This is a genomic window from Nocardia rhamnosiphila NBRC 108938, assembly GCF_000720425.1.
Taxonomy (GTDB): domain Bacteria; phylum Actinomycetota; class Actinomycetes; order Mycobacteriales; family Mycobacteriaceae; genus Nocardia; species Nocardia rhamnosiphila.
The window spans coordinates 855,825-1,086,510 of sequence record NZ_JOAJ01000001.1 but is presented as its reverse complement, the minus strand read 5'-3'; the positions used below and the strand labels follow the sequence as shown (position 1 = coordinate 1,086,510).

The window sequence follows — 230,686 nt, the reverse complement described above, 5'->3', positions numbered from 1 at the left end:
GACTCCGTGGGTGCGGCCGAGGTCGAGGACCGCGGCGGTGGTCGCGGCGTCGAGCGCGCGGCCGGTTTCGCCGCTGTCCGCGCCGACCACCCGGTCGGAGCGCCCGGTGACGCGTGTCGGGCTCTCGACGCCGGAGAGCATCCGCTGCCACGCCTCGGTCGCCGCGTCGCTGTCCTGGCCGTGCAGCCACTGCAGATAATCCCGGTAGGAGCGCGGTGGGGCGAGTTCGGTGCTCTCGTCGCCGGACGCGTACAGCGCGAGCAGCTCGTGGATCAGCAGCGGCATCGACCAGCCGTCGAGCACGAGATGATGGTTGGTGACCAGCAGCCGGTATTCGTCGGCGCCGGTACGCACCAGATGGAACCGCAGCAGCGGCGGACGGGCCGGGTCGAACGGCGCCGTGGCCGCGACCGCGAGCTCCTGGAAGGCGCGGTCGCGCGCCTCGGCGTCGGGAAGCTCGCCGAGATCGGAGTACTGCCAGTCGGCCCGGGTGTCGTCGAGTACGAGCTGCCGGGGCCCGCCCGCGCTTTCGACGAACGCGGTGCGCAGGCTGTCGTGGCGGTCGACGAGTGCCTGGGCGGCCCACTGCATCCGGTCCGCGTCGACGTCTCCGGCGAAGGTGAGCGCCGCCTGCACCGTGTAACCGTCGGTGGTGTCGCGGTCGTAGATGGCGTGGAACAGCAACCCGGCCTGCAGCGCGGTCAGCGGCCACACATCGGTCAGCGACGGATAGTCGCGCAGCCAGTGGTCGATCTCGTCCTGTGTCACGGTGACCAGCGGGAAATCCGAGGGAGTGAATCCGCCCGCGGATTCGGAGCGGATATGGCCGGCCAGGGCGCGCAGCGCCCGCACCCACAGGCCGGCGAGTTCGTCGACCTCCGTGGCGTCGAGCACCTGTGCGGCGAACTCCCAGGTCGCGTCCAGTTCGAGGCCGTCGGGTCCCGGTTCGGCGATCGTGTTGATATCGAGCAGCGCGGGCAGCGCCATCCGGGGGTCGCTCGTCGCGGTCAGCGAAGTGAACTCACGGGTGGGTGTCCACGCCCCCGAATGTTCGCGGACACCCACCCGCCCCAGATAGTTGAAACTGATCTGGGGGTCCGGTGAGCTCCCCAGCTCGGTGCTGCCCTGCGGGTCGAGGCAGCGCAGCATGCCGTAGCCGATGCCGTTGTCCGGCACCGCCCGCAGCTGCTCCTTCACCTGCTCGACGGCGCGTCCCGCGGCCGCTCCACCGGCGAACGCCTCCTCCGTGTCGATATCGCGCAGTTCGAGCCGGATCGGGAACCGGGTGGTGAACCAGCCCACCGTGGCGCTGAGATCGGCGCCCGGCACCGCCTGTTCCTCGCGGCCGTGGCCTTCCAGCGAGATCAGTTCCGCGCCGGCGGCCATACCGCGCCGGCGCCGCCACTCACCCAGCGCCAGCGCCAGCGCCGTCAGCAGCGGGTCGTTGGCGTTGCCGTGGTAGCGGGCCGGGACGGTGGTGAGTACCGCCTCGGTGATATCGGCGGGAATCCGGATCCGGACGCGGCCCGCTGTCGCCACGACATCGCGTTGCGGGTCCAGGCGGCGTGGCCCGAGCAGCCGGTCGCCCAGTTCGTGGATACCGCGCCACAGCCCGAGTTCCGTCGCGCGCCGGGCGGGCGCCTGTTCGACCAGGCCGTGCGCCCAGCGTCGCACCGAAGTGCTGGGCGCCGGGAACTGTGGTTCGCCGCCTTCGATGATCTGGGCCCAGGCCTGCGCGAGATCGGTGAGCAGGAGACGCCAGGACACCGCGTCGACGGCGAGATGGTGGATCACCAGCCACAGCAGGTCGGGGCCGGTGGAGTCCTGCAGCCGGACGGCCTGCAGCAGTACCCCGTCGGCGGGGTCCAGCCGGTCCGCGGCCGCCTGCAGGTGACTGTCGACCTCGGCGGCGTCCCGGCGGGTCAAGGGCACCGTGGTCAGCGCGGTGGCGGCATCGACCGTCCCGCGGTCGAGGACATCGACGAACCGGTCCAGCGATTCGGCGCCGCGCAGTACGGCGCGCAGCATGTCGTGCCGGTCCAGCACGGCCTGCAGGGCCCGGATCAGGTGCGCGTGCTCGACGCCGTCCGGGAGCTGCACGAGAGTGGCCTGCGCGAACCGGTTGTAGTGGCCGCGGCCGAGCATGGCGTGCATGATCGGCGACAGCGGCATCGGCCCGACCCCACCGCCCGGGAGTTCGGCCAGCCGTGGCTCGTCCCCGGCGTCGGTCGCCACGGCGGCCAGCCCGGCGACGGTCTTGGCATCGAACACATCCTGGGTGGAGAAACTCAACCCGACCGCCTTGGCGCGCGCCACCAGCTGGATCGACAGGATGCTGTCGCCGCCGAGCGCGAAGAAGCTGTCGTCGGCGCCGGCCTGTGCGACCCCGAGAACCTCGGCGAACAGGCCGGCCACCAGGTTCTCCCGGGGCGTGGCCGGAGCCCGACCGGCCGGGGCGGTCCCGAAATCGGGTTCGGGTAGCGCTTTGCGATCCAGTTTGCCGAAGGCGTTCACGGGCAGGCTGTCCAGCGGCAGGATCACCGCGGGGACCATATGCGGGGGCAGGGCTTCGCGGGCGTAGCGCTGCAGTTCGACGGTGTCGATCCGGCGGCCGTGCACGGGAACGACATAGGTGGCGAGCACGGTCGCGCCGGCCTTGTTCCGCACCGGCACGGTAACCGACAGGTCCACGTCGGCGTGTCCGGTGAGCGCGGCGTCGATCTCCCCCGGTTCGATCCGGTAGCCGCGGATCTTGACCTGGAAATCGCTGCGTCCCATCAGTTCCAGCGTCATCGTGTCGCTGTTCCCGGACCAGCGCGCGAGGTCGCCGGTGCGATACATGCGGTCCCCCGGGTCGCCGTAGGGGTCGGCGACGAAACGGGCCGCGGTTTCGCCGAAACGGTGGCTGTAGCCGCGTGCCAGACCCGGCCCGGCCAGATACAGTTCGCCGGCGGTGCCCTTGGGGACCGGTTGCAGGGCACGATCCAGCACCATGGCGGAGACGCCGCGGATCGGGCCGCCGACGGTGAGGTCACGATCGGGTTCGATGGGCGCGCCGGCGGCGGTGATGGTGGTCTCGGTGGGACCGTATTCGTTGTACATCGACCAGGACCCGGTCCACCGTTCGATGACATGCGGCGGGCACACGTCGCCCCCGACCACCACGACACGCAGATCTGTGAGCGGCTCGGGGTCGACGGTCGCCAGCACGGCGGGGGTCAGCGTGAGGTGTGTGACGCGTTCTTCGGCGAGCAGCCGGGTCAGCGGTTCGCCGCCGATGACCTCCGGCGGCACGATCACCAGGGTGGCGCCGGAAGCGAAGCAGGTGAGGAACTGTTCCTGCGAGGCATCGAAACTGGGTGAGAGAGCGTAGGACACGCGCGCGGCCGCGTCGACACCGTAGGTGTCGCTGCGGTCGGCGATGAGGTTCGCCAGCCCGGTATGGGTGACCTGCACGCCTTTCGGAAGCCCGGTGGATCCGGAGGTGTAGGTCAGGTAGGCGAGGTCGGCGGGTCGCAGGGGTCGGATCCGGTTGGCGTCGGTGACCGGGTCGGTCGCGTAGGACTCGTATTCCCGCTGGGCGCCGGGATCGTCGAGCACGACGCGGCGCACCTGCTGCGGCAACCGTTCCGTGTGGTCGTCGACGGTGATCGCCACGGAGGCGCCGCTGTCGGTGACCATGTGCTCGATCCGGGCGGGCGGATACTCCGGGTCGATCTGCACGATGGCGGCGCCCGTTTTTGCGACGGCCCAGGCCGCGACCACCGAATCCACCGAGCGTCGCAGCAGAATCGCCACCGCGGTTTCGGGTCCGGCTCCCAGCGCGATGAGATGGCGGGCCAGCCGGGAGGACCTGGTGTCCAGTTCGTCGTAGGTCACCGTGCGCCCGGGGGTGGAGATCGCGCTGCCGGAACCGTGGCGGCGGGCGGTCTCGGCCAGGATGTCGGGCAGCAGCCGGGTGCCGGTGCCGTGGGGGCCCCGCACGGGCAGCAGCGCGGCCCGTTCCCGCGCTTCGAGCAGCGGTAGCGCGCTGACCCTGTTCTCTGTTCCGCCGGCGAGGAACTCGTGCAGGAACATGAGGAAACGCCGGTGGTGCGCGGCGAGTTCGGCGGCACTGTAGACGTTCGGGTTGCCCTGGAAATCGATATGGGTGCTGTCGCGGCCCGCACCCGGATAGATGTTGACGAACAGGTCGGCGGTCGGGCCGGAGGTGAGCACATGGAGACGGCCGGTCGTCTGGCCCAGCACGATCTCGTTGTCCACCATCATGAGGTTCACGGCCGGACCGAACGAGGCCGCCTCGTCCCGGGCGATCCCCATATCGTGGAAGATGTCCTCCTGGCGGTAGCGTTGCCGGCGCAGCGCGCTGGTCAATTCGCCCTGGGTGGCGTCGATCAGGTCCCCGACGGCACGGTCGGCGACCTGTACGCGCAACGGCACCACATTGGCGACCATGCCACCCGAACGGCGCAGCACCGCCGAATGCCTGCCCGACACCGGCAGACTTAGCAGTACCTCGTCGCTTCCGGTCATCCGGGCCAGGTAGGCGGCGAACGCCGCGACAACGATCGGGGTGACGCTGGTACCGCGCGCGGTGACCACACTGTCCAGCAGGCGCGCGGTGTCCTCCGGCAGGGAGACACTCACGAGTTCGGGGTGGATGGTGGGTTTGCTGACGCGTCCGCCCAGGCTGACCACGGGCGGGGCGCCCGCGAGGTGTTCGGTCCAGTACTTGCGGTCGTTGTCGAAGCGCTCCGATCCCCGGTAGGCGAGGTCCTGCTCGATGATGTCGCCCAGGTATTTCGCGGTGGCCGGAGGTGCGTCCGCACCGTGTACCCACGCGTTGTACAGCTCGGTGATGCGGTGCAGCATCGTCACCGCGGCGAACCCGTCCAGGGCGATATGGTGCGCGCGCTGATACCACAGGTAGTGGTTGTCGCCCACCTGGTACACGACGCATTTCATGAGGTAGTCGCCGAGCAGGTCCAGCGGCGCCGAATAGTCCTCGACCATCAGGCGGTGCGCGGTCGCGACCGGGTCGCTACGGCGACGCAGGTCCACCACCGTGGCCGGTGATCCCGCCGTCTCGTCGACATACTGGCACGGTTCGCCGTCGATTTCGATCAGGTGGAGGTGCCCGGGGCCGAATTCGCGGTCGGCGGCCTGGCAGGCCTCCAAGAGCAGGTCCGGTTGCAGTTCACCGACGATCTCGACGTATTGGGCCACCGAGATCGGCGACGAACCCGCGAGATGCTGTGCGAACCAGATCCCTCGCTGGGCGGCCGACAGTGGGAGGACGTCGCGGCGGGGCGGGCCGGTGAATGTGACGGCGCCCGGCCGCGCATCCGAATCGTTACCCGACGCCGAGTGGCCTGTTGTCGCGGACGAGCCGATCTCCGAGGAATCCGATCGGCCCCGGCCGTCTGTGTTGCGCTTGGACTGGGTCACCTGTCCTCCATTTTCCCGGCATCGGGGGAAACCGGCCGAAAAGCCGGTTCACTGCTCCTGAAATGCGCAGGGGATTTCATTGGAACAACAATTTATGTCGTCGAATCGAGACTTTTGCCCATCGGCGATGACGGACGGTGGGCCCACCGGGCCGCGAATTCGATCCCGAAAGGAAATAAAGCGAGCTGACCTATACCCGGCGGTTATAAAATTCCGGGCTCATCCACCGGTCGGCCGTATGTGCCGGAAATCCGCTGGAAAGCACCAGGTATTGCGCCGTTCTTCGACGGGCCGGATGGCTACGCAACCGCCACCCGGCGGGCCCGCCGTCTTCGCGGTCCGCACTGCGTGTGCACGCATCGTTACCGTCCCGTAGTTGGGAAACATGCAGGTCACAGATGTGGCTCGGAATCATGTCGGGGCCGCTGATCAGGAAGCGAACATCGTCGGTATTCATAGGCTGCACCAAATCGCCTTCGGCCGTGGCTAACCATTACGCCTGTTGTCCCGGTCGATTCTCCGCGACCCCGACAATCGGGAGAATCCTTGGTTGTGCCGATCGGCCCACATTTCGGGCAATCGGACCGGCAGTCGTCGGAGTGCATTCTCGATAATCTCGACGACCAGCTTCGGAACGCCATAATAAGCGAGGGCGAGCGAGGTCCGCAAACGCCGGGTCCCGACAGCCTGCATAAGGCCGCATTGCAGGGCATGGCAAGTGGAAACGGTGCTTGGGCTTGCCAAGCGATTCGGCAGACGGTCCGGAATCGGTCGGACGGTGCGGATTGCGGAATGGTTCGGCCGGAGATGTCCGCGGTCCACCGGGTGGGCGCGGAGGGATCGAGGGTGTGTGCCCGTGGGTCCGGGCGGGAGAGCGCGAACGGGAGGGCAGGGGGCATGCGCGATCGCCGCGCGCCCGGTGGATGGCGGCGGCAGGGCTCAGGCGGTGGGCCGGAGGCTGGACAGCACCCGGATGGCGTCCGACAACGGAATCATGCGCTCCGGCTGTTCACTGGACAGGCCCAGTTCGATGTATTGGCGGATCAGCATCGACGGGGTGAGGCAGTGCGCCGCGGCGACCTCGCGTATGCGCTCGCGCATATCCTGCGGGAGTTTCAGCGAGGTCGTGACCATCCCGCGTTCGACCTCGTCGGTGGCCGGCGGGAGCGGCGGCACCTGCGCGGTGTCGTCGAAGGCCAGCCCGTCGAGGAACTGTTCGGCTTCGGCGGCGCTGCGCGGGAAACCGGGGTCGTGTTCGTTATTCATCTCGGGTCGCCTCCCATGCGGTGAATTCGGCGAGCTGACGGTCCCCCATGGGTGCGGCCATGAGGATCTGCCACCGGTCGGGGTGCGAACGCGGTCGCAGGACCACCACCAGTGGCCGCCCGTCCTCGGTACGGCCCCATACGGTGAGCACCGCCAGTCCCTGAGCGGTGGTCGCCGGACGCGACCACCGCCGCGGCGAGTACAGCACCTCCACCACTTCCCAGGCCGCGACCTCGAAGTGCCGAAGGAACGGTTCGCTGGACGCGTGCCATTCGTACTCCACGACTGCCACCATAATACCTCGGTATTACCGCGGTGACGGCGCGATCTCGCCGGGCGGGGTGGCGCACTCCTCGGCCGGGTGATCTTGCCGGTTCCCGCGGCCGTCCGGGCGGCGTCAGCGCCAGTGGGCGGCGTCGGGTACCCCGGTGGTGAAGAGGCTGTAGAAGAACTGGCCGGGAGCGAGTTCGTTCATATCGTGCCAGGCGCCGGAGGGATCGCGCTGGTAGTAGTCCGCGACCCCGGTTCCGTTGTCGTAGCACACGATTCCGGTGCTGCCGAACGGGCTCCAGTACACCGCGGCCCCGGGCCTCGGCGCCTCCAGCGGGGTTCGGAACAGGTGGTCGCAGTGACTGATCTCGGGGTGGTAGTAGGTGGGTTGTGCGGCCGCTGTCGCTGCCGGGCCGGCGCAGCCGAAGGCGGCCGTACCGATTGCGGCGATAACCCTGCGGCGGACCGTGGAGCGCATATATCCTCCGGGCGGATCGGCGTCGTTCGTGAAGTCGAAGCATCGTATCCCGAGTAGCCGGGCCGATCCGGGCTTACCGTGCGCGCTCGAATCTTGATTCGAACTAATACTTGATTCATTCAAGAAAAACGGTAAGCTCCGAGTCGTGACCACGACCGCGGAGTTCGAGAACATGTTGCGCGAGGCCGCGCTCCGTGTGACCGCGCCGCGGCTGGCGGTGCTGAGCGCGGTACACGAGCGCCCGCACTCCGATACCGACTCGATCATCGGCCGGGTGCGTGAATCCTTGGGGGCGGTGTCGCACCAAGCCGTGTACGACGTACTGCGGGCGCTCACGTCCGCCGGCCTGCTGCGCCGTATCCAGCCCACCGGCTCGGTGGCCCGGTACGAGACCCGGGTCGCCGACAACCACCACCATCTCGTGTGCCGGAGCTGCGGCGCGATCGCCGACGTCGATTGCGCCACCGGCCCCGCCCCGTGCCTGACCGCCGCCGACGACCACGGTTTCACCATCGAGGAAGCCGAGGTCATCTACTGGGGCCTGTGCCCCGACTGTTCCGTATCGCCCAGCCCGAAATGACCCCTGTTTCACCGGAAGGAACGCAGTGTCCGACAGCACCACAGGCCAATGCCCGTTCACGGCCAAACACCCGACCACAGGTGCCGGCAACCGTGACTGGTGGCCGAACCAGCTCAACCTGAAGATCCTGCGCAAGAACGCGCCCGCCTCGGATCCGATGGAGCCCGACTTCGACTACGCGACGGAGTTCGAGACCCTCGACCTGAACGAGGTCCGCCGCGATATCACCGAGATCCTGACCAACTCGCAGGACTGGTGGCCCGCCGACTTCGGCCACTACGGCCCGCTGATGGTCCGGATGGCCTGGCACAGCGCCGGCACCTACCGCACCATCGACGGCCGCGGCGGCGGTGGTGGCGGCATGCAGCGTTTCGCGCCGCTGAACAGCTGGCCCGACAACGGCAACCTGGACAAGGCCCGCCGGCTGCTGTGGCCGGTCAAGAAGAAGTACGGCAAGAAGCTGTCCTGGGCCGACCTCATGATCTTCGCCGGTAACGTCGCGCTGGAGTCCATGGGATTCGAGACCTTCGGCTTCGCCGGCGGCCGCGCCGATCTGTGGGAACCGGACGAGGACGTCTACTGGGGCCCCGAATCGGTATGGCTCGAAGACGAGCGCTACACCGGTGACCGCGATCTGGAGAGCCCGTTGGGTGCGGTCCAGATGGGGCTGATCTATGTGAATCCCGAAGGCCCGAACGGTAATCCGGACCCGCTGGCCTCGGCCGTGGACATCAAGGAAACGTTCGGCCGGATGGCGATGGACCACGAGGAGACCGTCGCGCTGATCGCCGGCGGCCACACCTTCGGCAAGACCCACGGCGCGGGTGATGCCGCGCTGGTCGGCGCCGAACCCGAGGGTGGGCTCATCGAGCAGCAGGGTCTCGGCTGGAAGAGCACGCACGGCACCGGTAAGGCCGGCGACGCGATCACCAGTGGCCTGGAGGTCACCTGGACCACCAAGCCGACCCAGTGGACCAACGATTTCTTCGAGATCCTGTTCGGTTACGAATGGGAGCTCACCCAGAGCCCGGCCGGCGCCAACCAATGGGTGGCCAAGGACGCCGACGCGATCATCCCGGACGCGCATTCGGATGCCCGCAAGAAGCCGACGATGCTGACCACCGACCTCGCCCTGCGCTTCGACCCCGAGTTCGAGGTCATCTCGCGTCGCTTCCTGGAGAACCCGGACCAGTTCGCGGACGCCTTCGCCCGCGCCTGGTACAAGCTGACCCACCGCGATATGGGCCCGATCGAACGGTACCTCGGCGCGGAGGTTCCCTCCGAGGTACTGCTCTGGCAGGATCCGATCCCGGCCGTGGATTTCGAAGTGATCGACGAGGCCGATATCGCCGCGCTCAAGGAGCAGGTGCTGGCCACGGGCCTGACCGTGCCGCAGCTGGTGTCCACGGCGTGGGCGTCGGCGTCGACATTCCGGTCCAGTGACAAGCGCGGCGGCGCCAACGGTGCCCGCATCCGGCTGGAACCGCAGAAGAGCTGGGATATCAACGAACCCGAGCAGCTGGCGACCGTACTGAGCGCCCTGGAGAAGATCCAGGAATCGTTCAACGGCGCCCAGACCGGCGGCAAGAAGGTAACGCTGGCCGACCTGATCGTGATCGCCGGCGCCGCCGGTGTGGAGGAGGCCGCGAAGGCGGCGGGCGTGCAGGTCACCGTGCCGGTGACGCCCGGTCGTAACGACGCGTTGCAGGAGCAGACCGATATCGATTCCTTCGGGGTGCTCGAACCGCGCGCTGACGGGTTCCGCAACTACATCGGCAAGGGCCACCGGCTGCCGTCGGAGCACCTGCTGATCGACCGCGCGAACCTGCTGAACCTCACCGCGCCGGAAATGACCGTGCTGGTCGGTGGCCTGCGGGTGCTGGGCGCGAACTACAAGCAGTCGCCGCAGGGTGTGTTCACCGGCAACGTCGGGACGCTGACCAACGATTTCTTCGTGAACCTGCTCGATATGGGTATCGAGTGGAAGTCCATCGACGAATCGCAGGAGACCTTCGAGGCCCGCGATACCGCGACCGGCGAGGTCAAGTGGACCGGTACCCGCTACGACCTGCTGTTCGGCTCGAACTCCGAACTGCGCGCGGTGGCCGAGGTGTACGCGGCCGACGACGCGAAGGAGAAGTTCGTACGTGACTTCGTCTCCGCCTGGAACAAGGTCATGAACGCGGATCGGTTCGATCTGGCCTGATCCGGCCGGTGTGACCACACCGCGGTCGCGGATCGCCCGGGAATCTTCGGATTCCCGGGCGATCCGTCGTTTCCGGGTCAGCGCCGCCAGAAGAAGTGGTGGACGACCCCGCTGGGGCTGGGGATCTGCTCCAGGTGAAATCGGTCGGTGAGTTCTTCGGGCCGTTCCCAGAGACGTTCACCGTCGCCGAGTTCGTTCGGCGCCACCGCGATGTGCAGGGTGTCGATGAGGTCGGCGGCGAGGAATTCGCGCACCGTGGCCACCCCGCCGCCGATGCGCACATCGCGGCCGTCGGCGGCGGCCAGTGCTTCCTTCAGAACTTCTTCGCAGGTCGCGTCGCGGAAGTGGAAGGTGGTGTCGGCGAGGGTGAACGAGGGCCGGGGGTGGTGGGTGAGGACGAAGACGGGGGTGTGGAACGGGGGTTCGTCGCCCCACCAGCCCTGCCAGTCGTAGTTCTCCCAGGGGCCGCGCTGCGGCCCGAATTTGTTGCGGCCCATGATTTCGGCGCCGATGTTGTGGGCGAAATCGCGGGTCAGATAGTCGTCGAGGCCGCGGGTCCCGCCGGGATCGGTGCGGTTGACCCAGCTGGCGGTGGCGCCGGCCCAGGACATCATGACGCCCGGATCGGCGTGGCCGAACGGGCGTTCCAGGCTCTGGCCGAGCCCGGATCCGTAACCGTCGGCGGAGACGGTGAAGCACTGAACACGGACGAGTTGGTTCATGTTGAATTCCTAACTGGTTGTATTCCGCAATCGGTTGAGAACTTACCTAGACTGATCTCATGACGCAACCAGTTTCGCCGGAAGTGCTGCCCGTGCCGCCGGGAAAATCCGGCTGCCCGATCAATATGACGATGGAACTGCTGGGCGACCGGTGGAGTCTGATAGTGCTGCGCGACATCATGTTCAGCGGCAACACCCACTTCCGGGAACTGCTCGGCGCGTCCATGGAGGGCATCGCGTCGAATATGCTCGCCGCGCGGCTGACCAAACTCGTCGACGCCGGTCTGCTCACCCGCGACGACGACCCGACCCATCGACAGAAGGTCGAATACCACCTCACCGAAGCCGCGATCGGACTGGTGCCGGTGATCACCGAGCTGGGCGCCTGGGGCGCGCGCTGGCTACCCACCACTCCGGAGCTGGCCGTGCGAGCGCAGTTGCTCGCCGACGGGGGTCCGGCACTGCGGGAGCGGTTCATGAGCGAACTCCGCGATATCCACCTGCGGCGGCGACCGGCGCCGGATCATGGCGTGCTCGCCGAATTGACCGCGGCGTATCTGCGGGTCGCCGAGAGTTCGGGGCTGCGGGCAGGCGAAGGCGGTGGCCAGGGGGGCGTCGAAGGACGCGGAGGCCGGGCCGCCCGCCCCGAGTGACCACCGAGTCCGGGCCGGACCCGGCAGGAGGTCGATATCGAGGTCGGGGCATAACTCCCCTGCCGTGATCGCGGCGGCCGGGCGGAACCAGCCCGTCTTCGTACGATAATCACGAGACGGACCGTATCGTCTTGACAAGGTCGAGTTCGCCTGACACTCTTGTCGAGACGCAACGTCTCGTTCCTGAAAGGGGTCTTCGTGACCAGAACATGGTTCATCACCGGCGCCAACCGGGGCCTCGGACGTGCCTTCACCGAAGCCGCCCTCGCCCACGGCGACCATGTGATCGGCACCGCCCGGGACCCACACACCCTGGCGGACCTCGCGCAGGAACGGCTCACCGTGCTACCGCTCGACGTCCGCGACCGCGACCGGGTGCAAGCCACCGTGCAGCAGGCCGTCGAGGTCACCGGCGCCCTCGACATCATCGTCAACAACGCCGGATACGGTCTCGTCGGTGCGGTCGAGGAATTCGGCGAAGCCGAGATCCGCGACCAGCTGGACACCAATTTCTACGGTGCCGTCTGGGTCTGTCAGGCCGCGCTCCCCCACCTGCGGGCCCGGGGCAGCGGTCATATCGTGCAGGTATCCACCGTCGGCGCGGTCGGCAGCATGCCACTGTTCGGCATGTACAACGCCGGGAAATGGGCGCTGGAAGGATTCAGCGCGGCACTGGCCGACGAGCTCCGCCCCTTCGGTGTCGCCGTCACCATCGCGCAACTGGGCGGGTTCGCCACCGACTGGGCCGGCTCCAGTATGCGTTTCGCCACCGCGCACCCCGCCTACGCCGACCTGCGCACCGCTATCCTGGGTACCCCCGACTATCCCGACCCGCACGCCGCGCCCACCGGCCCGGCCGAACCCGAGCAGGCCGCGGAGCCCGAGTGGGTGGATGCCGACCCGGCGGTGGCCGCCGCGGCCGTCCTGGAACTGGTGGACTTGTCCGACCCGCCGCTGCGCACGATCATCGGGCCGGGAGCCCGGCAGATGGTGGCCATGGCATTGGATCAGCGGCGGCTGGACTACAGCCGCGACCCCGAATTCCAGTGGCCCGCATGAACGCTCGCTCCGGCAGAGGCATGGCGCAGTAGCGTGGCGGCATGAGCACCGAACTCCCCGCCTTCGCGCGGCAGGCCTGGCGCCTGTTCGAACCGCTGCACGCTGTCACCTACTTCGCACCCGAACCGCTGCAGGCACTGAAAGCGGCAGGGTATCGCGGGTTCTGGATGGGTTACTTCGCCGGTCGCGCCGCCCCGCTCGGCGCGGCGGGGCCCGAAGTGGTGCACGCGCTGTTCTACAACTTCACCATCGAGCGTGTGCGCGCCGCCCTGCCTGCCGCATGGGAATTCGCCGCCCCGCACGCGGCGCTGACCGCCCGGGAGCACGGCGCCACCGCGGCGCTGCGCCGCCAGCTCGGCGACCTCGCCGACAGCCCCGACATCGCGACGACGGCCGAACTGGCGGCGCGGGCGGCGGCCGCGGCGCCGGCGGAAGGGCGGACGCTGTTCGCCGCCAACCGGGCACTACCCGAACCGCGGGACCCGGTGGCGCGGCTGTGGCACGCGGCGACACTGCTGCGGGAGCATCGCGGCGACGGGCATATCGCCGCGCTGGTCGCCGCTGGAATCGACGGACGCGAATCACATGTGCTGCAGACCCTGGCGAACCGGGTTCCACGCGAGGTCTACACGGTGTCCAGGGATTTCGACGACGCGGAATGGGCGGACCGGCTGGCCACGCTGCGCGGCAAAGGACTGGCCGGCGACGACGGGCCCACCGAGCGCGGAAGGACGGTGAAGGCCGAGATCGAAGCGCGTACCGACGCGGCGGCCGCACCGGCGTACGCGGTGCTGACCGCCGGCGAACGCACGGAACTGCTCCGGACGCTGCGTCCGCTCGCCCGCGCGGTCATGGCCTCCGGGGAGATCCCGGCGGTCACTCCGATCGGATTGGATCTGCGGGACGAATCGAACGACTGAACCGCCACCTCTGCGTTCGACAAACGACCCCGGCACGCGCGACGATCACGGGCATGGCCGGGAAGACGCACCGTTACGAATGCCGCACCGAGTGGACCGGGGCGGGTGAACGAGGGACGGTCGACTACCGGTCCTACGACCGCGCCCACGTATCCCGGGCAGCGGGGCGCCCGGATCTGCCGGGATCGGCCGACCCGGCCTTCCGTGGCGACGCGAGCCGCTGGAATCCGGAGCTGCTGTTGCTCGCCTCGCTGAGCCAATGCCATCTGCTGTGGTATCTGCACCTCTGTGCGACCGGCGGGGTCACGGTGCTCGATTACCGGGACGACGCGGTGGGGACCATGGCCGAGGACAGTGACGGCGGTGGCCGTTTCACCGGGGTGGAGTTGCGCCCGGTGGTCACCGTGGCGGCCGCGGAGATGGCCGGCCGGGCGCGGGAACTGCACCGCGCCGCCCATGCGAAATGCTTTATCGCGGCGTCGGTGAACTTTCCGGTCACCCATTCACCGCGTATCGAGGTCGCCGCCGGCTGATCCGGGGCGCAACGCGTCCAGGGCGGCGGCCAGCTCGTCCATGACCTGCTGCCAATGCGCCCGCCGCTGTTCACGCTGGGCGGCGCTCGACATCCGCTCCTGATGGAAACGCACGCGGGTCCGGTGCCCGGTCACCGGTGTGAGCGTGACCTGCACGGTGGTCGGGCCGTAGGTGAGGCGGATGCGTTCACCGGGACGGTAGCTGCGTATTTCGCCGGTCACCCCGGCGTCGGTGCGGTATTGCGCGCCGGGCACGAAGGTGGGATAGGCGCCGGGGCCCAGCCAGCAGGCCAGACCCGCCGCGCCGGTGAGGTGGCTCCAGACGATATCCGGCGGCTGGGGCAGCGTACGGGAGACGCCGATCTGCCAGCCCGCGTCCGCGGTGAGTCCGGTGGGCATGGTGTCATCCTTCTTTCTCTGGGGTGCGGGCGCGGTGCGCGCGTACTTTGTTGCGGTTGCCGCAGTGCTCCATCGAGCACCACCGGCGGCGGCCGGGCCGCGAGGTATCGACGTAGATGAGCTGACAGTCGGCGGCCGAGCAGGTCCGGATTCGGCCGGCGTGCGGCCCGGTGAGCAGGTCGATCGCGTCGCGGGCCACGGTCGACAGCAGTGCGGTGCCGGTGCCCGGGGTCCAGGCGCGGGCACCGGCGGCGGTGATCCGGGGGATCAGCGGTGCCGCGGCGGCGAAGTCGTTCAGCACGTCCAGGTCGCGGGCGGTGGACGGTTCACCGTGGGAGTGGCCGCGGGTGATCTCGAAGAGGGTGTCGCGGAGATGACGTGCGGCGGCGACCTCGGCCGCGGTGATCGTGAGTTCGGGAGTGGGGGTGAGCCGGGATCGGCCGGCCCAGGTGACGAGGTCGGCGGGGGTGTGCAGGATCTCGTAGACGCGGTACGGGCCGGGGCCGCCGGTGGGCAGCAGTTCCAGGCACAGTGCACCGGGGTCGAAGTGGTAGTCGACGCCGGTACGGGAGCGCAGCGTCAGGCCGGGGCTTGCACCAGAGGTCATGTAACCACTATAACTGGTTACATGACTTTGGGTTGGAAACTCGTCATCGACAGCGCGAACGCACCCGCCATCGCCGACTTCTGGGCCGCGGCCCTGGAATACGAACCGGAAGACCAGAGCGCGCTCATCGACCAGCTGCTCACCGCCGGCCGCCTCGATCCCGGCGCCGTCACCGAACACGGTGGCCGCAAAACCTTCCGCGGCCTGGCCGCGGTCCGCCACCCGGACGACCCGTTCGACCCCTTCACCGGTATCGGCCAGGGCCGACGACTGCTGTTCCAGGACGTCCCCGAAACCAAAACCGTGAAGAACCGGCTGCACATCGATATCCACAGCACCCCGGGCGGCCTCGACGAACTGGTAGCCCGTCTCGAACGGCTCGGTGCGACCCGCGTCCGGGAAGTGGATCAGGGCCCCGCCGGACACTGGTGGGTCATGCTGGATCCCGAAGGCAACGAATTCTGCGTCTCCTGACGCCGCCGCTACCAGACCAGGGTGAAATCCGGGATCCGCACCCGGCCGAAGAAGCGTTTGGCGATATCACTGCCGTCGAAGTTGTAACCGTTCATGATGTCGGCCAGTTCGGTCGCCAGCTCCTGCAACTGCGGGCTCACGCATTCGATCCCGTCCTCGATCACCCACCCCCAATCCCGGGGCACATTGTCGATGGTGATGTCGATGCACCCGTGGTGCGGCAGATCCACGGTGATCACGATCTGGACCGGCGCGTCACCGAGCGGATCACGGACCGCCGGTTCACCGAACCGGGTCTGCGGAGCGAACATGATGCGGCCCAATGCGATATCGGCACGGATCATCTCCGCCACCGACGGCAGATCGGCATGTTTACCGACCCGATGATGGCGATCACCGTAGGTGCGATCACCGGTCGCCGAATAGCCGGAGCGGTCCAGCATCCGGTCCAGCATGCGTTGCGCGGTCGCGCGCTCGTCGGCGCCGGTGTTGGGGTGCTCGATGAGAGCCCGCAGGCGCATGATCCGATGGCTCGAAATGATCGCCATACCGGGAAGAGTAACGAAACCGGGGCCCTTCCGGCGTCTCAGTCGCGGGTGCGTCCCCCGGAACCTCCGGCGCTCGCGATCACCGTCGTCAAATGCTCGTCCGGGGTCGGTGAATCCGCTTCCGCGCCGCGTACCGCCGCCGGTGAACGGACCGCGGTCCACACCTCCAGCACCCCGAAAACGGTGATACAACACCCCGCGACCAGCGCCAGCGTCGCGATATCGTCGAACGGCGCGATCGCGACCACCAAACCCGCGGTGAGCGTCACCAGACCGAACACTTCCTGTTTTCCGCTGCCGGTGATCTCCTCGTCATCCCACACCCCCGCCACCGCGTGCGCGATTCCCCGCACCGCCCACGCCAGCCCCAGCCACATGGCCAGCAGCAGCGTCCAATCGCCCGCCCGGAAGCACAGGGTCGCGGTCACCAGCGACGCCAGCGCCGCCACCAGCAGCAGTACCCGCGGAAACCGGCCCAACCGGCTCCCGAATGCCACCGTGGCCAGGGTCACCGCGCTGCAGAGCAGCGAGAACATGAACAGGTTGCCGACCGTGCCCAAGGATTTATCCGGCCAGATCACCGTGGCCAACCCGATCACCACCGAACAGACCCCCATCGCCAGCACCGTCTGGCGGACACCGCGACCGAACACCGGAGCGGCGTCCGCTTCCTCGTAGGGTGGCATAGCAAAATGATATGGGTCCGGACCCCGGATCGCCGCACGGTTGCCGGGAGTGTCCGTTCAGCCCCCTGACGTCGCCGCGGCCCCGACCTCCCCGACGCCACCTGCACCGGCCCGCCGACACACGGTTCCGGAGCTACAGTCGCCCCAACCCCACCACGCGACGACCCGTCAGGAGGCCGAGGTGACCGTTCCCGCGCTGGCATGGGCGTGCGCACTCGCACTGATCGCGGGCCTGCTGCTGTTCGACTTCTTCTTCCACGTCCGCACCGCACACACGCCGTCGCTGATCGAGGCCGCGATCTGGTCGGCCGCCTACGTGGGTATCGCCGTCCTGTTCGGGTTCGCGGTGTGGATCTTCGGCGGTCCGACCATGGGCGTCGAATACTTCGCCGGATACATCACCGAAAAAGCCCTGTCGGTGGACAACCTGTTCGTGTTCCTCATCATCTTGACCACCTTCCGGGTACCCGGCGCGGCACAGCAGAAAGTGCTGCTGGTCGGCATCGTGTTCTCGCTGGTGGTCCGCACCGGATTCATCTTCGTCGGCGCCACCCTCATCAACCGTTTCGCCTGGGTTTTCTACGTATTCGGCGCCGCGCTGCTGATCACCGCCGGGAACATGCTGAAACCGGAAAGCGAGGACAGCCATTCCGGGGGTACTGTCGTGCTGCGCCTGGCCCGCCGGCTCCTGCACACCACCGACAGCTACGACGGCGACAAACTGGTCACCGTCATCGACGGGCGGCGCCGGCTCACCCCGATGCTGTTGGCCATGATCGCCATCGGCGGCACCGACGTCCTGTTCGCGCTGGATTCGATCCCCGCCATCTTCGGCCTCACCCAGAACGTTTTCCTCGTCTTCACCGCCACCGCGTTCTCCCTGCTCGGGCTGCGCCAACTGTTCTTCCTGCTCGAAGGACTGTTGGACCGCTTGATATACCTCGGTTTCGGCCTGGCCGCCATCCTTGCCTTCATCGGGGTCAAACTCGTCCTGCACGCGCTACACCGGAACACTGTGCCGTTCATCAACCACGGGGAACCGGTACCGGTCACCGAGATATCCACCGCCGCCTCACTGGGGCTGATCGTCGTCGTCCTCCTGGTGACCGTAGCGGCCTCCCTGCTCAGCCCGGCCGGACGCGCCCAGACCGCGGTCGCCAACGCCCGCCGGCACGCCACCCGCTATCTCGATCTCGGTTACGAAGCCGACCAGACGCTGCGCGAACGTACCTACGCGAAGATGACCGCCGAAGAGAACACGATCGCCGCGCTGCCGCGCAAATACACCCGGCAGATCCGGGAGGGCGAAGCCGAACTCATCGCGCTGCTCGAACGCGCGCATATCGTCCACGCAGATCGGGTGGCGCGTACGGAAGCCGGTTTGCCGCTGCGCATGTAGCAGGCAGGAAAAGTACGCACCGAGACGGGGCGCGCTCCGCCGGGGGGGCAGGGGCACCACCCCGTCCCGGTGACGCTGTCAGCGCAGTTCCGACAGGACCACGCTGCGCACGGTGCTGCCGTCGGGCGCGGTCCACGGCACGACCACCTGCCCGGACCGCAGGACCGGCTCCGAGCGGCCCAGCACACGATGCACCCGGAGTTGCCCGTCGGCGACGGTGATATCGGTGCCCACCGGATTCTCCGCGGCCGATATCGGCGCCGAGCCGGCCGCCGGGAGGTCGGCGGCGGCGACCAGCACGCTCAGGTCCGGGGTATCGCTCTCGGTGCCGTGCTGGGCCCGCGCGCCGCCGGCCAGAAGCGCCACCATCCGATCGACGGCCACCGGGTCCCGGGTGCCGTCATAGATCCAGCGGGTACCCAGTACCCCGTGCTCCGCAGTACCGAGCAGCGCGTCGGGGTCGGCGTCGAACTGCGCGTCCCGATAACTCAGCGGCAGGAAGTAGGTGATGGGCTCGGCGCCCCCGGTATCGGTCACCACCAGGAACTCGATTCCTACCGCCCCGGCCGGGTCGTCGAGCCGGAACCCGCCGACCCGTTGCAGGTCCTCCGCTCTCCCCGGGCCCGAATACCACGGGCGGCTCGGGAGCCAGCGGCCGAGCAACTCCAATTTCGACGGTGCCATGGTCGTGCGGTGGATGAGAGCCATACCGCAGATTGTGCTACGTCAGACGGCGTCGCCGGCGGATACCGGCGTGACCGGTGGCCGGGTGCCGCGGTCGGCGAGGAGATCGTCGAGCTGACGTTCGGCGCGTTCGGCGCGAGCCAGGGTCTGGGCGCGGGCGTGCTCCAGGGCCTCCATCCGCTGCGCGGCCTCCGCGCGTGCCTTCTCCAGCCGATCTCCTGCTTCGGCGTGGGCGGCGGCGAGATCCGCGGCGGCGTTGCGGCGTACCTCGGCGAGCTCGGTGCGCAGGGTGTCGGTGTCCGCGCGCAGGCGTTGCAGTTCGGATCGCATCTCCTGGGCGGTCTGGGCCCGTTCGGCGGCGGACTGTTCCGCACGTTCCAGGGCGCGCTCGATATCGGCGGCGCGCTGGACGGCCAGATCGCGTTCGGCCGCCGCGGCGGATTCACGCTGGGCGCATTCCCGTCGCATCCGCTCGATTTCGGTGTCGGCAGCGCGCCGGGCCCGTGCCATCTCCTGGTCGCAGTGCTCACGTAGATGTTGCTGCTGCTGTTCTGATTCCGCGCGGGCGGTGCGGATCTCGTCCTCGGCCGCGCTACGCGCCGCGAAGATATCGTCGGCGGCGCGGGCGGTGACCTTCTCGACTTCGCGGAGGGCTTCGTCGCGGTCCCGTACGGCCGCGGCGGTGCGGGAATCCGATTCGGCGATGCGCGCTTCCGCGTCGTCGGCCGCCCGCGCGGCATCCTCGGCGGCTTCTTCGGCCCGCGTGCGGGCGTCGTAGGCGTCGCGTCGTGACTGTTCGGCTGCGGCGGCGGCCATGTCGGCTTCGGCGATACGGCGGGCGGCATCGGCTTGCACCGCCTGGACCTGCGCTTCGGCGGCGGCCGGGTCGGCGAGGGTGTTCATTTCGGTGACAGCGGCGGAAAGGGTCGCACCGAGTTGGTCGGCGAGGGTGCGGAATTGGGTGAGCAGTTCATCGGCGCGGAGTCGCGCGGTGGTCACCGGACCCTTAGCAGGTGTCACAGTGACGTTTTCGGTTGATGACTCCCCTTCCTGCTGGAGGCGCTGGCGTTCGCGCCATGCGCGCCAGCGAGTGTGGTCCGGGAGGTCGCAGTATTCCGAGGGCCGGCCGGGGCCGGTGGGCTTGGCGAGGGGGCGGGTGCAGCCGGGGTAGTTACAGACGGTAGGCACCGGGGAATCGTAGCGTTGTTTCGTTGGGGAACTACGTATTTACACGAAACGTAATCGGATGAGCCGTCGGTGGCGCTTCGAACGGCCCGAAAGCCCTAACCTCCGATAAGTGAACATTATCGGAGGTTAGGACGGTAGACTGCGGCGAGACCATCCGGCACACAATACGTTTCGTTTCGTTACTGCAAACCAAACAGATTACGTAACGTAATTACCGAGGGAATGACCGTGACCGAATACGACACCGATCTCGCGCTACCCGACACCGTCCGCACCGAACTCCGGCGCGGCGTCACCAGCGTCCTCGTCGACACCGCCGCTCTGCGACAGGTCCGGGAACGCTTCGACAGCGAACAGGCCACCGCGCTCGGCCGCTACCTCACCGCCTCCCAATCCCCGAACACGTTGCGCGCCTACCGCACCGACTGGATCGCCTGGGCCGCCTGGTGCGCCACCGAGAACCGATGCGCACTCCCCGCCGACCCCCTCGATATCGCCGTCTACCTCGCCGCCGCCGCGGACGCCCGCACACCCGACGGACGCCACGCCTATAGTCCGGCCACGCTGGAACGTAAGTCCGCCGCCATCGCCGCCGTGCACGCCGCCAACGGACTGGCCGCACCCACCCGCAGCGACGTCGTCCGCCTCACCCTGCGCGGTATCCGCCGCACCCGCCGCAGCCGGCCCAACCGCAAACGACCGATCCTGCTGCACACCCTCGGCGAACTCCTCGACGGCCTCCCCGCACCCGGCTGGCCCGGCGAACCCGCCCGCCGCCGGGACACACTGCTGCTGCTCCTCGGTTTCGCCGGGGCCCTGCGCCGCAGCGAACTCGCCGGTCTACGGCTCGCCGATATCCACTTCGGGACCGACCACGGCACCGGGGAACCGCTGCTGCTGATCCACCTGCCCACCACCAAAACCGACCCCACCGGCATCACCGAACAACATGTCGCGCTCCCGCGCGGCCGTCAGGCCCACACCTGTCCCGTCTGTGCCTGCGCCGACTGGATGCGAATGCTGGCCGTGCACACCGAGAACCCGGCGAACCTGCGCCCCTGGGTCGAGCAACTACCCGCCGCGGACCCGCGGATCCACCGCTGCCACGGCTACCACCCCGATCCGCGGCTGCGGCCCGACCAACCCCTGCTCCCCGCGATCAACCGGCACGGCGGGCTCGGCGCCACCGCACTGTCCGGGCGAGCGGTCGCCGAGCTCGTCAAACGCTACGCGGCGCGCGCGGGCCTCGATCCCGCCCTGTTCTCCGGTCATTCGCTGCGCGCCGGATTCGCCACCCAGGCCGCCCTCGGTGGCGCCGCCGACCGCGAGATCATGCGGCAGGGCCGATGGAGCAACCCGCGCACCGTGCACCGCTACATCCGCACGGCCGATCCGCTCGCCGACAACGCGGTCACCAAACTCGGGCTCTGACCACGAGCCCGGTGGCGGTCCGTGTGACGGAGAGGTCTCGGTATGGCATCCGCCGATGTCGCGGGTGCGCATATCGGTCGGCGTCACGCGGGGGTCACGTCCGATAACCGCGATATACCGCCCGAGCTGGGCTTTTCCCGCCAATTTTTCTCCGAACGCGACCTCTGGTCCCGCGCCCGACTGTGCGAGGATATGAGCGCTCCACGAGTCAGTCCGTTTCAAACCCCCCTTTGGAAGGATGCTCAGATGGCGCAAGAAACCAGCACTGCCACCCGTTCCAGCAACGGAAGCAGTCAGCAGGAAATCCAGAGCCTGGACATGCTGCGCATGGGCCTGGATGAAATCCGGCAGGAATGCCAGAACGCGCGGCAGTACGCGCAGCAGGCACAGAACATCGCCCGGCAGGTGCAGCAGCAGGCCCGCCAGGTCCAGCACCAGTCGCAGATCGCGCAGAGCCAGGCCAACCAGGCCAACAACCAGGCGCAGCAGGCCCGGCAGCAGGCGATGCAGGCGCAGAACCAGGCGCAGCAGGCGCTGAGCGAGGCCGATCGGGCCCAGGCTCAGGCCCAGCAGGCCCAGAGCGAGGCCAACCAGGCCGCTCAGCGCTGTCAGTCGGCCCAGGACCAGTCGGACCAGGCCGCCCAGCTCGCGCAGCAGGCCGAGGATCAGTCCAGCCGCTCCCAGGATCGCGCCATGCAGTGGGAGCTGCAGTTCCACCAGGTTCGCCAGCAGATGCGCCAGTTCTAACAGAGCCGGGCCTCCGGCCGGGCGATCGCCCGGTAACCGGAGCCGGCCGGGACGGGGTCCGGTGAACTGGCCAGTTCACCGGACCCCGTACTCGTATCGGCGGTGTCCATCCCGGTGTGGGAGCGGCGGCGAGTGCGACTCGGCGATCAGCCCGACACACGCGCTGCGTTTCGGAATGGACCGAATCTTCGAAAGGTGTCGCCGATCTCATCGTCCGGCGCGGAACCGGGACCGAGCAGTGGATCCGCCCGGTCCGGCGCTGCCGAGGAGCACGGAGTGCGCGGCGGCGAGGCGTTCGGTGTCCTCACGCGGGCTGTGATCGCCGGATACCCGGTCGGCCCATTCGAGTAGTCGATGCAGGTGAGGGTCGGTCGCGGGGGTGTGGATGCGCGGGCTACCGGCGGTGACCTCACCAGTGGTCCCGTCGATGGCGATAAGGGTGCCTTCGGGGAAGGTGTTCCCCGGTGTTCGTATCGACGTGGCGTCGACCGAGAGGCCGGTGACCCGCACAACGGCGGGTTTGCCCAGGGCCCGGGCGACGACGGCGGCGTGGCAGGCGGGTCCGCCGCGGGTGGTGAGGATTCCGGCGGCGGCCGCGAGACCGGGCATATCGTGCGGGGAGGTATCGGGCCGCACCAGGATGACCGGGCCGGCGGCGGCCATGCGGACCGCGGCGCCGGCGGAGGTCGCTATGCGGCCGACCGCGACGCCCGGGCAGGCGCCCAGTCCGCGGCCGAGGAAGTCTTCCGGGCTGTCGAGAACCATTCGCGGGGTACGAGCGTGCCGAAGCTGCTGCGTGGTGATTCGCAACAGCGCCTCCCGCTGGTCGATGAGTCCTTCGCCGGCCAGATCCACCGCGGTACGGACTGCGGCGCCGGCGGCCATTTTGCCGCGGTGGACCTGCAGGATCCAGAATTCGCCTGCTTCGACGGTGAATTCGAGACAGCACGAGTCGCGGACATGTGCTTCGACCCGAGCCAGCGCCGCGACGAGACAGGACCATACGGCCGGCTCCCGCGCGGCCAGTTCGTGCAGCGGCAGCGTCGGCGATCGCCCGGAGACCACCTCGTCGCCCTGGCCACCGAACAGAATATCGCCGAAGGGCACGGGTTCGCCGGTGTTGGGGTTTCGGCTGAACACGACACCGGCACCGCTGTGGTCGTCACGATGCCCGTACACCATCGCCTGCACGGTCACCGCTGTCCCGCGGTCGGGCGGGAGATCGTGGATCGCGCGGAATGTCCGCGCTCGCGGGGTGTCCCAGGAAGAACACACCGCGGCGATCGCCAGCTCCAACTGCCGGAACGGACTGTGCAGGACTTGCTGCCCGACGTGCCGCGAGATGATGTCCTCGGCAGCTCGGATCGTGTGGTGGATCGCTCGGTCCGCACCGGAGTTCGTTCCGGCTGCACCGGCGATGGCGGACGCGAAGCTCGACAGGAATCGCAGCCGGGTGACCAGGGCGAACCCGGGATCGCCGGTCTCTGCGGCCAATCCGCGTGCGGCCCCGGCGGTGAGTCCGAGGTTGAGCACGGTATCCATCATGCCGGGCATCGACACTGCCGCACCGGAGCGAACAGACACCGTCAACGGCTTTTCGGTGTCGCCGAGCCTGCGGTGGGTGGCGGCTTCGAGGCCGGCGAGGGCGGCGGCGAGCTCGGAATGGAAGCCGTCGGGAAAGCGTCCATCACGCAGGAAGGCGCGGCAGACCTCGGTGCCGATGACGAAGCCGGCGGGGACGGGCAGACCCAGGCGACGCAGCTCGATGAGCCCGTGCGCCTTGGCGCCCAGGACTTCCACCGGTTGTTCGGTCGCCGCGGCCAGCGGGTGGATGTATCGCATCGTCAGAATCTCGGGATGCCCAGGGTCACCAGGAGGTCTTCGTGCAGCTGGAACCACACTGTGTGATACGACGAGGTATCGGTTGCCACGTACTCCGGCTCGCCGGCCCGAGCGCGCGCGAGCGCGTCGGCGAGGCGGGGACCGTATCGCCGGAATCGGGGCAGAGCCGCCGACAGATGCGCGCAGACGCGCTGCGCGCGCGTGTCCAGGTCGGTCAGCCGATCGAGAATGCGGGCGTCGTAGCCGGGATCGGTGTGGTCGTTCGCGGTCACGATCCCGTGTGCGGATCGCATCTGCCATGCCGTACACAGGTCGAGCATTTCCCGGTTGAGGGTGAGAAAGCGGTGGTACGCCGCGGTGACGGCGTCGCCTGTTTTCGTAGTGTCCAGCTCGTGGGCGATCTGTTCGGCGTTCAGCACCCGTCCGGCGTCAGTCGGACCCCACCCTCCGAAATCACCGCTCGAATGCGTGACGAGCCCGTTCACGGACAGGGCGATCAGCTCCGCTTCGACCACAGGTTCGGGTATCCCCGTCACTGCCGCCAGCCGGGCGACGCCGGCATGACCGATACAGCGCAGGGAATGGAGTACGAGCCGGCCGGTATCGACCGGACCTCGCGATGCGGGGGGCGTCATGACGGGGCTCCCCGCACCGGACGAGTGGTTTCCGGATTCTCGCCGGCCCGGGCGGCGAACCGCTGCTGCGCCGCTTGCCTGGACACGCCGAGGTGGGCGCCGATCTCGGCCCACGACAGGCGCGCCCGTCGCGCCCGGCCTACGAAATGGTCGAGCAAGCGGTCGGCCACCTGCAACCAGTCCGCCCCGATCGACGTCGCTTCGGACAGCCGTCCGAGGGCGTCGCCGGGGTGGGCCTGCTCGATAGTGGCGATCACGCCACGTAGCGGCAGTTGACTATCCATTCGTCAACTTTAAGTTGACGGATATCTACTCGTCAACCGCGCGTTGACGAGTAGTGGATTCCGAAACTGGCAATCGAAAGAACTCACAATTTCTAATTTGATAATCGTGGCGTGTCGTGGCGCGGGTTGTGGATCAGGCGGTGTGGGTCGACCGACGTAAGAGGGCGGCCGGTACCGGCGAGAAACGACCGAAGTGGTAGCGGCGGACAGGATTCAGACCATGGGCGCGGGGACCGCGGTGATCAGACCACCGTCCACCAGGAGATCCTGGCCGTTGATATAGGACGCCTCGTCCGACGCCAGAAAAGCCACCGCGGCGGCGATATCCGCCGGGGAACCCAACCGCGCCGCGGCCACCGACGAGATCGCGGCAGCCTGTGCCTCCGCCGAGACCTCGGCCCTATACGAAGGAGTGTCGGTATAGCCCGGGCTGATCGAATTGACCCGGATCCGGCGCGGGGCCAGTTCGGCGGCCAACGTCTGCGCCAGATTCCGGACAGCCGCCTTGGTCGCCGAATACAGTGCCGCCGCCGGGACACCACGGTGCACCGCCCACGACGAGTTCACCACGATCGCACCGTGATCGGGGACCAACGGCAACGTCTTCTGAACGGTGAAGAAAACACCCTTGAAGTTCGTCGCGACCACACGATCGAAGTAGTCCTCGGTGATATCGGGCGCCGGGCGGAACGCGGCGGTCCCGGCGTTCGCGAACACGACATCGAGCCGGCCGAAGCGGGAACGCGCCGTATCCACGAGCGCGTCGAGGTCGGCCGGATCCGCGACATCACCCTGTACGGTGACCAGTCGGTCACCGGCGTCCAGTTCCGCCGCGGCGGCGTCCAGACCCGCCCGGGCGCGACCGGTGATGATCACCCGCGCGCCCTCGTCGAGCAGCCGGCGCGCGGTCGCCAGACCCATACCGCTGCTACCGCCGGTGACGAGCGCGGTCCTACCGTCGAAACGAAAACGAGCACTGGACATCACAGAACCTTCCCACGGAGCGAATGGTTCGATGAACATCCAACCGGATGGGAACATTCCGGCGCCCACCGCGCCGCTCACGACCCCGCTACGCGAGCCAGCACATGCCGGGCCAGCGCCTCCGGCGCCTGCTCGGGAACCCAGTGCCCCACCCCCTCCAGCACCACCAGCCGATACGGACCGGTCACATACAGCGCGGTCCGCTCCACCCCGGCCCGCGCCACCGCCAGATCCGCATCACTCCACACCAACGTCGTCGGCACCCGGACCGGCGGAACCGACTCCCACGAATCCCCGGCCGCCCGATACCAGTTCAATGCCGCGGTCATCGCGCCCGGCTCCCGCAACCGGGCGATATGCCGGTCCGCCAGATCCGCGGGCACCGCGTCACCGAACCCGATCCGCAACCCGGCACAATCATCGGCCAGCAACAGTTCCTCGGGCTTCTCCGGCTGCCGGAAGAAATCCATGTACCCCGATTTCTCCGCCTGCACCGGATCGTGCTCCCGTGCCCACGCGAACGCCGCCGGATGCGGAACCGACACCGCCGTCAACGACGCGACCCGATCGGGGTGACGGGCCGCCACATCCCATGCCACGATCGCACCCCAATCGTGGCCCACCAGATGGGGGCGTGCCAATCCGAGCGCGTCGCAGATGCCCAGCACATCCGCACGCAGTTCCGGGAGGCCATAGGCATGCACCTGCGCGGGTCGGGCGCCCGGTGAATAACCGCGCTGCTCCACGGCGTACGAACCCACGCCCCGGAGCGCCAGCCGTTCCGACACCGGCCCCCACGACGCCGCGCTCTGCGGGAAACCGTGCAGCAGCAGAACATCCGCGGCCGCGCCCAGCCGCACCCACACCTCGAAATCCAGCTCACCGACGGACACCGTGCGTAGTTCGGCCGTGCTCATCGCTGCATGCTAGCCAAAACCCACCCCGGCTGCTAGACACCTGTATGGATGATTGTCCGCGGAGCGGTGTCCGGCACCGGCCCCGCGGGACCCGACGCCGACGGAGGAAACACCCATGAGCACAGAACACGCCGTCGCGGTCATCATCGGCGGCGCCTCCGGAATCGGCTGGGCCACCGCACAACTATTGGCCGAACGCGGCGACACCGTCATCATCGCCGACCTCGACGGCGACGCCGCCACCACCCGCGCCGCCGAACTCGGCGGCCGGGCCGGCGCCCAGCAGGTACAGGTCACCGACGAGAACAGCATGCGCACCCTCTTCGACACCGTCACCGCACAACACGGCCCCCTCGACACCGTCGTCGACTGCGCCGGGATCTCCCGGCCCGGCACCCTCGCCGACCTCTCCCTCGACGACTGGAAAGCCACCGTCGACGTCTGCCTCACCGGAGCTTTCCTGACCGTCCGAGAAGCCGCCCGTGCCCTGCGCGACAACGGATCAGTCGTCCTCGTGGCCTCCCTCAACGGCCGCCAGCCCGGAGTCGGGATGGGCGCCTACTGCTCCGCCAAAGCCGGCGTACTCATGCTCACCGAAGTCGCCGCCATGGAACTCGCGCCGCGCGGCATCCGCGTCAACGCCGTCAACCCCGGATTCGTACACACCCCACTCACGCACGGCGCCACCCTCGTCCCCGGACTCGTCGAGGAATACATCGACAACACCCCACTCGGACGCGCCGGCACACCCGGCGATATCGCCCAGACGATCGGATTCCTCACCTCCGCCGCCGCAGGCTGGATGACCGGCGCGGCCATCGACCTCAACGGCGGCGCCCACACCAAACGCTATCCGGACATCGTCGCGCGCATCGCGGATATGGCGGATATGACAGGCGGCAACAGCGCACCGTGACAGGCAGTGGGCCGGCCCACCGCCGACATCAGCGACCCCAGGGCACCGTGCAGCCGAGTACCGCGAACCCGGCGGCACCCGCCTCGGCGGAACTCCCGCCCGCCAGCACCAGCGTCCGGGCCCGCTGATACCCGCACTGCGCCGCCGCGAAAGCGGCCGCCACCGCCGGCAACAACTCGGAACCGCCCTCCCACAGCGCAGCGGCGCGGTCGACGATCGCACCCGCCACCGGATCACCGGCCACCGCCGTCCGAGCCGTCACCAGATGCTCCCGCGCCGACGGATCACCGGCCAGCACCGCGGACTCGGCACGCAACGCGAAATACCAGTGCCGCCACACCCACACGACCCGCTGATCCATCTCGTCCGGGTCGGCCACCAACCCCGACAGCGCCTCGGCGGCCCGCCCCTCGTGCAGCAACACCACCGCATCGAACACCGCGCGGTAGGCGACCTGCTGCTCACGTGCCACCCCGAGATCGGCGGCAACCGCCAGCCACTCGGCCCGCGCCGGACCGTCGCCGCGTAAACCGTGAACCATCGCCACCGCAGCCGCCGCCGGAGCAAGGGTCGGAGCCTGCGTACGCCCGGAAAGCGTCCAGGCGTCGGAGAACCGGCTCGCCGCCGCCAGCACATCATCCACCCGGCCCGCCAGCGCATCCACGACCAGCAACCGCGACGTCGCGAAATCACCCCGCTCCGCCAGCAACGGCAAGTCACGCAACTGCTCACCCCACCGTCGAGCACCCACCAGATCACCCACACCGAGGCAGGACTCCGCTGCCTCCGCGAGCGCGTTCACCCGCTCCAGCTCGCTCGCCGGCGACACCGGCACCCCCACCAGCGACTCCACCCGCTGCCTGGTCGTCGCGGCGGAAGCGAACGTATCACCGGCCCACAACTGCGCCGCCGCGAGCGCGTCCAGCGCCGCGCTCCGCACCAGCCGATCCCCGGTCCGCGACGCCAGCTCGACCGCACGCTCGGCCTGGCCCAGAGCCGCGTCCCCACCGACACCCGAGTCGCCTGTATCGGCCGGCACCCCGCACTCGGCCAACGCCACCGCCGCTTCCGCCGTGGCGTCCCCACCGGCCAGCTCACGTGCCTGCGACAGCAACAGCGCGGCGATATCCGTCGGCGGCGACTCGGCGAACGTGTCCGACATCCGGTAGACGGTGATCGCGGCCGTCGCCAGATCCGTCGCAGCCCCCGCCGCGTCGCCGGCGTCCCGAGCGGTCTCCGCGGCCGCCCGGTACAGGCGGAACATGCCCGCACCGTCCATCCGGCAACCGGCCGTCGCCGCAGCCGACCGCAACGCCGACACTGCCGTCCCCGGATCGGCGGCGAGAGCCGCGGCCTGCTCGTAACGGCGCTGGGACTCACCGACCAGATTCCGGGCGAAAGCCAGCTCCGCCAGCGACAACGCCAGCTCGTACGCGAGGACCCGGTGCGCGGGCTGCCTTTCCGCCCATCCCAGGGCCGCACGCATATCGTCGGCCACCGCATCGAAACCGGCGCGCCACCCACCCGTGACATCCGGCAACCCGCGCGCCAGCGCCGCACCGGATTCCGTGCACCAGAGCAGATGCCGGGCCAGCACCTCCGAGCGCTCACCGGCCTCATCGAGCTGCTCCGACTCGTACTGCCGGATCGTCGTCAGCACGCGGTACCGAGTACCCGACCCGGACATGACAGCGGTCAGCAGGCTCTGCTCGGTGAGCCGCGCCAGACCGTCCGCGACCGTCGCCGGCTCCAACGGCCGGTACCCGGCCACCCGGACCGCATCGGCAGCAGTGAACGGCGCGACGAATACCGATACTCGCCGAAGCAGACAGCGATCCGGCTCCTCCAGCAATGCCTGACTCCAGTCGAGCATCGCCCGCATCGACCGATGCCGGTCATCGGCCCGGCGACCACCGACCAGCAGACGCAGCGGGTCGGCCAGACTCGCGGTGAGTCCGTCCAAGCCGAGCGTGGGCAACCGCGCGGCCGCCAACTCGATCGCCAGCGCCGAGCCGTCCAGCCGCCGGCAGATCTCGGTAACCCGCTCCAGTCGTTCCGGACCCACCGGCCAACCCAGCGCGGATGCCCGGTCCAGGAAAAGCGCCGCCGCATCCGACCCGGGCGCCGCGGGCTCGGTCACCTCACCGACCGACAGCGGGGGAACCACATACACCTGCTCGAACGGCACCACCAGCCGAGCCCGGCTCGTGATCAGCACCGTCACGCCCGGACACCGGGCCAGCAGCCGTTCGACGAACGGCGCCACACCTTCCCGCAGATGCTCGCAATTGTCGAGCACGAGCAGCACTTCCCGATCGGCGAGCGCGGCGACCACTGAATCGTCGAGACTCCGGCCCTGCTGCTCACCCGACCCCAGCGCCCGCGCCACAGCCGCGCCCGTCATCTCCGCATCGGTGACCGGCACGAGGTCCACGAACCACACACCGTCGGCGAACTCACCGGCCAGATCCGCGGCGACGGCCAGTGCCAATCGGGTCTTGCCGATACCCCCGGGCCCCAGCGCGGTCACCTGACGGTTCGCCATGACGGCCGCGCGCAATGCGGCGCGTTCCCCGGCCCGGCCGATGAACGAGGTCAACGGCGAAGGCAGCGGCGAAGCGGTCTCGTTCGCGCGTCCGGCGGGCGCGAAATCGGCCGCCCGGTCGGCCAGGGCCCGCCGGTCGGGGACGCCGGCCTTTCGCAACAGCGAGGACACATGTGTTTCCACCGTCCGCACCGAGATGAACAGCTGCGCTGCTATCTCGGCATTGCTGCGATGTTGCCCCACCAGGGCCAGGACTTCGGCTTCCCGGTCCGAGATCCCGCCGGCGACCTTCTGCTTCGACACACCACCCATCTTCGCGTACCCGCCCCGCACCGCTACGGGGGCACGGTTACGTGCTCACTCCGTGGTGCGTTCCGTAGTCGGCACGGATGTGCCGGCTGCCGCGCGTCCATAACGTAATTGCCATGGACGCGCACCGAACAGACCGGCCGAGAAATCGCCGACCGAATGCCGGGACGGCCCCCGGCCCTGTGTCCACCGACACCGACACCGACACCGACCCACGAGGAGTGACCATGAGCGCCGCCGAATCCACCTTCGGGATCAAAACCGTGCTGCACCCCGTCTCCGATCTCGAGAAGGCCGAAGCGGTGTACACCGCACTGCTCGGCATCCAGCCCCAGACCAAGGGCACCTACTACGTCGGCTTCGACACCGGCGGCCAGCACATCGGACTGGTGCCCGGCGGCGGTCCCCAGGGTATGACCACCCCGGTGGCGTACTGGCACGTACCCGATATCGAGGCCAAACTCGCCGCGGTCACCGCTGCGGGCGCCACCGTGCGCGAACCCGTCCGCGATGTCGGCGCGGGCCGCCTGGTCGCCACCGTCACCGATATCGACGGCAATGTGCTGGGCCTCATCCAGGACCGCTGACCCGCCGCATTCGCCGCCTCGCCCCACCCCGCCCGACACATTCACGGAGGAACCGGAAATGACCACGCAGAAGAACACTGCCCGCACCGCCACGAAGAACACCGCGACCGTCGCGTTCTCCGCCGAGGAGCGGGCCGCGATGAAGGAGCACGCGCAGGAGCTGAAGACCGCGGCACGCCGCGGCTCCCGCGCCGCCAAGGCCGACGGCGAAGGCGACGTGCTCGCCAAGATCGCGGAGATGTCGGAGAACGACCGCGCTCTGGCCGAACGGATCCACGCCCTCGTCAAGGCCAGCGCACCGGCGCTGTCCCCGAAGCTCTGGTACGGCATGCCGGCCTACGCCAAGGACGGCAAGGTCGTCTGCTTCTTCCAGAGCGCGGCCAAGTTCAAGGCCCGCTACGCCACCCTCGGTTTCAACGACTCGGCCAACCTGGACGACGGAGCCCTGTGGCCGACCGCCTTCGCGCTGACCGGACTCACCCCGGCCGACGAGAGCCGGATCGGCGAACTGCTCGCCAAATCGGTCGGCTGAACTATCCGTGGCCTGCTGTCCCATCGTGGCAGCGGGCCACGGTCGACGTGACAGCCGCCCGAGCGCGGAGCTCGGGCGGGCCTTCCCTTTCCGTTGTTGGTTTTTGGGTTGTTGGTTTGAGACAGGAGGTAAGCGATGAGTAAGGATTACATATGTAGATGCGCATATCTACGTATCCTTCTTAATATGCTACAAGGAGCTCTGTTGGGGTTGGGTCCGCGCCGTTGGCTCCTGCGTTGAGATGGGCGGACCTGCATGGCCGGTAGCCATCGACACGCCTGGGCGCCGACGTGGCACCACTCCCCTACCCCCACCATCCGAGGCCGGGCCGGGCTTCGGTCCCCTGCCCGCTCCGAGCGAGGCCCCAACGGCCGACGAAGTAGCAGTGCCACCGTCCCGGTACGAAGCGGACCTTCGGATAGTCGTCCAGCCGGGACTAGACGCTCTTCTTCCGGGCGTCATACGCCCGTCGCGCTTCCTCGACCTTGTCCAGGTTGACCGACCACTCGGCCAGGGTCGCGAACAGCGGCGCCAAGCTCCGGCCCAGTTCACTGATCTCGTAGTCGACCCGCGGCGGGACCCCTGCATAGTAGGTGCGCACGACGAGGCCGTCCCGCTCGAGTTGACGCAGCCGCTGGGTCATCACCTTCGGTGTGATGGTGGTGATCCGCCGCTCGAGCTCCACGAATCGTTGCCGGCCGAATTCGTTGAGCGTCCAGAGAATCGGCGTGGTCCACCGGCTGAACACGATATCCACGACGGGGGCTATCGGACAGGCGAGTTCAGGATCCACCTCGCGTGTGGTCTCGATCACAATTCCCTCACTTTCCCCTAGGTACCTACTAGTCACTGGAAAGTACCGTCGGATCGTCCGAAAGGCCAGTCGAGAACGGGAGTTACGAGATGATCGTGGTTACAGGAGCAACAGGGAATGTCGGCCGGCCCCTGGTGGAGGCCTTGGCCGGGGCCGGGGAACAGGTCACCGCCGTCTCACGGAAGAAAGCAGAGGTACCGGCCGGAGTCCACTTCCGGCAGGCCGACCTGATCACCCCTGCGAGTATCGAGGACACGTTGCGAGGCGCGGACTCGCTGTTCCTGCTCACCGCAGCGGATTTCCTGGCAGCCGGCGATATCGACGCCGTCGTCGAGGTGGTACGCCGGGCCGGAGTCCGGCGGGTGGTACTGCTGTCGTCGCAGGGGGTCGGCACCCAGCGCCACTCCCCTCATCTGGAGCACGCGATCCGGCAGTCGGGCCTGGACTGGACCGTGCTGCGGCCGGGGAATTTCGACTCCAATGCGCTGCAGTGGGCACACAGCGTCCATACCCGCCGGGAAGTCGCCGCTCCCTTCGGCGATATCGGCCTTCCGGCCGTCGATCCGGACGATATCGCCGCGGTCGCCGCCCTCGCCCTGCGTGAACCGGGACACGGGGGAAACACCTATACGCTCACGGGGCCCGTGGCGATCACACCCCGACAGCAGGCCGGCGTGATCGCGAATCTGCTGGGCGAACCGGTGCGGTTCACCGAACTGAGCCGTGCCCAGGCGCGAGACCGCATGGCGGAGTACATGCCCGAGCCGGTGGTCGAAGCGACGCTCGGCGTACTCGGCACGCCCACGGAAGCCGAACAGCGGGTCGGCCCCGATATCGAGCGACTGCTGGGGCGGCCACCGCGCGCCTTCGCCGACTGGGCCGAACGCAATATCGAAGCGTTCAGGTAAAGCCGTACGAAGCGATGCGATGGGGAAGGCCGGCACACGGTCGCGGAACTGCCGCGGCCGTGCACTTCTCGGAGCCGAGCCCGGGGATCAGCGCTCGCGCTCCAACCGGGCCAGCCGGGCGAGGGCGGGCAAGGCGGCGGCGAGTGCCCGGCGGTGGGCGGCGCTCAGTTCGGAGATCATCGGCGCCAGGTACCGGACCCGGTCGTCATGGCGGGTCCGGCGCACCTGTCGGCCGGCGTCGGTGAGGTGCACGATTACGGCCCGTCCATCGTCGGGGTCGGGACGGCGCAGTACCAGCCCGTCGCGCTCCAGGCGCGCGATGAGTTGAGTGATGCCCGGTTGGGTCAGCTGTTCGGTCCGGGTCAGCTCGGTCAGTCGCGCCGGGCCGCTGTGCGCCAGGGTGTCGAGCACCGACAGCGTGGTGAAAGGCAGCTTCTCCCGCACCGGGATACGGATGTAGACGCGGTTGAAGTCCTCGATTGCCGCCGCGAAGGCGTCCACGTCGATATCGTCCACCCGAGCGAGTATATCCGGGACTTATGAAATTTGCTTAAATAAGTTGCTTATGTAAAGTCGACGCCACGCGTGAAGGAGGCAAGATGAGCGACGGAACCCGCGGGACCCGATCGTTCCCCTCGAGGCCGACGAAGATTCACATCCCCGACAGTGTGCTCACCGACCTGCGGCAGCGCCTCGAGCGCACTCGGCTGCCCGAAGATGCCGGCAACGAGGACTGGTATTACGGCGTGCCCCGCAGCTATCTCGAGGAGCTCATCGACCACTGGCGCGACGAATACGACTGGCGTGCGGCCGAAGCCGAGATCAACCGCTACCAGCATTACATGGTCGACATCGACGAGGTGCCGATACATTTCATGCGCAGACCCGGCGTCGGGCCGAACCCGACACCGCTGATCCTGACACACGGCTGGCCCTGGACGTTCTGGCACTGGTCCAAGGTCGTCGACCTACTCGCGGACCCGGGGGCGCACGACGGCGATCCGGCCGAGGCGTTCGACGTGATCGTGCCTTCGTTTCCCGGTTTCGGGTTCTCCGGCCCGCTGACGAACCGCCCGGATCTGAACTTCTGGAAGGTCGCCGACCTCTGGCACACGCTCATGACCGAGGTACTGGGCCACGAGAAGTACGGAGCCGCCGGCTGCGACGTGGGTGCGCTGGTCACCGCACAACTCGGCCACAAGTACGCCGACGAGTTGTACGCCATCCACATCGGATCCGGACTGAAACTTACCCTGTTCAACGGCGATCGCGCCTGGGACTTCAGCGGCGGGCTACCGATTCCGCACAGCCTTCCCGAGGAGGTACGCGCACGAATCACGGAGCTGGACAGACGTTTCGCCGTCCACCTGGCCGCCCACCTCCTCGCCCCCAGCACCCTCGCCCACGGCCTATCCGATTCCCCGGCGGGCATGCTCGCATGGATCCTGGAACGTTGGTACAAATGGAGCGACAACGGCGGCGATATCGAAACCGTATTCAGTAGAGACGATCTGTTCACGCACGCCACGATCTACTGGGCCACCAACACCATCGGTACCTCGATACGTCTCTACGCCAACCACAACCGGTACCCCTGGACGCCTTCCCACGATCGCCTCCCGGTCGTGCAGGCCCCCACCGGCATCACCTTCGTCGGCTACGAGAACCCACCCGGCATCGGTACCGCCCAACGCGTCGAACACTTCCGCGCCGGAGACCGCGCGGAGTGGTACAACCACGTCAACCTCACCGTCCACGACCGCGGCGGCCACTTCATACCCTGGGAAATCCCCGAGCAATGGACCAGCGATCTACGCCGGACCTTCCGGGGACGGCGCTGACCCCTGGTAGCGCATGGCTTCGGCGCAAGCGCTCCCGGAGGGGGCGGGTCTGCAGTCCGTCCCCTCGCTCGTTGTGCGGGCTACACGAAGGGAAATGGTTCGCGGTGAGTTCTGCGCGAATGTTCGATACATAGACAGATGCGCATATCTAGATAGCAGCAATTTTCATGGTAGCGACCGGTAGGCGGGTGTGGCGGACCCTCCGAGGACATACGGCGCTTCCGGCAGCTCGAGGCGGCATCGAGACCGATTCGTTCACTGAACACAGGACGCGACTTCCCGGGAAGGCACGGGCCCGGCCATCTGGCACTCCCCCACTGCCTCCGCCGGGACGGGATACTGCGGTCCGGCCCGAATCCGGTGCTGCGCCGCTACTCTGGTGCGAACGCCGCGAGACGGAGACGAACAGAGGACAGGAGACCGATCCGATGGGTCCGGTGAACCGTCGCCGATTTCTGACCACCGGCGCGGTAACCGCCGGCGCTGTCGTCCTGGGAACGGGACGAGCCGGTGCGCGCCCCGCTCCCCCGGTCGAGGTCGCCCCGCTGGGTGCCGACTTCCTGTGGGGGGTCGCCTCTTCGGGATTCCAGTCCGAGGGGCATGCGCCGGACAGCAACTGGACCCGTTATATCGCGGCCGGGAAAACCGAGGACCCGTATCTCGACTCGGTCGATTTCTACTCGCGCTACCGGTCCGATATCGCCCTGGCCGAACAACTCGGGGTGCGCGCCTACCGGATCGGGATCGAATGGGCCCGGGTACAACCGGGTCCGGGCGAATGGGACGAGGACGGTTTCCGGTTCTACGACGAGGTCATCGAGGCCATTCGTGCGGCGGGGATGCGCCCCATGCTCACCCTCGACCATTGGGTCTATCCGGGCTGGCAGGTCGACCGGGGTGGGTGGCGGCGCGCCGGAATGGTCGAGGACTGGCTCAGCAACGCCCGCCGGGTCGTCGACCGGTACGCCCGGTACGAACCACTGTGGATCACTTTCAACGAACCCGCCGTCTACCTGATGAACGAGGTACGTCACGGTGGGATCGGTGTCCCGGATATCCCGGCGATGCAGGACCGGCTGGCCGACGCCCATGATGCGATCTACGACCACATCCACCGAGTACAGCCGGGGGCGATGGTGAGCAGCAATGTCGCCTATATCCCCGCGGCCGAAGACGCCGTGAACGGCGCGTTCATCGGCCGGGTCGGCGCGAAACTGGACTACATCGGGATCGACTACTACTACGGGTTCTCCCCCGCCGAGGTCCTCGCCCGGATCCCCGACCCCGCCAAGATGTGGACACTGTCGCTGCAATCGGAGGGTATCTACTACGCGCTCGACCACTACGCGCGGCGGTTCCCGGGCAAACCCCTCTACATCGTGGAGAACGGGATGCCGACCGAGAACGGGCGCCCGCGGGCGGACGGCTACCTCCGCGCCGACCTCCTGCGCGACACCGTGTACTGGATACAGCGCGCGGTGGCCGACGGCATGAACGTCATGGGCTACAACTACTGGAGCCTCACCGATAACTACGAATGGGGTTCCTACACACCGAGATTCGGGCTGTACACCGTCGACGTACTCGGCGATCCCGCCCTCATCCGCCGGCCCACCGACGCCGTGGCCGCCTATACGGCCATCACCCGGCGCGGCGGCATCCCCGGCGATTACCGGCCGACCCGCGCGCCGGCCGCCTGTTCGATCGTGGACGGACTCACCAGCTGCACCGATCAGCTCACCGTACCGCGCTGATCCGCGCACGGTGAGCTGATCGGCCAAGGCGATACCTCACCGGGTAGTTCGGCCGACCTCGACGGGCCGCGCCGCTGTTCGGTCCGGTTTCGCAGCCGGGCCGGTTCGGCCGTCCCGGCCGGGTCGCCGCGGAGCATGCGCCGGCGAACGCGATCAACGCGGACAGGTCGGCGATCGGAGACAACCCGGTGTCGTCGGCGGCGGTGCGATCCCAGAACCAGCCGAAGAGGGAGGGACCGGCGAATCCGCCGAGATTGCCGAGCGTGTCGACCAGGGCGAGAGGTGACCTGCGCCGGACCTTCGGCCCCCGCGCCATCCGGAACCCCGGCGTGGGGCTGTGACCCGTTCGGCCCGGACCGGTGCGATGCCGGACCGGACCGGTCGTGCGAGACTGGCCGGGTGAACGGGGAGAAGGAAGTCCGCGCCGACCGCACTCGCTCCACCAGCGCCACGCGACCTCCCGACCGGGGGGACGTCTTCGGTTCCGGCGTGTTGTGGCTGGCCAAATGGGCGTTATGCGTCGTCGCCATCGCGGCGGGCGCCTGGGTACTGGGATTCCTGGCGGCCCGGCTGTGGGTGGTCCTGCTGCCGGTCCTGCTCGCGATCGTGGTCTCCACGGTGCTCTGGCCGCCAACCCGCCTGCTGGTGAAAGCCGGGTTGCCACCGGCCGCGGCGGCCTCGCTCACGCTCATCGGTTTCATCGGGGTGCTGGCGGGTGGGATCGCATTGATCGTGCCCTCGGTGGTGGATCAGGTGCCCGAACTCTCCGACAAGGCCACCACCGGTATCAACACGGTCCGGGACTGGCTGCAGGGCCCACCGCTGAACATCCGCGACGAACAGCTGAACTCGGCCGTCGACGCGGTGGTGTCGCGGGTGCAGTCCAGCGCCGAGCAGATCGCCTCCGGTGTCTTCACCGGGGTCAGTACCGCCACGTCCGTCCTGGTCACGATCTTCCTGGTGCTGATTCTCAGCTTCTTCTTCGTGAAGGACGGGCCGAAATTCGTCCCGTGGATGCACAAGTTCACCGGCGGGCGCAGCGGCCGGCATTTCGAGGAAGTACTGGTGCGGGTCTGGGATGTGCTCGGCGGATTCATCCGCACCCAGGCGCTGGTCAGCTTTATCGACGCGTTCTTCATCGGGCTCGGACTGGTCCTGCTCGGCGTGCCGCTGTGGGGTGTGCTGACCGCACTGACATTCCTGGGCGGCTTCATCCCCATGGTGGGCGCGTTCGTCGCCGGTGCGCTGGCGGTGCTCGTGGCGCTGGTGGGTAACGGGTTCACCACCGCGCTCATCGTGCTCGTCATCATCATCGCGGTGCAGCAGCTCGAGGGCAATGTGCTGCAACCGGTACTGCAGAGCCGCACCATGAAACTGCACGCGGTCGTGGTGCTGCTGGCAGTCACCGGGGGCGGCACCCTGTACGGCATCACGGGAGCGTTCCTGGCGGTACCGGTGGTCGCGGTGGTGGCGGTCGTGGTCCGCTACATCAGCGAACAGATCGACGTGGCCGTATCCGAAGGGGATCCGGCAGCGAAGGCAGCGGCGGATCCGGTGACACCCGAGGTCGATACCGAAAAGTCCGCGGAACCCGGCCGGTAGCGCCGGGCTCGGGCTACCCCGAGACCCGGTTCATACCACGCCGAGCAGCGTTTCCAGGCCGGCGATATGGGTTTCGAAGACCTGCGTGCGGTCGCTGAAGGTATCCGCACCGTACATATCGAAGACATCGAAGCTCACGGCACCGAACAGCGCGCACCAGACGGTGAGCCCGCGCGCCAGCACCCAGTCCGGCACCTCGAGCCCGAATTCGGCCCGGATCCGGACGAAATCGTCGGCGAGCGGCCCGGTGAGCGGCGGCCGGTCCGCCGCCGGAGGCACAAGCAGTCCACCGCGATGAGCCGCAGCAAAAAGCCCCATGAGCGTCACGATCACCCGGGTGCCCGGGGTGACCGTGCGATCGGCCGGGGCGGCGTATCCAGGTACCGGAGTGCCGAACAGCAGGCCGTACCAGGCGGGTTCGGCAAGCGCCCAGGCGCGGACGGTGCGCGCGGTGACCCGGAACTGTTCGACCGGATCGTCGGGTGCGACGGCGAGCGCGGCGTCCACGGCGTCGCCCAGCGCGTCGTATCCGTCGACCACCAGCAGGGTCAGCAATTCGTCCCGGCTGCGGACATAGCGGTAGACCGCGGAGGAGACCACGCCCAGGTCGCGGGCCACCGCGCGTAACGACAGGGCGGCGGCGCCGTCGGTGGCAAGATGTTCGCGCGCGATCCGCTTGATATCGATCATCGTCTGGGCCCGGGCGCGGGCACGGGGAGTGGTCATAGGACCACCCTGGCCAATTTAGAGAGCACTGTCAACAGTAGTGAGCATTGCTCTGATTCAGCTGTGTTAATGTTACCGCAAGTCACTGCTGACCATCCGAACCCAAGGAGAAGTCCCATGTCCGAGGCGGCCACGGATTTCGATGTCCTCATCGTCGGCTCCGGGTTCGGTGGCAGTGTCACCGCCCTGCGGCTGATCGAAAAGGGCTATACCGTCGGCGTCCTGGAAGCCGGCCGCCGCTACGCCGACGACGAGCTGCCCAAGACCAGCTGGGATCTGCGCAAATTCCTGTGGGCGCCGAAACTCGGCTGCTACGGCATCCAGCGCATCCATCCCCTGCGCAATGTGCTCATCCTCGGCGGCGCCGGGGTGGGTGGCGGATCACTCAACTACGCCAACACCCTCTACGTCCCACCGGAGCCGTTCTTCCAGGACCCGCAGTGGCGCGACATCACCGACTGGCGCGGCGAACTGACGCCCTATTACGAGCAGGCGAAGCGCATGCTCGGCGTCGTGCAGAACCCGCATATGACCCCGGCCGACGAAGTCTTCAAACAGGTCGCCGAAGATATGGGCGTCGGCGACACGTTCGTCCGGACCCCGGTCGGCGTGTTCTTCGGTGAACCCGGTGAAACCGTGGACGACCCCTACTTCGGCGGCGTCGGCCCGGCCCGCACCGGGTGCCTGGAGTGCGGCGACTGCATGGTCGGATGCAAGTTCGGGGCGAAGAACACCCTCGTCAAGAACTACCTGTACCTGGCCGAACGCGCCGGGGCGCAGGTGGTGCCGATGACGACCGTGACCGAACTGCGACCGCAACCCGACGGAAGCTGGGTGGTCTCGGCGCAGCGCACCGGTGCCTGGGTACGCACACAGCGCACCACCTACACCGCCCGCCAGGTCGTGGTCGCCGCCGGCACCCTCGGCACCCAGCGCCTCCTGCACGAGATGCGGGACCGGCGGGTACTCCCGAAACTGTCCGATCGGCTCGGCCTGCTCACCCGCACCAATTCCGAATCGATCGTCGGCGCCGCCACCAAGAAGCTCGCACCGGGCCAGGATTTCACCCGGGGCGTCGCGATCACCTCGTCGATCCACCCCACCCCCGACACCCATATCGAGCCGGTGCGATACGGGCGGGGTTCCAACGCGATGGGCTTGCTGCAGACGCTGATGGTCGACGGTGGCGGCCGCATTCCGCGGTGGCTGCGATTCCTGGGTACCGCGCTGCGTCACCCCCTGTTGCTGCTCAGCTTCCTGAGCGTCCGCAACTGGAGCGAACGGACCATCATCTCGCTGGTGATGCAGCACCTGGACAACTCCATCACCACCTATACCACCCGCGGACTCTTCGGCCGCAAACTGACCAGCAAGCAGGGGCACGGCGAGCCGAACCCGACCTGGATCCCGGCGGGCAACGAGGCCACCCGCCGGGTCGCCGAGCAGATCGGCGGCACCGCGGGCGGTACCTGGGGCGAAGTGTTCAATATTCCGCTCACCGCGCATTTCCTCGGCGGCGCCGCGATCGGCGCCGACCGCGATACCGGGGTGATCGACGCCTACCACCGGGTCTTCGGCTACCCGACCCTGAGTGTGGTGGACGGTGCGGCGGTCTCGGCGAACCTGGGGGTCAATCCATCTCTGACCATCACCGCCCAGGCCGAGCGCGCCGCCGCGTACTGGCCGAACAAGGGCGAACAGGATCCCCGGCCCCCGCAGGACGCGCCGTACCGCCGGATCGCCCCGGTGGCACCGAAATCCCCGGTGGTCCCCGAATCGGCGCCGGGCGCGCTGCGGTTGCCGATCACGCCGGTGACCGACCCGGCCGCGAGCTGAGCCGGGGCCTCAACCCTTGAAGTAGACCAGCTGATGGCTGGTCGCCAGCAGGGTGCCGTCGTGACCCCACAGGTGGGCGATCTGATCGAAGTGACCATGCCCGAAGCGGTTCGCGCGGGCGCGGCCCAGCAGATATTCGGTGCCCTGGGCGGCAAGTTCCTCGGCGGTGGCGTGGAAGTACACGGTGAGCGAGATCGTACCGGCCGGTAGGTAGCGCCCGCGCCGCAGGAAAACGCGGGGATAGAACGCGTCCGACATGGCGGTGAGCGAGGCGAAGTCGACCGGCCGGGCCGGGGTGTCGCGGAGCCAGAGGGTGCTCACCGAGTCGGGATTCTCCGGGATCTCGGCGGTGGGCTCGACATCGGGGACGGCGCCGGCGACGAACCGCAGATCATAGTTGCGGCCCCAGGCGATGAAATCCGGGAAGATCTGCGGTTCCACGCCCTCGGTGTCCGGCCCGGGCACCGAGGGCATGCTCAGCTCGAGATCCGACCAGGTGTCGCGACGGATGCCGAATACCGCGGTCGCGGTGGTGGTGACCGTCCCGTCCTGGGTGAGTTCGAGCTGCCAGTGCTGATTCGTGCGATTGGTGCGTACCGGCCGCGCGGTGATCTCGAAGGGCCCGTCGGCGATCGGTCCCGCGTAGTTCACCGTCAGCGACAGCGGATCACCGACCCGTTCGGGATGCCGTTCGACCGCACGCAGCAGCGCCGCCGCGGTGACGCCGCCGAACGGGCCGACCATATTGGCGTAATCGGGGCAGGTGTGACCGGCCAGCCGGTGCCCGTCGATGTATTCCACGGCGATGGCCGTATCGAAGGGATGGGTCGGCGCGTCGATCCCGGTCACGAATCCTCCACAAAAATCGGGCCGCTGACACGGCGAGACGTTGATAAGTATGACAACATACATAGTAATCACGGGCAAGAGGGAGCAGCGCATGCCACGACCGAAGGATCCCGACGGGCCCCGGGCGGCCATGATCGACAGCGCGATATCACTGATCCGGCGGCGCGGAGTCGCGGCCGTCTCGTTCACCGATGTACTGCAGGCCAGTGGCGCACCGCGGGGATCGGTGTACCACCATTTCCCCGGCGGCCGGGCACAGCTGATGACCGAGGCCACCGTGGCCGCGAGCAGCCGGGTGACCAGCGGAGTCACCAAAGCGCTGACGGCGCCGCAGGCCTCGGCAGCCCTGCGCGCACTTGCCGATATGCTGGCCCGCGGGCTGGACAGACACGACTACGCGCTCGGCTGCCCGATCGCCGCCGCCGCACTCGGCAACGAACCCGGCGCCGTCGCCGCCGCCGGATCGGCGTTCGATACGTTGCGCGAACTCGTCGCCGCCAAACTCGTCGAGGACGGGGCCCGGCCGGAGCGGGCCCGCTCCATCGCGCTACTGGTGATCAGCGCGCTGGAGGGCGCGCTGATCGTCGCCCGTACCGAACGCGGACCGGCCGCGCTGGACACGGTGGTCGAGGAGTTGAGCGGAATCTGCCGGGCCGCGGTCGAGGACCGATAGCGCGCTCACTCCACCGCGCGGGTCTTGATGGCGTCGCGCGAGATGAACACGTCGTATTCGCCGGGCGTCGCGATCACCGCGTTGCCGTAGGCCGACCGGACGAACGGCGAGGTGAACCAGCGGTTTTCGCTCATATCCTCGAAGAAGTCGCGATCTCCGCCGTTGAGGAAGATGTGGTTCTGCGCGGTGGCCACCCCATCGAGCCGCTGCCCGTACAGGCGCGACACCTTGTACCCGGAATGGAAGCCGAGGGCATTGACCCACGGTTCCAGCTCCACCAACTGCGCCTGCAGCACCCACATATCGCCCTCGACCCGGTGCGTACTGCGCTCGGTCGTGCCACCGTCGGTATCGAACAGCGTCAGCTGTACCTCGAGTTGATGCTCCGCGCCGGACACCGGCGCCACCACCACGTGCGCCGCCCGGACCTCCCCCGTCAGGCCGAGGTAGGTCTGGACGAGTGTGGCGATCCACAGCACCAGCGCCGCGGCGGCCAGAAGTAGCGCGCCGCCGGCGCCCCGGGCGATCAGGGCCCGCGGCCCCCTCTTGCGCAATGCGAACAACGCCGAAACCAGCAGGGCCACACCGAGGATGATCGCGAGGATCGAACCGGCTTGCAGCACCCCGAAATCCACCGGGTAACTCATGCGCCGGTTATACCCCGGTAGCGCGCGAAGTCACCCGCGAACGAGGTTTTCCGATCGATTCGCGCACCGCGGCGAAGACGCCTCACGTCCGGCTCCACTCTCGTATGTTTGCGGGTACACGAGAGCGAAAGGTGCGAAGGTGACAGAAGTCAGTGCGGACTATGTGATCGTCGGGTCGGGATCGGCGGGAGCCGTGCTCGCGAACCGGCTGAGCGCGGATCCGGGCCGTTCGGTGATCCTGCTGGAGGCCGGCCCGGCCGATAAGGACAAATTCATCCACATACCGGCCGCCTTCGCCAAACTCTTCCGTACCCCCTACGACTGGGACTACCTCACCGAACCCCAGCCCCAGCTCGACGATCGGCAGATCTACTGGCCCCGCGGCAAAACCTTCGGCGGCTCGTCCTCACTCAACGCCCAGATGTGGGTGCGCGGTTTCCGCGCCGACTACGAGGAGTGGTCGGTCGCCGGGGGGCCGGAATGGGGCTTCGACCGGGCGGTAGAGCACTTCCGTGCGATCGAGAACGTCGAGGGCGCGAGCGGTCCCGACCACGGCACCGGCGGCCCCCTGCACATCTCGCATCAACGCAGCCCGCGTCCGTCGACCGCCGCCTATCTGCGGGCAGTGGCCGAACGCGGTTTCCCCGTCGAGGAACCGAACCTGCCCGAACCGCAGGGTTTCACCCAGACCATGGTCACCCAGTACAAGGGGCGACGCTGGAGCACCGCCGACGCGTATCTGCGACCGGCGCTGAAGCGGCGCAATCTCGACGTGTACCCGGAGGCCACCGCCACCCGGGTGCTGTTCGACGGCGACCGCGCCGTCGGTGTCGAATACATGCGCGGCGGCCGCGTCGAGAAGGTGACGGCCCGGAGCGAGGTCCTACTCTGCGGCGGCGCGATCAACAGCCCGCAACTGCTCATGCTCTCGGGTATCGGCGATCGCGCCGAACTCGAACGCCACGGGATCAGGGTCCGCCACCACGCGCCCGAGGTCGGCGCCAACCTGCAGGATCATCTCGTCACCGGACTCGGGTACGGGGTCGACACCGATTCGCTGTTCGACGCCGAGAAACCGGCCCAGCTGATCAACTACCTGCTGCGCCATCGCGGCATGCTCACCTCGAATGTCGGTGAAGCGTACGGTTTCGTCCGCAGCCGCCCCGAGCTGGAACACCCCGACCTCGAATTGGTCTACGCACCCGCGCCCTTCTACCACGAAGGCCTGATCGAGCCGACCGCCCACGGCGTCATCCTGGCGACCGTCCTGGTGCGCCCGCACAGTCGCGGCACGATCACACTGGTCTCCGGCGATCCGCTGGCCAAGCCGGTGATCGATCCGAAGTACCTGTCCGACGAGCAGGGTATCGACCGGGCGGCGTTGATGACCGGTCTGCGGTACTGCGCCGAGATCGCCGATACTGCCGCCATGCGCGAGGTGCTGGGCCCCCTCTGTTATCCGCCGGACGCACCCGCCGACGGAGCGTCGGAAGCCACACGCGCGCTGACACTCAACGGCTATTCGCATACCCTCTACCATCCGGCCGGCACCTGTCGGATGGGCTCGGACGAGAACAGTGTGGTGGACCCGCAACTGCGGGTACGCGGTGTGCGGGGCCTGCGCGTCGCCGACGCCTCGATCATGCCGGTGCTGGTGCGCGGGCACACCCACGCGCCCAGTATGTTCATCGGGGCCCAGGCGGCCGACTTCCTCACCCGCGCATAGATCGCGGTGCCACCGGCCCGGACGCGGTACGGGGCCGGTGGCGACCGGATCGGCCGAGCCCACCGGGTGGACCGAGCGGTCGCCACCCGGTGGGCGATCGACAGCGCTCGTGGGGAGTACATCACCGTCGGATGATCCGAGAGATCCTGTTCGCAGCCGTCCGCCCGGGCAGTCACACGGGACTGCGGTGAATCACGAAATCTGCGGTAATTCCAGAGCTGCTCGCAGGGTCGGCCAGCTGCGATGCAATTGCACTTCGAAATCCGGCCAGGAATGCATTCCCGCGGGCAGATAATCCACCACTGCGGGAATGCCGAGCTCGGTGAGACGGGTGGCGAATCGTTGCGTGCACAGGTGCGCGCCCGACTCCAGCAGCGAACCGCCGCCGAGCAGAACCGCCAGAATCTCCGGGCTGTCGCCGATCGACATGAGTGCGGCGTTGCTGGGCGAACCGTTGGCCACCGACACATAGATCCGGGTGCCCCGCAATGTGTCCGCGCCGAGCAGGCTGTCGTGGGCGAGCCACTCCGGCGAAGCGGGCGGGCCGAAAAGGTTTTCCGGATTGCCGCCACGCGAGGCCACCGTCATGGTCGTCACCGCACGGCCGAGTTGGTCGGAAGTGGAATAACAGCCACTCATCCCGGCGACGCCCCGGTAGAAACCCTGATGCCGCTGGGTCAGCATCATCGCCGCCTGCGCGCCCATGGACACCCCGGCGATCGCCCGGGATCCGTTGGAGCCCAGATACTTTTCGACAATGGGCGGGAGCTCTTCGGTGAGGAAGGTCTCCCAGCGGTTCAGGCCCAGCGCGGCGTCCACCCGGATCCAGTCGGCGTACATACTGGCCGTACCACCGGTGGTCAGCACTACGTCGACCGGTTTGTCGGCGAAGAATTCGGCCGCTCCCCCCTTGGTCAGCCACCCCGAGGTCGGGCCGCCGTCCACGCCGTCGAGCAGATACAGCGTGGGCCGGGGTGCCGGACCGGAACCGATCAGGGTGTCGATCGCGATCTCACGGCCCATGGCGGCCGAACGGATGTGTAACCGGATCCGCCGATCGTCGAGTACCTGGACGCGTAGCAACCGGCCACCGGGCTTCTCCGCGCTCGTGGCCGGTGCCGGCGCCGCAGGCGGCGGGTTTCCCGCGGGGTCGGCGGCGGCCGGGGGCATCGCGGTGGCGACCGCGCCCAGTACGGCCAGTACGGCCAGGAACGGAACCCGTAATTTCATCTCGTACCTCGCAGTAACGCTCGCAGGCCCGGCTCACCCATCACGCGGCTCCCGGTGTGCCCCGTCCGGCGCGCGGGCCCGGCGCGGCGACAGGACGTGGCAGCCGGTGCACTCGCAGCGCGTCCGCGAGCGCGTCGTCCTGTTCCGCGGTGGCGTCGCCGGTTATCCGGTACAGGCCGGGGGGTTGTCCGCTGGTACGGAGCCGGTCCAGTACGTCGTGGGTGCGCCCCGCCAGCTCCGGTACCTCCGCGGTGGCGCCCACGGCGATCGTCGCCGTGGGCCGCACTTCCGCGGCCTCGGCCACCAACTGCAGCACCTCGGCGCTCATCAGCCCCGCCGCCGTGCGACCGCCCGGACCGGACCGGTCCGTTTCCAGCGGGATCAGCACAGTTCCGCCGTCGGCACGCAGCAGCGACAGCGACCGCGACCCCAGTGGTGTGCCCAGCGCGGCCTGCACCCGGCGCAGTTTCCGGCGGGCCGCCGAGACCGCTTCGGGGCCGCCCGCGCGCTCCTCGGCGTGCGGCGGGAGCGCCAGCGCCACCACCTGATAGGCCGGCGCCACCCGGAAACCGGACCGTTTCGCCAGTGCGGACACTCCGTGCCCGCTCAGCAGGGCGGCCACCATCGTCTGCGCCGAGGTCTGATGTTCCCGCGCGACGACCCGATGCTCGTCCAGATACGCCGCCGCGGCGGCGGTGCTCACCACCTCCACCACCCGGACCAGCAGCCGGGCCCCGTCCACCATCGCCTCGGCCCGCATTGCCGCGGCGGCGATCCGTTCCGCGAGGAATTCCAAGGCGTCCCGGGCACATTCGTGGCAGGCGGTGAGCACCGTTTCCAGTGCCACCCCCTCCCGGGCCCAGCGCGCCGCCGCGGCCACGACCGCCGGTGGCGCGACGGCGGGGGCGGCGGGTTCGGGCGCGAGGACTTCGGCGATATCGGCGAGACACCGCCGCACCGTCGTGCCCACATCCGCGGTTCCGCCGAATCGATCGGGGCGCCGCAGATGCGCCACCAGTTCGGTTTCCAGGTCCGTGCTCCCGGAATCGGCTCTACTGCCCACCATAACTACCGAACAGTAACCTCTCTCGCGGCCGGTAGATACGATCCAGCGGTACTCCGGAGAGTTCATCAGTGACCGGCCCGCGGTTTGGGTTCGATCACAATACGGTAACGAGTTGCCCCCTGCGAGTTCAATACTCGGGCAATTCGGCGCGACGGCCGGCGAGCCCTGCGCCGGCCCCGGGGATGATCAGCGACCGGCGCCGCCCTGTTCCCGGCGAGCCGGCTGATCCATGATCCGCGGCTGGCGCCGGCGCAGAGCCGTCAGCAGGCCCGGTGTGTATTCCGGCGGCGCCGCGTGCACCGACAGTTGATTGGCGACGGCGCGGTAGGCGTCCAGATCCGCCTGCTTGTCGAGATACAGAGCGCCCGTGAGCTGCTGGAGATAAACGATATCGGGTAGATCCGCCTCGGCGAACCGGAGATAGGTGAACGCGCCGTCGGCCAGCGCCGGACCGCCCACGTGATCGGCCAGGATCTGCACCGTGATGTGCGGCTGCCGGGCAGCGGCCAGCAGCCGGTCGATCTGCGCACCCCATATCCTCGAGCCGCCGATCCGGCGGGTCAGGGCGGCCTCTTCCACGATCAGCCACAGATGCGGCGGATGCGGCCGGTCGAGAATGTGCTGGCGGCGCATCCGCAGCGCCACCCGGCGTTCGATCGCGTCCTCCGGCTCCCCTGGATGCGCCAGCGTCAGTAGGGCGCGCGCATAGTCCGCGGTCTGTAGTAGCTCCGGTACGGTACGCGGTTCGTAACAGCGGATCACCTGTGCGGCCTGTTCGAGACCCAGGTACATATCGAACCATTTCGGCAGCCAGTCGTTGTCCCGGTGCCACCACCCGGAGGTATTGGCCTGCCGAGCGAGTTCCTGGAACGCGTCGAGTTCCTCGGTGTCGGTGACCCCGTACAGCTCGAGCAGATCCACCAGATCACGTTCACGGATACTGGTGCGCCCGAGCTCGAGCCGGCTGATCTTCGAATCCGAACCACGGATATGGTCACCGGCCTGTTCCCGGGACAACCCGCTGGCCTCGCGCAGCCGCCGTAACCGGCCGCCGAGCACCATCCGCAGCACTGTCGGCCCGCCGTCGGCCGCGGCTCGCGCCGTGAACCCCGGGACGGCCGAGGTCTCCGCCTCCAACGCCGATCGCATTCCAGAAGCACCCATTATTCGAGTTTCGCATGGGAGCCGTGCCGGAGACCAAACGAAAGAGTCGTGGCGTAAACGACATTCGCCGGAGGGGGAACCCCGCATCGGGCCCGCCGGACCGGGTCGTTGCGACGAGGTTCATACCCGCCACCCCCGCTACGGGAGCGGGTACGCACCGGTGTGAATCGCCCCGAGCCCCTTCCGCGGCGTGCTGTGAATTCCCCAAACCCGGCATCGGAACATGTTCTCAGCAATGGTGCGAACCTACTGTGGCACACAACGGCGCCGTCGGGGACGCCTGGAAGGAGACGCGGATCTTGGACGCCACGACACCGGCCACCGCCGAACGCGACGACATCGCCCGCGACCACCTCACCCGCCGGGTCACGGTCTACTTCGACGGCATCACCGCGGACAGCGCCCTCGTCCTGGAGTACGCGGCGACCAATGCCGAAGCCTGGGAATTCACCTCCGCGGCAATGCACGCCGGGCTCACCGTCACGGTGGACAGCAAGATCAGGCCCGGTCTGCGCCGGCTACCCTGTCACAGCCTGTGGCGTTGAGCGACCGGTCGGGCGTGGTGCGGGCACTCCGGCGCGCGCCACACTCACCGGCAGATCCGCACCGCAACGGCGCGACCCTCTAGGCTCGGAAGCAGCCGGCGCGACGGGCGGGCCGGCTCCGAGGCGCAGGAGCGAGTATGCCGATCGATTCCGCGGCCCGCGCGGCCGGCGTATTGGCGATTCTCTCGGCCCTGGCCACCACCGGCTGCGCGAGTTCGGACTCCGATATCAGGTCCGACAGTGCGCCCGCGGCCACCATGACGCCCACGATCACGGCGCCGGCGACCGCCGTCACCCGCACCCTCCGCCCCACTCCCACAGTCGATCCGTATGCCGGGCAGCCCCTGATCGATCACCTGGAATGGACCGAGAACGCCGACGGCCCACGCCTGAAGGTCCACCCGACCCGGGCGGGCCGCGACACCACCTATCCCGGATCCGACCTCCGCGCCTGGCAGGAGATCCGTACCGCCGATCCGGCCGCCGACACCCCGGGCATGTGGGACCAGTTCCGCTGCCACTGGGACTGGGCACGTCTCATCGCCCCCGACAAACCCACCTGGAATCTCGAACCCTGGCGGCCGCCGGTGGGCTATGACGCGACCGTCGACGCCGCCTGCAACCCCGGCGGACCCGAACGCTGACCACGAAAGGACCCCGTATGCGCATCGTCATCGCCGGTGGACACGGCAAGATCGCCCTCCTGCTCGCCGAACTCCTCACCGGCCGTGGCCACAGCGTCATCGCGTTGATCCGCAACTCCGCGCATGCGCCGGAGGTCTACGCGACCGGCGCCGAATCCGTAATCCTGGATCTGGAGCAGGCGGTGGTGACCGACCTGGCCGCGACCGTCCAGGGTGCGGACGCGGTGGTTTTCGCGGCCGGCGCCGGGCCGGGCAGCGGGGTGGCCCGCAAGTACACCGTCGACCGCGATGGCTCCGTCCTGCTGGCAGAGGCCGCCGAACGGGTGGGGACCCGACGCTTCCTGCAGATCTCGGCGATGGGTGCGGGTCTGGCCCCGGCCGCCGGCACCGACGAGGTGTGGGCCGCCTATATCGACGCCAAAACTCAGGCCGAGGACGATCTGTGCGACCGTGACCTCGACTGGACCATCCTGCGGCCCGGTCGCCTGCTCGATTCTCCCGGCACCGGTTCGGTCACCCTGGCGCCGCAGCGGCTCGACCGGGGGGATATTCCACGCGCGGACGTGGCCGCGGTATGCGCCGCACTGCTCGAAGCGGACCATACCGCCGGTCGCACCCTGGATCTGGTCGCCGGTAGCACACCGATCGAGGCCGCGGTCGCCGCGTTGGCACGCTGATTCCGGCATCGAAAACCGTTCGGACACAAAGAATCGATCGTGCAGATGTACTTGCATTTGAAAGCACCAGCGACCTAGACTCTTCCCACACCGCTATACAGGGGAAAACAAGGGGAGGCCGCGTGAGTGAGCCGACGACACCATTCGCCAGTGGTTTACTGCCGCACCTGCGGGAGAGTCCGGCGGATCCGACCCGATTCGCAAATACTCCAGCAAGAATCGATCCCGCCCCGATCGGCAAGCCGGCGAACGGTATTGATATGACAACATTCGGCCTTCACAGCGGCCACCCGCTCGGCGATTCGACGCGCGAAAGCGCCGTGGAATTCGTTATCGACGCAATCGAATCCACTGGTGCGGCGACTCGGGAGGATTTCGATATCGACCAGATCGTCACCACCGCGCACGCCCTGGCGGACGACTGGGACTTCCGATCGTTGCGGCCGGATACCTTCTGGCGCGTCGCGTCGACCTTCATCCGGGCCTGACCGCGTCGGCCCGGCTTATCGTCTCGGCGATTCGTCACCGAGACGATAAGCCGGGCCGCGGCTTTCGCCGTTCGACCCGACCTCACAGGCCTTTCGTATAGTCCGCGATGATCCTGCGCGACTCTTCCGGCGGCGCCGCCTGCACGCTCAACCGGTCCATCACCGACAGGTACAGCGCCAGATCTTCACGCCGGTCCAGATACAGCGCGCTGGTCAGCTGCTCAAGGTAGACGATATCGGGCAGCTCGGTCTCGGCGAAGCGGAGAATGGTGAAAGAGCTTCCCGCAGCGGCATGTTCACCCGCGGAGAAGGGGACCACCTGGATGGTCACATTCGGCAGCCGGGTCAGATCGAGCAGATGTTCCATCTGCGCCCGGTGCACATCCCGGCCACCGACCGGACGGTGCAGTGCGGCTTCGTCGAGTACCGCCCAGATGACCGGCGGATCGGCACGATGCAGTATTTCCTGCCGGCGCTGGCGGAATGCCACTCGGCGATCGGTATCGGAATCCTCGTAACCGAGCGTCACCACCGCCCGGGCGTAATCCGGTGTCTGCAGCAGGCCGGGCACCAGGTGCGATTCGTAGGTACGGATCTTGCTGGCGGCCTGCTCCAGACCCAGATATGTGCCGAACCAGGGTGGCAGCAGATCGCCGTAGCGGTGCCACCAACCTGGTTCGTTCGCTTTACGCGCGAGTTCGAGAAAGCTCTCCCGCTCGTCCGGATCGTCCACGCCGTACAGCGTCAGCAGATCCCGGATATCACGCTCTTTGAAACTCGTCCGGCCCAGTTCGAGCCGGCTGATCTTGGCGTGGGAGCCGCGGATGGCGTCACCCGCGGCTTCTCGGGTGATCTTCTTGCTCTCGCGCAGTTTTCGTAACTGGCCGCCCAGAGCGATACGTAGAACCGTGGGGCCACGTTCCGCCTCGACGGATTGCGCGCCACCACGGTTCTCGGGCTCTGCGATCATGGAGTCGTCTCCGATTTCGGGTTAACCCACGGTGCGCCGCCCATCGGATCGGGCACACCACGCCGACGGCCCATGTTACCTCTCAACCCGCCAGATCGTCGAACTCTCCGGCTTTGGCACCCTGCAGGAAAGCCTCGATCTCCGGGCGCGTGTAGAAGATCACCCCACCGTCGGGGAAGCGCGAATTACGCATGGCCACCAGATTGTTGGCCGCCTCGGCGAACTCGACACAGTTCCCGCTCGGGTTGCTGAAGGTGCTCTTCCGCCAGGCTCCGATCACCTGGTTCGTTACTTCCGACATAGGACCCACTCCTTGCTCATGGTCGCTGACGCCACTGTCGCATACCGTCGGTCCTTACAGATGCAAACGCAGGTGTTCTTGCATCTGCACCGACATCAGGACGATAGCACGAAGTTCGCCACACCGCGTTCCCCGGCCCCCGGTGCCCGCGCACGGCCCCGGCAGGCACCGGCGACCACGCCCGCGGCCCGCCTCGAAGGGAGCGCCGGAGTCGAATCGGACTGCGCCGACCACCGGATCGGCCGCGTCGAGCCTTGTACTGTCGCAGTGGACATCGGTTTCACCAGCCGTCGGGCCCACCGCCGGTCTCCGTGCCGGCGCGTTCCGACCATGACCGCCCAGGAGTCCGCCATGTCCGAAGAGCACCGCCCCGCGATCCGCACCGATATCCCGCACTCCGCCCGCATCTGGAACTACTGGATGGGTGGCACGGACTACTACGAGGTCGATCGCATCGCCGGTGACGCCGGGATCGCGGTCGATCCGGAGATCACCACCATGGCCGTCCAGTCACGGCAGTTCCTCATCCGTGCGGTGCGATTCCTGGCCGCGGAGAAGGGGATCCGCCAATTCCTCGATATCGGCACCGGCCTGCCGACCATGCAGAACACCCACGAGGTGGCCCAGCGCGTCGCGCCCGAATCCAAAATCGTCTACGTCGACAACGACCCGCTCGTCCTCGCCCACGCCCGCGCGTTGCTGGCCGATACCACCGACGCGGGTGTCACCGTCTACCTGGACTCCGACTATCACCGGCCCGAACTCATCGTCTCCGACGCGCGGCACGTCCTCGATTTCACCGAGCCGGTGGCAGTGATGTTCATGGGCGTGCTCGGCCACGCGGAATCCTTCGCGGATATGCGGCGGATCGTGCATACCGTGCTCGAGGCCACCCCATCCGGCAGCTATCTGGTCCTGTGGGACGGCACGGACGACAGTGCGGCGTACGTGACGCTGTGCCGGAACTACACCGATACCGGGGGCGTGCCCTACACCCCCCGCCCCCGGTCGGAGATCCGGGCCGTTTTCGACGGATTGACACTGGTGGAACCGGGCGTCGTCCCGATCGACCGGTGGCGCCCGGACACCCCCGGCGGCGAATCCCGGCCGGCGATCTCCGCGTACGGCGGCGTGGGCCGCACACCATAGAACCCGTGCCGCCCGCGCGGACGAGGGCGGGGGGCTCGATGCGGCGGAAGGCGCAGTGTCACAGCGCCGGTCGCCCGTGGAAGACACCGGAAACAGGGTGTGTGCGATTTCGTCTGTAGTTTGCAGATGTACTTGCATTTGTAAGCGACGGCGGCTTAGACTCAGGCGCACAGGAGGGGCGATACACAGTATTTTCCCCGGCGGACTCACCGGCCGGAGGTGTCGCCCCGCAACGTCGCATGTGAGGGGCAACCGAATGATCCAACCATTCCGAAGTCCCCATCGGAACGCCGTGGGCACCTCCGCCGGCGGCGGTCACTCGCTCGGGCACCACCCGGAACCGCTACGCCGCTACGCGGCCCCCGAAGCCGGTACGGACTGCAATTCCGAACCGCCGGTACTCACCTATCGGCAGGCACGCGAGATCCTGCACATCCACGATGTGCACGGCCCGCAGTGCCGCCAGTGGCTGGCCGCCGCCGCCTATCTCTCCGCGGGCCTCGACGACGAGTAGCCGATCGACGGCTCCGCTCACCGTACGACTTCGAAAAAAAGGCCGTCGATGCCGATTCGTGCTGGCGTCCACGGGTCGAGCGCGAGATTCTGAAATCCCGCGCTCGAGTGGATGGTGACCATGCGAATCGCCGAGATACTGCACAACAAGGGCAGCGCCGTGACGACCGCGCGTCCGGATCTGGATATCCGTGCGCTGCTCGCGCTGCTGGCCGAACACAACATCGGAGCCGTCGTCGTCTCCCCCGACGGCCGCCGGATCGCCGGAATCGTCTCCGAACGCGATATCGTCCGCGCCCTGTACCGGCACGGCGCGGCACTACTCGATTCCCCGGTCTCGCGGATCATGTCCACCGACGTCCGGACCTGCGCCCCCGAGGACCATGTCGAGGGGTTGCGCCGGATCATGACCGATCTCCGGGTCCGGCATCTGCCGGTGGTGTCCGGCGGTGAACTGGTCGGCATCGTGAGCATCGGCGACGTGGTCAAGAGCGCCATCTCCGAACTCGCCACCGAACGCGAGCAGCTCGTCGAATATCTGCAGGGCGGCTACTGATCACTCAGCCGAGATCGGCGGACAACCATCGCTGCGGCCGCATGAACACGACCACATGCTCACCCAGTTCGGCCGCGGCGAAGGACAGGTACTCCTCCACTCGCCCGGGCGGCAGGTAGCGCGCCACCATCTCGCGATGACGCTCGTCGATCAGCGGCTCGACCCGGGTCACCGGACCCTCCACGCTGACATATCGGACGGTCGGCTCGACCCGCTCGGCCAGCAGGCTGAACCGTCCCGCCGCCCGGATCCGGCGCATCTTCTCCGATTCCGGGCCGGTCAGCACCCAGAGCTCACCGCCCGGCTCGTACTGGTACCAGATGGGCACGGTGAGGGGACCCCGCTCCGGACCCGCCGATACCGAGAGCGCGCCGATATGCGGCTCGGCCAGAAACGCCTGACGTTCGTCGAGTGTAAGTGGCATACCGGCACCATAACGCCGGACACCGACATCTCCGGACCCCTCGTCACCCGGCGCTCTGCGCCCGCGAAACCGTATGCGCACCAAGCGCACTGGGCGAACTTTCCGATAATGAGTATCGTTGTTCGCAGTCCGGATGGATCGGCGGAAGGAGCGATCACATGGGATCACCCCTGCGCCGACCGGATCATCCATCCCCCTCCGACGGCGCTCCCGCACCGGTGTGCCCGGCCACCGGACTGCTCCCGCCGGAGATCCGCGCGTCCTTTCCGGCCCTGGCCGACAGCCGGGAGATCTATCTGGATAGTGCCGCCACGACGCAGAAGCCGCGGGCGGTGATCGACACCGTCCGCGACTACCACTCGACCGCCACCGCCAATGCCGCACGCGGCACATACCCCTGGTCCACGGCGCTCACTCAGCGCATCGCCGCGGTCCGGGCCGCGACCGCCCGCTTCGTGGGCGCCGCCCGGCCCGACGAGATCGTCTTCACCGGTGGCGCGACCGCGGCGCTCAACGCCGTCGCACTGTCCTGGGGTCTCACGGCGCTCGCGGACGGGGACGAGATCCTCTACAGCCCGCGCGACCACGCCGCCAATATCTCGCCCTGGTTCCTGCTGCGGGACACCCTCGCGCGCTTCGGGCGCCGGATCGAACTCGTTCCCTACCGGGTCACCCCGGTAGGGCAGGCCGATACCGCCGATATCGCCGCGAAACTGGGTCCGCGTACCCGGCTGCTCACCGTGACCCACCTGCATCATGTATTCGGCGCCCGCACCACCCTCGCCGAACTGCGCGACCGGATTCCCTCACGGGTACGCCTGTGCTTCGACTGCAGCCAGAGCGGCGGCCACCTCCCGGTGGACGTCACCGCGCTCGGGGCCGATTTCGCGGCCTTCGCGGCCCATAAGATGTTCGCGGCGCCCGGTACCGGAATCCTCTACTGCCGGCAGCGGACACACTCGCAACTGCGGCCGTTCCTGCCCGGCGGCGGTACCGACGCGGTACTGACCGCCGAGGGGTTCGGCACCGGCGTCATGCCGGGCCTGCTGGAGGGCGGTACCGCCAATATTCCCGGCATCCTCTCGCTGGGCACCGCGCTGGAGGTTCTCGAGGAATACGGTATGCCCGCCGTCGCGGCGCACAATCGAGCGCTGACCCGGCGGTTGATCAGCGGGTTGCGGGCGGTGCCGGGGTTGACGTTCCTGCCGGGGCCCGCCCACGCCCGGGACGGCAGCGGGTACGGCATCGTCTCGTTCACTCTCGACGGTATTTCGGCGGCCGACCTGGGGTTCGTCCTCGCCGAATACGGTTTCCTCGTCCGCACCGGCGCCCACTGTATGCCCGAAACCGGGGGCGATCCCGAATCGGTGCGGGTCAGCACCCACGTCTACACCTGCCTCGACGATATCGACCGCTTCGTCGACTGCGTCCGGACCCTCGCCGAGGAGCTGCCATGAACACAGAGATCAGCGCATCCACCGACACCGCCACCCGGTACGACCGGCGGGCCACCGCGCGGATCCTCGCCGAGCTCGCCCGGCCGGGACTGTTCGCCGACCAGCGGCCGGTGGGAGCAGTCCGCTTCGAGTACACCGCAACCGAACTGCGCCCCGAACCCGGCAGCCATCTCACGTTCTCGCAACGGCTGTACCTGGAACGGTTCATGCGCCCCTGCCATGCCGAGGCGGTCACCTCCGCCACCCACCGGGTGACCTGGACCGATAGCGCCGGGATACCCAATACCGGGTTCTACCGGGCCGATGGGCCGGGCCCGCTCGTGCCGATCGCCACCCGGGAAGCCGTGCTCGCGCTCTGGCGCTCGATCGACGACAACGCCGGTCTCGCCGATCGGATTGCGCGTCTGGACGTGGCGGCGCTCGGGGTGCTGGCCGGAACCACCACCGATCACGAACCCATCGATATCTTCCGGGTGGGGGTCGAGTCCGCGGGCCGGGCGCTGGCCCAGCACGCGCTCATCGCGCGGCAGACGCCGTACCGGACCCCGGGTGAATTCGCCCGCGGACTACGCGATTCCGGGATCTTCACCGCGGTCGCCACCCGGTGGTTCTGGGAACTGCAGGCATCGACCTATCGACGGGGCATGATTCCGGTGAGTTTGCGCGCCGAACCCGGCGGATCGGTGCGTTACACCGCCGAGTCGATCGCCACATTGCGGGCGATGAAAGACGCGACCATTGCCGACGCGCACCGGGTGATGGACCGGGCGACCACCGAGGAAGGGCTGACCGTACCCGCGGCGATCGCCCGGTACCACGACGATCTGGATCTCATCTCCCGGCAGTACGCGCTGCTACCACGTGGGGAACAACCCTCCTGCCCGGCCGCGGTCGTACACCGCGACGGGGGTGCGAACTCCAGCGTGCTGGCCGAGGTGGTGCACCGCTTCGTCGAGGTGTTCACCGATTTCGCCCGGTACTGCGAACCGGTGGCGGTGCCGGCGCGGGAGGACCTCGGCACCGGCCCGGCCACGCATGAGGACCGGACCTTCTACGTACCCGATATGACCTGCAAGCACTGTGTCCGCACGATCGGCGGGGTGCTGGAGTCGATGGACATCCGCGTCGTGGACATCGACCTCGACAGCAAGCGGGTCGTGGCGGAATTCCGCAGTCCGCGCAACCGGGTCCGCGCCTTCGAGGCGTTGCGCGACGGCGGCTACAACCCGGTCGGCGAGCGGCCCGAACCGCTACGGCCGGGAAGCCTCGGATGACCGTGCGGATGCGCCCGGACCGTCCGGACCGTCCGGAACCCATCGAGCACACCGGGCCACCCGCCCTACCGGCACACTGGGATCGGCAAGTCGCGGCGTTCCTCGCCGATCGCCGCGCATTCGACGAGGTGCTGCACCGCTTCGGGACACCGCTGCATCTGCTGTTCCCACAGGTGTTCGCGCGCAATATCGACCGGCTCACCGCAGTACTCGACGAGGCGCATACCGGTTATCGCATCTGCTACGCGCACAAGGTGAACCGGTCCCGGGCCTTCGTGCGCACTGCCGCGGCGCACGGGATCGGTATCGACGTGGCATCGGCCGGTGAACTGGACTCGGCGCTGACGGCCGGATTCGACGCCGGCCGGATCGAGGTGACCGGCCCCAAAGGCGAAGCGTTCCTCCGGGAACTGGTGCGCACCGGGGTGACCGTGAACGTCGACAACGAATGGGAACTGGGCACCCTCGCCGACCTCGCCGACCCGTCCACGCCGGTCCCGGTGCTGCTCCGGGTCAGTGGTTTTCCGGGTTCGCAGGTGAGTCGCTTCGGGATCCCGGTGCCCCGGGTCCAGCGTGCGCTCGAGCTGCTGGCGCGGCACCGGGATCGGCTCCTGTTCCGCGGTACGGCCTTTCACCTGGACACCGGCGACACCGCCGAACGGGTACGCGCCGCCGACACGTGTTTCGCGATACTCGAACAGGCGTACTCCGTCGGACTCGCACCGTCGGTCCTCGACATCGGCGGCGGACTGCGCCAGGTGTTCACCGCCGACGGCGCCCGGTTCGACGATTACGTGCACCGGTTGCGTGCCGCGCTCGCCGGTCACGGCGCCGCGATGAGCTGGGGTAACAGTACCTTCGGTTATCAGGTCGACGGTGGCGCGGTACGCGGGACACCGGTCTTCCACAAGTATGCGAACACCGTGACCGCCGCCGAGATGCTGGCGAGTTTCCTGGCCGCCCCGCTCACAAACCACGGCGGCCGCAGTGTCGCCCGGGTGGCCGCCGACAACCTCCTCGACATCTGGCTGGAACCGGGTAAAGCGCTCGCCGACCACGCCGGGATCACCGTGGCCCGGGTCGAATTCGTGAAAGAGGCCTCCGACGGCAGTCTGCTCGTCCACCTGGACCTCAGCCGGGACACGGTGACACCGGCCGATCAGGAAGTGATGGCCGATCCCCTTCTGCTGCCGGGTGACGGGGCCGAACCGGCCGGGCATCCGGTCGGTGTCTTCCTGGCCGGCCGGCTCTGCCTCGAACGAGATCTCGTCACCACACATACGGTCTGGCTGCCGTGGCTGCCGCGGCCGGGAGACCTGATCATTTTCCCCAATACGGCGGGATATCACATGGATCTGTCGGCAGCCGCGGCCGCCATGCATCCCCCTGCCGAGAAAGTCGCGGTGGCCGACCATGACGGGCGCTTCCTGGCGACACCCGACGCGGACTACCGGCCACCGGCCTCCCCCGCCGCCTACTCCGACGCACCCGAGGTTCCGTGACGATCCACCAGCACATCACCGAGTTGATCGGTGACACCCCCCTGCTCCGCCTGGACCCGGCCGTGCACGGCCTCGACGGGGTGGACCTCTACGCCAAACTCGAATCGCACAATCCGTTCGGTTCGGTCAAGGACCGGGTCGCCTGGGCGATGCTGCGCGACGAACTCGACACGCTGCGCGCACAGCGGCAGACACTGATCGAGGCATCCAGCGGAAACACCGCCAAAGCGCTGCGCCTCCTCGGCGCGATCCACGGTATCGGGTTGCGGGCCATGACCAACCGGATCAAGGTCGGCGAGGTACGCGATCTGCTCCGGTTGATCGGCACCGAGATCGTCGAGCTCCCCGGCCTGTCCGAATGCCCGGACCCCACCACGCCCAACGATGTGTACTCGGCGATCGACGCGGCCATGGCCGCCGAGCCCGGCAGATTCCGGCATCTGTCCCAGTACACCAGCGAGAAGAACATCGCCGCCCATCACGACGGCACCGGCCGGGAGATCCACGAGGATCTCACCGCCGCCGGGATCGAGCGGATCGACTATCTGTTCGGTGGACTGGGCACCACCGGGTCGAGCCGCGGCGCAGGCAGCTACCTGCGCAAGTTCCATCCGGAGCTGCGGACGGTCGCGGTGGTCTCCGAACGCGACGACTTCATCCCCGGGATCCGGTCGGAACGGGAGATGTGGGAGGTGGGCCTGTTCCAGCCCGATTTCTACGACGAGATCCGGACCGTGGGATCGGGCCCGGCGATCGAGGCCACGCTCGAACTCGCCACCGGGTACGGGGTCCTGGCCGGACCGACCAGCGGCGCCGCCTACGCCGCCGCGCGCGAGGTGCTCGGAGGCGGCGACCGCGGTGGCGAACGCACCGTCGGGGTGATCATCGTCTGCGACCGGCTCGAGCCGTACCTGTCCTATATCGCTCAGCGCCGGCCGGAACTGTTCGGCCGCGACGCCGGCCCACGCCCACCGGACCCCGCCGAGATCGCCGCCGCACCACGGCTCACCCCCACCGATATGGCCGAACTGCTCCGCACGGCGCGACCGGTGATCGTCGACACCCGTGGCGCCATGGCATATCGGGTCGCCCATATCCCGGGCGCGATCAATATCCCCGACGACCGGCTCACCGACCTGTTCGCGCACGGGACACCGTTCTCCCGGGCCGAACCGGTGATCTTCACCTGTCCTACCGGCGATATCTCCCGGCAGTTCGCCGCGACCGCACGCCGGACCGGCCACACCGCCTACAGCCTGGACGGTGGTATCGCGGGCTGGCGGGCCGCGGGCCTGGAGCTGGAACGCGGCGCCTGAACGACCCGGTCAGCGGCGGGTGTTCCGCACCGCCGGGTCCGCGGTCACGGAGCCGGTGGTGGTTGCGGAACGGTCCGGGCCCACCGGCGTGTCCTCGACCCGGGTCCGCACCACCACCCCGATCGCGACCAGCAGGCCACCGAGTGCCCAGCCGGCGAGTACATCCGTGGGCCAGTGCACCCCCAGGTAGATCCGTGAAAGCCCCACGAGCAGAACGAAAACGGCCGCCACGGCCGCGACGATCCCCCTGGCGACGCGATGCGCGGTCCGCAGGCAGAACAGTGCGGCGAGTACACCCACCACGGCGGCGGAACCGACACTGTGCCCCGAGGGGAAGGCCGGATTGCTCACCTCCACCAGCTGCCCGGCCACCGGCGGCCGCGACCGGCCGATGAGCTGTTTCGATACGGGTACCAGAACCGCCGAGGCCGCGCCCACTCCGGCCACGAGCAGCAGATCCGCGTACGCGCCGCGCCGCAGCAGCACCGCGCAGACCAGCAGCGCCAGTGTCCACATGGCCACCGATCCGCCGAGATGGGTGATCACCGTGGCCGCCGTGGTCAGCGGATCGGTGCGCAGGGTCAGCGCCCACTCGTGCAGCGGGCGGTCCACCTGGGTCGTGGCATCGCCCGCGACGACGTAACCGGTCGTCGCGGCGACCACGGCGAACAGCAGTACAGCGAGCACGACCACGCGTTTCAGCCTAGTCGCCGACCGTTCGCCAGCCCCGGCTCGGCGTGGCCGCGAACGGGCGGGCGCCACCCGCCCCGCCGCTACCCTGAGATCCATGGATGTCCTCTTCCTCGGCGCGCCCATCGCCATGCTGCTGCTGGGGGCCGCCGCCGCGCTGCGGTGGGTGTACACCCGCTTCCCGAAGACCGGGCACTCGACCGGCGACCACACCTCCACCCGGCTCACGGCCGCGGGGGTGGAGGAGATCACCGCCTTCTGGTACGGGAGCAAACGCGATCAGCTGGACCACCGCGCCGCGCAGACCATGTTGCGCGACGAGGAATCCGACGGGGCACCGCCGCGGGACCGGATCGATCTCACCGCCGGCCGGGCGGTGCTCGTGGCCCGCCCGCCACACCGCGACGCCCCGAGCTGACCTGCGGCACCCGCGGTGCGGCACCGTGACCACCCGGCACGGCCCACGGCGCGAGCCCACTACTGTGGACGGGTGCATTCAGGTCAGCGATCGGACGACAGCGGACCCCGGATCTGGGGTGGCACCACACTTTCCGAGCGGAAGCAGGCTCGGCGCGGCGCACTGCTCGAGGCCGCACTGGATCTGATCGGTGAATCCGGCGCCGCCGGCGTCACCATGCGGGCGGTCTGCCGCCGCGCCAATCTCACCGATCGATATTTCTACGAGAGTTTCGCCAGCCGGGACGAACTGCTCGATGTCCTGTACCGGCAGATCGCCGACGACTTCCTCGATCCGATGACCGCCTTCGCGGTCGCCGACGACGCCTCGCGTGACCGGGCCCTGTCCGAGGCCCTGGTGGACAAGGTGCTCGAGGACCCCCGCAAATCGCGCCTGTTCCTGGTGGAGCCGTACTCCAGCACCGGTCTCGGCCAGACCACCATCGCCGTCATGCCCGCTTTCACGCGGCTCATCCAGGACCATCTCTTTTCCCAGATCGACGATCCGGTCCGCCGCCGCCTCGCGGCCGTCACCATGGCGAGCGGGAACGCGGGAATGTTCTCGGCCTGGCTGAACGGGTCGTTGCGGGCCACCCGGACGGAGATCGTCGATCACCTCGTCGCCATGCTGGGCGCCTACCGCCGGCTCTATCGGTAGTCCGGGGTCCGGCGGCGAAACGGTCGGCGCCCGGAAATCACCGCCGGGCAGGGAGGTTCGAGAGAATTGCACGACGAAGCCGTCGGATCGACCGGTAAGCTGATCTCGCCGATCCGAGGCCCCGGGACGCTGGGTGAGGTCCTGGTGGCCGTACGTGGGGGGACCGAAGGGTATATCGCGCGCGCCGCCGAAACGATCCCGGCCGGGAGCACCGTGCTGGTCGTCGCTGTCGATTCCGGTCGTATCGCCGATGTGGTGCCCTGGATACCCCTCACACCGGACCCGGCGCCGTAGCAACACGACGCGAGGAGTCATACGTGCTGGGTTATCACGTGCCCGATCCCGACGAGGCGATGCTGGTCAGCGGCGCCAAGAGCAGCGACGCCACACCCTTCCGGGTGATCATCGGCCGCGGTACGTGGGTGATGCCGTTCTTCCGCAAGGTCCGGTACCTGTCGCTGGCGATGTTCGAGGCCGAGATCAGCGAACGCTGCGTCACCAAACAGGCCATCGTGCTGCAGGTGCGGGCGGTCATCGCTTTCAAGGTCGCCAACGACACGGCGTCGATCGTGAACGCGGCCCAGCGATTCCTCTCCGAACAGGAGCAGGAGATGTCGGTGCTGACCGGCCGGATCTTCTCCGGTCATCTGCGGTCCATCGTCGGCTCCATGACGGTCGAGGAGATCATCCGGGAGCGTCAGCGGCTGGCCGACGAGGTCCTCGTCGCGTCGAAAGTGGAGATGAGCAATATCGGCCTGTGGGTCGACTCGTTCCAGATCCAGTCCATCGACGACGGCAATCTCGGCTATATCACCGCCCTGGCCGCGCCGCACAACGCCGCGGTACACCGGGACGCACAGATCGCCGAATCGCAGGCCGCGCAGCGCTCCGCCGAGGCCGAACAGGAATCCCTGCGCAAACAGGCCGAGTACGCCCGGGAGACGGCGATCCTCAAGGCCGGTTACCAGCGCGATATCGACAAGGCCCAGGCGGAAGCCGCGGCCGCCGGGCCGCTCGCCGCCGCGCTCGCCCAACAGGAAGTGCTCGGCGCCCAGGCCGCCCAGGCCCGCAAGGAAGCCGAACTGCGTGAACAGCAGTTGCAGGCCGAGGTGGTAAAACCGGCGCAGGCCGAGGCCGAGCGGGTGCGGATCCTCGCCGAGGCCGAGGCCGACCGCACCCGGATCCAGGCCGAGGCGGCGGCCTCCCACAACCGCATCGCGCTCGATCAGATGCTCATCGAGCAGTTGCCTCTCATCGTGGAGCAGGCGGCGCGCGGGCTGTCCAACGCCAATCTGACCGTTCTCAACGGGCCGGACGGGGTGGGTGAACTGCTGAACGGCATGGTCGGGCAGGGGCTCACCGTATTCAACTCGCTACAAAAGGCGCTTTCGGCCACCGATGAGGAAAAACCGGATATAGAGTGACCGGCAGAACTGCGGCGAGGAGCGGTGTGGTGGCCAGCGGGAAATTGGTGTCGTTCGACGGATCGCGGGGTTTCGGTTTCATCCGGCCCGAGGACGGTGGACCCGACGTGTTCGTGCACGTCAACGATATCGGCCTGGGCGAGGACGAACTCCGGCAGGGCCGGGTGTTCGAATTCGACGTCACCGAGGGCGATCGGGGCCCCAAGGCGATCAACCTACGGTCCCCGCGCGGCCAGCACACACGACCCAAACCGGTGGCCGACGGTGCCCGGCTGACCGCCGAGGAACACACCCGGCTGGTCACCGAACTTCTGCTGGACGCCTCCCCGGCGCTGACCGCCGGGGAGATCGTGGCCATCCGGGAGCGGCTCACCGAGTTCGCGGTCGAACAGGGCTGGATCGACAGCTGACGGCCGGATCCGGCGATCTGTCGGTTCGAACTCCTATCATCGGGGGCGATGATTCGGCGCCGGCCGCGGCGTCGATACGGGTGAGGATCGACCCGAGGAGGATCGTGTGGATCTACCGGTGATGCCACCCGTCCGGCCCATGCTGGCCAAGGCCGCCCCCGACATACCCCCGGGGCCCGGCCTGAGCTACGAACCCAAATGGGACGGGTTCCGCTGCGTGGTGTTCCGCGACGGCGCGGAGGTGGAGCTGGGGTCCCGTAACGATCGACCCCTCACCAGATACTTCCCCGAGGTCGCCGAGCTACTGCGCGCCGCGCTGCCGGATCGGTGCGTCGTGGACGGGGAGATCGTCGTGGTCACCGAACACGGTCTCGACTTCGATGTCCTGCAGCAGCGGCTGCATCCGGCGGCGTCCCGGGTGGCCAAACTGTCCGCGGAGACGCCGGCGAGTTTCGTGGCCTTCGACCTGCTCGCCCTCGGCGACCGCGATCTGACCGAGGCGCCGTTCGCCGAACGCCGCCGGTTGCTCGAAACCATCCTGCGGACCGAGCCCGGCCGGGTCCAGCTGACCCCGCTCACCGGGGATCCGTCGGTCGCCCGCGACTGGTTCACCCGCTTCGAGGGCGCGGGCTTCGACGGGGTGATGGTCAAGGCCGACGATCAGCCGTATCAGCAGAACAAGCGGGTGATGCTCAAGGTCAAGCACGAGCGCACCGCCGACTGCGTGGTAGCGGGTTTCCGCTGGCACAAGGACGGTCAGGGGGTGGGTTCTCTGCTACTCGGCCTGTACGACGACGAGGGCCGGCTGCACCATGTGGGCGTGGCGAGCAGTTTCACCGCCGCGCGGCGCACCGAGTTGATCGGTGAACTCGCCCCGTACCGGGAGAACGCCCTGGCGGACCATCCGTGGCGGGAATGGGCCGATGCCGTGGCCCAGGCCGAGTCCGGCGGCTCCATGCCCGGCGGGGTCAGTCGCTGGAGCGGCGGCAAGGACCTGTCCTGGGAGGCGTTGCGGGCCGAACTGGTGGCCGAGGTGCGATACGAGCATCTCCAATCCGGCCGGTTCCGGCACGGTGGACGGCTGGTCCGGTTCCGCGCCGACCGCACCCCCGAGTCGTGCACCTACGCCCAGCTCGAAGAGGCCGCGCCCGCCGAGTTGCGGGAAATCTTCGGGACGGCGGTGGCGAAATGAGCGAATCGGTGGAGATCGAGGCCGCCGGCCGGGTACTCACCATCAGCAACCCCGCGAAGGTGTACTTCTCTCGGCGGGGCGAAACCAAATTGGATCTGGTGCGCTATTACGAAAGCGTCGCCGAACCGTTCTTCCGCGTCAACGGCGGGCGGCCACTACTGCTGGAGCGTTACCCGGACGGCGCGTCCGGCAAGTCCTGGTTCCAGAAGCGGGTGCCGAAATCCGCCCCGGACTGGTTGCACACCGTGGAGGTCACCACGCCGAACGGAACCACCAGCGACGCGCTGGTGGCGCACGATCTGGCGCATGTGCTGTGGGCGGTGAACCAGGGTTGCCTCGGCTTCCACGTCTGGCCCAATACCGTGCCGGATCTGCGGATCGCCGATCAGCTCCGGATCGACCTCGATCCCTCACCCGGTATCGGTTTCGACGAACTGCGTACCGCGGCCCTGCGGACCCGGGAGCTCTGCGGTGAGCTCGGTATCGAGACGTGGGTGAAAACCTCCGGTTCGCGCGGCCTGCACCTCTATATCGCGCTCGAACCGCATTGGGACGGGTACGAGGTCCGCGCCGCGGCCGTGGCCTTGGCGCGCGAACTGGAACGCCGGCACCCCGACGACATCACCGCGCACTGGTGGAAAGAGGAACGCGGCCGGCGAGTTTTCGTGGACTACAACCAGAACGCTCCGCACAAGACCGTATTCGGTGCGTGGTGCGTACGTCCCAAGGTCGGCGCGCAGGTATCCACTCCGCTGACTTGGGACGAACTGGATGCCGTGGTCCCCGAGGACCTGACGATCGCGACGGTACCGGCCCGTCTCGCCGAGTACGGCGATCCGTGGGAGCACCGCGCACCGCAGAGTATCGAGCCGCTGCTGCGGATGTCCGAACGCGATCTCGCTTCCGGTCTCATGGACGCGCCGTGGCCGCCGCAGTATCCGAAGATGCCGAACGAGCCGCCCCGGGTGCAGCCCAGCCGGGCCCGCAAAACCGCCACGGAGGGCTGAACACGCCGGTCGGCTACCGGCTCAGGAGCTCCAGAGCGCCCAGGTCCCGTTTTCGCAGACCAGGGCGTATCCCGCGGCGGTTCGGGCGGTGGCGGTGCCCGTACAGCCCGCGTCTTCGGTTCGGACGGTTTCGGCCACCCGGTAGGGGCCCGACCACTGATAACCGGTGACCGAGGCCGAAGCGGTGAGGCACAGCAGGGTGCCGCCGTCGGCGGCGACACCGAGCAGGGCCGGTTCGGGACAGGCGGTGTCGACCTCGGCCGCCGGCGGGGTGGCCGCGCCGGCCGGCACCGAGGGTTCGGTCGTCGTGCTGCGACCGGGCGACGAGGTCGGTGCGCTCGCGGAGGTGCCGGAGGCATCCGAGGCCGGGGACTCGGTCGCCCCCTGCCCACCGGTGACCTGGCCCACCGCGTCGCCTACCCGGGAGAACACCCCACCGGGGGTCTCCCGTGGCGCCAGGACCAGCGCCGCCAGCAGTGCCACCTCACCGATACCGAGCAGTAGCGCGGTACAGGCCATGAAACGGCCGCGGGGATGCCCGAACGCGATCAGCCCGAAAACGATCGCCACCGGGAAGACCAGGATGAGCGCGGCGACCAGTGCGACGATCGCGTAGGGATTGACGATCGGACGTTCGTCGTGGAGAGAGCGCTCCTCGGACCAGTCGTCGTATTCGTCGCGGCGCCGGCCGGTGCGCGGCGATTCCTCGTCCCGGTCCGGTGCAACTTCCGGCCAGCGCTCACCCGCCCAGCGCTGTGTATATGCCATGACCGATCCCTTCGAGCCGCCGTCGGCGCATCCTGGAGCAGTGGACTGTGCCCGGCATCGGAAAGAATAAGCCGCGACCGGCCGGCTGTTCCGGTAAATCCCCCTGGCCGGGGTAGGGCTGGTCACCACCCGAAACACCCGGCCTGCCCGCTGTGGCGGGCCACAGCGGCTCAGTTCCCGCGACGCACCCGCGGCAGCGATTCGGTGACCAGTGTGCTCAGCATGTCCACCAGCAGCGCGTGGACCTGATCGCGGGTCATGGTGCCGCGGGTCAGCCACTCCCGGCCGGCGACCTTCACCAGGCCGCCGTAGGCGCGGACCATCGCGCGCCGCGGCTCCGCCGACGCCGCACCGTCGGCGAGGCCGATCATCACCAGCAACCGCTGCGCGGCCGCGTCGTCGGCCGCGTCGAGGATCTGCTGCACCTCCGGATCGTCGCCGACCCCCTCGTGGCTGGTCACCTTGACCCAGGTGCTGCCGTGCTCGGAGATCGTGTCCAGCAACCAGCGCACACTGGCCTCGACCCGTTCCCGGGTGGTGCCCGTGGGCACCGCCAACTCGTCGGCGCGCGGCAGGGTCACCATCCGGCGGACCACCGCGAGGTAGAGGTCGCGTTTATTGCCGAAATAGTGGTTGATCAGGCCGCGCGCCACACCGGCACGCTGCGCCAGTTCGGCCGTGGACACCGCCGCGTACGGACGTTCGCCGAACATCTCGATGGCCTGGGCGAGGATCTGGGCGCGGCGCTCGTCCGGCTCCAGCCGGCGGCGCCGCGGCTGCTCGTCCGGGCCGTTCCCGCCGGCCCCGGACGAGCCGGGGACGGCGGGAACCTCGGTGACGGGGACGAGCGGAGGTTCGAGGTCAGAGCCCACGCGCGATGAGATCCTTCATCACCTCGTTGCTGCCCGCGAGAATGCGCAGCACCCGGGCCCCCGTGTACAGCTGGGAGATGGGGTACTCGGTCATATAGCCGTAGCCGCCGAAGAGCTGCAGGCAGCGGTCCACGACCACACCGAGCTGATCAGTGGACCAGTACTTCGACATGGCGGCCGACTGGATATCGAGTTCCCCGCGCAGGTGCCGGCTGATGCAGTCGTCGAGGAAGACCCGGTTGGTCCGGGCGATGGTCGCGCATTCGGCCAGTTCGAACTTGGTGTTCTGCATGGCGAACAGCGGTTTACCGAAGGCCTCGCGGCCTTTGGTGTATTCGACGGTCAGTTCGACCGCGCGTTCCATCATCGCCACCGCCATGATGGCGGTGACCAGCCGCTCCTGGGCCAGCAGCTGCATCATCTGGTAGAAGCCCTGGCCCTCGGCGCCGCCGAGCAGATTCGCCGCGGGCACCCGCAGGCCGTCGAAGAACAGTTCCGCGGTGTCCTGGCCCTTGCCGCCGATCTTGGACAGGATCCGACCGCGGGTGAAGCCGGGAGTATCGTCGCCGACCTCGGCGAAGAGCAGCGAGACACCGGCGGCGCCCTTCTCCGGGTCGGTTTTCGCGGCGATGATGATGCCGTCGCAGAGCCAGCCGTTGGAGATGAAGATCTTCGAACCGGTGATCACGTACTCGTCGCCCTCCCGGACGGCACGGGTCTTGATCGCCTGCAGGTCCGATCCGGTGCCCGGCTCGGTCATCCCGATGGACAGCACCATCTCGCCACTGCTCGCCTTGGGCAGAATCCGCTTCTTCAGCTCTGCGGAGCCGAATTCGGCCAGATAGGGCGCGATGATCGAACTGTGTACCGGAATTCCGAGGGCCCCGTCACCGGCGCGCACCTGTTCCTCGATGATCGCGGCCTCGTGGGCGAAGCTGCCGCCCCCACCGCCGAACTCCTCCGGGACCGCCGGGCACAGCAGGCCGAGTTCCCCGGCGCGCCGGTAGAGCGCCTTGTCCGGATGGCCCTGCTCGATGAACTTCTCCTCGTGCGGGACCACTTCCTTCTCGAAGTAGTTGCGCGCGAGTTCCCGTACCGCCTCGACCTCGTCGTCGCTCCATGCGGGGCGTGCCATATCCGCGTCCTCTGTTCGTGATCACCCAGCCCGGCGCCGACGCACCGGATCGTCGGCAACGACTTTCCCGCACTATTGGCGCGATGTCAACGAGGTCCATTCCCACTTGTGGCGACGCGGCCGGAGCCCGTGCCCGGCGGTCCCGGTGGCCCGGCTCCGGGCGCGCCGCGGCGGTTTTGCCACAATGGTGCGCACGCTTTCCCAGCTCACGAAGGACTTCTTCCGCACCGATGGCCGCGCCCAGTATCGACCCGAACGACCTCGCCACCTGTTTGCGCGTTCTCGACCAGGCAGGACAGCTGGACCCCGGCCACCCGGATTCGACCACCGTGCAGCGCGCGGTCGGCCGGATGTTCAAAGAGCTCAAACGACAGCGGCGCGTCACCGCCCGGCAGGCGAAACTCGCCGCGGACCGCGCGGTGGTCGCCGCCACGGCCACCGGTTCGCCGAACCGGATCGATGACGAGACCGCCGGTATCCCGATCAGTTCCAGCACCTCCGGCGCGTCGGCCGGCACGCTTCTGCGCCCCCGCGGCTGCTACATCTGCAAGGAGAAGTACACCCGCGTCGACGCCTTCTACCATCAGCTGTGCCCGGACTGCGCGGCCATGAGCCACAGTCGCCGCGAGGCCCGCACCGACCTGACCGGTCGTCGCGCGCTGCTCACCGGCGGGCGCGCCAAGATCGGGATGTACATCGCGTTGCGGCTGCTGCGCGACGGCGCGCACACGACCATCACCACCCGCTTTCCCAATGACGCGATCCGCCGGTTCGCCGGCCAACCCGATAGCGCCGACTGGCTGCACCGGTTGCGTATCGTCGGTATCGACCTGCGGGATCCCGCCCAGGTGGTGGCGCTGGCCGACGATGTCGCGGCCCAGGGACCGCTCGATGTCCTCATCAACAACGCCGCGCAGACCGTACGCCGCTCTCCCGGCGCCTACAGTGCCCTGGCCGCCGCCGAGGACGGGCCGCTGCCGTCGGGCCAGTTGCCCGAGAAGGTCACCTTCGGGCAGACCACCCGCGCCCATCCGACCGCGCTGACCGCCTCGCTGACCCCCGCCTTGGCCGTCGCCGACGTGGCCGAACTGGCACTGGTGGCAGGGTCGGCCACCCCCGAACGCATCGCCCGCGGAGTGGCGATCGACGCCGGGGGCCTGGTGCCCGACCTCGCGCACACCAACAGCTGGGTGCACACCGTGGGCGAAGTGGACCCCACCGAACTGCTGGAAGTCCAGCTGTGCAATTCGGTCGCCCCGTTCATCCTGGTCTCCCGGTTGCGGCCCGCGCTGGCCGCGGCGCCCGCACGCCGGAAATACGTGGTGAACGTCTCGGCGATGGAAGGCCAGTTCTCCCGTGGCTACAAGGGGCCGGGGCATCCGCACACCAATATGGCCAAGGCGGCGCTGAACATGCTGACCCGGACCAGCGCGAAGGAAATGCTGGAAACCGACGGCATCCTGATGACCGCGGTGGACACGGGCTGGATCACCGACGAACGACCGCACTACACCAAGATCAGGCTCGCCGACGAGGGTTTCCACGCCCCACTGGACCTGGTGGACGGCGCGGCCCGGGTCTACGACCCGATCGTGCGCGGCGAAGCCGGCGAGGACCTCTACGGATGTTTCCTGAAGGACTACCGCCCCTCGCCGTGGTAAACCCGGTGCCCCGACCCATCCGAGGACATACCCTGGAAGGGTGTGGTACCGGCTGATCGCGGATCTGGTCGCCGCCTTGCATCTGCTGTTCATCGGCTACGTGGTGGCGGGCGGCTTCCTGGCGTGGCGTTTCCCGCGCACCATCTGGTTGCATGGGGCCGCTGCCGCCTGGGGTTTCGGCACGGTGCTCGTCGGCTACGACTGCCCGCTCACCTACGCGGAGAACTGGGCCCGGCACCGCGCCGGGATCGCGGGGTTGCCGCCGGAGGGCTTCATCGACCACTACCTGACCGGCGTGATCTATCCGGAGAGCATGCTCACCGAGGTGCAGCTGCTGGTCGCGGCCTGTGTCCTGGTGTCGTGGGCCGGACTGTGGTGGCGCGCCCGCCATCCGCACGGTCCGAGCGCGCGGGTCGCCGGCTGATCCGTACCCGCCGGTGACGCTGTGATGAAAATCGCTGTGCCATCGGATGACCGAGCGTTCGCCGTGCCCACGGCCCAGTACTCTCGGTGCGGTGGACGTGGGCGCACGGCTGGTCCGTGATTACGAAGACGGGGCAGGCGTCGCCGAATCGAAGCCGGTGGACTGGCCCGACCCGGGGCAGTACCTCGCCGCCACCCTCCCGGTGTGGGGGCTGGCCGCCGGATCGATCCAGGCGTTCGTCGCGGCCGCCGATCGGTACCGGCAGGCCACCGGCACCACACCGATCCGGCACCGGCTGAACCCCGAACGTATCGCGGCGTCTTTCGCCAGTGACCGGTTGCTGCGGATCGACGGCGCCCCCGTCGAGGGATTCGCCGACCTGTCCGGGTTCTTTCCGACATTCGACGGCTGGGTGCGCACCCATGCCAACTACCCGCATCACCGTGCCCGGCTGCTGGCCGCCCTCGAACTTCCCGCGGACGCACCGCGCGAACCGGCCGAGGCCCAGATGGCGATGATCCGCGCCGCCGATCTCGAAGAGCTGGCCGCGGCCCGGGGCGCGATCGTGGCGCAGGTACGCGACGAAGCGCAGTGGCGGGCCGGACCGCAGGCCGCCGCGGCCGGGGCGGGCCCGCTCGTCGCGCTGGTGGAACGCGGTGACCGGCGCCGGTACACGCTGCCGGTCTCGGGGACCCCGTACCAGCCGCTCCAGGGCGTACGGATATTGGATCTGACCCGGGTGATCGCCGGTCCGGTGGCCACCCGGGCGCTGGCACTGCTCGGGGCCGAAGTCCTGCGGGTCGACCCGCCGGATCTGCCGGAGATCTCCTGGCAGTACACCGACACCTGCCAGGGCAAATATTCGACCCTGCTGGACCTGAGGTCGGTGTCCGCGGCCCGGGAGGCACTGCTGGACTCCGCCGACGTGCTGGTGACCGGATATCGACCGGGCGCACTGGAACGGCTCGGCCTCACCGGACGGCCGGGGCTCGTCCACGCCCGGGTGAGTGCCTGGGGATTCACCGGGCCGTGGGCGGGCCGGCGCGGATTCGACAGCATTGTGCAGGCCGCGACCGGAATCGCGGTGATCGAGGGAGCGTCCGCCATGCCGGGCGCGCTACCCGCGCAGGCGCTCGACCACGCTTCCGGCTACCTGCTGGCCGCCGGAATCGTCGACGCGCTCGCCGCCCGCGCGGGCGACGGCCGCGGCCGGGATGTGCGGGTGTCGCTGGCCCGCACCGCGACCTGGTTGCTCTCCGAACGAGGCCGCACACCCGACCATCCGGCGCCGGCGGTACCCGGCCCGGGGAACACCGTGACCCATGGGCACGTGGTCAGCGCGGCGCCGGCCCTGGCCGAATACCCGGACTACCCGTTCCCGGCGCCGGGTTATGGACGCGCCGGGCCCCGCTGGGTGGAGCGGCGGGTGCCCGAGCACCACTGAGCTCGCAGGACGCGCGAGGGCTCACAAGCCGGTGGCGAGCCGCACCACGACCGTGTCCTGGGTGACCTCCTGCACCGTAAGGTTCAGCCCCTGCACCGAACCGGACTCCCCCATGGGCACGGTGACCGGCTGGCCCGCCACCGACAGGGTGACGAGATCGCCTTGGACCGAGGTGAGTTCGGTATCCACGCCCAGCACGCTGATCTTCGCCTGCACACCGCGCTCGAATGTCACGGTGCAGCCGCTGACCTCGCATTCGCTCCGCGCCCCCGGTCCCGTCGCGGTGCAGGCCGAGATCCCCAGCGACGCGGCGGCAGTGAGCAGGAGGGCGGCGATCAGCCGTCGAACAGACATGCGGACAGTGTAGGGATCACCCCGCTCACCGCCACCGGAACCGGACGAACCGCCTTCTACCAGGGGAGGCGGTGAGTGCGGATCTCGGCCAGGGACAGGCCGCGCCGGCGGCGGGCGAGGGCACGCAATGCGCTGGCGTTGACGTATCCGACCTCACGGGCGACCGAGCCCACGGTGAGCCCGCCGGACCGCAGCAGCTGTGTGGCCCGATCGAGCCGGATATCGTCGGCGAAATCCTTCGGTGACATGCCGAGCGCGGCGCGGGTCGCCCGTTGCAGGCTGCGCTCGGTGACACCGAGTTCACGCGCGGCAGTGGCGATCAGGAACTGTTCGGACAGGTGGTCGCGCACCCAGCGTTCGTAACCGGCGATCAGCGAACTCCCGCGGGCCACCACCTCGGGTATCGCATAGGGCGCCTGGCTGGCCCGCGGCCCCACAGCGAGGTACCGCATGGCTCGTTCCGCCAGCTCGGGGCTGGTTCGGTAGATCAGCGACAGCGCCATATCCATATGCGCGAGCGAGGCGCCCGCGGTCGTGATCCCGTCCCCGTGACAGACAATGCAGCTCTCGTCCAACCGGACCCGGGGGTAGCGCCCGCGGAAACAGGCGCCCAGCCACCAGCTGGTCGTCGCCGGTGAGTCGTCGAGCACTCCGGATTCCGCCAGGAAGAAGGTCGCGGTGCAGGCGGCGGCCAGGTGCACTCCCTGCGCTCTCGCCTCCCGGATGTGCTCGAGGACCCGCGTGTGTTCCACATCGGTGACCAGCTCCACCAGGGGCTCGGGTTCCAGAATGTCCACCGCCGCCACCGCCAGAGCGTCCAGCGGCGCCGGAATCTCCCCCAGCGGCGTCGTCGGTACCAGATTGCCGCTGCCCGAGCGCACCGAGGAGCCCAGCGAGACCGTGCGGATATTCCAGGGCGGCGGCGGATTCGGCAGCTCCTTGCGCAGCGCGTTGGCTGTGCCGAACGCGCCGAGCAGTGCGCCCAGACCGAAATCGGCCACACCGTCCACCACGAATATCCCGACATCCACGCCCGGAGGATACGGTTCGGGCGCGTCCATCGGAAACCGGACGGTCCCTATGGCCGGAGAAATTCGGAGCACGCGGTCCGATCACCCGCAGTGTGTCGCAAACAGAGCGTTTCCTGTCGCATGAGCCCCTCTGAACCCTGCTACCGAAGCCCGTAGGGTCGGAAAGACAGACGGTGCCGGTCGCCTTCGCGCGATCGGCACCGTTCGTGTGTCGCCACCGAACACACCGCTGACCGCGGATCCGCCGGATCGCGATCTCCGTCCGTGGACGACGACTCGGTACCGAACGAGAGCGCCGCGGCGCCTCCGGCGCGCCGCGGATATCGCCGGTCACCGTCGGGCCGGGCTTCCGCCGCCGACGGCAACGAACCGCACGGCAGCCGCTCGGGGCCGACCCAGCGTGTGGGAATGCATGGCTGCGGCGCTGCGGGGTGCGCCGCAGCCTTCCATTCGCATACGTCCGCCGTGCGGCGCGGACCATCGCTGTCGCCGGGCGATCCACGGAGACGAGCCGCCGCGACCCGGCGAGACTCGGCGACGGGACCGCCCCGCGTCGCCGAGTTCCGCCGGAGTATCGAGCCGAGGGCTAGCGGCCGCCCAGACCGAAGCCCGAATCGTCCATCTCGATTTCCGGATCGAGGATGCCGCAGACCTTCCAGCCACCGTCCTCTTCGACCAGGTCGTAGGTCATGGTGGTGGTGGTCGAGGTACCCATCACCTCCATGGACATCTCCATGGTGAACGTGCCCTTATCGCTGCCCGCGGGGACGTCGACACTCTTCAGCGTGGTCGTCGACTCCGGAAGATCGACATCGGGTACATCGGTCGGCTTCGTCGGGTTCTGCTGCTCGTACTGTGAGATCTCGTCCAGATCGGCCGCGCAGACCAGATCCTCCGGGTCGCCCTTCTGGTCCACCCAGGCCTGGGCGACATCCCGGGGGTCGTCGTAGCCGCCACCCACGACCGAACCACCGCCACCGCTGAACAGGAAGAAGGCGCCCACCCCGACAGCGATCAGGATTACCGCGACACCACCGACGATGAGCGCGATCCGGCCGCCGTTCCCGCCGGAACGCGGGGGCGGGGCTCCATAACCGCCGGGGGCTCCGTACTGCGGCTGACCCGGCGGGTAGGGCTGGCCGTACTGCCCTGGGTAAGGCTGCTGTCCCGGCACGGGTTGTCCCGGATACGGCTGCTGGTGCTGATGCGGATTGGGCTGTTGCGGATGACCCATACGGAAGTCCTGTGATCCTTGCTCTCCTGCGCGTCACCGGAGTGGCGCCGCGTCCGAACTCTAATTCCCCCACGGCAAGCCGGCGTTAACATCGGCTCTCGACGACGCCGGTGATCCGGAATCCCCCCGTACCCGCCAAATTACGATCAATACCCCACGTAGCCGGCACCGTGGGACATATTGACGATTCCGGGCACATTCTCGAGCGACCCGTACCGTTCGATGGCGTAGGCGGTACCCGCGCAGATGTTGTCGACCGGATTCCAGATATCGGTGTGCCCGGGCAGGGCGTGGGCATTGAACGTGGGATCGATGGTCTGCATCAAACCTTTGGACGGAGTGCCCGCTTCCGCGTTGCTGTCCCACAGATTGATCGCGTTCGGATCGCCGCTGGACTCCTTCTCGATCATCGTCGCGATGATGGCGGCGTCCGAGTCCGTGACGTCGTACCCGTTCTGCTGGAGTATCTCGATCGCCTGATCGATCCACTGCGCCAGATCGCCGGTCGGCATCTTGGTCGGTCTGCCGGAGGTACCGGTGATCTCACCGCCGGACCCGGAATCGTCGTCGGATGCGGAGTCACCACCGCCTGCGGATTGCCCGCCCATGAGCGGACTCATCGGGGAGCCCGTGCTTCCCGGAGAGCCACTGGTACCTCCGGACCGGTCCTGCGGCACCTGCAGGGACTTGTTCTCCAGTTCGTTGTGCGCGGACTGCATTTTGCGGACGGTGGCGCCGATGGTGTTGTCTATCGCGACGACCGCGTCGAACTGCTGTCGCGAGGTGGGGTTGTCCGGCACGCTGTCGGTGATCTCGACGACCGCGTCGCGGAGATCCTCGAAATAGCCGCTGACGCCGTTGGCGTCGTCGGCGGCCAGGGCGGCGAGTTCGGCGATCTGGTTGTCGAGGGTGTTCCAGTCCTCGATATAGGCCGCGACCTGCTGATCCAACAGCTCGTACTTGTCCGCTAGATCACCGTCGCCGGGCCGCTCGCCGGCCAGGCGGGCGAACTGCTGGGCGGTGAGGCTCGCCGCGGTACGGTCGCCCAGGCTGTTCTGCAGTTTCTTGAGAACCTTCTCGGCATAGTCGATATAGGGGTTGAGGAGCGGAGCGTTCAACGGACGACGGAGTGTCCAGCTCTTTGCGACGACCATCGCCCTCCGTCCCGCGCCCAGTACACCACCACTTTCTCAACAGAGTTCCATCCGGCGCGTTGCCGAACATCCCCGCTGGTGAGAAGTTTGCACCGATATCTCTGCGATACCGCGAGGAAAACTTTCACGGAGACACGGGGGCGGGCGTGGACGAGCCGACGTCGGCGGTTCTGCGCCCTTGCTGCTCTGCGCGTAAGCCGGTTCGACTCCGCGCGTCATGCCGGATCGAATGTGCGCCGCGTTATGCCAGTACCGAGGGATCGGTGGTAGGAGTCGAGTTCGCCATATTGTTCGCGATGCTCTGGGCATTGGCGATCCGCTGCCCGCGTGCCTCGCCGGAGCTTCGTTCGTAGTACTGGTCGAAGACCGCCGCTGCGTCGCCGGCGGTCGTGGTGCCCTTCAGTCTGCGCATGGCCCCCGATTCACTGTTGTCCAGCTCGTGCACCATGAAGTCGATCTGTGTCTTCCAATCCGTCACCGGCTTGCCCTGAGCCGCGGCGAACGCCTCCAGGTTCGCCCGGCGACCGCCCAGCCACTGGGCCAGACCGATAGCGCCTTCGCCCGGGTTGTACGCGCCGGTGTCGAAGCCCGACTCCACTTGGAGGTTCCCGAGGATACCCGCCGCCTGCGCCGGGGTGAAGCCCTTCTCGAGCAGGTATTTGTACATATCCTGCACCTGCGCCTTCTCGCCCTCGCCGATGGGCTGGGCCGAGGCACCGCTGTAGGCACCGCTGGTGTTGGTGAGGCCGGGAACGTACGGCGCGGCCCCACCATTACCCGACCAGTTCTGTGCGGGAACCTCGGTGGACTTGCCCTCCAGCTTCGCGTAGGCACGCAGGATCGCCTCATAGGCGACGCCGACCGCATTGTCCAGCGCGTTCACGGCGTCGATCTGACGGGCCGGAGTGGGATCGTCCGGTACCGCCGCGGAGATGTCTATGGCACTGTCGCGGAGTTCGTCGAACTCCCGGCTCACCGTATTGGCGTCTTCGGCCGCGAAGCCGGCGATGAAACCGATCTGGTCGTCGAGGGACTCCCAGTCCTCCTGATAGCCATCGACCTGCTTCATGTTGAGGTCGTACTGTTGCCGCAACGCGCTCTCGCCGGGGCGCTCGGCCGCTTTCTTCACCAGCTTCCCCGCGTTCAGCGTTTGCGCGTTCTTGTCCCCCAGCCCGTCTTCCAGCGCCTTCAGTACCTTTTCGATATAGGTGATGTAGGGATTGAGGATCGGAGCGTTGTCCGGACGATGTAGCGCCCATTCCTTCGTCGGAGCCATCGTCCACCTTTCTCAACCCGTACCGCCACCTGCATAACAGAATTCCATCCCGCGACCCGGCGTCACCCTCCCGCTGCTGAGAATCCACGCCGGAGCGGGATCGGCGGGGCACCGATGAGAAACCTTGTCGTGTCACGTCTACCCGAACAAGACCGACAAGCCCAGCGGCCGACCACAGACCGGTGGCACACACCGAGCCGCTGCCAGAAAGGACATCACCATGGGAACCATCGCCGTGCACGAGTTCGTCTCCCTCGACGGGTCGTACGAGGACCCGTCGTTCACCTTCGAGTTCGGGTTCGATCCGCAGATGGGTGAAACCCTTGCCGCGATCACCGGCAACGCGAAGGCGATCCTGCTCGGTCGCAACACTTTCGAGATGTTCGCACCGGCGTGGTCCACCCGTACCGTCGAGGACGATCCGGGCGCACCGTTCTTCAACGACACCGCCAAATACGTGGTGGGCGCGCGGCAGCCGCAGGCCGAATGGGCCAACAGCACCTCCCTCGGCGCCTACGACCCCGATAAGATCCGCACGCTGAAGGACGAGATCGACGGGACCATCTATATCAGCGGTAGTGGCACCCTGGTCCGGGCGTTGCTCGCCGATGGACTGGTCGACGATCTGCATCTGTTCGTGTATCCGATCGCCCTGGGCAAAGGGGAGAAACTGTTCACCGACGGGGTCGGCACCACGAAGTTCACCCTCAAAGGCCATGACGTCTACGCCAACGGGGTGGTGCACCTGGACTACGGACCGGCCGCGTCCTGACACGGTGGCCGGTCCCGGTCCGGCGGGCCGGTACCGGCCAACCTGCGAACTGTCACGCAACGCTGGTCGTATCCACCACCGCACCGCTCCCAGCGGCTAGGTTCGACAGCAGTGCCGAACCACCAGGAGGAGTCGTATGCCGGACCCGATCGCGCCCACCCCGGACGACCTCGTCACCCCGCTGTCGGTCGAGCAGCGTGCCCGGCTGGGCAGTGGCCGCGACTTCTGGTCGACCGAGCCGATCGGGGATATCCCGTCGATCACCGTCTCCGACGGCCCGCACGGCCTGCGCTGTCAAAACCCCGATCACGCCGGTGACGCGCTGGGCATCGGCCCGAGTATTCCGGCCACCTGTTTTCCGCCCGCGGTGGGTCTGGGGCAGAGCTGGGACCCGGAGCTCGCCGCGCGGGTGGGGGCGGCGATCGGCCGGGAGGCCGGGGCCGCGGGTGTGCACATCGTGCTGGGACCCGGGATCAACATCAAGCGGGATCCGCGCTGCGGCCGCAACTTCGAGTACTACTCCGAGGATCCCCGGCTCACCGCCGCGCTCGCCACCGGCTGGGTCCGTGGACTCCAGGAGCAAGGTGTGGGCGCGTCGCTGAAGCACTTCGCGGCGAACAACACCGAACACGAACGGATGACGTCGAGTTCGGATGTCGATCCACGCCCGCTGCGCGAAATCTATCTGCACGCGTTCGGGCACGTGGTACGGGAGGCCGCCCCCTGGACGGTGATGTGTTCGTACAACAAGATCAACGGCGTGTACGCGGCGCAGAACCACTGGCTGCTCACCGAGGTCCTGCGCGAGGAATGGGATTTCACGGGCGTGGTGGTGAGCGACTGGGGCGCGGTCGACGACCGGGTCGCCGCGGTCGCCGCCGGACTGGATCTGGCGATGCCCGGCGCCGACGAGGCCGGTGATCGGCGGGTGGCCGCCGCGGTCGCCGACGGCTCGCTGGCCCCGGAGATCCTGGAAGCATCCGCGCGTCGGATCGCCGCCCTGGCCATCCGCGCCGCCGGCAGCGCCGATCCGGCGACCGGTTGGGATGCCGACGAGCATCATGCCCTCGCCCGTACGGTCGCGAGTCGCTGCGCGGTGCTGTTGAAGAACGACCACGATGTCCTGCCCCTGTCCCCCGGCGGGCATATCGCGGTGCTCGGCGAATTCGCGACCGAACCGCGCTACCAGGGCGGCGGATCGTCTCATGTCAACGCCACCCGGGTCGATATCGCGCTGGACGAGATCCGCGCCCACGCCGGATCGGCGGCGGTCACCTACGCCCGTGGATTCGATACCGGGTCCGACTCCGCACCAGCGGATCTGCGTGCGGAGGCCGTCGAGGCGGCCGCCCGGGCCGATGTCGCCGTACTTTTCCTGGGGCTTGCGGCCACACAGGAATCCGAGGGCTTCGATCGCGACCATATCGAACTACCCGCGGACCAGCTCGAGCTTCTCCACGCCGTTCGCGCGGTGCAGGACCGGGTCGTCGTGGTCCTGTCGCACGGCGGTGTCCTGCGGCTGGCGCCCGTAGTCGGGGCCGCGGACGCGATCCTGGACGCCGCGCTGCTGGGCCAGGCGGCCGGCGGCGCCGTCGCCGATCTGCTGTTCGGTATCGCCGCACCGACGGGCCGGTTGACCGAAACGATTCCGCTACGGCTCGCCGATGTGCCCGCCTACGACAATTTTCCGGGCGAGCAGGGCCATGTCCGGTACGGGGAAGGTATTTTCGTCGGCTACCGCTGGTACGACCGCCGTGAACTCGAGGTGAGCTTCCCGTTCGGGCACGGACTGACCTATACGACCTTTGCCTACGCCGAACCGCACGCGGTCTCCGACGCCGACGGCGTCACAGTGACGGTACGGGTGACCAATACCGGCGCACGGGCCGGCCGGGAGGTCGTCCAGGTCTATACGAGCCCGGTGACCTCGTCGATGTCGCGCCCGCCGCGGGAACTCGGTGGATTCGCGACGGTGGAGCTGGATCCCGGTGCGGCGGACGAGGTCACTGTCCGGATACCCCGCCGGGAATTCGCCCGATGGCACGAACCCGCCGGTCGCTGGATCGTCGAAGGCGGCGACTACATTCTGTTCATCGGGCGTTCCAGCCGGGATCTGCCGGTGCGCGTGACCGTCCGGGTCGACGGGGACGAGGTTCGGGTGCCGCTCACCCGGGAATCGGCGTTCGCCGAGGTCATGGCGAATCCGGTGGCGAGGCAGGAACTCGGCGCGAAACTGGCGCCGCTGATCGGGGAGCCCGGTAGTTCGGCGGGTACCGATCTGGGGGTGGATATGGCGCGCATGATCGGGTCCATCCCCATCGGGCGCATCGCGCTGAACCTCGGTGGGCTGATGACCGCCGAGGAACTCGACGATCTGCTGGCCCGCGCGAACGGCTGAAACACGCGGCGGGATTCGCGGCGCGGCCGCTGCCGGTCGGGGCGCGCCGCGAATACGTCCAGGGCCCGAACTGTGTGAATTCGGAATTACGGCAAGCGGATTACCGCTCTTTGCCATGATCTTTTACATGAATAGAAATGCTATTTCCGCCGTGCGCGGGAAACTGTGGCGCTTCGCCGTTTCGCGAGCAGTGCCGGCCGTATTCGCGGTCGTCGTATCACTCGGCCTCATGGCGAGCCCCGCCCACGCCGGACCCGCGACCCCGGCTCCACTCCCCTCGGCGGGCTGTTCGGTACCGCAGCCGCGGCCCGGTACCGAGGCGGTACTGTTCGGATCCCGCGGGATCTCCGGTGTCTACGGCCGGGATGTTCCCGCCGGCACGGACCGCCCCCTGCCGGTGGTCCTGGACCTGCACGGATATCTCGAACCCGCGTTCATCCAGTACACGAGCACCGAACTCGGCGCCTACGGACGCAGCCACGGCTTCGTCACCATCACCCCGCAACTGTTGCGTCCCGGCCTGCCCCGCTGGGACTTCGGTTCCGGTTCGGCCGATATCGGCTATCTGGCGGACCTGCTCACCGAGGTGGAATCCACACTCTGCGTGGACACCCGGCGTATCTACGCCACCGGGCTGTCCATGGGCGGCTTCACCACGTCGTCACTGGGCTGCCAGCTGGCCGATCGGATCGCCGCCATCGCGCCGGTCGCGGGGCTGGCCGATTTCGCGTGGTGCACGCCGGCCCGGCCGATGCCGGTGATCGCCCTGCACGGCACCGCGGACCCCATCGTCGCCTACGAGGGCGGCACCGGCCCGAACGCGCGGCTGCTCCCTTCGCCGGACGGATCCGGTTCGGCCGACCCCGCCCATCGGGCACCCGAGGTGGAAGGTCCAGGCCCACATTCGGTTCCGGAGAATGCCGCCGCCTGGGCCCGGCGCAACGGATGTGCGAGCGAGCCGGTCGAGCGGCAGGTCACCGGTGATGTGATCCTGTCGGCCTATCCGTGCCCGGCGGGAGCCGAGGTCCAGCTGTGGTCGGTGATCGGGGGCGGTCACCTCTGGTTCGGCACCCCCTCGGTGATCTTCCCGGTCGCCCTGGTCGGCTCCGATACCGAGTCCATCAGCGCCACCACGCTCATCTGGGACTTCTTCCGCGCGCACGCGCTGAACTGATCTCGCTCACCCCAGCGCGGCCAGCCGCTCCCGGGCCCGCTCGTACTCCACGGCGAGCCGGTCGACCACGGCCGCGGTGGGACCGATCCCGGTCACCGCGCCGATACCGTGCCCCGCGCCCCAGATATCGCGCCACGCCTTGGCCTCACCGGAGTTCAGGAATTCCAGCGACCCGGAGCCGTCACCCGGGGCCCCCAGCGCATCGGGGTCCATACCGGCGGCGACGATACTCGGCCGCAGGTAGTTACCCTTGACGCCGGTGAAGAAATCCGTGTAGACGATATCCCCGGCGGTGCCGGCGACGATCATCTTCTTGTACTCGGGCACCGCCGCGGCTTCGTCGGTCGCGATGAATGTGGAGCCCACATAGGCGAAGTCGGCGCCCGCGGCGAGGGCCGCGAGCACACTGTCGCCGTGCGCGATGGCGCCCGAGAGTGCCAGCGGGCCGTCGAACCATTCCCGGATCTCCCGGATCAGCGCGAACGGCGACACCGTCCCACCGTGGCCACCCGCGCCGGCGGCCACCGCGACCAGTCCGTCGGCCCCCTTGGCCACGGCCTTGCGGGCGAAGGTATCGCTGATGACATCGTGCAGCACCACCCCGCCGTAGGCGCGGATCCGTTCGTTGACGTCGGTGCGGGCGCCCAGCGAGGTGATCACGATCGGTACCCGGAACTCCTCCAGGATCGCCAGATCCTCCAGCAGGCGCCCATTGCTCTTGTGCACGATCAGGTTCACCGCGTACGGCGCCGCGCCCGGGGTCGCGGCCAGCTCACCGGTGATCCGGGTTAGCCATTCCCGCAGTTTGTCGGTGCTCCGCGCGTTGAGCGCCGGGAAGGAGCCGATGATCCCCGCCTTCGACTGGGCGAGGACCAGCTCGGGGCCGGACACGATGAACATGGGGGCGGCGATAACGGGTAGGCGCAGGTCGGCGCGCAGGATCGCGGGTAGTCGCTCGGTCACGCTACCGACGGTAACAGGGGCGCCCGCCCTCAGTTGCGGGTCGATCCGGGCACCCCGGTCCGACCGGTCCGCGCGTTATTTCCGGGGCAACCCGAGCACCAGCGTCGCGATGGTATTGAGCTGGATCTCCAGTGTCCCACCGCCGATGATCCAGGTCGGGATATCGAGTTCGTGGTGTACCGGTTCGGAGACCGCTTCGCCGAGGGCCCCGGCCGGGCCGATCAGGTTCAGGGCGGCCGCCGCGGCGTCGGTGTGCAGCATGGAGGCCGCCGCCTTCGCGACACTCGTGGCCGGACCGACCGGCTGACCGTCCAGCCGCCGGATCGTCTCGCGCAGATTCAACGCCGAGACGGCCGCGCCCCGAGCACTGATTCGGCCGAGTGTGCGCAGCGCGTCGTCCCGGCTGCCGGCGTACTCCTTGCGGTCGATGATCTCTTTGATCCGCTTGTTGTGCCCCGGATCCCGGACACCGCCGATGAACAGCCGTTCCTGCGCCAGCGTCTCCAGGGTCAGCGTCCAGCCCTGTCCCGGCTCGCCCAGGACCATCGAATCGGGCACGAAAGCGTTGTCGAAGAAGACCTCGTTGAACTCGGCACCGCCGCTGGCCTGGGTGATCGGGCGGACCGTCACCCCGGCGCCGTGCATATCGACCAGGAACATGGTGAGTCCGCGGTGCCGTTCGGCGTCCGGATCGGTGCGGCCCAGCAGCAACCCCCAGTCGGCGCGATGGGCGAGCGTGGTCCAGATCTTCTGTCCGTTCAGCTCCCATCCGCCCTCGACCCGGGTGGCCCGCAGGCTCAGGGAGGCGACATCGGATCCGGCCTCCGGTTCACTGAACAGCTGGCACCAGATCTCTTCGCCGCGCAGTGCGGGAGCCGCCAATCGGGCCAATTGCTCGGGTGTGCCCCGGTGCAGCACGATGGGTACCACCCACTGGCCGATTCCCATGGAGGGCTGGGCGATCCCGTGCCGGTCGTATTCGTCCTGCAGAATCAGCTGTTCCAGGGGTCCGGCCTCGATCCCGTAGGGCCGCGGCATCGGCGGCGAGACCAGGCCGTTGTCGGCCAGCAGCGTCCGGCGTGGGCCCGGGTTCACCGCATCGGTGTCGCCGATCTTCGAGGGACCCGGGTTGTCCAGTTCCGCCGCGCGGTCCAGGATCGCCGAAACCTGTTCCCGGAAAGACGAATCCGTCTCGGGCAGGGGTACGGCGAAGGTACGCGGCCCGTGCAGCGCCGCCGCGCCGAGCCGCAGTTCCCACGATTCCACCGGCCCGGCCAGCGCGGCCAGCGCGATGGCCCGCCGCCAGTAGAGGTGGAGATCGTGTTCCCAGGTGAACCCGATCGCGCCGTGCAGGCCCAGGCATTCCACGGCCGCGTGTACCGCGTTGCCGAGGGTGGTGAGCGCCGCGCCGGCGACCGCGTGCGTCCGCTGCTGCGCCTCGTCGTCCAGGCCGCGAATCGCGTCCCAGGCCGCCGCGGTGGCGAGTTCGCTGGTGATCAGTAGTTGGGCGGTGCGGTGCTGTACCGCCTGGAAGGCGCCGATCGGCCGGCCGAATTGGGTGCGCGAGGTGACGTAGGCGGTGGCGGTGTCCGAACACCAGCGGATCACCCCCGCCGCCTCCACGGCCGACAGCGCCACGGCGACCGCGACGGCCCGCTCGGTGTCGAGCGCGACCGGTGTATCGGCAGCGACCGAGGTGAACCGGATCTTGCCGATATCGCGGCCCAGATCGGCTCCGTCCTGCACCTCGACCTCGAGTCCCGCGGCCGTCCGGTCGACGACGAACCACCTGGTCTCCGCGCCGGACGCGGCGGCCACCACGAACAGTTCGGCCGACGCGGCCCCCAGCACCGGCCCGGTGACACCGTCGAGCCGCGCGGTATCGCCGGAGGCGCCGTCCACCGTGATCGCGTGCTCGGGCACGACGACCGCGCCGGTCGCCCCGGCGGCGAACTTCCGCAGCAGGGCATCGACGCGGTCCTGCCCCGCCGCTGCGGCGAGCACCGCGCTGGTGACCACGGTGGGCAGCAGCGGGCCCGGCAGCAGCGCCCGCCCGGATTCGGCGACCACCACCGCGAGGTCGTCGAGGGTGCCGCCCTGTCCGCCGATCGATTCCGGCAGATGGACCCCGGCCAGGCCGAGCGCCACCAGGTCGGGCCAGAAATCCGGCCGCACGCCCGCTTTCAGGCGTTCGGTGTTCTCGCGGAGGTGTCCGCGACCGGCGCGGCGGTCGGCGAATCCGGTCACGGTTTCGGCCAGTGCCGCCTGGTCGGCGGTCAGCGCTACAGGCACGGTTCTCATTCCGGTCGAGGGGTACGGTCTCATTCCCGATCGGGTACGGGAATCTTGGATTAGAACCCGTTCTACTCGCGGCAGAGGGATTCGCACAACCCGGCCCCGGCCCCGCACCGCTTCCGCCGCTGTGGTCGGGGCCGGCCGTACCGGGCCCGGCGACCGTCAGATCATCGACCCCACATCCTGGGCGACCAGGTTGTCCATGGCCCGTTCGGCCACCGCGGCGATGGTCATCGACGGATTGCACGCGGCGGCGTTACCGGGGAGCAGCGCGCCGTCGAGCACGTACAGCCCCGGCTGGTCGTGGACACGGCCGTCGAGATCGCAGACCGTCCCCATACAGGCGCCGCCCAGGGGATGCCAGGTCGAAGGGAACGCGCGGTTGGTGTCGCCGATCACCGACGCCGGACCGGCCACCTTGTGCACGGTTTTCTCGATCCATCCGTACTGGATGCCCGCGTCCCCGTCCGCGGGCCAGGACAACCGGGCGCTGTCGGTGGCCGAATCGTAGACGAAGCGGCCCCGTGTCTCACTCACTCCGTATCCGACCAGCATGGTGGTGTGGGCATCCATACCCAGCGGCGGAATCGAGGCCTGGATGACGGTGTGCGCTGTCGCCGGATCGCTCCAGTTCAGGCTGCCGTAGACGACCGGTCCGCCCTGTTCGGGACCGAAGTCCTCGGCCAGGTCGGTCCAGGTGTAGATCCGGTCGGCATTGGTTCCCCAGCCCATACCCAGTTCGTCGGGCAGATCCGGGACCAGCCCCTTGGCGGCGGCACGCACGAGCAGATCGGTGGTGTTGAGACTGCCGGCGGCCATGATGAGCGCCTTGGTGGTGAGGATCTTCTTCTCCAGCACCCGCGCGGTCTCGTCGGTCCGATCCACATGGAGGAGCCAGCGGCCGTCCGGGCCGCGTTCCACATCGGTGACGTTATGCATGACCTGCACATCGACCAGGCCGGTGGCCTCGGCCTCGGCCACATAGGTGACGTCCACCGAATGTTTACCGCCGTTGTTCACCCCGAACGCGCCGGCACCGTTGGTATAGGAGGCCTTCATCTCACCGCGGGTCTCGGCGAGAGCGTAATTCCAGTCGATGGGCATCGGAATCTTGGACACCGGCAAGCCGGCGGCCGCGGCGTTCCGGGCGAAGACGCGGGCGGCCTTGTAGTGCGGATGGGCGATCAGTTCGTCGGGCGCCACCGCCAGCCGTAGCATCGACGCGACGCGCGGATAGTGCACGCGGTCCATCAGGCGCCAGTCCAGTTCCTGCGGGAAATGTGTGTTGAACACCGCTTCGCTCGGCTGCAACGACATCCCCTGGTAGAGAAGGGAACCACCACCCAGCCCCGCCGCGCACAGCGCGGTCATGTTCTCGCCCGCGACCGCGTCGAGCAGTCCGGTGTAGGGCTCGAGCGCCACCGGCTTCCCGAATAGTTGCGGATCGGAACCGTGCCACAGTAGTCGCCGGTCCGGGTCCATGGGATTACCGAAGGTGTCCGCGTTCGGCCCGGTCGCCCAGCGCTTTCCACGTTCGAGCAGCAGAACCGGCACACCGGCCCGGGCCAGCCGCAGCGCGGCGATCCCGCCACCGAATCCGGAGCCGACCACGATCACCCGATGCTCTTCGCGCACAACAGGAGTGCGCCGCCGCGGCGCGCGGCTCCCGGGTTGCGCGGCGGCGACACCCGTGCCGGCGACGGTGAATCCGGCTGCGGCGGCCGCGGTACCACTCAGGAATGTGCGCCGTGAGAATGCGGACAAGGACGACCTCCGAACAGCTGTGCACGACTCCGCGCGACAGCCGCCCCGCCCGCCGCGCCCCGCCCCGGAACGCGGCGGCCGGGACAGCCGACAAGCGGAGTGCCCGGGGAATCTTCCGCGGGCGAGGTCAAAACTAGACACCTGTCGGGACTGGTGTCAATAACCAATCGGACGCTCGGCCAACTACCGCGACGCGATTACGGATGACCCTATCGTGCCAGTTCATCGGCCAATTTCGGGCCGGAGTAGCGCGACCCGGCCCTCTGTTCACCGCAGGTGGGGCTGATTCAGATTCCGCGAACAGCCTCCAGTTCGGCCTTCATCCGCTCCAGGGTCCGCCGGATATTGCCCTTCTGGAATTCGGCGAAGCCCCGTTTTCCGGTGGCGATCCGGTCGAACCACAGCGCGGGCGTGTCCGGCCAACCGGCGCGATCGTCGTACCAGGTCTCGGTGATCCGAGTGCCACCGGCCACCTCATCGAACCGGTACTCCCAGGTGGCCACGGCCACCGGCAGCAATGGCTTCCACACTCCCCACCGGCGGACCTCGAAGACGAACCGGCTCGGCCGCTCGGCCACCACCACCGTGCATCCGGTGTGCCAGCGCATGGCGCCGCGCCGGTTGGCGCCCACGAACTCCATTCCGGGATAGACGGGCCGGCCCGGCTCCGGGACCACGGCCCCGGTGTTCTCCGGACTCCACCTGCCCATCTGCGTCACATCGGTCACTGCGTCGTAGGCAGTCTCCGGATCGATGTCCACCACGATGCTGTCGGACACCTGGGTGGTCCGGGAAATCTTCACCACGGTCGTAACTCCTTGTCGGCCCCGTATCACTCGTCGATCGTAGGCACCGCGGCGGCCGCCGCGAGATCGCCGGACCGCCGTACCGGCCCGGCGCGCACCGTCTCGTCGGAACGGATCCGGTCCCGGCCGCCGCGGCGGCACACTCGACGCGCGGATCAGCGCCCGAGCGGTGTCCTCGCCTGCCGGAGCCGACACCGGCACCCGGGGCGGTCAGCGGGAAGGCGCCGTCCGGGGCAACCATCTGCGAGTCGATCGCAAGGCGCCGATCCCGGCGTCATCGCCGAGCGCGATCGGCCGCGGCGGCATGGTCCAGCAGTGCCGCCACCGCCCGCTCCGCGCTCTGGGCAGCGCTTTCCATCGTGGCCGACCAGTCGGTACGGGTCCAGTCGCCGGCCAGTACCAGATTCGGCACCGAGGTCCGCTGGTCCGGGCGCAGACCTGCGGTGCCCAGCACCTGAGAGAAGGTGGCCTTCGGCATTTTCACGACATGGGCGTGCACCAGCCGTGCCGCCTCGGCTTCCGGATAATAGCGACGGATCAGCGCGAGCTGCTCCGCGACGATCTCGTCGTTGCTCTTGTGGATCTGCTCGTAGGCGCCGCTGGTGGTCAGGCAGTAGAGCCAGGCACCGTCGGGGTTCCGGCCGTGCATACGCTGCCGGTCGAAGACCTCGTCGATCACGCCGGTCCCCCCGATCAGCGCTTCCATCGCGGACTTCGTCCGCAGCGGCCGGTCCAGATACAGGTTGGTGCTGACGATCGGGGTAACGCCCAGTTTGTCGGCGGCCGCATAGATCTCGGCGTGTTCGGGCAGTTCGTCGAGCAGACCGTGGATCCGCGAATTGGGTACCGCGCACACCACCGCGTCGGCCGGGATCTCGGTGCCGTCGGCCAGTTGCACCCCGGTCACCAGGCCGTCGGTGATCAGGATCCGGCGGGCCACCGTCCGGAACCGGACATCGACACCGTATCGGGCGAAGGCCCGCTCGGCGCCGGTGATGTACAGGGTGTCCAGGTCCACGGTCGGATAGCCGATGGTGACGCCGACACGGTCCTGCGCCCCGATGCGGATCCCGGTCGCCAGTACATCGGCGAATACCTTCGCCGACTCTCGCTGGACCGGTTCGGCCGCGATACCGAGAGCCAGCCAGTCCCACAGTGCTTCCCGCGCTGTCGCGGGCATTCCCACCCGCTCGAACCACTGCTCGGTGGTGATATCGGCGAGATCCGCGGGCTGGTACAGGGCCTGCCACCCGAGCCGGATCGTCGCCCGCAGCGCCCGGAGCCGGTCGAGCACCCCCGCGTCGGGGTGGGCGCCGAGCACTGTGCGTACCGCACGGAATCCCTTGGTGTGCAACAGGACCGCGCGTCCACCCGGCCAGCGCAGCGTCCCCGCGCCGGGGAATTCGAGATGGTCGCGGGTTCCCACGCTGTCGAGGTAGCGGAACAGGCTGCGGTAGCCGCTGGCCACCACGTGCTGCCCGTTGTCGGGTGTGTCGGCGACCTCGGGGACCTCCATCGCCTGGGTGCGGCCGCCCAGCCGGGCCCGCCGTTCGAGCAGGGTCACCTGCTTACCGGTCTCGGCCAGCCATACCGCCGCGGCCAGGCCGGCGAGCCCGCCCCCGATCACGACATATCGACGGGCATCGTTCATCTGCTTCTCCCGGACCTCGCGAACCCCATGATTGACACAATGTAACGCAGTCCATACATTCGTTTCATGGGTTCCGACAACACGGGTGCCGCGATTCCCACCCGTCACCCCGCCGCTCCGGTCCGGGTTCCCGGACTGCGACCGTTCGCCCTGCTGATGGGCATCGGCGCGCCCGACGCCGAGCAGTGGGACGCCATGGGCGCCTCCCTCCTGGCCGGGGACGAGCCGATGGATTCACTGGTCGACTGGATGATCACGACGGGGATGGGCACCACCCGGCCGCTGTTCGAACAGGCCCTGCACGCCGGGATCGATTCGGTCCCCGACGCCCCCGCCCCGCTGCGCGAATTCTTCACCGTCGTGGAGACCCCGCCGGCCTGGCTGGACGAACAGGCGCTGCGCCGCGGCGAACAAGTCCTGCGCCGCGGCGGATTCGACGGGTTGTACCTGGCGCGAGATGTCTCCTTCCTCGGCGGTTATCTCGCCTCGGGTTTCAACAAGACACTGCTGCGTACCGGAGCCCTGGAGAAGGGTCCAGCGCAGCGGTTCGCCGAAACCATGCAGTGGGCGCTGGACGTCCAGAACGGAATGGAGAAGTTCGGCCCCGGCTACCGTTCGACCCTGCACGTGCGATTCGTCCACTCGCTGGTCCGCCGGCACGTGGGCGCCATGCCGGACTGGGACGGTGACGCCTGGGGGCTGCCGATCAACCAGACGGATATGGCGGCGACGCTGGTGGGCGCCCTCATCGCACCGTTCATCGGCGGGATGGCGATGGGAATCCTGCCCGCGCGGGCGGACCGGGAAGCGGCCGCTCATCTCGCACGCTATGTGGGGTGGCTCATGGGTGTCGCCGACGAATGGCTGCCCACCGGGTTCCGCGACAGCGTGCGGATCCTGTACCACTGCATGACCGCCATCACCAACCCGGACGAGACCACCCGCCGGCTCGCGTTGCCGATGGCGAACGATCCACTCACCTGGAACTACCCCAACCTACCGTGGCTGCGCGGCAGGATCGCCCGCGCCCAGCACCTTTCGATCGCCACCATGTACCTGGGGCCGCGCGCCATGCGCAAGCTCGGATTGTGGCCGTATATGCCGCCGTGGTACCCGATGCTGCGGTTGCCGGTCAATCTCGTCCGCAGCGCGACCACCCGGATCAGCGCAGGTGCGCGGGCCCGTGCCGAAGCGCGGGGAATGCGGGAGCAGGAGGCGTTCCAGCGGATGCTGGTCGGCTCCGGACCGGCGACCGTCGGACTCTCCGCGCGGAGCCTCCAGGCCGGTGCCTGAGTCCGCGAAAACAGCACGCAGGCACCGGGTTCGGTTCGGTTAGGCCGGGATTCATGCACGGTGATGACGCCCATGTCCGGCAGACTCGTGGGCGCACGAGGAGGTGTACCCATGGCCGACCAGCCGATTCGCCTGGCCAATTTCTCCGGTTACTTCGGAGACCGGTTCACCGCGGTGGACGAGGTCCTCGCCGGTGATCCCGTGGATGTCCTGGTGGGTGACTATCTCGCGGAAATCACCCTGGCCGCCCTGGCGGCGCGTCATCTGACCGATCCCGACCGCGGATATGTCGAATACTTCGTCGACCAGCTGCGGCCCCACCTGGCGACCCTCGCCGACCGCAGGATCCGGGTGGTCACCAACGCGGGCGGCTTCAATCCCGCCGGACTGGCCGCCGCGCTGCGCGACGAACTCGACACCGCCGGGGTGGGCCTGCGGGTCGCCCATGTCGAAGGCGACAATATCGCGTCCCGGCTCACCGAACTGCAGCGGCAAGGCCACCGGCTGGAGAACCTCGATACCGGGCAACCGCTGAGCGAGTGGCCGGTCCGGCCCATCGCGGCCAACGCCTATCTCGGCGGCTGGGGTATCGCGCGCGCCCTGGGCGAAGGCGCCGATATCGTCGTCTGCGGGCGTGTCACCGACGCCTCGCTGACCGTCGGCCCCGCCGCCTGGTGGCACAGCTGGCGGCCCGATGACTGGGATCGGCTCGCCGGCGCGGTGCTGGCCGGGCACATCATCGAGTGCGGGCCCCAAGCGGTCGGCGGGAACTTCTCCGGATTCACCTCCGTCGAGCATCTGCTGACTCCCGGATTCCCGATCGCGGAGGTCGCCGCGGACGGCAGCAGCGTGATCACCAAACACGCCGGCGACGACGGAGCGGTCACCGTGGATACCGTCACCGCTCAACTGGTGTACGAGATCCAGGGCCCGCGGTATCTGAACCCGGATGTGACCGTGCATCTCGACGACGTCCGGCTCACCGCGGACGGCCCCGACCGGGTCCGGGTGGACCGGGTCACCGGGTCGCCGCCGCCACCGACGACCAAGGTCGCGATCTTCGGCCAGATCGGCTACCAACAGGTGAACACCGTCTATGTCACCGCGCCCGAGATTCCGGCCAAGGTGGAACTGCTCCGCCGCCAGCTCGAGCGCGTCACCCCCGAGGGTGTGCGGCTCCGGCTGACCACCCTCGGGACGGCCGCCGACGATCCCGAAACACAGTGGGATGCCACCGTGGCGGTGCGGATCCTGGCCACCGCCGCGGACCGCGAGGCACTGACCCGTCTCGGGCTCGCGCGCCTGCTCGGCAGTCTGTACCTGCAGAGCTATCCCGGGTACTTCACCGACGTGGCCGGGACGCAGCAGGTGAGACCGGGGCCGCGGATCGAATACTGGCCGGGGCTCCTGAAGCTGGACGCCGTCGGACACCGGGTGGTTCTCGACGAGCGCGTACTGGAGATCGCCGCGCCCGAGCACACCGCCGCTCCGGAGGTGGTGGCCCATCCCGAACCCACCGAGATCCCCACAGTCGAGCCGGCCCGGCGTGTCCCGCTCGGGACGGTCGCCCACGCCCGCAGCGGTGACAAGGGTGGCAACTGCAATGTGGGAATCTGGACCCCTTATCCGGCGGCTTGGCCGTGGCTGCGCGCTTTCCTGTCCACCGAGGAAATCCGGCGGCTGGTCCCCGAGGTGAAGGACCTCGATATCGTGCGGCACGAATTCCCCGAACTCCGCGCGGTTCATTTCGTTTTCCGGGGGCTGCTCGGCACCGGCGGCTCGGCCAACGACCGCGTCGATCAGGTGGGCAAGGCCGCGGGCGAATACCTGCGCGCCACCCTCGTTCCCATCCCGCCGCTGCTGCTCGACTCGCTGGGACAAACCCATGACGCTCACTGACCGCCTGACCGCGGCGCTGGCCGCACCCGCCACCGATGACGCCTTCGACCCCCACGCCGAGCTCGGCGAACTGCTCTCCGGTATCGGTATGCACAGCGGTGACACCGGCGGCACGATCACCTTCCGCGGCGCCGACCCCGTGGTGCCCAGCACCCTGCGACTGGGCGGAGCCGCGGCCCTCGCGCTGGCGGCCAAATCCGCCGCCTTCGCGGCGCTGTGGCGACGGCGCGGCGGGGGCGGTCAGGACATCACCGTCGACCTGCGCACCGCGCCGCACCGGCTGTGCCCCTTCTACGACCGGAAGTGGGAGCTACTCAACGGCTATCCGGCCGGTACTCCGGCCAACGCGAACAATGCCCTGGGCTTCCGGTTCTACCGCACCGCCGACGAGCGCTGGGTGATGCCGCTCAATCCCTACCCCAAGATCAAGGTCGCCGCGCAGCGCCTGCTCGGTGTCCCCGAGGACAGTCGCGAGGTGGCGGCGGCGATCGCCCGCTGGGACGCCCGCGACCTCGAAACCGCGGCTGCCGTAGCCGGTGTCGTGCTCCCCATGCTGCGCACCACCACCGAACTGCTCGGCGAACCACACTACCGCGAGGTCCTCGCCGAGATGCCGCTCATCGAGATCACCCGAATCGGCGACAGCGACCCCGAACCGCTGTCGCCCGGCGTCCCACTGCCGCTGTCGGGGTTGCGCGCGCTCGGAGCCGGGCATGTGATCGCGGGCGCGGGCGCCGGCCGCGCCCTGGCACTACACGGGGCCGACGTGCTGAACCTGTGGCGACCGAACGAGCTGGAACACGATGCCACCTATGTGTCCGCGAACGTCGGTGTCCGGTCGGCAACTCTGGACCCCTTCGCCGCCGACGGCGGCCGGCGGCTGCGCGAACTACTGGCCGGGGCCGATATCTTCTACGCCAACCGGCGGCCCGGATATCTGGCGAAGATCGGCGCCGGCGCCGACGAGGCGGCCGTGATCCGCCCGGGGATCATCCACGCCAGTGTCTCGCTCGACGGCGAGTACGGGCCGTGGGCGGACCGGCTGGGTTTCGATCAGACCGCCGGGAGTCTCACCGGCATGATGCAGCTCGAAGGTGATGGGACCACACCGCAGTTGCCGCCGATCATGGTGGTCAACGATTACATCGTCTCCTGGCTGCTCACCGCCGGGATCGCCGAGGCGCTGGCCCGGCGCGCGGACCACGGCGGCAGCTACCGCGTCCACGTATCGCTGACCCGCGCCGCGCTGTGGATCCTGTCGCTGGGGGTCTTCGACCGCGACTACGCCCACGCGATCGCCGGCCGGGGCGAGGAACACCGCTACCTCGACCCCGAAACCTTCACCGCCGACACCCCGCTGGGCCACTACCAGGGCGTGACCGAACAGGTGTGGATGTCGGAGACACCGGGCCACTACCGCACGGTCCTGGTGCCGCGCGGATCGGGCCGGGCCGAATGGTTGCCGGACTGACGCCGAACATGTCGCGCCGGAGGGAATCGTGCTGCGAGGATCGCCGACCGTGCGCGAATACGAAATCCTCGTCGACCGGATCCGTGGGACCCTCGTGGGCGGTGCGGTCGGTGATGCGCTCGGCCGGCCGATCGAATTCCGTCCCTGCACAATATTTACGCCCGATTCGGGCCGGGCGGGGTCACCGGCTTCCTGCCCGGACCGGACCCGGCTGCGCCACAGGCGATCACCGACGACACCCAGATGACGCTGTACACCGCCGAGGGGCTGCTGCGCTGCCCGCCCGGCGGTGATCCGGCGCCGTCCCTGCGCCGGGCCTATCTTCGCTGGCTGCACACGCAGCAGGAGCCGGGCCCGGAGAGCAGGCCGGACGGTTGGCTGGCCGGACTGCCGTTCCTCTACGCGGTCCGCGCGCCGGGCAACGCCTGTATGAGTGGATTGCGACGCCAGGCGACGGGCTATCTGCCCCCGGGTCCCGTCGGCGAACCCGGGCCCGTGAACCGGGATTCCCAAGGGTGCGGGACGGTGATGCGGTCGGCGCCCTTCGGCCTGACCGGTGCGGGGGCCGGGACCGCCTGCACGACCGCGGCACGCTGCGCCCAGCTCACCCACGGTCATCCGACCGGAGGCACGGCGGCGGGCGTGTTCGCCGCCCTGATCGACCGGCTCGTCGCCGGGGCCGCCTTCCCCACGGCACTCGACGAGGTGCTGGCGCTCCTGACAACCCTCGCCGGCGCGGACGAAACGATCGCAGCGCTCTCCCGCGCCGTATCGCTCGCCACCGAGCGTGCGACACCACCTTCCACTACGGCAACCGGGATCGGACCGGCCAACGCTATCCACTCGACACGGCCGAACGATTCTGAACATATGACCAGCACTATCACCGAGACTTCTACGAAAAGTCTGGTCCGGTCACCCCCCGCCGCTATAACGTAGGCCGGTATACGTTCGGCGTGCGACGACCGGGCATCACACCGAGAAAGACAGGAACAATGGAGATTCAGGGAGCACGTGCAGTCGTCGTCGGAGGCGCCTCCGGGATGGGGCGGGCCAGCGCCGAGCTCTTGGCCGCCCGCGGGGCGAAGGTCGTGATCGTCGACCGGACCGCCAGTGAGGGCAACAAGGTCGCGGCCGATCTCGGTGGTTCCTTCTTCGAGGCCGATGTCACCGACCACGCGGGAGTCGAAACCGTGCTGGCCGACGTGGTGGCCGAACTGGGCGGCCTCGATATCGCCGTCAACACCGCCGGCGGCGGGATCGCCAAACGCACGCTGTCCAAAACGGGCCCGCACGATCTGGAATCGTTCACAAAGATCATCAATCTGAACCTCATCGCCACCTTCAACCTCAACCGGTTGCAGGCCTGGCATATGAGCCAGGGCGAACCCGACGCCGACGGCGAACGCGGCGTCATCGTCAATACCGCCTCCATCGCCGCCTTCGAGGGCCAGATCGGGCAGGTCGCCTACACCGCCGCCAAGGCCGGTATCGCCGGCATGGCATTGACCATGGCGCGCGACCTCGGCTCGGTCGGTGTCCGGGTGCTGGCCATCGCGCCGTCGCTCTTCGACACCGGCATCCTCGCCGGAGTGCCCGAGGAGATGGTCACCCCGCTGGTCGCCGGCAATGCCTTCCCCAAGCGGATGGGACGCCCGGAGGAGTACGCGAAGCTGGCCGCCGCCATTGTCGAGAACGGCATGCTCAACGGCCAGTGTCTGCGCCTGGACGCCGGAATGCGCTTCGCGCCCAAGTAAGTGAGTCACCGCGAACCGGGGCACGGCCGGCCCAGCGGTACGGCAGTGCCCCGGAGTCGTGCGGGGAGCCGGCGCCCGACCGCGCCGGGCGCCCGCACCATAATGGGATCCGACCTTGTCCGACACCGCGGCACATGGCCGTATCGCGCCCCACGGAGGTGGCCATGACCCTGGAGAGCGTGCGGCCCGCGGAATCGGTGGCCGACCGGCTCGCTCTCGAACGCGTCGGGGACCATCGCTTCCGCGGGCGTGCCCACGACGGACCCGCACGCCGCAGCTACGGCGGCGAAGTCGCGGGGCAGGCGGTGCTGGCGGCGGGGCTGACCGCACCGGCGGACCGGCCCATCCATTCCGCACAGACCTATTTCCTGCTCCCGGGCGACACCACCGTGCCCACCGAGTTCGTGGTGGAGCCGGTGCGGGACGGCGGCTCGTTCTCCACCCGGCGGGTCGAGGCGATCCAGAACGGTCGCGTGATCTTCACGATGCTCGCGTCGTTCCATCGCCCCGAGGACGGCTTGGCCCATCAGGTCGCCGCGCTCGATACCCCCGGCCCCGACGAGGTGCCGGATCTCGCGGAGGCCTTCGGCGAGAACCCCGAAGCCCTGCGCTGGACCACCACCTTCCTCGATGCGCTCGGGGTGGACGCCCGCTTTCCCGATCCACCCGCCCGCGCGCATGCCATGCGCGGAGCCGCCTCCGGCACCCGGCAGCGGGTGTGGCTGCGCACCCGGGTGCCGGTGCCCGATACGGGTCTCGAGCAAGCCGCGTGCCTGATGTATCTGAGCGATCTACTGCTGCTCTCGGCGACCACCGGACCGCACGGTGCGGCACTGCGCGACCGGGAACTCCAGGTGGCCACGGTCAACCACTCGATCTGGTTCCACGCACCCCTGCGGGTCGACGAGTGGTTCCTGCACGATCAGCACGGGCGCTGGGCGGGTGGTGGCCGCGGGCTCGCGCACGGCGAGATCCTGGACCGGGCGGGCCGCTTGTGCGCGACCACGATGCAGGAGGGACTGATCCGTCCCCGTACGTCCCGCTGACTCCGGTACCCCCCGCGCAGGGCTACGCGCTCTCGCCGGCCGCCTCCGCCCGCGGGGCCGCCGCGGCGCCGGTCACCGGAACATCGCCCGCGGCCGGGCGGTGCGGTGAGCCGAGCACGAACTCGACGCCGGCCAGCTCTTCGGCGATCGCCCACAGCCGGCGACCGGCCGCGGGGTCCGCGGCTCCGGTCGGCGTGGACAATCGCACCGGCGGGCCGACCAGTCCCCACCGTTGCACCGGACCGTAGAACCCGGCACCGGGTACGTCCGGGTCGAGGGCGGCCCGGAGTACGGACCGGGCGCCCGCCTCCGGCGTCTGGGTGACCAGGCGCGCCAGGGTCATCACCACATTGCTGTAGGCGATCCGGACCAGCAGGCTCTGATCACGCAGAATGGTCGACCGAACCCCGCCGGGGTGGGCGCCGACCGACAGCGCTCGCGAACCCGCGGCCGCCAGCCGACGCTGCAATTCGACCATGAATGTCATGGAGGCCGTTTTCGAGCGCGAGTAGGTCACCAGCCGGCCGAAGCTGCGCTCGGACTGCAAGTCTTCGAAATCCAGTGCCGCGTTGCGGCGTCCGTGGCTCAGGCTGCCCACACTGACGATCCGGCCGGCCGGGGCGGCGGTGATCAGATCGGCCAGCCGGGCGGTCAACGCGAAATGCCCGAGAAAGTTGATCCCGAAATCGCTTTCGAATCCGTCGACGGTCGGCGTCCAGCTACCGGCCACCACACCCGCGTTGTTGATCAGCAGGTCGATCCCGGGGAGTTCGTCGTGCAACCGCCGCGCGCAGGCGGCGACGGAGCTCAGATCACCGATATCCACGTGCGCGGTACGGATGTCGGCGCCCGGTACCGAGTCCTCGATATCGGCCTTCGCCGTCGCGGCGGCGATATCGTTACGGCAGGCGAGCACGACCGTCGCGCCCCGGCGGGCCAGACCCCGGGCGATTTCGAGTCCGATGCCGGTGTTCGCACCGGTCACCACGGCGGTACGCCCCGACTGGTCGGGTGCGTCGGCCACTGTCCACGGTTCATTCGAAGAGCTCACGGCATCTATCCAGTCCCAGCACGATTCACGCCGCCCCTCGACCCGGATGGTCACCTGCCGAAGGCAGCCGGTCCCGCCGAAGTATAAGACAGTTCTCTTGATATGAGAATGTAATTTCCGCGCCGGCATCCGACGCGACCGACCGATCCCCACGCCTCACCCGGTCCTGGGCAGACCCGCCGGACCGTCCAACGCCGAACGCGCGCCCTTCCGCCCGACACCGCCCAGCAGCAGCCGTTCCTCGGCCGTCCGCGGCGACCGCGCCGGCCCCGAGGGCCACCACTCGTCGACCGGGACCACCCCGGGATCGACCAGTTCGAGTCCGTCGAAATAGGAAACGATCTCTTCCCGGCTCCGATACCAGCCGGTCCCCAGGCCCTGCTCCAGGAAGCGCCGTTCCACCTCCCGGGCGAGCTCGTGCCCGGGCGAGCCGTCGGCCGGATCCCAGTAGTGGGTGATCGCCACGAACGAACCCGGGCTCAGCGCCCGCACACACTCCGCCACGATTCCCGCCGGGTCCGCCGCGTCCTCGATGTGATGTAGTACCGAACCGAGGATGACGGCCACCGGACGCGCGCGGTCGAGATAGCGCCATACCGCCGAATCATGGGCCAGCACATCGGGATCGGTCAGATCGCCGTGCAGGTACACCGTGTCCTCGTTGGTCTCCAGCAACACCCGGCCGTGCGCGACACACATCGGGTCGTTGTCCAGGTACACCACCCGGGCCCACGGGTTCGCCGGCCGGGCTGTCTCGTGGGTATTGCCCACGGCCGGCAGCCCGGCACCGGCGTCGAGGAACTGGTCCACCCCGACGATCCCCGCGAGATACCGGATCACCCGGCGCATCCACGCCCTGTTGCGCCGTGACACCTCCGCCATCCCGGGCGCGACCTCCAGCACCGAGTCGAGCACTCGGCGATCGACTTCGAAGTTGTCCTTACCACCGAGACTGGCGTCGTGCACCCGGGCGATACTGGCCCGGGAGGTATCGACCCCGGCGGGCGGGCGGGCCCCGGCCGGGCGGTTTCCGTGCCGCCTGCCGCGTCGTCGAGGCGCGGCTGGACGCCCTCCCGCAGTGAGCGCTCCGGGCGCCGCCCGATTCCCCGGAAGCAGCCGCCGGGAATCGGTACGCGCACTACAGTATTCCTACCGGCGCGCGCTCGTCCCCGGCCCTGCACCGCGTGCGGTACCCATGGTCTGCCGAGCTCGGAGCCGCTCATGAACCCTGCCGACAGCGCCCCGGCCACCACCCGCGGCTTCCACCGGCTCGATATCTCCGGACCGGCGTTCTGGGCCCGTGACTTCGCGGCCCGCGACGAGGTCTTCGCTCGGTTGCGCGCCGAACCAGGACTCACCTGGCACGCACCGGCACCCGCTGTTTTCCCACATTCCGAACCCGGATTCTGGGCGGTGACCCGGCAGCGCGATATCGCCTACATCAGCCGCCACCCGGACCTGTTCACCTCGGGCTTGGGTATCAGCATGGACCCGATGCCGGTGGAACTGCAGCGACCCACGACCTTCTTCCTCACCATGGACCCGCCGCAGCACACCCGGTACCGGCGCCTCGTCAGCGCCGCGTTCACCCCGAAACAGGTGCGCCGCATCGAATCCCAGATCCGCGCCAACGCCGCCGAGATCGTCGACGAGTTCCTCGCCGAGCTGCGCGGCGGGCGGCCGGTGGACCTCGTGGACAGCCTCTCCCGCAAACTGCCCATGCGTACCGTCTCGGACATGATCGGCATCGACCGCGCCGACCGGGAGACCGTCGCGTATGCGGCCGAGGCGATGTTCGGCTCCACCGACGAGGAATACGCGAGTCTCGCGGAGCGGGCCGATTTCTTCATGTCCCAGTTCACCATCCTGCACGACGCCGGTACCGAGCTCGCCGCGCGCCGCCGCCGCGCACCACGCGACGACCTGATGTCCGCGATAGTGGCCGCGGAGGTGGACGGCCATCGCCTCACCGACGAGGAGATCGGCGCGTTCATGGTCCTGCTCGCTTCCGCGGGGAACGACACCACCAAACAGACCACCTCCCACGGTTTCAAAGCGCTGGCCGACCATCCGGCACAGCGCGAATGGCTGCTCGAAGATCCGGCGGCACGGCTCGGCGGCGCAGTCGAGGAGTTCATCCGCTGGGCGACGCCGGTCCTTCATTTCGCCCGGCACGCGGTGACCGATACCGAGGTCGCGGGCACCCGGGTGCGGGCGGGCGAGAAACTGGTGCTGTTCTACTGTTCGGCCAATCGCGACGAGTCCGCACTCGACGCGCCCCATATCTTCGACCTCACCCGCGACCCCAATCCGCATTCCGGTTTCGGCGGCGGCGGGGCCCACTTCTGCCTGGGCGCATGGCTGGCGAGGATGCAGCTGCGGTTGCTCTTCCACGAGCTGCTGCCCCGGATCCCCGAGGTGGTGCTCGGCGACCCGGAGTACGTCCACAGCGATTTCGTCCACGGCATCAAACGGATGCCGGTGCGACGCGCCTGATCAGACCTCGATAATCACCGCGCCGCCCTGACCGCCGCCGGCGCACATCGCCGCCACTCCGATCCCGCCGCCGCGGCGGCGCGGTTCATAGAGCAGCGTCGTGACCACCGGTCACGGTCGAGACAGCCTCCGATGGCCGTCGTGCCGGCCACCGGAGACGTACGCTGTTCCCGATCGTTCAACGCGAAGAGAGGAATTCCCGTGAAGACAAGACTCAACTGCCCCTGTGGTGAGCATCTGACCGGCGCCACCGAGGACGAACTGGTCGACGTGGTGCGCAAACATCTCACCGAGAACCACCCCGGCCACGATTACTCGCGCGACGAGATCCTGTTCATCGCCTACTGACCTGCCGCGCCGGCCCCGTCCGGGCCGGTGCTCCGCGGTCCGGTCCGCGGAACCGTGTGACGAGTGACCGGGCGCACCGTGGTATATGGATCTGGGCGGCATCGCTCGCCGGGAAGGATCCTCATGGACGACCACACACTCGCCGCGATATTGGCCGGCGAAGCCGGGGAACTGCTGCTCGGCATCCGCGAACTCGGTGGCGCTGTCGGCGACCGGCGGTCCGACAACTTCTTGCTCGGGCGGCTGGCCGCCGAACGCCCGGCGGACGCGGTGCTCTCGGAGGAATCACCCGACGACGGCGACCGCGTCCGGCAGTCCCGGGTGTGGATCGTCGACCCCCTCGACGGGACCCGGGAATACGGGGAACCCGCACGCAAGGACTGGGCGGTACACGTGGCGCTCGCGGTGGACGGAAGGCCCGCCGCGGGAGCGGTGGCGCTCCCGGCCGAGGGTCTGGTGCTGCACACCGGCCGGCCGCCGGTCCTCCCGCCACCGCCGCCGCCCGGGACCGTGCGGGTGGCGCTCTCGCGCAGCCGGCCGTCCTTCGAAGTCCGGCGATTGGTGGCCCGGCTGGGGGCGACCGAAGTGCCGATGGGCTCGGCCGGTGCCAAGGCGATGGCGGTGGTCCGGGGCAGCGCCGATATCTACGCCCATTCGGGCGGCCAGTACGAATGGGATTCGTGCGCACCGGTCGCGGTGGCGGCCGCGGCGGGGTTGCACGTCTCCCGCCTGGACGGAAGCCCGCTGATCTACAACCGCCCCGATCCCTATCTCCCCGATCTGCTGATCTGCCGCCCCGAACTGGCCGAACTTGCCCTGAAGGCGCTGTCGGAGTAGCACGCCCGACGGCCCGGGCCGCCCCGCCGGTCCGCACCGGTCCTGCCCCGCTCGCGAGTCCGGTGCGTGCGCGTTGCGTCCCGGGCGGCACACAATGGTCGGATGTGTTCGCAACGACAGGAGAACGGCAAGTGAGCGGTCGACTATCCGGCAGAGTAGCTTTCGTCACCGGCGCGGCGCGCGGTCAGGGCCGGGCCCACGCGGTCCGGCTGGCGGCCGAGGGCGCCGATATCATCGCGGTGGACCTGTGCGGTCCGCTGCCGCCCGCGGTCCCCTACGACGCCGCGACTCCCGGCGATCTCGACGAGACCGTTCGCCTGGTCGAGGAAACGGGACGCAAGATCGTCGCCGACGCGGCCGATACCCGGGACCCGGCCGCGCTGCGGGCCGCCGTCGACGCCGGGATGGCCGCGTTCGGCCGGCTCGACGTGATCGTCGCCAACGCCGGAATCTGCATTCCCGAACCGTGGGACGCCATCACCCCGGAGTCGTTCCAGGCGGTTCTCGACACCAATGTCACCGGCACCTGGAACACCGTGACGGCCGGTGCACCCCGGATCATCGAGGGTGGACGGGGCGGCTCGATCATCCTGATCAGCTCCGCCTCGGGCGTGGCGATGCAGCCGTTCATGGTGCACTACACCGCCAGCAAACACGCCGTCACCGGGATGGCCCGCGCCTTGGCGGCCGAACTCGGCAAACATTCGATCCGGGTCAACAGTGTCGCCCCCGGCCCGGTCGCCACGCCGATGGGTTCCGGGGACATGGTCGGCGCGCTCACCCGGGCCGCGGAGACCAACGAACTCCTCGCGCGGATGAACACTCCCCTGCTGCCGGAAGGAATCGCGCAGCCCGAGGATATCTCCGACGCGGTGTGCTGGCTGGCGAGTGACGAATCCCGGTTCGTCACCGCTACGAGCATTTCGGTCGATCTGGGCGCGGCACAGTACTGAGCCGCCCATTCGCGGCGCACCGCGCACAGGTCCTCGCGGGCCGTGCCCGGTGCGGCCGTGACCCGGACCGGGCGGACACCATGCGGGGAAATTCGATATAACACTTTTCGAGAACAACATTATCGGGCAATCTGGGTACTGCCGCGAACCGACCCGCGACACCGCCACGACAGTAAGGGAAGCCGATGAAATCCAAGGGTGCATTGATCTGGGATTACGCGCAGCCGTGGTCGGTCGAGGAGATCGAGATCGGCGACCCCCAGTACGGCGAGGTGAAGGTCCGGGTCGAGACCGCCGGGTTGTGCCAGTTCGATCAGCGTCTGGCCAGCGGCGATGTGCCCACCGCCGAGTTCCCGATCCTGGGCGGGCACGAGGGGGCGGGTGTGATCATCGAGGTCGGCGCCGGGGTAGAGCAGCTCGCCGTGGGGGATCACGTGGTGTTCTCCTTCATCCCGGCCTGCGGGATGTGCCAATCCTGCCTATCCGGTCATCACAATCTGTGCGACCGAGGTCAGGATCTGCTCACCCGGGGCGCGGTGTCCGACGGCACCTTCCGTATCCGCGCCCGGGACCGCAATGTGCACCCCACCTCGCTGATCGGCGCGTTCGCCCCGTACGCGGTCGTACACAAGAGCTCGGTCGTCAAGATCGACCCGTCGATCCCCTTCGATATCGCCTGCCTCGCCAGCTGCAGTGTCACGACCGGGTACGGAGCGGTGGTCAATACGGCGACGGTCCGCCCCGGTGAGGACGTCGCGGTGGTCGGCACCGGCGCGGTCGGCACCGCGGCGATCCAGGCGGCGGTCATCTCCGGCGCCCGCCGCATCTTCGCGGTGGACCCGATCGAATCGAAGCGGACACAGGCCGCGAAATTCGGTGCCACCCATATCTATCCGACGATCGACAGCGCTATCGGCGGTATCGAGGAGGTCACCGGCGGCCAGATGTGCCGTACGGTGATCGTCGCGGTCGGGCGGTGCGACGGCCACGATCTGGCGAAATGGATGCGGATCACCGCCAAGGGCGGCAGCTGCGTCCTTGCCGCCACCGGCGATGCCGCGGAGACCAATCCGCGCATGAACCTGTCGGCGCTCACCTTCCAGCAGAAGAGTCTGTGCGGCACCTTGTTCGGTGGCGGAAACCCGCAACTCCTCATTCCCGAGGTACTCGCGCTCTACAAACTGGGCGACCTCGGGCTCGGCGATATGATCACCCGCGAGTACACCCTCGAGCAGATCAACGAGGGTGTCGCCGATATGCTCGAGGGCCGCAATATTCGCGGAATCATCCGCTTCACCGACGCGGACCGCTGACCCGCGGGGCCGGGTCAGAACACGACCCGGCTCACCGCCTCCGCGATCAATGCCGGCTTCGACCCACCCTCGATCTCCACCGTGTGCTGCACAACCAGTTGCAACGCACCGCCGGACACCTCGGCCGCATCGGCCAGCACGGCCGTGGACCGCACCTTCGCGCCCACCGGCACCGGGCTGGGGAACCGGACCTTGTTCGAGCCGTAGTTGATGCCCAGCTTGGCGTTCGCGAAGCCGAAGATCTGCGAGCCGAGCAGCGGCAGCAGCGACAGCGTCAGATAGCCGTGCGCGATGGGCCCGCCGAATGGACTCTCCCGTTTCGCGCGCTCGGGATCGACATGGATCCACTGATGATCTCCGGTGGCCTCGGCGAACTGGTCGACCATCCGCTGGGTGACCTCCACCCAGTCGCTCGTGCCCAGGGTCTCCCCTACCGCGGCGAGAACCTCATCCTTGCCGGTGAATGTGCGCACTGTCCGTCTCCTCGGGTTTGTGCCGCGCCGTCGCGGCGTCACCTGTTCCCCTAATAGGTATTCCGCACTTCGGGCCCGAGTTCAAGCCTTTAAGAGACATTTTCCCTATTCGTCGCAAATTCCGTGGCGGCGGCACAATACGCCCCCACCCCGGCCGTCGGGCAGCCGCGGCCCCTCGCAAACGTAACCCGTACGACCGTTATGCTGCGGCAGATCGTCTCCGGCACGATCCGGCAACGGCGCCGCGACGACCGGCACGCCGAAAGGTGTCCCGGTCGTCCAACCCCCGACCGCGGCGGCGCCGCCCGCCGGCCTGCGTTCCACGAGGAGATCCACTGTTGACCGTGCTCACTTTCTGCCTCGTCACGGTCGCCGGATTCTTCGCCGGGCTCGTCGGCTACGTGACCGGCATCGCCTCGCTGATCTCGTATCCGGCCCTGCTCGCCGCCGGGCTCTCGCCGGTCTCGGCCAATGTGACCAATACCGTCGCCATGGTCGCCGTCGGAGTCGGCTCGACCGCGAAGGCGGGCGCGGCGGTCAACGACAATTCCCGGGCGCTGCTGGTCCACGCCGGTTGCGCCGCCCTCGGCGGGCTCGGCGGCGCCGCCCTCCTACTCACCACCTCGGCGGAGGTCTTCGCCGCCGTCGTGCCCTTTCTCATCGCCATGGCCTCGGCGAGCCTGCTGCTGCAGCCCACACTGCGCGAACTCGCCGGCGGCCGCACCTTCCCCCGGCTCTACCCGCTCGCCACCGCTGTCGTCGCCCTCTACGGCGGTTACTTCGGGGCGGGGGTCGGCGTCATGTTCCTCGCCCTGATCCTCGTCTGCACGTCGGAGACCATCTGGCGGGCCAGTGTGCTCAAGAGCGTGCTGACCGGTGTCGCCAACCTGGTCGCGGCTGTGGGTTTCGCCGTCTTCGGGCCGGTGCACTGGCTCGCCGCGCTGGCCATGGGCCTGGGCGCGTTCGCCGGCGGATGGTACGGGCCACCGCTGGTGGCCCGCCTACCGCCGACCGCCATGCGCATCGGTGTCGCTCTGTGCGGGTTCGGGCTCGCCGGCTATCTCGCGATCAGCTGACCGGGCCGGTGGCCGGGGCCCGGTTCACGCGGCAGGGTCGAGCACCACTTTGACCGCCCCGTCCTCCTTGGCCTGGAACATCCGATAGGCCTCCGGCGCCGCCGACAACGGCATCCGGTGGGTGGTGAACGAATCCACGCCCAGCGGATCGCTGTCGTCGAGCAGCGGCAGGATATCGTCGGCCCAGCGCTTCACATTCGCCTGACCCATCCGCAACTGGATCTGTTTATCGAACAAGATCCGCATCGGCATCGGATCCACAGTGCCGCCGTAGACACCGATGATCGAGATGGTGCCCCCGCGCCGGACGATATCGATCGCGGTGTGCAGCGCCGCGAGCCGGTCCACACTCATGGTTTCCATGGCGGGCCGCGCCAATCCGGTCGGCAGCAACGATGCCACGCGCTGCGCCGTAGCGGCCAGCGGCGACCCGTGCGCCTCCATCCCGACCGCCTCGATCACCGAATCGGTGCCCCGGCCCTCGGTGCGGTCGCGGATGGCATCGGCCAGTCCGTCACCGACCGCCCGGAGATCGATGGTTTCGACACCGCGCGCGGCGACGCGCTCCAGCCGCTCGGGAACGAGATCCACCCCGATCACCCGGAGCCCGCGATGGTGCGCGACCCGGGCGGCCATATCGCCGATCGGTCCCAGCCCGAGCACTGTCACCGACCCGCCCTCCGGAACGCCCGCGTACTCCACGGCCTGCCACGCGGTCGGCAGCACGTCGGACAGGAACAGGTAGCGCGTATCGTCCGCGTCGGACGGCACCCGGATATGGGTGAAATCCGCGTGCGGTACCCGCAGATATTCGGCCTGACCGCCCGGCACCTGGCCGTACAGCTTCGAGTAGCCGAACAGCGCCGCCCCACAGCCCTGATCTCGGACCTGCGTGGTCTCGCACTGCGTCATCAGGCCCTGCCGGCACATCTCGCACCGCCCGCAACTGATCTGGAACGGCACCACCACCCGGTCGCCCGCCGACAGGTTCCGCACATCGGACCCCACCTCTTCCACGATGCCGATCGGCTCGTGGCCCAGCACATCGCCCGGGGTCATATAGGCACCGAGCAGTTCGTACAGGTGCAGATCCGAACCACAGATCGCCGTGGAGGTCACCCGGACAACCGCGTCGCCCGGCTCCTGTATCCCCGGATCCGGCACCTCCTCGACCGATACATCCCGCTTACCCTGCCAGGTCACCGCCTTCATCTCCGCCACCTCCGGACTCGAGTACTGCCGCCCCGGCAGGGCGAGTGGGCCGCGATCCGGTCGGGCCGCGACTGCCGGGGCCGATCCGTCAGCGGCTACCCGCCACCTTCAGGGACAAACGCGCAACGCCTCAGACGTCGGCCGCCGCGGGCAGCAGCGCCTCGGCCTGTTTCGGGGCGGCGGGGGTCCACTCCCGGAGCGCCTGTACGACCTTTCCGTAGAAGTCGTCGACCGCGGAGGTCACGCTGGTGATGAAACTCGCTGCGGTTCCGGAGCGCCGGTTGCCCATCGGGAAACTCTGTTCGAGTGTGAAGGAGACGATCTCACCCGTCCGGCCGATGGTCAGCACCTTGGGGTCGGCGCGCACAGCGTCGAGGTGTTCGCAGGTGGTGTGGCCGCGTTCGGAGAACACCGCCTCGACCTGCACCGATCCCGGTGCTTCCGCGAGCTGTTTGAGCAGCCACGACAGCCGTCGCGACGACGTCCCCTCACCGGGTGCCGCGACCGAGATGCGCGTCCGGATCCTGTTGGTCCGGATATCGGCGACGATAACAAGATCACCGGCCGTCTCCGGTATCCGCAGGACCGCCTCGAACACACCCTCGGCGGCCAGCCGCTCCGCCACCGCAGCATTCCGTACCGCCGGATCGGCGGCGTGCCGACGCGGCAGCACGTGTTTCACGGTGACACCGAGTTCGGCGGTCAGTCGCAGCGCCAGGTGACGCGACAGCGACACCCACCGCTCGGCCACCGCCGCCGCCTTCTGGTCACCACCTCGGACGGTGCCCGACGTGACCGCATCGCGCACCGCAACCCAGTGCCTACCCATATCCACGAATTCCGTTGCCCCGGAGCGGGGGTGGTCCAGATAACGCAGAAACTCCCCGAGCAACCACGCCTGCAACGGATCCTCGACACCACCGTGCGCCAGCAAGCGGCGCGCCTCGTGCGAAACCTCGGCCCAGGACAGATGACGCAGGGCGACCTTGGTGAGTTTACGGCGATCGACCTGCACCGGCAGTTCGCCGGCAGCAGCGGGAATGTCGTTGGACAGGCTGATCACCGCGTCGTACTTCTTCTTGCGTGCCACATCGAGATAGCTCTCGAGCTGTTCCCTCCGCAGCTTCCCTCCCCCGGTCTTGACTTCCAACAGGCCGGTCCACAGCCGGCCCCCACGGGCTACCCGGAACACGGCGTCCGGGATCACCCTTCCGTCACCGCGGTCGTACTGAACTTCGAAATACCCTTCGAATGTTCCCGCCGGCGCCCCAACCCGAGAGCACAATGCTCGCGCGAATGGATGAACTGCCTGCATGGTGGCGACCAGCGCAGAAGTGGCCCGGCGTTCCTGTTCTTCTCCGGCGCCGACTCCGGCCACCGAGAACAAGCGCGCCGGCTGCCATGCCTCGTTCTCGGCCAGCACGAATTCGATCGGCTTGCTGGTCCGCACCGGGCGCTTCGCGGTGCGCACACCGCGGCGCTTCGGCTGCGACGGCGGGGTGTTCGTCACTGCCGCCACCACATCATCGCCGGAGGACTCGGAAACTGTCGGCATCACCGGCCCTGGCTCCGGTTCAGTCGGTGCGCTCGGCTCCTCCGCGGCGTCGTCATCGACGGACACCCCGAAATCCGTGGCCAGACCGGCCAAGCCCGAATCCCAGCCCTGCCCGACCGCCCGAACCTTCCACGCGTCGCCGCGGCGGTACACCTCGCCGAAGACGAACGCGGATTCGCTCACCGCGTCGGCGGTCACGTACTCGGCCAGCAGATGCCCCGCCGCGTCGACCACCCGGAACGCGAGTTTGCCGAGATCCCCGAACCTGCCCGTGGTGAGACTGCCGGCCAGCGCGACCGTCTGCACCTCGAGGGGCACCGCCGAGAGGTTGAGCGCGACCCGGGCCTGTGCTCCTTCCTCGGTCGCGCTGGTGCCCAGGAACCGGACCGATCCGTCCCGGGATTCCGGCTGGTTGTAGAACACGAAATCCGCATCCGACCGGACCTTCCCGGCCGAGTCGAGCAGCAGCGCGGAGGCATCGACTTCCACTTCCGATTCCGTCCAGCCCAGCACCACATCGACCTGCACCACATCACCTGGCAGCTGCAGGTTCTGTCCCTTGGACAGCAACGGAGACGTCACGACCCCACCTCGATCCGATTCAAACGTGTTATGTGTCACTCACAGATCGAGGCTGGTGCTGGTGCCGTTACGGCAAATCTGTCCGAAAAGCACGGTTGCACATACATTTCCACGCAACACACGTGGAGACGCCGCTCGGGCACCGCCCACACAGGGATCAGTTCGAGCCCAGGAAGGTGTGCAGGCGTTGGATTTCCGCGTCCAGGGCGGTGGCGAAGGCCCGGCCCTTCGGGGCGGTGTCCACATATCCGACCGAGACCGCGCTGCCCGGACCCGCGCAGTTCGCCCAGCCGATCACGCGGTCGCGCCACAGCATGGGCATCGCGTAGTACCCGCGGACCCGCTGGGCGACGGGGGTGTAGGCCTCGAATCGATAGTCCCAGCCCCAGATCCGGCCGAAACGTTTCCGGTCCCAGACGAGGGGATCGAAGGGCGCGAGGAAGCGGACCCGTGCCTGTGGCGCGCGCTCGGTGGGCTCCAGATCCGACGGCCACAGGTAGCGGACTCCGTCGACGGTCCGGGCGGACAGTTCGCCGGTGGCCAGGAGTTCGCGGATGGTCGCCGAACCGGTCGCGCCGCCGATCGGCCGGACGATGCGATTGACCGTGGCGGCCAGGGTCGATTCGGTGGCGGGGGCGAGCGTGCGCGCTACCCGCAGCGCCAGGACCCGCCGGCGCTCGGCCGGGTCCAGGGTGGCATCCGGGAGCTCGGCGATCTCGTAGCGGCGGATACCGGAAACGCGGTCGGCCACCCGGAGCAGCCCGTAGCGGTGGAGCTCCTCGAGTGCGACGGTGGTGGCCGACGAGGTGCCACCCCAGGCATTGACCACGCCGCGGTGCCCGAAATGCGCCTGCAGCTCGCGCGGGTGCACCACACCGCGTTCGCGGACGAAATCCAGTACCGCCGCCGACTGCCCGTTGTGCGGGAACTCGCCGTCGGTGCCCCGCGGATGGTGGCGGGGATGCAGGTAGGGGCGCAGCCGGGGCACGGTGTAGCCGTAGGCGTAGAGGAGATCCTCGTCGATTCCGAGTGCACGGTAGTCACGGTCGAGATCGCCGGCCCGGTAGCCGCGCACCCGATGCCGCAGGATCAGGTCCTGCGCCCGGGCGGGCGAACGGATGGGGTCGGCCTGCACGAATTCCAATTCGGCCAAGGCCTCGGCGAGTGAGCCCGGACTGCGCGGCAGTGACCAGGCGACGGCGTGGGAACGCAACCATGCCAGTGACATGGGCCCGAGGGTAACGGCGCACTCCGACACCGTGCCGCGACGGCTGCGCGCACCCACGCCGAAACAGGCCGTTACCTGGCAGGATTCAGCTTTTCCCCCGGCCCGGGCGGTGTAGCAGACCCAGCGCGCCGGTGCGCGCGGACCCGCCGCGACCACCGTCCGCTTTCTCGGCCGCGCCGGTGATGTTCCGGGTCATCCCGCCGAAGACCAGGGCATGGAAGGGCACGATCGACTTCCAGTACAGATGCCCGGCCAGCCCGTGCGGCTCGAATACGGCACGTTGCCGGTAGATCGCGCCGGCAGCTCCGTCACCGGGCCGGACTTCCAGCTCGAGCCAGGCCCGGCCCGGCACCCGCATTTCCGCGCGCAGGCGCAGCAGGGTGGGCCGTTCGATCCGCTCCACCCGCCACCAGTCCAGTGCCTCGCCCTCGTGGAGCCGGTGCGGGTCGCGCCGGCCGCGGCGCAGCCCGACCCCGCCGGCGAGGCGGTCCAGCCAGCCGCGCAGCGACCAGGCCAGCGGGAACGAATACCAGCCGTGTTCGCCGCCGATCGACTCGATCACCGTCCACAGCGCCGCCGGATCCGCGGATGTCGGACGTTCCCGGAGATCCTGGTAGAGGGATCCGCCCGACCATGCCGGGTCCGTGGGCAACGGCTCGGCGGGCCCGGGGCCGGCATCCGACCAGCGGGTCGGCACATCCGCATCCCGGATGCGGGTCAACGCCAGTTCCACGGCGCGCCGGACCCCGGTGAGACCTCCCTCGGGGTCGGGGATGTGTGCGGCGATCTCGTGCTCGGCGCATACGACATCGTTGACCAGGGATTCCATCAGGGGAACCGCGATCGCCCGGGGCACCGGCGTCACCAGGTTCACCCACTGTGCCGACAGCCACGGCGTCAGCACCGGGACCGGGACGATCACCCGCCGCGGCAGCCCGGCCACCTCCGCGTACACCCGCATCATCTGTTCGTAGGTGAGGACATCCGGACCCCCGATATCGAACGCGCCGGTCACGGTGGCCGGGAGTTCCGCCGCCCGGGTCAGGTAGTACAGCACGTCCCGGACGGCGATCGGCTGGATCCGCGACCGTACCCAGCGCGGGGTGACCATCGCGGGCAGGCGTTCGGTGAGGTAGCGCAGCATCTCGAAACTGGCCGAACCCGAACCGATCACCACCGCCGCCCGGAACACCAGCGCGGGCACGGCACCATCGAGCAGGATCCGGCCGACCTCCGCGCGCGAGGACAGATGCCGGGACAGGTCCTGTCCGGCGGGCACTATCCCCCCGAGGTAGACGATCCGGCCGAGCCCGGCCGCCGCGGCCTCCCGGGCGACGATGGTCGCCGCCTCGCGGTCCACGGTGTCGAAATCCGCGCGGGTCAGCGAATGGACCAGGTAGTACAGGACCTGCTGGCCCGCCAGGGCTGTGCGTACATCCGCGGCGACCGTGACATCGCCGCGGACGACCTCCACCCGGTCGCGCCACGGCGCGTCGGTGAGCTTGCCCGGGGTCCGCGCGAGCACCCGCACGGTATGACCGGCGCGCAGGAGTTCCGGGACCAGTCGGCCACCGAGGTAGCCGGTCGCCCCGAACACGACACAACGCATAGGATTCCTCCGTCGAGGTTGCCCGTCTCCGCAGCCGGCGAGAACCGCTTGCTGGGCGCCCGCCGCGACCGCCGGGTCCCGCGCCCGCGCCGTGCCCTGCCGAGTAGGTGGTTACTGCCCACCGTTCCCCTGCAGGCTAGCCCGGGACCGGCGCCGCGGACACTGCCTGCACCGCCGCACCCGGATACCGACGCACACTCGATACCCGCCGCCGCGACCGCGTTCCGAGCGGCGGATATGCCGGTCGGCAGCGTTTGACCGGGCCTGCTCAGGGTAGGCGCCCCCCATGGGTTCCTCTGTGCGAAGCATGCTGTCTCCTCGCTTGTTGACCGCTCCGGTCTCCGCCGCGGCAGCGGTGGTGCGTACCGGAACCGGCCGTGCCGTCGATACCGGCGTCCGGGCGGTGGAGGCACCGTGGCGGGCGGCGGAGAAAGTCGTCACGACGGTCGCATCCGGTCTCTCGACGCTCGAATCCGACGAGGCGGCGAGTTTGCGCGAGGATCTCGCGGCATTGATCGACCCGCGTGACCGCCGCGCCCAGCGCCGGGTGGAGGTGACCGAGGATCACGCGACCATCGAGGTGCGCGGTCTGGACAACGGTCAGGGGTCGGCGGTAACCCGGTCACTCGACCGGCACCTCGGCCGGCTACGCGGCGTGGAGTGGTGGCGGGTCAACGCGGTCACCGGCCGGATCGTCACCGCGCTGTCCAGCGGCGCCGACCTGGAGAAACTGCTGGCGGTGGTGGAAGAGGTCGAAGAGGAGTCCGATGTCGCCGATACCGACTGGAGTCGCGCCGCCGAGTTCCCGGCCGACCGGGAACCGGTCCTGGCCGCGGCCATCGAAGTGGCCGGTGACGTGTGTGCCATCGCGGTGTCGGCCGCGGGTACGGTGCCGCCACTGCGCGGTGTGATGCACAGTGTGCGTGCGGTGGCGGCATTCATCGACGCCCAGCCCCGGCTGCGCACACATCTGGAGCAGCGGCTGGGCCGCTCCCGCGCCGACCTGCTCCTCGCCATCGCCAACGCCGCGGGGGCCGCGCTGGGTGAAGGCGCGGCCGGTGGCGTCACCAACCTGCTGGCCGATACCGTCCAGCGCGGCTTCATCCTCACCGAGGCACTGGCCCGGCGCGGGCAGTGGCAGCAGTGGGAGACCGATATCGTCGACGCCGAGCATTTCGGGGTCGCCGAACCGCTCCCGTCCCATACCCGGCCCGCCGAAATGCCGCGGGGCCCGGTCGAGCGGGTCGCCGACGAAACGGCGGCCGCCTCGCTGGCGGGAGCCGCCACACTGGCCGGCCTGGGCCGGATCGGTGACGTTCCGGACGCCCTCTTGCTGGGCGCACCGAAAACGGCCCGCGCCGGCCGGGAGGTGTTCGCTGCGACGGTGTCCACCGCGCTCGCCGGCGCCGGGGTGCTCACTCTGCATCCGGCGGTGTGGCGGCGGCTCGACAGGCTCACCGCTCTGGTGGTCGACGGCGAAGCACTGGCCACATCCGGGCGAATGGTGCTCGAGGTGGAGACGACCGATGAGGGCTGGTCGGAGGCGCGGGTCTGGAGCACCGCGCAACGGCTGCTGTGGGCCGGCACCGACGAGGCCGATCCGGCGGGCAAGAAGGCGGTGCGGCTGGTCCGCCCCGAGTCGGGTGCTCCGGACCGCGGTACCACCAACCGCCCGGTATGGCGCGAACTGCGTGAGGGCAAGCGGGTCCTCGGCCGCGTGCTGATCGGGCGGGAACTCGACCCGCGGGCACACGATGTGCTCGGCACAGCGCGGCGGGCCGGACTGCGGGTGGTGCTCGCCGGCCACCGGGACGCCGGCGAACTCCGCACCCTCGCCGATGAATTCGTGAATGCCCAGGGCTCGCTCAGTTCCCATGTCCACCGCCTCCAGAAGCAGGGGCATGTGGTCGCCGTGCTGGCCACCCGCGCGCACAAGGCACTCGACCACGCCGACGTCGCGGTCGGCATCATCGGCTGCAAAGGCGGCGGTATCCATGTGCCCTGGACGGCCGATCTGCTGTGCCGGGACCTCGGCCAGGTACAGCGCACCCTCGCCGTAGTGGGGCCCGCCCGCCAGGTCAGCGAACGCGGCCGCACCCTGGCGCTGTCGGCGTGCAGCCTGACCGGGTTGCTGCTCGCGGCCTCGCCCGCCTCCCGCTCGCGGTCCGCACCCATGATCGCCGCGAATTTCGCCGGCCTGGTCAACGGTGCCATGGCCGGCGCGCGCGCGGTCCGGGCCCGCCCGTCCACCGAGCACGCGCCACAGCTGCCCTGGCACGCGCTGGAACCGGACGAGGTGCTGGTCCGGCTGCCCGAACCGGCGCCGGCGGCCGACCGTGCCACCGACGAACCGGCGGATCGCGGCGCGGTGGCGGCCCGGCTGTCGTCGCTGAGCGATTTTCTCGGCCATATGCGCCGGGAGTTGGCCGATCCGCTGACTCCGATACTGGGGGTCGGCGCCGCGGCGACCGCGATTCTCGGCTCGCCGTCCGACGCGGTACTGCTGTCGTCGGTACTCACCGTGAACGCCATGATCTCCGCGCGCCAGCGCCAGGCGGCCGAGAACGAGTTGTTCGACCTCATCGAGGGCGAGCGACTGTCCGGGCGGGTGATCGACCGCGCCGATATCGACGCCGAGGACCCGGCCGGCACGGACCTTCCCGCCGATTGTCTGGTGGTCGGTGATGTGTTCACAATCCGTGCGGGTGAGGTGGTGCCCGCCGACGCCCGGCTGTTGCGCGCCGAGGATCTGGAAATGGACGAGTCCGGACTGACAGGCGAGTCGGTGACGGTACCCAAACAGGTCGAGGCCACGCCGGGTGCGGCGCTCGGCGACCGCGCCTGCCTCGTTTTCGAGGGCACGACGGTGGTGAGCGGATCCGCGGTGGCCGTGGTCGTCGCGGTCGGCGCCGATACCCAGGCGGGGCGCGCCACCGCGGGCGCGGTACCCCCGGAGAAGGGCGGCGTCCAAGCGCAGTTGCGGGCCCTCACCGATCGCGCGCTACCACTCACCTTGTCCGGCGGCGCGATCGTGACCGCGCTCGGTGGTCTGCGCGGTCGCACCCTGCGGGCGGCGATCGCCGACGGGGTCGGCGTCGCGGTCGCGGCGGTGCCCGAAGGGTTGCCCCTGGTCGCCACCGTGGCGCAGCTCGCCGCGGCACGGCGACTGTCCCGTTACGGCGTTCTGGTCCGCGCCAACCGCGCGGTCGAGGCCCTGGGCCGGGTGGACACCCTGTGCTTCGACAAAACCGGCACCCTCACCGAGGGCCGGTTGCGATTGACCGCGCTCGCCGACCTGGATGAGCAGTGGGAGCCCGGCAGCGACAGCGATGCCGCCCGGCGCCTGCTGCGGGCCGCGGCGCGGGCCTGCCCCGACCCGGACAACGGGCCGGTCCTGCACGCCACGGACCGGGCCGTACTGGACGCTGCCACCGAGATCCTGGGCGAGGATGCCCACCGGTGGGACCCGATCGACGAAATACCGTTCGAATCCAACCGAGGGTACGCGGCGGCATTCGGCCGGACCGCGCACAAACTGCGCCTGGTGGTCAAGGGTGCGCCGGAGGTCGTACTACCTCGGTGCACCCGGGTCCGCGGCGGCGCGTCCGGTAAGACGGATGTGGCGTTCACCGACGGTCAGCGCGAGCGGGCCGAGGCCACCGTGCACGATCTCGCGGAACAGGGTCTGCGGGTGCTGGTGGTGGCCCGGCGCGACCTGTCCGATCCGCCCGACGATGTCGAGGACGTGGTCGAGGGGCTGACCCTGATGGGATTCCTCGGGATCGCCGATACGCCCCGGCCGCAGACTCCGTATCTGGTCCGCGCGCTCGAGGACAACGGTGTCGGGGTCCGGATGATCACCGGCGATCACCCGGTCACGGCGGCGGCTGTCGCGCGCCGGCTGGGTATCACCGTCGACACCGTCACCACCGGTGCCGATCTCGACGAACTCGACGACACCGCGCAGACCGAACTCATCGAACGCAGCACCGTGTTCGCCCGCGTCGACCCCGAGCAGAAGGTGCGTATCGTGGCCGCCCTGCGCCGGACCGGACATGTGGTGGGTATGACCGGCGACGGCAGCAACGACGCCGCGGCCATCCGGACCGCGGATATCGGGATCGGGATCGCCGCGCACGGTTCGGCGGCCGCCCGCAATGCCGCCGACCTGGTCCTCACCGAACCGGATCCGCGGGCGCTGCTGCACGCGCTGGTCGAGGGCCGCAGTATGTGGCAACGGGTGGCCGACGCGGTGGCTGTCCTTGTGGGCGGAAACGCGGGCGAGGTCGCGTTCACGCTGTTCGGTACCGCCGTCGGCGGCCGCGCCCCGCTGGGGACCCGCCAGTTCCTGCTGGTGAACCTGTTGACCGATATGTTCCCCGCGCTCGCGCTCGCCCTGGCCGGCGATCAGGAGACTCCCGAACCCGGCAACGATCCGCGCTGGGTCGAACAGCGCGCCGGTCAGCTCGCCGCGATTCCTCCGGCCAGCCTCGGCGCCGACCTGTTGCGCACCATCGGGGTTCGCGGGGTCGCGACGGCCACCGGCGCCTCGGTCGCCTGGATGGCGGGCCGCTACACCGGTACCCGGCGTCGTGCGGACACCATCGGTCTGGTGGCGCTGATCGGCACCCAGCTCGGTCAGACTCTGGTGGCGGGCTACCGCAGCCCCCTCGTCTGGCTCACCACCGCCGCCAGTGGCGCGGTGCTGGGGGTGATCGTGATGACACCCGGTCTGGGGGCGTACTTCGGCTGCACTCCGCTGGGGCCGGTCGGGTGGACGATCGCGAACACCTCGGCGCTGGCCGCGACCGCGGGCGCTACGGTACTGCCGCGGCTGCTGCCCGGGGCCGAACAGAACGGCCAGGCCGACGCGGTCTCGAGTCCCCTCGAGCTCGAGGGGCCCCCGACGCGAGCGGAGACACCGCAGTACGCCTGACTGCGTCATACCGTCCTGCTAGCGTCCCGCGGCGTGAACGACATCGTGACAGCCGACGAGGAATCCCGGTTCTGGGAACTGGTCGACACCGCCTGGGCGGAGGTAGGCGCCGAACCGGACGCCCTACGAAAAAGCCTGATCACCCGGACCGGCGACGACGACGCCTACGCACTCGACCCGCACCTGCGGGTCTTCCTGGCCAGGCTGCGTGATCTCGCCGAAGGGCTGTCGAGCGCGCAACTGACCGCCCTGGACCGGGTGGCCGAACGAAAGCTCCACGAGGTCGACCGCGCCGATATCCAGGAGGTGACCGACGGCTCCGATGACGGTTTCCTGTACTGCCGCGGATTCATCGTCGCGATGGGCCGGGATTTCCACCGGGCGGTCCTCGCCGATCCCTCGGTTGCCGTACTCGATGCCGAATGCGAATCGTTCTGCTACTTCTTCGCGCATCTGCACCATGAGCGTTTCGGCTGCTTCCCGGAGACCGGGTCCGGGATCTCGCGGGAGAGCGGCCGGAACCGGGCCGGCTGGTCCTGATCTCGTGCCGCGGTGGGCCCGGGCTTTCCGGACCCACCGGCAGTCACGGTCAGCGGAGTTTGTCATCGCGGTCGAGACCCTCGATCTCGATCCGTTCCTTGCGGACCGTTTCGGTGATCGTCTGCTCGTCCTCGACCTGATCGATGACCAGCCGGATCCGTTCGACCGGGACCATCTCCTTGTCCACGGTCACCCGGTCCGCGTGTAGCGTGACCTCCTGCTCCTGGTCACCGAAGTCGGCGGGCAGTGCCGAGACGTCGGTGATCGGCTCGCGCTCGATCCGCATTTCCTCGTGGCTGGTCGGCACGGTGATCGTCTGCTCCTCGCTCACCACATACTTGCGCAGCCGGGCGTGCCCCGACACCTCCTGATGAGTGCCGATGTTGAGGCGCTCCTCCGAGCGCACGAGGAAGTCCGGTCGCCGGGTCTCGCCCATATCGGGCGTGGTCGCGTCGGGAGCGACCCGGCCGGTGGTCCCCGCGTTCCCGGTCGCCCGGGCCTCGCCACGGGCGGGCGGGCCGGCGTGCCGCCCGTAGTCCTCCCAGCCCGACCGGTTGGGGTCGACGCCGTAGTGGACGAACAGATCGTTCTCCGAATCCTGCGTGATCAGGCCGTCGTGCGCCAGATGTGGTGCGGATTTGACCGCTTCCTTGTGCACCCGCACCTGCAGTTCGGCAGGGTCCTGCCGCAACTGGGCACCGGCGAGCGGTACGAGAGAGTCCTCACTGAACAGGCCTGTACTGACCGATGCCCACGTCGGCGCGCCGGAGGCGTTGTCGACGTAGACCCGTTTGACCTTTCCGATCTTGGTGCCACCGAGGTCGTAGACTGCGTCGCCGATCAGGTCTTCCACATGTTGAGCCATGGCATTCTTCCTCGATTCTCGTCCGATTCGTGGCCGGCGAACCGAGTTGCGCGGTCGCGACCGGAGTCCGGCCCGGTCGGTTTCCGGCTCGTGGCCGGGTACGACGTTGCCGCTCGGTGTGCTCGTCGCTCCCGTTTCGGTGGATCGGCAGCGGCGCCGCACCTATCCGCAGCCGCCGGAATTTCGATGCGCGAATCCAGTCGGCTACATAGTGGCAATTACCCTGAAATATGCAGGTAAAACGCATTTAGATAGACAAACAGCAAGTCGCTGGACCGATCTAGCAATAAACAGGCAATCAACCTGATTCGTGCCTGCGGCACCGACGCGACCCCGGATCGCGGCGATCTCGGCAGTCCCGCGCCCCGGAAAAGCACCTCACCGGCCGACGTCCCGGACGAGCAGGTCGGCGATGGTCTCCCGGCGGACCAGTTCCCGTGGACAGCCGTCCCGGACGGCGACGAGCGGCGGGCGTCCCACACAGTTGTAGGAGGTCGACAGGCTGTGGTGGTACGCACCCGTACACGGCACCGCGAGCACATCGCCGGGGTGCAGGTCCGCCGGCAACCGCACCTCGCGGGCCAGGATGTCCCCGGCCTCGCAGTACCGGCCCACCACGGTCGCCGTCGTCCACGGCCCGTGCGGGCGGCGATTGGCCACCACCGGCTCGTACCGCGCGCCGTACAGCGCCACCCGCAGATTGTCGTTCATCCCGCCGTCGACCGTGACGAAGGTCGTGCCACCGTCGATCCGCTTGACCGACATCACCCGGTACACCGTCACGCCGGCCCGCGCGACGATGGCCCGGCCCGGCTCCATCGCGATCGCCGGGCGCGGGAAACGGTGGCGGGCACAGGCCGCGTCGAGTGCGTCGTCGATGACTCGGCGAGTTCGACCAGATTCAGTTCGGCTTCGCCGGGACGGTAGGCCACGGCATGGCCGCCGCCCAGATCCAGTTCGGTGAGCAGTTGTCCGTGCTCGCGCCGGATCCAGGCCATCTCCCCCACCAGCCGCCGCACGGCCTCCCCGTAATGGTCCGGGTCGTGGATCTGCGACCCGAGATGGCAGTGCAGCCCGACCAGTTCCAGATCAGGCCGGGCCAGTACCCGCCGTACCGCTTCGGCCGCCATATCGCTGCCCAGCGGAAAGCCGAATTTCTGATCGAGGACGCCGGTCCGCACGGCGGGATGCCCGTGCACGTCGATGCCGGGCGAGAGCCGCAGCAGCACCGGCTGCGGACGCTGCGCCGAGGCGGCCAGCAGTGCGATATCGGTGAGCGAATCCAGCACGATCCGGCCGGCCCCGCAACGTACGGCGGCCGCCAGTTCCTCACAGGACCGCCCGGCCCCGTGCAGGATGAGTCGCCGCGCATCCACGCCCGCCGACAGCGCCACCGCCAACTCGCCCCCGGAGCAGACATCGATCGACAGTCCTTCGCTGCTCACCCAGTCCACCACCGCCCGGATCATCAGCGCCTTGCCCGCGTAGTAGACGCGGGCGTCGGGGAAGATTTTGCGATATGCCCGGCAGGACGCTCGGACCTCGGCTTCGTCCAATACATGCGCGGGCGTGCCGAACCGGTCGGCGATCTCGGTGAGTGCCACCCCGCCGACGGTGATGCGTCCCTCGCTGTCGTACTCGGTCCCGCGCGGCCAGATCGCCGGGCTCAGCCGGGGCGGAATCGCCGGTTGCAGTGACGGGATCGTCTCGAGCAGTGTCACGATGCGCTCCTGAGGTGTCCCCGCCGTTCCGTATGCGGGGCCGAGTCCAGGACTACGCGCCCGGCGTGGCACCAGACCCCGTCTTGACGTGACCTTGACCTCCCGGGCCCCGTTCCTGACCGAACATTGACCTCACGCCGGCAACGGCCCCGCGTGGCCGGGCCGCCACCGTGGTCTCGGCGAAGGCGATAACCCTGACCGGCCGCCGTTTGCGGACGTCGGTGTAGCGGTCGGAATCCTGCTACAGGTCCAGGTGGTCACTCAGCGCCGCCATATTCCGTCGGCCGCCGCCTCGGAACGATCGCCGGTCCCCCGGCCCTGTTCCCCTACGTATCGCCCGGCCCGGCCCGGAACCAGCGGACCCGGCCGGCGCCCTCCGGCACTATCCGGAATCCGGTGTCGCCGACACCCCGCAGGCTGCTCGGCGCCGGCTCCGCAACGCTGTTGTCGGCGACCTCCACCAAAGCAGGGCGGTTCGGGCCGGTCACGGTGATGGTCACCCGAACCTCGCCATCGCCGGCGCTCAACGCTTCCTCGACGAGATCGTAGGTGGCGTCCTCTGCGGTGCCGAGTAGATCCGGATCGCCCCAGCCACATTCGCTCAGCAGACCGAACACCTCGTCGGCGGCAGTACGCGCACCGCGGGCCCGTACCTCGTCCGGCTGTCCCGCCGAACCCACGGTCAGGCTCGCCCGGCGGTGCTGGGAATTGCGGGCCCCCGGGACGCGGTGCCACTTCGCACGAGACGCCGCCGTCTCCTCCGGGCCGATATGCCGTCGCCGGAAATCCGTTCCGTCATCCCGATATTCCTCGACTTCTATCGACGAGCCGGGAAACCTGCCGCGGAACGCGGTATCGACGGCTCTGGTCAGGGTGCGGAAATCGGTATCGGTCGTATCGGGTGCGTCCTTGTAGAAGACGAGCACCTGGATTCGTCCGGAATCGAAGATGCGATACCAGAGTTTGCATTCCAGGGCGAGGTCACCGACCCGGAGCTGCAGCAGGGTGGGGCCACCGAGCGCCTGCTCGACGTTCGGGTGAAAAGACCCCGCGACCTCGACGGCTTCAAGGCCGAGGGATATCCCGGAACCCGCGCCGGTCGACACCGTCGCAGAAGTGACGACACCCGCGACGACATGGTCCCGTTGGCGGACGAGCCGACTCGAATCCAGTACTTCCTCCGGCCGGAGCACGCTGATGTTCCCGGTGACCGCGGGCGGGAAGTACAGTTCATCGTCGCGCCGCGCGGAACGAGTAACCTTGCCGGCCGGCGAATTCCGGCCGGTATTCGAATCCGCGACCGGTTCGGTTCCGTTGTTCGGATCCGGCAGTGAACCGTCGGTTTCCCAGATCTCCCCCTCGACGAAGTCGATCGCCGCGAGCATCTTCTTCCGCTCGGAACCGGCCGCTTCGGGCTCACCGGGCGTCGGATACACCAGGTTCGAAATACGGTTCGCGGTGCCTCGCATCGTCTGTGTGATCTGTCGGACCGGACCACCGGCCACGCGATCCGCGGCGTCCAGCAGCTGTTGCCCCGAGCTGCCGGGCAGGAGGCCGGCCATGCCCCGGAGAATATCCTCGACCGTGCCGATCAGCAGGTTCGGCGCTTCCAGCGCCACGACGCCGGCCAGATAGCGGTCGACGATCCTCATCATGTATTCCTGGGCGGCTCTACTGCCGATATTCGACCAGATATAGGCAGCGAGATACCGTGCCCGCAGATACGTTTCGCTCTCGGGGTCGTGCGCCCGGCAACCCGGGAAGTGCAGCGCCGACCACAGGTCGTTCTTCAGATGGCCGTTCCAGAATTCGTACTCCTCGGAAGTGAGTACGGCTTTCATCCTTTCGTGGTCCTTCTCCAGGAGCGGGCGGCCGGAGAAATACTGCATCGTTCCGGCCGCGATCGCCAGCAGCTGCGGCAATTCGTCGAGCGAGGTATTGCGCGCGAATCGCGATACCGGGGTGGTCTTGTCCTCGTTCTTCCGGCTGCTCGGCTCCAGTGGGTTGCCCTTCCGCATCGTCCGGAGTTTCCAGACGCTGGTCGTCTCCCCCTCCTGCGTGATCTTCGTCTGCCGGATGAACAGCTCTCCCCAGCCCATCTTGCGAATGTGCAGCAGCTGATCGACCGACAGTCCGGCCGCGACGATCAACGCGAGGGTCGCGTAGACCGGAAAGCGCTCGACGATCCGGCCGAGTTCGAGGAAGTCCTTCTCGGTGAGTTCGATATCGCGCAATTCATCGAATTTCCCGTCGAACAGTGCGCTCAGCCATTCCCCCCGCTTACTGACCCAGTCGGCGCCGAAGGCCTCTCCGGGTTCGGGCATCGGCAGGTCGGGAATGTACCAATAGCCGGGTAGCGCGGCGAGTTCCTTTTTGGCGGCATCCACTCGCGCGAAGGTTTCCGGCCCGAGCGCGGCCAGCCCCGCCCGGAGCCCGATCCGTACCTGCTCGAACCCCCGGGCATGCTCCGGAAGTTCCGGCACGACCCGATCCTGCGGCCCCTCCGCGACCCGCATACCCAGAACCGCCGCCACCGGAGCCGAGGGCGACCATTCGGTCTCGTCCACGCCGGATTCGTGCACCACCACCGAACCATCGGCAGCCCGCTTCACATTCACCGCGTGCCCCCATCGCGGTGCCTCCCCCTCCGCACCCGCGTACACGACCACGACGATCATCGGCTTGCCGGTCCGGGCCACTCGCTCCCTCGCCTGCTGCAGCGAGGTGATGCCGGGGTCCCAGCCCGCACCGACCACCCCGGCCATATCCTTCAACAGCACCCCGCCCGGACCCGGCTCGTGCACACCCACCGGTGGTGTGACCTCCAGTGTCGCCCAGTAGTCCTCCGATGCCCGCGCCACGCAATCCGCCCGCGTTCCGGGCCCGTTCCCATCGACGACCTCCCGCCCGGGTTCGGTCTCTCGTGTCGGCAGCGCGGCCGGAGCGGAACGCGTGTTGTGTTCATCCGGTTCGTGCCCGGGCCGTTCGTCCGGTGTCGCACGTGCGGTACCGGCGGCGCGAGGATCGGACATGCGCCGGTCTCCGGTGACGGCGGGGACCGGGGCGGTGCCGTCCTGGCGGCCGCCCACCCCGCGCCACCACCGCTTCAGCGGATTCCGCGCGGCAGCCGTCGTTCCGGCACGCCGGGGTTCCGCGGATCGGTGCCCCACCGCGACGACGCTGACGTCGTCGGTTTCGCCCTCGTCCACCGCCCGCTGCACCAGCTCGGCCGCTATCGCGCGTGGCTCCCCGGCATGCCGTGCAGCGGCGTCGCCCAGCACACCGGCACCGGGCATTGTCTTGATCGCTCCGTCGGTCATCGCCAGCACGACTCCGCCGCGTGGCACCGTGATCGTGCCGTCCTCGGCGATCACGGGCGCGGCGATGTCATCGGACACCGAAACCGTGCACAGATACTCCCCCGGGGTGACGTCCGCACCGGGCGCGGCCGGAATCCTGCCCTCGCGGCCGAGCGCGTATTCGATAGCGTGCCGATAGTTCTCCAGCCACGGTTCCCGGTCGAGCGCTTCGCGCTCGCTCATCCCGTTCTCCCGCGCGAACATACGGACCGACGAGTGGTCCCCGGTCCACCACATCGCGTGCCGGCCGTCCGCGGAGGTCCACCCGATCCGGCTGTCCCCGACCCACCCGACCGTGAACCGATCCGCCTCCGTGATCACGGCCGCCACCGTGCACTGAGGTTTATCCGGATGCCCCGAGTATTCCGGCAGCCGGCCCAGCTCCTGCACCCGCTGCTGCACATGATGCAGCGCGTCACGCAGCACCGACTCCCGGGTCACCTTCCGCCGGAACCGCGTGCTCGACCAGCGCTCCTGTAGATACGCGCCGAGTTCGGTCGCCGCCTTCTGCGCCGCGCGATGGCCGTCCGGCGCGCCGCCCACACCATCGAACACGGCGGCGATCTGCACCGGTTTCCCATTGTGGGTGAACTCCACGACGACTACGGCGTCCTCGTTGCGGTCGTGGGTCGCGCCCCGCCGGCTGACCGCCGCAGCCGAGTCCGTCTCCCCGCTCAACCGCTCGGCCCGCTCCGGTTCGTCGAGCTCGGACACCGGTCTACCGTCCTGGTCGCGCAGAACGAGCAGCACCGGGCTCGAGGTTATCGCACCGGCAGATCGTGACTCCGCGGCGCCGGCGCTCATCGCTGCCGGAGCCGCGGGCTGTTCATCGGAGGGTATCGACCGTTGTCCGGGAACCGGCGAAACATTGTCCGGATCACCGGCCGTGGGCTGCTCGCCCCGGCGGAGCCGTCGTTCTGTCTCCGCGCGTGCCGTTTTCACCTGGTGCGCATGGAGGATCCGCTCGGCCTGTTCGGGGTGCAGGCCGAGCAATGCGGACCCGCGAGCTTCGGCGAACGCTTCTCCGAAATTGGGGGTGCCGTTCGCTTTGAAGCTGTACCCGGAGAGCACCTCCTGTAGCCATGCCGGCAGCCGGCCGAGATCCTCCGGGCGCCCGCTTTCGACGAACAACGCCACCAGCTGCGGCAGCACTTTCCGCCATTCCTCGGCCTGATGCCGCAGCAGCACGTCGGTGTCCACCGGCCCGGCGATCTCCGGTACGAGTGCTCGGGCCGAGTACAGCTGGCCGACATGTGCCAATTCGTGCGCGAAGATGGCACGCCAGGCCGAACCTCGCGACGGCGGATGGAAACCGTCGTCGACCGAGATCTTGTACGACGTCTCGAGGTACTCCCTGTTGATCGCCCACCGCTCGTTCAGCGTGAGGACCACACCATCGGGTGCGGTGGTCACGAACGCATAGGACGGCGACGAGTCCGGCGCCACCCGGAACTCCACCAGATCGGTGCCGCCCACTTCTTCGTAGTGGTGCAGTGTTTCGTCGACGAGTTCCAGGACCGTCTCGAGATCGACCTCGACCATCAGGAGATCCTGGTAACGAAGCGAGCGCCCGAGTCGAACTTCCAGCTGCCGCAGGGCCTCCAGTTTCGCGCGATGGTCGGCCCGCTCCTGATCCGTCTCCGGAGTACGCAGGGCGCGGTCCCTGCTGAAGTTCACTTCCTCGGCGAGCCGCACCAGCAGCTCGTAGAGAACGCGTACTCCCTCGGTCACCGGGATGTCCGGGGCGGGACGGAGATCGGCCAACTCCCGATACACATCGGCGAAGGATCGCGCGAGTGCGGGGTTGGGGAGGAACGCGTCACCGTCGAAGCAGGACGCCGGGAACTGCCGCCGAAGCCAGACCATGAAATCCGCGCTCTCCGGGTCGCCGTGTGTGTTGCGGAAGTACTCCCGCAGCGCGCGGGGGGCCTGCCGCTCGGCCCGCCAGCGGCCGGCGATGACCAGCGCCTTTCCCATTCCTTCGATGGCCGCCCGGCACACCTCGTCCTCCGATGGGCTTCGCCGGGAAGGTACCGTCACCTCCAATCGGGCCGACGTGATCCCGTATCCGTCGACGTCCGCGCCGGCGACCGAGGACACGCGCTGCTCCTCCGGCGCCGCTTCGTCGCTGCGCCGGGTGACCGCGATCCCGGCCACCTGAATCGGGAACCGCTCCAACAGGTCGTGCACTGTGGCGATCGCGGTCCGGCCGACCGAATCGCCCAGTGCGCCGAAACCTTCCACCCTGGTCGAATGACGCCGCTGCAACTGGGCCGGGGTGGAGGCGGACAGACCGTCGGCGAGGTCCTGGTACGTGGCGACGGCTTCGGCCAGCTCACCGAGCGCTCGATCACCGGACTGCTGCGCCAGCCGTACCAGCGCGGGCCGCCGATCCAGTGCGGAACCGAATACGACGCGGCCACTCGGACCGCCCAGTACATCGGCCAGATCGTCGGCGAAATCCTCATGGATCGGTCTCGCTTTGAACTGCCGCAGCGCTGGGTCTGAAATCGTTTCCAGCATCTGCAGATCCGCCAGGAAACGACCGAGTAGGCTGGGCAGCACTCGCGGCGCCCGACCGGCGGCAACCCGCTTCCATCCGGCATCATCCAGGCGGTCGAACTCCCGGCGTATCGATTCCAGGGCTCCCTGCAGATGTTCCCGGTCCACACCCGCCGGCCCGAGGCCCAAGAGGGCCGCCAACCGCGCCCCGGCCCCGTCGAGTTCCTGCTGGGAGCCGGCGCGCTGGCCCCACGGCAGCGTGCGGACACCGCGTTCCAGTGCACCGAGCCGGCCGGCCGGCCCGCGCTGCCACTGCACCTCGATATCGAATTCCTCGTGCGCCACACCCGCTGCGTCGAACCCGGCCACATGGACGTCCGCGGAACCGGCCCAGCCGGAAACGACCCAGTCGTAGATCGCCTGCCCCCGGAGAAGTCCGCCCGCCGCGTTGTCGAAGACGACCAATTCCCCGGCCTCGACCTCGGCCTCTCCCCGCAGCGTCACCGGCAGCGCGTTCAACACCGCCGCGAATTCCGTCGTCACGGCGGCCACGGCGAAGCAGTGGCCGAGGCCTGCGCTCGCCGGGTCCACCGCACCCACCAGCACGCCACCGACTCGGTGCACCTGCGCGACCATAGCGGCGAGACCGGCAGCACCGGCGCCGATCGGTCGCTCCGCCCAGCCGGTGCGCAACCCCGCGACGAGGTCGAGCTTGTGCATACCGGCCAGCGCGATCAACGCATCGTCCACCGCCGCGGGTTCCATGACCGCCGCTGCGTCGCCACCGACGGCATCCCGGACGAACCATTGCACCAGCGGACCACAGTTGAAGGGGCCGCTGGACTCGGTGTGGGCGTCGATATCCGCCCAGGCCGCAGTCGCCCGATCGCCGATCCACCCGCGCGCATCCCCGACGGCCGCATCTGCGTTTTCCTGTTGCGGCGCAGTATGTTCAGCAGCCGGCGAGCCAGGGTCCGCGGCGCGCTCGGAATCGGCCGCAGGAGTGTGATCGGCGGTGCCTTCCTTGGTTCCGGACACGACCGCACCGGCGGAAGGAGTGGCCCCGGAGCGGGCAGTGGCCTCTTCGTCGAAGTACAGGGCGAGATTGCCGGCACCGCCCGCGACGGTGACATCGAGGGCGCGCGCGCCACGCGCGCCGGAGAGTTCCGCGGTAAAGGTGGCGTCGGAGCCGATCAGCCGGGCGCCACCGGGCCGGTTCATCCCGGCGAACCGTTCGACGACCTGGGCGAACACCTTGTCGATCTGCTGTTCGGGCCACCCGGTCAACAGCCGGGGAACCAGGGTCTGGGCGAACAGGACGCGGTCCGGCCGGTCACGGCGCAGGGCCAGGTGGACCGACGTCGTGCCCGGCGCCAACCGGATGTCGAGCAATGTGCTGCCGTCGGCGTCGCGAACCTGGATCAGCTGCTCCGCGCCCCGCGGTTCGACCGGCCAGAGCCGCGCGCCCGGGCGTTCCAGCGCTGCGCCGAGCAGCTCGGTCACGGCCGCCCTGGCGTCCTCGTCGAGGTCCGGCAGCTGGGAAAGCGCGGCACCGATCCGGCTCGCGGAATCGACCGGCCGCTCGGCGTCCGGATGGGCGCGGGCATCGAGTTTCTGCGCCTGCGTACACAGGTCGGCCAGCGACTCGAGAGCACGGACGATCGGATCCACCGCGAGAAACCGTGCACACATCTCAGCCGTGCGATCGGCGAAGAGAAACCTTCGCGGATCGTCCGGCGACAACGGTGCACGCTGCTGTTGCTGCGCCTGCCCCAGCAGGTTGTGCACCTGATCCGTGCTCAGCCGCTCGCGTTCGATGTCCAGGAACCGGGCCAGCTCGTCCCACGCTTCGTCTCGCTCGCGGGTCAATCGGCTCGGCAACGGCGATCCCGCCACCAGCTGTGCGGGATCGATCGAACGTTCGAAGGCGAGCATCTCACACATGGCTCCCTGGTAGGAGGCTCGCTCATAGGCGTCGACCGCGGCCGCGAGCATATCGATCCGCCCGTCCCACTTGTGGTACTCCTCGATCCAGGAGACCTGAGCACGGCTACGCGGATCAGTGGCCCGGCAGAGCAGTTCCAGCGCACCGGACGCCGGATCGAGCGCCGCCAATTCTTCGTCCGACAGATCGGACAGCTCTGTACGCGCGCGGTCGCGGAGTTCTTCGGCTCGCCTCGTCTCTGCGACCAGTTCCCGCAGCCGCTCCGCGAAGTCGAAGGCGACGCCCGGTTCGACCTCCGGTGGATCCGCCGCGGCCTGCTCCTCCGGCTCCGTTTGTGCGCGCTGGTAACCGTTCGCGTCGTCCCAAGCCCACCCGTAGAACTCGGCGTAGGTGGGAGCGGACAGGCGAGGCCCGGTGCGCGTCAATAGCGGCTGCAACGCGGTCGTACCGGCTTGCCGGGCAAGAGCCGTCTCCGGCTCGGACGCCGATCTACCGGCCCCGACTCCACCGAGAACGTGACGGTATGCCGCGGTGTAGACCTGTTCGAGCGGACCGGGGGGCTCGGTGCCGTAACCGAGTTCTCGCAGTTGCCGCAGGGTCTCGGCACGTTCCGCCTGCGCGCGGGCCTCCTCCGCCAGCCGTGACTGCACGTACCACGACCGGTCCGATTCCAGCAACTCCCGCGCGGCACTGCTGCCCGGCGATCGCCGCGCCTCCAGAACATGGACCGCGCAGGCGGTCAGGGCCGCGGCAAGTTCGGCATCGGAGTTCCCGGCATCGAGCACCTGGACGTTCTTCGCCGGGTAGTAGCGGTCGTCGGCGTCTGCTTCCAGCAGCAGCACGACCTCGTTGTCACTGAGGATGCGATCGGCCCATCGCCCGTTCGTGGTCTCCCGCATCAGTTGCCGGGCCCGGCGAATCCGCTGTTTTCCGGCTCGATCGGCCAGGTTCAGCCAGGGAACCTCGGGCAGGGCCGGCTCCGGATGGGCCTCCGGATTGCCGGCCCGCTCCATCCACACCCTCCCGTCCCAGTCGCTGGAGGCGGACCAGAATTCACAGTCGAGATCGGTCGCCTCCCCGAGCTCCGGATGAGCGGCGATCGCGCCGTCACGTTTTTGCCGGTGATCGCCGGCCGCACCAGCGATGACGACCAGGCGCGGCCAATTGCCGCCGATCACTGCCACGTGGTCGGTCAGCAATATCCCGGGCTCGTGCTGCAACATGGCGGACAGTACGTCCCGAGCGGCGGCCGCGTCGGCCGTCGCCTGCGCTGCGGCCACATCCCGGGCCACGATGGCACGCCATGCGACCAGATCGCGGAACAGGAGATCGGCGTGCGTGCGCCGACGCTGATCGGCGGGCGATTCCGGGTCGGCCGGGCGCACACTGCGACGCTCGAGATCTCGGCCGATCGCCCGATCGAGAACCGCGAGGTCTCGTTCCGCGGCAGTCCGGGCCATAGCCGAGCGCCGGATCTCGTGTGCGTTCTCGGGTGTGGTGGGCGTGTGCCGAGTTTCGAGTCCGTTCGCGGTGCGCGCCGCGAGCCAATTCCGGCGGGCGTTTCTCACGTATTCGCCTGGCCCACCGAGATATTCAGCTGTGGAGCTACGGCTGTCGGGCGCTTCCGGCGACTCGAGGTACGCGCGCAGATTTTCGGGCGAGGCGATCATCATCGCCAACCTGTCGCGCGCCTCTCGCGGGTGATTGCCGGCCACACCGTCCGGAACGAGTTCGTCCAGCTTTTCCGGCGCCGCGCAGAACTCCGCCAGCTTCGCCGGCGAGTCGAACAGCTTCGCCACCTTGTCGGGAACCGCGAGGTAAACCTCCAGAGCGCGGACACCGGCCCGGTAGCCGATCGCCAGCTGTTCGGGCTCGGAGAGGCCCGGGTCGGCCCGCAGCGCGTCCCGGATCGCTTTGCTGTGCGCCTCGTGGTAGACGAGGTGCCGATCGTCCTCCTCGAGGTCGTAGCCGGATGACTTCAATACGTCCGCGAAAGTCGCTTCCCGTGCGAACGCTCTTGCTTCCCAGCGCAGGATCGCGTGCACGTACTCGCCGCGCATCATCGTGTACGGGTCGGGCATGGGCAGTTCTTCGGCATCCCGGCCGTGCTCGTTTTCGTGGACCAGGGTGACTGCCTGCGTCAGCAGGCTCGCGCCGGTGGTGAGCACGCGGTTCACCAGTTCGGTCAGCGAATAGGAACCGGCCAGACCCGGTGCCATGGTCGACACGTGCCGCACCTTGACGGTGTGCGGAAGCATCTTCCGCCACTGCTCTCCGGCCTCGTCGAGCACCGACAGCACCTGATCACCGACCGTATCGTGCGACAGGCCGACCACGAATTCGAGCTCCGCGGCGTCGGCCGGCGCGCCGGGAAGCACGACAGGTTCTCCGGCGGCGTCGAACGCGACCATCCAGAGACCGTTCACGCCCTCCAGCTCCCACGGCCCGGCCGTGCCGTCGAGCAGACCGAATACCTCCAGGCCCGGATCTTCCCGGTGGACCTCACCGTCCCGGTACACCACGCGGAACACGTGCCCGGCCACACCGTACTCGTCGGCCTCGTCCGAGCCCACGAACACCAGCGCCGAGGCACCCTCGCGCACCGCCTCCGGGAGTGCGCTCAGTGCCTCCGCGACACCCGCGTACGGCCGATCCGGGTCCACCGCGAGCCGGCGGACATGCTCCGGTCCGGCGCCGGCGATCTCCACGATTCGCGGGACCCCCAAACCGCGCACACCGACGGCTTCGGGTATCCGGCCCGGATCCACCCACGGCAACCGGGCCAGCACCAGCTGCCCACAGAGATTGGCGAGATGCCCCGCATCGCGGGCGCCGGTCGAATCGGTGGGCGCGGCGTACTCGCCGTCCCCGTCGGAAACCGAGACCGGCAACGCGGTCCGGGCACGGCGCTCCGGGGAAGCCGCTACCTGCCTCGCGGTCCCGTACGTGTGCTGCCGGCCGTCGTCGTCGGTGAACGAGCGCACGGCGTCCCATTCGAGGGTGTCGTGTACTTCCAGGTACTGCCGGCCGGCGTCCCACCGAACCCGGGTTCCGGCCGGTATCTCCAGATACAGCAGTGACTGTCCGGCGAACCGCACCGACGGGTCGGTGAGCAGCTGCCAGCGCAGACCGTCCTCGGCCACGACCGCGGCAGTGCCCGATCCGGGTGCTCGGGTCGCGGCATCGTGGCCGGCGGGCACTACGGCGGCCACCACGATCGGCCGCGACAGCGTTCGGCTCTCACCTTCCGGGGCGGCGAGCGATCTCCCGGCATAGTTGTAGGCGTCGGCCGTATTCCCGAATGCCATGATCTCGCGCGTGTTCTCAGCTCGTGCGACGGCATGCTTCCCCGCTGTGGACAGGCCCGCGAACGTTTCCGCGGACACCGCGAGGGGCCCCGAGTCGGCCAGGATCGTGGTCAGTCGCCCGACCTCACCGCCGAGCCACAGGTTGGCCTGGGTATCCACCAGCGCCTCGTGTATGTACAGGAACGACTGGCACAGGGATTCCAGTTGTGCCGGTCCCGGCTCGGCCTGCCGCTCCGTGGAGAGGGCAGCGAGCCGATCCAGCACCGCCCAGGCATGCGTCGCGGTGAGATTCGTCGCGGTCACGTCCCGCAGCGGTGCCACCAGCTCGACATCCGCCGATCCGGCCGCCGCGAGGTCCCCGGCCAGCGATATCAGTGCCTGTGCGGATTCCTGTCGCTGGTCCACACCGGGTAGCTGCCGGGCCGAACGCAGATCCTCCTGGGACAGGCCCGCGGCACGGGCCCGGAATTCGGTGAATTCGCCGAGAGCTCGGTCGAGCCGCCGCGCAGCGGAATCGAGGTCCGCTCGATCGGCGCCATCGAGCGATTCGGTCAGCCGTATCACCCGGTCGGCGGCATCGGCCAGCGCGACGAGCTCGGAATCGCCCGCCAGCTCGCCCAGTCGGCGCAGCGGATGTGCGAGATCGTCGGAATCCACCACCTGATGGAAATTCAGCAATTCGGCCAGCCCGTCGTCCCAGACCGACTGCCATTGCTGGGCCTCGGCACGCCAGGCGCCGATCTCGAATCGGCGGGACACCTCCTGCAACGCATTGATCCGCGAACCGATCACGAGACCGGATGCGAATCTTTTGCGCAGCTCGGCCAGCCGGCGCGGCGTGGCGACAGCGGGCCACTCATCCGCAGGCAGGAACGACAGCATCATCTCGGCCTGGCCGAAGACATCACGCACCAGATTCGGCCAGCGCAGGTGTGCCGGGTCGACTCCCAGCAGGGCGCTCAGCTCCGCGCGCGCGACGGTCAGTTCTTCCGCCGCCCGGTCTCCGGATGTTCCACCCCGTACTTCCACGACCCCGGCGGATTCTCCGGAAGCCGAGCGACCGGGCACCACTGTTCCTGTCGCCGACCGGCCGCGGCCTCCTGTTATGTCTCCGATAGTCGGCGGCGACGGCGGCACACCGGCGCTCTCGGGATCGGGTCGGCCGCGCGGGCCCTGGCCACGGTCGCGCGCAGAGGCCGCTGCGGCGGACGAGCCGCCGTCGGCGACCGGCGCCCGCTCGTCCGCGCGCGCACCGATGCCGCGGGGGATTCTCGGATCGCGGGCGAAGAAGACTTCCGGTCCGTACCTCGGACCCGATACGCGGCGCCTGCGGGCCGGCAGCCCCAAATCTTCCCGCGGGTCGCGGGGCTCCTCGAATGCGTCGGCACCGCTGAAACCCGGGCTGCTGTTGCGCGCACCGCCGCGGCGCGGCGGACTCCACCGGGCCGACGGCGCGGGCTCCGGCGCACGACGGGTGTAGACACTGGCCGCATAGCCGAGTTCGGCAATTGCTGCCATCACCCGTTGCGTCACGCCCGCAGGCTGGGGCTCGTTGCGCAGCACCCGGCTGGCGGTGGTCACACTGGTGCCGGCCCGCTGCGCTACCTCGGCCAGAGTGACCCGTGGCTTATCGGCTACGCCGTCGCCCGGCGCTGTTGCCAGCCGCTGCCGAGTCTGCTCGCTGATCGGCAGGCCCGAGCGCGCGCGACTCAGTGCGCTCAGATTCACCCCGGTCGTTTCGGACTGGTCCACCAGCGTATTCGCCCGGCGGACCCCGGGCGCCCGGTCGACTTTCTTGCCGACCGGATAACCCATCTCCACGGCTAATCTCCGGACACGCTCACTGGTCTCCTTCGAAATGTTCGGGATCTCGCGCTCGTTGACCGCGAAGTGAACCGTGGAGATGCCGACCCCGGCCGCACGAGCGATATCGGCCAAGGTGGGCTGGCGCACCTTCGGTTGCTGCTGCGGCACCGGCGAGCCGGCCGCATCGTCGACCTGTTCGGCAAGTCTCGCCGCCATCTGCAGCATGCCGTCGCGCAGCATGGCCTCGACCAGGCTACCGTCGTGCTCCATCACTTCGACGACGGCCGGGAGATCCATTCCGGTCAGGTATCGCAGCAGGGTGGCCTGCCGCCAGGCAACAGGGAGCTCGGTGACTGCCTGCCACATCTGGGCCGGGGTGGCCGCCGCCAGCGCCGTACGGATCCGGTCGGTCTTCGCAGCCGACCACATGCGCTGCCGGAACTCGTCGAAACCACGCTGGAACTGCTCGTATTCGAGCGCTTCCAGCGCGAGTTCCACCGCCCGGCCGGGAAGATCCACCGCACGGCCGTCCTGTTCACCGGCCTCACCGGCCAAGCGCAGGAACGTCTCCCGCAGCACTGTCCGGACCAGTTCCCGGTCCCCTCGCGACCGGGGTACCACCTGAGCCAGGACCGGTTTGCTGTACTCGGCGTACAACTGCCGGGCCCGCGTGGCCCGCTCGGCCGAGACTCCGGCGGACTCCGGTTCGGTGGGACCCGGCCGGGTGATCGTCCGGCCGGGATGTGCCGCGTTCTCGTGCGCCGGATCACGGGCATCCCGGGCGCCCAGTTCGCCGCCTTTGTCGTCGAAGTAGGCGACGAACACCTTGCCACCCGTGAGCTGTTCGCGGCCGTAGGTGGGCTGCCAATGATCTCGGTGGTAGAGCCGGATACGCGGAATGCTGCCCGGGGTGGCGGTATCGATCGCCGTGTCGTGCACGTACAGCGTTCCGGCGATCACAGTGAGGAGGTAGCCGTGGGCGGTTTCCCCGTCGTCCACCACGACCACCGCGGTGTCGCCGTCTTTGCCGCTTGCGCGCAGGGTGGCGGCGACCTGGGCCAGGGGATCTTCCGGATCATCGGGATGCGGGGGGTGATCCGTGACGGGTAACGAATTCAGATCGACGAGGTCGGCGACGATCTTATCCTCCAGGATTCGCCAGTTGTCGGTGGCGTGCCAGGCGGGATTGTTCTCGTCCAGATCGAGCTCGGAGGCGTTGCCGAGCGCCTGCAGGACGCGGACGAGGCGACGCGCGCAGATCTCGTTGCGATGGGCGCCATCGCGCAGCGCCGGACCATGGTGCCCTCCATCCTGCCGAGCCGCGGCGGATACCGTCCCGATCCGGTCCTCCTGCCGTGGGGGAATTTCACTCGTCCGCAGGTCCAACTCCACCGGCGGGCGGCCGGCCGTCATATCCAGCTCGAACCGGGCGGCATACTTCTCGAGTTCACGGAACCGCTCCAGGATCTGCTCCGCCCGATCGGGACCGGACGGCTCCTGGAAACCGGCCCGGATGGACTGTGCCCCTTCGTCGCCGAACAGGTCCAAGACGCGGCCCAGCCAGGGCCGAAGCTGCTCGGTGATCTCCTGTTCCCGCCGCACCGCCGCCGCCGAAGCCGAATCGCCGGTCCACGCCATCTCCTCCACCGGAGAGCCGCGCCGCAGGCGCAGTACCTGCCGCAACCAGGCTGCCGCCATACGGTCGGTCCGCTGCGGCGCCAGCCAGATCGTCGTCGTCGACCAGTCGACAACGGATTCACCCACGTGCGGTGCCAAGCGCTGTTCCTCGGACAACGGGACCGCAGGATCCTCCTGCTTCGGTTCTGTGTGATCCACCTCTTGGTCGGTGAGCAGCTTGGTCCGCGCCATTGCCTCACCGAGCATCGTGGACACTTCCTCGGCCGAAATTCCCAATTGCCGGGCCAGTGCTTCCACGCCGTGCTCGGCGAACCCGAACACTTGTGCCTGCCACGAATCGCGGCCTGGAAACAACTCGGGTCGCGGCTGAAGAGACGGGTCGACCGTACCCGGGTTCTGGATACCACGCGGCCAACGTTGTTCACCCCGCCGATCGGGATCTTCGCCCGGGGCCCGCCGAAAACCATCGACCACGGCCCGCATGTCTTCTGATACGACGCCGGCCAACTCGGCACCGGCGACAACGTCTGCCACCAGCTCCCGGAACTGGGTCTCCTTCGCCTTTCTGAACCAGTCCACGATCTGCTCGAGAGATTTGGTGGGCGTCACGATGTCACGGTGCATCAGCGCCTGGAACAACCGATCGGCCTGCGTTTCCTTATCGGCGAACTGACGGTCCACCCAGGCCTGACCCAGGCCGTTGATGCCCCCGGCGGCCAGATATGTCAAATCCCCGACGCCGGATCCACCGTCGGTGCGGCTCGCGGGCCCCCGGTTCGCCAGGGCACCGCCCTCCGCCACCCCCACACCGGGTCCACGCGCGCGCACGGAAATCTCAGGGAGAGGAGAACCGTGCCATTCCGCGAACCAGCTGGTGAACAACTGGCGCAATGTATGTGGATCGGTGGGGTCGTACACGATGCAGGTTCCCACATCGGCGTATTGGTCCGGGTTCGGTCTCATGAAGGTTCCCTCGCCCGGGATCCCCGGCAGAACCTCCAGGATCTCCCGCCGGGGCGGCTGTTTTCCGCGGCGCGCGGTATTCACCTGGACGACACCGGCCGTGCCGAGCCGGACCATTTCTATGGCGTACTCGTCGTCGCCCACCGCCTGCTCGAGCACAGCCAGTGCGTCCTCGACCTGTTCCCACGGCCGGCGGGCGACCGTCGCGGCGCGGGCCGCCCACTTGTCGGCGAGCTCTCGCAACCGCGGCTCGTCCGGACGCGCCTCGGCATACTGTTGCAGCCGTGTCGCGGCCCCGCGGATACTGTCGTGGGTTTGCCGCAGCGAGCGTTCCCAGTCATCCGCGAACGTGCGTGCGGTGGGCCCCGGCGGAAAGGCCATCACCCGGTTGTTCAGGACGCGCTGCTCCTCCTCCGCATTGAGGATCACATCGAGACCATCGTTGCTCACAGTGATCCCCCCGTTGGTGAGCTCGCGCAGAGCAACCGCGGGATCGCCACCGAAAAAGGCGAGAAGCCCAGGCGCGATATCCTGACCGAGAGCCCGCAGCAATCCCCGTTTGATGAGCTGCCCGACCGGAACCCCGTACATCATCCGCTCGCGAGCGAGCAGATCGTCCAGGGTGCGGAGCAGTATCGCCAGCTCGTCCCCGGGCAAGCGTCCTCGCCACTGTGCGGGCAGCAGAATATCGATGAGGCGTTCCCGGTGCTGCTCCCACCGCATACCCCGGGTCGACGACAGGCCGCGATGGTAGCCGGCGCCCGCGAAGGACACCAGCGGCATGACGTAATCCTTGTCGGGGTTGACATACACCGCGGCATACAGGACCAACCGACGTCCGTCCCGCAAGGTTGTGCGGAGGGTCACCAGCCGCACATCGTCGGCGCCGCCCGCCACCTGCTTCAGCTCGACACCGCAGATCTCGGTCATCCCCGTCTCACTGAGAATCTCGACCCTGACATCGTCGATCTCGTCGTGCTGGTCGGCCCATTCCTGGACAGCACGGCCCACCGTGGTGAGCACATGCACCCCGGGGGCGAGCATATCCGCGGACTCGGCGTCGGATGGTACACCCAAGATTTCGACAGCCTGCTGCTGTTGCGCACGCTGAACCCGGTTCAGCTCGAGGGACTTCCGGGCCAGTGCGGCTCCCAGACCGGTGGAGGTGAGGTAATCCAGCCGCTCCTGCATGTCGTAGAAGGCGTTCTTCTGATGGTGTGCCTGCGCTGATTCCACTCGTAGGGCAGCGGGGATCGCTCCGAATTCACCGCCGGCCCGCCCCAGGATCATGGGCAATGCCAGCGATTCGACACCGAGCAGGCCTGCCAACCCCAGGGTGATCGGGGCATAGAGGACACCATTGACGATCGCCGGTTGCTTCGCCCGAGTTTTCCACCCGGTCATATCGGCATACGCGCTACCCACCGTAGACATCGATCTGGCCAAGAGATCGAAGAAGGTCAGCGCCAGTTGTTCGTCGGTGGCGTAATAGAGATTTGGTGACAACACTATAGTGAGGTCGAACTCATCGAGCCGCCCCGTGTTGCGGAATTTGACGTGGCTCTTCGGCACCTCGTCGCCGACCGCGAGTTTGTAGTACGCCGTCACCTTCGCCAAGAACTCGTTACCGACCAACGGAAAGCAGAACCTGCCGTCCGCCTCCGGCATCGAGGTGCCCCGCAACGGCTGCATATGGAAGTTCACCCAGTCGTTGCGCGCCATCGATTTCGGCACCAGCAGTGTCCACGTACCTTCTTCCACGCCCTGCCGGAACATACGCATCAAGCGCTCCGCCCGTTGCCCGAGTTCGGCCTGCTGCTGCTCCGAGAGCCGCACCATTTCCTCGGGCGGGCTGTACTTCAATGGCCTGCCGCCGAGTGCTTCCGCAACCGAGCCCAGCATTCGCGCAGTCCGGTACTGGTCACCGATGATCTTCGACCCGGGCGGCGCCATTCCACCCGCTGTCGCGGCTTCGTAGAGTTCGGCCAACATGGCGCGCTGCGTTTTCCGATTGGCCGTCCAGTAGTCCATGATCATCCCACCACCACGACGCACCGCACTACCTGCCACCAAACCGATCACCGGCCATGGCATGAATCCGAGATCGAGGGCAGCCGACGCTCCGGTACCCACCAGGTAGCCGGCGTTCTCCGCACCGGCGGTGATCAGGTTGCTGCGAACCGTATTGCCCGGTGGCGGCAACCGAGGCACGTACCCCTCACCGATGAGCCACCGCATGTGCTTGTCCAGTTCGGTGCGGATCTGATCCCGGCTCGCCTTCTCGTCGACAACCAGAACGTACTGCTCCTTGTGGATCCACCGACCACTCACCACGACACCGTCCGGCAGCGACGCGGTGCGCAGCTGCACCGTGGGCCCCGACGTCCAGAACACCCGGTTGTAGAACCACGACCACACGTACACGGTGTCTTTCACCGGATGCAGGGCGCGCTGCGGATCCGGCTGAGGGTACCGGTCGAGCGGATGCCAGAGCTCGAGCACCGGCGGCAGATCGGTCCTCGCCGCGCGGGCCTTGGTGATCGTGCCGAAAGGGGCGGCGATATCACCGAGGTTCGCGTCGAGCATCCATTCGGTCGCACAGGCCAACGCCCGGTTCGGGTGCTGCCCGAGGTTGCAGTAACCCTCCAGCCAATCGACCTTCCGCGGGGTGAAGCTCGCCAGCGAATAGTCTCTCCACGCTCGCAGGCACCGGATACGCTCTTCGGCTTCCTTTCCCAGCACCGCGCTCAGCCGAAGGCCGTCGTCCCAACCCACCACTTCGCCGTCGACAACATGCCGTGCGGAGCCGGCCACCAGCCGGCGAATCCGGCCTTCGACCTCCGTCAGCTCCGCAATCCACCGCTCGACGCGTACCAGATCCTCTCCCCGACCCGCTTCGGGCAGCGAGTCGATGTGGGCACGAAACTCGTCCGCCCACCGTTCGTTCGCTTCCAGGGCCGCGTTGAGTTTGCCCACGAGCCACCGGTTCTTGGCGAGTTCGTCGGCCAGTATCGTGAGATCGCGCAAATCCTCGGCGCGCCCCGGCCATCGACTCGTCCACAGCCGGCGGAGGCCTTCGATCCTTTCCGGTGGGTGCGCTGCGTTCTCGTGGCCGGGGTCTCGGGCGTTCAGAGCGACGAGACTGCCGTCGATCTCGGTCAAGTAGGCGACGAATGCCTTGCCCTCGGCTATCTGCCCCTTGTCGTCTACGAGGTGCGTGTGGTTGTTCTCGGGCGTCCAGTACTCGCTGTGATACAGACGGATTCGTGGAGCGGTACCCGGCATGGGGGTATCGATAGCAGTGTCATGGATGTACAGGTCACCGGCAACCATGGTGAGCAGCCAGCCGTGGCCGTCGGCCACGATCACGGCGGAGTCGCCGTCCCTGCCGCTGGCGCGCAGGGTGGCGGCGACCTGGGCGGTGAGGGGATCTTCGGGGTCGTCCCGGTGGCGGGGGTGATCTGTGATGGGTAGTGAAGTGATATCGACGAGGTCGGCGGCGACCTTGTCTTCGACGATTCGCCAGTTGTCCACGGCATCCCATGCCGGGTTGTTCTCGTCCAGGTCGAGGTCGGGTGCGAGGCCGAGTGCGCGCAGCACCCGAACCATACGACGAGCACAGATCTCGTTGCGAAGGCCGGCCTCGCGCGGCGCCGGACCATGGGGTGCCACCGGCACGGCCTCGTCGAAGACTCCGACCCGGAGATAATCCGACAGCAGCCGGGGAGCGAGCTCACGGGCGATCCGCACACTCATCCGCTGCACAGCGGTGTCCTGCCCACGATCCGGGGCTCGGGTTCCGGGCGCGAGGATGCGCTGCTCGAAGAGGTCGTACTCGGCTTCGGAGAGCAGTCGAGACGCATGATCCGCCAGCAGCGCCCGATCCCGGGTCGCCGCTTCGGCCACCAGACGCGGCGCGACCGCCTCCGCGCCGCCGAGCGCGACGACCAGCCGCCGGAGTACGGCACCGGTGGTGACGTCGGTGGACGTGCGGCCCGGCTCGTCTGTTGTTCGTCCACCCGGCTGCGCCGCGACCTCGCCCATGTACCGAGCGGTGACCGATTCCTGCCAGTGGCCGGGGAGCTCGGCGAATGCCCGGCGGAACTCGAGGTCGTTGGCACGTGCCAATACTTCTCGGTCCGCTGCAGCGGCCGCCTGCTGTAGAGCCTGCCGGAAGCGACTGTGTTCCGCGAACCGCTGCGCGTCCCGGACCACGTCCTGGGCCAGCGCGGAAATCCAGTGTTCGGTATCGGCATCGTCGGCCAGCGCTGCGACACCGCGCTGCGCGCGCTCCACCGCCTCGATGGTCAGCATCGACACCAACGGTTCGGTTACTGCCGAATCCGTTATCCGGGCCCGCGCCACCTCGCGCAACCGCTCCCACGGGAGCGCGCGCCACTTCGGCCCCACCCGTGCCGGATTCCGGACGAGATCGGCCGGAAGCCTGCCCGTCCATTCCTCGGCCAGCGTACGCGCCCATTGGTCTACCGCCGCTTCGTTGCCGCCCTCTTCCGAGGCCGCTGTTGCCCTGGCATCATGCCGGTCCACGAAGTACCGCGTGTACCTATCGCGCATCGGCGCGGACAGTTGTGACGTCAGCGCTTCCAGCGCCTCGGGGCATTCGGTCACGATCTCCCGGATCACCGCCACTGCTTCGGTACCGAAACGCAGTTCTCCGCCGGTGAGCAAGGCAGCCAGCCGGACCGCGATCCGGCGCCGGTGCTCAGCGACCGAGCCCGGGGAGCGGCCCAGCAGTTCGGCCAGTTCGCGAACCGGCCAGTTCTCGACGAACAGCCTGGCGGCGACATCCCGATCTGTTTCCGGAAGTTTTGGAATGATCTGCTGCAGCCGGGTGCGCGATGCCGCGTGCACCACCGGTAGCGCGGCACTGCGCCGTCGCGTCGCCGCCACAACGGCCTGCTGCGACTCACCCACCACCGGGACCGGTGTGGCAGGTGAGCCGGTCCGGACGCCGGTGGATTCGAGGATCACACCGGAGCGAACCGGCTGATATCCCAGCTTCCGCGCCGCGGCCAGTACTCTGTCGCGCGCCCCACGATCGGCCGGAGTTTCCTTGTCGCCGAGTATCCTCGCGACGATCGGCCGTGTGACACCGGCTTCGCGGGCCACATGGTCCTGGGTGGTCCGGCGCAGTACACCACCGGCCGTGTATCGGTCCGGAAGATCGGCGGGCAAGAGTTCGATAACCAGACGCGCCAACCGATCGCGGACCCGGCCGACCGTGGTCTCGCTTCGCCGCAACGCCGAGGCCACCTGATCGACCGGCTGACCACGCAGGAAGTAGCGGTCGAACACCTCCATATCCATCGGCTTGGCGATCCGCGTCAGCGGAATCCGGCATTGCTCCAACAGCTGCGATTCCCGGGCCGCCACCGCTTCCACCAGCAACAAGGTCTGGTTCTCGCTACGGGGCGATTCTTGCCGCGCTGCTCCGGCCGCCTTACCGGCGCGTCCCCCTTCCTCCGACGCTGCTGCTGCCTTCCGCTCGTCCGGAACACCCGTCTTCCCCTGCGGCTGCGCTTCCGCCGCCAGCCCGGCCATTCTCAGCAGGTAGGTATCGAAACCTTGTGCTGCGACACTCCCGGGTGTCTCGCCGAGAAGGGCTGTGGCTGGGCCGTACCTCGCTCCCACCCCGGCGACAGCGCCGGAACCCGGATCCCGGCCGAACATCGACTCCAGCGGCAGCGGCGCGAGTTCCCGATCGCCTGCGTCGGGCACGACCCGGCCCTCGGCGGCCACGACCGCCCACACCCGGCTCGGCGCGACGTGGCCGGCATCCCATTCGTGGAAATCCACCGCCGCGTCACCGTCCAGCACCACGACCTGGCCGTTCCGATTCGCCAGCGCCACCGCATGACCCATCCCGGAGCCGTCGTATTCCTCCAGCAACACCGCTGTGGCGGTCGGACCGCCGTCGGCCACCGCCTGCGCGACAGCCGCCCGATCCGCGAAACCCGCCGGGCGGTGGCCGCGCAACGCCTCGACGATCTGCTGCCCAGAAACCCCTTCGGCACCCACCGAGGCGATACCGGATAGATCCACCAGGTCATCGCGGCCCAGCACCTGCACGAAATTTCCGAAAGCTACTTGCACACAGTCGTTTCGGTGTCCCCGTTCGCCGTGCGGCACCCGTTGGGCTCTCGAATCCGCCGGCCCGCCGTCGGACGACAGGTCGGTACCGTCACCGGGTGCATGCCGCGCCAACTCGGCCAAACGCTCCAGGTACGAACGGTATTTCCCTTCCATGCCCAGGCGCTGGAACTCCGCTTCCGCCTGCATGATTCGCTGCTGTATCGCCTGGATCCGTGATCGCGGCACATCGTGATCGACCCAGACTTCGGAGCCGTCGGCCGCGCGCCGGACGAAGTGCTCGGACAACTGCGGACCGATATCGGGACCGGACGCCTCGCTCAACCGAGGGTCGGTGCCGAGCACTTCCCCTGTATCGGTGACCTGCCAGGCCGGCGAGTGCGCGGGGATGGCGGCCACCGCCTCGAACATGCCGAGTCTCTTACCGCTCGACGAATGGTGGTAAGCATCCCGGGCAGCGCTGTCCGCCAGGTCGGTGTCGGTGGGTTCCTCGCGTTTCCGCCGATAGTAGCTGCGCTCGGAGACGCGATGAAATTCCGCGGGCTCGACCCCGCACGCCGCCGCGAGCAGGGTTTCGGCTTCTGCCGCGTTCACCTCGTCCGGGTCGGCCTCGACCAGGACCAGGCGGGCGTCCTGCGGAGCGGGCCGCATCATCATCCCGTATGTATCGGGTGCGCGTTCCTGCTCGAGGATGAGTAGTTCGGCCACTTCTTCGGCGAACGTCCGGCCATCCGCGAGAGCCGCCGGCCGGTCGGGGCGCGCGCGCCAGTACTCGGTTGCGGGGTCACGCTCGGGCGAGAAGTCCGGTTCGAACGGTTGCTGCGAGATACGCCCGTGTCGATCCACCAGGACCTGTACGTACCCGATTTCGATATCCACTCCCAGGGCACGCAGTCGCGCGGGGTGCAGTTTCGATGTTCGTTCCACCCGCCCGGGCAGCTGGGCCTTCGGAGCGGTGATCACAATCCGAGACGGCCGGCCGTTCGCGGCCGCGATGAAGCCGGAGCCTTCGTCGAACAACATTGCGTTGTCGGCAACGAGGACATCACGCGCCGCTACCACCGACGCTTCTTCGAGTATGCCCGCGCAGCGCTCTTCCGCCCTTCCGAGGTCTTCGAGCAGTACCTCTGTTCGACGGGCGACTTCGGCTGTCACCGATCCGCTGATTCCTTCCGATGACGCTGCCCGCAGCGCCTGGGATATCTCGGCGATCTCCTTTCCGGTGACGTCTATACCGATATCACGGCACCATCGAGTGATATCGGCACGCAATTCGTCCGCACGTGCGAAAGCGGCATCGATGCGCTTCTGCACGGTGTCCCGTACATGTCCTGCGCGTACGGTGGGATCGGGTCGCCACCCTTTCCACTCCGGCGCCCAGACCGTATATCTCGCGGAGTCGATCAAGGCTTCGTCGGCCGTGGACAGCGGCTTCTGCTTCGCGCCGGCGGTCGGTGCGGCCTGTATCGGAGTGCTGAAGTCGGCCGTGCCGTCGGGGACCGGAATGTCACCCTTCTTCAACGCCGCTGCGACCTTGCGCCCCAGCGCCTTCATGGACCCTGCTCGCGTCCCCTGGAACCAGTAAGCCAGCACATTGTTCGGATTGGAGGACTTTCCGCGATCCAACGGCGGCGCGACCCGATAGCCGCCTTCGCCGTCGGGCCGAGCCCGCAGCCGGAGCCGGATACCGGCGATATCGATGCCGATAGTATCCCCGTAGAGCCCATCAGAATCGGACCAGTACACGGCAGGTCGGATCTCCCCGGCGAACAGCCTGCGCACGACTTCCTCCGGTCCGAACGGCTCGGTAGGAACGTTCGACTCGGTAAGGCGAAGGCCGAGTTTCACCAGCTCCGAGGAGTCATCGAGCTGCTTGTTGTGCTGCGTCGATTTCTCTATCGGTTCGAGTACCGGGTCGAAGAGCGTCGTGAACCGGGGGATCAGCGGACCGAATCTGCCCAGCGGCTTCAGCCATTTGCGGAAACCGACGCCCTTCAGCAGTCCGCGCGCGGTGTAGGTGAGGTAGGCCTCGAGCAGCGCCGCCTCGAATTCGAACCGACTGGGATTGGGGTGCTCGACAAGGGACCGGTTTTCGGTGATGTCCAGCGATCCGTCCGGCCGCACCTCCGCGGCCAACTCGGTGATCCGGTAGTGCCTTGCCGCGGCAGGCGTGGCCACCCGTCCGAATTCGGACCGGTCGACGGCAAGCCGAGCGAGCGCCGCACCGTAGCGGTGACGCACCGCGACGACGATCAGCTGGTCCCGTTCGGACCCGGTGCCCGGTATATGGATCACATGGTCGCTTACGGCTGTGCCGTCCGGGTATCTCGGAAGCAGTTCCTGGATCGCCCGGCGGGAAGCCTCGTCGTCGAGCCGGGCCAGTTCTCGACGGTACTCGGAATAGGACCTGTACATTTCGAGAAGTTGTTCATCCTGGCCACGCAATTCCGTGCGCCGTCTCTCGATGCGGTCGAGCATCCGCCTCAGATCGGACAGGGGATGAATATTGTCCAGTCGTTTGCCGAGAATATCCAGCGGAACCTCGGCGAGCTCGGCCGGATCGACCCGCAATTGCCGGGCCAGTGCGTCCCACTCGCGGGCTACCTCCGCAAGGTACTTCTCCGCTCGTTTCTCAGCGTCCAGGTCATTGTTGAATTTCTCCCAGGTTCGCCCGACCTGGAATTTCATCTCGATCCAATGTTTCAAGAGGTGGGAAACCCACTGCGCGGCCGCACCCAGATCCTCGATACCCCGAGATTCGGTTGTGGTGGTATCGAGATCGATGATTCCGGAGGGGCGGGGGACGGTCACATATTCGATGTGATGCCGATCTTCGAGGCGGATCGGATCAGCGGCGAGCCCGATTTCGGCCTCGCGCCACTGCGCCTGCAACCGGTCCACGGCCCGTTGATGTCTGCCCTCGACAGCGACCACGACCAGTCGCCCGTCCCCCATTCGCACGATGTCGTGGCCGTCGAGCTGCTCGCCGTCCGGCCGCGTCCGCAGTATCCCCGCGATAACCGCAGCGCATGCCTGCGCTTCCATACCATGGTTGTGCCGCATGGCCGCCGCCTCCGCGCCGCGACCGCGGCGCAGTATCTCGGGCAGCCGGGCGAGAGCACGTTCCCGGGTCAGTATGTCGTCTCGACGCATGAGCAGCAGGTGATGGTGCCCGAGTGGAACCAGGAACCGCGCCTGATCCAATTCTTCCGGCGACACACCGACTTCGGTCGCCAGCGCCGCACGATCGGCCGCTACCGCCGACTCCTGCTCGGCCAGAATCCGATTCCACACACTCTCCGACCAGGACGCGGTTTCAGAAGTGTGCGTTTGTCCGAGCATCCGGACCGCCTCGTCCAGCTCCCGCCGAGTTGCGCGAACCTGCTCAGCAATGGAAGCCCTGTCGTCCTCGCCGGGTCCGCGGTCGCCACGTGGTCCGGGCGGTGTACCCGCAACGTCCCCGCTTTCCTCCGGCGCACCCCGCAGGAGCTGACGGGGCATATCGCTCCCGGGAACGCCGACCGGTCGCTCGCCCACGCCGAGCGGGAGTCTCGGTCGGCCGTCCACGGATTCGATGCCGAAGACACTTTCGGCATCGACCTGCTGCCGTGCGGCCCATCGTCGTGCGGCAGCTTCGCCACGGTGGGTGAGTTCCCGGCCGTCGAGCCGCTCGTGGACCACGATCATGTCGAGGTCCGGATCCCAGGTAACAGTGGCCGCATGAGCACCGCGACCGCGGGTGTAGTCGATTCCGACGGTCACGGTCATCGACATGCCCTGCTCGTGCGTCTCGATAACGGTGTCGATCGGCTCGGCGAGGTCGCGATAGCCACCGGGACGCCAGTTCCCCCGGAGCGCTGCGGCCACATCGGCGGGGTCGTCGCCGGTCAAGGAGAACTGCCTAGGCACCTCCGGTCGCCGCTGCTGTTGCTCGCCCCGAGTCCGGCGGTTGGCCGTCTCGTGCGCTTCGACCGCGTAGGGAGCGCACTCGCCCTTCAGTGGCAACGGTTCCGGGGTATCCGGGCTGCGATATCCGGCGACGGCGTCACTGTCCTCGATGACGACGACGTCCGTGATCGGCCGGGCGAAGCCGTCCTGCACAACGCGCTCGATCCGCGCGAGCTCCTCGGTGCACAGTGCTACGGTGGCTGCCGCCTGGACCAGGCTGTCGTACTGCAACAGCTCGCCGGCCCACTGGACTTCCGCGGCCGATTCGCGGGCGAGCTGCTGCAGGAGTTCCGGGGTCAGATCGGTGAAGTGGTTGATCCCGAGCGCCCGTACGCCTTCGGGATCGAGCGAGTTCAGCAGCAGCTGCTGCCGTTGCGCGAAGCCGTCGCGCACCCTGCCGAGCAGGTCGGCGTCGGATTCGGTCCCGTTCAGGACGACGCCGACGGACCGGGCCGAATTCTGTACCTCGTCGCGAGCTCGTTCTCGCCGGGCGCGGACCCGCTCCGATTCTTCGAGCAGGATCTCGAATCGGCTTAATCGCGCGTCGACCGATTGCACTTCCGAAGCCCGGCGCTGATATTCCGTCGCGAGCGCGAGCAGATCCCCCAGAGCGGCGCGCCGTGGACCGTCCGCCGGCTCCACGGCGAACTGCTCCTGCAACCAGCGCAGATCCTCGGGCGCTGACAGCAAAGCGAATTCGTCGTCGCCGAATTCCGCCAGATACGCCGCACGGCGCTCATCGAATCGATGCGCGGCCACGGCCCGCGCCGAATACGATCGGCGCAATCCCGCCTGGACCGCCTCGATCGCGCGGACCTGATCCTGTGCCTCGAGGAGTTCCCGTCGTAGCGAATCCTCGGTAGCGCGGGCCGGATCGGATCCACGGCCGGCCTCGGCCAGTTTCCGTCGCAGCTCCGCTTCGGATGCTGCGGCGTTTGCTGCGTATCCGGCTGTTCTACCGCTCAGCGCGATCCGGGAACCGGACTGCCGGACACCGGTGTCCTCGATTGCCCGGACCAGTCCGTCGTCCAGTGTGTCCAGCTCGGTGTCCCGTTCGGCGATCCGGTCCGCCCAGGAGAGCAGTACCTCATAGGTATCGGCTCGGCCTCGCAGCTTCGACTTCTCCGATTTGTCGGTGCTCGACCCGAGCGCGTCGCGGGTCAAGGCGCTGAGGTCGCGCAGCCTCGCGATGGTCCGCGGCCCCATCCGTGGCTGGCCCGGGTCGTCCGGGTGATAACCGTACTGTTGCGGATCAGCGATGAACCCGCCGTGCACGCTGCGTACGGGACCCGGTAGCAGCCGGTGTGTCCGGACGGCTTCCTTTTCCTCGGCAAGAGCAGCGATCCGGGCAAGCTGCTCGGCCAGCCGACGGAAGTCGTCGACGGACCCAGCGCCCTGCTCGGCTCGCGAATGTGCGTCGTACAACGCGTCTTCCAACGCGTCGACGGTCGCGCACCATTCCAGGAAACGGCGCAGGTCGTCGACCATTCGCATCGGGACGTAGTGCCGCAAGAACTGGGCCTCCGCCGCGAGAAGATCCGAGAGTTCCGAACTGATCGGCTGCGACGGCGACCGGGGCACCCGGGCACGCAGGTCCGCCCGCTCCTCATCGACCCGGGTATCGCGCCGCAGGTCGTTCGGCGCGATACCCAGTAGCGCGGCGAACCGCTCGCGTACACGAGAGAGCTCACCGTCGGCAGCGTCCCGCGCCGGGCCGGGCTGGAGCAGATCGCCGGTATTGTGCCCCTCGGGCAGGGCATACCGCAGCCGAGCCCGTAGCTGCCGCGCTTCCGCCGCGGCATTGCGTCGCAGGACTACCAGCGACTCCGGCAGGGTCGCCGGCCGCAGGACATTCGGCGGATCGGAGTCCTTTTCCCCGAAGAGTCTTCGTAACACGCGGCGTGCACCGCCCGGAGCCACCTCGTCCGCGCGCGCACCGAGACCTGGGCCGATTCTCGGATCACGAGCGAAGAAGACCTCCGGTCCATAGCTCGGCCCTGATGCTCGGCGCCGACGCGGCCGCATATCGAGGGTTTCCCGGGGATCGAACGACTTCTGAAACGCATCGACACGACCGAAGCCCGCGCCGTCGGCGCCCCCGCCGCCTCGGAGCGGCGGCGTCTGGGCCTTCCGGCCGGGCCGGTCGACGGCGATCGCCGGATCGAGCGGAGACCCGGGGCCGGATGTATCGGTCTTCGGGGTGAAGCCGGTGTCGGCAATCGCCCGGCGGACCCGTTGCTCCGTTGCATCGCTTCGCATCGTCGCGGTGTCGCCGCGTAGGACTCGGTACACGGTTTCCACGCTGACACCCGCCCGCTGTGCGACCTCGACGACTGTCACCGGTCGCAAGACACCGCGTTCGGTGTAATCGTCCCGCAGCCCCGCCGGGAGATCCGGGGCGACCGCTCGCACGACTCGGGCGAGCGCACGATTGACCGTGCCGCGATGCACTCCCTTCGCGGCCGCGATGGCAGGCGGCGTGAGCCCTTCGGCGAACAGGTCGAAGCACGCGCGATCGAACGGTTTCAGTTCGGCGCGTACCAACTGGTGGTCGTTCTTCCATACCGAACGCACCAGTTCGAGGTCTGCCCGATCGGTGGCGCGGCTCCGGTCCCGGCCGGTGGCCGGCGCCGGACTCTCATCGTCACGAACGACCGGGATCGGTGAATTCGTCGTATCGGCGGCGACACCGGTGAGGTCTACGACCACACCGGGACGACGGCGGGTCAGTCCGAGCCGGTCGGCGATCTGCTGCACTTCCGGGCCGGGCGAGCGCCCGCTGAGTACCCGCCGCACGGTCGTCTGGCTCTTCCCGGACAACCGGGCGACATCCTGTGCGGTAGCCCGCCGCAGAGAGCCCGCGCTCGGATATCGGTCCAGCACGCTCTGCGACATGCTCATGACCAATCGGCGTGCGGCACGATGCAGCAGGCTGTGGACAGTTGCCTCACCCACGCCCAGCTCGTTTGCGATATCGGCCTGAGTCGGCTGATCCGGCGCGAAATACAGGTCGCAGACCGCCCGTTCTTCGCCGGTGAGTAGGTCGAGATAGCGGCCGACCTCGTCACGATCGTGTTCATGGATCGCCTCCGCGAGCAACAGTCGCCGCGAGTCGATTTCGAGGTACTTCTCGATGCGCTCGAGGAGCCCGGTCATCTGCCGTGGATCACCCAGTCGGGCACTCAACCGCCACAATTCCGCCAGCGGCCGATGGATGTCGGCCGGCGCCGTCCGCGTGTTCAGGTGCGGAACCGCGAGCAGTGCCGCCAGCTCGCGGTTCGAAATCATGCGTTCGACCTTCGCCCGCGCCTCGAACTCGTGACGTTGTTTCTCCCGCTGCTCCGGCGAGAGCCGGCCTGCGGCGGCGTTGTTCTGCGCTATCGTCTCCTCTTGCACAGCCCAACCCAGCGCGATGCGGTTCCCGAGCCATGGCACGACATCCAGCAGCCGGCCGGCGGCCTCCGCGTTCGCCCACTCGATGTCGGTCAGCGACCGCAGCTGGCTCCGTAGAATATCCACAGCCGAATTCAGCCGATCGCGGCTGACCATATGTGGCTCGATTCCCAACTGTCCGGCCAGACTCAGCAACTCGGCGTTGTTCGCAAGCGATGTCCGGCGGCCCGCGATGCCGACATTGTCGTAGTCCAATCCGGCTACGGCCCGGGACTTCCCGTCGACGAGTGGGCGGCGTGGTGTGCCGCCCTGCATGATCTCCCAACCGGATACGCTGCGTATCCCCGTCTGTTCGGCGGCCCACTCCGTGAACGCGAAGCGCTCACCGTTGTCGATCACCACTACGTCACCGGCGCCGGGCACCGGAACCCTGGTTCCGTCCGCACGGATCTCGAACTCGCCGTCCCAGAATGCGTGGACCGCGTGCGAGCCGGGCCGGGAGGCGTCGGTGAAACCCTGGAATCCCAGCACCACGAGTACTGCGTCGCCGGTCTGTTCCACATGCTCGGCGACCTCGCCGAGGTTGCGGTAACCGCCTTCGCGAGGGTCGGCGCCGAGCAGCTCGAACGACTCCCCGGCGAGGACTCCGGCAGGACCGGTCACATGACCGCGGAGTTTCGCCGGCGCGGCACCGCCCGCGGCCTCGTACACGCCCAGCCCCGACTGCACGAAACAGTTTCGCTGCGCCGGCTGCCACAGATGTTCGACAGTGCCGGTCGTGGGTTCGGCGCCGGCCTCGGTGCGATCGGGCGCGACGGTCGCCGCGAACACGGCGTCGACATCGGTGGCGAGCCCCTTCGCCAGTCCCGCGTCGATCCGCTCGAGCTGTGCTGTGAGCAGCTCGGATTCGGCGACATCGGCGATCAGTTGCTCCAGCCGCGCGAGCTCGGCGACCCGGTCGTGGAACACCGCATCGGCGAAAAGGTCGGCGCGTGAGAGCGTGACCATCGAGATCTGTTCGGCGGTCAGATCCGCGGCCGTCAGCTCGTGCGCGGCCAACGTATCCGAGCCGATCGTCGCGGCCAGTGCTGCCCGCCGGCCCGCCTGGAATCTGCGCAACTGAGCACCGCGCCCGGTGTCGTCACTCAGCCAGCCGAAGTCCAGCTCGGTCTGCGCCTCGATTCGCTCTTCCACCGCGGCACGTTCGTCCAGCACGCGGGTCCGCTCCCCCGCGAGTGCGTCGAGCCGGTACCCGAGATCCTGCAGGCGCTGGAGCTGCCATTGCCGCAGCTCCCGTTGCCCGGCGAGGTCGAGCAGCTCATGCAACGCGGCGCGGACCTTCAGATACGCATCGTGTTCGTAACCGTAACTGCCTCCCCGCCATTGCTCCGCACTGCGCAGTTGCTCACGTACCTGTCCGGTGTCGACCAGACCGGCGCCGAGCCCGAACCTGTACCTATCGAGAAGTTGCCGGTGCGCGTCCTGCGCGGCGACGAGCCGGACCTCCAGAACGGGCAGGTGTGCTTGCGCCTGAAACAGTGCCGCGCGCAGGCGATCGATCCCCTGCGTCCGCGTGGTCACGGCCAGCAGTTCTTCCGATGACTCGATTTCGATGTCGAGTGTCCGGCATTTCGCGGCGGCCCGGGCGCGCGCGTCCTGGGCTCCTTGGCGCTCGAGCGCCTCGGCGATCCGGCGGACCCGAGCGGGGGTGAGGATCGCGGGTGCCGTACCGAGCTGCGCCGCCAGGCCTTCCGCGGACCGGCGGCGTTGTTCGCGTTGCGTTTCCAGGTCTTTCCTGATCTGGGTCGGCGAGTCGGAGTCACTGTCCCGCGTCGTGGGCAGCTTGTGCAGATCGCGACGCCGATCCGCGTCCCTGTCGCCCAGGGCATTCAGCTCATCGCCGATCAGCGGGGGAGTCGCGACGTCGTCGAGAGCTCGGATTGCGGCAACGGCTTTCAGCGCGTCGGCCAGGCCATTACGGAATGAATCCTCCAGCGACTGCCGAACCGGGTCGGCCAAAGCCCCGGCGACCGAGTTCTCACCCTCGTGCTCCCGGACCCGCGCCATATCATTCCGGTATATCGCGGTGGCCGCCTGCTCGAGCTTCGACAGGTGCGATTGCAACCGCTGGAAATCGCCGGCTGCCGATTCATCGTGCGCGTCGAGCGCGTGGGCGTGGAAGAGAGCGGCTTCCAGCCGATCGATCCGATCGATCCGATCGTCCAGATAGGGTACGGCGTCGATCAGGTCGATCACGTCGAAGAATGAGGCGAATCTATGTGCTGCCTCTTCGAGATCGGTGGGTGCGTCATCCCGCGCCAGCACATCATCGGCATGGATGCGCAGCAAGGAACTCTCGTCGGGCGGCGAAAATCCCTCATGCTCCCGGATCTTCTCGATCAGGCGCTGCTGTGCGTACGTTCGCTCGTCGACCAGCTCACCTCTGCGCGCCAACAGGTCGGCCACCGTCATGCCCTCGTCAGTGGCTATCTCCTTCAGCTGGTCGTGCAGGCCTGCCCGCGTCGTACGCGCCAACCGTCGCACCGTAGCCAGCTCCCCCAGCCGGGGCACGATAGCTGCCGGGACCGCCGCCGGCACCGTACTGCCCGCCGTCCGGCCTCGTTGCCGGCCGGCCGGCAACGAGGCCGAGATTTTCGCCACCGCCCAGTCCGCAAAGCGTCCCCTGGGCGTGAACAGCCGACCCTGCGGCGCCGGTTTTGTGCGGGGCAGGTTCGTGAAAGCCTTCCGGTGCGGTTTCAGCTGCACATCGGTGGCAATGGACTGGATGAGGCCCCGGCCCGGCTGGTCGGTGACGAGCCGGATCCTGCGTGCCGGGTCGGTGGCGTTCTCCCGATGCGCCGCCAGTTCGGCGAGTTCGGCGGCCAGCGACCGCGCCGTGTCGCCCTGCCACAACACCACGGCGACCGTTTTATCGTCACCGAGTTCACCCGCGTAGACATCCACCGCTCGGCGCAAACCCATCCGCAGCGACGCCGTCGTGGCCTCGGTCCCCACCAGAACCACTACCTTGTCCGCGGTGCGCGGGTCCGCACCGAGGACGAAATGCTGGGCGGGCGCCACCGAATGGGTGAGCAGCGCGGGTGTATCCGGCAGGTCCGCGACCCAGTGCTGCGCGCGGCGCACGATATCGTCGTCGGTTTCGCCCCGGGTGACCTGCGCCAGATCCAAACCATCGCCCTGAAGACGGTCCGCCACCCCCTGCCAGATCTGCGTACCCCGGTTCGTATTGCTGCGGCACACCAGTTCGACCCGCGGCGCTTCGCCGTGGGGTGCCCACACCTCCCGTGCCCCGGCTTCGGCGGCCACCCACGCCGCGAGGTCGGTTCCGGCCCGCGCCTCGCGGGTGTTACGCGATTCGCCGTCGCCGTAGGAGTGCAGCACGAGCGTGGTCACCGGACGACCGGGCCGGTGCTCGAGCTCGGCGAAGTCGGCGCCGGCCCGCACCAGGTCGGTCCATTCCTCCGGAACGCCGCTGCGAACGATCGGGTGCCAGATCTCACTGTCGGGCGCGGTGTCGTCGCCGTAGGCGAACAGGAGACTGCCGGGGGCTCCACCGAGCCCCCTGCCGCGTGGGAACGACAGCAGATAGAAAGGTACGCCCATCTGCTTCGCCCGCGCCCTGCCCTCGGCGTGCAGGGCCGCGATCGTCTCCAGTTCCCGCAGTCGGTGGTAATCGTCCTCGCCGAGAGCGCCGTCGCGGGACCGCAGGTCATCGAACTCACGCCACAACTCGAGCTCGTTCAACTCGCCGCGCTTGGCGCGCGGAATACCCGCGGCTTCACCGAGGATCGCGGGATACTCCTCTTCCAGTACCGTACGTAGCTCGTCGTCGGCCCAGTCCCACAGCTGGGCATTGCTCCGGCCCCGGGCACGCGATTCCGGCGCCGCCGGTGTCTCGCCGTCGCGGTGCACCATCTGTTCGATATCGTCGATTCCCACGCGCGCCAATGCCAGCGCTATCTGCCGCGAACGCGCTGCCGCGTCCCCGGTATCGGAGGTGGCGACGGCGATGTCCTCGTCGCGTTCCACCGGCCGCGGTACCAGCTCCTCCGGCGGGTCGACCGAAAAGCCGTGCTCGTCCACCCACAGCGCGATCATCTTCTGCCCGGCCGGTGCGTCGGCGGGGCGGAAATCCTGCTGGATACTGTCGTGCCCCGCGTCCCAGCAATCGATGCGGATCGTGCCGTTGTCCACGACCGACACCAGCTCGACCATATGCCCGAGTCCCTCGGTGCCCGCGATCAGCACGAAGATCGATTTGCCGTGGCCGGCGCCGGGCTGCCGGCTCTCCGCCGCGGTAGCCCATGAGTGCAGTTCGTCGAAGGCCGCCCGCATAGTGCGCACCTGATGTGCCTTGACCGGCCGGCCCGGTCGCTCCGTACGCGCTTCGATATAACTGGACAGCGTCCCCTCACCCGGTACCGCGGGCTCGATCTCCCCGGCATCGCGCCCGGTCCGTGCCGCGTTGGCGGCCAACGCGGCGCGCCCGCATTGATCGTCGAGTCCCTCCAGTGCGGGTGGCCGCTGGTATCCGGCCATACCCTCCGCGTCGGCGATCGTGGTGACGACCCGGGCCGATGCCCCCTTGCGCGCCACCCGGATACCGTCGGTCGTACCGGCGGGCGCCTCGGGCAGCTCGGCGCCGGCCCCGGTGGCGATCCTGGACGCTTCGGCCAATCCCGCGAGCAGTCGTTGTTCGAGTTCGCGTAACTCGGCGGTGTACTGGGCGCGTTCGTTCCTCGCGGCACGGCACTCGGCGGCCAGGGCGTCGAGACCCGTCGCGTGCTGATCCAGCCGGCCGAGCCGTTGCTGCCGCCGGGCATGGTTTTCGGCCAGCTCGATCAGCTTCCGCAGTCCGGCGGCCGGCCGCGGATCGGTGCCGTCCACCGCGGCGAGCCGATCACGCAGCTGCTGCACCGCATCCGGTCCGGCTACCGGGAAGCCGAGTTCGCGATTGAGATCCGCGAACTTCACCCTGTCTGCCGACCGGTACCTGTGGGCCGTCGCCAGGGCGGCTTCGAAGGCGTGGATACCGTCGATCAGCCGTCCTGCCGCCTCGAACTCGGCCCGCGACGAATGGTGTCCTGCCTCGGCCACCTGGCACTCGAGGCGAAGCTGCTGCAGATTGTGCCCCGGCTCGCCGATCACCCCGAACAGACTCGGATATCGCGCCTGCAGTTCGTCGTGGACGCCCTGCCGAGCTGCCTCCTCGATCAGCTCGGCAACCACCTGTCCGCGCCGCCGCGCGGCCGCGACCCGGTCGGCGCCGGGCACCGGGTTCAGAAGCGATTCCAGGCTGTCGATGCCGTGCCGCCCCAGCACGTCGCGGATGAGTCCTTCCGCCACTGCCCGCGGCTGCTCGTCACTCCGGGATCTGGACCGGCCCCCGCTCCAGGGTGTAGGCGCGGGCGCGCCGGCCGGTACCGGCGCGGCTTCCTCCCCACCATGCTCGGCCGGGTTCCCGGCGATCATGCCCTGTAGCTGGGGTGTGCCCTCGTGGTCCGGGTCGCGGGTCCACGGTGAGACGGCGAGGCGGGGGTCGGATACCGGGTTCGATGACCTCGAATCGTCCGGCGCCGTCGTGGCGCTCCACGGAGTAGCCTGCGAGGTCGCGGCTGCGGGGGCCCGGCTGCTACTGGAATCGGTGTCCGTTTCACCGGACCGTACGGAACCACCGACCCGGGTCGGACCATCGATCACCACCGCCGTGATGTTGTCCGTGGTGCCGTTGGTCCCCGGCGCGGCGAGAGCGGTCCGGATCACCGCTTCCGCGGCCGCGAGCCGATCGTCCGGGGCTCTGTTCAGGGGCGCGGTGATCGCGGCGGCGAGCCGATCGTCGGAGACCCGCTTCAGCGCGCCGTCGGAAACCACCACCACGACGCCCCGGCCGGTGGGCGTATGGCGCTTCGGTTCCGGATCACGCCACGGCTCCTCCCATATCTCCGGATTGCCCAGGCCACGGGTGATGGTCGACGCGAAGGGGAGATTCTCGGCTTCTTCGTCGGTGAGCTGCTCTCCCCGCCGCGCGGCATCCTCGATATATTTCTGTGCGTACGAATCGTCCACAGTCAGGCGTTGTGGTGTACCGCCGTCGAGCGGAACCCAGTACACCCGGGCATCCCCGTACGAATCGCTGACGATCTCGGTGGGCGTCACCAATGTCACCGCGATCGTGCAGGCGGGCGGGATCTCGCACCCGGCGAATTCGGTCCTGATGAGGTCCAGGACTGCGTCTCTTGCCGCTTCGACGGCGTCCGCGACGACCTGTACCGGATCCCACCCCGCACCGTCCGCGGCCGCGGCGGCCGCGCGCGCCAGTACATCGCAGGCGGCCGCCGAGGCCACCTTCGCCGCCACATCGCTGCGCGCGAGGTGCGATACACCGTCGCAGACCGCCGCCAGCGTCACCCGCTCACCATCGACAAGCGCCTCCGCCAACGCGAACTCGTCCTCGTTCGACGAGTGGCCCGATCCGACATCGGTCCACCCCGCGGCACCGCTGGTCTCCTGGTACCGGCGGGGACCAGGCCTCGGCAGCTGCATCCACGGCATCACCGGCCCGCCGGACGTCCCCTCGATGATCGGCGACGGCGCGGCGGACGGCGTCTCGGCGGACTCGACCGGATCCTGCTGTTCGACGGATCCCGGGGGCCCGTCCCGATCGGTCACCTCCGCGGCCGTGAACCAGTCGTATTCCGGGTCGCCGGTGCGGGCCGAATCCGATGATTCCTGTGGTGCGTCCTGCTGTGGTTGCGGAAGTTCCCGGTCCGGTGCGGGCTGCGCCCACGGCAGGAGGCGGGGGTCGGTACGGGGAACCGGGACCGCGTCCAGCGCCACGAGCAGCTCGTGGATCCGGTCGTCCGCGGTCCGCAGCTCCGCGACGGCCGCTCTCGCGCGCTCCTCGCGGACCGCCGCCGCGGTCGCGTTGCGGACTACGGTGTTCTTGTTCAGCCACTCCGCCAGCCAGACCCGGACGGCGGCGGAGTAGGAGAGCAGGGCGGTGAGGCGCTCCTGGGTGACCGTGGTCCGGGGATCGTCCACCACGGCGAGCAGTTCGGCCAGTCCGTCCCGGGCCCGGCGTAGTACGGGATAGTACGGGGCAGCGGCACCGGCACGCGCGCTCCGCGGATCCGGGTCGTCCGCATGGACCGCGGCGCCACTCAACTCCGAGGTCACCCCGACCAGGGCCTGCACCAGCAGATTCCGGTCGATGCCGGACAACACACCGGTATCCGCGGCCGCTACCGGTGTACCGGCCGTCGCCGCGTCCACCACGGCACCGGCAGCGACGAGTCCGCGGACCGCGGCGGCGAAATCCTCCTCTACCGCGGCGGCCTGCCGTGTCCGCTGCGCCGAGGTGAGACCGGCTGTCGCCCGCTCTGCTTCGTCGAGAGCGCGGTCCGCGGCCGCGACCGCCGGCAGCCACTGCGCCACCGCCCGGGCGAGTCTCGACAGGCTCTGGACCCGAGCCGGAGGCAGTGCGACCGAATCGTCCAGCAGTTCGTCGAGAAGACCGGCCAGCCGGTCGAGATGCGCTATCTCCGCGCGCAGGTCAGAGGTGCGCGCAGCGGCCGCCAGGGTGTTCGATGCCGCCGCCAGAGCTGCGCGGACAGATCGCACCTCCGTTGTATCAAAAGGAGCCTCTGGTCCCCCACGGCGCGGAGCATCTCCTTGCGCCTCCGGCGGCTGCGACCCGGGCCCCGGCTCGTCCCAGGGGATGCCGGTATTCGGGTCCATGTTGAACGCCAGCACGCCCATCGGAGCGTCCCCGGGTACATGAGTGGCTCGCGTCCCGCGGCGGTTCCGATTGCCGAACGCATCGACCGCACCCGCACCGTCGAAGCCTGTCACCGGCCCCGGGATCCCGGCGGTGGCTCCGGCTCCCGGATGCTTCGATCCGGTCCTGGTGCGAGATGTTCCGGTTGTGTGCTGCGCGCCGAATGGGATGTCGTCCAGTTCGAGGGCACCACGGCGCAGTGCCTCGAGGACAGCGGCGGTACGGTCGCCCACCCCCAACTTCCGGAAGAGCAGTGCCAGCGTGGATTTGACGGTTTCGGCAGACACCCCGAGAGACTCCGCTATCGCACCGTTTGCCCACCCCAGGGCAACCAGCGGCAATATCTCCGATTCACGAGGGGAGAGCCGGAGGGGCTGGTCCGACAACGGCACGTCGTCGAGATCGAGAAGGGACATCCGCAACGCCCGGACCACCGCCTCGGTCCGGCTGCCCGCACCCAGCGCGCGGACGATCTCCCCGACGCCGTCGGCCGGCTCACCGGCCGCGACCCGTGCCAGGGCCGCGAGCTCGGTCCGGGACAGTTCGCGGGTGGCGACGGCCTCTGTCATCGGAATTTCGTCCAGCTGGAGATATCGGACGTGCAGCGCCCGGACCAGTGCCTCGGTCTGATTGCGCGCGCCGAAAGCACGAACGATGTTCTGGACTGCCGCCGACACTGCGGATACCGACAGTCCTGTAGCTGTTGCGATGCCCTCGTAGGTGTCGTGTACAGCCAGCAGGACCAGGACGCGGTCCTCCTGGTCGCTCAGCGGTCGCGCGCGGGATGGATCCGATTCCGGCAGATCTTCCAGCCGGAAGATACGACCGCGTAATGCCCGAACGACCGCACTGGTCCGGTCGACGGCATCCAGCTTCTGCAGAATGCTCGACACATGCCGTTTCACGGTATCCTCGGTCGTGTCGAGGCTTGTCGCTATCTCGCCGTTCGACCTGCTCTCGGCGAGCAACTCCAAGACATCCAGTTCCGAAGCGGAGAGGTCATCATCGGAAGCCACCGCGATCGGAACCGGAAACAAGAGACCGGCCGTTTCCTCGGCGAGCTTGTTCACCGCGCTGAGTTTCAGTGCGTCCGGGCGCCCGCCTGCCCGGACCGACGCGACAGCGCGGTTCACACGCTGCCGCTGAACCGAATCCAACTCCACCGCGGCGCGGAAGATGGTGGGCTTGTCCGCGCTCGCCAGGGCGAGCGCGGTATCGACCAGTTCGGCGTCGTCGTGGTGCTCGAGGATTCGGTCCACCAATTCACCATCGGTGGCCCGGTCGAGTGCTTCCGCCGAATCCGGAGCGACCATACGGTTGCCGATGAGATAGCCGAGCACCAACCCCCGTCGTAAGCTGAGGAACTGGTGGTCGGAGATCTCCGAAGTCGCGGCAGTGGTGTCGGTGTCCATATTCGGCCGAGAGCCACGCACGGACACGGCGACCAGATCGTCACGCTGCGCCATATCGAGTTTCCGGCGAATTATGCGGACGTAGGTCTTGATCGTCTCCTCGCCGACGTGGAACAGCCCGGCGATTTCCGCATTCGTCCGGCCCTGGGCGATCAGGCGGAGCACCGTCAGCTGGCGCACGGAGAGTGGACTGGTGGCCCGCTGCACCATTTCGGCGAGAAAAGCTTTGATATTGCCGACCAGGCTGTCACGCTCGGTGACCCCCAGCTTGTCGTAGATACGTTTCACATAGGACGTGACGGTCGACCCCGGAATGTCCAGGCTCTGTGCGATAACGGGATTCGTCATCCCCTGGACGATGAGCCGGAAAACAGCGAGCTCGACCGTCGACAATCTGCGAGTATCCGCCTGCCCCGCCACCACAGCACTGTCGGCTCCCACCAGTTGCTCGCGATCGGTGACTCCGAGCCTGTCGTAGATTCGCTTGACCTGAGCCTTGACCGCGCCTTCGGAGATCGTCAGCCGGTCGGCGATCTCCGCGTTCGTCAGGCCCTGGACGATCCCGCCCAGGACGGCTCGCTGGTTTTCGGAGAGCGGACGTTCGCGTTCACGCACCGGGATGCCGGTGAGGGCGTCGACTCGAGGCGGCGCGAGCGCAGTTGCCGCGTCGTCGAGCATGCCTCTCCGCTGGGCGGCCAACGCCAAACTCATCTCGTCGTCGGCGTCGAATTTCTCGTACAGCTCCGCCATGAGTCGTTGCCGGTGCCGCTCACCCCGCCCGAGAGCAGCCGCGATGGCCCGGTTCGACCTACCCTCCGCCACGAGCCGGAGGGCGCGAGCCTCGAGCTCGGAGACCTCGACCCCATCTACCCCGCGATTCTCGTCGTCGGCCAGAACCCCGGCACGCACAGCCGCCAGGACGGTCGGTATCACGCCGGAGGTGTGCAGTTTGCGCTGGGCACGAGCCAGATGAACATTGACCGCACCGCGGGTGAGGTCGAGCGTCGGCGCGACTGTTCCGGCCGAGTGCCCCAACATGAACAGTTCCAGTACATCTACCTCACGGTCGGTCAATCCAGGATCGATTCGATTCGCGACGTGGTTTCGGAAAGTGCGCACGGTATGCGAGGGCACCGAGGTTCCGCCCGTGACGGCCCGGCCGGGCAATTCGTCCGCCAGCAGAGCGAGCATCTCGACCTGGGCCGGTGAGAAGTCGAGATATGCCAGGGGACGGTCTTCCCCGGACAGCGAAGTTGTTTGTGCCGTCGTCGCGTCCCCAAGCTTCGCATTCAGCCGCAGGAGCAGCCGGTTCACTCGCGCCGGGGGCAGCCCCAGCACCGCGCCGAGAACGCGAGCCGGATCACCACCGGCAACGGCGACATCGGCGACGAGACGGACGATCTGCGTCTCGCCCGCGGACAACTCGACGTAGCCGGGCTCGGGGCTGTCCGAAACAGCGGCGGCTCCGGGCTCCCCCCCGATCTTGCTGAAGACCGGTTCCTGCTCGCGTTCCGGTTCAGCGAGCGGAATCAGTCTTCCATCGACGGTTCGATAGCGCACCACAGCGGCGGTGGCGATGTCGAGGTAGCGGGGTTCCCACCGATCGGCACCGTTCTCGTCACCGTCGTAGTTGCGTACGCGTGGCACATCGGATTCGCCGATCAGGGTGTCGAAGACGAGTAGCCGACCCTCGACGTCGGTGATCAGATAGCCGTGGGCCTTCGTCCCGTCGTCGACAATGATGACCGCAGTGTCCGCACCATTCTTGTGGGCGCGGATATCCTCGGCGACACCGGCAAACGGATCGGGGTTACCAGGGATCGGTCGCGGTCCGGTTTCCCGGAGGTGAGTGCGCAGGCCCGCCTCGAGAATCCTCCAGTTGTCGTCGCTGTCCCATGCCCGATCGGTATCGTCGGGCTCGGAGTCGGTGAGGGTTGTGATGTTCAGTGCGCGGAAGACTCGGAGGAGTTGGATCGCACAGTTTTCCACCACTTCTGCACGGACGCCGGAGCCGATCGCCGCACCGCCGGTCCGTTCTGTCGTCGGCTCGGCAGTCGCCACAGGCCGGAAAGCTGCGCGGACTTTCGGGAGCGCCAGGTCCAGAATGTTCTGGGCCTCGTCTTTCGAGATGGCGCAGCGCCGAGCGACGCCGGTCATCGACACGTTCTCGAAGAGATGTAGCCGAACGACATGTATCGCAAGTTCGACATCCGGCAGGTCCGCGAGCGCTCGACGAAGCACGCCCAGTTGTTCTTTCGCGATCGGCTCGATCGCGGATAATCGCTGTTCGATAATTGCTCGCGCCTGTGCGACCTTCGGCAACTCCAGATCGAGCGCATCAGCTATCGCGATATCGGAAATCTTGCTCAATTTCCCATTGTGCCGTATGTATGTGTCGACTCGGACAGCCAATTTTCTGCGGCTCTCGTCCAGGTCAGGAAAAGTGCGCTCGAAATACTCTCCGAGACATGCGTAGTACGCTGCCGATCGAGCAAGTGCGGTGAAGTCGTCCACCGGAGCGAAGTTGGTGATAGCGGTGAGAATCTCCATCGATCCCAGCTGTATAAGATCTTGCCGGTGCGCATCGGATTTCGCCCATCCCGCAGCCACAAAACCCGGAATCCAGGAATAAACCTGATATATCTCGTCGCGTACAGCCATTTCCTCTGGAGAACCAGGATGGGTATCGAACAATCTCCAGAACAAGCTCTGCACTGCCGGATCGGCCGCCTTTGCCTTCGGGCGCGCGTAGAACAGCTCCACGGCCCTCCGCACAACCGAATCGGGCAGACCCAGACCATCGCGCAGCTGCCTCAATACAGCCATCGTCGGGCGGGTGATCCCCCGCTCCATCCGCGAGACCGTCGGAGCCGAAGTTCCGGCGATCTCCGCGAAACGCTTCTGGGACATGCCGCGAAAACCGCGGAGGTCTCTCAACCAAATATGGATCCCCTCGGAAGCATAGTCATCAGGGTCCGGCAATGTTTGTGGTGTGGGTCGATCAGGCGGGAACAATTCGCGCAACCGGGCTGCACCCTGGTCCCCATCCAACTCCTGCCGGCTCTTTCCGACAGCATCCAGGGTCATGGCGACCATTTGAGTTCGCGTACCGGCGCCGATCGAGTCGCGAATATCCCTGAAGTATTCGCCGACCGCGGCACCCGTCTTGCCGATGAGTTCGCCTATCTCACGATCGCTCATCCCCCGTGCCGCGAGTTCGAGTAGGGCATTGTCTATTGCGGTCAGCGATCCGGCCGCTACCTTGTTTTCAGGATGATCGATGATGCCGTTTCGGATAGCGAATGCCACGATGGCGGTCCGGTTGGCACTCGTCCCGAACATTTTTGCAACGGCCCGCAATTGCCTTTCCACCGTTCGCGGAGGCTGATCACGGACCTGCTCGATTCGTTTGTCGGTCCATCCCTCGGCCAACAGCCGTAGAAGATCGATATGGTCCGGTAAGTCTATAAATCCCTCTTGGACAGCGGCATCCACAAGTCGGTCGCGATACTCGACACCGAGTTTGTCCGCGATCCGAAGCCATCGTGCCGCAATATCCGCAGCAGAGATCCCCTGTCGCTGTGCAATCTCAGTGTTTGTCTCTCCGGCTACAGCCAGACGAAACAGCTCTTTATCGCCTTCCGTAAGGGCCCGGTAATTCGCTTTCTCGCCGGCCGTCATAGTGCGGTACCGCTCGACGGGCTGTGGTCGGACGGCCGGGTCGGCCACCGGAGAATCGGTGAACCAGTGATGTGCGGCGTTCAACACCGCTGCGCGGACGTCGAGGTCGAACTGCTGTGCGGCGGCCAGAAAATATTCTGATACCCGGCCGGTGGATATTCCCCAGCGTTCGGCGATCCCGTGGTTCGGCACGCGTCGCGCAGCCAGCCGGATCAATTCGATCTGCAGGCTGTTCAACTCGACCGCCCCGGCCCGGACCACGGTCTCGCCGGTCCGTGCGGAAGCGATCTCGAAGACGAGAGCTCGAACGGCTCCCCACAGCAAGCGGCCACTGGTTGCGACGTTGTCCGGGAGTACCGGTTCGCCGGCGCCGCCACGATGGCTGTCGGAGAAGAATGGGTTGAGTGCTGCACGCTGCTTGTCGCTCAGTGTGTTCGCTCGAAAGGCGCGCCGCAGTTCCGAAGTTGTCGCCTCGACCAGTGTCGGCCGGAGTTCCTCAGCGCCTCCGGATTCACTGTAGGCTTGCTCGACCCGCCGCCGGAACTGGGCAAACCTCGCGTGCTCGGGCATCAGATTGCGGGCAACGAAAACAATCCATTTCTCGACATTCCGATCCGGGATCTGGCCCAGCCGGTCGACGCCGGCCGCCAATGATTCTTCAGTGATCTCTCGCGCCACCCGAGGCTCGGGAAAAGCGGTCGACACCCACCGAAAGATCTTTTCGCCGAACTGGCGCCGGAGCACAGCGATCGCTTCCTCCCGGCGACCCTGTGCGATATATCGCTCGAGCAACTGCCGGAGCGCTGTGGCGGGCACCCGTGCACCGGGCGAGCCCGGAGCGCGGGACACCGACGCCCGGCCATCTGCCGGAGAATTCGATCCGGTATCTGTACCTGCTCCACCACGCCCGATCACCGTGTGCGAACCGATAGGGTCGTCGGGGTTCACCGCCGTCACCAGAGCGGGGTCGAAAGCGTCGGCCGTTGCGGCAACGCCCGGCTCCTCGTAGGACCAATCCCCTCGCGCGCGCGAACGCCGCCGTGCGGCGCCCGGTAATGAAGTGGTCCCGCCGGATGTTCTACCGCTTCGTGCCGGACCCGAGGACTCCGCGGCGCGCAACTCCTGCTTCGCCACGGTCGCGAGTCGCTGGATCGCCGCGATCTGATCCTCGGTCACGTCGTCACCGCAGTGCAATCGTGTGATCGCGGCTCCGATCGTTCGACGATCGGAAGTTTTCACCTGCCCGAGGCATTCGAACAATGTGTTCTGGGCTACCTCGAACAACCAGTCCGCGATATCTCGCCCCGCCGGCACCGGCCACCGATTGTCGGCGGCGAATGCCATGACACGGAAATGGATCGCATGCGCCAACCGGGTCAATTGGACCGGCGGGGTCCCCCGTCCCGGCTCCCACCCGAGCATGGCCACCGTGCGCTGGATGTTCTCACGCCCGTACCGCGCGTTCAGTGCCAGCCGCGCTGTCTCATCGCCCGCTCGGGCGCGGGTCAAGGTCGAATCGTCGCCGGTGGTTCCCCCGAGCGCGGCCGGGTCGACCGGCGCCGCCCTGCCACTGGCGCCGTCCGCGGTGACGACCGCGCGGAGGCTCGAATCCACACCGTCCGCTGTGCTCTCACCGACGGCCCGGTCCCACTTCGACCACCGGGTTCCGTCGACCTGCAGAATCCCCGCCCGGATTCCCACCGCGACCATGGCGGCGGGTATGTAGGTCCCGAGAACGCGGCCGATTTCACGGAGGTGGGTGTGCACATCTGCTGTCTCCAGCGACAGGATCGCGGCGATGGCGGCGGGCGGGCGGCCTTTCGCGGTGAGTGCCAGCACCGCGGTCTCGCGTTCGGACAATCGGATTGTCGCAGGATTTTCCGGCATCGGAAATCCGGCGGGATCGAGTTCCCCGCGGCGAGTCGCTTCGGCGACAGCGGCGGCCCGGTTGGCGACGCCCAGTGTCCGCGCTGTCCGCCGGTCGATCGCCGCCACTGTTCGCGGCGGCATATTCGAGCGCTGGGCGATCGCCGCGCGGGACAAACCCTGAGCCGCGGCGTCGAGGACCGCGAGCTCGATGTTTCCGATGGCTGGTTCGACCCCCGGGACACCGTGCGCCGCGGCGATCGAGCGCGCCAATCGACGCAGTCCACCGGCGGTCAGAGTGCCGACAGTGGTGGCAGTCCAATGCTGTTCCGGGGTGCTCCGGGCGTTGAGTCCGTACGCGGTTTGCTCCTCGTTCAGTCCCGTACGGAATCGGAGCTCGAGGACCCTGCGCTGACTCGGAAACAGCTGGTCGGCGAACTGCCCGAACAGCTCGACCGGTGACGCGGCGAGCGCGGCGACAACCGGATCGGCGTCCGTCAGGCCCTCGAGGGACCTGTAGGCGGCCACTACTCCCCGTTGCAGCACCCGCAGATCCCAGTGGGCACCCGGGTCCCGCGATGTCGGCGCGGCCGGGTCCACGGCGGCCGCCACGGTCACCGGGGACGCCGGAATGTCATCGGGTCGATCGTCTCCCGACCTGCCGGCGACAGCCGGCGAATTCGCGACAGGTGCCGATTCGGCGGGTGCGATGCCAGTGGTGCCGACGGGACTCGCCGCAACAGCAGCAGGTTCGGTCGAGTCCGCCGGCGTTTGCGTGGGCGCCTCGCCGGTCGGCACCCCGGTTTCCGGCGCGCCCTCGGCGCGGTACTGCGCGTGCACGGCGCGCGTCAGCTGTTCCAGTGCGTCGAGTTGCTCCGTGCTCGGCTGCTGTTCGTGGGGCGGTGCCTGGAGCAGGCTCGCCACCAGGCCGCGTCGAGTGGTATCCAACCGGCCCAGCCCGTCGAGCAGTGCGTCACCGGTTGTATCGCGCAGCCACTCGCCCAGACCCTGACCACTGGGCACCGACCACCCGTTCAGTGCCGCGGCGCGGAATCCGGCGAAGGTCATCGCGTGTGCCAGCTGCCGCACCGGCTCCAGCGGCGCGCCGGACGTGGTGTCCCAGCCCAGCTGTGTGCTCGACTGCGCGAGCGCGGCGGGCCACAGGGTCTGCACCAGCGATCTCGCGGCAAGAGGATCGCCTTGCTGGGCCGCCCGGAGTTCGCGGGGCACGTCGAGGGTTTCCGGCGAGGCCTCGGTCTCGGGCCCCGATGAGTCCGCCGCAACGGCGCCCTCGGCCACGCCTGGCACGGCGGCCTGCGGAGACTCGGCGGAGGTCGCCGAAGACGAATCCTGCTGCGGTATCGCCGCCGCAGGTACGGCTGTGGTCGAGGCACGCGTGGGCTCGGCAGCCCCGAGGGCAGGTTCGTCGCCGACGGTGCCGGCCGCCGGTGGTGGTGGCTTCGGGACCTCGGGGCGGTGGAGGCCGGTGGGGGAAGCGTCGGTGGCCGGGGGTGCGTTGGGCAGGTGCGCGGTCGCGGGATCATGGGTGCCCGACTGCCGCACACCGACGGGCTGTAGTTTCTCGGCCAGCGCCCGGATATCGGCGTTGGCCGCCGCCAGATTACGGTCGGTGACCTCGACCTTGTTCAGGGTCTGCGCAAGCCTCTCCTGCGTTTCGCGGCTGGGCGCACTCGCGTGCTCGGCCAGCGCGGCACGATGCTCGGCCAACGCATCCTGATGCTGGGCGTACCGGATGATCGAGATCTGCGCCTCGGGCGCATCGGCGTACAGCGCGTCATCGACAGCGGTGAAATACTGCGCACTACCCTTACCGCCACTACGCGCAGTACGGTTCTCGACCTGGATATCCACCGCCCGCGACTCGGCCGAACGCCCCGAGATCAACACATGCAAACCCCCCTCGGCATCCACATCCGCACCCACCGGAATATCCACCCCCCGGCCCCCCTGCCGGTTGATCACCAGCACCTTCCCGCGCTGACCGGCCTCGGCGAAGATCTGCTGCAACTTCGCTTCCGCGTCCACCCCGTGCCGCAGAAAAAACTTCGCATCGACCGCGATATGCTCTACCCCCGCCCGATCCAGCAACGCCGACAACCGGGCGACTTCACTATTCCGATTACACACCGCCAACTGCGGAATACCCGACGGTTGCCGCTCGGCGATACTGGACGCCATCGCCGTCAATTTCGCGTCCTGATGACTGATCACACCCTCACGCCCGACAGCGACATGATCATCGGCGATCTTCAACTGCAATTCCTTGAACCGCGGGATATCGACCACCTGCGCACCGTATCTACTCGACAACTCGCCCGCGACGGTGTCGGCCGTACCGGAAAAGCCGAACATCTCATCACTCTTGTCCGCCGAGAACATCTCCCCCGCGGTGATCGACGCCGAACTGGCCGGATCGTCCCTGATCTGGATACCGTGCTTGGCCTCCACCGCTTGGGCCAGCCCACCGTTCCAACGGCTCTCGGTCGAGGTCTCGGCATCGAACATCACCTTGTGCGAGGTCTGATCGATGATATAGATCTTATGCGATTCCGGGTTCACCACCCGCGCACCGTCGGCACCGACCACGAACTCCGGTCCCAGCTCCGGATGATGCCACACCACATAATGATCGTTTTCGACATACTCGAACTCCGCCGCCGCGGCCATCGTCAACCGATTCGTTTCTTCCTCGGTCAGAGGCCGGCCGAGTATCTCCTCGACCTTCGCCCGGCCGGCCTCACTCAACTCGGTACCACCACCCACCCGGCCCGGCTCACGCCCGAAATCGAACTCGGTCAACAACCCCGCTTTCCGGGCATCGGTGAAAAAAGCATGCGCATCCCCGACCGCCGCCTCCACCTCCACCGCAGCCGGATTCCCCGAACCCTCCGACAACACAAACGTCGTATCAGCGAACACCAACGCCTCATCGATCTCATCGATACCATTCCGACGCGCCGGAGCCACATTCCCCCGCAACTCACCGAACCCCGCATCATTCATCGTCCCGATATAAATCGTCGGACGCCCCTCCACCGGATCGACATACGGGTTGTCGGGATTCATCCGCACAATATCGAAACCGTACTCACCCAAAATCGCGTTGTACTCCGCGAACGCCTCATTCGCCAGCACATCCCGGGTCGTGATCACCTTCACCGGCCCCTCCTGAGCCGACTTCAACGCCGCCGCCGCCAAAAACACCAAAGTCTTACCCTCCCCCGCCTGCATATTCCCCACACCCCCATCCCGAGCCACCAACACCGCCATCACCTGAGTCCACCGCAACACCCGATGCTTCGGATCACCCCGACGGATGATCTCCACCATCGCCGCCGCCGACTCATGCCCATCCTTGCTCTGCCGGATCATCCAATCGAAACCCTCCGGCGACACCAAACTCCAATCCGTCGCCGCATGCCGAGCAAGAACCTCATGCGCCTCCCGCAAATACCTCGCCGCCAGATCGGCCCCCTCCGAACCCGCGTCGGCCGCCGGACCGTCGTGCCCATCACCGGATCCCGAATACCGTTCTCCCGTCCCCGCACCGGAATCATCGGCTGACTCGGCATCGAACCTCGGGGGACTCCCGTCCTCGGCGGCCCGACCGGGCTGCTCGGCGGATACAGATGATTTCGCCGGCGTCTCCGCGGACGGCTTCACCGTCGTATCTCCCGTGATATCGCCTCCCCGGGCTTCCGGTTTCACCACCGGCGGTTTGGACGCATCGGCCGAAACCGCTCTATCCGGATACCCCAGCGGTTTATCGACCGCATCCGCTCTGTTCACCGGCGGCTTCGTCTCCCCGGACGCCTTGGCCGGCGTTGCTTCGGGAGCGTTGCGCACGGGCGCCTGCGATTCGGACGCCTTCATCGCCCCCGCGGCAGGCTCCCGGACCACCGCACCGTCCACCGCGGGCCGTCGCGGCGTTGCTGTAGCCTCCGGCGACTCCGCAGACCTACCGGCCGCGACGACTTCTTCGTCGCCAACGGCGGCCAGACGCACGGAATCGGCCTCCGGTTTCCCTGAGGTGACCGGATTCTCCGGCGTACCCTCAGACCTACCGGCCACGACCCCGGCGTCGTCCCCACCCGCCGGCATGGGCCGGTCGGCAGCTTCGGGTTGCAACGACCCAGCGCGAACATCACGCCCACCCGAGGTGTTCACCTCACCGGCCACCACCCCGGTGGGCTTCTCCGGCTTCGCTACCGATCCTTCGGCGAGAGCTCCACGCCCACCGGGCAACTCGTTGACGATCGCGCCCTTCGACGCGGCCGGCTCGCCCGGTGCGACCGCCGACGACTCGCCGGCCAATTCCTCTCCGGTCAGCCGCTGCAGCAGACGGGCATGCAATTCTCCCGCCGGCCGTGGGCCCACGCCTCCGCCGCTGTCGACGCGAGCGGGCTCGGGTTCCGCACCCGGACGTACCGACTGTCCCGAACCGGTATCAGCACCCACATCACGGCCTTCGGCCGCCGGGCCGGAGCCGGTACGCGGCGCCAGCGAATCCACCTTCACCGGACCCACGTTCTCCGGCAGCGAAACACCCCTGGGCTGCCAATCCACCGAATTGACCTGCCGCACATCGGTATCGACATCCCGCAACAACCCCGACAACAGTTCGTTCAGCTTCTGCTGATGAGACTTCGGCACCGCGTCCGGATCCACACCCCGCAACGGACCATGCGCGACCAGCGCCTCGGTCAACGGCCGACCCACACTCCCCGTCGGCGCACCCGGCTCCGGGCCCACCGGCACCCCCGCACCCGCACCACCCGGCCCCGCCGCCCGCAAACTGGCCAGACTATGCCCCGCCGCCCCCAGAAAACCTCCCGCCATCGCGGGCACGAGAGACTCCGTAAAAGCCTCCAGCGTGAACTTCTCCCCCGACATCGTCACCGCCACCCCCGTACCCACGATCCCACCCACCAACCCACCCGGAAGACCGGTCAACAGCGCCCCACCCAGCTGGACACCCACCCGCTTCCCCACCGTGTCGGCAACCTCGGCATACGCAAGAGTCGCCGGAACAACCCACCGATCCCCCACCCACTTACCCGCCACCACACCCGCAGCACTACCGAAACCACCCGCCACCGCCGCGATCTTCACATCCTTCCAAGCAACCGCACCCCGCTGCTCGTAACCGACCTGCTTGAGCTGCACGGCCAGATTGATCCCACCACCCTGCACAGCACCGACAACCCCCGCCTTCACCGACAACGCCACCACCCCCCGCTCCGCAGCAGCACGCGCACTCATCCCCGCGAAATACTCCAACAACTTCCGCGACGCGATCCCCAACACCGTCCGCGTCCGCATCGTGGCCACATACGCCTCGAGCGCACCCCCATACGCGAACATGACCGCCGCATGCAGCAACGTCCACGCCAAAATCACCGCGAACCCGATCACAGTCCACTTCTGAACCTCGAACGCATTCGCCCCCTCGTACAACTGCTCGGCCTGCGCATCCAACCGATCGGCCTGACGACCGCACTCCGCCGCCGTATCCCGGCACGACCCCTCGAACTGATCACCACCGACCCCACCGAACCCCGCCCGGCGACCATCAGCCCGACCCGAAAGAAACTCCGCCCCCCGACGCAACCGCTCCGCCTTCGCCGACAACTCGTCGGCCTCCCGACGCATCGCATCTTCCCGCGCCTCCGGAAAATGCCCAGCAACAACCTCTAAAACCCCAGGCGGCAACCACCACGGCAACAGCAGAGACAAAGATCACCCCTGCCCATCCACCGCATCTACCTTTACTTCATACGCCCGAACTGTTCGTCCCGATGTTCATTTGATATTAATAAGTCCCCACCGCTGAGAAGGCGGCGAATCCCCAGCGTCACTGCGGCGGATTCCGCTCGCCGCGAAGAAAGGTACGGATATCGCGTAGGTCGGGTACCTCGGGCACGAGGTCCGAGAGACCATCCATTTTCTCGAGGTCCTCGGTAGCCGGAGAGATGAACGCCTGCTGATGCTCGCGAGCATGTTCGGCCGCCTGCGTGACGGTCTCGACGATTACGCGGGCCAGCTCTTCGGGGGATTTGCGTAACGCCGATGGGGTGAGACCCAGCTCGGTGAGTACCCCGCTCGCATCAACGGTCGCCGCCACCGACCGGTCCACCGATTCGGCTCGGATTCGGGTCTCTTCCAGTTGCCGATACGTTTCAGCCAACCGGGCCTGCTGCTGCTGGAAGGTGTCGAGGAGATCTTCGATCTGGTTCCGCAGCCCATTGTTGGCGTTCAACAAACCTTCTCGTTTCCACTGGTCCAAGGCCGCATCCTTTCCGGATCATCTGTTCATCGGTTGCCCGGCAGCGCTGCCCGAGCCATCGCCACCAGCAGCCGATGCAAGGTCTTGGCAGCCGCGGGAGCTTCGCTGCCGGCCAGCTGGACTGCGGCGAAACCCGCGGCAAGGGCTCGGCCGGGCGAGAAAGTGTGGTCGTCGAAGCAGTAGTCACCGAGCTCGGCCCGCCAGGATTTGTACCCGCTGACGATCCGCCCCAGAGTGTCGCCCTGGGCACCACTGATTCGTAGGTATTCGGTGATCAGCGCCCGCTGTGCCTCTGCCCGGGCGCGGAGCCCGCCGGTCAGGTCCAGCACCTGGCCGAGCTCCCGCAGCATGGTCACATACATCGGACGTTGCTGCAGCAGGCTGTCCACGGGAACGTGGCCGGCCCGGTCGCGGCCGATGAGCACACCGGGGTCCGCGGTCGCGGTCACATGCAGAACGATCCATGGTTCCGGAGGCTGCGGCGAGTTCACCGCGGAATCCACAGCCTCCGCACTTCGATTCTCCGCCCGGGAGAGCGGCCCGGTATCAGCGACCTCGAGCCCGCACAGGATGGCGGGGTGCTCGGTGAGAACTGCGTCGACAGCTTCGGCGATCTCCCTGGCCGTCTGCTCGGCGAGACCCGACGTTTCGAATCCGATGATCTCGAGGTCGCGCCGTGCGGCCAGGTCACGCAGGATTTCCATGGCCGCCTCATCGGTCTCGCGCCGAGGGCTCGCGGCCATCGCCTCTTTGCGCGAAGGCGGCGTTCGGCGGGGGCCCGCGTCCGGCTTCGCCGACGCCGGCGGTCGATCGGCAGTTCGCGGCGGAACTGCCCGCGGCGGGATCTGACTTTCCGGAGCAGTGGCACCGGTCGGCGCGCCGGATCGTGGGGAGCCCGGAGAATTGCGACCCCAGGGCGTATCGGCCGATCCGGCGGAGGCGGTGCGGGCCGCCGTCGGCTTCGGACCCTCCGGTGCTTTCGGGGCGCTCGCTTCGCTGTTTCTCGGAGGTTGCGCACCTGGTGACGCAGCCGCCGCCCCCACCGGGGCCGGAGCTCCCGGAGCATGCAGCGGAGGTTGCGGTTCTTGTTCCGGGACGCCCGGATCGGTCCCGGGCTCGGGTGACCCCGGCTCGCCGGAACCCGGCTGCTGCGGGGATTGCGGGGCTTCGTCCGGCTGTGCGCGATCCGCGTCGGTGGTGGCGTCGGGCTGCGTGCCGTCGGCGGCATTCTGCCCCGCCTCGGCGGCGATCGGATCATCGGCCGGCCGCTGCCCCGCCCCGGTGGTTTGCTGCGTCGGTACTCCGGTCCGGTCCGCGGGGTCGGCCGCCGCGACGAGAGCCGGCGATATCGAAGCAGCCGGATTCATGCCTGCGTCGGAGTAGAGAGCCGGATCATAATTCCGTACCTGCGCGCTCCCGGCGTTGTCCGTATCCGTGTACGTTCCGGTAGCGGCACGGAGACCGGCGCCGAGGGCACGCACGCGGTCCACCAGATTTTCGAAACCCGCCATGCCCTGCTCCGCGGTGGGCACATAGCTCTCGGCGAAAGCTTTCCCGGGCTCGTCGGTACCCCAGGATTCTCCCTCGCGTAGCGACGTGGCCCTCAACTCCGCGAGCATCTGCGCCAGTTCGTCGGCCATCTGGTCGAACTCCGCCGCCGAGGCATGCATCGCGTCCGGATCGAGCCACAGCGGATCAGTCACTCGCTCACCTTTCCTCCGCACCCATCACCAGCAGGCTCCGTTCAGTGTGGGCAATATCGCGTGATGCCGCATCCCGCACTCTTCCTGGCCCTGGCAAACATATTCCACCGGCTCCGGCAACGTATCCGTGGCTCCGGTTCGGAGCGCGGTCGAGAGTAGGACTACGCGCCCGCCGGGGCACCGGACCCCGGCTCGACATGACCTCGACCTCCCAGGCCCCGTTTCCGACCGGACATCGACCTCGCGCCGACAACGGCCGCGCGGCGACGCGGCATACTCGTCAGGTGAGCTCTCCCGCGACCAGCAAGCCCGCCATCCTCAGCGTCGACGACGACCCCGGGGTGTCCCGGGCCGTCGTCCGTGATCTGCGGCGCCGATACGGCGCCGAGTACCGGATCCTGCGCGCCGAGTCCGGCCCGCAGGCGCTCGAGGTGCTGCGCGAGATGAAACTGCGCGGCCAGCCCGTCGCGATACTCATCGCCGATTTCCGGATGCCGGGTATGGACGGTATCGAGTTCCTCGAGCAGGCCATGGACCTCGACCCCTACGCCCGCCGGGTGCTGCTCACCGCCTACGCCGACACCAATGCCGCCATCGATGCGATCAATGTCGTCGATCTCGATCACTACCTGCTCAAACCGTGGGATCCGCCGGAGGAGAAGCTGTACCCCGTGCTGGACGGCCTGCTGGATGCCTGGCGCAGCAGCGAGCACCGGCCGGTGCACGGGACCAAGGTCATCGGCAACCGATGGTCACCCAGGTCGTCGCAGGTCAGGGAGTTTCTGGCCCGTAACCAGCTGCCCTACCGCTGGTTCCTGGCCGACGAACCCGAGGGCGCGCGCCTGCTCGAGGCCGCCGGCGCCGATCCCCGCCGCTGCCCGGTGGTGATCACCGAGGGCGGACAGGCGCTCGTCCAGCCCAGCGACGGGGAACTGGCCGCCGGCGTGGGATTGAGCACCGAACCGGTCGGCGACTTCTACGACCTCATCGTCGTCGGCGGTGGGCCGGCCGGGCTCGGCGCCGCGGTGTACGGCGCCTCCGAGGGGCTGCGCACCGTACTGGTCGAGCGCACGGCCACCGGCGGCCAGGCGGGCCAGAGTTCGCGTATCGAGAACTACCTGGGTTTCCCGGACGGGTTGTCCGGGGCACAGCTGGCCGACCGGGCGCGCCGCCAGGCGGCCAAGTTCGGGGCCGAGGTGGTCACCACGCGTGAGGTCGTCGGGCTGGAGGTCAACGGGTCGGCCCGAACCGTGCGGTTCGCCGACGGCGGCGCCCTGTCCGCCCATACGGTCATCATCGCGACCGGTGTGGACTACCGGCGCCATCCGGCGACCGGTGTGCACGAATACACCGGGCGTGGGGTCTACTACGGGTCGGCCATGACCGAGGCCGCCGAATGCGCGGGGCACGACGTCTATATCGTCGGCGGCGCGAATTCGGCCGGTCAGGCGGCGATGTTCCTGTCCCGCAACGCGCGCACAGTGAACCTGGTGGTGCGCGGGGACGCGCTGGAGAAGTCCATGTCGCACTATCTGATCCAGCAGATCGCCCAGGTGCCCAATATCCGGGTGCATACCGAGACCGAGGTGGTCGCGGTGAACGGTGACGACCATCTGGACACCCTGGTCCTGCGCGACAACCGGACCGGCACCGAGGAGGCAGTTCCCGCGGAACGATTGTTCCTCTTCATCGGGGCCGCCCCACAGACCGACTGGCTCGACGGCGTGGTGCACCGCGACCCCGCGGGGTACGTCCTGGCGGGCCCGGACCTGCTGGTCGACGGTGACCGGCCGAAGGGCTGGGAGCTGCCGCGGCCGCCGCATCATCTGGAAACCAGCGTGCCCGGAGTTTTCGTGGCCGGGGACGTCCACGCCGAATCCGCCAAGCGGGTGGCCTCGGCCGTCGGGGAGGGCGCCATGGCCGTCATGCTCGTGCACCGCTACCTGGCCTAGAGGAGACCGATAATGAGTATCTGCGATCCCGCCGAACTGCGGTCGCTGTTCCTGTTCGAGAAACTCGACGATCAGCAGCTGGACTGGTTGTGCGCCGACGGCCGCATCGAAACCGTCGAACCGGGGCCGGTCTACCAGGAGGGCGATCCGGCGACCTGTTTCTATGTGCTCATGGACGGTGAGGTGCGACTCACCAAACTGTCCGGGGGGCGGGAGATCGAGATGGTGCACACCGACCATCGCGGCTCCTACGCGGGAGCGTGGACGGCATATCTGGGCGAGCGGGCCGAGACCCACTACGCCACCTCGCTCTACGTGACCCGTACGTCGCGTTTCTATGTGCTGGACGCACAGATCTTCGCCCGGATGATGCACAGCTGGTTCCCGATGGCGGTCCATCTGCTCGAGGGCGCGTTCTTCGGTAACCGCAACACCAACGCGCGGATCGCCCAGCGGGAGCGATTGCTCGCCCTCGGTTCGCTGTCGGCGGGACTGACCCACGAATTGAACAATCCGGCCGCGGCCGCGGTCCGGGCGACCTCGGGCCTGCGCGACCGGATCGCGGGAATGCGGCACAAGCTCGCCATGATGGCGCAGGGAAAGTTCGATACCGCCGTCCTGGAAACCCTGGTCCGGCTGCAGGAGGAGGCGGCCGCCCAGGTCGCCAAGGCACCGGAACTCTCGGCGCTCGAGGCGGCCGACCGGGAAGATCTGCTCGGCGAATGGCTCGAGGACCACGGGATCCGCGACGGCTGGGAACTGGCGCCCAACTATGTCCAGGCTGGGTTCGACACCGATTGGCTCGAACGCGTGGCCGCTACCCTCGAGGGCTGCACGCCCCAGGTACTCGAGGGGGCGTTTCGCTGGCTGAACTACACCATCGAGACCGAATTACTGATGAACGAGATCGCCGACTCCACCACGCGCATCTCGACCCTGGTGGACGCGGCCAAACAGTACTCCCAGATGGACCGGGCTCCGTTCCAGGTGGTGGACCTGCACGAACTCCTGGACAGCACCCTGGTGATGCTCAGCCGCAAGATCGGTGACTCGATCGAGGTGGTCAAGGACTACGACCGCACCCTGCCCCAGGTGCCGTGTTTCGCCGCCGAACTCAACCAGGTGTGGACGAATCTGATCGACAACGCGGTGTACGCGATGGCGGGCAGCGGGACGCTGACCCTGAGCACCCGGCTGGAGAACGACTGCGCGGTCGTCGTGGTCGCCGATACCGGGCCCGGTATCCCGGCCGAGGTGCAGGGCCGCATCTTCGAGCCGTTCTTCACCACCAAACCGGTCGGCGAGGGCACCGGGCTCGGCCTCGATATCTCGTTCCGCATCGTCGTCGACAAGCACGGCGGGGACATCCGGGTCGATTCGCGGCCCGGCGATACCCGGTTCACGGTGTGGCTGCCGCTCACCCGCGCCGAGGACGAGCCCGCGGAGACCGCCGACGCGGACGGCGCATGACCTGCGGCCCGTAAACCCACTACCGGCAATGGGATCCGGACGTCGGCCGGATCTCCTCTGCAGTTTTCTTCCAGACGAACGGCCGGGCCAGGACGAGCCCGTCTGGGTGAAGTGGATGTGGAAGCGGGGTGCCGGGCGAGCCATTCGTCGACGATCGGGGTCTTGTGTGTGGCAAGGTTGTCGCACACCGACACCTCAGGCGCGGAACACTAGCCCGCCCGACAGGTCATGTCGTGCTCGGGCATGGTGCCGTCCACCAGGTAGCTGGTGACGACGTCGGACGCACAGGGGTTGGCGCCGAGAACATAGACCCCGTGCCCACTCCCGTCGACAGTGACCAAGCGGGACCGCTGACCGAACTTCTCGTCGAGCAGCTCGCCGCCGCGTAGCGGGGTGACCGGGTCGCGCTGGTTCTGCACGATCAGCACATCGGCCGGGCCGGTGTTGTCGATCCGTACCGGAGGCTCGGACGGCCCGAGCTTCCAGTAGGCGCAGGGCATGACGTTCGCGGCGGCCGCGCCGTAGAGCGGGTACCGTTCCCGGTCTTCGGCGACGGCACGGTGGTAGGTCTGGATTTCCTCCGGCCATTCGACATCGTTGCAGGTCACGGCCAGAAAGACCGACCAGGCGTTATCGTTCGGCGAAGGCGCGCCGGTACCTGGCAGGCGGCCGCCCGCAGGCCCGGGACGTCCGGTCTCGAGCAGCGATTTCCAGCTTTCGGCCGCCGGTGCGTACAACGCCGGGCGATAGAGCGTGAAGAAGGTGCCGAACCGGAAGAGGCTGCCGTCCATCCCGTCCACCGGGTTCGCGTCGAGTCGCTCGGCGAGGGTGAAGTACGTCCGCCGCACCTCTTCCGGTGTGCGGCCCAGACCGTAGGTGTCGTGGCGGGCGGCGGCCCATTCAGCGAAGTCGGGGAACGTCTCTTCCATTCCGAGGCCGTACAGACGCATCCCGTCGTGGTCGAGGTAGGTGTCACCGATATTGCTGTCGAGCACGATGCGGTCGGCCTGCTGCGGGAACATCGAGGCGTAGGCCGCGCCCAGCGCGGTACCGTAGGAGTAGCCGAGAAAGCCGGCCTTTTCCTCACCCAGCGCCGCCCGGATCCGGTCCAGGTCCCGGGCCATATTCGCCGTCGACACGTACCGCAACCGGCCCTCGTGGTCGTTGGCCGCGCACTGCTCGGCGACCCCCTGGGCGACCGTGGCCCGCTCGGTGACCGCCGCATCGTTCACCGCATACGGCGGGATATTGCCGAAGTACGCCTGATCATCGGTGAACCCGCAGCTCACCGGCGCCGAATGCCCTACCCCGCGGGTATCCATTCCGATCACGTCATAGCTGTCCAGCACATCGCCGGGCAGCCCCTGAGCAGCCAGGAAATTGGGCTGGTCCAAGCCCGGGCCACCCGGACCACCCGGGTTGAGCAACAACACTCCGCGGCGCTTGTCCGGGTTCTTACTCGCCAGCCGGGAGATCATGATCTCGATCTGCACGCCCTCGGGCTCGCTGTAGTTCAGGGGCACCGGCACGGTGGCGCACTGCAACCGGGCCGGCCCGGCCGCGGGATCTTCGACCCCCTCCGGACATGCGCCCCACTGCACCTGCGCTGCGGGGCCTTCGGCCGGCTCCGCGGCCACGATGGGCGCCCCGACCAGCGCTCCGGTGAGACCGAGCACGGCCAGCAGGCTCAGGCTCGGGGTCCGTTGTCGATTCATATGCTGCTACTCCCCGCCGAAATGGCGCCTACCACGAGCACACCGTCCGCTGGGGCTCGTGTCCGGCTGGTACATGAACGAGTCTGTCGAGCCCGCCCCGCCGGCACATCGCTCCGGCGGCGGCAATCGTGTTCGACGAAAGTCGAGGCGGCGATTCGACCCGAGTCGAGCACACCTCGGCCGCTGGGCTGCTGCTACCGGCCGGTCGGTGTCGCGATAATGGCCGGGTGGATACCGACGGCGCCGCACGACTCGGGGCATGGCAGCAGACCTGGCGGCTGACGGCGGCCGCGATACTCGGTATCCCCTTCTGGTTCTCCGTCGCCATGGCGCTGCCGGCGGGCTGCGCGGCCGATACATGCGTCTGGTTCGTCACCGGTGATCCGCTGATCGCCGTTGCCTGCCTGACGGTGCTGTTGTGGCGGCGGCGGTTCCCGTTCACCGTCGCCCTGGCGGTCGCGATCGCGTCGGCGGCGTCGGCGCTCGCCACCGGTGCCGCGCTGTTGGCACTGTGTTCGCTGTCCACTCGCCGCCGTCCGCTCGAGATCGGGGTGGTCGTGGTGGCGTATGTGTCCGCGGCGCAGTTCACCGAAGACCTCTACCCGATCGACACGCTGCCCGCCCCGATCTGGTTACAACTCGCGATGCCGCTGCTGAGCGCGGGGATCGCGGTGGCGACCGGTGTGGCCATCGACGCCCGTCGCGCCGAAGTGCGATGGCTGCGGGACCGCGCCGACAGCGCGGAACGCGAACAGGCCGCCCGGGCGGCGCAGGCACAGGCCACGGAACGCAATCGGATCGCCCGCGAAATGCACGATGTGCTCGCGCACCGCATCTCGCTGGTCGCGATGCAAGCCGGCGTCCTGGACCACCGCGACGACCTCCCCGCCGCGGAGAAACGCACGCTGATCCGCGGGATCGCCGACGGTTCCCGCCAAGCATTGGAAGAACTCCGCGACGTCCTCGGTGTCCTTCGCGCCGACCCCGACCGCCCCGAACCACCGCAACCCACGCTGGACCGGATCTCGGAGCTGGTGGCCGACGCCCGGTCGTCGGGCCTGGACGTCACACTCGCCAGCACGGTGACCGCCACCCCACCCGATACCGTCGGACGGACCGGCTATCGGGTGATTCAGGAAGGGCTGACCAACGCCGCGAAGCATTCCCCGGCCGCGGAGGTCCACATCACCGTCGACGGGACGCCCGGCGGCGAATTGCACGTCAGCGTCCGCAATTCGGCGGCCGCCACCGCCGTCGCCCGGCCACCGGCCTCGGGCTTCGGTCTCCTCGGCCTCGCCGAACGAATCTCCCTTGCCGGCGGAACACTCGACCACCATCGCACATCCGACAACGGGTACGTTCTCATCGCGCAACTTCCCTGGCCGGAGCACGATCACGAGAAAAGAGCATGAGTGCACAGCGAACAGGAGACGGTGCGCGTTGTCATCGTCGACGACGACCAGCTGGTGCGGATGGCGCTACGACTCGTCATCGACGGCGAGCCGGATCTTACCGTCGTCGCGGAGGCCGCCGACGGGGACACCGCGCTCGAGGTGGTGGCCGAACAGCGGCCGGACGTCGTGCTGATGGATGTGCGGATGCCCGGCCGCGACGGCGTCGAGACCACCCGGTACCTCCGCGCCGTACCGGCCGCGCCGGCGGTACTCATGCTGACCACCTTCGACTCCGACGAGCTGGTGCTCGGTGCCCTACGCGCCGGGGCACTCGGCTTCGTTCTCAAGGACACCCCGCCCGCCCGGATCGCCGACGCGGTACGCACCGTCGCAGCCGGCAACCCCGTGCTGTCCCCCACGGTCACAGCGCGGGTGATCGCCGCGGCCACCGGGCCGGGTTCCACCGAAGCCCGCAGCGCCTCCCGCGACGCCGCGCGGAAACGACTGGCTGCCCTGTCCGAACGCGAACTCGACACCGCGCGAGCCATCGCGGACGGGCTGGCCAACCCGGAGATCGCCGCGCGGTTACAGGTCACCGTCGCCACCGTCAAGGCACACACCGGCAATCTGTTCACCAAGCTGGGCGTCGCCAATCGAGTACAGATCGCGCTATTGGTCCGCGACGCAGAACAATGACCCCGACAGCCGGACACTCGACATCGCCGCCGACGGTATACGGGTGATCCGCGGTGTGGGTATCGAATCCGAGGCCGAACCGGCGTTCAGTCGGTCCGCCCTGCTGCTGTATCCACATCCTGGCCTCCGATCCAGCCCGCTCGATCACCGGTACCCCGATCAATATCTCCTGCGGCGCCGGCGGCGCCTGACCCGGTTGCGCCGGTCCACTGCCTCGGCAGTGGACCGGGACGGTTCTGTCTGTGGGTCCGCTGGGCCGGTCAACGCGTCCGGCGGTAGATGATCGACTGGGCGGCGAGCCGGTCGTTGGCGATTTCCACTGTCGTATCCTTTGTTCGAGCGGGTTCGTGGGTCAGCGACGGTCGAGACCGGACAACCGCCAGGCCAGCTTGTTGCGTACCAGTGCCGTCCGGCCCGCGAGGCGCATGGCGATATTCCGGATCGGGCGCACCGCGGGCGGGACCGTCGCCAGCGAGGTGAGCCGGCCGGCGATCGCGACCACCGACTCCGTCGTGCGCCGCCGGGCCGCGGCGTGCTCGTCGAGCAGGTCCGGTGACTCACCGCGCAGCACCCGGGACAGGGTCGTCGCGGCGGTGACCGCGTCCTCGATCCCCAGATTCATGCCCTGTCCGCCGGCCGGCGAGTGCACATGGGCGGCGTCGCCCGCCAGCAGGATGCGACGGTCCCGGAAACGATCGGCGATACGGTGGTGCACGCGGAAACGTGAACCCCAGACCACTTCCTCGACCACCGCCGGTTGTGCTTGCGGACCACGTTCGTCCAGCAGTCGTTGTACGAAGGCGATGTCGGGCTCGTGCGGCGCCTCGTCCACGGTGGCCACGATCCGGTACATATCGTCCGGCAGCGGTGCCACGACGACGAGCCCGGCCGGGGAGAAGTACAGGATCACCTCGTCCTTCGGGACCCCACCGGAGACCCGCACATCGGCCAGGGTGAACGATTCGGCATAACTGCCGCCGGTGAACCCGATACCGGCCTGTTCGCGCACCGTGCTGTGCAGACCGTCGGCGCCGATCAGATACCGGGCGCGGATCTGCTCTCCGTCGGCGAGGGTGACCGTCACCAGGTCGGCGTCCTGGACCACCGTGGTCACCTCGACGGGGCGCCGCACCGGGACGCCGAGTTCGGTGAGCCGTTGCAGAATGAATTTTTCGGTATCGGCCTGCGAGATCATCAGCGTGTAGGGGTAGGCGGTGGGGAGTCTGTCGAAGGGAACAGCGATCAGCACCTGGTCCCGATCCCGGATGGTGAAGTCGGGAGTGTGCAGACCGCGACCGACCAACGGCCGCGTCACCCCATAGGGCTCCAGCAACTCGAGGGTGTGAGGGTGGACCACCGCCGCTCGGGAGGTGTTCGCCCCTTCGGCCTGGCTGTCGACGATCACGACCTCATGGCCGAGCCGGGTCAGTACGACGGCGGCGGTGAGACCGACCGGGCCCGCGCCGACGATCAGGACATCTGCGATTTCGGTGGTCATCGTTCTACCTGCTCTCCGGATGTCAACACTTGTTGGCATTGAGGTTATGCCGGGCCGCGAACCTTGTCAACAGTCGTTGGCCTACACTTGTTGGCATGAGAAGGACCTCGGAAGAAACGAAGGCGGTCATCCTCACCGCGGCCCGGGAGCGTTTCGCCGCCGACGGGTACGACCGGGCGACGATCCGAGCGATCGCCGCCGATGCCGGAATCGACCCGGCCATGGTGATGCGGTACTACGGCAACAAGGAGCGACTGTTCGCGGCAGCCGCCGAATTCGATCTGGAGTTACCGAATCTGACGGAGGTGCCACTCGACCGGATCGGTCCGGCCCTGGTGGCGCACTTCCTGGATCGCTGGGAGCGCGACGAAACCCTGCTCATCCTGCTGCGGGCCGGGGTCACCAATCCGGCGGCGGCCGACCGCATGCGATCGATCTTCGCGACCCAACTGGGTCCGGTGATCGCGAAGGCCGGCGACGACCCCGGGGAGGCACCCACTCGCGCCGGCCTGGCGGCGTCTCAGATCCTGGGTATGGCGCTGTGCCGTTTCGTCCTCGCGTTTTCGCCGGTGGCCGCCATGACCGGACCCGAGGTGATCGCCTGGCTGGGCCCGACGATCCAGCGCTACCTGACCGGGCCGGTACCGGAGATCGTCCCGGCCCGGTGATCACCGGTCGCGGGCCGGTACCGCGCGCCCGGCCCTATCGGTGCCAGGCCGGCACCGCGCCGGCGACACTGCTGATCCGCGCCTGGTACCGCTCCACGAACGGCAGTACCTGCTGCGCGATCACCTTGTTGTATTCGGCGGGACGCTGCCGCGGATTCGCGTGGCCGGTGCCCCGCGGTTTCACGACCAGCAGATTCCCGTTCACGCCCCCGACCTTGTCGATCAGGACCTGCTGGGTGCGCGCGACATCCACCACCCGGTCCCGGCTCCCATCGTGCGGGCGGATGAAAACGATGGCCGGCCGTGGTTTGCCGTGCGCCGGCTTGGACACCGCACGCAGATCATCGGTCGCGCCGCCCGCCACGATCGCCAGGAACTGGGCCTCGATCAAGCCGTTGCTGGCGGCGTCGGCGTTGAATATCTTGTCGTGCAGCACCTGCCCCACCGCTTTCCGGAAATCCGCGAACCGGATACCCGGGACACCGCTGTGGTCGAGGAAACTCTCCCGGCGCGCATAGGTTTCCACCGCGGTGCGCAATCCCCGGCTCTCCCGGGCGCCGGGAAGCCAGCCCATCCAGCGCACCATGTCCTCACCCAGGCCGCGGCTTTCCGGGCGGACCGCGTCGAGGTCCAGCGGTGTGCAGTCCAGCAGCACACCCACCAATCGGCGGTCGCTGCCGATATGGATGTGCTCGGCGACCTCGAGTGCGATCACCCCGCCCATACTGTGCCCGGCGAGCACGATATTGCGCACCCCCGCCATGGCCGCGGCCCGGACGATCAGGTCGGCGATCACCTCGGTGTCGATACCCCGGTTGTCGTAGCGGATCGCCCAGACCGCGCCCATCTCGCGCAACGCCGGTAGCGCGGCGGCCGTATCGCTGGCATTGAGATTGCCCAGCCCCACCAGGTCCACGACGGCGGTATCGCGCTTACCGGGGTCCGCGGGTGCGGCGATCGGTAACAGCGCGGGCTCGGTCAGCGCGAGGCGTACGCGCTCCGGTTCGACATCGTGCTCCCAGTACTGCGCGAACGCGACCCCGACGATCATCAGCAGTGCGGCTACCCGAAACAACGCCAGTCTGGTGCGGCGCAACGTCTTCCATCCGTGGTCCGGGCGCGTCTCCCGCAACCTGGCCCGGCGACGTTCGTCACTCCAGTCCGCGACGGTGGACGGATGCCATTCGTCCAACGGCGACATCTCTCCACTGTATGTGCACGCGCGCCGGTACTCCGGGTAGCGCGGCGGTGAGAATTACCGCAGCGGCGCGGTATCAGTCCTTGCGGACACCGTCGATCAGCAGCCGCCGGATCGCCTTGTTCAACGCGGCGATGGCCGCCTCGTCCGGATCGCGCAGCCCGTGCGCCACCCCGGCGAGCAGCATCCCGGTCACCGCCCGGGCGGTGTTGATCGTGTCGAGGTCCGCACGCAGATAACCCAGTTCGACGCCGTGGTACAGATATCCGGCGGTGAGCGCGTCCGCGGTGTCCAGCAGCCCGTACAGACGCCTGGTGAGCTCGTCGTCGATACCGGTCGCGTGGAACAGCAGCAGCCGGGCCACGCGCCGATCCTCGAGGAGAATGCGGGTGAGCGCGGCACCGATCCGGTCGATCTGCTCCCGGTACTGGTCCAGGGTGGTCGCGGCATCGGGCGCGTTGTCGGTCCCCAGCGCGTCGATGATCCGGGCCGCCAGATCGTCGATCACATGGTCGATGATGTCGCGCTTGTTGCTGAAGTAGCGGTAGAAGGTGCCGTGGCCGATGCCCAGCTGGGTCGCGATATCGGCGATCCCGGTCGCGTGGTAGCCCTTCTCGGCGAAACAGACGAAGGCGGTATCGATGATCTCCTGGCGCAGCTCGGCTTTACGGCGTTCGACCCGCGTCGATGGCTTCGTCACGCCTCCGATGATATCGTCATCACAAGCGGAATGATGTGTCATTCTGTGATAAAACGTTCAGCGGAACAGCAGGAGGTTCGGCGTGGCACCTCGATACGACGCGGTCGTGGTCGGTGCGGGATTCGGCGGCATGGGGGCGGGTATCCAGCTGGACCGCCTCGGTCTGCACGACTATGTGATCCTCGAACGCGAATCCGATCTCGGCGGCACCTGGCACGTCAACCGCTATCCCGGTCTGGCCGTCGATATCGCCTCGGTGACCTACTCCTATTCCTTCGAACCGAACCCGAACTGGTCGCGGCTGTTCGCGCCGGGTGAGGAGCTGAAGAAGTACGCCGAGCACGTCGCCGACAAATACGGCCTCCGCGAGCGGATGCGTTTCGGCACCGCCGTCGACGGCGCCCGCTGGGACGCCGAGCACCAGTACTGGGTGGTCACCGTCGCCGGCGGCGAAACGCTGACCGCGCGCTATCTGCTGACCGCCACCGGTTTCCTCTCCCAGCCCTACACCCCGCCGTTCCCGGGTATCGACACCTTCGCCGGCAAGATCATCCACACCACGGCCTGGGACGACACCTACGACCTCACCGACCGCCGGGTCGCGATCGTCGGCACCGGCGCCACCAGCGTGCAGCTCGTCCCCGAGGTCGCGGCCCGGGCCCGCGAACTCACCGTGTTCCAGCGCACCCCGATCTGGGTGGTGCCCAAGGTCGATATGCCGATCCCGCCCGCGGTGCAGCGCCTGTTCGCCCGGGTCCCGGTCACCCAGAAGGCCGCGCGACTGGCCAACACCACCGCGCTGGAAGCGCTCATGGTGATCGGCGTCCTGCACTACAAGCAGGCCAAACCCCTGAACAAGGCGGCAGCCCTGCTGGCCAAGGCCCACCTGCGCGCCCAGGTCCGCGACAAGCGGACGCGGGAGCAGCTCACCCCCGACTACGATTTCGGCTGTAAACGCCCGACCTTCTCCAATCGCTACTTCGCGACCTTCAACGAACCGCACGTCCGGTTGGAGACCGGCGGGATCGATCGGATCGAACCGGACGGGATCGTCACCGCCGCGGGTACGAAGACCGAGATCGACACCCTGGTGCTGGCCACCGGATTCAACCTCTGGGATGTGAACTTCCCGGCGATCGAGATCATCGGCCGCGACGGAGTGGACCTCGGTAAATTCTGGCGGGACAACCGCTTCCAGGCCTATGAGGGCATCACCGTGCCGAAGTTCCCGAATTTTCTCAGCCTCAACAGCCCGTACTCCTACAGCGGCCTGTCCTACTTCACCACCATCGAGGCACAGATGAAACATATGGCCAGGCTCTTCGGGGAACTGGCCCGCCGCGGTGAGACCACCTTCGAGGTCAGCGCCCGCGCCAACACCGAATTCCTGGACCGGGTCACCGGCAAGCTCGCTTCCTCGGTGTTCTACGGCGGCGACTGCGCCACCGCCCGCAGCTACTACTTCAACCAGCACGGCGAGGCGGCACTGCTCCGCCCGACCAGTACGGTCAACGCCCATCGCGAGGCAGTGCGGTTTCCCTTGGAGGACTATCTGTACGGCCGGGTCGGCTGACCCGGTCCACCATCCCGGGTGCCCGGCTGCACGGGTGAGCAACACATCGTCGCCCCATGGCCGAGACCGCCACGCGTTACTCGGCGGCCGGCCGCCAACAACAGACCACCCGCCGCAGGCTCGCGCTCGATACGGTTTCGGCGGCTTTCGGGTCGGCGGCCGGGCCCGCTTCGAGACCGAGGTTTCGGCCTGCTGGGCGAAGGCTTCCGACGGGAAGTGCCGAGGTCCACGGAAATATCACTCTGACTGCGCTCACACCGTCAGCCCGCGGCGTTCGTGGTAGCGCTGCTCGAATTCTTCGACGAATGTCGTCGGGGCGATCGACGAGGACGAGTGCTCGAGCACGCCGTCGTCGGCGATGTAGAAGATCGCCCGGCCGATCGCGATCTCCCCGCGGGGTACCGGCACGTACACCATCCAGCCGCAGCTGAACCGGTCGGCCACCAGTTGGTCGAGCGGGTAACCGGTGGTGTCCAGGCCCCGGCTCTCGATGTACCCGCGCACCCGGAAAACGGCCTCTTCGTCCGACATCCGCGGCGGTGGCGAGGCCACGACGCCCGCGAGACCGAGCTGGTACATGGCGCCGTCGATATCGAACTGTTCCTCGTCGAAGAGAGCGAGCAGGGTTTCGCGGGTCACGACCCCGATCTCGGCGGCCGAGACCAGCGCCCCGGCGGCGGCGCGGTGCTGCGCGGTCGGCGGCTGCGCGGCCAGTCCGGCGAGAATGCCGGCCACGGTATCGCCCGTCCACACTCCGGGCACCGCGGTCGCGCAGGCCTCCGCGGACGGCGATTCGCCGCGATACCAGCGCCCACCCTCCCACCAGTAGACGAATGACAGCAGGCCGGTGGCCGAGCGCGGGTTGAGTACCGGGTCGGCGATCCATTCGGGCGCGCCCGCGAAGAAGCGCGGCATCGGGGCGCCATCGTTGTATGCGGCGTCCAGATCGGGCGCCTCCCAGACCCCACCGGAGAGCACCGCCCGTCCGCCCGGCAGCGTGTACAGCGTCGAACCACCGCGGCGGGAACTCTCGAACCACCCCATGCCGGGCAGCACCCGCGGCCCCCAGTCGGAACCGGCTGCGACGAAGCCCGCGGAGATACACGCCCACCGGGCCCACATCGCCGGGAAGTCCGGGAATTCGTTCTCGGCCATCGTCGGCCATACTTTGGCGGCGCGGTCCGCGCGCGCGTCCTGCGCGGCGTCCTGGGGTGTGCGCATCTGCCGCTCGGCGTGCCCGATGTAGGCGGCCAGCCAGACCGGCAGCGATTCCCGGGGGAATTCGTCCAGGTCCGCACGGTAGGCATCGGGCTCGAAGAGCTGACCGTCCGGAAACGGCTCGTCACCGAAGTCGTAATCGACCTCGAACTCCCCCTCGGCGCTCAGCTGCAGCAGCAGGCGCCACCACGGCTCCCCGTCCAGTTCGGCGACCAGTGCCCGGTGTTCGCGGACCTTGTCGAGGACCGGCCCGGCCGGCTCGGTGCGCATCGAACGTTCCCGGCCGGAGTAGACCACCTCGGCGAAGGTCGTGGTGGTGGTGAGCGCGAAAACGGCGTCGAGTTGCCGCCACTCGACGGGACCCGCTTCGCCCAGTGCGGTGGCGATCTCCCACGCGAGAGCGCGCTCACGGCCTTCGACCTCGGCGGGATCGGCGTCTGCAGTGGACTCGCCGGGCTCACCGCTCAGCGGTAGCCGGGAATCGATCTCCGGTTTCTCGTCCCCGGCGCCCTCCGGGGAGCCCTTGCTCTGATCGCTCACTGCTTACTTCCGCCGGTCTTCCTTGTCCGCACCGTCACCAACTACCGAAATTTTTTCATGACAACAGTAAATTTTCGTCCCAACAACGGGAAGAGCGGTCGATATCCGAGCTGGGCCGCAACCGGCCGTGCCCTGCCGCTCACCCTCACTCCCGACCGCCGCTCACCTGCCGCTCCCCGAGCGGTTACCGACCGCGGTAATACCACATGCACCGGGCAGGAACACCGTGAATCACGGCAGCGGCCGCTGTGACGGCTCCAGTGGTATCCGGGTTTCCTTATGAGTTCGCGCAGAATCCCTTGTCCCCCTTCAGCAAGATCACACTTTTCGCCCGCGGACGTCGTATCGTTGCTCGTCGAGCCGAACTCGGATGCGGTCACAAGCCGGAGCAGACGTTCGTTCGAGCGATGGATCCCGCCACGCGGATCGTCGCCGCGGTACACCTGTACGACAGCGACCGGAGCCGTTCGCTGCACCACCGCGCATCTCCTCACGGTGCAGGCCGTCGCGGCATCACGAATGCCGGGCCGGCGCCGGTCGATTCCAGCTGTCCGAAAGAAGAACGTGTCCAGAGTTTCCACCCGCATCCTGGTCCTGCTGTTGACCCTCGTCTCGGTCGGGATTCTCGGCGGTGGCGCCAGCGCCGAACCGCTCTACCCGCAACCGGACCCGGACCCCTTCTACACCGCACCCCCCGAACTCGCCGAACTGCAGCCCGGCGAGGTGGTGCGCACCCGCAAGATCGATACCGGTATGTACGTGGGCACCGAAGGCTGGCAGGTAGCCTTCCGGTCCACCAACTCCCTCGGTAATCCGATCATGGGTGTGACCACGGTGCTGCTGCCCGCCGGCGTGAAGAACCCACCGCTGGTCTCCTATCAGGCGCTGATCAATTCGCTGGGCACCCGATGCAATCCGTCGCGGTCGCTGTTCAACGGTGAACTACAGGACGCCGTCGGCGCGATGCTGCCGATCGGGCGCGGCTGGGCCATCTCGGTGCCCGACTACCTGGGACCGAATGTCGCCTATGCCGCCGGACGGCTCAGTGGAATGGTCACCCTCGACAGTGTCCGCGCCGTCCAGCGGGCCGCCGAACTCGGCCTCGCCGACTCCCCCGTCGCCCTGGCCGGTTACTCCGGGGGCGGTCTGGCCACCGGATGGGCCGCGGCCCTGCAACCCTCGTACGCGCCCGAACTGAAGATCGCCGGCATCGCCGCGGGCGGTATCCCCGCCGATCTGGAGCAGATGGCGCTGGGCCTCGGTTTCGCCCCGCATCCGGGTTTCGGCCTGGCCTTCGCCGCGGCCATGGGTCTGGAGCGGGAGTACCCGGACCGGCTGCCGATCTCGGACCAGCTCAACGAGAACGGGCTGTGGTTCCGGGAGTTCACCCATGACGCCTGCCGGCGGTTCCTGCTGTTCCACGGCGCTTTCCGCAGTGCGGAGCAGATGGCCGCGTCGAAGAGTCTGATGGACAGCCCCGAAGCGCACCAGGTCCTGCGGGAGAACAGCCTGCGCTATTTCGACGGGGTGCCGACCACGCCGACCTATCTGTGGCATGGACGCTACGACGAGCTCACCCCGTACGACGGGGTGGCCGAGTTCGCCGACCGCTCCTGCCGCGCGGGCGCGCCGGTGAAACTGACCACCTACGACATCGCCGAGCATATGACCGCCGCCGCCGCGGGGTTCGCCGACGCCTGGAACTTCGTGGAGGCCAGGTTTCGCGGTGAACCGATGGCCAAGGGCTGCTGAGCAGCGACCACGCCGGTGTTATGCGGCCTGTCCGGTGAACTTCACCGGACAGGCCGCACCGGTGTCCGGGGCGCCGGCGGTGGGATACCGCCGGTTCAGTCGTCGGTTTCGCGTTCCACCAGCCGCGGATGATCGGGGTGGCCGGCGATCGAATACTGCGTCGCGAGCCGGCGTAATCCGGCCAGATCCGTCCGATCGGCCATCACCCCGGTGTCGAGATCGAGAATGAAGTGCCCGGGCCGCACGAACCGCGCCGAACGGCCGAGATCGCCGTCGGGGTGCTCGACGGTGACGACCCCCGATACCGCGGTGATCCGGCCGTCCTGGTCGTACTCGATCTGTACGCGCAACGGGTCCCCCTCAGACAGGTATCGGCTCGGACCAGGCTATGTAGAAGTAGTAGTAGACCGGTTCTCCCGCGCCGTCGTTGTGTATTTCGAAATGGGTTTCGTCGTGCCCGCCGCGATAATGCGTGATGTTGCGGACCGCGATCTCGGCGCCGCCGTCGCAATAGGCGGTGAAGAGGTAGAGCCGGTTCTCCCGGCCCCAATCGCCGCCGGCCGTCCACCAGTGGTCGGTTTCCCCCGGTGCCAGCGGACCACCGAAATTACAGAACGAACCGAGCCAGTTCAGTGGCACAACCTGGACCATCAGGCCTCCCTGGAAAGATCGGCGAAGAAGCCGTCACATCACCCGGGCGGAATTTCGAGGTCGAACCGGTTCGTGGCCATTATCACCCACCCGGGCGGCGACTGTCACGGGTGGAAAACGCGGCTCATAGATCGGGGCGGTACTCCGCGGCGTGCTCCCGCAGCGACCGTATCGCCACCTCCACCGCGTGCCGGGCATTGCGGCTGCCGTGCAGGGCGACACCGTGCTCTCCGGGTTGCAAGGGTTCGAGGGCGGCGAGTTGGGAATCCAGCAGTGCGGCCGGCATGAAATGCCCGGTCCGGCCGGTTATCCGTGCCAGTAGTTCCGCACGGTCGGCGGTCAGGAGCAGGAAGTAGGTACCGGGCGCCCCTGCCCTCAGCAGGTCGCGATAGCGGCGTTTGAGCGCCGAGCAGGCCATGACGCCGCCGGTCCCCTCGGCGGCGCGTGCCCGCAGCCACTCGCCGACCTCGGCGAGCCACGGCTCCCGGTCGCTGTCGTCGAGCGGGAGCCCGGACGCCATCTTGTCGATATTGGCCCGGGGGTGGAGATCGTCCGCGTCGGCGAAGGGCACCCCGAGTCGCAGGGCCAGCAGCCGGGCCGTGGTGGTCTTTCCGGTCCCCGAAACCCCCATCACCACGACGCACGGTGCGCGGGATACGGGGTGTTGCGTCGATTCCACGACCGTCATCGATTCCTGTCGATCCCGGGCGGCCCGAGTGAACCCGCCGGGTACTCCTCCAGCGGGACGAGGTCGCGCGCCCACCCGGACAGTACCGGTTCCAGCACCCGCCATGCCTCTTCCGCCTCGTCGGCGCGAAGGGACAGCGCGGGATCACCTCGCAGGACATTCAGCAGGAGTGTGCCGTAGGCGGGCAGTTCCGGCGGCTCGATCCGTGCGGTGAGGGTGAGCGGCGCGAGGGTGTCGACGCTGGTCCCGACCGCGTTCAGCGCGAGGGTGAGGCTTTCGGGGTCCAGGCCGAAGCGCAGGACATTGGGCGCCGTCGTGCCGTCGTGACCGAACGGCATGGCGGGTACGGGACGAAAATGGACGGCCACCTCTTTGCGGTCCTGCGCGAGCGCCTTCCCGGTGCGCAAGACGAACGAGGTACCCGACCATCGCCAGTTGTCGATGGCCAATGCGATCTCGGCGAAGGTTTCGATCCGCCGTTGCGGCTCCACCCCGACTTCGTCGACATAGGACGGCACCGCCCGCTGCCCGACGGTCCCCGCGCCGTATCGTCCCCGCCTGGTGCGGGCCGGGATATCGGCGTCGGCCAGGGGACGCACCGACCTCAGCACATCGACCTTGCGATCGCGCAGATCACGTTCGGAGAGACTGATCGGGGGTTCCATCGCCACCAGGCACAGCAACTGCAAGAGATGGTTCTGCACCATATCCTTGAGCGCGCCCACCCCGTCGTAGTATCCAGCACGATCCTCGAGGGTGAGTGTTTCGTCCCAGACGATCTCGACTTTCGCGATATGCGCGCTGTTCCAGATCGATTCCAGGACGCGATTGGACAGCCGGCTTCCCAGCAGGTTCTGCACCGTGGTCATCGCCAGGAAGTGATCCACCCGGAAGATCGCCTGCTCGGGCAGCAGATCCGCGAGTAACCGGTTCAGTTCCCGCGCGCTCGCCAGATCCTCACCGAAGGGTTTCTCCAGCACGATCCGGCTACCGGCGGGCAGCTTCGCGGCGTGCAGGGTCTGGATGGCGGCCGGGAACAGGGCAGGCGCCAGTGCCAGATACACGGCGACCGGTGCGTCGCCGTGCACCGTCTGTGCGACATCGACGGCATTGCGGATATCGGCGCGGCGATGGCGGGCCGCGGCGACGATCGCCTGCCGCGCCTCCGGCGGTGTCTCGCCGGCGTGCCGATCGAGCTGGTCGCGAGCCCAGTCACCGAATCGCCGGTCGTCCCATTCCTTCCGATCGACACAGACCAGATCGAAATCGTCGTCGATACATCCGGCCGTGCGCAGCGCGGCCAGCGCCGGCAACAGGTATCGGCCGGCCAGATCGCCGGTGCCGCCGAAGATCACCAGCCGGTCGATCACCGGGCCACCTCCGCGCGGTTCCGGTCGCCACGAACAGCGGGGGGACCGTCCCGCCGCGGGCCCTTCGGCCGGGCCGGGCGTCGCCGGTGCATCATCGAGATCTGCATTCTTCCGCCTTCCCGCGTGCTCGGATGATCGGTACGGCTTGCCGACGGATAGCGGTGTCAACGTAACAGGAGGTCCGGGGGCCGTGCGGGACCGCGGCCGGGAGGCGGGACGTATGCGGCCCCGACGCCCCGCCGACGGCCCCTACTCAGGAGGATGCGACCGGCGCGGTCCGGGTCAGTCCAGGCAGAACTCATTGCCTTCGGGGTCGGCCATCACAATGAAGCCGGTCTCCAACGGAGGCGCGGGCTCGTGGCGACGGATCCGGGTTCCGCCCAGCGCCACGAGCCGATCGCATTCGGCCTCGAGCGCAGCCATCCGTTCCTCCCCGTGGAGTCCGGGCGCCACCCGGACATCGAGATGGACGCGGTTCTTGGCCACCTTGCCTTCGGGAACCTCTTGGAAGAACAATCGTGGGCCGTGACCTTCCGGGTCCTCGAGCGCCGACCTCGAATTGCGCTGCTGCTCCGGTACGCCGATTCCGGCGAGAAAGTCGTCCCACGCGGCGAGCGGATCGGCGCCCGCCGGCAGCTCTACTCCCGGCGGACCGGGATGGATATAGCCCAGGGCCTCGCGCCAGAACGACGACAGCGCCCGCGGATCGTGGGCATCGAAAGTGACCTGGATACCGCGGCTCATCGGACTGCTCCGTTCGCAGAGATATGAGTGTGCACCATGGGGTCAGTCTGACAGGGCGGGCGGACAGAATCGGTCCGCAATACCGTGCGGACCGGGCGCGGAACATGACAGATTTTCCGGTCCGGGCCCGGCCGGACAGGCATGCCGCTGCCGCACCCACACCTGGTCCGGTCTCGAACGCGCCGCCCATCCGGTCGGTGCGGCGCGATCACCCGCCGAGTTTTCGGCCCATCGGTCGCACACTCTGAATTCGTTGGCGCGAAACATGTTCCGTGTTTCCTGCCGGATTCTATGCGCGTATTGCGGTTACGCCCGGCGCACCCGATGAGGACAGAACGGCCGGTTAATGGTTCAATTCCCGGCGTACGACCCGGAGTGCAGGAGGAAATCGAATGGCAGTGCGTTACTCGAAAAGAGAACAGACCAAACTCGTCAACCGAGTGAACAAACTCCTCGCCCAGGGTAAATCGCTCAATGCGGCGTGCACGCAGGTCTCCGAACGCGAAGGCGGGCTTCCCGCCACGAACACACTCGCCAATTGGGTCCGCGCCGCGGGACTTTCCGAAAGCGCCGACACCGCACCGGTCGCGGACACTCCGGCGCCCGCCAAACCCCGCCGCCGTACCCGCGGTGCCGGCAAGGTGACCACCAAACCGGTCGCCGCCGAGACCGAGACGGCGCAAGCCGCCACGGAACCGGCGGAGAACATGGCCGAGGCCGTGGTGGCCGAGCCCACCGAGGCGGCGCCGGAAACCGCCGGCCCGGCACCGGAAATCACCGCCGAAACCACTGAACCGGCGCCGGCGACCACCGCCGAGCCCACGGCCGAACTGGTGCGGGTGCGCCCTGCGGGAACCGCCGTGGACTCCGCGCACGGACTCGACGACCTGCTCGACGAGAACCACCGGTTACGCACCGCGTTGAACGAGGCCAACCGGGAGATCCGCGCCATGCGTGACCTTCTCGTCGTGTACGCGAGCCGGTAGAACGGCAGTCCGCTCGCCGGTCCGGCGGGCGCGGTCGCGGAGCCCGGGCCGCTCCTGCCCGCCGCGGGTGATTCCGTGGCGCCCGCCCCGGGGGATGAGCAGGAAACGGACATGGTCCTGCTCGTCCCCGCCGGTGTCCTGCGTCCGTCGGAGGCCGATGATGATTTCGCCGACGAGGCCGACGCCGCCCGGGCCGCGGGTCTCGGGGTAGTTCTCGGGGGCCACGCCGCATTGAGCCGAGCGTCGCGGAGGGGTCGGGGCGCACAGCGTCACGGGTGCATACGCGCGCCCTTCACGACCTTGTCGACGAGCTTGCGGTCCGCGTACAGCGCCAGACCGACCAGGTCGAGGTCGTTTCGGCCCACGGCCCCGACCGCGGCGCGGTTGTCGTGATCGTTGCCGGTGGCGAAGAGATCGGCGGTGAATATCGAGAGGGCGAGCCCGCGGTCGAGTGCGCGTGTCTGCGCGGTGCGCAGGGTCTCCTTCGTACCGGCGAACACGAGGACCGGCTGACCGAACATCGGCAGGTATCCGGTGCCGTCCGCGTCGGCGTACGGCGCGCCGATGAGGCCCGGATTCGCGGCGGCGATCCCACTGACGAGAAACGCCGAGACATTGAGGCGTTGCCAGCCGGCGAGGTCCTCGCGCAGCAGTACGGCGATCTTGGTGTCGAATCGAACGGGTGAGGTGTCTGTCTCCACTCCGCCGATCCTGCCGATCGCCCACACAGCTGGTCTTGTACGTTCTTGATGTGGTGCACGTACCGGAGATCACCGCGTGGCGACCGCGGATCGAGGGTATCCACGAGGTGTTCCACGCCCGCTTCACCGACCACGCCTATCCCCCGCACACCCACGACGCGTGGACCCTGCTCATCGTCGATTCCGGTGCGATCAGCTACGAGTTGAACGGCCGGGAGCACGGCTCGGTCGAGCACTGGGTGACATTGCTGCCGCCGCATGTGCCGCACGACGGCCGGGCGGCCGGGCCCGCGGGATTCCGTAAACGCGTGCTCTACATCGAGGACACCCGGCTCTCCGGTATCGGCCCGGCGGTCGATACTCCGAGCACCCGGGACCCGATCCTGCGCGATCGGATCCACCGGCTGCACCAGACGCTGCGGTATCCCGGTGACGAGTTGGAAGCCGAGAGCCGCCTGACCTTCGTACTCGAACGCCTGCAGAGCCGGCTACGCCGCAGGCGTCCGCCCCCGCCGCCGCACCGCGACCCCTCCCTGGCCCGTGACCTGCGCGCACTCCTCGACGAGCACTCGGTCGCCGGAATCACCCTGGCGCAGGCCGGCCGTATTCTCTACGCGGACCCGGCGCATCTGGTCCGCGCGTTCTCCCGCGAGTTCGGTATCGCACCGCATCGGTATCTGATCGGCCGGCGGATCGATCTGGCCCGCCGGCTGTTGCTCGAGGGCCGCCGACCGGCCGAAGTGGCGGTCGCGGCCGGATTCCACGACCAATCACATCTGAACCGGCATTTCAAGCGAATGATCGGCGCGACGCCGAAACAGTTCGCCTCCTCGTATCCCGCCCGGACACCCCACCGGTAACCCGGAGGTGATGTGCGGAGCCGCGATCGGTCGGCCCACTTCCCTACCGCCCGACCTCGCGCGCACGCTCCGCACAGCGGCCATGGGCGGCTGTCCTGCTTCACTTCCGCCGGTGTTCCGCGGGCGGGCGCGCGTCCCGCTCACCGGCCCGGCGGGCCTGCATACTGGACGTCATGTCGTGGTCCGGGCTCGTCGACGCGGTACTCGACCTGCACGTGACGACGACCGCGGCGACCTACGTATTCGTCGCCGGCACGGCGGTGTGCCTGGCGGCGCTGGTGGCCCGCCGGCATCGTCGCTGGTTGCGTACCGGGGTCGCCGTCGTGGTGGCGGCGGCCGGGCTCTCGGTGGTACTCGCCGCGGTTCTCATCGAGAAGGTCTGGCGGCCCTTTCCCGATCCCCTGCCCCCGTCGGTCTACGTCTGGTCGGGGCTTGCGGTGCTCGCGGTGGCACTGGCCGTCGGCCGCGGGTTCGTCCGGCGCCGGGACCGGTCGCGGCCACTGGTCGCGACCGGGCTCGTCGCGGCGGCCGCCGCGGTTGTGCTCTGTGCCGCCGGCGGGATCAACGCGGGATTCGACGCGTACCCGACGGTGCGGACCGCGCTCGGCATGACCGACTATCGGACCGTGCCGTTCGATACCGCGCTGGCACCGCACTCGGTGCCCGGCGGATCTCCGGCACCGGCGAACTGGGCCCCCTCCGCCGATATGCCCGAGACCGGCGCGGTGACCCGGGCCGCAGTTCCGGGTGCCGTGTCCCGGTTCCCCGCCCGTGACGCGCGGATCTATCTGCCCCCGGCGTACTTCACCGAGCCCCGGCCCGTCCTGCCGGTGCTGGTCCTGCTGGCCGGGCAGCCGGGCAGCACCGAGGACTGGCTCGTCGGCGGCCGGCTGACCCGCATCATGGACGCCTATGCCGCCGCACACCGGGGGCTGGCGCCGGTGGTCGTACTCGCCGACGGCACCGGCGGCCGGTTGGCCAATCCGTTGTGTGTCGACTCGCGGCTCGGTAACGCCGCGACCTACCTGGCCGTGGACGTACCGAATTGGGTACGCACCCATCTGCAGGTGAACCCGGATCCGCGCGGTTGGGCAGTGGGCGGGCTTTCCTACGGCGGCACCTGCGCGCTACAACTCGCCACCACCCGCCCCGAGGTCTATCCCACTTTCCTCGATCTGTCCGGACAGGCCGAACCGACGCTCGGCGATCGCACGACCACGATCCAGGAGGCCTTCGCCGGCGACGCGGACGCCTTCGCCCGGAACAACCCCGCCGATCTGCTGGCCCACCATCGCTACCCCGATTCCGCCGGCGCGTTCGTCGTGGGTCTCGGCGACACCGAATACCGCGCCGTGATCGAGCGGCTGGCCGACGCCGCGCGCGCTGCCGGAATGGATGTCCACCTCACCGAACTGCCCGGCGGGCACAGTTTCGCCGTGTGGTCCGCCGGTCTGGAGAAGGAGCTGCCGTGGCTCGGCCACCGTCTCGGTCTGGACGCGTCGTGACGACCCGCGTCGCAGCGGGGCTCTCCCGCGCACCCGTCTCCCTCGGGCTGCTGGCGGTCATCTGGATTCTCGCGGTGATCACCGGAGCGTGGGCGAAGGGCCCGTCGCATGAGCTGGCCGCGCACGTCTCGCTCGGCCTCCCGGCCCTCGACACAGGGTATGTCTGGACCCTGTGGACCTCGGGACTGTTCGCTTCCGGGGCGGGCGGCTATCTGCTGGCGACGGTGTTCGTCCTCGCTGTCGCGGTGCCGGTGGAACAGCGTATCGGCAGCCGGCGTTTCGCGATCGCGGTATTCGCCGCCCAGGGCGCGGGCGCCGCGCTGGCGCTGGCCGCGGCGCGGCTCGCGTCGGCGGTGCCGAACTCCTGGGGTCTGGAACTGCACGGCCACCTGACAGCGGACCCGCTGCCCTGGATCTTCGGGGCGCTGCTCGCCGCCAGCGCGGCGATGCACACTCTGTGGCGCCGGCGTATCCGCGCGCTGCTGCTGGTGATCCTGGTGACCACGGCCCTGTTCGCCGGGCATCTGCCGGATATGACGCGATTGTGTGTCGCGCTCGCGGGCCTGCTCATCGGACCGCTGTTGTTCGGGCGCTCCGCGCGCAGCCCGGTGCTCGGCGGAACGATCCGCGAGCGCCGCACACTCGTCGCTCTCGTCGTCGCGGCCAGTGTCCTCGGCCCGATCTTCGCCGCATTCTCCCCGCATGCCATCGGGCCCCTGTCGTCCCTGCGTGAACTGTTCGATCAGGTGCCCTACAGCGCGCGCGAGCTGGTCGACATCTGTGCCGATCCGGTCCTGCACGACGAGTGCCGCAAAGGGCAGCAGGCACTGCGCCTGTCCGGTGTCGGACCGCTGACCATGAACATCCTGCCGTCATTGCTGCTGCTCGTCGCGGCCGAGGGACTGCGTCGCGGCCGGCGAGCGGCCTGGCTGCTCTCGGTCGGCGGGCATATCGTGCTTCTCGGCCTCGCCGGCGTCAGTGTGGTCGTGCGGACCATCGAGCAGGACGAGGCGCGCTGGGTGCTCTACGGCATCCATCGGCACAGTACGGTGTACCGGGATTTCGCTCCGCTGCTCGCCCTGATCGCGGTCCTCGTGCTGTTGCTGGCCACCCGGCGGCTCTTCGATGTGCGCGCCGCACGCGGAACGTATCGCCGGGTCTGGCTGGGCACGCTCGCCGCGGCGGGGGCCGCGCTCACGATCTACGTGGTGGCCGGGACACTGCTCACCGGCGGTTTCGACCGCGAACCCGGGGTCGGCACCCTGCTGCGTGATGCCCCGTTGCGGCTGCTACCGCCGGTGTACCTCCAGCTCTTCGAACCGCCGGTCCTGCCGCTGACCCCGGCGGCCACCCTGCTGTTCGAGTGGATCGGCGTGCTCGTCTGGGTGATGTTGGGCCTGTTGATGCTGCGCAGTTTCTTCACCCCACCGGCCGGATACGACCTCGGCGGTGAGCGACGGGTGCGGGAGCTGTTGCACGACCCGGGCGGCGGTTCCCTGTCGTGGATGAGCACTTGGGCCGGAAACAGGTACTGGTTCAGCGCGGACGGCCGGCACGCGGTGGCCTATCGGGTGCATTCCGGTGTCGCACTGACCACGACCGATCCGATCGGTGCACACCACGGGCTGGCCGCGGCGGCCGACGAGTTCGCGGCCTGGTGTCTCGGCAACGGGTGGACTCCGTGCTTCTACTCTGTCGGCCCCGATACCGCGGCCCTCGCCCGGGAGCACGGCTGGAGCTGCCTGCAGGTCGCCGAGGAGACGATCATCGATCTGGCCGATCTCGCGTTCAAGGGCAAGAAGTTCCAGGATGTGCGAACCGCCCTGAATCGAGCGGGCAAGGAGGGGATCGAGGCGAGGTGGACAACGTTCGCCGAGGCGCCGCTGGCGGTGACCGAGCAGATCGTCGAGATCTCCGAGGAATGGGTCGCGGACAAAGGATTGCCGGAAATGGGCTTCACCCTCGGAGGTCTGGCCGAACTCCGAGATCCCGAGGTCCGGCTGCTGCTGGCCGTCGACCGCGACGACCACATCCACGCCGTAACCTCCTGGATGCCGGTATACCGGGACGGCGCCCTCGTCGGCCTCACCCTGGATTTCATGCGGCGCCGGGGCGACGGATTCCGCGTGGCGATGGAATTCCTGATCGCCTCGGCCGCATTGTCCGGCCAGGAACAGCGGCTCGAGTTCCTCAGTCTGTCCGGGGCACCGCTGGCCGGCGACAGCACCGAACCCGACCTCGACCGGAGCGCACTCGACAGTTTGCTCGATCTGCTGGGCCGCACCCTGGAACCGGTCTACGGCTTCCGGTCGCTGCTCGCCTTCAAGGCGAAGTTCCAACCGCGGCACCGGCCCGTGTACATGGTGTTCCCCGATGCCGCGGCACTACCGACCATCGGGATCGCCGTCGGCCGGGCGTACCTACCGCATCTGTCGCTGGAGGAGAGCGGGCAGTTGCTGACCCATCTGCTCCGCCGCTGAGTCACCGCGATGCGTCCCGGGAAGGACCGGCGGTCAGCGACGCAGGGCGGTCTCGCGATCCAGGCGCGCGAGCTTGACCGGGTTCCGGACCGCGTACAGCCCGGTGATCAGCCCCTCGTCGATACGCATCGCCACAACGGTATCGGCCTTGCCGTCGAGTTCGACGATCAGCGCCGGATGTCCGTTGATCCGGGCCGCACGCAGGACCGCGGCATCCGCGATCCGGCCCAGCACCGCGGCGACCGGTCCGGAGCCCACCACCGGCGCCGTCGCCGCCCGCACGACGCCGCCGCCGTCGGTCAGCAGTACTACGTCGGGGGCGAGGATATCGAGCAGATTCCGCAGGTCTCCCGTATCGACCGCCCGCTGGAAGGCCGTGAGGGCACTGCGGGTCTCGGCCGCCGAGACCGCACCGCGGGGACGCCGCGCCGCGATATGGGAGCGGGCACGGTAGGCGATCTGGCGGACCGCCGCCGGGGTCTTGTCGACCGCCTCGGCGATCTCCGCGTGGTCCAGTCCGAACACCTCGTGCAGTACGAACACCGCACGTTCCACGGGGGCGAGTGTCTCCAGGACCAGCAGCATCGCCATCGATACGCTGTCGGCCAGTTCGACATCCTCGGCCACATCGGGTGCGGTCAGCAGCGGCTCGGGTAGCCACGGGCCGACATAGGACTCCCGGCGCCGGCCGAGGGAACGCAGGCGGTCCAACGCCTGCCGCGTGGTGATCCGCACCAGGTAGGCACGATGATCCCGGACCGCACCGAGGTCGACGCCGGCCCAGCGCAGCCAGGTCTCCTGGAGCACGTCCTCGGCGTCGGCGGCCGAGCCGAGCATTTCGTAGGCGACGGTGAACAGCAGGTTGCGATGGGCCACGAAGAGTTCGGTGGCGGGGTCGGGCCCACCGGCGGAATCGTCGCCGGGCGTGGTCTGCACTGAACCGTCCATGGGTGGCTCCTGCTTTCTCTCGACAGTGTCACCATCAGACGCCGCTCGCGGCGCTGCCGTAACACGCTGCCTGGTGTACCTGGTCACCATGCTCGACGCGCCCGCGCGGTCCGCGGCCGCCAACTCCGCGCCGCCGAACGCCGAGGCCTCGACCTTGCCGACCTCACCACCGACACAGACCTGGGACCGGAATCGATCGGTCCCACGACCCAGGTTATGCCCGAACAGATCGGCGGCCGCACCTACTACAGCCGCCAAGAAGCCGAAGCCCTCGGACTCACCCCCACCCCCGAACAGCTCGCGCGCGCCCGCGCATCGTTCGACCAACTGGACGCTGCCCAACGCGAAGCTCGCGCCACCGCTCCCGATCCCGGATCGGTGGACGATATCGACCCGAAACTCCGGGAACAGATCCAGGCCCGCGCCGACGATGTCCACGCCGGAACCGACGCCGAGGGCTCGACCCTGCGCGACGGTGCGTGGTACGACGCCGAGGGAAACCTGCTCTACACCCAAGGGCCGGGCGGCTGGTACGACCCCGCCGGGGTGCTGGTCTACGACCTGCTGGGCCGCCGACCGAACGGCCAGTAGTAAACACCGCCGCGCGGCCGTTCCTGACACCCGAGGTGTCATAGCCCTGCCCGGTAGGGCGGACCGAACGGAACAGTGAGGCCGGATTCATCGCCAGGGTGGTACGTACACGTGGCGGCCGGAGCCGGCGGTCCCGGTCTTGTCTGTTCATGGGTCCCGACTGATCCTGCATCAGAAGGGCGGTCCCTACGGGGTCGGCATGTTCACGGCCGTGGCGAACTTATCGGCCACCGCGCCGCGTCCCGGCCCGAGCCCGCGCGACCCGGGCCGGGACGGCGCGACCTCCAGAACCAGTTTGCCTGTGGTGGCACCCGATTCGATGCGCCGGTGCGCCTCGGCCACCCGGTCCAGAGCGAGTGTGGCCACCTGGACAGTCAGTTCCCCCGCGGTCACCGCGGTAACCGCCCGCCGCAGCGCGACACCGGTTTCCACGGGGTGGGCGGCGGCGAAGGCGGCCAGATTGAAACCGGAGACCGTCTTGTTGGTGAACCACAGCTCGTTGGCGGACAGACCCACATCGGCGGCGCCGGACGCATTGCCCATCACCACCATCCGGCCCATCGGCGCGAGCCGGTCCAGGCTCGCCCGGCGGGTGGGGCCGCCGACCATATCGACGACGATATCGAACTCTCCCGCGGCGGCGAGTTCCTCGCGCAGGATCACCTCGTCGTAGCCGAACTGCCCGGCGATCTCCTTCTTGGCGGGACTGCCGACCGTGCCGACCACCCGGCCCGCACCCAGTAGCCGGGCGGCCCGGCCCAACTGGCTACCCACTCCCCCGGCCGCCGCGTGCACCAGCACGCTCTCACCCGGCTCGATCCGGGCGACCCGGTCCAGCACCAGGAACGCGGTCGTGCTGTTGGACGGCACCGCCGCGGCCACGGCCGGGCTCAGGCGCGTCTCGTCGAACGGGACGACCAGGTCGGCGGCGGTGACCACCACCTCGGCGTACCCGCCACTGTCCACGATGGTCAGGGCGGCGACGGGGTCGCCCACCGACAGCCCTTCGACTCCCGGCCCCAGCGCGCGGATCCGGCCGGAGACCTCGATTCCCGGAACGAAGGGCAGCGCGATGTCCACCACACCCTGCCGGTACAGGATCTCGGCGAAGTTCGCGCCGGCGTAGGCCACATCGATGGCGACCTGTCCCGGTCCGGGCTCGGGGACGGCGAGGGTCGTCGGCCGCAGCACCTCGGCCGGACCGAATTCGGGAATGACCACTGCGCTCATCTGCTCATTGCTCATGACAACGATCCTGCGGGCATCCGGAGCCGGGAGGCAGTGTCAGTTCATGGTGGGTGTGACACCACCAGGATGGGCGCGCATCAACTCGTCGAGCCGGTCGCCGGTACCGGTCCCGGCGACCGGGTTGTGCAGGATCACGTGGTGGCCGGGAAACTCGGGCAGCGGGAGGAGGGTGGCTTCGAAGGTCAGCGTGCCGGCCTCGGGGTGTGCGACGGCCTTGATCGCGGTGGTGTGTTCGGCCGCGTCGTGGCGTGCCCACAGTTCGGCGAACTCCGGGCTGACCAGTGCCAGGTCCCCGGCGAGGCGGTCGAACTCCGGGTCTTCGGGATAGCGCGCCGAATCGGCCCGGAAACCCGCGACGGTTTCGGGCGCGATGCGCTCCCAGTGCTCGTTCAGGGCCCGGAAACGCGCATTGGTGAAGTACGAGACCAGGCAGTTGTGGTCGGTGTCGCCATAGCCGAACACCACGCGCGCCGCGTCGTTGACCGCGGTGAAGTTCCAGTGCCGGTCCCGGATATACGCCGGCCGGGGCGCCCAGCTCGCCAGCAACCGGTGCAGTTGGGGCGAGGCCGGGACCGAGGCGGCGGCCTGCCGCGGCGGCGGCTCGAGCCCCGCCAGCCGGTACAGATGGGCGCGTTCGATCTCGTCGAGCCGCAACGCTCGCGCCACCGCGTCCAGTACGTCGCCGGACACCTTGATATCGCGACCCTGTTCCAGCCACGTGTACCAGGAGACCCCCACCCCGGCCAGCACCGCGACCTCTTCCCGGCGCAACCCGGGTGTCCGGCGCCGGCCCGTATCGGGTAGCCCCGCCGCCGCCGGGCTCAGCCGTTCGCGGCGGCTGCGCAGGAACTCACGTAGTTCCGTCCGCCGCCGGTCACGGGCGGTCGCGTGCCGCGCCCGGTCACCGGTGCTCACTTCTGCACGATAGATCGAGCGGGAGCGGGGGCGGCGACACTGTCCCAGGCCTGCATCGCATGGTCCACCACCCGCTGGGCGTCCGCGCGCGAACAGCCGTCGCGGGTCCGGATCGCCAGACCGTGCAGGACGGTCAGATAGAACGAGGCCACGGCTTCGATATCCGCACCGGCCGGTATGTCGCCGTCGGTGCGTCCGCGCTCGAGCCGGGCGAGCAGTTCGGCACGGTCCCGGGCCCGCATTTCCGCGAGCAGGTCCCGGACGTGGGTGTTGTCCGGAGTGACATTGGTGGCCGCGAGCACCACCATGCAGCCCAGCGGCGTCGCCGGGTCGAGGTTGGCATCCACCTTCTGCCGCAGCATCGCCTCCACCGCTTCCCGCGCGGTGCGCATCCGGTCCATGGGGCGCGGGGCCGCGCTCCCGTAGAGTGCGACGGCCTCGCGGAACAGCTCCTCTTTGGAGCCGAAGGCGGTGTAGAGGCTCCGCGCGCCGATACCCATCGCAGCGGTGAGGTCGCTGATCGAGACGCCCTCGTACCCGTGTTCCCAGAACAGGTACATGGCGGCGCGCAGCGCGGCGTCCCGATCGAAGCTCCGCGGGCGGCCAGGACCCGGCATCGCACCTCCACTCTGCGCTGTTGACATGCCCATGCTATCCACGGTACCTATTTGTGTAACGATCACTGCATAAATATCGGGAGTTGAAATGGATCTAGAAGGAAAAGTCGCTTTGGTGACGGGCGGTAGCCGGGGTATCGGCTCCGCGATCGCGGAGCGGCTGGCCGCCGACGGCGCGGATATCGTGCTCACCTACAACACCGCGGCCGGACCCGCCGACGAGGTGGTCGCGCGGATCCGTGATACCGGCCGGCGCGCATTGGCCGTGCCCGCGCCCGCCACGGACCCGGAGGCGGTACCGGCCGCCGTGGAACGGACCGTGACCGAGTTCGGCAGGCTCGACATCGTGGTCAACAACGCGGGAATATTTCCCTACGGCACCATCGACGAACTGACCATGGAACAGTTCGACGAGACCATGAACCTGCACGTCCGCGCCGCGTTCGCGGCCGCGCGGGCGGCGAGCCCGCATCTCGGTGCGGGCGGCCGCATCATCAGTATCGGGAGCAACCTCGCCGAACGGGCGACCCGCCCGGGCCTGAGCCTGTACTCGATGAGCAAGGCCGCGTTGATCGGTTTCACCAAAGGGCTCGCCCGCGACCTGGGCCCGCGCGGTATCACGGTCAATGTGGTGCAGCCGGGTTCGACCGATACCGAGATGAATCCCGCCGACCGTGCGCCGGCCGACGCCCAGCGGGCGGCCACCGCGCTCGGCCGGTACGCGGCGGCCACCGAGATCGCCGCCGCCGTCGCCTATCTGGCCGGCGAGGGCGGCGCCTTCGTCACCGGCAGCACGCTCACGGTCGACGGCGGCGCCAACGCCTAGGGTTCACAGCCCCGCCTCCGCCTGCTCCTCGATCCGGCTCAGCGCCCGATAGATCTCGCTCTCCAGCGCGAGCAGTTCGATATCGCCTTTGCGGCGCGGCCGCGGCACATCGATGGAGAATTCGCGGTACACCCGGCCCGGCCGCGGCGACAACAGGATCACGCGGTCGGCCAGGTATACCGCCTCCCCCACGTCATGGGTGACGAAGACGACCGTACGGCGGCGGCTCTCCCACAGTGCCAGCAGATCCCGTTGCAGCTGGATCCGGGTCAGATGGTCGACGGCGCCGAACGGTTCGTCCATGAGCAGGACCGCGGGTTCGGTCGCCAGCGTCCGGGCGATCCCGGCCCGCTGCCGCATACCACCGGACAGCTGGTGCGGATACTTCCGTTCGAAACCGGCCAGCCCGACCTGGGCCAGGTACTCCGCGGCGGCCGCGCGCCGCTCGGCGCGCGGCACCCCGCGGAACTCCAGGCCGAGTTCGACATTGCGGGCCACGGTGCGCCACGGATACAGCGAGGCATCCTGGAACACCACCCCGATCCTGCTGTTCGTACCGGCGACCGGCTCGCCCTCGAACAGCACCTCGCCCTCGGTCGTGTCCTGGAGTCCGGACAGGATGTCGAGCAGTGTGCTCTTGCCGCAGCCGCTGGGGCCCAGGAGGACGACGAATTCGCCTTCGCCGATGGTCAGGTCTATTCCGTCGAGCGCCCGGACCGGCGGCTCGGTGGGGAATTCTTTGCCCACACCGCGTACTTCGAAGGTTGCCACGGACATACCTCGCTGATCGTGTCGTGCCGTCGCGGGGTCAGCGCGCCGGCCGCGGGTAGGTGAAATCCTGCACGTACTCCTGCGGGATGAACTGCGTATCGATGTACTTGTCGGCGTCGTAGCGCACGTCCTGCAGACCCATTTCGATTTCGATGTCCTGGGTATCGCGGATCGCCACCGGATCGACGGCCGGGTTGTTGTCCCAGATATCGTCTTCCTGCCGCAGGGCGAGTTCCACCGCCTTCGGATCGATGGTGCCGAGCTTGGATTTCAGCCACGGCAGGTACTCGTCGTAGTGCTCTTTCGCGTAGGTGTAGGCCTTGAAGTAGGCGCGCAGGCTGCGGCGCAGCAGGTCCGGATCCTTGTCGATCACATCGTTTCCGGCGATCAGCACGCCGGTGTGGTAGGTCGGCAGGTAGTCCCAGCCGCGGGCCAGTGTCACCGATTCGCCCTGGAGTTCGCCCAGCGCGGGGAACGGCTGATGGATGATGGTCGCGTCCACCTGACCGCTGGTGAGAGTGCCGTAGGCCTGTTCGTTCACGCCGTTGGCGATAAAGCTCACCTCGTCGGGATCGACACCGTTGGCGGTGAGGATCTTGCGCGTGTAGGTCTCCATACTGCTACCGGCCGTGGCGATCCCGATGGTCTTGCCGCGCAGATCGGCGAAGGATTTGATCTCGGGCCGCGCGATGAGGAAGAACGGTCCCTTGCTCCGGAATGCCGAACTGATGATCTTGATCGGCGCACCCTTCTCGGCCGCCCGCAGATAGTTGCTGGTAGGGCCGAACGCGAAGGTCAACGCCCCGGTCGCGACACCGGTCACCGCGTCCTGGACCTGGGTGAATTTCACCTCGAGGTTCTCGGCGTCGAAGAAACCCTTCTCGACACCGAAACGAATCGGCAACTGCGTATAGGAGGTGCTGTCCTGCAGGGTCAGCACACTGCGGCCGTCGGCGGCGGAACCGCCCTCACCCGCCAGGGATTCGACGGTGCCGGAGCAGCCGGTCGCCGCCAGGACCAGCGCCACCGCGCCGGCGAGAACGGCCAGAGATCTCTTCTTGAACACAGTTGTTCCTTCGATATGGGTGTCGGCAGAGCCGGATGTCAGGCGTACTTCCAGCGGAGAAGGACTTTCTTCTCCAGCAGATTCACGGCCGCGATGATGAGAACCGAGAACACCGTGATGGACAGGACCAGCGCGAACAGGGTCGCGGTGTCGTAGACGCCGATGGCGCGATTGAGCATATTGCCCAGCCCTGCCTTGGAAGCGATGATCTCCGCGAACAGTGCCGCCACCAGCGCGGTGCCCGCCTCGATCCGCAAGGCGGCGACGATACTGGGCGACGCGGACGGCAGGATCACCTTCACGATCGTCTGCCACCGGGACGCACCGTTGGCCCGGGCGACCTTGAGATGACTCTCCTGGACCTGTTTGATCCCGGCGATCGTGTTGAACACGAACAGGAAGTAGCCGAACAGGAAGACGATCACGATCTTGTGGTTGACTCCCACGCCCAGGTACAGGGTGAGCAGCGGGATGATGGTGACCTTCGGGACGGCCATGGCGCCGCCGATGAACGGGTTGAGGAACCGCTCGGCGGTACGCGACAGCCCCATATAGATTCCGGTCGCCACACCGAACACGAACGCCAGGGCCGTCCCGACGACCGCCTCGTACAGGGTGATCAGCAGATTTCCGAAGAGATGCTCCTCGCTGATGAGCCGCGGGAATACGCCGAGTACCTGGGTCGGTGAGGCCAGGTAGATCGATTCCACCCGCCCCGAATCCACCAGCCACTGCAGGATCGCCAGCACCACGGCGACGACCGCGAGCTGGCCGGCAAGCACGGCCAGGTTCTTCGGGGACACCGCCGCACGGAGCCGCCGGCCCGCGGACTGCTTCCGGGGCCGCACTGCGGCCGGGCGTACGACTACTGCCTCGGCTTGGTCGAGAGCCACCGTCATGGTCCTTTCAGTTCGGTTCCGACAGGAGCGGGCGCCGGTCGCTGTGCCGGTTACCCGGACGTTCGAGGCTCAGGTGATCGCGGAATGTCGTGCCCGCGTAATCGGTACGGAACAGGCCGCGCCGCTGTAGTTCGGGCACCACCAGCTCGGTGAACGCCTGCACCGAGCCCGGCACGAAATCGGGAAAGATATTGAAACCGTCGGCCGCGCCTTCCTCGAACCAGCGCTGGATATGGTCGGCCACCTCGACCGGGTTCCCGACCACGGTCCGGGAGCCGACGGTGATGGCGTTGATCAGGTCGAAATAGGTGATCGGCGCCGCGCCCTCGACCGTGCGCCGGGTCGTCTCGGTGATACCCGCGAAGACCTTGCGCCCCGCGGGAGCCGACGAGTCGAACACCTCCCGGGACACCGGATCGTCGATGCCGTACCCGGTCACATCCAGCTCGAGGACCTGGGAGACCGAGGCGAGATTGCGTTTCAATCCCTGCCCGAGACCGCCGAACCGCACCGAATCGACGGTTTCGTGTGCGGGATCCAGCGGTACCAGCGAATTCAGCCGGTCGTAGATCTGCACCGCCTCGCCGGTGGTGGGGGCCACCACCACGCTCAGCCCGGGCAGGATCTGGATCTCGTCGGCGGTGCGCCCGTACCGGGCCGCCCGGGCCTTCACATCGGCGTAGTACTCCTTGGCCGACTCCAGATCGGGCTGGCCGGCGAAGATCACATCGGCTTCCCGGGCGCCCAGTTCCCGCGATCGATCCGACGTGCCCGCGTGCAACAGGATCACCTGGCCCTGCGGGGGGCGCGCCACGTTCAGCGGCCCCTTGACCGAGAAGTGTTCTCCCACATGGTCGATGGTGTGCAGTTTGGACTCGTCGATATAGCGGCCGCCGGTCTTGTCCCGGGTGAACGCGTCGTCCTCCCAGCTGTCCCACAGCGCGCGTACCACGTCCACGAACTCGTCGGCCCAGTCGTAGCGCTTCTCGGTATCCCAATGACCGTCCCGGCCGAAGTTGTACGCCGCGGCGCCGTCGGCGCCGGTGACCAGGTTCCACGCCGCCCGGCCCCGGCTGAGATAGTCCAGCGAGGCGGTGAGCCGGGCAACGGTATAGGGGTCGTAGTAGGTCGGGTTCGCGGTGACGGCGATACCGATATGGGAGGTCGCGGCCGCGATGGCGGAGGCGACGGTGAACGGTTCCATCCGCGACATCTGGGCCGGGTTGGTCTTGGCCAGCGCCGGATCGGTGGCCAGCCGGTCCCCGAGGAACAGGAAATCGAATTTCGCCGCCTCCACCAGCCGGGTCACCTCCTGGATGAACTCGATATCGAAGGCGCCGTCGGCCCGGGCGCCGGGATACCGCCAGCCGGCGGTGTGGGTGCCGGTGGCCCAGAACATGAGCCCCAGATGCAGTTCTCTGCGTGTGTCGGACATGGGTCACTCTCCTCCCGCTCGGGTGTTCTCACGGGCCCAGCGGTTGTCCGGCCGGTCCAGGCCGAGGTGTTCGCGCAGGGTCCGGCCGGTGTACTCGGTACGGAACAGTCCGCGCCGCTGCAGTTCGGGTACGACGAGACGGACGAACGCCTCGAACTGTTCGATGAGGTATGCGGACTGGATATTGAAGCCATCGGAAGCGCCCGACTCGAACCACGCCTGGATGTAGTCGGCGATATCGGCCGGACCGCCCACCACCACGTGACCGCCCACGATATGGGTGTTGAGCAGATCGCGAACGGTCAGCGGATCCGCGCCGCCCACCGCGCGGCCGGTCCGGGCCGCGGTGGTGTTCAGCAGGGCCCGGCCGGCCGGATCGAACCGCGCGACGGTCGCATCGTCCAGCGGATCGCCGAGTTCCCGCGCGGTGAGGTCGACACCCACGCGCTGGGACAACGCCCCCAGATTCCGCAGACCCGGACCCTGCGCCTCGCGCGGGGCGGCGCTGCCCACGCCCCACTGTTCGGGAGCGCGGCCGCCGAACCGGAAGTCGTCGTCCAGCACGAGCAGCTCGTTGAGCCGGTCGTAGCGGGCGCGGGCGGCCTGCCGCGTCTCGGCGACGATGGGAGTGAGGCCGGGCAGGATAGCGAGCGACGACCGCGCCCGGCCGAAATCGGCCGCGCGCCGCCGGATCTCCTCGGCGTAGGCCTTGCCCTGCTCGATCGTGGCGGCAGCGGCGAAGAGGACATCCGCCTCGCGCGCACCGAGATCACGCGAGCGGTCGGAGGTCCCCGCGTGCAGGATCACCGGCTGTCCCTGCGGTGGCCGGGCCATGTTCAGCGGGCCCCGGATCCGGAAGGACCGCCCGCGGTGGTTCACCGGGTGGATACGATCGGCGACCACGAATTCGCCGGTTTCCGGGTTGCGGACGAAGGCGTCGTCCTCCCAGCTGTCCCACAGATCGCGGACCACGCCGACGAATTCGTCGGCCCGGTCGTACCGGGCCGACGCGTCGCCGTGCTCGGTCCGAGTGTAGTTGGCCGCGGCCCGATGGTCGGCACCGGTCACGATATTCCACGAGGCCCGCCCCGCCGAGATGTGATCGAGCGAGGCGGTGAGCCGGGCCAGATTGAACGGTTCGTAATAGGTCGGATTCGCGGTGACCACTATCCCGATCCGGCTCGTCGCCGTGGCGATATAACTCGCCGCCGTGAACGGTTCGATCCGTGCCAGCACCGAGGTGTTGGTGAACTGGTACTCCGGCCCGGTGGCGAGCCGGTCGCCGAAGAAGAAGAAATCGAATTTCGCCGACTCCGCGAGTTGCGCGAGTTCGACGAGGTATCCCCCGTCGAAACCTCGGTCGTGTACGGCCTCGGGCAGGCGCCAGCCCGCCGGATGGGTGCCGTTGGACCAGTACATGTAACCGAGGTGCAGCTGCCGGTCGGCGCCGGATTCGTCGGACATATCCGCCTCTGCCTGAATCGAAGGATGGATGGGGCTCAGGGCCGCGTCGCGGAACCGGTGACCTGCCCGGGCGCTCCGCTGAGGTCGCCGGCGAACAGCGCGGTGAGTTCGGCGAATTCGGCCGGGGTGGGCCGCCAGCGGGAAGCCGCGAGATTGTCGTCGAGCTGGTCCGGTTCGGTCACCCCGGCGATCACGCTGGATACCGAGTCGTGGGCGAGCAACCAGCCGAAGGCCAGTGCGGTCGGCGTGATATCGCGGGCCCGGGCGAACTCGGCGTACCGCTCCAGCGCCTCCCACGGCGCGGCGTCGAGCAGATGTTTCTTGAGGTTGGTGATCTTGCGGCCGGCCGGTACGGCATCGCGCCGGTACTTCCCGGTGAGCAGTCCGTTCTGCAGCGGGAAGTACGGGAAGAACCCCAGCCCGTAGGCGGCGAGCGCGGGGAGCAGTTCCTTGGCCGGCTCCCGCCACAGCAGGTTGTACTCGTTGGTCGCCGAGATGAACCGCGTATGCCCGTTGATCCGGGCGAGGTATTCGGCGTCGGCCACCTGCCAGCCGGCGAAGTTCGAGGTGCCGAGGTAGCGAACCTTTCCCTCGCGCACCAGGTCGTCGAGTACCGACAGGGTCTCCTCGATCGGGGTGACCGGGTCGGGAGTGTGGATCTGGTAGAGGTCGATCCAGTCGGTCCGCAGCCGGCGCAGCGACGCCTCCACCGCGAGCCGGATATAGCGGCGCGAACCGCGCACTCCCCAATCGGGGCCGTTGAGGCCCGCGAGCCCGATACCGAACTTCGTACCGATGACGACCCGGTCGCGCCGGTTGCCCAGCGCCGCGCCCAGCATGGTCTCGCTCTGGCCCGCCCGGTCGCCGTAGACATCGGCGACATCGAAATAGGTGATCCCGAGATCGAGCGCCCGGCCGACGATCCGATCGACCGCTTCCTGCGTATCGGCGATCATCCCGGTCCGGCCGAAGGTACTGGCCCCGATCCCGACTTCCGATACCACCAGTCCCGAACGGCCGACGCTGCGGAAACCCTCCTCCGGCAGCGCGCTGCGCACCGGTGCGCCGGACAGAGAGGTACTGGTGACGGCTGTGGTCATGGTCTTCTTTCCCACGATCCGGAGCACGGGCCCGGCGGCCCGAGAACTGGCCCGGAACTGACTTTTCGAACACCGTCACGCTAGGAGCACAGACAACTTCGAGCAACACATCTCGTTCCACAAAGCGGAATAGTTGACTGAGGCAGAATTTCATGCTCATGCAGGTAGAAGCGCTACAAATCCGATGCCGCTCGCGTTCACCCTCTCGCGACAGCGGCTAGTATTCCGATTATCGGAATCTGGGCCCCTCCCATTCCAGGGCGGCCGGCCGGAAAGGACACCACGTGGCGGTCAATCAATCCGGGCTGCAGACGGTCTCCCGCGCACTCGCGGTACTGCGGTGTTTCCAAGGAGATGCCGAACTGGGCGTCACCGAGATAGCCCGGGCGCAGAACCTGCCGATGAGCACCACGCACCGATTACTGCAGGCGCTGCTGGAATCCGAGTTCGTCGAACAGGACGAGCGGACGGGCCGATACCGGCTCGGCGTCGCGCTCGCCGAGTACGGCCAGCTCTCCTATCGGCGCCACCTGGTCTACCTCGCCGAACCGCATATCGAGCAACTCGCCGCCGAGACCGGTACCGCCGTCTCGCTGGCGACCCGGCACGGTAGCGACGCCATCAATCTCGTATTCACCCGCTGGCGGGAAGCCCACGGGCACAACCTTTCCGAGGTCCGCTTCCCCCTGCACGCCAGCGCGATCGGCAAGGCCCTGCTGGCCTGGTCGCCGGTGACCCGGGAAGAACTCGAGACGCTGCCCTACCATCAGGGCACCGACCGTACGCCCGCGGACGCGGAATCACTCACCGCCGAACTCGAGCTCGCCCGCAGAACCGGGTACACGATCAACGACGAGCAGACCGAATGGGGCTACCGCATAATCGGGGTCCCGGTCCTGGACCGGGCCGGTAACGCGCGATTCGCCCTCGGCATCCGGGGAACCACCCAGCTCATGATCCCCGAGCGGATCCCTTTCCTCGCCGATCTCGCGCGCGTCACCGCCACCGCCATCGCCGCCACCCTGTTCCGGGACGCGGCTCGGATCCACTGACCGCAAGGGTATCGCTGCGGGTCGCCGGCCCACGGCCTCACGCGTGGGCGGTCCGGCCGCCGTCGACCGACAGCCGCGCACCGGTGAGATAGGTGTGCTCGGGGGAGGCGAGTGTCAGGGCGAACGCCGCGATCTCCGCCGCGCTCGCCAGCCGTCCCAGTCCGGGAACGTGGGATTTCGCCCACTGCTTCATGAAAACCTGCCACGCGGAATCGGGCAGGGCCTCCATCCCCGCGGCGCGCCGGACCAGTTCGGTATCGGTGGTACCGGGCAGCATGGCGTTGACGCGGATACCGTCGGCGGCATAGTCCAGTGCCGCCGACTGGACCAGCCCGATCAGGGCATGCTTGCTGGCGGTATAGGCACCTTTGCCGGCATCGGTGGCTACGGCGTTGCTCGACGACGTCACCACAATCGTCCCGCCGCCCCCGCGGATCATATGCGGGACCTGGTATTTCATCGCCAGGAAAACACCGCGCAGGTTCGTGTCGACGACCCGGTCGAATTCCGCCGCGCTGTACTCGTGCAGCTTCTTCTGCACTGTGATCCCCGCATTGTCGAACGCGATATCCAATCGGCCGTACCGTCCTACCGCCGCGTCGACGAAGTACCGAACCTCGTCTTCGACAAGAACATCGGCACGGTAATAGGTCGCTTCGCCGCCCGCGCGCCGGATCTCGTTCTCCACAGCGCGGCCGCGATCTTCGCGGCGCCCGCAGAAGGCGACCCGGGCGCCTTCCGCGGCGAACTGCCGCGCGGCCGCGGCGCCGATACCGGAGGTCGCGCCGGTGATCACGACCACCCGATCCGCGAACCTACGCGCGGTGCCGAGGTGCACAGCAGGCGGATTCGAGCCGGCGCCGAGCGCGATCCCCGAGGCGAGACCGGCGGCACCCGCGGCCAGGCCGGATGCGGTCATCGCACCCAGCAGGGCGCGTCGGCTCTGCGCCGGAGGTGTGGTTTCCGTTGCTGTCTTCTCGTCGGTCATGGGACAACCGTGCCGGAGCGGCGCGGTCGGCGGATCGGTCCGCGAGCCGCCCGCACCGGCCGAAAGGAGGAGATCGCTCCTGCCGGCGGAGGAGTCGCGCCGGCCGACGGCCCCGGCATCATGGGGGCGTGACGGAGAACGGCGTGACACGCGGAATCGACTGGCTACTCGATCCGCGGCAGCTGCCCGTGCGGCTGCTGGTTCTCCTGGCGTCAGCGGTGGGGTGCCTGCTCTTCCTGACCGATGCGCCGACCACGACGGATTGGGCGCTCGCCGTCGCAGCGGTCCTGGTCACGGCGGGCTCGGCACGCCTGCCGCTGGCGACCGCGCTGGCCGCGACCGGTGTGCTGATGCTCGGATTCACGATCGGGGAAATCGGCCCGGTGGTGCCGAAGGTCGCGGCCGCGCTCGCGCTGGCCGAGCTCGCGGCCCGGCGTGGGGGCGGGTCCGCGGTGCTCGGCGGGTTCGCCTTGGCCGCCGCCTACCTTCTCCACACCGAGGGCGGTCCTGCGGCGACGGTGTACCGGGCGACGGTCATGGCCCTGCTGCCGGTATTGCTGGGCGCGGTGCTGCGGACGACGCGCGAGAGCGCCGCCCGGGCCCGCCGAGAGGCGGCCGAGCTGGCACATCGGCGGGAAACGGAGGTGGTCGCGGCGCGCGCGACCGAACGGGCCGCGATCGCGCGTGAACTGCACGACCTGATCGCCCACCACATCTCGTCGACGGTGCTGCGGGTGGGCGTGGCCCGGCATGCGCTGACCTCCGCGCCGCCGGCCGTACTGGAAGTTCTCGACGATATCCATCGCAGTGGCAAGGAAACTCTGCACGATCTGCGCACTCTGGTGACAGTGTTGCGGGATCCGGGCGCCGGCGCCGCGTCGTTCGTCGATCCGGCCGGGCTCCCGGTCGCCATCACCGCGGTGGTGGAGCGGACGCGGCTCGTGATCGCGCGAATCGATCTGGAGTTGGACCCGGATATTTCGACGGTGGACGCGCTGACGGGACTCACCCTATTGCGCCTGGCGCAGGAAGGTACGGCCAATGTGGTGAAGCACGCCGGTCCGGAGACCACTGCCCGGCTCTCGATCACCGCCGGACCGGGCCCGGTCGAATTCCGGCTGTCCGACAGCGGCCCGGCGGCGGGCACGGCACAACTCGCCCCACCCGGGTCAGGCATGGGCCTGATCGGGCTACGCGAGCGGGTCGGACTGCTCGGCGGTACCCTCACCGCGGAGCCGGCGGGATCGGGCTGGCTGCTCACCGCGAGCCTCCCGGGCGAGCCGGGTGGTGCCGCGTGACCATCAGGGTGATGCTCGTGGACGACCAGCACCTCGTGCGGGCCGGACTGCGCATGCTGTGCGAGACCGCGGCCGACCTCGAGGTGGTCGCCGAGGCGCCGGGTGGCGCGGAAGCGGTGCGCCTGGCCGAACGGACCGCACCGGACGTGATCCTGATGGATCTGCGGATGCCGGGGATGGACGGTATCCGCGCCACCACCGCCATCCTGGCGGCCCGGCCCGGGGCCCGGGTCCTCGCACTCACCACGTTCGACGACGACGACCACCTGTATCCCGCACTGGCAGCAGGTATGTGCGGTTTCCTGGTCAAGGACGCGTCGCCCGGCGACCTGCTCGACGGTATCCGGCGGGCCGCGGCCGGGGACCGGCCGTTCTCACCGGAGGTGCTGGGCCGGTTGGTGGACACCGCCGTCGCCGCCCGCGCGCAACCGTCGCGGCCCGCCGCACCGGCGGTGACGCTGACCGGACGGGAGACCGACGTGCTGCGATTGGTGGCCGCCGGACTGTCGAATACCGAGATCGCCCAGCGCCTGCACATCGGCGTCACCACGGTGAAAACCCATATCGCGAACCTGCTGTCCAAGACCGGCGCCGACAATCGGGTCAAACTCGCGGTGTACGGGCTCGGCCCGGCCGTGCACAGGTCCGACGACCGTGGCCTACAGGGCCCGCCTCCCGTTTCAGGCGGCCCGGGCGGTGAGGTCGCGTGCGGCGACGTCCAATACCCGCCCGAAGGCGTAGGTGAACAACGGCCGCACCACCCGGCGGGTCAGCACCGCGCCGACCAGGGGGAACCGTAGTTCCACGACCGTCGTCCACACTACCCGGGTACCGTCGGTGGTCTCGGTGAACTCGACCCGTCCCAGTTCGTGCCGGGCCGGCGGCAAGCTGCGGTACACGTGGTATTCGAAGGATCGGGGCGGATCGTAGGCGGTGACCCGTTCCCAGAACACCCCCACGCACCAGACCAGGAATCGCACCGCGCCGAGACCATAGGGCGCGCCGGCGCCGGGCACCGCGAGACGCTCGTGCAGTACGAGCGGTATCCGGGTGTAGTTGTGTGCTGTGCTGATCCAGTCGAATACCGCGTTCGGTGGTGCGGTGATCACGCGCTCCACGGTGATCGTTTCCATGACGGCCCCTCCCTCCGACCCGGATTCCGTCGCCGGGTTCGTTCTACTACAGGCGATAGTAGAACCCGCACCGGGCCGCTGTCCGCACTTTCGGCCATCGACCTCGCCCCGGAGGATTTCCCCGGCCGGACCTCACCCGTGCAGCCCGGGCAGCGGCCACATCCTCAGCCGACGATCAACGGCGCGATATACATTCGCGCGAATTCGGCGAGCTGCTCCTCGGATTCGAGGTCCAGCGCGCTGACGGGCTGCAGGATCAGGGAGTGGACCACTCGGCTCGCGATCTCGACCCGGGTTGTGAGATCGGGAATGTCGGGGAGCCCCCGCTGCCGCATCGCCTCGGCGAGCAGGGTGGTGGCCACACCGACGGCCATCGTGAAGAAAGGCCCGCCCTCGGTGGTCACCTGAGGCAGTAACCGGCCGGGCTCGAGCGCCAGCACCCGTTTGATCATGCCGTGGGTTCGCCAGCGCGTGATCACCGTGACGAACATGTCGGCGACAATGGCCTCCGGACCGGGGTGCCGCGCGGGAATACCCTCGAGTTCGGCGAGCAGGGCACCCACCTCGCGGGCGCTCACCGCGCGGACGAGATCGTCACGCGAACCGATCCGCCGATAGATGGTGCCGCGGTCGACCGCCGCCTGCCGGGCGACATCGCCGATGGTCGTCTTCTTCACCCCGAATGTCTCGAACTGCACGCGCGCGGCATCGAGGATGCGGGTTTCGATAGCGTCGGCGTGGGACCGGTCTTGCGAGGTAGAGGCAGGGGCGGACACAGGACCACGCTAGCAGCGATCAGCATTTCTGCAACAATCAGAAAGAATTTGTTGCGACAACATTGCAAGGCAATCTGTTGCATTGTACGGTCGACGTATGGCTGACGACAGTGCCACCACGAGCACCTACCGGGAAGAAGCCCACGCGATCCACGCCCGCGATGTGAGCTTCGACTTCTCGACGGTTCCCATGCACTACATCCCCGGAGAAGTGCTGGCGACCCATGTGACCAATGTGATGCACCTGGTACTGCCGGAAGGTGAGCGGGCCATGGCCGCCTGCCTGGCCGAGGCGCTACCCGCGATCGACGACGAACGCCTGCGCGAAGAGGTGACGGGGTTCATCGGCCAGGAGTCGATGCACGCGAGCAGCCATGAGGGCGCCCGCAAACACCTGCAGTCCATCGGGCTCGATGTCGACTCCTACGTCGAGAAGATCGGCTGGCTGGTCGACCGGGTACTGGGCGAGCACGGACTGAGCGGCCGCGCCGAAGAAGAATGGCTCAAGGAACGCCTGGGGCTGTTCGCGGGAATGGAACATTTCACCGCGGTGATCGGCGAGTGGCTGCTCGAATCGGAGGTGCTCGAGGAACTCGGCATGCATCCGACGATGCTCGATCTGGTGCGGTGGCACGGCGCGGAAGAGGTCGAGCACCGCAGCGTGGTCTTCGACGCCTACATGCATGTCGACGGCGGGTATGCACGGCGCGTACGCACGGGTCTGCTCGCCAGTGGGCTGCTGCTGCCACTGTTCGTGGTCTCCACCGCCTACCTGTACCGCAAGGATCCGAGCCCGGCCAAGGGCCGGTTCTGGGGTCAGCAGTTCGTCAGCGCCACGCTGCGCGGTGTGATTCCCAGTTTCACCACATTCTTCACCGAGATGCCGCGCTACCTGCGGCCGGGTTTCCATCCCTCCCAGCTCGGATCCATGGACAACGCCCTACGCTATCTGGCGCACTCCCCCGCCGCGCGCTCATGACCACCGCGCACCCCGCGCCCCCGAGCCTGCGGATGCTCGGCCTGGCGGTGGACGTGTACAAGAAGGTGTTCACCAATCCCGCGCTCTCGCCTCCGAACCCGGTGCGCCGCAGCGGCTTCGATCTCGACGTCGTCGTGGACGCGGTACAGGAGGAGGCCCGCGATGTGGTCTCGCTGACCCTGCTCCGGGCAGACGGTGAGCAGCTGCCGTCGTGGCGTCCCGGCTCCCATATCGACGTCTTCCTGCCGTCGGGGCGGCAACGCCAGTACTCCCTGTGCGGCGACCCCGCCGACCACCACCGCTACCGGATCGCGGTCCGCCGGATACCGGAGGGCGGCGGGGGCTCCCTCGAGGTCCACGACCTGCGACCCGGCGATACCCTGCGGATCCGCGGACCGCGCAACGCGTTCACCTTCGTCGACTCCGCGCCGTCCTACCTCTTCGTGGCCGCCGGGATCGGCATCACCCCCATCCTGCCGATGGCGCAGGCGGCCGGGGACCGCGGACGACTGATCTATCTCGGCCGCTCCCGGGAAACCATGCCCTTCCTGGGCGAATTGCCGGCCGGCAGCGATATCCGGCCCGACGACGAGGCCGGTGCACCCGATATCCGGGCGCTCCTGGCGACCGCCCGGCCCGGCGCCGCGGTGTACGTCTGCGGACCACCACCGGTCCTCGAGGCCGCCCAGCGTTCCCTTTTCGCACTGAACCCGGCCGGATCGTTGCATACCGAGCGATTCTCGGCGCCACCGGTGCGCGACGGCCACGAATTCGACGTCACCCTCGCCAGATCCGGGCGCCAGGTCCGGGTCGGCGCCACCGAGACGACACTCGACGCCATCCGCCGGGTCCGGCCCGATGTCGTCTACTCCTGCCGCCAGGGTTTCTGCGGCACCTGCAAGATCGGCGTCGCGGCCGGCCCGGTCGACCACCGCGACCGTCTGCTGAGCGACAGCGAACGCGCCGGCCACATGCTCACCTGTGTCTCCCGGTCGGCCGGCGGACCGCTGGTACTCGATCTCTGATCCCGAAAGGCCCTCAGCCCCATGAGCGCACGATTCGCCCTGTCCCCCTCCGACGACGCCTTCCTGGATACCGCAGCCCACCGCTACACCCATATCGTCGATATCCCGGCACCGCCGCCGCGGGTGTGGGACACGCTGATCGCCGACGACGCGCTGGTGTCGTGGTCGGCCGTCGTCACGTCGGCGAAGTGGACCTCACCGCGACCCTTCGGTATCGGCACCACCCGGGATGTCACACTCGGTGGCCTGATCCGGCTGGAGGAACGTTTCTACCGGTGGGACGAGGGTTCCCGGATGACCTTCACCGTGGACGCCGCCTCGGTGCCCGGGCTGAACCGGTTCGCCGAGGACATCGCCCTGCTCCCGTTGGCCACGGGAACGCGGATCATCTGGACCTTCGCTCTCGAGGGCAGCGCGATACTGCGTCCACTGCTGGCCGCGGCGAGCCCGGTGAACCGTTTCGTCACCAAGACCATCGCCGCCGGCACCGGCCGCCGGGTGCGCACCGAGACGGTGGGGGCACGATGAACGACCGCACACCGGAACACCACAGCATCGTCGTACTCGGCGCCGGATTCGGCGGAATCGGATTGGCGATCAAACTGCGCGAGGCCGGTTTCGACGACCTGGTACTGCTCGAACGCGCCGACGATCTGGGTGGCACCTGGCAGGCCAACACCTATCCCGGCTGCGCCTGCGATGTCCCGTCCCAGCTCTACAGCTACTCGTTCGCGCCCAACCCGGATTGGTCCCGCACCTACGGCAAACAGCGCGAGATCCTGGAGTACCTGCGCCGGGTCGCCACCGACCACGATGTGGTCCGCCATATCCGGCTGGGTACCGAACTGACCGAGGCCCGCTGGGACGAGGCGGCCCACCTGTGGCGGATCCAGACCTCGCGCGGCTCGCTCACGGCCGATTTCTTCATCTCGGCCGCCGGCGTCTTCGCCGAGGCCAAATATCCCGAACTCCCCGGTATCGACACCTTCGAGGGCACCACGTTCCATTCGCTGCACTGGGACCACGAGCACGACCTCACCGGTGAACGGGTGGCGGTGATCGGCACCGGCGCCTCCGCGGTGCAGTTCGTGCCCGAGATCGCGCCACAGGTGGCCGCGCTGACGGTGTTCCAGCGGTCCGCGCCCTGGATCGTGCCGCGGATGGACCGCCCGACACTGGGTGTCGAGCGCACCCTGCTGCGCCGTCTCCCGCTCGCGCAGAAGGCGATCCGCGGTACCTGGTACACCCTGATCGAAGGATTCGGCCTGGTCGGGTTCGTCGACAATCGCTTCCGTCATCCGTACGAGATGCTCGGCCGGCTCCAGTTGCTGCGCCAGATCCGCGATCCCCAGTTGCGTCGCAAAGCAACCCCCGACTACATCATCGGCTGTAAACGCGCGATCTTCTCCGATGCCTACCTGCCGGCGCTGGACCGGGAGAACGTCGAGGTGGTCACCGACGGTATCGCCGAGGTGCGCCCGCACTCGATCCTGACCCGCGCCGGTGTGGAGATCCCCGTCGACACCATCATCTACGGCACCGGGTTCACTCCGATCCCCACCGCCTTCGAGCAGATCATCGGTCGCGACGATCTCTCGATCGCCGACCTGTACCACAAACGGCCACAAACATATCTGGGCGCGGCGATGGCCGGTTTCCCGAACTTCTTCTGCACGCTCGGTCCCTTCGGCGCCGCCGGCAACCAATCCGCCATCTTCATGCTCGAATCGCAGATCGCCTACATCGTCGACGCGCTGCAGACCCTGCGCGCCCGCGGCGCCCGCCGGGTGGAGGTGCGGCAGGAGACCCAGGACGCGTTCGTCGAGGAGATGGCCCGGCGCAGCGCGGACACGGTCTGGCTGACCGGCGGCTGCCAGAGCTACTACACCACCCCCGACGGCGGCAACGCCGGTCTCTACCCCAACTGGAGTTTCGAATACCGACGGCGCACCAAGCAGTTCGATGCCGAATCCTATGAGGTGACCGCATGAAACCCACGCTCCCCGACCCGCTGGGCTGGCTCTCGCCGTCCGCGACCTTCGACGTGAAGGGCAAAACGGTACTGGTCACCGGCGCGGGCCAGGGCATCGGACTCGAACTCGTCACCCTCCTGCACCGGCGCGGCGCGGTGGTGATCGTGGTCGATATCGACGAGGCGGCCGCCCGGCGCACGGCGCGCGACCTGGGTTCGCGCGCCGTCGGTCTGGCGGGGGATGTCGCCGACCGCGGCCGGATGGAGGAGGTGATCGCCGAGGTCGCCGAGCAGTTCGGTGGGCTGGATGTGGTGGTCGCCAATGCCGGGGTCACCCCGGTGCCCGCGACCATCCGGAGCATGGATCCGGCCGATTTCGACCGGGTCATGAGTATCAACCTCACCGGGGTGTTCAACACCGTGCATCCGGCGCTCGACCATATCGTGCGGTCCCGGGGTCACGTGGTCGTCGTCTCCTCCTGCGCCGCTTTCGCACCGGGTATGGGCGGCTCGCCCTATATGGTCAGCAAGGCCGCGGTGGAGCAGCTGGGCCGGGCACTGCGGGTGGAGCTCGGCGCCTCCGGCGCCACCGCCGGGATCGCCTACTTCGGGGTCGTGGAGACCGCGATGACCCATGACCTGCTCGACGCCGACGATCTGGGCCGCCGGATCAACGATCTGCTGCCGTGGCCGCTCAACGTGCGCATCACCGCCGAAGAGGCCGCCCGGACCATCGCCGACGGGATCGCGCGCCGCGCGGCGCGGACCATCGCCCCCAGCGGCTGGCAGCCCTACGCACTGCTGCGCGGGGCGATCAACACCGTGCTGGACCGGCGGCTCGCCGCCGATTCGACAGTGCACGAACTGGTCCGCGCGATCGAGCGGCGCCGATGAGCGAACCGGCGCGCGGATCGCTGCGGGCCCGGTACGTCCGGCAACTGTCCGCGCTCACCGCGCGCCGTCTGGCGCAGTTCACGCCGGTGAACACCTACACTCTGCCCGCCGCGCGGGCACTGATCGACCAGGCCCTGCGCGCGGCCGCGCCCCCGCTGCGCGGCACCACGGCCGACCGGGTGCGGCACGGCACGATCACCGGTGAATGGGTCCGGGGCCCGCGCGCCACCCGAACCGATGCCGTGATCCTCTACCTCCACGGCGGCGGATTCGTCGCCGGATCCGCCGCCGGGTACCGCGGGGTGGCCGCCCGGCTGTCCACCGCGACACGGTTGCCGGTGTTCACACTCGACTACCGGCTCGCGCCCGAACATCCGTATCCGGCGGCGCCCGAGGATATCGCCGCCGCCTTCCGATGGCTGCTGTCCCGAGGGCACCGTCCCGGCCGGATCGTGGTCGCGGGCGATTCGGCGGGCGGCTTCCTCGCCGCCGATTTCGCCATCTCCCACGCGCGCGACGGGTCCGCCCCGCCCGCGGGCCTGGTCCTCTTCTCACCGATGACGGATCTGAGTCTCGCGCTCGCCACCGGGTTCCCGGGGGCGGCGGCCGAAGGACTGCTGTCGCCGGGGCTGTCGCGACGTGCCGTCGCGCATTTCACCCCGGATCCCTACGATCTGCGGCCCGGGCGCGGAATGCCGCTGCCCCCGGCCCTGATCCACACCAGCGATACCGAATTCTTCGGCGGCGACGGCGTCACCCTCGCCGAACGCTGGACCGGCGCCGGCGCCGGCTGCGAACTGCGGGTGTGGCGCGACCAGATGCACGCCTTCCAGGTGCTGCCCGCCCTCGTCCCCGAATCACGCCTCGCCTACCGGGAGGCGGCACGCTTCGTCTCCTCGGTCCTCGACACCACCGCCGCCGCGGTCTGATCCGGAAAGGCCCAGCTGTGACCACAGCTCGCTTCCCCACCCTCCCTGCCGCGTTCCAGCACATCGCCACCATCGAACCCGCCGCGGTCGCGCTGCGGACCCCGGGCGACACGCAGACCCTGACCTGGTCCGACTACGCCACCCAGGTCCGCGAGTTCGCCGCGGGCCTCGACGGGCTCGGTGTGCGCCGGGGCGATACCGTCGCCCTGATGATGGGCAACCGGGTCGAGTTCTACCCGCTCGAGGTGGCCGCACAGCATCTCGGCGCGACCTCCTTCTCGGTCTACAACACCCTGCCCGCCGATCAGCTGAACCATGTGCTCGGTAATGCCGGGGCCCGGGTGGTGATCTGCGAACCGCAGTACGTCGCGCGGTTGCGCTCCTGCGGGGTGGAGCTCGACCACATCATCTGTCTGGACGAGGCCCCCGCGGGAACTCTCTCCGTAGCCGACGTGACCGCCGCGGCACGTGCCGATTTCGATTTCGATGCCGCCTGGCGTGGGGTGCGCGGCGACGATGTGGCCACGCTCATCTACACCTCCGGCACCACCGGCAACCCCAAAGGCGTGGAGACGACCCACGCCAACCTGCTGTTCCAGGTCTACGGGATCGCCGAGGTGCTCGGTATCGAATTCGGCGACACCATCACCTCGTTCATGCCCAGTGCCCATATCGCCGACCGGCTCACCGCCCTGTACGTGCAGGAGGTACTCGGCATCCAGGTCACCTGTGTCGCCGATCCCAAGCTCATCGCGCCGGCGCTGGCGGATCTGCGGCCGACCCTGTGGGGCGCGGTACCCCGGGTCTGGGAGAAACTCCGGGCCGCCATCGAGTACAAGGCCGCCGCGGAACCCGACGCCGAGCGGCGGGCGGCGCTGCAGTGGGCGCTGTCGGTGGCCGTCGGCCGGGGCGAGCACGAACTGGCCGGTACTCCGCTGCCCGACGACCTCGCCGCCGAATGGCGGCGCGCCGACGAACTGGTGCTGCGCGGGCTGCGCGCGGCACTGGGATTCGACCGGATGCGCTGGGCCCTCTCGGGCGCCGCGCCCATACCTCCCGCGACGCTGGGGTTCTTCGCCGGACTCGGTGTCCCGATCACCGAGATCTGGGGTATGTCGGAACTGTCGTGCATCTGCAGCGTCAGCCCACCGGCCGAGGTGCGACTGGGCACGGTCGGGAAATTGCTGCCGGGAATGGAGTACCGCACCGCGCCCGACGGGGAGTTCCTCGTCCGGGGTCCGCTGGTGATGAAGAGTTACCGGGGACAGCCGGACAAGACCGGCGAGGCGATCGACGCCGAGGGCTGGTTGCACACCGGCGATATCGTGACGGTCGACGAGGACGGATACCTCAGGGTCGTCGACCGCAAGAAAGAGATCATCATCAATGCCTCCGGCAAGAACATGTCGCCGACGCATATCGAGAACACCATCAAGGCGGCGACTCCGCTCATCGGCGCCATGTCGGTGATCGGCGACGGCCGCCCGTACAACACCGCGCTCATCGTGCTCGACGCCGAAACCGCCGGCCCGTACGCGAAACAGCACGGCCTGGCCGACGATTCGGCCGCCGCCCTGGCCGACGACCCGTCGGTGATCGAAGCGATCCGGGCCGGTGTGGCCGCCGGCAACGCCCACCTGTCCCGGGTGGAACAGGTGAAACGCTTCCTCCTACTGCCGGTCTTCTGGGAGGCGGGCGGCGACGAGGTCACGCTCACCATGAAACTCAAACGCAAGGTCGTCGCGGAGAAGTACGCGGCGCGGATCGCCGACCTCTACCGGGATCCGCCGGCCGGCGATATCCGCGAGCCCGCCGACGGGCCGCAGCTCGCCTCCGCGACCTGACGCAGGCGCCCGGCCCGGCTCAGACCTCGAGCTCCTCTTCGATCCCGCGCAGCCGGTGCCGGGCCAGCGCGAGGTTGGCCCGGCCGCGGTCGAGGGCCAGATACAGGAACAGGCCCCTCGACTTGCGGCCGGTCATGGGCCGGATGAGATGGTACTGGCTGCTGAGCGAGATGAGGATGTCCTCGATATCCTCCTGCAGGCCCAGCTGTTCGATCGTGCGCAGCTTCGCGCGCACCACCTCGGTATTACCGGCCGCGGCCACGTTCAGGTCCAGCGCCTTCGAGCTCCCGAGCGTGCCCAGTGCCATCCCGCTGTTGTAATCCACGACGGCCGCGCCGAGGGCGCCGTCGATCGACATCATGTCCTTGAGTGCCAAATCCATATCGGACACAGGTCGTTCCTCTCGATGGTTTTCGTTTACTGCGTTCTTCCGTTACCGCCGGCGTCCTTCGCCACGGCGGAGAGATGTTCGGCGATCCGGCGTGCCACCGGCCGGGACTCCAGGTGCAGCCGGCCGATATTCACCTCGGGGGCGGCGAGCACGGTCAACGACGCCCAGCCGGCCGCGTAGATCACCACGTGTCCCCCGGTGCCGTCCACCACGACCTCCTGGAAACCACCGCCCTGCGCCGTATGGGCGAGCCGATCCGACAGCGACAGCTGGGCCGCCGCCAGCGCGGCCATCCCGGTCGGTTCGATATGGGCGGGCAGATCATGGGTCACCAGCAGGCCGTCGCTGGACGCCACGAGCGCCCCGGTCAGCCGGGGTACGCGTTCGCGCAGTGCGCGGAGTTCCGCCGTCACCGCGGCGTGGGGATCGGAAACGGTCATCGGCACCTTGGTAAGCCTTCCCATCAGTTCACCGAGCAGATTCTTGCGCGCCGTCACGCGAGGTCCTCCAGAGCCGCTCGGAGCCGGGTGAGCAGTTCGTGATCCACCGGTTCCCACTCGTCGCCGTCGGGAACCGGTGTGGCGTTCCGGACCCGGCGGCGCAGCGGCGGCTCCGCTCCGGCGGCCGGACCGGCGGCGGGTGGGCCGGCGTCGGACGCCGGTGCGCCCACCGGTGGTTCGATCAACCCGGCCACGGTCAGATCCCGTACCGCCTCCAGACAGCCGTAGGCGGTACGACCCAGGTCCCGGGCGATTCCGGTGACACTGCGGCGGTTGTCGGCGGCGGCCAGCACCTCGGCCTGGCCGCCGGTGAGCAGTACCCGGCGCCGCCGGATCCGGCGCACCGGGACCACCGCGGCACGGTCGACCAGTTCCGCCGGCCACGGCCCCGAGTCCGGATCACCGCGGCGCGCACATTCACGGACCAGCGCCCGCGGCCGGATGGTGCAGACGGCCGACAGCCAGTGCGCCGGGGCCGGCCGGAACTCCGGCACCACCGGCGTCGGCAGCAGAAAATAGGCCGCGTCGAAAACGGCGAGCAGCGCCAGGGTTTCCAGCAGTGGCCGGCCCAGCAGCGGGCCCGGATCGCCGGTACCCGCTCGCTCCCAGTCCTCGGCACTGGCCACCCCGGCCTCGACCACCAACCGGTCCAGCCCGGTGGTGCGCGAGCAGGTGGCGGAGGCGATGGCGCCGTCGGCGAGATGGAACTCCCCGTCGCCTACGCGCAGGACACCGGTCCGGCCTTCGTCTTCCAATCGCTCCAGTTCGTCCGCGAGCTCAACGCGCATGACCGTCCTCGGCCAGTTCGGCGAGGATGCCGCGCAGCCGGAACCGGGCCATCGCCAGATTGCCGGACTCCTCGTCGAACAGGACATGGACGAAAAGGCGGCCGCCGAAATCCCCGTCCACCAGATTGAGCAGGTGGTATCCCCCGGTCCCGCAGACAATGATCTCGTCGACGTCGTCCCCGGTCGGGCCCGTGGTCAGCGCCGGACAGTCGAGCACCGCGCGCACCACATCGGTGGTGGTCGCCGCGTCCTCGTGCTGATCGACCACATCGTGCCGGCCCGCCGCGGCCACCGCCAGCCCACTCGCCCCGTCCACCAATGTCACGCTGCGCGCACCGGGGATGTCCATGATCCGTTCCAGACATCCATCGATTCCGCTCATGCGCCCTGCCCGTTCATGCGTGTTTCAGATCCCTGGAGACACTACACACACAAGGCGTTCGCCGCCGACTGAACGCATGACCTGATCGGGTACCCGGGTCGTGCGGATCCGAAACCGTGCCGCACCTGCACCCGAGATACCCAGCACGGCAGCGCAGTTGGCAGCCTACGCCCGGGCCGGATGTCGTCGATCGATGTTTTCTCAAACTTGCGCTCGCACGCGAGAAATTGTCTGGATCGAGCGGCGGCGGGGAACTACGTTCGGCATATGACCGAGTCGTCTCCCGGACGAGGGCGCGCACTGCTCGCCGCGGCCGTCACCGTCGTGCTGTGGGCCTCGGCGTTCGTCGTCATCCGCACCGCCGGAGCGGATTTCTCGCCGGGGGCGCTGGCGCTGGGCCGATTGGCCTCGGGTTCGGTGGTTTTGGTGGCGCTGCTGCTACTGACCGGCATCGGCCTCCCCCCGCGTTCGGCACTGCGCGGGATCATCGTATCCGGAGTGCTGTGGTTCGGAATCTATATGGTGGCCTTGAACTGGGCCGAGCAGTACATCGACGCCGGCACCGCCGCATTACTGATCAATACCGGACCGGTCATGATCGCTCTGCTCGGCGGACTGTTTCTCGGCGAGGGTTTTCCGAAGCGGCTCATGGCCGGTATCGCGGTGGCGTTCACCGGAGCGGCCGTGGTGGGGTTGTCCAGTTCCGAGGGCGCGGCAACCGTGCTCGGCGTCGTGCTGTGTGTGGTGGCGGCCGCCGCCTGGGCGGTGGCGGTGCTCGTCCAGAAACCCGCGCTGGCGCACGCCTCGGCCCTGCAGGTGACCACCGGCGGATGTGTGGTGGGCACGGTCGCGTGCCTGCCGTTCACGGGGCAGCTGATCGGAGAGGTGGCCACCGCACCGCTGTCCGCCACCCTCGGCCTGGTCTATCTCGGCGTATTCCCGACCGCCGTCGCCTTCACCACCTGGGCATACGCTTTGGCCCGGATGAGCGCGGGTCAGGTGGGCGCCACCACCTACGCGGTACCGGCGCTCGTTGTCGTGATGTCCTGGCTCCTCCTCGGCGAAGTGCCCGGCACGGTGGCCTCGGCCGGCGGAGCTCTGTGCCTGGTGGGAGTCGCGATCACCCGGTGGCGACCGCGCGCACGCCGGGGCCCGGCCGTATCCCCCGACCGCGACCTCGACGCGGATCCGGTGTGACGGTCGCGAGGCGACAGGCGGACCGTCCCGGTGGCGACTGCGCTCGCGGGCCGACCCGCCACGAGGGAGCCGGGCGGTTCGGGCAGACCTGCGTACGGTGAAGATGATCAGCGCAGTCATCCTCCACGACGACCAAGGAGAGTGCGATATGCTCGCGGCCTTCTCGATCACCCCCATCGGCACCGGCGAGAGCGTCGGAGACCAGGTCACCACGGCGGTCCGGGTCATTCGGGACAGCGGACTCGCGTACCGGACCGCCGCGAGTTTCACCGAGATCGAAGGCGAATGGGATCAGGTCATGGGCGTCATCAAGGCCGCGACCGATGCGGTACTGGCCGAATCCGATCGGTGCAGCATCGTCATCAAGGCCGATATCCGGCCCGGCCGGACGAATACGTTGCACACCAAAGTCGAGTCGGTCGAACGCCGCCTCGCCGAGTGATCCTGCCCCGCGGCTCCGGGTCTACCGCGCGAGTGGCACCGATGCCCGGCCCCGCTTCGCGTATCCGAGGATGGCGAACAGCGGTTTGAGGAAGGTCCACTCGCCGAAGCGGTATTCCGCACCGCGCACCAGCCGGGCCGCGAGATCGGGGCGCATAGCGGCCAGGTAGCGCCGGGCCTGCTCGGCGTGCAGCGGATTCGAGACGATTTTGATCCGGTCGGCGGTGTCGATCAGCGCGAGGGCGTTCTCGATGTTCTCCCGGGTGCTCCGCGAGGCGGTATCCAGCGCGACCGGACCGGACCAGCCGCGTTCCCGCGCATAGGCGGCCATCAATTCGGCTTCCGACCGCGCGCCCCCGACCGCGCCACCGCAGAAGACCATCCGGGTGTCGAGCCGGGGATCGCAGGAGCGCAGTCCGGCGCGCACCCGCCATCTGTTCAGCGCGTTGGCCGACGGCGCCGCGTTGCGGAACCCGAGTACGACGACCGCTTCGCTCGCACCGGTCGCGGACCCGACGAGCCGCCGCGACGACCGCCAATTCACCCACTCGCCCCAGGCCAGTACGGCGACACCGGCGACGAGCAGTATCCGTGATGTCCTCACGAGCATCGGAGCGTACTCATTCGCGCGCGGCTGTCCGCGATACGCCAAGCGAACGATCCCGGCCCGAGCGAGTACGCGCGCGTGGCCGCTCATCCCCTCTGCTCGCCGTATTCGCGTACCGCGCCGAGGTATTCGGTGATGGCGTCCCGGTTCCGTTCCAGGCAGCGAATCCGTTCGTTCATGCGGTCCCGTTCGCCCTCGAGGGTCGCGAGCATCTCGGGTGTCGCATCCGGGAAGTAGATGGACCGCGGCGTGTCCAGGCACGGGAGAATCTGTTTGATGATCCGGGTCGGCAGCCCGGCGTCGAGCAGGCCCCGGATCTGCAGTACGCGATCGACGAACCGCTCGTCGTAGCTGCGGTAGCCGTTCGCGCACCGCTGGGCGGCGATCAGACCCTGTTCCTCGTAGTAGCGCAGTAACCGGCGTGAAGCGCCGGTGCGCCGTGACAGTTCCCCGATGCGCATTCCACCGACCTCGTCCGAACGATTTGACCTTCACATCTATGTGAAGCTTCGACCATAGCCGAATGGACAACGAACTGTTCGACTACAGCGCCATCGTCGACCGTGAGCCGATCCGGTGGCCGGGCGGGGCACGCGTGGCGTTCTACGTGGGACTCAATATCGAGCACTACCAGGTGGACCGGCCCTCCACCAGTATCTTCGCCGGGACCGCCGGGCAGGTCCCGGACCCGCTCAACTACGGCTGGCGCGATTACGGCCCCCGAGTCGGGTTCTGGCGGATCCTGCAATCGCTGGACCGGCACGGCATCCGGGCCAGCGCACTGCTCAACTCCGAGGTGGTCGAGCATTACCCGCGCCTCATCGAAGCGGGCCGGGACCGCGACTGGGCCTGGCTGGCACACGGCCGGAACAACTCCGTGCTGCAGGCCGAGATCGCCGCCGCGGACGAGCGCGCCTACCTCGCGGACGTGCTCGACACCATCGAACGCGGCACCGGAAAGCGACCACGCGGCTGGATGGGCCCCGCCCTCTCCGAGAGTTTCCGTACTCCGGAGTTGTTGCGCGAACTCGGCGTCGACTACGTCCTGGACTGGACCAACGACGACCAGCCCTACCCGCTGCGCGTCCCCGGCCTGTTCAGCGTGCCGTACTCGGTGGAGTTGAACGACAACACCCTGTTCCTCGGCACCGGGCTCACCGGCCCCGATTTCGTCCGGATCGTGCGCGACCAGCTCGACCGGTTGTGGGCGGACTCCGAAACGAGCGGCCGCGTCCTCGCCCTGGCCCTGCACCCCTTCGTCACCGGGCAGGCGTTCCGGGCCCGGTACCTCGACGAGGCCCTGGCCTACATCGTCGAGCATCCCGGCGTATGGGTCACCACCAGTGACGAGATCGCGGCGCACTACGCGGCCACCCGGACCGCGGAGGAGGTCAGAAGTACGTCCCGCTGAACGGATGCTCGTCCACCTCGAACAGCGCGTCCGCGATCGCCGCGGCGCCGGGCCGGTGCTCGGTGACGCGGCCCGCGAGCGCCAGGTGGCGCCAGCGGGTGCCGCCGAGGTAGGCGGCCGCCAGGGCCGTCACGTCGGTACCGAGGTCCGCGGGCTCGTCCACCCGGGTGACCCCGCCGTCCGCGATCCGGTAAGTGCCGGTGTTGGCGGACAGGATCGGATCGGTGACGGCGAGGACCAGCGGCGGGCCGGGCCGATAGACGCGCCGGGCCAGCGCGGCCGGGACATCGACGAGCCGCAGCCAGGTCTCGTCGTGGATATCGGTGACCCGGACCGCCCGCTCGTCGGTCAGCAGATGCCGCAGCGGGGTATCGGGCGAGATCGCGGACAGCACGACCACGTCGATGATATCGGCGCTGAGCAGATGGCGGACGAGACCGATGAAGGCAGCGGGAGTTGTGGCGACGAGATCGTCGACCACCACGGTCCGGCGCGGGCCGCGCACCCATTCCACGGATTCGGCGGCACGGTAGCGCACGAACCCGTCCTCCGCGCCGGGCTCCCCGTGCACGGCGACATGGCCCTGGGGCCGCAACAGCCCCTGTAGCCGCCACCAGTAGGAGGGGCGATCGATCGCCGCGGTCCACGTCACATCCGCTGTCGCGTAGATCTTGGCCGGTATCTCCCAGCCGTCCGCGGGCGCGAGCAACCGGACCGGACCCGCGGCCGATACCGTTTCGCGGAAGCGGGCCCGGTGCACATCGATCTCGCAGCGCGCCGACGAGCCGGCGACGCCGTACCCGTAACGCTCATAGATACCGCCCTGGGTCGCGCGCAGCGAGGCGACGACCTCCCCGCGTGCGGCGATCTCGGTGAGCTGGCGGCGCAGCAACCCGGCCGCGATCCCCTGCCGCGCGTGGGTGGGCAGGACACCGACGTGCGTCACCGCGGCGTGCGGCAGACGCGCGCCGCCCGGCGCGATCAGCCAGCTGGTGTAGGAATTCACCGTCCCGACCAGTTCACCGCCGACCCGGGCGCCGAGGGTGCGTCCCGGTTCGTTCAGCCCGTCCGCGGCCTCGGCGGAGATCGGCGGGCCCCCGACCATCGCGGTACGGAACACCTGTTGCGCGGCGCGCGCCTCCGCCGCGTCGGTCAGTATGTCGATTTCGACGGTCATCTCGGCTCACTCCGGGTTCGGGATCAGTGCGGGAATCCGGCGAAGCCGCAGGGCGCCACGGGACACGTTTAATTTCTCTCACATGACACGCGGTACGTCACACCGAGCATGGTGCGGATCCGGTGTCCGGCCCTTCGGTCAGGCCGGGACGGGTCTCCGGAACCGGGTCCCAGCGGCCGTTCGACCAGGCGTAATCCCACTGCGGTCCGGTCGCGACCAGGCTCCGCACGGCATCGAGCAGCCGTTCCACGTCACCGGCGGTGGTGCCGAGTCCGATACTCGCGCGCAGCGCGGCGTCGAGTCCGAACCGGGCCAGCAGCGGGTGGGCGCAGAAGCGGCCGTCACGCACGCCGATCGCATGTTCGGCGGACAGATAGGCCGCCACCCGGCCCGGTTCGAAGCCGTCCACGGTGAAGGCGACGATTCCCACACAGTCGATGCTGTCGCCGAAGACCCGGAGGCATCGGACACCGGCGATGTCCGCCAGCCCGGTGCGCAACCGGTCGGTGAGCACCCGTTCGTGCGCCTCGGCGGGGGCGGCGAGTTCGGTGAGCGCCTCACAGGCGGCCGCCAGCGCCACAGCGCCCAGCACATTGGGTGAACCGGCCTCGTGCCGATGCGGCGCGACCGCCCAGGCCGCCGTGTCCGAGGTCACCTCGGTGACCGCGCCCCCACCGGCCAGGTACGGCGGTGCGGCGTCGAGCCAGTCGCGGCGACCGGCCAGCACCCCGGCGCCGTACGGTGCGTACAGCTTGTGCCCGGAGCAGACCACATAGTCGATCTCGGTGGCGCACAGGTCGATACGCCGATGGGGCGCCAGTTGGGCCGCGTCCACCAGGATCCGCGCACCGTGACGATGCGCGAGCGCGGCCAGCTCGGTCAGCGGCAGCACCTCCCCGGTGACATTGGACGCCCCCGTGATCGCGAGCAGCGCCGCGGGTTTCGCCCCGAGTTCGGCGGCGAGACGCTCGACGGTTTCGGTGAGCGTGCCGGCGGCGGGCACCACCCGGCGTCCCCGCCCGGCCCAGGGCAGGAAGTTGGCGTGGTGCTCGATATCGAGAACCACGGTATCGCCGGGGACGCAGGCGGCGAGCAGGTTGAGCGCATCGGTGGTGTTCCGGGTGAACACCACCTCCTGGTCGGCGGCG

At 68.5% G+C, this 230,686-nt stretch carries 169 protein-coding genes and 3 pseudogenes (2 of these 172 only partly in view); 84 read left to right on the top strand and 88 right to left on the bottom strand.

Going from position 1 to position 230,686, the window contains the following annotated elements; all coding sequences use genetic code 11:
• The 5 genes from IG75_RS0104870 to IG75_RS0104855 form a co-directional block, all read right to left on the bottom strand.
• On the bottom strand, nucleotides 1-5,448 hold the beginning of the coding sequence (locus tag IG75_RS0104870; protein WP_030519936.1) for an amino acid adenylation domain-containing protein. The gene continues 12,747 nt to the left of window position 1, outside the view; 5,448 of the gene's 18,195 nt are visible here — the first part of the coding sequence; it begins with the start codon at nucleotides 5,446-5,448; the stop codon falls past the left edge of the window.
• Nucleotides 5,449-5,638: 190 nt separating this feature from the next.
• Entirely contained in the window at nucleotides 5,639-5,905 is a 267-nt protein-coding gene (locus tag IG75_RS38935) for a hypothetical protein (RefSeq protein ID WP_156058641.1), read from the bottom strand.
• Between the two features lie 482 nt (nucleotides 5,906-6,387).
• Nucleotides 6,388-6,714, bottom strand: a complete 327-nt coding sequence (locus IG75_RS0104865; RefSeq protein WP_030519935.1) for a hypothetical protein — start codon at nucleotides 6,712-6,714, stop codon at nucleotides 6,388-6,390.
• Nucleotides 6,707-7,009 (bottom strand): hypothetical protein, encoded by a 303-nt coding sequence (locus tag IG75_RS0104860; RefSeq protein WP_063045219.1) that lies wholly within the window; start codon nucleotides 7,007-7,009, stop codon nucleotides 6,707-6,709. Before IG75_RS0104860 ends, IG75_RS0104865 begins: the two co-directional genes overlap by 8 nt.
• Nucleotides 7,010-7,111: 102 nt before the next feature.
• Nucleotides 7,112-7,462 carry a hypothetical protein gene (locus IG75_RS0104855; protein WP_030519933.1) on the bottom strand — a complete coding sequence of 117 codons (351 nt, stop codon included), beginning with the start codon at nucleotides 7,460-7,462 and terminating at the stop codon, nucleotides 7,112-7,114.
• Between the two features lie 172 nt (nucleotides 7,463-7,634).
• On the opposite strand from IG75_RS0104855, the gene IG75_RS0104850 reads away from it, so the two are divergent.
• Both IG75_RS0104850 and katG read left to right on the top strand, forming a co-directional pair.
• The gene (locus IG75_RS0104850; RefSeq protein WP_373863723.1) at nucleotides 7,635-8,042 is read left to right on the top strand and encodes a Fur family transcriptional regulator; all 408 of its coding nucleotides are present in this window, start codon (nucleotides 7,635-7,637) and stop codon (nucleotides 8,040-8,042) included.
• A gap of 25 nt (nucleotides 8,043-8,067) precedes the next feature.
• Nucleotides 8,068-10,248 (top strand): catalase/peroxidase HPI, encoded by a 2,181-nt coding sequence (gene katG, locus IG75_RS0104845; RefSeq protein WP_030519931.1) that lies wholly within the window; start codon nucleotides 8,068-8,070, stop codon nucleotides 10,246-10,248.
• A 77-nt stretch (nucleotides 10,249-10,325) separates the two neighbouring features.
• On the opposite strand, the gene IG75_RS0104840 is transcribed toward katG, so the two are convergent.
• Entirely contained in the window at nucleotides 10,326-10,970 is a 645-nt protein-coding gene (locus IG75_RS0104840) for a dihydrofolate reductase family protein (RefSeq protein ID WP_030519930.1), read from the bottom strand.
• 59 nt (nucleotides 10,971-11,029) lie between these two features.
• Here IG75_RS0104840 and IG75_RS0104835 point away from each other — a divergent pair, with 59 nt between their 5' ends.
• The 4 genes from IG75_RS0104835 (at nucleotide 11,030) to IG75_RS0104820 (ending at nucleotide 14,135) form a co-directional block, all read left to right on the top strand.
• On the top strand, nucleotides 11,030-11,623 hold the full coding sequence (locus tag IG75_RS0104835) for a winged helix-turn-helix transcriptional regulator (RefSeq protein ID WP_081876632.1): 594 nt from the start codon (nucleotides 11,030-11,032) through the stop codon (nucleotides 11,621-11,623).
• 198 nt (nucleotides 11,624-11,821) lie between these two features.
• Nucleotides 11,822-12,682, top strand: a complete 861-nt coding sequence (locus tag IG75_RS0104830) for an SDR family NAD(P)-dependent oxidoreductase (RefSeq protein ID WP_030519928.1) — start codon at nucleotides 11,822-11,824, stop codon at nucleotides 12,680-12,682.
• A gap of 41 nt (nucleotides 12,683-12,723) precedes the next feature.
• Nucleotides 12,724-13,602, top strand: a complete 879-nt coding sequence (locus IG75_RS0104825) for an SCO6745 family protein (protein ID WP_030519927.1) — start codon at nucleotides 12,724-12,726, stop codon at nucleotides 13,600-13,602.
• A gap of 53 nt (nucleotides 13,603-13,655) precedes the next feature.
• Complete coding sequence (locus IG75_RS0104820) at nucleotides 13,656-14,135, top strand: OsmC family protein (RefSeq protein WP_030519926.1); 480 nt, start codon at nucleotides 13,656-13,658, stop codon at nucleotides 14,133-14,135.
• On the opposite strand, the gene IG75_RS0104815 is transcribed toward IG75_RS0104820, so the two are convergent.
• Nucleotides 14,106-14,534 carry an SRPBCC family protein gene (locus IG75_RS0104815; protein ID WP_030519925.1) on the bottom strand — a complete coding sequence of 143 codons (429 nt, stop codon included), beginning with the start codon at nucleotides 14,532-14,534 and terminating at the stop codon, nucleotides 14,106-14,108. The genes IG75_RS0104820 and IG75_RS0104815 overlap by 30 nt on opposite strands.
• Nucleotides 14,535-14,538: 4 nt before the next feature.
• Nucleotides 14,539-15,141, bottom strand: coding sequence for a CGNR zinc finger domain-containing protein (locus IG75_RS0104810; protein WP_030519924.1), 603 nt, complete (start codon nucleotides 15,139-15,141; stop codon nucleotides 14,539-14,541).
• Nucleotides 15,142-15,162: 21 nt separating this feature from the next.
• Here IG75_RS0104810 and IG75_RS0104805 point away from each other — a divergent pair, with 21 nt between their 5' ends.
• The gene (locus IG75_RS0104805; protein WP_030519923.1) at nucleotides 15,163-15,615 is read left to right on the top strand and encodes a VOC family protein; all 453 of its coding nucleotides are present in this window, start codon (nucleotides 15,163-15,165) and stop codon (nucleotides 15,613-15,615) included.
• An 8-nt stretch (nucleotides 15,616-15,623) separates the two neighbouring features.
• Here the strand turns inward: IG75_RS0104805 and IG75_RS0104800 are convergent, their stop codons facing one another.
• Together IG75_RS0104800 and IG75_RS0104795 are read right to left on the bottom strand one after the other, a co-directional pair.
• Nucleotides 15,624-16,163 carry a hypothetical protein gene (locus IG75_RS0104800; protein WP_030519922.1) on the bottom strand — a complete coding sequence of 180 codons (540 nt, stop codon included), beginning with the start codon at nucleotides 16,161-16,163 and terminating at the stop codon, nucleotides 15,624-15,626.
• Between the two features lie 38 nt (nucleotides 16,164-16,201).
• The gene (locus IG75_RS0104795) at nucleotides 16,202-16,849 is read right to left on the bottom strand and encodes a DUF308 domain-containing protein (protein ID WP_051714214.1); all 648 of its coding nucleotides are present in this window, start codon (nucleotides 16,847-16,849) and stop codon (nucleotides 16,202-16,204) included.
• Between the two features lie 181 nt (nucleotides 16,850-17,030).
• Between IG75_RS0104795 and IG75_RS0104790 the strand changes: the two genes are divergently transcribed.
• A complete protein-coding gene (locus IG75_RS0104790; RefSeq protein WP_030519920.1) occupies nucleotides 17,031-18,248 on the top strand; it encodes a TerC/Alx family metal homeostasis membrane protein in 1,218 nt (405 codons plus the stop codon).
• A 78-nt stretch (nucleotides 18,249-18,326) separates the two neighbouring features.
• On the opposite strand, the gene IG75_RS0104785 is transcribed toward IG75_RS0104790, so the two are convergent.
• Together IG75_RS0104785 and IG75_RS0104780 are read right to left on the bottom strand one after the other, a co-directional pair.
• Nucleotides 18,327-18,956, bottom strand: a complete 630-nt coding sequence (locus tag IG75_RS0104785; protein ID WP_030519919.1) for a maltokinase N-terminal cap-like domain-containing protein — start codon at nucleotides 18,954-18,956, stop codon at nucleotides 18,327-18,329.
• An 18-nt stretch (nucleotides 18,957-18,974) separates the two neighbouring features.
• The gene (locus tag IG75_RS0104780; protein WP_081876631.1) at nucleotides 18,975-19,931 is read right to left on the bottom strand and encodes a coiled-coil domain-containing protein; all 957 of its coding nucleotides are present in this window, start codon (nucleotides 19,929-19,931) and stop codon (nucleotides 18,975-18,977) included.
• 417 nt (nucleotides 19,932-20,348) lie between these two features.
• On the opposite strand from IG75_RS0104780, the gene IG75_RS0104775 reads away from it, so the two are divergent.
• Nucleotides 20,349-21,551 carry a tyrosine-type recombinase/integrase gene (locus tag IG75_RS0104775; RefSeq protein WP_245713083.1) on the top strand — a complete coding sequence of 401 codons (1,203 nt, stop codon included), beginning with the start codon at nucleotides 20,349-20,351 and terminating at the stop codon, nucleotides 21,549-21,551.
• Between the two features lie 246 nt (nucleotides 21,552-21,797).
• A complete protein-coding gene (locus tag IG75_RS0104770) occupies nucleotides 21,798-22,298 on the top strand; it encodes a hypothetical protein (RefSeq protein ID WP_030519916.1) in 501 nt (166 codons plus the stop codon).
• Between the two features lie 207 nt (nucleotides 22,299-22,505).
• Here IG75_RS0104770 and IG75_RS0104760 read toward each other — a convergent pair whose 3' ends face one another.
• The 5 genes from IG75_RS0104760 to IG75_RS0104740 all read right to left on the bottom strand — a co-directional run bounded on the left by IG75_RS0104760 (nucleotide 22,506) and on the right by IG75_RS0104740 (nucleotide 26,960).
• Nucleotides 22,506-24,140: a pyruvate, phosphate dikinase gene (locus tag IG75_RS0104760; protein ID WP_051714209.1), complete on the bottom strand. Its 1,635-nt coding sequence runs from the start codon at nucleotides 24,138-24,140 to the stop codon at nucleotides 22,506-22,508.
• A gap of 2 nt (nucleotides 24,141-24,142) precedes the next feature.
• A complete protein-coding gene (locus IG75_RS0104755) occupies nucleotides 24,143-24,775 on the bottom strand; it encodes a hypothetical protein (protein WP_030519914.1) in 633 nt (210 codons plus the stop codon).
• A complete protein-coding gene (locus IG75_RS36055; RefSeq protein ID WP_156058639.1) occupies nucleotides 24,772-25,059 on the bottom strand; it encodes a hypothetical protein in 288 nt (95 codons plus the stop codon). Before IG75_RS36055 ends, IG75_RS0104755 begins: the two co-directional genes overlap by 4 nt.
• Nucleotides 25,060-25,272: 213 nt before the next feature.
• Entirely contained in the window at nucleotides 25,273-26,043 is a 771-nt protein-coding gene (locus IG75_RS0104745) for an SDR family NAD(P)-dependent oxidoreductase (RefSeq protein WP_030519912.1), read from the bottom strand.
• A 77-nt stretch (nucleotides 26,044-26,120) separates the two neighbouring features.
• Nucleotides 26,121-26,960: an alpha/beta fold hydrolase gene (locus tag IG75_RS0104740; protein WP_030519911.1), complete on the bottom strand. Its 840-nt coding sequence runs from the start codon at nucleotides 26,958-26,960 to the stop codon at nucleotides 26,121-26,123.
• A gap of 115 nt (nucleotides 26,961-27,075) precedes the next feature.
• Between IG75_RS0104740 and IG75_RS0104735 the strand changes: the two genes are divergently transcribed.
• A complete protein-coding gene (locus tag IG75_RS0104735) occupies nucleotides 27,076-27,876 on the top strand; it encodes an SDR family NAD(P)-dependent oxidoreductase (RefSeq protein ID WP_030519910.1) in 801 nt (266 codons plus the stop codon).
• A 28-nt stretch (nucleotides 27,877-27,904) separates the two neighbouring features.
• On the opposite strand, the gene IG75_RS0104730 is transcribed toward IG75_RS0104735, so the two are convergent.
• Nucleotides 27,905-30,724: an ATP-binding protein gene (locus IG75_RS0104730; RefSeq protein WP_245713084.1), complete on the bottom strand. Its 2,820-nt coding sequence runs from the start codon at nucleotides 30,722-30,724 to the stop codon at nucleotides 27,905-27,907.
• A 233-nt stretch (nucleotides 30,725-30,957) separates the two neighbouring features.
• Here IG75_RS0104730 and IG75_RS0104725 point away from each other — a divergent pair, with 233 nt between their 5' ends.
• Together IG75_RS0104725 and IG75_RS0104720 are read left to right on the top strand one after the other, a co-directional pair.
• A complete protein-coding gene (locus IG75_RS0104725) occupies nucleotides 30,958-31,317 on the top strand; it encodes a VOC family protein (RefSeq protein ID WP_030519908.1) in 360 nt (119 codons plus the stop codon).
• A gap of 58 nt (nucleotides 31,318-31,375) precedes the next feature.
• Entirely contained in the window at nucleotides 31,376-31,849 is a 474-nt protein-coding gene (locus IG75_RS0104720; protein WP_030519907.1) for an iron chaperone, read from the top strand.
• Between the two features lie 436 nt (nucleotides 31,850-32,285).
• Here IG75_RS0104720 and IG75_RS0104715 read toward each other — a convergent pair whose 3' ends face one another.
• Nucleotides 32,286-32,663 carry a winged helix-turn-helix transcriptional regulator gene (locus IG75_RS0104715; RefSeq protein WP_030519906.1) on the bottom strand — a complete coding sequence of 126 codons (378 nt, stop codon included), beginning with the start codon at nucleotides 32,661-32,663 and terminating at the stop codon, nucleotides 32,286-32,288.
• Between the two features lie 89 nt (nucleotides 32,664-32,752).
• Between IG75_RS0104715 and IG75_RS0104710 the strand changes: the two genes are divergently transcribed.
• Nucleotides 32,753-33,571 carry an NAD(P)H-binding protein gene (locus tag IG75_RS0104710; RefSeq protein WP_030519905.1) on the top strand — a complete coding sequence of 273 codons (819 nt, stop codon included), beginning with the start codon at nucleotides 32,753-32,755 and terminating at the stop codon, nucleotides 33,569-33,571.
• 87 nt (nucleotides 33,572-33,658) lie between these two features.
• On the opposite strand, the gene IG75_RS0104705 is transcribed toward IG75_RS0104710, so the two are convergent.
• Complete coding sequence (locus IG75_RS0104705) at nucleotides 33,659-34,087, bottom strand: MarR family winged helix-turn-helix transcriptional regulator (RefSeq protein WP_030519904.1); 429 nt, start codon at nucleotides 34,085-34,087, stop codon at nucleotides 33,659-33,661.
• An 83-nt stretch (nucleotides 34,088-34,170) separates the two neighbouring features.
• Between IG75_RS0104705 and IG75_RS0104700 the strand changes: the two genes are divergently transcribed.
• From IG75_RS0104700 to IG75_RS0104685, 3 genes are all read left to right on the top strand, one after another.
• A complete protein-coding gene (locus IG75_RS0104700; RefSeq protein ID WP_030519903.1) occupies nucleotides 34,171-35,412 on the top strand; it encodes an epoxide hydrolase family protein in 1,242 nt (413 codons plus the stop codon).
• Between the two features lie 428 nt (nucleotides 35,413-35,840).
• Nucleotides 35,841-37,166 carry a family 1 glycosylhydrolase gene (locus IG75_RS0104695; RefSeq protein ID WP_030519902.1) on the top strand — a complete coding sequence of 442 codons (1,326 nt, stop codon included), beginning with the start codon at nucleotides 35,841-35,843 and terminating at the stop codon, nucleotides 37,164-37,166.
• Between the two features lie 399 nt (nucleotides 37,167-37,565).
• Nucleotides 37,566-38,768, top strand: coding sequence for an AI-2E family transporter (locus tag IG75_RS0104685; RefSeq protein ID WP_051714207.1), 1,203 nt, complete (start codon nucleotides 37,566-37,568; stop codon nucleotides 38,766-38,768).
• Nucleotides 38,769-38,798: 30 nt separating this feature from the next.
• On the opposite strand, the gene IG75_RS0104680 is transcribed toward IG75_RS0104685, so the two are convergent.
• A complete protein-coding gene (locus tag IG75_RS0104680; protein ID WP_030519899.1) occupies nucleotides 38,799-39,494 on the bottom strand; it encodes a TetR/AcrR family transcriptional regulator in 696 nt (231 codons plus the stop codon).
• A 117-nt stretch (nucleotides 39,495-39,611) separates the two neighbouring features.
• Here IG75_RS0104680 and IG75_RS0104675 point away from each other — a divergent pair, with 117 nt between their 5' ends.
• Entirely contained in the window at nucleotides 39,612-41,330 is a 1,719-nt protein-coding gene (locus IG75_RS0104675) for a GMC family oxidoreductase N-terminal domain-containing protein (RefSeq protein ID WP_030519898.1), read from the top strand.
• 9 nt (nucleotides 41,331-41,339) lie between these two features.
• Here IG75_RS0104675 and IG75_RS0104670 read toward each other — a convergent pair whose 3' ends face one another.
• Entirely contained in the window at nucleotides 41,340-42,179 is an 840-nt protein-coding gene (locus IG75_RS0104670; RefSeq protein ID WP_030519897.1) for an acyl-CoA thioesterase, read from the bottom strand.
• Nucleotides 42,180-42,270: 91 nt separating this feature from the next.
• Here IG75_RS0104670 and IG75_RS0104665 point away from each other — a divergent pair, with 91 nt between their 5' ends.
• Nucleotides 42,271-42,852, top strand: a complete 582-nt coding sequence (locus IG75_RS0104665) for a TetR/AcrR family transcriptional regulator (RefSeq protein WP_030519896.1) — start codon at nucleotides 42,271-42,273, stop codon at nucleotides 42,850-42,852.
• Nucleotides 42,853-42,857: 5 nt separating this feature from the next.
• Here IG75_RS0104665 and IG75_RS0104660 read toward each other — a convergent pair whose 3' ends face one another.
• Nucleotides 42,858-43,499 (bottom strand): hypothetical protein, encoded by a 642-nt coding sequence (locus IG75_RS0104660; RefSeq protein WP_030519895.1) that lies wholly within the window; start codon nucleotides 43,497-43,499, stop codon nucleotides 42,858-42,860.
• A 139-nt stretch (nucleotides 43,500-43,638) separates the two neighbouring features.
• Here IG75_RS0104660 and IG75_RS0104655 point away from each other — a divergent pair, with 139 nt between their 5' ends.
• Entirely contained in the window at nucleotides 43,639-45,225 is a 1,587-nt protein-coding gene (locus IG75_RS0104655; RefSeq protein WP_030519894.1) for a GMC family oxidoreductase, read from the top strand.
• Nucleotides 45,226-45,417: 192 nt separating this feature from the next.
• On the opposite strand, the gene IG75_RS0104650 is transcribed toward IG75_RS0104655, so the two are convergent.
• The 3 genes from IG75_RS0104650 to IG75_RS0104640 form a co-directional block, all read right to left on the bottom strand.
• The gene (locus IG75_RS0104650) at nucleotides 45,418-46,455 is read right to left on the bottom strand and encodes an alpha/beta hydrolase (protein WP_030519893.1); all 1,038 of its coding nucleotides are present in this window, start codon (nucleotides 46,453-46,455) and stop codon (nucleotides 45,418-45,420) included.
• Nucleotides 46,456-46,495: 40 nt separating this feature from the next.
• A complete protein-coding gene (locus tag IG75_RS36050; protein WP_051714205.1) occupies nucleotides 46,496-47,521 on the bottom strand; it encodes an RsbRD N-terminal domain-containing protein in 1,026 nt (341 codons plus the stop codon).
• Between the two features lie 186 nt (nucleotides 47,522-47,707).
• Nucleotides 47,708-48,583: a helix-turn-helix domain-containing protein gene (locus IG75_RS0104640; RefSeq protein ID WP_036512712.1), complete on the bottom strand. Its 876-nt coding sequence runs from the start codon at nucleotides 48,581-48,583 to the stop codon at nucleotides 47,708-47,710.
• A 353-nt stretch (nucleotides 48,584-48,936) separates the two neighbouring features.
• Here IG75_RS0104640 and IG75_RS0104635 point away from each other — a divergent pair, with 353 nt between their 5' ends.
• The 4 genes from IG75_RS0104635 to IG75_RS40110 all read left to right on the top strand — a co-directional run bounded on the left by IG75_RS0104635 (nucleotide 48,937) and on the right by IG75_RS40110 (nucleotide 51,039).
• Nucleotides 48,937-49,230, top strand: coding sequence for a hypothetical protein (locus IG75_RS0104635; protein WP_245713085.1), 294 nt, complete (start codon nucleotides 48,937-48,939; stop codon nucleotides 49,228-49,230).
• 137 nt (nucleotides 49,231-49,367) lie between these two features.
• Entirely contained in the window at nucleotides 49,368-49,874 is a 507-nt protein-coding gene (locus IG75_RS0104630) for a DUF2599 domain-containing protein (RefSeq protein WP_030519889.1), read from the top strand.
• A 17-nt stretch (nucleotides 49,875-49,891) separates the two neighbouring features.
• Nucleotides 49,892-50,551, top strand: coding sequence for an SDR family oxidoreductase (locus IG75_RS0104625; protein ID WP_030519888.1), 660 nt, complete (start codon nucleotides 49,892-49,894; stop codon nucleotides 50,549-50,551).
• Nucleotides 50,552-50,673: 122 nt separating this feature from the next.
• On the top strand, nucleotides 50,674-51,039 hold the full coding sequence (locus IG75_RS40110; protein ID WP_245713086.1) for a hypothetical protein: 366 nt from the start codon (nucleotides 50,674-50,676) through the stop codon (nucleotides 51,037-51,039).
• An 82-nt stretch (nucleotides 51,040-51,121) separates the two neighbouring features.
• Here IG75_RS40110 and IG75_RS0104615 read toward each other — a convergent pair whose 3' ends face one another.
• Both IG75_RS0104615 and IG75_RS0104610 read right to left on the bottom strand, forming a co-directional pair.
• A complete protein-coding gene (locus tag IG75_RS0104615; protein WP_030519886.1) occupies nucleotides 51,122-52,009 on the bottom strand; it encodes a helix-turn-helix domain-containing protein in 888 nt (295 codons plus the stop codon).
• Nucleotides 52,010-52,091: 82 nt separating this feature from the next.
• A complete protein-coding gene (locus IG75_RS0104610; RefSeq protein WP_030519885.1) occupies nucleotides 52,092-52,310 on the bottom strand; it encodes a DUF397 domain-containing protein in 219 nt (72 codons plus the stop codon).
• Between the two features lie 351 nt (nucleotides 52,311-52,661).
• On the opposite strand from IG75_RS0104610, the gene IG75_RS0104605 reads away from it, so the two are divergent.
• The 3 genes from IG75_RS0104605 (at nucleotide 52,662) to IG75_RS0104595 (ending at nucleotide 54,528) form a co-directional block, all read left to right on the top strand.
• Nucleotides 52,662-53,459: an SAM-dependent methyltransferase gene (locus tag IG75_RS0104605; RefSeq protein WP_030519884.1), complete on the top strand. Its 798-nt coding sequence runs from the start codon at nucleotides 52,662-52,664 to the stop codon at nucleotides 53,457-53,459.
• Nucleotides 53,460-53,751: 292 nt separating this feature from the next.
• Nucleotides 53,752-53,973: a hypothetical protein gene (locus tag IG75_RS0104600; RefSeq protein ID WP_245713087.1), complete on the top strand. Its 222-nt coding sequence runs from the start codon at nucleotides 53,752-53,754 to the stop codon at nucleotides 53,971-53,973.
• Between the two features lie 120 nt (nucleotides 53,974-54,093).
• Nucleotides 54,094-54,528, top strand: a complete 435-nt coding sequence (locus IG75_RS0104595; RefSeq protein WP_030519882.1) for a CBS domain-containing protein — start codon at nucleotides 54,094-54,096, stop codon at nucleotides 54,526-54,528.
• A gap of 4 nt (nucleotides 54,529-54,532) precedes the next feature.
• On the opposite strand, the gene IG75_RS0104590 is transcribed toward IG75_RS0104595, so the two are convergent.
• Nucleotides 54,533-54,952, bottom strand: a complete 420-nt coding sequence (locus tag IG75_RS0104590) for a pyridoxamine 5'-phosphate oxidase family protein (RefSeq protein WP_030519881.1) — start codon at nucleotides 54,950-54,952, stop codon at nucleotides 54,533-54,535.
• A gap of 158 nt (nucleotides 54,953-55,110) precedes the next feature.
• On the opposite strand from IG75_RS0104590, the gene IG75_RS0104585 reads away from it, so the two are divergent.
• From IG75_RS0104585 to IG75_RS0104570, 4 genes are read left to right on the top strand one after another with little or no spacing between them, the layout of a single operon-like run.
• Nucleotides 55,111-56,409, top strand: a complete 1,299-nt coding sequence (locus IG75_RS0104585; protein WP_081876628.1) for an aminotransferase class V-fold PLP-dependent enzyme — start codon at nucleotides 55,111-55,113, stop codon at nucleotides 56,407-56,409.
• Nucleotides 56,406-57,683, top strand: coding sequence for a heavy-metal-associated domain-containing protein (locus IG75_RS0104580; protein WP_051714202.1), 1,278 nt, complete (start codon nucleotides 56,406-56,408; stop codon nucleotides 57,681-57,683). Before IG75_RS0104585 ends, IG75_RS0104580 begins: the two co-directional genes overlap by 4 nt.
• Entirely contained in the window at nucleotides 57,680-59,185 is a 1,506-nt protein-coding gene (locus tag IG75_RS0104575) for a type III PLP-dependent enzyme domain-containing protein (RefSeq protein ID WP_245713088.1), read from the top strand. The genes IG75_RS0104580 and IG75_RS0104575 overlap by 4 nt, the downstream gene beginning before the upstream one ends.
• Entirely contained in the window at nucleotides 59,182-60,501 is a 1,320-nt protein-coding gene (locus IG75_RS0104570; protein ID WP_156058634.1) for a pyridoxal-phosphate dependent enzyme, read from the top strand. The genes IG75_RS0104575 and IG75_RS0104570 overlap by 4 nt, the downstream gene beginning before the upstream one ends.
• Nucleotides 60,502-60,510: 9 nt before the next feature.
• On the opposite strand, the gene IG75_RS0104565 is transcribed toward IG75_RS0104570, so the two are convergent.
• The gene (locus tag IG75_RS0104565) at nucleotides 60,511-61,194 is read right to left on the bottom strand and encodes a phosphatase PAP2 family protein (RefSeq protein WP_051714200.1); all 684 of its coding nucleotides are present in this window, start codon (nucleotides 61,192-61,194) and stop codon (nucleotides 60,511-60,513) included.
• A gap of 94 nt (nucleotides 61,195-61,288) precedes the next feature.
• On the opposite strand from IG75_RS0104565, the gene IG75_RS36045 reads away from it, so the two are divergent.
• From IG75_RS36045 to ligD, 7 genes are all read left to right on the top strand, one after another.
• Nucleotides 61,289-61,609: a DUF6191 domain-containing protein gene (locus tag IG75_RS36045; protein ID WP_036512154.1), complete on the top strand. Its 321-nt coding sequence runs from the start codon at nucleotides 61,289-61,291 to the stop codon at nucleotides 61,607-61,609.
• A gap of 72 nt (nucleotides 61,610-61,681) precedes the next feature.
• Nucleotides 61,682-62,305 carry a TetR/AcrR family transcriptional regulator gene (locus tag IG75_RS0104555; RefSeq protein WP_030519874.1) on the top strand — a complete coding sequence of 208 codons (624 nt, stop codon included), beginning with the start codon at nucleotides 61,682-61,684 and terminating at the stop codon, nucleotides 62,303-62,305.
• Nucleotides 62,306-62,371: 66 nt separating this feature from the next.
• The gene (locus IG75_RS0104550; RefSeq protein ID WP_030519873.1) at nucleotides 62,372-62,599 is read left to right on the top strand and encodes a hypothetical protein; all 228 of its coding nucleotides are present in this window, start codon (nucleotides 62,372-62,374) and stop codon (nucleotides 62,597-62,599) included.
• Nucleotides 62,600-62,622: 23 nt separating this feature from the next.
• Nucleotides 62,623-63,729: an SPFH domain-containing protein gene (locus tag IG75_RS0104545; RefSeq protein WP_030519872.1), complete on the top strand. Its 1,107-nt coding sequence runs from the start codon at nucleotides 62,623-62,625 to the stop codon at nucleotides 63,727-63,729.
• Nucleotides 63,730-63,755: 26 nt separating this feature from the next.
• Nucleotides 63,756-64,139, top strand: a complete 384-nt coding sequence (locus IG75_RS0104540; protein ID WP_051714383.1) for a cold shock domain-containing protein — start codon at nucleotides 63,756-63,758, stop codon at nucleotides 64,137-64,139.
• A 106-nt stretch (nucleotides 64,140-64,245) separates the two neighbouring features.
• Entirely contained in the window at nucleotides 64,246-65,331 is a 1,086-nt protein-coding gene (locus tag IG75_RS0104535; protein ID WP_210436755.1) for an ATP-dependent DNA ligase, read from the top strand.
• On the top strand, nucleotides 65,328-66,338 hold the full coding sequence (ligD, locus tag IG75_RS0104530; RefSeq protein ID WP_030519869.1) for a non-homologous end-joining DNA ligase: 1,011 nt from the start codon (nucleotides 65,328-65,330) through the stop codon (nucleotides 66,336-66,338). Before IG75_RS0104535 ends, ligD begins: the two co-directional genes overlap by 4 nt.
• A 21-nt stretch (nucleotides 66,339-66,359) precedes the next feature.
• Here the strand turns inward: ligD and IG75_RS0104525 are convergent, their stop codons facing one another.
• The 3 genes from IG75_RS0104525 to IG75_RS0104515 all read right to left on the bottom strand — a co-directional run bounded on the left by IG75_RS0104525 (nucleotide 66,360) and on the right by IG75_RS0104515 (nucleotide 69,113).
• Nucleotides 66,360-67,106, bottom strand: coding sequence for an RAD23 family protein (locus IG75_RS0104525; protein ID WP_030519868.1), 747 nt, complete (start codon nucleotides 67,104-67,106; stop codon nucleotides 66,360-66,362).
• A 170-nt stretch (nucleotides 67,107-67,276) separates the two neighbouring features.
• The gene (locus tag IG75_RS0104520; protein ID WP_030519867.1) at nucleotides 67,277-67,867 is read right to left on the bottom strand and encodes a TetR/AcrR family transcriptional regulator; all 591 of its coding nucleotides are present in this window, start codon (nucleotides 67,865-67,867) and stop codon (nucleotides 67,277-67,279) included.
• Between the two features lie 100 nt (nucleotides 67,868-67,967).
• Nucleotides 67,968-69,113: an acyl-CoA dehydrogenase family protein gene (locus IG75_RS0104515; RefSeq protein WP_030519866.1), complete on the bottom strand. Its 1,146-nt coding sequence runs from the start codon at nucleotides 69,111-69,113 to the stop codon at nucleotides 67,968-67,970.
• Nucleotides 69,114-69,343: 230 nt separating this feature from the next.
• Here IG75_RS0104515 and IG75_RS0104510 point away from each other — a divergent pair, with 230 nt between their 5' ends.
• The 3 genes from IG75_RS0104510 (at nucleotide 69,344) to IG75_RS0104500 (ending at nucleotide 72,642) form a co-directional block, all read left to right on the top strand.
• Complete coding sequence (locus IG75_RS0104510) at nucleotides 69,344-70,774, top strand: SDR family NAD(P)-dependent oxidoreductase (protein ID WP_030519865.1); 1,431 nt, start codon at nucleotides 69,344-69,346, stop codon at nucleotides 70,772-70,774.
• A 40-nt stretch (nucleotides 70,775-70,814) separates the two neighbouring features.
• Nucleotides 70,815-71,198 (top strand): DUF2784 domain-containing protein, encoded by a 384-nt coding sequence (locus IG75_RS0104505; RefSeq protein ID WP_030519864.1) that lies wholly within the window; start codon nucleotides 70,815-70,817, stop codon nucleotides 71,196-71,198.
• Between the two features lie 97 nt (nucleotides 71,199-71,295).
• Complete coding sequence (locus tag IG75_RS0104500; RefSeq protein ID WP_373863724.1) at nucleotides 71,296-72,642, top strand: CoA transferase; 1,347 nt, start codon at nucleotides 71,296-71,298, stop codon at nucleotides 72,640-72,642.
• A gap of 21 nt (nucleotides 72,643-72,663) precedes the next feature.
• On the opposite strand, the gene IG75_RS0104495 is transcribed toward IG75_RS0104500, so the two are convergent.
• The 5 genes from IG75_RS0104495 to IG75_RS0104475 all read right to left on the bottom strand — a co-directional run bounded on the left by IG75_RS0104495 (nucleotide 72,664) and on the right by IG75_RS0104475 (nucleotide 77,691).
• On the bottom strand, nucleotides 72,664-72,996 hold the full coding sequence (locus IG75_RS0104495) for a hypothetical protein (RefSeq protein ID WP_030519862.1): 333 nt from the start codon (nucleotides 72,994-72,996) through the stop codon (nucleotides 72,664-72,666).
• A gap of 56 nt (nucleotides 72,997-73,052) precedes the next feature.
• On the bottom strand, nucleotides 73,053-74,027 hold the full coding sequence (locus IG75_RS0104490) for a GlxA family transcriptional regulator (protein ID WP_036512697.1): 975 nt from the start codon (nucleotides 74,025-74,027) through the stop codon (nucleotides 73,053-73,055).
• A 586-nt stretch (nucleotides 74,028-74,613) separates the two neighbouring features.
• Nucleotides 74,614-75,261, bottom strand: coding sequence for an Rv0361 family membrane protein (locus tag IG75_RS38930; protein ID WP_156058632.1), 648 nt, complete (start codon nucleotides 75,259-75,261; stop codon nucleotides 74,614-74,616).
• Nucleotides 75,262-75,407: 146 nt separating this feature from the next.
• Nucleotides 75,408-76,415 (bottom strand): transglycosylase SLT domain-containing protein, encoded by a 1,008-nt coding sequence (locus IG75_RS40105; RefSeq protein ID WP_081876623.1) that lies wholly within the window; start codon nucleotides 76,413-76,415, stop codon nucleotides 75,408-75,410.
• 241 nt (nucleotides 76,416-76,656) lie between these two features.
• Nucleotides 76,657-77,691 carry a phage tail tip lysozyme gene (locus tag IG75_RS0104475; RefSeq protein WP_030519858.1) on the bottom strand — a complete coding sequence of 345 codons (1,035 nt, stop codon included), beginning with the start codon at nucleotides 77,689-77,691 and terminating at the stop codon, nucleotides 76,657-76,659.
• Nucleotides 77,692-77,911: 220 nt separating this feature from the next.
• On the opposite strand from IG75_RS0104475, the gene IG75_RS0104470 reads away from it, so the two are divergent.
• From IG75_RS0104470 to IG75_RS37190, 3 genes are all read left to right on the top strand, one after another.
• On the top strand, nucleotides 77,912-78,463 hold the full coding sequence (locus tag IG75_RS0104470) for a dihydrofolate reductase family protein (protein WP_030519857.1): 552 nt from the start codon (nucleotides 77,912-77,914) through the stop codon (nucleotides 78,461-78,463).
• Between the two features lie 136 nt (nucleotides 78,464-78,599).
• Nucleotides 78,600-80,861, top strand: a complete 2,262-nt coding sequence (locus IG75_RS0104465) for a glycoside hydrolase family 3 C-terminal domain-containing protein (protein WP_030519856.1) — start codon at nucleotides 78,600-78,602, stop codon at nucleotides 80,859-80,861.
• A gap of 127 nt (nucleotides 80,862-80,988) precedes the next feature.
• Nucleotides 80,989-82,035: a CE1 family esterase gene (locus IG75_RS37190; protein ID WP_162183774.1), complete on the top strand. Its 1,047-nt coding sequence runs from the start codon at nucleotides 80,989-80,991 to the stop codon at nucleotides 82,033-82,035.
• Nucleotides 82,036-82,041: 6 nt separating this feature from the next.
• On the opposite strand, the gene IG75_RS0104455 is transcribed toward IG75_RS37190, so the two are convergent.
• The 5 genes from IG75_RS0104455 to hpnE form a co-directional block, all read right to left on the bottom strand.
• Nucleotides 82,042-82,935 (bottom strand): nitronate monooxygenase, encoded by an 894-nt coding sequence (locus IG75_RS0104455; RefSeq protein ID WP_051714381.1) that lies wholly within the window; start codon nucleotides 82,933-82,935, stop codon nucleotides 82,042-82,044.
• Between the two features lie 138 nt (nucleotides 82,936-83,073).
• A complete protein-coding gene (locus tag IG75_RS0104450) occupies nucleotides 83,074-85,299 on the bottom strand; it encodes an acyl-CoA dehydrogenase family protein (protein WP_051714196.1) in 2,226 nt (741 codons plus the stop codon).
• Nucleotides 85,300-85,455: 156 nt separating this feature from the next.
• Complete coding sequence (locus IG75_RS0104445; protein ID WP_030519852.1) at nucleotides 85,456-87,057, bottom strand: GMC oxidoreductase; 1,602 nt, start codon at nucleotides 87,055-87,057, stop codon at nucleotides 85,456-85,458.
• A 287-nt stretch (nucleotides 87,058-87,344) separates the two neighbouring features.
• Entirely contained in the window at nucleotides 87,345-87,863 is a 519-nt protein-coding gene (locus IG75_RS0104440) for an SRPBCC family protein (protein WP_307686841.1), read from the bottom strand.
• A 274-nt stretch (nucleotides 87,864-88,137) separates the two neighbouring features.
• The gene (gene hpnE / locus IG75_RS0104430; protein ID WP_345703651.1) at nucleotides 88,138-89,622 is read right to left on the bottom strand and encodes a hydroxysqualene dehydroxylase HpnE; all 1,485 of its coding nucleotides are present in this window, start codon (nucleotides 89,620-89,622) and stop codon (nucleotides 88,138-88,140) included.
• On the opposite strand from hpnE, the gene IG75_RS0104425 reads away from it, so the two are divergent.
• The 6 genes from IG75_RS0104425 (at nucleotide 89,581) to IG75_RS0104400 (ending at nucleotide 96,980) form a co-directional block, all read left to right on the top strand.
• Nucleotides 89,581-90,807, top strand: coding sequence for an oxygenase MpaB family protein (locus IG75_RS0104425; RefSeq protein WP_030519849.1), 1,227 nt, complete (start codon nucleotides 89,581-89,583; stop codon nucleotides 90,805-90,807). The genes hpnE and IG75_RS0104425 overlap by 42 nt on opposite strands.
• 111 nt (nucleotides 90,808-90,918) lie before the next feature.
• Nucleotides 90,919-92,706 (top strand): acyclic terpene utilization AtuA family protein, encoded by a 1,788-nt coding sequence (locus IG75_RS0104420; RefSeq protein ID WP_030519848.1) that lies wholly within the window; start codon nucleotides 90,919-90,921, stop codon nucleotides 92,704-92,706.
• Nucleotides 92,693-94,177: a CoA transferase gene (locus tag IG75_RS0104415; protein ID WP_030519847.1), complete on the top strand. Its 1,485-nt coding sequence runs from the start codon at nucleotides 92,693-92,695 to the stop codon at nucleotides 94,175-94,177. Before IG75_RS0104420 ends, IG75_RS0104415 begins: the two co-directional genes overlap by 14 nt.
• 135 nt (nucleotides 94,178-94,312) lie before the next feature.
• Entirely contained in the window at nucleotides 94,313-95,116 is an 804-nt protein-coding gene (locus IG75_RS36035) for an ADP-ribosylglycohydrolase family protein (RefSeq protein WP_081876622.1), read from the top strand.
• Nucleotides 95,117-95,172: 56 nt separating this feature from the next.
• A complete protein-coding gene (locus tag IG75_RS0104405; RefSeq protein ID WP_030519846.1) occupies nucleotides 95,173-95,934 on the top strand; it encodes an SDR family NAD(P)-dependent oxidoreductase in 762 nt (253 codons plus the stop codon).
• A 164-nt stretch (nucleotides 95,935-96,098) separates the two neighbouring features.
• A complete protein-coding gene (locus IG75_RS0104400) occupies nucleotides 96,099-96,980 on the top strand; it encodes an acyl-CoA thioesterase (RefSeq protein WP_030519845.1) in 882 nt (293 codons plus the stop codon).
• Between the two features lie 22 nt (nucleotides 96,981-97,002).
• Here the strand turns inward: IG75_RS0104400 and IG75_RS0104395 are convergent, their stop codons facing one another.
• Together IG75_RS0104395 and IG75_RS0104390 are read right to left on the bottom strand one after the other, a co-directional pair.
• Nucleotides 97,003-98,031 carry an oxidoreductase gene (locus tag IG75_RS0104395; protein WP_245713090.1) on the bottom strand — a complete coding sequence of 343 codons (1,029 nt, stop codon included), beginning with the start codon at nucleotides 98,029-98,031 and terminating at the stop codon, nucleotides 97,003-97,005.
• A gap of 156 nt (nucleotides 98,032-98,187) precedes the next feature.
• On the bottom strand, nucleotides 98,188-99,147 hold the full coding sequence (locus IG75_RS0104390) for an SAM-dependent methyltransferase (RefSeq protein WP_081876620.1): 960 nt from the start codon (nucleotides 99,145-99,147) through the stop codon (nucleotides 98,188-98,190).
• Between the two features lie 105 nt (nucleotides 99,148-99,252).
• On the opposite strand from IG75_RS0104390, the gene IG75_RS0104385 reads away from it, so the two are divergent.
• Nucleotides 99,253-100,527 (top strand): cytochrome P450, encoded by a 1,275-nt coding sequence (locus IG75_RS0104385; protein ID WP_030519842.1) that lies wholly within the window; start codon nucleotides 99,253-99,255, stop codon nucleotides 100,525-100,527.
• On the opposite strand, the pseudogene IG75_RS38070 reads toward IG75_RS0104385, so the two are convergent.
• Nucleotides 100,528-100,635, bottom strand: a pseudogene (locus tag IG75_RS38070) (hypothetical protein); the annotation flags it as partial.
• Between the two features lie 93 nt (nucleotides 100,636-100,728).
• On the opposite strand from IG75_RS38070, the gene IG75_RS36030 reads away from it, so the two are divergent.
• From IG75_RS36030 to IG75_RS0104360, 4 genes are all read left to right on the top strand, one after another.
• Nucleotides 100,729-100,875, top strand: a complete 147-nt coding sequence (locus tag IG75_RS36030) for a DUF1059 domain-containing protein (RefSeq protein WP_063814553.1) — start codon at nucleotides 100,729-100,731, stop codon at nucleotides 100,873-100,875.
• Nucleotides 100,876-100,998: 123 nt separating this feature from the next.
• Complete coding sequence (locus tag IG75_RS0104370) at nucleotides 100,999-101,712, top strand: 3'(2'),5'-bisphosphate nucleotidase CysQ (RefSeq protein ID WP_030519841.1); 714 nt, start codon at nucleotides 100,999-101,001, stop codon at nucleotides 101,710-101,712.
• A 131-nt stretch (nucleotides 101,713-101,843) separates the two neighbouring features.
• A complete protein-coding gene (locus IG75_RS0104365) occupies nucleotides 101,844-102,665 on the top strand; it encodes a mycofactocin-coupled SDR family oxidoreductase (RefSeq protein ID WP_030519840.1) in 822 nt (273 codons plus the stop codon).
• Nucleotides 102,666-102,850: 185 nt separating this feature from the next.
• On the top strand, nucleotides 102,851-103,978 hold the full coding sequence (locus IG75_RS0104360; protein ID WP_030519839.1) for an NDMA-dependent alcohol dehydrogenase: 1,128 nt from the start codon (nucleotides 102,851-102,853) through the stop codon (nucleotides 103,976-103,978).
• Between the two features lie 14 nt (nucleotides 103,979-103,992).
• Here IG75_RS0104360 and IG75_RS0104355 read toward each other — a convergent pair whose 3' ends face one another.
• Entirely contained in the window at nucleotides 103,993-104,451 is a 459-nt protein-coding gene (locus IG75_RS0104355) for a MaoC family dehydratase (RefSeq protein ID WP_030519838.1), read from the bottom strand.
• Between the two features lie 338 nt (nucleotides 104,452-104,789).
• Here IG75_RS0104355 and IG75_RS0104350 point away from each other — a divergent pair, with 338 nt between their 5' ends.
• Nucleotides 104,790-105,527 (top strand): sulfite exporter TauE/SafE family protein, encoded by a 738-nt coding sequence (locus IG75_RS0104350; protein ID WP_030519837.1) that lies wholly within the window; start codon nucleotides 104,790-104,792, stop codon nucleotides 105,525-105,527.
• A gap of 24 nt (nucleotides 105,528-105,551) precedes the next feature.
• Here the strand turns inward: IG75_RS0104350 and IG75_RS0104345 are convergent, their stop codons facing one another.
• From IG75_RS0104345 to IG75_RS0104330, 4 genes are all read right to left on the bottom strand, one after another.
• Nucleotides 105,552-106,739 (bottom strand): zinc-dependent alcohol dehydrogenase, encoded by a 1,188-nt coding sequence (locus tag IG75_RS0104345; protein WP_030519836.1) that lies wholly within the window; start codon nucleotides 106,737-106,739, stop codon nucleotides 105,552-105,554.
• 130 nt (nucleotides 106,740-106,869) lie between these two features.
• Complete coding sequence (locus IG75_RS0104340) at nucleotides 106,870-108,876, bottom strand: TerD family protein (RefSeq protein WP_030519835.1); 2,007 nt, start codon at nucleotides 108,874-108,876, stop codon at nucleotides 106,870-106,872.
• A 157-nt stretch (nucleotides 108,877-109,033) separates the two neighbouring features.
• Nucleotides 109,034-110,104: a DNA glycosylase AlkZ-like family protein gene (locus IG75_RS0104335; protein WP_030519834.1), complete on the bottom strand. Its 1,071-nt coding sequence runs from the start codon at nucleotides 110,102-110,104 to the stop codon at nucleotides 109,034-109,036.
• Between the two features lie 85 nt (nucleotides 110,105-110,189).
• Nucleotides 110,190-111,713 (bottom strand): SDR family oxidoreductase, encoded by a 1,524-nt coding sequence (locus tag IG75_RS0104330; RefSeq protein WP_081876619.1) that lies wholly within the window; start codon nucleotides 111,711-111,713, stop codon nucleotides 110,190-110,192.
• Between the two features lie 325 nt (nucleotides 111,714-112,038).
• On the opposite strand from IG75_RS0104330, the gene IG75_RS0104325 reads away from it, so the two are divergent.
• Together IG75_RS0104325 and IG75_RS0104320 are read left to right on the top strand one after the other, a co-directional pair.
• Nucleotides 112,039-116,649, top strand: coding sequence for a cation-translocating P-type ATPase (locus IG75_RS0104325; RefSeq protein ID WP_051714192.1), 4,611 nt, complete (start codon nucleotides 112,039-112,041; stop codon nucleotides 116,647-116,649).
• Nucleotides 116,650-116,682: 33 nt separating this feature from the next.
• The gene (locus tag IG75_RS0104320; RefSeq protein WP_030519831.1) at nucleotides 116,683-117,189 is read left to right on the top strand and encodes a DUF4240 domain-containing protein; all 507 of its coding nucleotides are present in this window, start codon (nucleotides 116,683-116,685) and stop codon (nucleotides 117,187-117,189) included.
• A 49-nt stretch (nucleotides 117,190-117,238) separates the two neighbouring features.
• Here the strand turns inward: IG75_RS0104320 and IG75_RS0104315 are convergent, their stop codons facing one another.
• From IG75_RS0104315 to IG75_RS38920, 5 genes and pseudogenes are all read right to left on the bottom strand, one after another.
• Nucleotides 117,239-118,054 carry a PRC and DUF2382 domain-containing protein gene (locus tag IG75_RS0104315; protein WP_030519830.1) on the bottom strand — a complete coding sequence of 272 codons (816 nt, stop codon included), beginning with the start codon at nucleotides 118,052-118,054 and terminating at the stop codon, nucleotides 117,239-117,241.
• Between the two features lie 378 nt (nucleotides 118,055-118,432).
• A pseudogene (gene lysA / locus IG75_RS36025) lies at nucleotides 118,433-119,775 on the bottom strand (diaminopimelate decarboxylase).
• 326 nt (nucleotides 119,776-120,101) lie between these two features.
• Nucleotides 120,102-169,262: a LuxR C-terminal-related transcriptional regulator gene (locus IG75_RS0104305; protein ID WP_156058626.1), complete on the bottom strand. Its 49,161-nt coding sequence runs from the start codon at nucleotides 169,260-169,262 to the stop codon at nucleotides 120,102-120,104.
• Nucleotides 169,263-169,380: 118 nt separating this feature from the next.
• On the bottom strand, nucleotides 169,381-169,785 hold the full coding sequence (locus tag IG75_RS0104300) for a YbaB/EbfC family nucleoid-associated protein (protein WP_169812711.1): 405 nt from the start codon (nucleotides 169,783-169,785) through the stop codon (nucleotides 169,381-169,383).
• A gap of 53 nt (nucleotides 169,786-169,838) precedes the next feature.
• Nucleotides 169,839-171,515, bottom strand: coding sequence for a hypothetical protein (locus tag IG75_RS38920; protein ID WP_030519827.1), 1,677 nt, complete (start codon nucleotides 171,513-171,515; stop codon nucleotides 169,839-169,841).
• 284 nt (nucleotides 171,516-171,799) lie between these two features.
• Here IG75_RS38920 and IG75_RS0104290 point away from each other — a divergent pair, with 284 nt between their 5' ends.
• Complete coding sequence (locus tag IG75_RS0104290; protein ID WP_030519826.1) at nucleotides 171,800-173,467, top strand: NAD(P)/FAD-dependent oxidoreductase; 1,668 nt, start codon at nucleotides 171,800-171,802, stop codon at nucleotides 173,465-173,467.
• Between the two features lie 12 nt (nucleotides 173,468-173,479).
• Nucleotides 173,480-174,937 carry an ATP-binding protein gene (locus IG75_RS0104285; protein ID WP_030519825.1) on the top strand — a complete coding sequence of 486 codons (1,458 nt, stop codon included), beginning with the start codon at nucleotides 173,480-173,482 and terminating at the stop codon, nucleotides 174,935-174,937.
• Nucleotides 174,938-175,146: 209 nt separating this feature from the next.
• On the opposite strand, the gene IG75_RS0104280 is transcribed toward IG75_RS0104285, so the two are convergent.
• Entirely contained in the window at nucleotides 175,147-176,652 is a 1,506-nt protein-coding gene (locus tag IG75_RS0104280) for an alpha/beta hydrolase (protein ID WP_030519824.1), read from the bottom strand.
• Nucleotides 176,653-176,879: 227 nt separating this feature from the next.
• Here IG75_RS0104280 and IG75_RS0104275 point away from each other — a divergent pair, with 227 nt between their 5' ends.
• Nucleotides 176,880-178,064, top strand: a complete 1,185-nt coding sequence (locus IG75_RS0104275) for a sensor histidine kinase (RefSeq protein ID WP_030519823.1) — start codon at nucleotides 176,880-176,882, stop codon at nucleotides 178,062-178,064.
• Nucleotides 178,065-178,742, top strand: a complete 678-nt coding sequence (locus IG75_RS0104270) for a response regulator (protein ID WP_030519822.1) — start codon at nucleotides 178,065-178,067, stop codon at nucleotides 178,740-178,742.
• Nucleotides 178,743-179,094: 352 nt separating this feature from the next.
• On the opposite strand, the gene IG75_RS0104260 is transcribed toward IG75_RS0104270, so the two are convergent.
• Nucleotides 179,095-180,240, bottom strand: a complete 1,146-nt coding sequence (locus tag IG75_RS0104260; RefSeq protein WP_030519820.1) for an FAD-dependent oxidoreductase — start codon at nucleotides 180,238-180,240, stop codon at nucleotides 179,095-179,097.
• A 95-nt stretch (nucleotides 180,241-180,335) separates the two neighbouring features.
• On the opposite strand from IG75_RS0104260, the gene IG75_RS0104255 reads away from it, so the two are divergent.
• Complete coding sequence (locus IG75_RS0104255) at nucleotides 180,336-180,908, top strand: TetR/AcrR family transcriptional regulator (protein WP_030519819.1); 573 nt, start codon at nucleotides 180,336-180,338, stop codon at nucleotides 180,906-180,908.
• Nucleotides 180,909-180,942: 34 nt separating this feature from the next.
• On the opposite strand, the gene IG75_RS0104250 is transcribed toward IG75_RS0104255, so the two are convergent.
• Together IG75_RS0104250 and IG75_RS0104245 are read right to left on the bottom strand one after the other, a co-directional pair.
• Nucleotides 180,943-182,109, bottom strand: coding sequence for an alpha/beta fold hydrolase (locus IG75_RS0104250; RefSeq protein WP_030519818.1), 1,167 nt, complete (start codon nucleotides 182,107-182,109; stop codon nucleotides 180,943-180,945).
• 73 nt (nucleotides 182,110-182,182) lie between these two features.
• Nucleotides 182,183-182,848 (bottom strand): TetR/AcrR family transcriptional regulator, encoded by a 666-nt coding sequence (locus tag IG75_RS0104245; protein WP_051714191.1) that lies wholly within the window; start codon nucleotides 182,846-182,848, stop codon nucleotides 182,183-182,185.
• Between the two features lie 40 nt (nucleotides 182,849-182,888).
• Between IG75_RS0104245 and IG75_RS0104240 the strand changes: the two genes are divergently transcribed.
• Nucleotides 182,889-184,379 (top strand): flavin-containing monooxygenase, encoded by a 1,491-nt coding sequence (locus IG75_RS0104240; protein ID WP_030519816.1) that lies wholly within the window; start codon nucleotides 182,889-182,891, stop codon nucleotides 184,377-184,379.
• Nucleotides 184,380-184,631: 252 nt separating this feature from the next.
• On the opposite strand, the gene IG75_RS0104235 is transcribed toward IG75_RS0104240, so the two are convergent.
• Nucleotides 184,632-186,137: a hypothetical protein gene (locus IG75_RS0104235; protein ID WP_245713092.1), complete on the bottom strand. Its 1,506-nt coding sequence runs from the start codon at nucleotides 186,135-186,137 to the stop codon at nucleotides 184,632-184,634.
• Nucleotides 186,138-186,701: 564 nt separating this feature from the next.
• Between IG75_RS0104235 and IG75_RS0104230 the strand changes: the two genes are divergently transcribed.
• On the top strand, nucleotides 186,702-187,889 hold the full coding sequence (locus IG75_RS0104230) for a lipase family protein (RefSeq protein ID WP_245713093.1): 1,188 nt from the start codon (nucleotides 186,702-186,704) through the stop codon (nucleotides 187,887-187,889).
• Nucleotides 187,890-187,984: 95 nt separating this feature from the next.
• Here IG75_RS0104230 and IG75_RS0104225 read toward each other — a convergent pair whose 3' ends face one another.
• From IG75_RS0104225 to IG75_RS0104205, 5 genes are all read right to left on the bottom strand, one after another.
• Nucleotides 187,985-188,239, bottom strand: coding sequence for a hypothetical protein (locus tag IG75_RS0104225; protein ID WP_030519813.1), 255 nt, complete (start codon nucleotides 188,237-188,239; stop codon nucleotides 187,985-187,987).
• Between the two features lie 10 nt (nucleotides 188,240-188,249).
• Nucleotides 188,250-188,540: a hypothetical protein gene (locus IG75_RS0104220; protein WP_030519812.1), complete on the bottom strand. Its 291-nt coding sequence runs from the start codon at nucleotides 188,538-188,540 to the stop codon at nucleotides 188,250-188,252.
• Between the two features lie 124 nt (nucleotides 188,541-188,664).
• The gene (locus IG75_RS0104215; RefSeq protein WP_030519811.1) at nucleotides 188,665-189,228 is read right to left on the bottom strand and encodes a gluconokinase; all 564 of its coding nucleotides are present in this window, start codon (nucleotides 189,226-189,228) and stop codon (nucleotides 188,665-188,667) included.
• Nucleotides 189,225-190,598, bottom strand: coding sequence for a glucose-6-phosphate dehydrogenase (locus IG75_RS0104210; protein ID WP_030519810.1), 1,374 nt, complete (start codon nucleotides 190,596-190,598; stop codon nucleotides 189,225-189,227). The genes IG75_RS0104215 and IG75_RS0104210 overlap by 4 nt, the downstream gene beginning before the upstream one ends.
• A 282-nt stretch (nucleotides 190,599-190,880) precedes the next feature.
• Entirely contained in the window at nucleotides 190,881-191,342 is a 462-nt protein-coding gene (locus tag IG75_RS0104205) for a VOC family protein (protein WP_030519809.1), read from the bottom strand.
• A gap of 392 nt (nucleotides 191,343-191,734) precedes the next feature.
• On the opposite strand from IG75_RS0104205, the gene IG75_RS0104200 reads away from it, so the two are divergent.
• The gene (locus IG75_RS0104200; protein WP_156058624.1) at nucleotides 191,735-192,328 is read left to right on the top strand and encodes a hypothetical protein; all 594 of its coding nucleotides are present in this window, start codon (nucleotides 191,735-191,737) and stop codon (nucleotides 192,326-192,328) included.
• Nucleotides 192,329-192,597: 269 nt separating this feature from the next.
• On the opposite strand, the gene IG75_RS0104195 is transcribed toward IG75_RS0104200, so the two are convergent.
• A complete protein-coding gene (locus IG75_RS0104195; protein WP_081876728.1) occupies nucleotides 192,598-193,029 on the bottom strand; it encodes a DUF2000 domain-containing protein in 432 nt (143 codons plus the stop codon).
• Between the two features lie 50 nt (nucleotides 193,030-193,079).
• Between IG75_RS0104195 and IG75_RS0104190 the strand changes: the two genes are divergently transcribed.
• From IG75_RS0104190 to IG75_RS0104180, 3 genes are all read left to right on the top strand, one after another.
• Entirely contained in the window at nucleotides 193,080-193,889 is an 810-nt protein-coding gene (locus IG75_RS0104190; protein ID WP_245713094.1) for a helix-turn-helix transcriptional regulator, read from the top strand.
• Nucleotides 193,890-194,062: 173 nt separating this feature from the next.
• Entirely contained in the window at nucleotides 194,063-195,394 is a 1,332-nt protein-coding gene (locus IG75_RS0104185) for an alpha/beta hydrolase (RefSeq protein ID WP_030519805.1), read from the top strand.
• On the top strand, nucleotides 195,391-197,874 hold the full coding sequence (locus IG75_RS0104180) for a bifunctional lysylphosphatidylglycerol flippase/synthetase MprF (protein ID WP_030519804.1): 2,484 nt from the start codon (nucleotides 195,391-195,393) through the stop codon (nucleotides 197,872-197,874). The genes IG75_RS0104185 and IG75_RS0104180 overlap by 4 nt, the downstream gene beginning before the upstream one ends.
• Nucleotides 197,875-197,907: 33 nt before the next feature.
• Here the strand turns inward: IG75_RS0104180 and IG75_RS0104175 are convergent, their stop codons facing one another.
• On the bottom strand, nucleotides 197,908-198,822 hold the full coding sequence (locus IG75_RS0104175; RefSeq protein ID WP_030519803.1) for an RNA polymerase sigma-70 factor: 915 nt from the start codon (nucleotides 198,820-198,822) through the stop codon (nucleotides 197,908-197,910).
• A gap of 216 nt (nucleotides 198,823-199,038) precedes the next feature.
• Here IG75_RS0104175 and IG75_RS0104170 point away from each other — a divergent pair, with 216 nt between their 5' ends.
• The gene (locus IG75_RS0104170) at nucleotides 199,039-199,413 is read left to right on the top strand and encodes a hypothetical protein (RefSeq protein ID WP_030519802.1); all 375 of its coding nucleotides are present in this window, start codon (nucleotides 199,039-199,041) and stop codon (nucleotides 199,411-199,413) included.
• Nucleotides 199,414-199,599: 186 nt separating this feature from the next.
• Here the strand turns inward: IG75_RS0104170 and IG75_RS0104165 are convergent, their stop codons facing one another.
• The 3 genes from IG75_RS0104165 to IG75_RS0104155 are packed head-to-tail and all read right to left on the bottom strand — an operon-like array spanning nucleotide 199,600 to nucleotide 202,193.
• Nucleotides 199,600-200,658 carry a quinone oxidoreductase family protein gene (locus IG75_RS0104165; protein WP_081876616.1) on the bottom strand — a complete coding sequence of 353 codons (1,059 nt, stop codon included), beginning with the start codon at nucleotides 200,656-200,658 and terminating at the stop codon, nucleotides 199,600-199,602.
• A 39-nt stretch (nucleotides 200,659-200,697) separates the two neighbouring features.
• Nucleotides 200,698-201,576, bottom strand: coding sequence for a helix-turn-helix transcriptional regulator (locus IG75_RS0104160; RefSeq protein WP_030519800.1), 879 nt, complete (start codon nucleotides 201,574-201,576; stop codon nucleotides 200,698-200,700).
• A complete protein-coding gene (locus IG75_RS0104155; RefSeq protein WP_036512137.1) occupies nucleotides 201,573-202,193 on the bottom strand; it encodes a TetR/AcrR family transcriptional regulator in 621 nt (206 codons plus the stop codon). Before IG75_RS0104155 ends, IG75_RS0104160 begins: the two co-directional genes overlap by 4 nt.
• Nucleotides 202,194-202,281: 88 nt before the next feature.
• Here IG75_RS0104155 and IG75_RS0104150 point away from each other — a divergent pair, with 88 nt between their 5' ends.
• Nucleotides 202,282-203,019, top strand: a complete 738-nt coding sequence (locus IG75_RS0104150) for an SDR family NAD(P)-dependent oxidoreductase (protein WP_030519798.1) — start codon at nucleotides 202,282-202,284, stop codon at nucleotides 203,017-203,019.
• A 3-nt stretch (nucleotides 203,020-203,022) separates the two neighbouring features.
• Here the strand turns inward: IG75_RS0104150 and IG75_RS0104145 are convergent, their stop codons facing one another.
• From IG75_RS0104145 to IG75_RS0104120, 6 genes are read right to left on the bottom strand one after another with little or no spacing between them, the layout of a single operon-like run.
• Complete coding sequence (locus tag IG75_RS0104145; protein ID WP_156058622.1) at nucleotides 203,023-203,796, bottom strand: ABC transporter ATP-binding protein; 774 nt, start codon at nucleotides 203,794-203,796, stop codon at nucleotides 203,023-203,025.
• A 31-nt stretch (nucleotides 203,797-203,827) separates the two neighbouring features.
• A complete protein-coding gene (locus IG75_RS0104140; protein WP_051714188.1) occupies nucleotides 203,828-204,856 on the bottom strand; it encodes an ABC transporter substrate-binding protein in 1,029 nt (342 codons plus the stop codon).
• 38 nt (nucleotides 204,857-204,894) lie between these two features.
• The gene (locus tag IG75_RS0104135) at nucleotides 204,895-205,749 is read right to left on the bottom strand and encodes an ABC transporter permease (protein ID WP_030519795.1); all 855 of its coding nucleotides are present in this window, start codon (nucleotides 205,747-205,749) and stop codon (nucleotides 204,895-204,897) included.
• Between the two features lie 13 nt (nucleotides 205,750-205,762).
• Nucleotides 205,763-207,190: an LLM class flavin-dependent oxidoreductase gene (locus IG75_RS0104130; protein ID WP_030519794.1), complete on the bottom strand. Its 1,428-nt coding sequence runs from the start codon at nucleotides 207,188-207,190 to the stop codon at nucleotides 205,763-205,765.
• A gap of 3 nt (nucleotides 207,191-207,193) precedes the next feature.
• Complete coding sequence (locus IG75_RS0104125) at nucleotides 207,194-208,654, bottom strand: NtaA/DmoA family FMN-dependent monooxygenase (protein WP_030519793.1); 1,461 nt, start codon at nucleotides 208,652-208,654, stop codon at nucleotides 207,194-207,196.
• 35 nt (nucleotides 208,655-208,689) lie between these two features.
• On the bottom strand, nucleotides 208,690-209,754 hold the full coding sequence (locus tag IG75_RS0104120; RefSeq protein ID WP_030519792.1) for an aldo/keto reductase: 1,065 nt from the start codon (nucleotides 209,752-209,754) through the stop codon (nucleotides 208,690-208,692).
• Between the two features lie 284 nt (nucleotides 209,755-210,038).
• Here IG75_RS0104120 and IG75_RS0104115 point away from each other — a divergent pair, with 284 nt between their 5' ends.
• Entirely contained in the window at nucleotides 210,039-210,806 is a 768-nt protein-coding gene (locus tag IG75_RS0104115; protein ID WP_030519791.1) for an IclR family transcriptional regulator, read from the top strand.
• A gap of 37 nt (nucleotides 210,807-210,843) precedes the next feature.
• On the opposite strand, the gene IG75_RS0104110 is transcribed toward IG75_RS0104115, so the two are convergent.
• Nucleotides 210,844-211,794 carry an SDR family NAD(P)-dependent oxidoreductase gene (locus tag IG75_RS0104110; protein WP_030519790.1) on the bottom strand — a complete coding sequence of 317 codons (951 nt, stop codon included), beginning with the start codon at nucleotides 211,792-211,794 and terminating at the stop codon, nucleotides 210,844-210,846.
• A gap of 128 nt (nucleotides 211,795-211,922) precedes the next feature.
• Here IG75_RS0104110 and IG75_RS0104105 point away from each other — a divergent pair, with 128 nt between their 5' ends.
• Nucleotides 211,923-213,092, top strand: a complete 1,170-nt coding sequence (locus IG75_RS0104105; protein WP_030519789.1) for a sensor histidine kinase — start codon at nucleotides 211,923-211,925, stop codon at nucleotides 213,090-213,092.
• Between the two features lie 11 nt (nucleotides 213,093-213,103).
• Nucleotides 213,104-213,718 (top strand): annotated as a pseudogene (locus IG75_RS0104100) (response regulator); the annotation flags it as partial.
• A 54-nt stretch (nucleotides 213,719-213,772) separates the two neighbouring features.
• On the opposite strand, the gene IG75_RS0104095 reads toward IG75_RS0104100, so the two are convergent.
• Nucleotides 213,773-214,225, bottom strand: a complete 453-nt coding sequence (locus IG75_RS0104095) for an SRPBCC family protein (protein WP_030519787.1) — start codon at nucleotides 214,223-214,225, stop codon at nucleotides 213,773-213,775.
• 164 nt (nucleotides 214,226-214,389) lie between these two features.
• On the bottom strand, nucleotides 214,390-215,001 hold the full coding sequence (locus IG75_RS0104090) for a TetR/AcrR family transcriptional regulator (RefSeq protein ID WP_030519786.1): 612 nt from the start codon (nucleotides 214,999-215,001) through the stop codon (nucleotides 214,390-214,392).
• 97 nt (nucleotides 215,002-215,098) lie between these two features.
• Here IG75_RS0104090 and IG75_RS0104085 point away from each other — a divergent pair, with 97 nt between their 5' ends.
• The 7 genes from IG75_RS0104085 to fadD11 are packed head-to-tail and all read left to right on the top strand — an operon-like array spanning nucleotide 215,099 to nucleotide 222,644.
• Nucleotides 215,099-215,980, top strand: a complete 882-nt coding sequence (locus IG75_RS0104085) for a metal-dependent hydrolase (protein WP_030519785.1) — start codon at nucleotides 215,099-215,101, stop codon at nucleotides 215,978-215,980.
• Nucleotides 215,977-217,005, top strand: a complete 1,029-nt coding sequence (locus IG75_RS0104080; protein WP_030519784.1) for a PDR/VanB family oxidoreductase — start codon at nucleotides 215,977-215,979, stop codon at nucleotides 217,003-217,005. Before IG75_RS0104085 ends, IG75_RS0104080 begins: the two co-directional genes overlap by 4 nt.
• Before the next feature lie 21 nt (nucleotides 217,006-217,026).
• Nucleotides 217,027-217,533, top strand: a complete 507-nt coding sequence (locus IG75_RS0104075; RefSeq protein ID WP_030519783.1) for an SRPBCC family protein — start codon at nucleotides 217,027-217,029, stop codon at nucleotides 217,531-217,533.
• Complete coding sequence (locus tag IG75_RS0104070; RefSeq protein WP_030519782.1) at nucleotides 217,530-218,996, top strand: flavin-containing monooxygenase; 1,467 nt, start codon at nucleotides 217,530-217,532, stop codon at nucleotides 218,994-218,996. The genes IG75_RS0104075 and IG75_RS0104070 overlap by 4 nt, the downstream gene beginning before the upstream one ends.
• A complete protein-coding gene (locus IG75_RS0104065; protein ID WP_030519781.1) occupies nucleotides 218,993-219,871 on the top strand; it encodes a short-chain dehydrogenase/reductase in 879 nt (292 codons plus the stop codon). The genes IG75_RS0104070 and IG75_RS0104065 overlap by 4 nt, the downstream gene beginning before the upstream one ends.
• Nucleotides 219,868-220,800 carry an alpha/beta hydrolase gene (locus tag IG75_RS0104060; RefSeq protein ID WP_051714187.1) on the top strand — a complete coding sequence of 311 codons (933 nt, stop codon included), beginning with the start codon at nucleotides 219,868-219,870 and terminating at the stop codon, nucleotides 220,798-220,800. Before IG75_RS0104065 ends, IG75_RS0104060 begins: the two co-directional genes overlap by 4 nt.
• Nucleotides 220,801-220,817: 17 nt before the next feature.
• Entirely contained in the window at nucleotides 220,818-222,644 is a 1,827-nt protein-coding gene (gene fadD11, locus IG75_RS0104055; RefSeq protein WP_030519779.1) for a fatty acid--CoA ligase FadD11, read from the top strand.
• A 19-nt stretch (nucleotides 222,645-222,663) separates the two neighbouring features.
• Here the strand turns inward: fadD11 and IG75_RS0104050 are convergent, their stop codons facing one another.
• Genes IG75_RS0104050 through IG75_RS0104035 form a run of 4 tightly spaced genes read right to left on the bottom strand, consistent with a single transcriptional unit; the run spans nucleotide 222,664 to nucleotide 224,705 of the window.
• Entirely contained in the window at nucleotides 222,664-223,035 is a 372-nt protein-coding gene (locus IG75_RS0104050) for a hypothetical protein (protein ID WP_030519778.1), read from the bottom strand.
• A 26-nt stretch (nucleotides 223,036-223,061) separates the two neighbouring features.
• Nucleotides 223,062-223,532: a roadblock/LC7 domain-containing protein gene (locus IG75_RS36020; RefSeq protein ID WP_245713095.1), complete on the bottom strand. Its 471-nt coding sequence runs from the start codon at nucleotides 223,530-223,532 to the stop codon at nucleotides 223,062-223,064.
• The gene (locus tag IG75_RS0104040) at nucleotides 223,529-224,323 is read right to left on the bottom strand and encodes a hypothetical protein (protein WP_030519776.1); all 795 of its coding nucleotides are present in this window, start codon (nucleotides 224,321-224,323) and stop codon (nucleotides 223,529-223,531) included. The genes IG75_RS36020 and IG75_RS0104040 overlap by 4 nt, the downstream gene beginning before the upstream one ends.
• On the bottom strand, nucleotides 224,313-224,705 hold the full coding sequence (locus IG75_RS0104035) for a hypothetical protein (protein ID WP_030519775.1): 393 nt from the start codon (nucleotides 224,703-224,705) through the stop codon (nucleotides 224,313-224,315). The genes IG75_RS0104040 and IG75_RS0104035 overlap by 11 nt, the downstream gene beginning before the upstream one ends.
• 267 nt (nucleotides 224,706-224,972) lie before the next feature.
• Between IG75_RS0104035 and IG75_RS0104030 the strand changes: the two genes are divergently transcribed.
• Together IG75_RS0104030 and IG75_RS0104025 are read left to right on the top strand one after the other, a co-directional pair.
• Entirely contained in the window at nucleotides 224,973-225,902 is a 930-nt protein-coding gene (locus IG75_RS0104030) for a DMT family transporter (RefSeq protein ID WP_030519774.1), read from the top strand.
• A gap of 103 nt (nucleotides 225,903-226,005) precedes the next feature.
• Complete coding sequence (locus tag IG75_RS0104025; protein ID WP_425594443.1) at nucleotides 226,006-226,344, top strand: MTH1187 family thiamine-binding protein; 339 nt, start codon at nucleotides 226,006-226,008, stop codon at nucleotides 226,342-226,344.
• Nucleotides 226,345-226,365: 21 nt separating this feature from the next.
• Here IG75_RS0104025 and IG75_RS0104020 read toward each other — a convergent pair whose 3' ends face one another.
• Together IG75_RS0104020 and IG75_RS0104015 are read right to left on the bottom strand one after the other, a co-directional pair.
• On the bottom strand, nucleotides 226,366-226,953 hold the full coding sequence (locus IG75_RS0104020) for a YdcF family protein (protein WP_030519772.1): 588 nt from the start codon (nucleotides 226,951-226,953) through the stop codon (nucleotides 226,366-226,368).
• Between the two features lie 83 nt (nucleotides 226,954-227,036).
• Nucleotides 227,037-227,411 carry a MerR family transcriptional regulator gene (locus IG75_RS0104015; protein ID WP_030519771.1) on the bottom strand — a complete coding sequence of 125 codons (375 nt, stop codon included), beginning with the start codon at nucleotides 227,409-227,411 and terminating at the stop codon, nucleotides 227,037-227,039.
• A 62-nt stretch (nucleotides 227,412-227,473) separates the two neighbouring features.
• Here IG75_RS0104015 and IG75_RS0104010 point away from each other — a divergent pair, with 62 nt between their 5' ends.
• A complete protein-coding gene (locus IG75_RS0104010) occupies nucleotides 227,474-228,361 on the top strand; it encodes a polysaccharide deacetylase family protein (RefSeq protein WP_030519770.1) in 888 nt (295 codons plus the stop codon).
• On the opposite strand, the gene IG75_RS0104005 is transcribed toward IG75_RS0104010, so the two are convergent.
• Both IG75_RS0104005 and IG75_RS0104000 read right to left on the bottom strand, forming a co-directional pair.
• Entirely contained in the window at nucleotides 228,342-229,538 is a 1,197-nt protein-coding gene (locus tag IG75_RS0104005; RefSeq protein ID WP_030519769.1) for a GNAT family N-acetyltransferase, read from the bottom strand. The two genes, IG75_RS0104010 and IG75_RS0104005, sit on opposite strands and share 20 nt — an antisense overlap.
• 97 nt (nucleotides 229,539-229,635) lie before the next feature.
• A protein-coding gene (locus IG75_RS0104000; protein ID WP_030519768.1) for an aminotransferase class V-fold PLP-dependent enzyme crosses the window boundary here: on the bottom strand, nucleotides 229,636-230,686 show its 3' portion. It continues 263 nt past the right edge of the window; only the last 1,051 of its 1,314 coding nucleotides appear in the window; its start codon lies off the right edge, out of view — the gene reads right to left on this strand; its stop codon occupies nucleotides 229,636-229,638.

What these genes read in the sequence shown, in the direction of transcription:
- IG75_RS38935 (WP_156058641.1), bottom strand. Translation starts at nt 5,905, where the DNA reads ATGAATACCGACGATGTTCGCTTCCTGATCAGCGGCCCCGACATGATT.
- IG75_RS0104865 (WP_030519935.1), bottom strand. Translation starts at nt 6,714, where the DNA reads ATGAATAACGAACACGACCCCGGTTTCCCGCGCAGCGCCGCCGAAGCC.
- IG75_RS0104860 (WP_063045219.1), bottom strand. Translation starts at nt 7,009, where the DNA reads ATGGTGGCAGTCGTGGAGTACGAATGGCACGCGTCCAGCGAACCGTTC.
- IG75_RS0104855 (WP_030519933.1), bottom strand. Translation starts at nt 7,462, where the DNA reads ATGCGCTCCACGGTCCGCCGCAGGGTTATCGCCGCAATCGGTACGGCC.
- IG75_RS0104850 (WP_373863723.1), top strand. Translation starts at nt 7,635, where the DNA reads ATGTTGCGCGAGGCCGCGCTCCGTGTGACCGCGCCGCGGCTGGCGGTG.
- IG75_RS0104840 (WP_030519930.1), bottom strand. Translation starts at nt 10,970, where the DNA reads ATGAACCAACTCGTCCGTGTTCAGTGCTTCACCGTCTCCGCCGACGGT.
- IG75_RS0104835 (WP_081876632.1), top strand. Translation starts at nt 11,030, where the DNA reads ATGACGCAACCAGTTTCGCCGGAAGTGCTGCCCGTGCCGCCGGGAAAA.
- IG75_RS0104825 (WP_030519927.1), top strand. Translation starts at nt 12,724, where the DNA reads ATGAGCACCGAACTCCCCGCCTTCGCGCGGCAGGCCTGGCGCCTGTTC.
- IG75_RS0104820 (WP_030519926.1), top strand. Translation starts at nt 13,656, where the DNA reads ATGGCCGGGAAGACGCACCGTTACGAATGCCGCACCGAGTGGACCGGG.
- IG75_RS0104815 (WP_030519925.1), bottom strand. Translation starts at nt 14,534, where the DNA reads ATGCCCACCGGACTCACCGCGGACGCGGGCTGGCAGATCGGCGTCTCC.
- IG75_RS0104810 (WP_030519924.1), bottom strand. Translation starts at nt 15,141, where the DNA reads ATGACCTCTGGTGCAAGCCCCGGCCTGACGCTGCGCTCCCGTACCGGC.
- IG75_RS0104805 (WP_030519923.1), top strand. Translation starts at nt 15,163, where the DNA reads ATGACTTTGGGTTGGAAACTCGTCATCGACAGCGCGAACGCACCCGCC.
- IG75_RS0104800 (WP_030519922.1), bottom strand. Translation starts at nt 16,163, where the DNA reads ATGGCGATCATTTCGAGCCATCGGATCATGCGCCTGCGGGCTCTCATC.
- IG75_RS0104795 (WP_051714214.1), bottom strand. Translation starts at nt 16,849, where the DNA reads ATGCCACCCTACGAGGAAGCGGACGCCGCTCCGGTGTTCGGTCGCGGT.
- IG75_RS0104785 (WP_030519919.1), bottom strand. Translation starts at nt 18,956, where the DNA reads ATGGCTCTCATCCACCGCACGACCATGGCACCGTCGAAATTGGAGTTG.
- IG75_RS0104770 (WP_030519916.1), top strand. Translation starts at nt 21,798, where the DNA reads ATGGCGCAAGAAACCAGCACTGCCACCCGTTCCAGCAACGGAAGCAGT.
- IG75_RS0104760 (WP_051714209.1), bottom strand. Translation starts at nt 24,140, where the DNA reads ATGCGATACATCCACCCGCTGGCCGCGGCGACCGAACAACCGGTGGAA.
- IG75_RS0104755 (WP_030519914.1), bottom strand. Translation starts at nt 24,775, where the DNA reads ATGACGCCCCCCGCATCGCGAGGTCCGGTCGATACCGGCCGGCTCGTA.
- IG75_RS36055 (WP_156058639.1), bottom strand. Translation starts at nt 25,059, where the DNA reads ATGGATAGTCAACTGCCGCTACGTGGCGTGATCGCCACTATCGAGCAG.
- IG75_RS0104745 (WP_030519912.1), bottom strand. Translation starts at nt 26,043, where the DNA reads ATGTCCAGTGCTCGTTTTCGTTTCGACGGTAGGACCGCGCTCGTCACC.
- IG75_RS0104740 (WP_030519911.1), bottom strand. Translation starts at nt 26,960, where the DNA reads ATGAGCACGGCCGAACTACGCACGGTGTCCGTCGGTGAGCTGGATTTC.
- IG75_RS0104735 (WP_030519910.1), top strand. Translation starts at nt 27,076, where the DNA reads ATGAGCACAGAACACGCCGTCGCGGTCATCATCGGCGGCGCCTCCGGA.
- IG75_RS0104725 (WP_030519908.1), top strand. Translation starts at nt 30,958, where the DNA reads ATGAGCGCCGCCGAATCCACCTTCGGGATCAAAACCGTGCTGCACCCC.
- IG75_RS0104720 (WP_030519907.1), top strand. Translation starts at nt 31,376, where the DNA reads ATGACCACGCAGAAGAACACTGCCCGCACCGCCACGAAGAACACCGCG.
- IG75_RS0104710 (WP_030519905.1), top strand. Translation starts at nt 32,753, where the DNA reads ATGATCGTGGTTACAGGAGCAACAGGGAATGTCGGCCGGCCCCTGGTG.
- IG75_RS0104700 (WP_030519903.1), top strand. Translation starts at nt 34,171, where the DNA reads ATGAGCGACGGAACCCGCGGGACCCGATCGTTCCCCTCGAGGCCGACG.
- IG75_RS0104695 (WP_030519902.1), top strand. Translation starts at nt 35,841, where the DNA reads ATGGGTCCGGTGAACCGTCGCCGATTTCTGACCACCGGCGCGGTAACC.
- IG75_RS0104680 (WP_030519899.1), bottom strand. Translation starts at nt 39,494, where the DNA reads ATGACCACTCCCCGTGCCCGCGCCCGGGCCCAGACGATGATCGATATC.
- IG75_RS0104675 (WP_030519898.1), top strand. Translation starts at nt 39,612, where the DNA reads ATGTCCGAGGCGGCCACGGATTTCGATGTCCTCATCGTCGGCTCCGGG.
- IG75_RS0104665 (WP_030519896.1), top strand. Translation starts at nt 42,271, where the DNA reads ATGCCACGACCGAAGGATCCCGACGGGCCCCGGGCGGCCATGATCGAC.
- IG75_RS0104660 (WP_030519895.1), bottom strand. Translation starts at nt 43,499, where the DNA reads ATGAGTTACCCGGTGGATTTCGGGGTGCTGCAAGCCGGTTCGATCCTC.
- IG75_RS0104650 (WP_030519893.1), bottom strand. Translation starts at nt 46,455, where the DNA reads ATGAAATTACGGGTTCCGTTCCTGGCCGTACTGGCCGTACTGGGCGCG.
- IG75_RS36050 (WP_051714205.1), bottom strand. Translation starts at nt 47,521, where the DNA reads ATGGTGGGCAGTAGAGCCGATTCCGGGAGCACGGACCTGGAAACCGAA.
- IG75_RS0104640 (WP_036512712.1), bottom strand. Translation starts at nt 48,583, where the DNA reads ATGGTGCTCGGCGGCCGGTTACGGCGGCTGCGCGAGGCCAGCGGGTTG.
- IG75_RS0104630 (WP_030519889.1), top strand. Translation starts at nt 49,368, where the DNA reads ATGCCGATCGATTCCGCGGCCCGCGCGGCCGGCGTATTGGCGATTCTC.
- IG75_RS0104625 (WP_030519888.1), top strand. Translation starts at nt 49,892, where the DNA reads ATGCGCATCGTCATCGCCGGTGGACACGGCAAGATCGCCCTCCTGCTC.
- IG75_RS0104615 (WP_030519886.1), bottom strand. Translation starts at nt 52,009, where the DNA reads ATGATCGCAGAGCCCGAGAACCGTGGTGGCGCGCAATCCGTCGAGGCG.
- IG75_RS0104610 (WP_030519885.1), bottom strand. Translation starts at nt 52,310, where the DNA reads ATGTCGGAAGTAACGAACCAGGTGATCGGAGCCTGGCGGAAGAGCACC.
- IG75_RS0104605 (WP_030519884.1), top strand. Translation starts at nt 52,662, where the DNA reads ATGTCCGAAGAGCACCGCCCCGCGATCCGCACCGATATCCCGCACTCC.
- IG75_RS0104595 (WP_030519882.1), top strand. Translation starts at nt 54,094, where the DNA reads ATGCGAATCGCCGAGATACTGCACAACAAGGGCAGCGCCGTGACGACC.
- IG75_RS0104590 (WP_030519881.1), bottom strand. Translation starts at nt 54,952, where the DNA reads ATGCCACTTACACTCGACGAACGTCAGGCGTTTCTGGCCGAGCCGCAT.
- IG75_RS0104585 (WP_081876628.1), top strand. Translation starts at nt 55,111, where the DNA reads ATGGGATCACCCCTGCGCCGACCGGATCATCCATCCCCCTCCGACGGC.
- IG75_RS0104580 (WP_051714202.1), top strand. Translation starts at nt 56,406, where the DNA reads ATGAACACAGAGATCAGCGCATCCACCGACACCGCCACCCGGTACGAC.
- IG75_RS0104575 (WP_245713088.1), top strand. Translation starts at nt 57,680, where the DNA reads ATGACCGTGCGGATGCGCCCGGACCGTCCGGACCGTCCGGAACCCATC.
- IG75_RS36045 (WP_036512154.1), top strand. Translation starts at nt 61,289, where the DNA reads ATGGATGTCCTCTTCCTCGGCGCGCCCATCGCCATGCTGCTGCTGGGG.
- ligD (WP_030519869.1), top strand. Translation starts at nt 65,328, where the DNA reads ATGAGCGAATCGGTGGAGATCGAGGCCGCCGGCCGGGTACTCACCATC.
- IG75_RS0104525 (WP_030519868.1), bottom strand. Translation starts at nt 67,106, where the DNA reads ATGGCATATACACAGCGCTGGGCGGGTGAGCGCTGGCCGGAAGTTGCA.
- IG75_RS0104515 (WP_030519866.1), bottom strand. Translation starts at nt 69,113, where the DNA reads ATGGCACGCCCCGCATGGAGCGACGACGAGGTCGAGGCGGTACGGGAA.
- IG75_RS0104510 (WP_030519865.1), top strand. Translation starts at nt 69,344, where the DNA reads ATGGCCGCGCCCAGTATCGACCCGAACGACCTCGCCACCTGTTTGCGC.
- IG75_RS0104495 (WP_030519862.1), bottom strand. Translation starts at nt 72,996, where the DNA reads ATGTCTGTTCGACGGCTGATCGCCGCCCTCCTGCTCACTGCCGCCGCG.
- IG75_RS38930 (WP_156058632.1), bottom strand. Translation starts at nt 75,261, where the DNA reads ATGGGTCATCCGCAACAGCCCAATCCGCATCAGCACCAGCAGCCGTAT.
- IG75_RS40105 (WP_081876623.1), bottom strand. Translation starts at nt 76,415, where the DNA reads ATGGTCGTCGCAAAGAGCTGGACACTCCGTCGTCCGTTGAACGCTCCG.
- IG75_RS0104475 (WP_030519858.1), bottom strand. Translation starts at nt 77,691, where the DNA reads ATGGCTCCGACGAAGGAATGGGCGCTACATCGTCCGGACAACGCTCCG.
- IG75_RS0104470 (WP_030519857.1), top strand. Translation starts at nt 77,912, where the DNA reads ATGGGAACCATCGCCGTGCACGAGTTCGTCTCCCTCGACGGGTCGTAC.
- IG75_RS0104465 (WP_030519856.1), top strand. Translation starts at nt 78,600, where the DNA reads ATGCCGGACCCGATCGCGCCCACCCCGGACGACCTCGTCACCCCGCTG.
- IG75_RS37190 (WP_162183774.1), top strand. Translation starts at nt 80,989, where the DNA reads ATGAATAGAAATGCTATTTCCGCCGTGCGCGGGAAACTGTGGCGCTTC.
- IG75_RS0104455 (WP_051714381.1), bottom strand. Translation starts at nt 82,935, where the DNA reads ATGTTCATCGTGTCCGGCCCCGAGCTGGTCCTCGCCCAGTCGAAGGCG.
- IG75_RS0104450 (WP_051714196.1), bottom strand. Translation starts at nt 85,299, where the DNA reads ATGAGAACCGTGCCTGTAGCGCTGACCGCCGACCAGGCGGCACTGGCC.
- IG75_RS0104425 (WP_030519849.1), top strand. Translation starts at nt 89,581, where the DNA reads ATGGGTTCCGACAACACGGGTGCCGCGATTCCCACCCGTCACCCCGCC.
- IG75_RS0104420 (WP_030519848.1), top strand. Translation starts at nt 90,919, where the DNA reads ATGGCCGACCAGCCGATTCGCCTGGCCAATTTCTCCGGTTACTTCGGA.
- IG75_RS0104415 (WP_030519847.1), top strand. Translation starts at nt 92,693, where the DNA reads ATGACGCTCACTGACCGCCTGACCGCGGCGCTGGCCGCACCCGCCACC.
- IG75_RS0104405 (WP_030519846.1), top strand. Translation starts at nt 95,173, where the DNA reads ATGGAGATTCAGGGAGCACGTGCAGTCGTCGTCGGAGGCGCCTCCGGG.
- IG75_RS0104400 (WP_030519845.1), top strand. Translation starts at nt 96,099, where the DNA reads ATGACCCTGGAGAGCGTGCGGCCCGCGGAATCGGTGGCCGACCGGCTC.
- IG75_RS0104385 (WP_030519842.1), top strand. Translation starts at nt 99,253, where the DNA reads ATGAACCCTGCCGACAGCGCCCCGGCCACCACCCGCGGCTTCCACCGG.
- IG75_RS0104370 (WP_030519841.1), top strand. Translation starts at nt 100,999, where the DNA reads ATGGACGACCACACACTCGCCGCGATATTGGCCGGCGAAGCCGGGGAA.
- IG75_RS0104360 (WP_030519839.1), top strand. Translation starts at nt 102,851, where the DNA reads ATGAAATCCAAGGGTGCATTGATCTGGGATTACGCGCAGCCGTGGTCG.
- IG75_RS0104345 (WP_030519836.1), bottom strand. Translation starts at nt 106,739, where the DNA reads ATGAAGGCGGTGACCTGGCAGGGTAAGCGGGATGTATCGGTCGAGGAG.
- IG75_RS0104335 (WP_030519834.1), bottom strand. Translation starts at nt 110,104, where the DNA reads ATGTCACTGGCATGGTTGCGTTCCCACGCCGTCGCCTGGTCACTGCCG.
- IG75_RS0104330 (WP_081876619.1), bottom strand. Translation starts at nt 111,713, where the DNA reads ATGCGTTGTGTCGTGTTCGGGGCGACCGGCTACCTCGGTGGCCGACTG.
- IG75_RS0104315 (WP_030519830.1), bottom strand. Translation starts at nt 118,054, where the DNA reads ATGGCTCAACATGTGGAAGACCTGATCGGCGACGCAGTCTACGACCTC.
- IG75_RS0104285 (WP_030519825.1), top strand. Translation starts at nt 173,480, where the DNA reads ATGAGTATCTGCGATCCCGCCGAACTGCGGTCGCTGTTCCTGTTCGAG.
- IG75_RS0104280 (WP_030519824.1), bottom strand. Translation starts at nt 176,652, where the DNA reads ATGAATCGACAACGGACCCCGAGCCTGAGCCTGCTGGCCGTGCTCGGT.
- IG75_RS0104260 (WP_030519820.1), bottom strand. Translation starts at nt 180,240, where the DNA reads ATGACCACCGAAATCGCAGATGTCCTGATCGTCGGCGCGGGCCCGGTC.
- IG75_RS0104255 (WP_030519819.1), top strand. Translation starts at nt 180,336, where the DNA reads ATGAGAAGGACCTCGGAAGAAACGAAGGCGGTCATCCTCACCGCGGCC.
- IG75_RS0104250 (WP_030519818.1), bottom strand. Translation starts at nt 182,109, where the DNA reads ATGTCGCCGTTGGACGAATGGCATCCGTCCACCGTCGCGGACTGGAGT.
- IG75_RS0104245 (WP_051714191.1), bottom strand. Translation starts at nt 182,848, where the DNA reads ATGACACATCATTCCGCTTGTGATGACGATATCATCGGAGGCGTGACG.
- IG75_RS0104220 (WP_030519812.1), bottom strand. Translation starts at nt 188,540, where the DNA reads ATGGTCCAGGTTGTGCCACTGAACTGGCTCGGTTCGTTCTGTAATTTC.
- IG75_RS0104215 (WP_030519811.1), bottom strand. Translation starts at nt 189,228, where the DNA reads ATGACGGTCGTGGAATCGACGCAACACCCCGTATCCCGCGCACCGTGC.
- IG75_RS0104205 (WP_030519809.1), bottom strand. Translation starts at nt 191,342, where the DNA reads ATGAGCCGCGGTATCCAGGTCACTTTCGATGCCCACGATCCGCGGGCG.
- IG75_RS0104200 (WP_156058624.1), top strand. Translation starts at nt 191,735, where the DNA reads ATGGCAGTGCGTTACTCGAAAAGAGAACAGACCAAACTCGTCAACCGA.
- IG75_RS0104185 (WP_030519805.1), top strand. Translation starts at nt 194,063, where the DNA reads ATGTCGTGGTCCGGGCTCGTCGACGCGGTACTCGACCTGCACGTGACG.
- IG75_RS0104175 (WP_030519803.1), bottom strand. Translation starts at nt 198,822, where the DNA reads ATGGACGGTTCAGTGCAGACCACGCCCGGCGACGATTCCGCCGGTGGG.
- IG75_RS0104170 (WP_030519802.1), top strand. Translation starts at nt 199,039, where the DNA reads ATGCCCGAACAGATCGGCGGCCGCACCTACTACAGCCGCCAAGAAGCC.
- IG75_RS0104165 (WP_081876616.1), bottom strand. Translation starts at nt 200,658, where the DNA reads ATGAGCAATGAGCAGATGAGCGCAGTGGTCATTCCCGAATTCGGTCCG.
- IG75_RS0104155 (WP_036512137.1), bottom strand. Translation starts at nt 202,193, where the DNA reads ATGCCGGGTCCTGGCCGCCCGCGGAGCTTCGATCGGGACGCCGCGCTG.
- IG75_RS0104150 (WP_030519798.1), top strand. Translation starts at nt 202,282, where the DNA reads ATGGATCTAGAAGGAAAAGTCGCTTTGGTGACGGGCGGTAGCCGGGGT.
- IG75_RS0104145 (WP_156058622.1), bottom strand. Translation starts at nt 203,796, where the DNA reads ATGTCCGTGGCAACCTTCGAAGTACGCGGTGTGGGCAAAGAATTCCCC.
- IG75_RS0104130 (WP_030519794.1), bottom strand. Translation starts at nt 207,190, where the DNA reads ATGTCCGACACACGCAGAGAACTGCATCTGGGGCTCATGTTCTGGGCC.
- IG75_RS0104125 (WP_030519793.1), bottom strand. Translation starts at nt 208,654, where the DNA reads ATGTCCGACGAATCCGGCGCCGACCGGCAGCTGCACCTCGGTTACATG.
- IG75_RS0104120 (WP_030519792.1), bottom strand. Translation starts at nt 209,754, where the DNA reads ATGACCACAGCCGTCACCAGTACCTCTCTGTCCGGCGCACCGGTGCGC.
- IG75_RS0104110 (WP_030519790.1), bottom strand. Translation starts at nt 211,794, where the DNA reads ATGACCGACGAGAAGACAGCAACGGAAACCACACCTCCGGCGCAGAGC.
- IG75_RS0104095 (WP_030519787.1), bottom strand. Translation starts at nt 214,225, where the DNA reads ATGGAAACGATCACCGTGGAGCGCGTGATCACCGCACCACCGAACGCG.
- IG75_RS0104085 (WP_030519785.1), top strand. Translation starts at nt 215,099, where the DNA reads ATGGCTGACGACAGTGCCACCACGAGCACCTACCGGGAAGAAGCCCAC.
- IG75_RS0104080 (WP_030519784.1), top strand. Translation starts at nt 215,977, where the DNA reads ATGACCACCGCGCACCCCGCGCCCCCGAGCCTGCGGATGCTCGGCCTG.
- IG75_RS0104075 (WP_030519783.1), top strand. Translation starts at nt 217,027, where the DNA reads ATGAGCGCACGATTCGCCCTGTCCCCCTCCGACGACGCCTTCCTGGAT.
- IG75_RS0104070 (WP_030519782.1), top strand. Translation starts at nt 217,530, where the DNA reads ATGAACGACCGCACACCGGAACACCACAGCATCGTCGTACTCGGCGCC.
- IG75_RS0104065 (WP_030519781.1), top strand. Translation starts at nt 218,993, where the DNA reads ATGAAACCCACGCTCCCCGACCCGCTGGGCTGGCTCTCGCCGTCCGCG.
- IG75_RS0104060 (WP_051714187.1), top strand. Translation starts at nt 219,868, where the DNA reads ATGAGCGAACCGGCGCGCGGATCGCTGCGGGCCCGGTACGTCCGGCAA.
- IG75_RS0104040 (WP_030519776.1), bottom strand. Translation starts at nt 224,323, where the DNA reads ATGCGCGTTGAGCTCGCGGACGAACTGGAGCGATTGGAAGACGAAGGC.
- IG75_RS0104035 (WP_030519775.1), bottom strand. Translation starts at nt 224,705, where the DNA reads ATGAGCGGAATCGATGGATGTCTGGAACGGATCATGGACATCCCCGGT.
- IG75_RS0104030 (WP_030519774.1), top strand. Translation starts at nt 224,973, where the DNA reads ATGACCGAGTCGTCTCCCGGACGAGGGCGCGCACTGCTCGCCGCGGCC.
- IG75_RS0104025 (WP_425594443.1), top strand. Translation starts at nt 226,006, where the DNA reads ATGATCAGCGCAGTCATCCTCCACGACGACCAAGGAGAGTGCGATATG.
- IG75_RS0104020 (WP_030519772.1), bottom strand. Translation starts at nt 226,953, where the DNA reads ATGCTCGTGAGGACATCACGGATACTGCTCGTCGCCGGTGTCGCCGTA.
- IG75_RS0104015 (WP_030519771.1), bottom strand. Translation starts at nt 227,411, where the DNA reads ATGCGCATCGGGGAACTGTCACGGCGCACCGGCGCTTCACGCCGGTTA.
- IG75_RS0104010 (WP_030519770.1), top strand. Translation starts at nt 227,474, where the DNA reads ATGGACAACGAACTGTTCGACTACAGCGCCATCGTCGACCGTGAGCCG.
- IG75_RS0104005 (WP_030519769.1), bottom strand. Translation starts at nt 229,538, where the DNA reads ATGACCGTCGAAATCGACATACTGACCGACGCGGCGGAGGCGCGCGCC.